We start from the raw sequence: 230686 nt of genomic DNA on the forward strand, positions 1-230686 counted from the left end.
TGAAGAATTTGATGATAATGAAATCATATATACTTGTCCTAAATGTGGATCTATTTTGGAAGCAGTTCCTGATTTTGATGTAGATAAAAGTATATTTGATGGTCGTCGTCAAAATGTATGGAAATATAAAGAATGTATACCTGTTGATGAGACTAAAATTGTATCTTTAGATGAAGGTGGAACTCCATTTGTACACTGCGACAAAATTGGAGATGAGCTTGGCGTAGATCTATACGTTAAAGTGGAGGGCTCAAATCCTACCGGTAGTTTTAAAGATAGGGGTATGACAGTAGGTATGACTAAGGCTATGGAACTTGGTGTTCACACCGTAGGATGCGCTTCAACTGGAAACACTTCCGCTTCACTTGCCGCTTATGCCGCACGTGGAGGACTTAGATGTGTTGTATTCTTACCGTCAGGTAAAGTAGCTTTAGGTAAACTTGCACAGGCAATGTTCCATGGTGCTGAAGTATTTTCTATTAATGGTAATTTCGATCAAGCTCTTGAGGCTATGACAGAACTTGCTCTTGAGAAACACTTATACTTATTAAATTCAATTAATCCTTTCAGATTGGAAGGTCAAAAAACAATTGGATATGAAATTGTACATGATTTAGGTTGGCAATCTCCAGATAGAATAATTTTACCTGTAGGTAATGCTGGAAACATTTCCGCTATTTGGAAAGGTGTAAATGAATTCCATAATGCAGGGTTTATTGATGATTTACCAATGATGACTGGTATCCAAGCGGAAGGTGCAGCTCCTGTTGCAAACTCATTTAGAAAACATACTATGGATTTAAAACCTGTTGAAAATCCTGAAACTGTTGCAACAGCTATTCGTATAGGAAATCCCGTATCTTCACAGAAAGCGTTACATGCTATTTATGATTCCGACGGTTACTGTGAAACCGTATCTGATGATGAGATATTGGATGCTCAAAAATACCTAGCAAGAACTGAGGGTATTGGAGTAGAACCTGCATCTGCTGCATCTATTGCTGGTTTAAGAAAATTAGTAGATAATGGTGTTGTAGATAAAGGTGAACGTGTTGTATGTGTTGTAACTGGTCATGTATTAAAAGATCCGGATACTGCTATTAAAGCATGTGTAGAACCTACTCAGATTGATGCAGATGTTGATAAGTTAAGGGATATTATTGTAAATGGTAAGAAAGAATAGCTTCCCTATTCTTTTTATTTTTCTTATATTTTTTAAAGAATTTTTAAATAGTTTCTATTAGAGTTTATTAACTGTTTTTTTTATTTTTCGTTTAGAAGATAATTTTTAGATATTTTTTTATTTTTCTTATATTTTTTTAAAGAATTTTTAAATAGTTTCTATTAGAGTTTATTAACTGTTTTTTTTTATTCTTCTTAAAACAGTTTTTAGAGAATTATTTTTCTATATCTTTTTACTGTATATTTATTTAAGTTTTAAAATTTTTAATTTAAAATTTATGTTCTTGTTTTCCATATAAAAGTTGTATAAATTTGGTATATGTCTAATATTTTCTATTTATCTCTATTTTTCTTAAAATAATTTTAGTTAGGTATTTATATTTAATTAAATAGAATTATATGTAATATTTAAAAATAAGAATTATTTATTCAGTATTTTGATTTAAATAAAATTAATTGAACTTTTATTGAAAAATATAAAAGAATATTAGGAATTTAATTTTTTATAAATTTATTATTGCACTGAATTTTTAAAATTATCTTGGTATTGTAAACCATTTTCTAATTCATAACCCCTATATTATTTTAATTAAGAATAATAAATTTTAATGATATCTATTAAATTTTAAGATAATAATTACCAATATATTTATATATTAAAAAGAATAAACTATGTATTAACAAAAATTGAGGTGAAAATATGGAATTACCAATCGCTCCTATTGGAAGAATCTTAAAAAATGCTGGTGCTGACAGAGTCAGTGATGATGCTAAAATCGCTTTAGCTGAAGCTATTGAAGATTACGGTAATGAAATCGCAGCAAAAGCAGTTCAATTAGCTAAACATGCTGGTAGAAAAACTGTTAAAGTTGAAGATGTCAGATTAGCTGTAAAATCTTTCTAGATTCTCTTAGATGAATTAAGTAAAGAGTACCTTTACTTAATATTCTTTTTTAATTATATATTATTTTTTCAAAACTATTTTTTAAGTTAATTTATCCTATTTTCCAGAATTGATTTATTATAATAATTTTGAATGTATTCGGTTTTATAATAATTTTTATTATAGTTTTATAAACACCAATTGATTTTTACTTTTTTTAATAGAAAATACCAAACATTTATATGTTAGTATAACATATTTTATAATGTCTAGTTTTCTAGAATTTCATTAATTACTAAATTTTATAATAATAGTGCAAATGACTATACATTTATATAATAATATAAGTATTGAAAATATAATCCCACTGTTTTTTTATTTTAAAAGGGATTTTATTTAGTGATATATGATATATTTAGAATAATTATAGACTTTAATTAAATCCTGTAATCTTTATAAAAGATTTGGGATAATGCAAGTCATTATATTCAGATTCTGTTTATAATATTTGCTGATCGATGGCGAAAGCCAGATGAAATAGGAGGTAAATAATATGGCAAAACCAATTTATGTAAAATTTGATACACCTGAAGAAATAGCTGATAAAGCTGAAGAAGCTTTAGAAACCGCAAAAAATACTGGAAAAGTAGCAAAAGGAACTAATGAAGTAACTAAATTTATTGAAAGAGGTAACGCAGAATTAGTCGTTATTGCAGAAGATGTAGATCCTGCTGAAATTGTAGCACATATTCCTGTTCTTGCAGAAGAAAAAGAAATTCCTTATGTTTACTTAGCAACTAAAGATAAAGTCGGTGGAGCTGCAGGTTTATCTGTCGGTACTGCTTCAGCTTGTATTGTAGAAGCTGGAGAAGCTGAAGAATTAGTAAAAGAAGTTGTTGAAAAAGTAGCAGAACTTAAAAACTAATTGTAAGCTCTGTAGAAAGCATAGTCTTTCATCTTAGTTGACGGTGATTATATGGAAGAAGGAACTCCTGCTGAAGTTATAGAAGTTCTTAAAAGAACTGGTATGACTGGAGAAGTAATGCAAGTAAAATGCAGAATCCTCGATGGTAGGGATAAAGGAAGAATTTTAACAAGAAACATCATGGGCCCTGTAAGAGAAGGTGATGTTTTAATGTTACTAGATACTATTAGAGAAGCTAAAGAAATTAGAACTCCATAGTATTATAAGAAGGTGTTTACATGAGAACTTGTTCATTCTGTGGTAAAGAAATAGTAGATGGTACAGGAAAAATGTATGTTAAAAAAGATGGATCTGTCTATTTCTTTTGTAGTAGTAAATGTGAAAAAAATATGATTAAACTTGGTAGAGTACCAAGAAAAGTTAAATGGGTTAAACAATGATTCAAAAAACTTATGTTATGTTAAAACCTGACGCAGTTGGCCGTCGTTTAATGGGTAAAATTTTATCTCGTTTTGAAGAAAAAGGTTTAAAAATCGTTGCTTTAAAATTAAGAATGATTTCCGAAGATTTAGCAAAAGAACATTATGGTGAACACAAGGATAAACCTTTCTTTGAAGGATTAATTGAATATATCACTTCAGGACCTGTACTTACTATGGTTATTGAAGGAGATGAAGCTATTAGTGTAATCAGAAAAATGGTTGGAGCAACCAATCCTCAAGAAGCTGATGTAGGAACTATTAGAGGAGATTTTGGTATGGATACTGGAAGAAACATAATCCATGCATCTGATGCACCTGAATCCGCTGAAAGAGAAATTAACCTTTTCTTCAATGAAGATGAAATTATTGATTATTCAATGTCTGACAACAGTTGGATTTATGAATAAATTTTCAATTCTTTTTAATTAAAGAATTTATAAGCAAATCTAAAAGAAATTTAAAATTAAATTTTTTTAAATATTTAAAAATTAAATATGTGGAGATAATATGAATATACGATCACCTATTGTTTCTGTATTAGGTCATGTAGATCATGGTAAAACAACATTACTTGATTATATTAGAGGTAGTACTATAGCTAGTAGAGAAGCCGGTGGTATTACTCAACATATAGGAGCTACTGAAATACCTATTGAAACTATTTCAGATATTTGTGGTCCACTTATTGATAAATTATCTATAGCAGATACTATTCCTGGACTTTTCTTTATTGATACTCCTGGACATGCAGCTTTCACATCTTTAAGAAAAAGAGGTGGAGCTTTAGCAGATTTAGCTATTTTAATTGTTGATATAAATGAGGGTTTTAAACCTCAAACATTAGAGGCTTTAAATATTTTAAAAATGTATAAAACTCCATTTATAGTTGCTGCAAATAAAGTCGATAAATTATTTGGCTGGGACTCAATTGAAAATGCTTCATTTACTGAGAGTTTTAAAAGTCAAGCTCCTAGTGTTCAACAAGACCTTGAAATGAAAGTTTATGAAGTTGTTGGTAGATTACATGAAGCTGGATTTCAATCAGAAAGGTTTGATCGTGTAAGTGATTTTGCATCTCAAATTGCAATTGTACCGATTAGTGCAAAAACTGGTGAAGGAGTAATTGAATTAATTACAATGTTACTTGGTCTTGCACAAAAATATTTAACATCTCAACTTGCTATCCATAAAGACGCTCCTGCAAAGGGTACTGTTCTTGAAGTTAAGGAGGAAGTTGGTCTAGGTACAACTATTGATGCTATTATTTATGATGGTGTTTTGAAAACAAATGACGAAATAGCATTAATGGTTCCAGGTGATGTAATAACAACAAAGATCAGGTCAATTTTAAAACCACGTCCTTTAAATGAAATAAGGGATTCAAAGAATAAATTCGAAAAAATTGATCAAGTAACTGCAGCAGCAGGTGTTAAGATTGCTGCTCCTCATTTGGATAATGTTATTTCTGGTTCACCTCTTCAAGTATTAAACGATAAAGAAGATGTTAAGGAGCAAATCCTTAAAGAAATTGATGATGTTACAATAGATACTGAAGACCGTGGAGTATTAGTTAAAGCAGATACTTTAGGTTCTCTTGAAGCTATTGTAAGTCTTTTGACTGATTTAAAAGTTCCAATCAGATCAGCTGATATTGGAGATGTATCTAAAAGAGATGTAATAAATGGTCAAATAGCATCTGAAGAAAATGACGAGGATGGAGTTATTTTTGCATTCAATGTAAGTGTACATCCTCAAGTCCGTGAAGATCTGGAAGAATCTGATGTTAAGTTATTTGAAGGTGAAGTAATCTATCAATTAACTGAGGATTATAGTATTTGGATTAAAGAGAAAAAAGAGGCTGAACGTAAGGCTTATCTTGATGCTATTATTAAACCAGGTAAAATATTCTCAATACCTAAATTGATTTTTAGACAAAGTAAACCTGCAATTTGCGGTATTGAGGTTTTAAGTGGTACAATAAAACCAGGTTATCCATTGATTAATGCTAATGGACATCCTGTAGGTAAAATTGCAAGTATGGAAGATAATGGTGAATCTTTACAATTTATTTCACGTGGCCAAAAGGTTGCAATGGCAATAGACAATGCAATTGCAGGTAAGGATTTTGAGGAAGGAGATGAACTGTATATTGATATTCCTGAAAATCATTATAAAGTCTTAAACCGTGAATTTAAAGATAAATTGTCAGAGGATGAATTGCAAACTTTGGATGAGTTTGTAGAAATCAAAAGGCGTAATGACCCTGATTGGGGTAAATTAGGTTTGTTTGAATAATCCTTATTATTTAATTGATTTTAGATTTGATTAAAACATAACTAATAATCGTATTATATAGGAATTTTATAAAAAAACTAAAAGGAGGAATAGCTGTGGTATTTAAAGTAGTTGTTTCTGATAAAGATCAAACTTACCAAATTGAAACTGAAGAAACTATTTTCAATGGTAAAAAAATCGGTGACGATGTTGACGGTAGTGCTATTGGTTTAGATGGTTATAATTTAAAAATCACTGGTGGATCTGATAAGAACGGATTTGCTATGAGAAAAGATATTTCAGGACCTAGAAGAATCAAAACTTTAGTATCTGGTGGAGTAGGTTACAAACCTGAAAGAGCTGGAGAAAAAAGAAGAAAAACAATGAGAGGAAACACTATATCTGATGATATTGTTCAAATCAACACCATTGTTTTAAGTCGTGGTTCAAAATCTTTAAGTGATATCTTAGGATCTGATGAAGAAGATGAAGAATAGTTATACTATTCTTAATTTAAATTTTTTATGAATTTTATAATTTTTAAGTAAGGTGTAATCTGTGAAAGTACAGGCTGATGTAAATATAGGTTTAGTTGGACATGTAGATCATGGTAAAACTACACTCACAAAAGCTTTATCTGGAGTATGGACTGATACACACAGTGAAGAAACTAAAAGAGGTATCTCTATCCGTTTAGGTTATGCAGATATTGAATTTAGAAAATGTCCTGTTTGTGATGAACCTCAGTGTTATACTACAAAAGAAGTATGTGAACATTGTGGTAATAAAACTGATGTAATTAAGAAGATTTCATTTGTAGATGCTCCGGGACACGAGACTTTAATGGCTACAATGTTATCTGGTGCTGCAATAATGGATGGTGCAGTTTTAGTAATTGCTGCAAATGAACATTGTCCACAGCCACAAACTAAAGAGCATTTAATGGCTCTTGATGTAATTGGTGTAAAGGATGTTATTGTAGTTCAAAACAAAATAGATATTGTTTCTAAAGAAAGAGCTATTGAAAGTTATAAGGAAATTAAGGAGTTTGTAAAAGGTACCTGTGCCGAAGATGCCCCTATAATACCTGTATCTGCTCAACAAGGTGCAAATATTGATATTTTAATTGAAGCTATTGATAAAAATATTAAAACACCTAGAAGAAGTGTTAGAAAATCTCCATTAATGTATGTAGCTCGTTCATTTGATATTAATAAACCTGGTTCTTCACCTGATAAAATTAAAGGTGGAGTTATTGGTGGTACATTAGTACAAGGAACTCTCCATTTGGGAGATACAATTGAGGTAAGACCTGGTGTTGACGCTAGTTCTGATAAAGATAAAAATTCAAATTGGATTCCACTTAAATCAGAGATTATTGGTTTAGAGGCAGGAGGTCAACAAGTTGAAAAAGTTACCCCTGGTGGATTAGTAGGTGTCGCTACTAAACTTGATCCATCTCTTACTAAAGCCGATTCTTTAAGTGGTTCTGTTGCAGGTAAAGAAGATAAATTGCCTCCAGTTTTATTCAATTTTGAAATGGATGTAAACCTTTTAGAACGTGTTGTTGGTACTAAAGAAGAGAGAGAAGTTTCACCAATTAAACTTAAAGAACTTTTAATGATTAACTGTGGTACAACTACTACCATTGGTGTAGTAACTTCACTTAAAGGCGGATTAGTTGGTGTTAAATTGAAATTACCTATTTGTGCTGATAAAGATACAAGAGTAGCTTTAAGCCGTAGAGTCGGTGCTCGTTGGAGATTAATAGGTTTTGGTATTATAAAATAGATTATTTTATTAAATTTTTTAACAATATTTATTAAGAACTAATCGGTTTAATAAGTAATTTTTTCTTTTAATAGATTTTCTAGAAGGCATTAAATGGTAAATGAGGTTGTAATTGATACAAATTTTTTCATGGCTCCATTTCAATTTAATATTGATGTAATTGAAGAGCTTAAAAAAGTTTTACCGTCTTATACATTAACCACTCCTAAATTTGTAGTAAGTGAGTTGGAAGGATTGAAGAACAATAAAAATAAAACTATTAGAACCGAAGCGTCTTTAGCTTTAAAAATAGCTCAATCTGATGATGTTGAAATAATGGATGTTTCAACAAAAAAAGGAGAAACAGTTGATGATGCACTTCTTAGAATCTCTGATTCCAGAATTCTTGCAACAAATGATGTTGAATTGAAGAATCGTGCAAAAGATAGATCTATTAAGGTTGCATATATCCGTCAAAAGAGATATATTCAAGTGGAATAGGTGACTATTAATTGTTTTAATAAGTATTTTTAATAAATTCAATTAAATTTATATTATTAATTGTTTCTAAAATTAATAAATTGAATTCTTAATATTTTAAATATCGTTAAAAATAAATATGATATTAAATTATATATTTTATTAGAATTTTTTATTAACTTATAAATTATTTAATTTTTGATAAAAATATGAGGGATTATTTTGTATTATACGACTAAAATTGAGGATACAGTAAGGATAGCTCCTTATAAATTTAAATATCCTTTAAAAGATGTAGCAATTGATACTCTTAATGAAGCTTATATTGGTCAACTTGATAAAAAATTAGGTTTACTTGTATGTGTTTATGAAATTGATGAAATTAGTGAAGGTCAATTAGTTATAGGTGACGGAGCTACTTATCATCATGTGACATTCTCCGCTATATTTTATAAACCTGAACAACAGGAAATTGTACTTGGTCAAGTTATAGAAATAGCTGAATTTGGAGCATTTGTTAGGATTGGACCTATGGATGGTTTAGTCCATGTTTCACAAGTAACCGATGATTATATTAACTATGATCCTAAGAATGTTGCACTTGTTGCAAGCGAATCCAGTAAAGTCCTTGGAGAGGATGATTTAGTTAGGGCTAGAATTGTTGCTTTAAGTCTCAAGTCTAAATCTGCAAGGGATAATAGAATTGGTCTTACAATGAGACAACCCGGTTTAGGTAAATTAGAATGGATAGAAGAGGATAAAAGGAAGAATAAAAAATGACTGAAAAAGCATGTCCAAAATGTAAAAGGATAACTCATAATGATATTTGTCCGGTATGTCCCGGTAAGGTAGCTACTTCAGACAATTGGAGTGGTCTTTTAATAGTTCTTAATCCAGATAATTCTAAAGTTGCTGAAGAATTAAATATTACATTACCTGGCGAGTATGCATTAAGGGTTAAATAGACTTTAAAATTTATTTTTTGTTTTTTTATTATTCTAAAACTAACTTTATGATTAAGAAATTACTCATATAAAATTTAAAATATAAATAATTTATAAATAATATTTATTAGGTAAGGGTTAAATTGTTACAAATTACTACTAAATTAATTCAGGAATTAAAAGATCCTTTAGGGGAATTATATCCTAATTTTGAGGATGCATTGGAGGATATCAAAGCTTCTAAATTCTTAATTTCTGCTGGAGATTGTACTTTAAATAACCTTATTTCTCATAATATTTATCCCGATGTAGGGATAATTGATAATCGTATTCAAAGAAAGGATCACGATTCTATAATAAATTATACTGATAATATTTTAACAGCAGTAAATCCTGCTGGAACTATAACCGATGATCTATGGGAAACCATAGAGTTTGCTATAAAACAATCAATTGAAAATAATACCAGATATATTATTGATGTTGATGGGGAAGAAGATCTTGCAGTTCTTCCTATAATTGCATTAGCTCCAGAATATACTACTGTATTATATGGACAGCCTAATGAAGGTTTAGTTTTATTAAATGCTGGTGATTTAAAAGAGAAAGGTGAGAAATTTATCAGTGATTTTAATGAGATATAATCTCTTAAATCCATTTGCTCTAATGATAAATTAGCTAACCTTAAAATTAACTGTGAGGGTTAACTATGGAAATAGAAATTATTGAAGAAAAAGAAAATAAAATTTTTAACAGAAAAGAAATTAAATTTTATATTAATTATGAGGGAGAACCTACTCCTAAAATAATTGATGTTAAAAATAGATTAGTTGCTCAACTTGATTCACAAAAAGATTTAGTTGTTGTAGACACTATTGATCCATATTATGGTGAACCTAGAGCTTTAGGTTATGCAAAAGTATATGCTACAAAAGAAGATGTAGACTATATTGAAACCGAAAGTGTTTTACTTAAAAATACTGAACCTGCTGAAGAACCTGAAGAAGAGGAAGAAGAATAAGTGGAGGCTTTTTGATGAAAGTATCTAGTTTATATGAAGTAAAAGATGATAAATTAGAAAGAAAAAATCCAGTATGTCCTCGTTGTGGTGGAGGAGTCTTTATGGCTGACCACGGTGACAGATACGCATGTGGTAAATGCGGATATACTGAAATGAAAAACAAAGATTAAGTATTTTACTTAACCTTTTTTCTATTTTATTTACTTTTAGAGTTTTATTGTTTAATGCCTTTTAACTTCTTTTTTAGTTTTATTTTAAATTTATTTAGTTTTTAGTATTATTTTAATGTTTTATAAAATCCGTTCTCTTTTTTTATATTTATTCTTTAGTTATGTCTTTTTTTACTGATTAGTTTTTTTTTAAGGTTTATTGTTTATAATCTATTTTGATTTTCGATGGTACTTTCCTAATCTTATAATAATTTAGTTTTGTTTTAGAATTTGTTTAGATAGTTTAATAAATAGCTTAAATTCTTCTAGTAATTTTAAGTTTCAAATTCCTTCTATTTCTTTTAATGTTAATTAAAACTTTCTAGAATTATTGGTATAATCGAATTAATTAATTAATTATTTATATTTATTTTACAAATATTATATTATTATAATTAAGATTATTTTTTATCATTAAAATTATTAGGTGAGGCTTTTGATTTTACGTAGTGGAAGATTAGATAAAGAGATGACTGATGAGGCAGCTGAATTTACTTCATCACTTGAAGCTGATAAGGAAATTTTTTATGCAGATATTAAATGTAATTATGCACATACTTTAATGTTAAAAGAAGAGAAGATTATTGATGAGGATATTGCAGATAATATTCTTCATGCTCTTTTAAAACTTAAAGAGGAAGGTTATTCTGTATTAAACTTCGATCCGTCTGTTGAAGATATACATATGGCAATTGAAAATTATGTAACAGATATTGTTGGTCCAAATGCAGGATTTATGCATACGGCAAAATCAAGAAATGATCAGGTTGCAACTGATATAAGACTTGTAACCCGTGAAAAAATAAAGGATATTCAAAATGATATTCTTGATTTCATGGATGAGTTAGTTGATATGGCTTCAAACTATAAGGAATCTGTATTTATCGGTTTCACTCATCTTCAGCATGCACAGCCTATAACTATTGCTCATCATTTAATGGCTCATGTACAGGCTTTGAAGAGGGATTATGAAAGGTTATCAGATACTTATAAACGTGTAAATCTTAATCCTTTAGGTTCCGCGGCAATGACTACCACTAGTTTTCCGATAAATAGGGAACTTACAACAAAGTTGTTAGGTTTTGATGGATATCTTGAAAATTCCATGGACGGTGTTGCATCAAGGGACTTTGCAATAGAGGCAATATTTGACTTATCATCATTATGCACTAATCTTTCAAAGATATGTGAGGAATTAATACTTTGGAGTACCTATGAATTTGGAGTAATTCAAATGGATGATGCATACTGTTCCACATCATCAATCATGCCTCAGAAGAAGAATCCCGATGTTGCAGAGGTTGCAAGAAGTAAGGCCACACGTGTTAACGGAGAACTTGTAACGGTTTTAACAATGCTTAAGGCATTACCATATACCTATAATAGGGATCTCCAGGAAATCACACCTCATTTATGGTATAGTTTTGAACAATCTAAAGCTGTTTTAAGTATTGTATCTAAAATGCTTTTATCCGTTAAATTCAATGAGGATAGATGTTTGGAACTTGCAGGTAAGAACTTTGCAACTGCTACTGATTTGGCTGATATCATGGTAAGGGAGCGAAAAATACCATTTAGAACAGCTCATAAAATAGTTGGAAGGGTGGTAAACGAGGCAACTGCTCAAAAAATGGAGGCAACAGATGTTACAAGTGGATTTGTTGATGATATTGCAGAGGAGCTTGGTTTTGATAAATTAAATCTTCCTGAGAATCTTGTAAAGAATGCATTAAATCCCCTTGAAAATGTTAAAATGAGACAAGTTCCAGGTGGTCCTGCTCCTGAAATGGTTACCCTTGCAATGGACAACATTAAAAAGTTTATAAAAGAAGAAAGATCTAATTAATCTAATAGATTTTTTTATTTTTTTAATTTAATTGTTTTATTGAAATTTACATTCCTGTAATGTCAGGGTAACTTTGATTTTTAAAATAGCATCTAAAATATCGTTCTATGGTTTATATTCCAAGATCTTCTAATTTTTTATCGATTTCTTCATCAGTTAAATCATCCTCTTCATTGTCTTCCTCATCTTTCTCGTGATTTAACATTTTAAGACGATTGAGTTCCGCCTCTTTCATGATTTCCTCTTTATTTTCTCTCCAATTATTTACTATTTCCCTTTCTAAATCGTCATCCGCCTCAATGACCGGTCCCGTATAGTCACAGTTATAGCAAATCCATCTTGACCAGACCTGCGGAATAATCCATTTTACTTTACGTGAACCACATCTGGGGCATATTTTCTTTTTCATAAAAATCGAAACTGTTTTTTATTAAGCCTTATAGGGGAATCGAACCCCTATTATTCGTTTACGAGACGAAGGTTTTACCATTAAAACTAATAAGGCACACTTAGTATAACTTTTATTGGATTTAATATTTAATAATATGTGATTAAAATTAAAAAAATGGATTGGGTATTTATTTTATTTGATCTTATAAAAACTCCATATAAGGTTTAATGCCTCTCCGACTTCAAGGGCACCTGAGCGTGTTTCCCTAAGTATTCTTTGAATGGAATACTTTCTCATGTGGGGGTATTTTCTGTGAACCTCATATAGAAGTGGACAGCCAAATCCTTTAATTTCTTTAAAGTTATAGTCCTTCATTAATTTCTTGCCCTCTATTTTACCACAGGATAATGATGCAGGTAAGTTTAATCGTTTAATATTATGATTATTATATAGGTTATCTGTGATACATTGGCTACCGGTAGATAACATGTCACCAAATATTACTATTGGAATATTGTTTTCTATGGCATAATCGAATATTGTAGACTCGATTTGTTTGGAACATCTTCCACAGGGGTGGATTCTTCCGGAGAGACATTCCTTAATCAATTCGGAGTAATCAATATCAATATATCTATGTTGGATACCTGTTTGATTGCAGATATTGTCAATGTTGTTTCTAAATTGTTTTGGAAGTACAATAGTGCCTGGATTAACACTAATTGCAATAGGGTTGAATCCTAAATATTGTGCTAAAACTAGTGAGAAACTACTATCCACACCACCTGATAATGCAACAACGGCTTTATGGGTAGTATTGTCAACATTATCTAGATTATCCCTAAAATTTTCATTGAGATATTTTTCAAGGTTAAAATAACTTAAGTTTTCTAGTTTATACTGAATCGTTTTTTTAAGATTTTCAATTGGAATATATAAATCATCTTCCTTGTTTAGGGTATTTTGAAATCTCCTAACTTTATCGAGTGATAGTTTTAATCTATATTCTTTTTGCATAAAATCTGTATAACTTTCTACATGGATACTGTTAATATCTAAATCTTCTTTTAGTCTTCCTACAATCCATCCCCCCTTGCCGATTATTGCAGATTTATCAGGCCTATCCATTCCAATAATCCATAATTCATTAAGGCCCTCATCATAATGGATCTCCTTAATATTTATATCTGCCTCTTTATGGTCGATTTCTTTAAATATTCTGTTAATATTTTCAAGAATAATGTCCTCTGTTATTTTCATTTTACACCATTTTATCTAATTTTTTATAAGTGTTTTTATTAAATTTACTATATTTAGTTTTGATTCAATTAATTAATAAATCTTGTTTTATAACTTTTCCTATTGTTCTGTTTAAATATAAATTATTTTTAAAAACTTAATTTAATTCTTTTATAAGATAAACAAGTAATTGATTTTTATATTTATTGGTAAATAATCTTATTCTGTCTTTTTATTCTATTTTAAAAACTATTTAATTAGTTATTATAAAAATTATAAGTTATAAGTTTTTTAAAAAAACTAAACTTTATATATAGGTGAATTATATAATATTATTTAATAGAAATATATTATTTTTTTAAAATATATAGGATACTGATGAATGTAATAATTTTAATAAATATTGGTCGATAAAAATGGCAAAATTCTTAGGGATATTAGGAGATAATGAGGAAGAACCTACAGATCGTTATAATCCTAGATTCATTGAGGATAACATTAAGATAGGAGTCAACTATAAAAGATTTTCAAAATCACCTGTAATAGGTAGAAATCCTTTTATAAGATCAAATTCTGTTATCTATAATGATGTAGTTATTGGTGATGATTTTAGAACAGGTCACAATGTTTTAATCAGAGAAAATACTACAATTGGTGATGATGTTCTTGTTGGAACAAATACAGTTATTGAAGGAAACTGTGTTTTGGGAAATAATATAAGTATACAGTCTAATGTATATATTCCATCAAATAGTATAATAGAAGATAATGTGTTTATTGGTCCATGTACTTGTTTTACTAATGATAGATATCCAGTTAGAGTGGATTATGAATTGAAAGGACCTCAAATAAGAAGAGGGGCTTCTATAGGAGGAAACTCAACATTCTTATCTAATCTAGAGATAGGGGAAGGAGCTATAGTTGCTGCAGGAGCGGTTGTAACCAGAAGTGTTCCTCCATATTATTTAGCTATAGGTACACCTGCTAAAATCAAACCATTACCAGCCTCACTTAGGGTTCCAAATATGATTTAGTTTAAAAACTTTTTTTTAATTAGTTTTTCACCTTTTTTTATTTTATTTATTTGGATTTATAGTTTAAGATTTTTTTAATTAGTTTTTCACTTTTTTTTATTTTATTTAATTAGTTTTAATTTAGCCATGTTTTTTAGATTTGAATCCAATTTTTTTGTCTATTTTACTTTCTTATATTATTTCAATTTGATTGAATTTATTTTATAACCTTTATATTTTGGATATTTTTTTAATTTTGTTTATATTGGTTTATTTTTATTTTTTTCAAATTATCATTCTTTAAATCCATATTTACTAAACATTTAAATAATATAAAAATGATAATTTAATTTTAATATTATACTTATTCTTAATTAATTTTTAATTACTATAATTTTATTAAGGAGAATCATTATGATTGTTAAAGATTGGTGTGTTTACTGTGGTGAATGTGCAGGTGTATGTCCTAGAAATTTAATCACAGTCAGAGAGACAAATTTGGAATTTAAAACTGATGAATGTAAGGAATGTAGTACATGTGTTGATGCATGTCCAATTAATGCTTTAGAACAAGAATAGGTGATAAAATGATTGAAACTGATGTATTAGTAGTTGGAGCAGGTCCTGCTGGTTCTACAGCAGCTAAACATGCAGCATTAGGTGGGGCTAAAGTAATTTTAATGGATAAAAAATCTGAAATTGGAGCACCAAAAAGATGTGCTGAAGGGGTTTCAAAAAAAGGTCTTAAAAAGTTAGGTGTTGAACCTAATCCTAGATTTGTTGCTAAAGAATTAGATGGTGTAAGACTCGTATCACCGGATGATACTAGTGTATGGATGACTTCTGAAGAGATTGAACTTCCTGAAGCAGGTTATATATTAGAAAGAAAGGTCTTTGATAAATTTATAGCTATGGATGCTGCAAGGGCTGGAGCAGAAATTAAAATCAAAACATTAGCAAAAGGAGTTACTAAAACCGATGATGGTTATATTGTAAGTTGTGAACAATATGGTAAGGATATTGATATTAAAGCTAAAATTATCATTGCAGCAGATGGACCAGAATCTCATATAGGAAGATGGGCAGGATTAAAAACTGCTCAAAAAGCAGTAAACATGGAATCTGGAGTTCAATATGAAATGTGTAATCTTCACTTTGAAAGACCTGGAGTAATTGAATTTTATTTCGGATCCTGTGCCCCTGGAGGATATGTCTGGGTTTTCCCTAAAGGTGATGATATAGCAAATGTAGGTCTTGCAATACTTGCACCTCATGCAGATAAAGTTAATCCAGGTAAAACTGCAAAGGAATATTTGGATGATTGGATAGCAACCAGCCCAATTACAAAAGACGCTCAAGCTGTTGAATTAAATGTAGGTGGAGATCCTGTTGGTGGAATGCCTAAAAAAATCTATGCTGATAATATAATGGTTTGTGGAGATGCAGCTGGTCAAGTAAATCCTTTAACTGGTGGAGGAATTATTAGTGGTATGACCGGTGGTATGTATGCTGGTCAAGTAGCTGCTGAAGCTATTAAAGAAGGGGATTGTTCTGCTAAATTCCTTAAAAAATATGATAAATTAGTTAGGGATGATATTGGAGATGAAATCAAGAAATATGCTGTTGTTCAAGATTATATGCTTGGTTTAAAAGATGAGGATCTTGATAAGATAGCACATGAATTTGTGGATGTTGATTTCTCAAAAGTTTCTACAACCCAACTTGTAAAAGCTTTAATCAAGGTATCACCTTCAGCTGCTTTAAAATTAGGTAAATACTTCTTATAGGTTTTTTACCTTTTTTATTTTTTTATTATTGTTTAATTATTTTTTTATTTTATTCTGTTATTGTACATTTTTTAATGTTTATATTCTATTTTTAGCTATTTTTTCTTTTTTTAGCTATTTTAATTAATATCAATTCTTTTTACTTAAATTATCAAATAAGAAAATATTTCCTTTTTTTTAAAGTTCATAAATTTTGATTTATATTAAAATCTAGTTTTCTTTTTAAATTAATTTATTTTAAGTTTTCAAACTTTAAACAATTAATTTAATAAATATTAAATTATAAACTAGTTTAATAATAGAAATTCAACTTTTATAGTTTAATAATTTAATGTGATATAATGATTTTAATAACTGGTGGAGCTGGATATATTGGCTCTCATGTAAATAAAGCTTTAAATAAAGCAGGATATGAAACTGTAGTTTTAGATAATTTAATAAAAGGATTTGAAGATTTTGTTAAATGGGGAGTTTTTGTTGAGGGAGATTATGGTGACGAGGAACTCTTAAATAAAATCTTCAAGGAATATGACATAGAGGCTGTTATGCATTTTGGTGCATATATCTCAGTTGCAGAATCTGTGGAATGTCCTAAGGCATATCTTGAAAATAATTATGAGAAAACCTTAACTTTAATTAAGGCTATGAAGAATAATGGTGTTAAGAATCTTATATTCTCATCTACCGCTGCTGTCTATGGTTCACCTGTAGAAATACCAATCAAGGAAACTCATCAATTAAAACCTATTAACCCATATGGAAAATCTAAATTGCTTGTTGAGGAATATTTAAAATCCCAGGATGATATTAATTATGTAATATTCAGATATTTTAATGCCTCAGGAGATGATCCCGACTGTGAAATTGGAGAGTTACATGAACCAGAAACTCATTTAATACCTCTTATTCTTGATGCGGCATTAGGTAGACGTGATAGCATCTCCGTCTTTGGTGATGATTATGACACTGAGGATGGTAGCTGTGTACGTGATTATATACATGTAAACGATATTGCAAATGCACATATTGAAGGCCTCAGATACCTTGAAAATGGTGGAGAGAATAATGTATTTAATATAGGCAATGGCAGAGGTTTTTCTGTTAAAGAGGTAATTTCCGTTGTTAAGAAAGTCACAGGTAAAGATTTCCCAGTTAATATTGAAGGTCGTCGTCCAGGAGATCCGGGAACACTTGTTGCCGATTCAAATAAGATTCATGAGGTTCTAGGTTGGACTCCAGAATATGATACCCTTGAATCCATTATTGAAACAGCTTGGATGTGGCATCAAAAACTTAATGAGAACTAATATTTTTCAATGATTTATAGATTATATGGAAGGTATTTGTATGGAAGAATATGATAAAAATAATGATTATGAAGATGAACATCTACATGATTCTAGTTATTATAATATTGATAAACATAATAATCTAAAAAACAAAAAGAATAAACAAAATACTGAAAATGAAATTTATAAATCTAATTTAAATAATCATGAAATTGAAAATAATGACAAGTTCAATATTAATGATTTTACAGATGACTTGATAAGTGACGGGGATTCCAATACTGATAAACCTCCTATTGGAAGTGATGATTTTAAAAACAGTAGGATAAATGATGAGAATCGGGATTTTATTGATGATTTTTTTAATGAGTCTGATGATTTAAACTCATCAAATCAGTTTATTGATGATTTATCTAATGGTTCAAATGAGAATCGGGATTTTATTGATGATTTATCAAGTGAGTCTAATGATCAATCCTCAACGGATCAGATTATTGGCGATTTATTGGAAAACAATAATGTAGATACAAAATCAACAGCTAAGGATATTGATTTAAGAATCATTGTAGACAATACTTATAATGCCGATTTGCTGAATAAGGCTTGTGAAAATATTGATTTAAATCAATACAATATCTCAATATCTGCAATTATACAAACCTTTAATTTAGATATTGCAAAAAGCACTACCCTAGGTTCAGATATAATATTTATTGCAAATGAAGGTGGAGAGGAAGGTAAATTATTGTATAATAATTTATATGACCACATAAAAACAGAAAACAACTATATAGAATTTTTGCAGATTCCTGTAAATGATGATAAAGAGCTGATTATTGAAGAGTTGGAGGTAAGTATCCGTAATTTAATTATTAATGTGGGTTTAAGTTCCATATTTAACATTACTAATTTTAACCATCTAAAATCTGAGATTAATACCCTTGAAAATAGATATTCTGTTTTAGAAAATGAGAAGGAAAAGACAGATCAACTAAACCATGAGCTTAAGGATAGAATATCCATATTAGATTCCAAAAACCATGATTTAAATTTAGAAATTACAGATCTTCAGAAAACAAATGACACTTTAAAATCTGAATTTGCAGATTTTAAAACAAGATATTCAAATATTCATACTAAAAAGATTCTGGAAATATTTTCAATATATCAGCTATGGCATGACACATTCAATGAAGATTTGGAGGATGAGGATAAGATTATAATAGCCACAAATAAATTCAAACCGGAGGATATTATAATCGGTCAGGGTTTAATAGGAGCTAATTCAATTGATGAGGCAATTGACTGGTTAAAAGTAGTTAGAACAGCACTTATCTTTGTGGAATACAATAGGGATGAACTTGAATCTGAAATTTATAACTCTAAAAGAAAGGATTCAGATGATGATAATCCTGATGTTGGAGAAACATTTTCCAATTTCATGTTTTAGTTTATAAATTTCTTTTTAAACATTATATTTTTTTTACATTAACTGTTTAAATTAAAATCATTCTACTTGTTTTTTAAATAATCCTTTTCGATTATTATTAGGTAAATCAATTTTATTTTATTTTATTTAATCTTTTTAAAACGATTTTTTTTATAAAAATCATAACTTATATATTGTTAAAATAATAAAAATATTTTTAATATTTATAATGATATACTAATGTTATATAATGAGGAATACAATGAGAGATAAGTGTGGTGTTGTAGGGATTTACTCTAAAGATCAAAGTAAAGATGTATCTGCTCCAATTTATTATGCTTTATATTCTTTACAGCATAGGGGTCAAGAATCTGCAGGTATTGCAACTCATAATAATATTAAGGGCTTAAATTATTATTGTGGTATGGGTCTTGTTGCAGATGTTTTTAAAACATATGAACTTCAAAAATTAAGTGGATATGTTGGTATTGGTCATGTAAGATATTCAACTACTGGTCAATCTAAACTTGAAAATTCACAACCTTTTGTAACTGATTTTGAAGATGGTTACATTGCTATGGCTCATAATGGTGATATTGTTAATTCTAAAATCTTAAGAGACCATCTTGTTGATTTAGGTTATGAATTTAACTCTGATACTGACAGTGAAGTATTGTGTTATCTAATTAAAGAACAATATCGTAAATTAGGTAATATTATTGATGCCTTAGAAGAGATTTCTAAAATGGTTATAGGTTCATATTCACTTGTCATAATGATTAACGATGAACTTTACATCGTTCGTGACCCTAAGGGTATGAAACCTTTGGCTATTGCTAAAAAAGATGATATGTTTATTGCAGCGTCTGAAACCGTTGCATTTGATGTATTAAGTGCTGATTTTATAAGGGATTTAGAACCTGGAGAGGTTATTTCCGTTGTTGACGGTGAGGTTTCCAGTCATATCTTGGAGATTACCTCTGAAACTCAAAATGCAAGATGCATGTTCGAATATGTATACTTTGCAAGACCTGATAGTGTTATAGACGGCAGATCTGTTTTTGATGTTAGGTTGGATATTGGTAAAAAATTATATGAGGAATTTCCATTTGATGCAGATTTAATTGTTCCCGTTCCAGATTCTGCAATACCATTTGCTTTAGGTTATTCCCGTGCCTCAGGTATTCCTTATGGTGAGGGATTAATAAAGAACAGGTATGTTGGAAGAACATTTATTATGCCTTCCCAGGAGGAAAGGGAACTTGCGGTTAAATTAAAATTAAATCCATTAAAATTAGGTCTTGAAGGTAAGGACATTGTTTTAATTGATGACAGTATTGTAAGAGGTACTACCTCAGCCTCATTAATTCATATTTTAAAAGAGGCTGGAGCCAATAAGATTTATCTTCTTGTAGGTTGTCCTCCAGTGGTCGCTCCTTGTTTCTATGGTGTGGCTATGGCATCTAAAGAAGAGTTAATAGCAGCTAATTACAGTATTGAAGAGATTAGATTACAATTAGATGCTGATGCATTAGGTTATATCAGTATTCCATCCTTGATTGATGCCATTGGTTTTGGTAAAGATGAATTATGTTTAGGTTGTATTACCGAGGATTATCCAACCTACTTACCTGATGATTTAGAAGTAGAATCATATTATACATTCTATTAAATTAACTATTTTTTTTATTATTTTTCATAAAACTTTAATGATGATATTATGGTAGAGTTATTATCCCCTGCAGGGGATTTTACATCACTTAGTGCGGTATTAAAAAATGGTGCGGATGCTGTTTACATTGGTCTTGATGGAGTTAATATGAGGATCAATGCATCTAATTTTAAACTGGACCAGATTAAAAAAGCGTCACAAATGGCAAAGGAATACAATGCTAAACTATATGTTTGCACCAACACTATAATGAGAGATAAAGATGTTGAACGTTTAAATAAACAATTGCCGGTCCTTGCAGATAGTGGTGTTGATGGTCTTATAATATCTGACATTGGTCTAATAGAATCTACATGTGACTATGGTATGGAGGCCCATATCAGTGTTCAGGAGAACATTACGAATCTTAATACCTTAAAGACTTTAAAAAAGTTAGGTGCTAAAAGAGCTATTTTATCAAGGGAATTATCTCTAAGGGATATTAGAAATATCACCAAAAAATCACCTATTGAAACCGAGGTTTTCATTCATGGCGCTATGTGCATGGCGGTTTCCGGAAGATGTTTTTTAAGTTATGGTCTTTATGGAAGAAGTGCAAACTGTGGTGACTGTCTTCAGCCCTGCAGAAAAAATTGGAAACTAAGTTTTGACTTTGATAATAATGATAAGGTTATAAATAGCAGTGATTTAAAAATGGATGAGGAATCATTTCTAATAGGTGAGGCATATGACAATACCTATAGAACAACCTTCTTCTCACCTAAGGATATGGCAATGATTGAACATATTCCGGAATTAATGGAATCCGGAGTAGATGCATTTAAAATCGAGGGTAGAGCACGTTCTGCAGATTATGCCGCAACAGCTACTAATGTTTATAGACAAGCTATTGACCTATATAATAAGGATAAAGAGAATTACAAATACAATCCTAAATGGATGGAACAGCTTCAGGAGGTCTTCAACAGAGGCTTTGACACTGGTTTCTATTTTAACACCCCATATGAAATAAGCGAAAATAATAAATCCGAGTATGTTAAGAAAGACATTGGTAAGGTTTTAAATTATTATAATAAGCCTAAAGTGGCGGAAATTAAAATCTGGGATGATTTATCTTTAGGGGATGAATTAATGGTTCAGGGACCTACAACGGGATCAGTTCGTTATACTGTAAATTCAATGGAGATTGAAAATAGAAGGATTGAAAAGGCTTGTAAAGGTCAGGATGTTGGGGTTTATTTCCCTGAGAAGTTACGTAAAAATGACTTTGTATATAAATTAGTTAAAAGGGAAGATTTTGAAAATTAAATTATTTCCACATTTGATAAAAAATATGGTTTATTAGGTTAATTAATCTATTATCCTAATATTTATTTTAAAAAAATATGGTTTTATCTGGATTAATTAATTTATTCTTATCTTATGTTTATTTTAAAAAAAATATATTTATAAAAAGAATTGAGGATTTTCTATGTGTGAAAAAAGAATAGCTATTTATGGTAAAGGAGGTATTGGTAAATCTACTACAGTAGCTAATTTATCAGCAGCCTTAAGTAATGAGGGTTTAAAAGTTATGGTAATAGGCTGTGATCCTAAGGCCGATACTACTAGAACATTATATGGTATGAGGATTCCTACTATTATACATACTATTAAAGAAAATAGAAATCCTGAATTGGGAGACATAGTCTTTAAAGGTTATAATGGCATTTTATGCACTGAAAGTGGAGGTCCTGAACCTGGTGTAGGCTGTGCAGGACGTGGTGTTATTGTAGCTATGAAACAACTTCAGAAACTTAATGCTTTTAATGAGGATATCGATGTAAGATTCTATGATGTTCTGGGTGATGTTGTCTGTGGAGGTTTCTCAGTACCCCTTAGAAAGGACTATGCAGATGAGGTTTACATAGTGTCCTCTGGAGAATATATGTCCCTTTATGCTGCAAATAATATTAGTAGGGGAATTAAAAAACTTAAAGGACAATTAGGTGGAATAATTTTAAATAAGCGTAATGTTAACAATGAAGAGGAGATTGTTAATGCATTTGCAGAAAAAATAGGTACCAAGGTAGTAGGTGTTGTTGAAAGAAGCGGTCTTATTCAGGATGCTGAACTTGATGCAAAAACGGTAGTTGAAAAATATCCTGATTCTGATGAAACATCAATTTATAAAAAGTTGGGTAAATCATTAATTGAAAATAGTGATTATACAATACCGGAACCAATAGATGATGAGGAGTTTGAAGAGTTTTTTAAATTTTACAGTAAAAATTAGTTGATTAACCATTTATTACTTAATTAGAATTAGAATCTATTTAATTAACTTTTTAAAATCATTTAAATTGTAGTGTTTCATATTTAAATCCTCATAAGAGTCAATAACTACTTTAAGTGCTTTATCGTAGTTTTGGAAGTAATGTAAATGTGAGTCACATGAACAATCACTGGAGCCGAAACTATCAACAGAATCATCACTTATATTCTTGATATAATCTGATAGTTCACATTCTATTTTCCTAGAACTTAACGTGTATATGACCTCAACAATATCTGCATCTTTATTTTTAAGTAAGTAATCTATATGCCAATGTAGTTTCTTGTCATCTGCAAGGTGTCTTTTAACTCTTGATTCAATTGAATTCATTGCAGAACCTACATAAACATAATATCCTGGCATAAACTCTATTTTGCCCAGAGCACCAATCTTTGTTTTTATACTTTTTTTAAGTTCTATAATTAAACAATATGTACCTTTCATTTTAACTAGATATAATTTTAAATAGGAATATTTATAAAAGTATTCATAATCAATTTTTTTCAGGTGTTTTTTATAAGATGAATTTTGAAATAATGGCTAGGGGTCATCCAAATGTTAGCTCAATTCATAAATCTACCTTTGAGATAACTAAGGACAAAAGTTTAACCAAGGCAGGGGATTGTATAATTGGTCTTGACATGAATAAGTCCATGTTGGATTTTCCAGAGGATTTTAAAAATAAACTTCAATCCTCCAGTACAAAGGTTACGGTTCAGCTTAAAACAGATAATGGCTATGATGAGATTCATGGGAGGGGGGATTCTAATTTGGAATTATCCCATGAAACAGATATGGTTATAAGGAAAAGCACATTTACATGTAATAGGACATTAATGGTTGAGGCGGATAAAGCTGCCTGTGATTTAAATAGGGATCTTATTGAAGATCTAATTAATGGTAAACGATTATATGTAAATATTATTTTGGATTGAATCTTTTAGTTTATCATTCATTTCTTAAATTTATATAAAAATCTTCTAATTTTCGAAACCTTTATATATTAGTTTTGACTAATAGTTTATTACTGTTTATTAGACTATCTTTTTTTATGCGGGGATGGTCGAGTGGTCAAAGGCGATAGGTTGAGGGCCTATTGGGTTAGTCCCTTCGCGGGTTCAAGTCCCGTTCCCCGCACTATATGACTTTTTTTGATTATTACTATTTTATAGATTGTAGAATTTTTACTTGATTTTTTTATATTAAATACTAAATTATTTAAATTATTAAAATATAGATTAAACTAATATAGATTAAAAATTTAAAATTTATTATAAAAAAAATCAAAGGTGGTATATGATGAAAGCAGTTATTCCGGCAGCAGGATTTGGAACTAGATTTTTACCTGCTACTAAAGCACAACCAAAAGAGATGTTACCTGTTTTTGATAAGCCTACTATTCAATATGTAATTGAAGAGGCAGTAGCATCCGGTATAGATGATATTTTAATTGTTACAGGTAAGAATAAAAGGTCTATCGAGGATCATTTTGATAAATCATTTGAACTTGAACACACTTTAAAGGAAAGTGGTAAACTTAAAGCTTTAAAACAAATCCAAGATATCACTGACTTGGCTGATATCTGTTATGTTCGTCAAAAAGAACAGAAAGGTCTTGGAGATGCAATATATTGTGCTAAGAAACATATTGACGGAGAACCTTTTGCTGTAATGCTTGGTGATACTATTACAAAGGGTGCTGTTCCATGTACTAAACAGCTAATTGAAGTTAGTCAGAAATATAACTCATCTGCAATAGCTGTCGAAGAGGTTCCTGATGAGAAAGTGGAAAGATATGGTATTATTGATGGAAGACCTGTTGAAGATTCTGTATATAAAATTGATAAACTTATAGAAAAACCACCTTTAGCAGAAGCTCCAACAAACTTGGCTATTATGGGAAGATATGTTTTAACTCCTGATATCTTTGATCATATTGAGAATACTAAACCGGGTAAAGGTGGAGAAATCCAATTGACCGACGCATTAGCTAAATTGAATGTTATATATGGTTCAATATTTGACGGTAAAACTTATGATATTGGAAACCGTCTTGAATGGTTAATGACCTCAATCGAATTTGCATTAGATGATGAGGATGCTCACGATCAAATATACAATTATATGAAATCAATTGTAGACTCCCAATAGATATTTTTAAGGATGTGCTTTTTTATGGAAACTCAAAGAATATTAGTAACTGGTGGAGCAGGTTTTATTGGAACAAACCTTGTAGAAGAGTTAAGATCACGTGGTCATGAGGTTTTATCAGTAGATTTATTACATCATGAGGATGAGGCAGACTTATACTCTGATGAATATTCTGATTATGTTAGAGGTGATGTTAGAAACTATCGCCAAATTGAGAGAATTTTTGAGGAAAATGATAAATTTGATTATGTTTACCATTTAGCTGCTGAGTATGGACGTTGGAATGGTGAGGCTTACTATGAAAACCTCTGGGAAACTAATGTGATTGGTCTTAAAAACATGATTAGACTTCAAGAAAAACTTAAGTTTAGAATGATTTCATTTTCAAGCTGTGAGGTTTATGGTGATTATAAGGGTGTAATCACCGAGGATTTAATGGAAACACATCCAATCAATGAAACATATCAGATGAATGATTATGCTATAAGTAAATGGGCTGGAGAACTTATGGTCATGAATTCAGCATCAATGTTTGGTACAGAAACTGTAAGGGTAAGACCTTTAAACTGTTATGGTCCTCATGAGGCATACTCTCCATATAAAGGTTTCATTCCAATATTTATCTATAAAGCATTGCATGACCAACCGTATTCTGTACATATGGGCCATAAAAGGATTATTGATTATGTTGGGGATACTGTAAACACCTTTGCAAACATTGTGGATAACTTTATACCTGGTGAGGCTTATAATGTAGGTAGTAAACCAGAATGGGAAAAGGATATTAAAGAATATTCTGACATTGTTCTTGATGCATGTGGTAAGGATGATTCCCTTGTAACTTACACACCTCCTGAGCCATTTACAACCAAGGTTAAAACAGTCGATTGTTCCAAGGCTATTCGCGATTTAAAACATGACCCTAAAGTGTCACCGGAAGAGGGAATTAAAAAGACTGTTGAATGGATGAAAGATTATTATAGAATAGAATAGTCTTTCTTTTTCTTTTTTTAATTATATTTTTCATAATCTGGTCTTTCAACAATAAAAATTATATTTTTATTATATGATGTTTTGTTCAGGTTTTGTGGTGGCATAATAGTTGAAATTATGTCTTTTATTTTTTAGAGATATTATATTAGTTCTGTGATGGTGTTTTAATGGTTAGGATAATAGCTTTAATACCTGCATTTAATGAGGAGGTGGCGTTAGGTTCTGTAATTCTAAGAACCTTGCAATATGTTGATGACGTATTGATTGTTGATGACGGAAGTACAGATGCTACAAATCAAATAGCCCGTCTTGCAGGTGCAAAGGTAATTACGCATCCAAATAATCTTGGAAAAGGGGAAGGATTAAAATCTGGTTTTCAGGCTATTGGCGATGATTATGACATTATACTTACAATAGACGGTGACGGTCAACATAATCCAGATGAAATTCCTTTATTGTTAAAACCAATACTTGATGGTGAAGCCGATCTTGTAAATGGAAGTCGTTATATCAATGGTCCTGAGGAAAATACCCCGGCTTATCGTAGGGTTGGTCAGCAGGTTCTTGATAAGGCTACTAATATTTCTGCAGGTATTGATGTTACTGATTCACAAAGTGGTTTTAGAGCTTTTTCCTCCAAATGTTGTTCTTGTTTCAGATTTAAAGATACTGGGTTCGGGATTGAAAGTGAGATGTTGGTTGATGCTGCAGAAAATGGTTATAGAATAATGGAGGTTCCAATTACCGTTCGTTATGATGTGGACGGTTCAACAAAGGACCCTGTAACACATGGTGTAGGTGTATTGTTAAACATTATTAAGGATAAAATCCAAAGAACATTTAATGGTAATAAATAGTTTATCTATTAAATTAATCTAAGAATTTATTTACAATATTCTAATTAATTTAATTAAATATAAGATAGTTTATTTTAATTTAAATTTATTTTAATTCAAATTTTTGAAGGTTTTTTAATTTCTATAATATTTTTTAACAAACTTAAGTTAAATAAGTGATAGTATGTATAGTGATGAAGAGAAAATACAGTTGATGAAAGATTTTGATAAGATGAATTATTATGAGAGTCAAAATTTTGATTATGATGATGAATTTGCTAGTGAATTAGTGGATATTGTTAAAAAATTAAATACTGGTGCTTTGTCTGTAGATTCTGATGAGATTAAACAGGCTATACTTGATTTGGAATTTAATTTATATGGTCAAGGTATCTTCCTAAGAAAGGAATCCAAATTCTTTGAAGAGGGTTTTGAAATATATTTGAATATTGGTATCAATTCAGACCAATTAACTAATCTCATTAAATGGTTAGATCAATTTAGTTTTGAGATTTATTCAGTCTATGAGGACGGATTCTCATCTTTAAACATCACATTCCTTTTAAAACCTACCTATGAATATGAGGATGTTAACACTGATTAGTTAATTTACTTTACCAATTCCTATTTTTCTTGGTTTTGTATTCTTTAATTCTATTTTACAATTTCTTTATTTTTTTTAGTTTTTGCTTTTTTAAGGCTTATTGTCATCTTTAAATAGTGATATTCTAGGAAAGTCATTTAAATTATAAATTGTTCTTTTCTATAATTAAATAATAATCCTTTTCTTAGAATTAATAATAAATTGGTTAATTTTTATTTTTATATAATTATATAATTTAAATCATTTTCAATAACAAAGTTTATATTATATTATCTAGTAATTTTATTATAATAAACAGATAGAAATTAATTGTTTTATCTAAGATAATTTTATGGTGAGATAATGAAAGTAGAAGACTTAGTAGCTAAATGTCCTAAATGTGGTTCAACTGATAAAACTGTATATCGTAGAAGAATAGATAATCATTTAGCATATGCTGAAACCGCATATTTCAAATGTTCTAATTGTGGACATTTATTTGAAACAGGTCATGATGATACAAATGATGAAAGAAATAAGATGATTAAAAAATTAAATAAAATCATGTAATTTCAGTCTTTTCTTGCAATTTTTTTTAAATTAACTTTTTATTTTTTTGTGATATAATGCCATTTCATATAATGATAATACCAACACTTAATTGTCCAGGTAACTGTAAGTATTGTTGGGGTTCTGATAAACATGCCGAGGTAATGGACATTAGCATGATTGAAAGTATTAAAGAATGGTTAGAAACATTTAGAAATAATGAACCGGTTCATTTTACTTTCCATGGTGGGGAACCTTTACTTGCAGGATATGATTTTTATAGGGAAGCTTTCCCGATACTTAATCAGTTAAAGAACATAAATGGATACTCAATGCAATCTAATCTTTGGCTTCTTGATGAGAATATCGTTGAAGTATTAAAGGAAAATAACGTTGCATTAAGTACCAGTATTGATGGTCCTAAGGAGATTACAGATTACCAGAGAGGTGAGAATTACTTTGATAAAACAATGGAATCTGTAAAACTTGCAGAGGATAATGGGTTATTTGTTAATTATGTATGCACATTCACCTCATATTCTAAGGATTATGCAAATGAGATATATGATTTCTTTAAAGGGATGGGTGCAACTGTTAAAATTCATTCTGCCCTTCCATCTTTAAGGGGGGATAATGCGAATCCATGGGCATTAAACCAGGAGGATTATGGTAGGTTAATGGTTTCATTACTTGATAAATACCTATATGATCTTGACAAGTTTCAGATTAAAGACTTTGACCATATGGCGAAAAGCAGTTTCATTCGTCATGGAACACTATGTACCTTTGCGGACTGTATGGGGGATACCCTTGCAGTAGGTTATGATGGCAGTATTTACCCTTGTTATAGGTTTGTAGGAATGGATGAATATATAATGGGTAATGTTAAGGATAAACCTAGTGTTGAGGATTTACATAATTCCAATGCCTGGGGAAAATTAGAGGAATTTAATTCATTTGTTGATGATAATTGTAAAACCTGTAGGTTTATTAAATTCTGTAGAGGCGGATGTCCATATAATGGTATTGTTGCAAGCCATACACCGGAAGCGGTAGATCCTCAATGTGAGGCTTATAAGTTGATATTCTCCGACATTTCAAAAAGGCAGAATAGGGATTTCTTAAAAAGGGGAATTCCAGGAATGCCGGGTATGGATAGACCACATGAGAAAAAAGAGGGGGAACCCTATTCCATAATTGATTTAATGATGAAACCATTGTAATATTTAAAAGTAAGTTCGTTTTTAAACTTTAATTAAACTATAATCGTTTCTTTCTTTTAGATTATTCTTATTTCCTCCCATTTTTTTAATCTACGGATCTTAAAAAAGGTATTCTTTATATTTTTAACTTTTTTTATAATTTTTTTATTTTTATTTTCATTACTTATTTTAAAATTTTTATTTAATCTTTTCTAGTTTTATATTAATCATCTATTTTTTTTTACTTGAATTATATTTAATTGGCTGTTTTCAATCTTTAAGTTAAATATTATTTCTCATTATTGTTATTATCGTATTCTGTGTTTTGATTTAAGTTTATTTTTTTTAAAACCTAATGTGGACTAATAAATGTTGTTTATCATATATTCCGTATTTTGTAAATTTGTTTATAACCTAAATTTCTAATCATTTTTGAAAATGATTGGGAACATCTTTTATTTTTTATATTATTTTTCATATATTTCCTAAATTTTGATTTAGATAAGTTTAATGTAATATTTCTTTTACATTAATTAATTTTGTATAGTGCTTTTTATTAAACTAATCAGTTTGTATATAAATTTTTTGTTTAATTTTACAGTTTGATTAATTTAATAGAAAAACTTATATATTATAAAATCATAAAAGAGATACTAGAAAAATATTTTTTTCACTTATGTTCTACTTTTTTTGAACATACTATTAATTTATATTCTACTTAAGGAGTGATATGATGTTAAATAAAAAAGTGTTATTAATATTGACTTTGTTTTTAACTATCATGTTATGTACTAGTTCGGTAGGTGCAGAAAGTGTAAATAATGCAATTACCACAGAGTCTAATAATGATAGTTCTCAGGTCTCAGATATTAATGAAGAAAATGGTACAGATGTGTATGTCCGTAATGATCACAATGATGATTTAACTGATCCTAAATATGAGAATCTAAATGATTATTACTATGATGAGAATGGTAACCGTGTGAATTACACTTCAGATACCCGTAGTTTTAATAATGTTACTATGTCTAATGGGTATAACGCTTATGCAATACATCATAGTGGTTATATAGAAACTAATGATAGTAAGACACATCCAATATTTTGGAATGATACATTTAAGGTGGTTAGTCCAGATCATACAGGGGTTGTTGTTGGTCATTGGCATTTAGCTAATGCAACTCCGATAGGGGAATTTTTAAAAATACTAATCTATGAATATTTGGATGCCTTTAATGATATTAATACTCCTAATGTTCCTAATAGTATCTATTTACAGTCTAATATATGGGACTTCTATGATAATGTAAACAATTATGACGGTTTATCAGATTTCAATAAAAGGGTTGTTGATAAATATAATAACGGAACCCGTGTAAATAATACCGGCAATATTAAATGGACCAATAGCACCCATTATAAAATTTACGATTTTATGGGTTTTCAAAATATGAATAGTACTCACATGGATATGTGGGGATTTAAGATTACAGAAGTAGATGTTCCACAGCCAGGTAATAATACTACAAATGGTACTAACAATACTAATAGTACTCCGGTAGATCCTGGAAATAATAATACTACCTCAGGGAATAATACTAATGGTACTAATAGTACTAATATTACTCCATTAAACCCTAATAATGATAATGGTGTTATATCTCATAATGATAATAATAATTCAAGTACTTTAGTTAATAATGTCCCATTATTGAATACTGGAAATCCACTTTATATAGTGTTTTTAGTATTAATTGTTTTAGGACTAATTCCATTTAATAAGAGGATTAAAAAGTAATTCAAATAATATTTTAAGTTTTAAAATTTTATATGGTTTTAATTCTTTCAATATTAATTTCTTATTCCTTTTTAAATTGAAACTCTTTTGTGACTAATTTAATTCTCTTTAGAATTATTGATTTTTTGTTCTTTTTTAAAATGGAATCTTTTTTTGTTTAATTTATTTTTTTATAGAATTATCAATTTTTTTTATTTAATTAAATTTTAAATAATTTTTATATTTTAAAATAGATTAATTATCATGTAAAATTATATTTTTAATTATTATTCATAATGATTTTTTCATATTCAAATCTTTTTTTGATTGTAAAAGGGTTTATTTAGGCTATTGCTTATTTTAAGATTTGTTTTATAAATTTAAGTTATTATTAAAAGTTTTTTACTTTTATTATTATTTTATATGGATTTTTTATATTATTTTTTTAAAAAAATCTATCATTATAAATTAAAAATCCCATCTTTTTTTAACAAAGTTTTAATATGATAAAAAATAAATTATCATTAATTATAATTATAAATTCTTAACAATTTTTAAGAAGGTATTAATAATGATAACCTCAGTTCAAAAGGAAATTTTACAAAATTTAATTAATTTATATCAAACCTCTGAAGGTAAATCTATTAAAGGTGAACAAATAGCTGAAGTTATGAACCGTAATCCTGGTACCATTCGAAACCAGATGCAATCATTGAGAAGTTTAGGTTTAGTGAAGGGAGTGCCTGGTCCTAGGGGTGGTTATAAACCAACTATTGAAGCTTATCATAATTTAAACATACCAGTATCTGATAAAGATTCAAAAGTGCCAATTTCAGTTAATAACAATAGGATAGAAGGACTTTCTGTTGCTAAAATTGAATTTACCAGTGTGCCTCATCCAAAGGAATGTGAAGCTGCTATTAAGGTATTAGGCAATATAAAATCTTTGAATATTGGTGATGAGATTCAGGTTGGACCTACGCCAGTCAATAATCTAGGTGTAATCGGTAAGGTTGTAGGACGTGACGATACAGATAATATTATTTTACTTGAGACAAATACAATACGCAGCATACCTAAAAAATCAGTTATTGAAATAGGATCTGTTGATTTATTAACATTGTCTCCTGACAATACTATCCGTGAGGCATCAAAAATATTTTCCTGCAATTCTATTAATGGTGCACCAATTGTTGTTGATAATGTGGCAGTCGGTGTTTTAACTGTTACAGATGTTGTAAAAGCTATTGCAGAAAATAAGGAGGATATAAAAGTCAGTGAATATATGTCTCCTAAAGTGGTTAGTGTTAATAAGGACATGTCTATTGCAAATGCGGTAGAAATAATGTATAAACATAAAATAGGAAGATTGATTATAACCGATGATAATAACAATCCAATTGGTATTGTAACAAGAACTGATCTTATTGAATCCATGATTAATCTTAAAAAATTCCCTATAACTACCGAGTAGTTATATCTCCTTTTTTTTAATTATTTTTATGAACTTGTTATTTAAATTAAAATTCTTATTCTATTAGATATTTCTATAATCAATAAAAATTGGTTTTCATTTAAATCCATTCAATCTATCATTATAAATCAAATGATTAAATATATAGTAATATCTTAAAAAGAGTATATTTGGATAAAAAATCTTATTTTAAAAAATAGAAATAAAGAGTTTGGATAATATTATATCATCTATCAGAAAACTTAAAAGGTTCTGTGAAACTGTTTAGATAATAATTATATCGTCTATCTCTTCTAGTTTTGCCTGGGCTAATTTTTTAATACGTGGAAATTCGTTTTCATCACGGGCTATCTTATTTAGAATTTCTCTATCATTAGTTAATTCCACTACAACTTTGTGATTCTCATAATTTTCCTGGCTAAGGGCAAGATATAATATTTTATCTTTACCTTCTGAGCTTACTTTATTAATATTGGTTTTAAACTCCTTAATTTTCTTTTTACAAAGCTCTTCTCTTTCTTTAATCAATTCTATTTTATTTTCGCTTGTATCCTCAAGCTCCTTTAGAGGATATCTATCATCAAGTTTCTGATAATAGGATAGGGTTTTTTCATAGGGTATAAGTAAAGTATCCATGAAAAATTTTTTATTTTCGATAAAATCGGATATTTCAACTTCCAAATCCTTATATTCATTATATGAATCATAGAATAATTCAGAATCATTGGTATTATTTAAAATCTCTTCAAGGGCAGGCTCTATTTTACCAAGCTTCTCATATGCTATTGCACGTATCTGCCATACCTCATCGTTTTCGGCTATTTCATTTAAAGTGTAAATATCCGTAATTTTATTTACGATTGCCTTCCTAATACTTGCATTGTCTGAATCTTTAAGTATCTCTTTAAGGTAATCCTCATTGTAGATTTTCTCAACTAAAATTTTTTTAACGGAGTCATCTTCATTTTTATCATATAATGAGTATAAAATGTTTTCATCATCAATCTTTTCTGCAATTTTGGATTTTAAGGTAGCATCTGTGTTATCTATAAAGAGTTCTTTAAGTTTATCCTCATCATATATTTTATCTACTATTTCCTCTTTAATTTGGTTGTTATCACTGTTTAAACCTATTTCGAGAAGTTTTTCCTCATCATAAATCTTTTTAATAATTGATGATTTGTATTCAACCTTATCTGCTTTAAGTGCAATATCACGTAATAAATCTTCATCTTCAATTTTATCCAGTGCAATGTATGCCATATCATTGTTTCTGTTGGCTATTGCAATTTCTTTTAAATATTTGAGATTGTAGACTTTGTCTGTTGCCAGACCTCTGGAGTTAAGGCAGTTACTGTTAAGGGCAATATTTGTAAGTTTTTTCTCATCTTCAATTCCATCGATTGCGATGATTCCAACATCAACATCCTCATCTTTAATGGCTATTCTTTCAAGTATGTCTTCATTTTCAATTAACTCAGTTGCAATAAAACGTGTTTCTTTACATTTACTATTTAAAGCTATACAATATATGTCCTCAAGTGATGTGATGTGGCTTAAAGCAAATTTACCTACATTAAAATCCCTATCTTTTATGGCGGATTCTTTATATAGTTTTTCATCATTGACCCTTGATAATGCTATATTACGTATCGTTGGATCTGTATCATTTAATGCTACTTCTTTAAGTACTCTAAGATTTCGAATTCTTGCAACTGCTACCTTACGAGCTTTTGCATTTTTTGCTTTAAGTGAAAATTCATCTAATAATTCAACATTTTTTATATTTCTAACAGCGGATATTGCATTATCGCTATTTCCATCATTATAAGCTATTTCAAGGTATCCATAGTCCTCGGAACCTATTCTCATATATGCTGCAGATCTGACCTGCCATGCATCATCATTGCGGGCAATATCAATAAGTTCTTCTAAATTTAAATCTTCACTCTGTATTGATCGGATTCTTTCGGTTATAGAATCACTATATATTCCTTTTTTATTTATTCTATCCATAAAACCCATTATTACCACTTAATTAATTGAATTATTATATTTAAATAAATTTAATATTTTTAATTAACTTTGAATATTTTAAAGAAAAATTTTTTATTTAATTACTAATAAATATATAAATATAAGTGTATTACTATATAATATTATATATAATTCTTATTTTTATAAATTTAATGTTTTTTATAAAAACTTATTTATTTTTAGTGATATTTATGGAAAATAAAGGTATTGAAAATATTTCATCTAATTTTAATCCAAAATTAAAGGCTCATAAAGTAAAACAAATAGAATTAAAAAATGAAATGACTGTTAGCCAACTTATTGATGAATTTGATTCATCAGGTGTTTTAGGTTCTGGAAGAGTCTCAAGAGCTAGAAATCTTTTAATTGATATGGTTAATGATGATGATATGCAAATCTTCTTATCTGTTGCAGGTCCTATGGTTCCTGGAGGATTAAGGAATGTTATTGCAGATATGATTAGGAATAGACAGATAAGTACACTTATTACAAGTGGCGCAAATTTAACCCATGATATGGTTGAGGCTTTTGGTGGAAGACATTATAAGGATTTAGGATTTGATGATGAGGAACTTAATGATGCGGGAATTGGTAGGATTGCCGATGTATACACTCAATCAGGTGATTTTGAAGTATTTGAAGAAAAAATCACTGAGATGTTAGAGATAATCGAGAAGAAGTATGACAATCCTAAAGATAAAAATATCATCTCAATTGAGAAGTTGTTATATGAATTCGGAATGCTTATAGATGATGAGAACTCTATTTTATATTTAGCTGCTCATAATAGTGTTAATATATTTGCACCAGGTCTTATTGATAGTATGATTGGTCTTCAATTATGGATTTTTAGTCAGGATCATAATCTTCATGTAGATGCGGTTGGGGATATGCATCATTTATCTGATGTTGTATTTGAAACGGAAAAGGTAGGTGCCATTATGTTAGGTGGTGGTATTCCTAAGCATTATACTTTAGCATCCAATCTTCTTAAAGGTGGAATTGATGCAGGTTTCCAGATTACTATGGATAGGCCTGAAACCGGAAGTTTAAGTGGTGCAAGACTTGAGGAAGCTAAAAGTTGGTCTAAAGCAAAACATGGTTCAAAACTAGTAACTGTAATAGGTGATACTACTATATTATTCCCACTTATATATGCGGGAGCAATGGATCATTTTAAAGAATAATGGGGTATTATTGTGGAATTTCTACTTTATCCTATTTTGTATGGTCTTTCAGGATTCTTCATGAAGATATCCGATGATGTTTATGATGAGAAACATAATAAAATTCTTGCTTCTTTAATAGGCATTTTATGTGGTGTTGTATCTGGAATAATTACAAGTTCCAGTGTCGACGGTGCATATATATTTCTTGGAATATTGATAGGTAATTTTATAGCTTTAAAAGTCGACGGAATACATCATGTAGTTACATTGATTGTATTTCTTGCTGTTTCACTGTATTTATCTATTCCAACTTTAAATCTTCTATTACTGGCAGTTATTATTATTTCTGCTTTAATAGATGAGATTGGAAATGATAATGAGAAAATCTATGCAAAAAGTAAATTCTTAATGTATTTCTTTGATTATAGATTTGCCATGAAGGTTGTAATCCTTATACTCGCATTATTCGGATACTTAAATCTATGGACATTTTTATTCTTCTTATGTTTTGAAATAGCATATGAGATTGGAAGGGTTTTATTTGAAAGATATCTAATTAATTGGGATTTATGATTCTTAGATTTCCTTTTTTATTTTTTTTTTCAAATTTTTTTCATTGGATTTGAATCTTATATTATCCATTTTTTAAGTATTTTATTTGAATACAATTTTTTTTTAATTTTTAATTTTATTATGATATGTAAATTTCTTTTTACAATTTAAATTGTATATTATTTAGTTTTTATTAAAATGTAAAATACTTTTTACAATCATTTTTTTATTTTTTTGAACATTTTTTATTTTTATCATAATTTTTTATATTTTTTTATAATTTTTAACTAATTAAATTATAAATATTTTACATTTATGAATGATAAAGTATTTAAGTTCGTTAATTATACCTATATATAGAAAAATAAATTCAACTTTATTTTTCTAATCTTTAAATTGAACTTTAAATTTTTAATAAAATCAATTGGAGGATATGATGAAAAAGTATAGTAAATATTTAGTTTTAGCTTTGCTTTTAATTACAATAGTTACTATTACTGGAGTATCAGCAGAGGACACTTCAAATTACTCCTCTTCAGATGGCACAACATTAAACTCTGTAAACAACAATGTAAACATTTTAACAGATGATAATGTTAGTGATGAAAATGTCACACCTGTGGAGAATACAAGTATTGGTGAAAACACAACTCCTGCTGTTGAAAATAAGACAGTTAATACTAATATAGATATTTCTGTAGATAACTCCTCAGTGTATGAGCCATCTATTGTAAACATCTCTGTTATAGGGGATGATAATGCTACAGTTAATGGTGGAAATATTAGTGTTATTATTAAATATGACGATAACGGAACTGTTTATAATAAAACTCTCCCGGTAACTGATGGTAAGGCTATAATTCAATGGACTCCTACAATCACTGGAAAATATACTATTAATGTAGATTTCAATGGTTATACTGCAGATAACATTACTTACAGCACTTCCAAAGGAAGTAAAACCTATAATGCAATTGCAAATAATAACTTAATTATTATTTCAAATAATGTTGTAATGTATTATAGGGATGGAACTAAATACTATGTATCTGTTACAGATATTGATGGTAATCCTATAAGTAATGTTTCTGTTGAGATAAATATTGCAGGTAAATCCTACAAAAGGATCACTAATGAAAACGGAACAGCTTCCCTTTCATTAAACTTATCTCCAAAAACTTATAATGTTACTACCTCAGTAGTAAACTCCACTGTTACTAATTCATCTTCAGTAACAATTAATAATTGGAACAATAGTTTAATCAAGGTTAATCCAGTTAAATTAACTAAAGAGTATAAACTTAGCAATAAGTTTAAGGTCTATATAAGCCACAATGGTACAGCCCTTCAAAATGTACCTGTATATGTTGTCATTAAAGGTAAAACTTACAAAGCAACCACTGACAACTCAGGACTTGCTCAACTTAACATTAATCTTAAACCTGGAAAATACAACGTATATGCATATGTTGTTAATGGTAATAAAAAAATAGGCAGTTATTCCACTATTACTGTTAATAAATGGAATAAAAAATATGCTAAATTAACTGTTAATAAAGTAGTTAAAAATTATGCTGATTCCAATAAAATCCGTGTGAAATTGACCTATAAAAATCATGGAATTTCTGGTGAAAAGGTCTTAATCAAAGTTGCAGGTAAAACATATGCTAGAACAACTAACTCTAACGGTGATGTTAGTATGAGCTTTAACAATAAAATAGGTACCTATAAGGTTAGTGCTTCTACTAATGTTGTTGGCGTTAAAGTCTCAGGTTCAAACACTGTTAAAGTAAATCCTGCATATGTTATTCTACTTGTTAAGAATAATGTAACTTCTTATACTGGACAATCAGACAATAAAGGTAAATTAGTTTTATTTTATAATATTAACAAGAAATACCTTGATTCAAAGAATAAAACTGTAAACAATAAATTAAAATTACAATTTACATATAACAATAAACCTCGTGTTCAACAATATGTAAGTGTTACTATAAATGGTAAAAACACTATTTATAAAACTGATAAAAATGGTAGAATCTATGCTGATATTAGTAAAGCAAAAACAGGTTGCCAATATGTTACAGTAATTTATTATTCTTTTGATAAAAATTATTATAGCTTAAAATTTTCTGTTCCAGTTAATTTCAGATAGTTAAAATTTATTATATGGATTTTTTCTATCATTTCTCTTTTTTTTATTTTTAATGTATTTATTTTCTATTTTTCAGACTAACCTATTTTTAGCTTATGAATTTAAAGATCAATTGTTCTTATAGTTTCTTAAATTAAATTTAAGAATTATTTCTATAGAAAACTAGAATACATTTAATGTTAGGTTTAGGTATTTAATTTTATTTTTTAAATATAAAAATTAGTTTAAAATTCTATTTTTGTTAATTGATATAACTAGATTATCTATTTTTTATTAAATTTTTTATATGATAAAAGTATGTTTAATAATTAAATTCATGAAATTAGAATCAAAATTAGGTTTTTAGTTAATTTAAAAGTTTTTGGTTATTTAAAATAAAATGAGTTTTAATAATTTAATTTATGTGATTAAAATGGAAAATTAGGTTTTTATTTATTTAGAATAAAATTAGATTTAATAATTTTTTTATTAAATCTTTATAAAAGGAAGTAATGTTTAAATTATTTATTCAATATATCGTGTACAGCTTTTTCAGGATCATCTGACTGATAAATACTACGTCCCACAATAGCAGCATTGGATATCTTAAGTGTTTCTTTTGCGCTTCCTCCCTGAGCTCCAACACCTGGTGATATTATAAAAGCATCCTCTCCAACAATGTTTCTAATTTCCTGAAGTCTATCTAATCTTGTTGCAGGTGCCACATAATTTTTAATACCTAAATCTACACCCATTCTTGCAATATCGTCTGCTACAGGTTGAATAAATCTTTTAGCTCCTGGATGTGACATTTCGGTTAGAAGGAATAAATCTTTACTATATTCCTCTGCTTTATTTAAACAAGCTCTAACACTATCCTCTCCTGTAAATCCATGACAGATAAGACCGTCTGCACCATTTGAATAGGTTATGTCAGCTATTTTATCATTAGTTGCATCAATATCTGCAACTTTATAATCACATATGACCTTAAAATCAAATTGATTCTTTAAGGTGTTAATACAATTAATTCCAACTGCAAGTGTTAATGGATAACCAATTTTTATAGTGTCTATCTGATTTGATACTTTATCACATATATTGATAGCTTCATCCATATCCATAACATCTAATGCTAATATAATATTATTTTTAACTTTCATATTATCCCGATAAATTTTAATTATTATTATTATTTAGTTTATACATCTTTTTATTTTTTATCATTGGATTATTCTTAGATTTTTTTTAGTTTTATATGAATTATTATATTTTTTTAATAGATTTTTATTTTTTTTATTATATAATCCAATTTTAGATATTTTTTAGTTTTATTATGAATTATCAGTTATTTTATAAAATATTTTTATTTTTTTAATAGATTTTATATTGTTTTTATAAATGTTATATATTCTATCTAGAATTTTTTTAATTGTCTATTCGAATATAATTGAATCAAGTTTATTTGATTTATTTTTAATATAGTTAAAATTGATTTTATTAATATACAGTTTTTTTAAATTTCTTATCATTTTTGTTCAATTTTTTAATTAATCTTTATATGGTTTCTTTTCAATTAATTAAAATTATGTGCAAAAATATATTTTTAAGAAAAATTTATATTAATTAATATAATTTTGATAAAATTCAGTGTATATTTTATCAAGTTTCATTAAGTTTATATAATATTTGATTAAAAAATAATAGTATTACTAATTTAATTTTTTACGAAATCTTTATAAGAACTAAAATATAGATTAAGTATTAATCAAGTAAACTTAATCTTTATTTAAGTTTATTTGATTTTTAAATTAAAAATTTTTTATAAAATATTAAGGAGAGTTTAAGTTGCATATTATGGAGGGATTTTTACCGCCTATGTGGTGTCTTATATGGTATATTATAATGATTCCAATAGTAGGTTATGGTATATATCAAATTAAAAAGATTACAGAGGAATATCCAGATACAAAAGCTTTATTGGCAGTATCAGGAGCTTTTATGTTTGTTTTATCTTCACTTAAAATGCCGTCAGTAACAGGAAGTTGTTCTCATCCTTGTGGTAATGGTTTAGGTGTTGCATTATTTGGCCCGGCAATTACCGGTGTTTTAGGAACTATAGTACTTATTTTCCAGGCTTTACTTTTAGCTCATGGTGGTATTACTACTTTAGGGGCAAATTGTTTATCTATGGGTATTATTGGACCATTCTGTGGTTGGGTGGTATACAAAGCTTGTCAAAAGGTTGGAGTTAATACAAAGGTTAATATATTCTTAACTGCATTTGTTGCAGATATTATGACTTATTTTGTAACATCAGTTGAACTTGCATTAGCATTCCCTGTTCCTAGCTTCGCATCCGCATTTGCAAAATTCTTTATAATCTTCATGCCTACTCAAATTCCATTAGGAATTGCTGAAGGTTTGCTTACCGTGATTATTTGGAATGGATTACTGTCCTACAAACCAGAACTTCTTGAGAAATTAAATGTAATCAATCCTCAGGATGTTCCAAGTGGAGATGATTAGATGAAGTATGAAAATTGGATTCTATTGATCTTAGTAATAATTCTTTTAGTTGCACCATTTGTAATGTATAGTGGATTAGGTGAAGATCAAGGATATTTTGGAGGAGCAGACGATCAAGGATCAGATGCTGTATCTGAGACAGGTTATCATCCTTGGTTTAGTTCTTTATGGGAACCACCTTCCGGAGAAATTGAAAGTTTACTCTTTGCAGTACAAGCTGCAATCGGTGCAATAATCATTGGTTACGCTTTTGGTTATTGGAGAGGTCAAGCTTCAAATAAAAAAGATAATTAATAAATTATCTTTTATTTTTTTTCAGGTGAAATTATGGAGATTAATTTAGATTATGTGGCTCATACAAATAGGATTGCTGATAATGATCCTTATGTAAAAGTGGGAGTTTCTTTATTTTTCATGTTGTCAGCATTAATATTAAGTAATAATTATTACTCTATTTTGGTTATCTTTATTTCTAGTGCTATAATATTAGGCATTGCCCATGTTTCACTTAAGGAATACTGTAAATTTTTAGTTATTCCATTTTCATTTACATTCCTAACATGTTTGTTTATTTTATTCTTCTTTCCACAAGGAGAATATATTTGGGATAGCGGATTTTGGGGTATTGGAATTACAACATATTCCTATACTACTTCAGTTTTAACATTTTTCAGAGTATTTGCATGTTTTTCAGCTTTAGGTATTCAATCTTTAACTACACCTATTAGTGATGTTATGCATGTTTTAAGAAGTATTAAAGTTCCTAGGGTTTTTTGTGAGATCGCTGTTTTAATGTATAATTCTATATTTATATTTCTTGAATGTGTTGAAACTATGAGAAATGCTCAAAAAACAAGATTGGGTTATTTAACAACTTCCCTTACAGCTTTTAAATCAATGGGATCTATGTTCTCTAATTTGTTTTTACAGTCTCTTAAAAAAAGTGAAACCATGCAGGTTGCATTGGATTCTAGATGTTATACTGGAGAATTGCCTGTATATAAACCTAATAGAAAATTAGATTCTTATCCAAAACTTGTTAGTTAAATTTTAATTTTTATATTTCGGATAACTTTTTTTGTAATCAAAATAGTTATTTTAGTATTTTTATTCTATTTAGTTTTAGATTATACTTTTCTATTTTAAAAAGTATTACTATTTAGCCGACATATTGTCATTTTTATTAATTTAAAGACTTTTTTTAAAATTATTTTTATTATAAATCAACTATATTTTAAAAATTATTAAATGAATTTTAAACTTTATATATTAGTAGAAATATAATTTATTTTAGCTAAGGAGGAATTCGTATTTTAGAAGTTAAAGATGTTAGTTATAAGTATCCTGATGGCACTCTTGCTCTGGACCATATTAATTTTAAAGTAGAGAAGGGGGAAATGGTTTCTTTATTGGGTAAAAATGGAGCAGGTAAATCTACTTTATTCTTGCATTTCAATGGTATTTATGAACCGACAAGTGGTGAAGTTTTAATAGATGGGGAACCCATTGACTATAAAAAAGAGGGTCTAATGAAAGTAAGACAAAAAGTAGGTATTGTTTTCCAGAATCCAGATGATCAACTGTTTGCACCTACTGTGGAGGAGGATGTTGCATTTGGTCCTTTAAATTTGGGATATTCTCAAGAGGAAACACAAGAAATTGTAACAGAATCCCTTAAAAGAGTTGGAATGGCAGGTTATGAAAGAAAAGCACCTCACCATTTAAGCGGTGGTCAAAAGAAAAGAGTGGCTATTGCAGGAATTCTTGCAATGAAACCTGAAATCATGGTTTTGGATGAACCTACATCAGGTCTTGATCCTAAAGGTGCATCAAATATTTTACAATTACTTTATGAATTAAATGATGAAGGTATGACTATTATTATTTCTACTCATGATGTGGATTTGGTGCCAGTCTATTCAAGTAAAGTATTTGTAATTAGTAAAGGTATTATTTTGTCACAAGGTAGTCCTAAAGAGGTTTTCTCTGATATTGATCTTATAAGAAAAGCTAATCTAAGACTTCCAAGAATTGCTCATTTATCTGAAATTCTTGAAAAAGAAGATGGTGTTGATTTTAATGGTGATTATCCATTAACTATAGGTCAGGCCCGTAAAGTATATAGATCTATGATAAAGAAATAGATAATTTATATTATCCTTAATCTTTAATATTTTTTTTAAATAGGATAATTCTAATTTTTTTAGATTATGATATTATGTTAAATGAAGATTTTAAATTAATTTATGAAACTGATTCTCACGATAAGATTTATACTAGTAAAGATTTTTTAGTTGTTAAATTTCCATATGGGAAGAATGGTATTTCCATATCTTATTTAAATGGAGGATATAGGGAAAATTTAGAATCTGTTTTTAATCAACATTTGTCTGATGAGGAAATAAATAAGATTAACATGGATAGAATAGTTGAATATTTGAAATCAAAAGCCAGATCTTTGGATTTAAATGTAGATAAAACATCCTCACTTTTAACTCATGCAGATATTAAAAACACTTCAATAATTAAAAAATCATTTAAAAAACTATCTGTTACAGCTATTACAACTGCAGGAACAAAAATTAATGCAGTAAGGGCAGGTGATCCTGCATCTTATTATGAGGAAAATCATAGGTATTATGATTTAAAAGATAATAAACTTAAAGAAGATATGGATGTAGGGACAATAAACATTATACTAATTTTTAATTGTCACTTAAATGAAAATTCTCTTTTAGATGCATTAATGACTGCTACAGAAGCAAAATCAGCAATACTTCAACAACTTCAAATTCCCTCCCAATATTCTAGTGGTATTGCAACAGGAACAGGTACCGATGGAATTATTTTAATCTCAGATAAAAAGTCCAATAATGTCATTGAAAATACAGGTAAACATTCAAAACTTGGAGAGTTAATTGGTTCAGCTGTTGAGGAGTCAATAGCAGAAGCAAATTTAAAACAAACATGGATTAGTCCTAGTTCTCAATCTAATGTATTGACATTACTTTATAGATATAAATTAGATATAAATGATTTTTATAAAGATTTTACATCTCAAGAGAAAGAGACATTTATCAAAAACCTAAAATCTGCAAATCATAATCCTAAAATGGTAGCTATTACATTGACTGTTACACATATAATTGATGATGTAAACTATAATTTGATGGCATCTGAAACTGGATATAGTTTGGCAATATCCATAATTAATGATATTTTTACTTCTAACGATTCTATAGAAGTTAAAAGATTACTTCTATATTGGATTGATTATTACCTTAAATAACTACTAATTAAATACATATTATCTAGATTTAACTACTATATTAAATTATAAAATTTTAAATAAAAAGATAAATAAAATAACAATATTATAAAATAAATCAAAAGGGTTACTATGAGAATCGGAATATGTGATACTACTTTTGCAAGATTTGATATGGGTCATGCTGCAGAAGATGAACTTAAAAAATATATCTATGATACTAAAATTATCAGAGTAACAGTTCCAGGTATTAAAGATCTTCCTGTAGCTAGTAAGAAACTCATTGAAGAAGAAAATTGTGATATAGTAATGGCACTTGGAATGCCAGGACCTAAAAGAAAAGATAAAGTATGTGCTCATGAAGCTTCAACAGGTTTGATCAATGCACAGCTTATGACAAATACTCATATCATTGAGGTTTTTGTACATGAAGATGAAACAGACTCCGAGGAAGAGCTTAAATTCTTAGCAGAAAGTAGGGCTAGAGAACATGCTCAAAATGTTTATAAAATGATGTTTCATCCTAAACAAATGCGTAAAGAAGCAGGTAAAGGTAAACGTGAAGGATTTGAAGATGCAGGTCCTTTATAATCTAGAAATTTAAAACGAGAATTTAAAATGAAAGAAGATATTAATGGTGTATATTTAGTTATTCCAGCTTATAATGAAGAGAAACATGTTAAAAAAGTTTTATCTGATGTGGCTAATTTAGGTTATAAAATCATTCTTGTTAATGATGGATCGAAAGATAATACATTAGAACTTGCAAGGGAGGTTCAAAAATTATATCCTAATCAAGTTTTCATTGTTTCTCATGTTATAAACCGTGGTTTAGGGGCGGCTTTAAAGACAGGTATGACTGTTGCCTTGAAACATGGTGCACAATATATAATAACTTTTGATGCTGATGGCCAACATGCTTTTGAAGATATTTCAAAGGTTGCAAAACCATTAATGGAAAATAAAGCTGATGCGGTTATAGGTTCACGTGTATTTGATGATATGCCTAGAACCAAACATTTTGCAAATGATGTAATGAATATTTTAACCCATATATTTTATGGTATTAAAGTTAAGGATTCACAATCAGGTCTTAGAGCTTTCTCAGCAAAAGCTGCTAAGGAGATTAATGTAGTTTCTCCAGGTTATGGGGTATCTTCTGAATTTATTAAAGAAATAAAAGATAATAATATTAAATTTGATGAAATTCCAATTACTACTATTTATACTGATGAAACTCAGCATAAAGGAACTAATGCAATTGTTGGTATTAAAATCATGTTTAAAATGATTATTGATTTATTTAGATAGTTAAATTGGAATTTAATTTAATCAAAATTAAACAATTATTAGATTTGAATTTTATTCATTTAATTAGAATTTTATTTGTTGGAATTTTTATAGGTTAAATAATTGTTGAATTGGAAGCTTATCTAATTAATTAGAATTTGATTTGATAAATAAACTTAAATTTTTAATTATGGATGTTTGTATGCTTTTAAATATTTAAAAAATATTTTAAAATTATCCGGTGTTTATATGGAATCTTTATTATTATATCAGGTAATAGTTTTGATAATGGCAGTAATTGCTGTTGTTTTATTTGCTGTTAGATATAAAAATGGAAAAACAAATCTTTCAACATTTGTTGTATCAATTGTTTTCTGGTTGATTATTGTTGCTATTGGCATATTTCCTGAATCCACAACCTATGTTGCTCAAATTGTAGGTTTTAGAAGGGGTTTAGATTTAGTTTTTGTTTTAGCTATTGTATTTTTAGGATATCTGTTAATAAAAATAAATATGAGATTAGATTCAGAAAACGAGGAATTAACTAAATTAATTCGGAAAATAGCTATTGATAATGAAGAAAGTCTTGATGATGATAAAAAAGACAATTAACTTTTTTTATTTTTTTTTATATGGACAAATAATTAATTCTATACTTGATCTTTATATTTTTATGTAATGGAATAATTAGTTTTATATACAATTAATATTAAATATTCTATTGATTTAAAACAAATAACTTTTTTTTAAAGTATCTGTCTAAAAAAACATTTAAAAGAATAATTTTTTTTATTAAAGTAGTGATTATATGTTATATTTTAGGGGATGTACTGCAAGAGAGAAAGATTCTAATATTGAAAATGCAACGAAATATATATTAGATAAAGCAGGGATTGATTATCATACCATTGATAATGAAGAATGTTGTGGTTCCATACTTTTAAGAAGCGGATTTTATGATGGAGCTATAGAACAGATGAAAAGAACTTATAATGATATTAAAGATGAGGATTTAATATTGACCTCATGTGCAGGTTGTTATAAAACACTTAATGATGACTATAAAGAAATATTGGGTTATGATTTAAATGTAATCCATATATCCCAATTACTTTATAGGTTAATTGATGAAGGTAGGATCGAAGTAAATGATAACTTTAAGAATTTGAAGGTAACTTATCATGATCCTTGTCATTTAGGTAGGGCTTCAAAGGTATATGATGAACCTCGAGAGGTTATTGAAAAATATTCTAGCCTTGTTGAAATGGAGAATAATCGTGAGAATGCATTATGCTGTGGCTCTGGAGGTGGAGTAAAATCTGCATTTCCTGAAATCTCAGCGAATATTTCAAAAAATAGGATTAAACAAGCAGAAGATACAGAATGCGACTTAATTGTTACAGCCTGTCCTTTCTGTAAATTGAATCTAGGTTCTAATTCCGAAAATCTAAAAGTTATAGATTTATCTGAGTTTGTAGCGAAAGCATTAAAGAAAGAAGATATGTGAGTGAGTAATATGGAAGAAAGAGAATTAAAACAAATGAATAAATCATTTAAATTATTACATAAACGTTTTGAAAAAATTATTGACAAGCCAGAAACTCGCCGTCTTCAGGAAAGGGTAATTAATATTCGTACTAATGCTATAGAAAACAATGAGGAATTACAAGAACAGGTAAGAAAAACATTTAAAAGAAATGATATTGAGTTGTTTGAAGCTAAAGATGGTGATGAAGCTATTAAAATTATGGTTGATTTAATTAATGAGTATGACAAGGAAAATAAACTTGTAATTAAATCAAAGTCAAATACTATGGGGGAAATTAGTGCTCGAAAGAGGCTTGAGGAAAATGGCGTAAAGGTTATCGAAACTGATTTGGGAGACAGAATCCTACAACTTAAACATACTGATAATAGACCAGTACACAATACAGGACCTGCATCACATTTAAGTATTGATGAAATTACTGAAATTGTTAATGACGGATTAAATACGGATTTAGACCCTGTACATCAGGATATATTAAAGACTGTAAGGGCTGATGTTCTATCCTATGTTGGTGATGCTAAGGTGGGTATTACAGGAGCCAATGCAATTGCTGCTTATGACGGGTCAATTGCAATTGTCCATAATGAAAATAATGTGGCTTATGCATCAAGTCGTAAACTTCATATTGTGCTTGCAGGAATTGATAAGCTTGTTCCAGAGGTTGAAGATGCTGTATCAGTTTGTAAATTAGAATCAGTATTCGGAACAGGCTCACCAATATCCTCATATATTAATATTATTTCAGGACCATCTAAAACAGCAGATATTGAGAAAAAACTATTGAAACCAATGTATGGAGCAGAAAAGGTGGTAGTAATATTACTTGATAACGGACGTTCAAAAGCTAAAGACGAGTGTTTATGGTGTATAAACTGTGGTAATTGTGTAGTTGCATGTCCTGTATATAATGTAGTAGGTAATGAATTTGGTTTTAATTATTATCTTGGAGGACATGGGATTGCATTGAGCAGATATCTTAATGAGAGCGAGGAAAAGGATGATAAAAAATTGTATATGTGTACTTTATGTGGAATGTGTACCTATAATTGTCCTGTAGCTACCCCTACCAATGAACTTATAGAGAGTTTACGTTCAAAAACAGAGTATAAGGTGGATAGTCATAGGAGGATTAAAAATAATATTAAATCTAATGGAAGTCCATATAAACATAAAAATCATTAAATATTTAATTAAGTTTAAATACAGTCTATATAAATATATTAATATTTAAGGATATATTTAAGTTAAAGTTTAGGTTAAACATTTTTATTTATTTGTCTATTCTTTGATTCAATTATTATTAATTTTAATCTTATTAAAATATTATTCTTTAAATATTCTTATAAGAAACAGTATTATTTTATTATAAACAATAATTATAGAAAACATTTATAAATATAAACTAATAAATTGTTAATTGTTATTTTATTATGATAATATTTTTTTTATTTTAGTTATACCATATTGATGGTATAATTATTATGAATCTATTATTAAGGATTAAATTTGCTTAATTATATTTTTATAAATACATAGGTTATTTGTTTAAATTTGAGTAAATAATTGGAGGAAATTTTTTTGCTTTTATTAATAAGTCCAATCAATCATGAAGAAGCTGTAGAAGCTATTGAAGGTGGAGCAGATATTGTAGATGTTAAAAATCCTAAAGAAGGATCTCTTGGAGCTAATTTCCCTTGGGTTATTAAAGATATTAGAGAACTTACTCCTTCTGATAAGTTAGTTTCTTCTACAATAGGTGATGTTCCATATAAACCAGGAACCGTTTCCCTTGCTAGTTTAGGTGCATTAAAATGCGGTGCTGACTACATTAAGGTAGGATTATATGGTACTAAAAATTATGATGAGGCAGTAGAGGTTATGTCTAATGTTGTTAAAGCTGTTAAAGACGAATCTCCAGAAACTATTGTAGTGGCTGCAGGTTATGCAGATGCTGAAAGAGTTGGAGCTGTTTCACCATGGGATATTCCTAAAGTTGCACGTGATTCTGGTTCAGATTTGGCTATGTTGGATACTGCAGTTAAGGATGGTAAAACATTATTTGACTTTATGAGTATGGAAGACCTTGAGAAATGGGTTGCGGAAGCTAAAGAATATGATTTAAATACTGCACTTGCAGGTTCAGTTAAAAAGGATCAAATCAAGCCATTATATGATTTACACTGTGATGTTGTAGGTATTCGTGGTGCTGCATGTGTTGATGGTGACAGAAACACTGGACACATTGACCGTACTGCTGTTAAAGAGTTAAAAGATTTAATCAAATCTTTTGATTAAATAAAGTTTATTTTTTTAATTTTTAATTAAACCTTTTTTTAGCTATATTATATTAAAACTTTAGCTATTTTTTTATTTTAAACTTATTTTTTTAATATTTTTTGAAGTTGGTTCTTTTGTCTAGAAATGAAGATAAAACAAATGTAATGAGGCTTTTAGAGAGAAACAAAATACCCTATAAAAGTTATAATTACCTTGATTCCGGCGCTATAAGTGGAAAGGATGTAATTGAGGTTTTAGGTGAAAATCCTGATAATGTATTTAAGACACTTGTAACCGTAAGTAAATCTGATAATCATTATGTTTTTTTAGTACCTGTTAGTAAAGAATTAGATTTAAAACTTGCATCTGAAGTTGTATCTGAGAAGAAGATTAAAATGTTAAAATCTAAGGATTTACTATCTTTAACTGGATATACTCATGGAGGATGTTCTCCGATAGGTATGAAACATAAATTTCCAACTATTATCGATGATAGTGCTAAGAATTTTAATACCATTTATTTCAGTGGTGGAAAAATAGGTTATCAGGTTGAGTTAAAACTAGATGATCTTTCAAAAATAATTGATTTTAGATTGGCTCATATTACAAAATAGTTCTAATTGTTTGGAAAAACTGTTAGTTTAAGGTTAAATCATATTATAATGTAATTTTAGTTTTATAATTGTTGTAAAACTACTATTAAATATATTATAAATAGTTTTTATAACTGAAAAGTTTTATTATATAATAATAGGTTATTTTAGATTTTTCCTATCTATCTGTTTTCTTTTAAAAAACAGAATATGTTTTATGGTAGGATTAATTTCACATTATGTCATCAATCTATTTTTTTAATTAATTTCATTTTTTAATTGTAATTTTTATTGAAAAACATAAAGTTTATATTTATTAAAAAAGATAAGAATAATAATTATATTTATTTTAAAAAATTAATACCATATTTTTTAATTATATAATTTTAAATATAAATTTTATATTTTATGATTATTTATTTTTAATTTTTCAAATTTATTTATTCGGTGAGAAATGTGTTTTCAGAAAAAATTCAAGAAGCTAGAATGGGATATACATTTGACGATTTTCTTTTAACACCAAATGCATCATATGTAGAACCTAAAAATGTAGATACAACCGTTAAACTTGATAAGGATATTTCTCTTAATATTCCTATTTTAAGTGCTGCTATGGATACTGTCACAGAATCTGAACTTGCTATAGCACTTGCTCAAGAAGGAGGTCTAGGTGTTATTCACAGGAATAAAACCTTGGAACAAGAAGTTGAAGAAGTTAAAAAAGTAAAATCAGCTGAGGATATTACTATTCGTGATGTAATTACAATCACTCCTGATTCCTCTGTTAATGAAGTTCAAAAACTTATGGATGATCTATCTATTAGTGGATTACCTGTAATGAACGATGAGGAAATTGTTGGTATCATTAGTCGTAGGGATGTAAATCCGATTATTAAATCAGGAAAAGATAGGTTAGTTAAGGACATAATGACCTCTGATGTTGTAACTATTGATGAGAATACTTCTCCTGAAGAGGCTTTAGATATTGCTTATGAAAATAAAGTTGAAAGGCTTCCAGTTTTATCTCCTGATAAAAAACTTGCAGGTATTGTAACTATTAGGGATATCTTAAATCATAAAAAACATGCAAATGCAGCAAGGGATAAAAAAGGAAGATTATTAGTGGCAGCTGCTACTGGACCATTCGATTTAGATAGGGCAATGGCATTGGATGAGGCTGGTGCAGATATCATTTCCATTGACTGTGCTCATGCTCATAACATGCATGTTGTTAATTTCATAGAAACTATGAAGGAAAATATCGATGCGAAATTATGTGTTGGTAATATTGCAACTGCAGAAGCTGCTGAGGATATTGTTGCTAAAGGTGCAGATGGACTTAAAGTAGGTATTGGTCCAGGTTCAATGTGTACTACCCGTATTGTAGCAGGTGTAGGTGTACCACAACTTACAGCTGTATCCGATGTTGCAGATGTTGCAAAAGATTATAATATTCCAGTTATTGCAGATGGTGGTATCAGATACTCCGGAGATATTGCAAAAGCTATTGGTGCAGGTGCAGATCTTGTAATGTTAGGTAATGCCCTTGCAGGTACTTATGAGTCTCCTGGTGAAATTGTTGTAATGAATGGTAAAAAATATAAAACTTATCGTGGTATGGGCTCCATGGGAGCTATGACTGGTGGATTTGGTGGAGGTGCTGACAGATACTTCCAAGAAATCAAAGGACCAATGAAACATACAAAATTAATACCTGAAGGAGTAGAAGGAGCTGTACCATATAAAGGTACTGTATCTGAGGTTTTATTCCAATTAGTCGGTGGACTTAAAGCTTCAATGGGTTATTGTGGTGCTAAAGATATTGAAACCATGAAAAGGGTTGCTAAATTTACAAGAATTACTCAAAGTGGAATTAAAGAATCTCACCCACATGATCTTTTAATTACAAATGAAAGTCCAAACTATCCAACATTAGAATAGTTGCTAATTTAGATAATTTTTATTGGATTTTTATTTAATTCTTTTTATTTTTATTTTAATCTTATTTCAAGCTATTTTTTATCAAATATCTTTTATTATTTTATTGTGTAAAGGATTTAAAATTAAACCGTTTTCTAGATAAATACTAATTTGTTTTAATTTTTAAGGAGATACCTTATTTCAGTTTAAATAAGTTAGAATTCATATAACATTTATTTCCATATTTTAAAAATTGTTTAAAAAGATTCAATGGTAAATTTTAAAAAATAGTGGTTTTATTCAATATCTGTAGGTCTGTTGAAGTTCTTAAAGTTTTTCTCATGAATCAAATGATTATCGATTGGAATATAGAAACAGTTATGATTTTTCATAATCGTTCTTACTCTAAGAATTCCTTGACTTATGTATTCTTCCATTATTGGAATGTACTTTCTATTATAAATGGAATGTAATGGCTCCGCTCTTTTTATGATATTGACATCTTTGGGACTTCTGTGATAGGGTACCAAGGCATTAATTTCCTCATCTTCAATCAGTGATTCTAATGTATCGAACATGTAGAATACAAAATTGCTCTCAACATATGGGGAGTCACAGGGTAATACGAGTGCATAATCAGAGTGTATATGTTTAAGGCCTGTCATTATTCCACACATTGGCCCTAGATCTTTTATTTCATCAGTTGTAAAATAGATTTTATAATTATAATCTTTCTGTCTTATAATCTTTTTATATTTTTTAATTCTTTTTTCATCATTTAAAACAATTACAGCTTCATCTATTTGATTGTTTAATGAATCAAGAACATGAATAATCATAGGCTTATCATTAATTTTCATTGATCCTTTATCTTTACCCATTCTTTTACTCATTCCTCCACATAAAAGTATACAAGATTTCATTTTTTTCACGGTTTTTAAAAATTGTTTATAGTTAAAAATAGTTTGTTACTTATTATTATATTATAATTGCTATTTGATTTTTAAATTTAAAAAAAGTAGATTGGTTTTAAAAAATTCATATAAAAATTTAAAAAAAATATAAATGCTCTAAAGGTATTATTTAGAATCATTTAACATTTTGTTGCCCTAAGAGTATTTATTTATTTGGAATTGTTTAACACTTCATAATTTAGGAGTGTTTATTCAGTTAAAATTACATTTGCATCTTCATCAAATGGATTTGTACGAATTGCTAAATTTAACATATATGGATAATGTTTCTTAATAGATGCCAAATATCTAATCCATTCATAGAGAAGCTTACTATAAATTCTGTTCACATCACCAAATAAATGTTTTAAATCTGTTTCCGGTGATTTACTTATATCATCTCTAAAGTCTAATTCTTCCATTAAGTGCATAATTGAAAGCATTAACTGTGAGAAATTATCCCTATTGTGTAATGTCGGATTTGATATAATCTCAAGGACAAATTCCCTGTTTGCATTTAAAAACTCTTTTAAATCTTCAAAAAATAAAACCATTTCATCATTTGTAATTGTTGGATGCAATGCTTTAGGTTTATTTTCCATTTCTTCTAAATGTTTCTTGAAGTCATCATCACTCCAGGTAGAAATAGATTTCAATGCTCTAACAATATCATCACTCTCATCAATTTTATAGATACGACTTAATAGACCATAACCAATTTCATTAAAGAATATACCCATCATCATATCTATTTTATCCTGAATTTGTTTCTTTTCATTTCTTTCAATCATGTTTTCTGCTACCAATGCTACAATTAGAATGTCTATTGGAATAAATCCTAGATGTAACATTACATAGTGGAATATTTCTGCAGGCTCTCCAAATATTATTGTATCTATTCCATATATAATAAATACCAATATTATGAGGATGATTGCAAAATGTAGCTCCCACTTAGACCATTTTACTTTTACCATTCTCTCACCACTAAAATTTACATCAATAATGTATATAATTTTTTATAGATTTATTAAAATCTATTATTATTTTAATACTTTATTATTGATATATTTTTAATTGATTTAAGTTTAAATTAAAAAAAATAGTTAATAATCTCACACATTATATTAATGAAATATGGAAAGTTGTTAATATATTCTAGGATTAACATGTCATTTCTTCATTAAATTTAAAACCATGATCTAAAAAATAATATTTCCTTGTTTTAAATAGTTGAAAAATGGTTAAAATAGGAAATGGTTTAATTTAAAATAATATTTTCAGTTTGTATATAAAATAGTTAGAATAAGAACTCCAATATTTTATTATTCTAAAATAATTGAAAAATGGTAAAAATAAGAGATAATTTTTTCTATCTTAAATCGTTGAAAAGTGGTTATATTAAAGATGGTTAATGTTTAGATGCGGTTATAATACCTATTGGATTTTCCGCTTTCATAAGTATTCCACGATCTAGTATTCTACCTTTTGACACGTTAATCTCCATAAATTGAGGATTATAGTTCAAATCTTTTAGTTTGTTAACCGCTTCAACCTTTGTATCTACAAGTATTGATGTAATTAGGATTCTACCTTTAGGATTTAACTTTTCATTTACAATATCTAAAATGGTCTCAAGTTCCCTTCCACTTCCACCGATAACCGCAATATCCATATTGTCTATTTTTTTAAGGGCATTAACAGCGTCATCTTCCATAAGTTCAACATTATAGTCATCCTTTAAAAGTTTTTTAAGATTCCTTTCTGTAACCTTTACGGCTTCCGGATTTTTGTCGATTGAATATACTTTTTTGGCTCTTTGAGCAAACTCAACTGTTAAACCACCAGTACCACAGCCAACATCTACCACTATATCATCATCTGATATATCTGATTTATATAGAAGTAAAGCTCTTATGGCCTCTTTTGTAGGACCTGGAACTTCACAGATTTTAATAAAGTCATTATCATTAAACATCTAATCACCAAGTTTTAATTTAAATAAGAATTCTTGCTATTTCCATCTTTTATAAAGATCATTATCAATATCAAGTGAGTCTAGAACTTTACCAACAATAAACTCTTCCATATCTTTGCATGTTTTTGGTTTTGAGTAATATCCTACTATTGGAGGTAATATAATTCCTCCTTCTTTAGAAATCTTTAACATATTTTCAATATGTGTGGTTCTAAGGGGGGTTTCTCTAGGTACAATTATTAATCTTCGCCTTTCTTTAAGGGCAACATCTGCAACACGTGTAATGGAATTTGATGCATATGCATTTGCAATTGCTGATAGGGTTTTCATGGAACATGGTATAATTACGGCTCCATCAAACTTAAATGAACCACTATTTACAGATGCGGTTAAATCATCGTTTTCATAGTAATTATCTGCAAGGCTTACAATATCTTCCAGATTTACATCATCTAATTCATATTCTATTATTGTTTTTGCAGCATCACTTATTAATAGTCCGGTTTGTATATCTAAATCTTTAAGAGCTTGAAGTAATCTTACACCTAATATAACACCACTAGCTCCTGTAATAGCAACTATTATCATAAGTTTTCCTCATTTTTAAGTTAATATATCTACTTTTTCAATAGTTTTTATAATAAATAAATTATTTATTTTATATTTGTTTTAATGTTATCTTACTATTTTTGATTAGTAAAGATCACATATAGTTAAGTAAATCCTGTTGATCATAGTGGGTTATATTATAATTTTTGTCAGTTTTTTCAGGTAAATCTAGATAATCCTCAATATTAACTTTCCTTAAATCCTCTTTGTATTCTTTAGGAGCATATAACGCAATATCGGGATAATTAAATCTTGCTTTATTTAAAGCTTGAACAATTGAAGATACTTCATTTAAATGATATAAGTTATCATTCAAAGCTATTTGAGTTTTCATCTCATCGAATTTAGGATATTCCGGAAGATTTATGAAGATATAATTGGAATCTATGTTATAATCCTCTCCGATTTCCCTTTCAGCTTTTTTCAAATCTCTTTCTTTAATATCGAATACATCATTTGGATGTAGGAAATTATTTAAACGGATAGTTTTAATCCTTTTAAACAGTTGTCTATTTTCTAATCTTTCTATAATATCTTTAGTATATTCTAATGTAGAATTTTTACATTTTGTGATTAACTCGTTATCGTCATAGATTGACAATTTTTTGGTGTCTAGTTCACCAGATTCCACCATCTTGTCAATAGACCTTCTGAACATGGCATTTACAATACGTGTTGTGTGGTGTTGGTAAACACTGGGATACATGAAATAACGGGCTACAAGCATCGCTTCTGCAGCTTGAACCCCTTTTATATCTAAGACTAAGAATTTTTCCAATTTTAGATTTGAAATAATTCTATCTAAATCTATTACACCATATGCCACACCGGTATAATGTGAATCCCTTATAAGATAATCCATTCTATCAACATCTAATTCCCCGGATATGATAGGTCCAAGTTTACCTTTACCATTAATAATGTCTACAACCTCATCAAGATTAAAATTCTCAGAAATTTTGGTAGATATGGCGGTATTCTTTATAATAAAAGCCGTTTGCTCCTCATGTTTAACATTCATTACAGACTCTGAAACATGTGAGAATGGTCCATGACCTATATCATGTAACATTCCTGCAAGACGTACCAATTGAACCTCATCGTCATCTAGGCCTAACTCTACTGCTAATTTTGATGCAAGGTGCATAGTTCCAATGGAATGTTCAAAACGAGAATGATTAGCTCCAGGATATATTAATGAAGTAAATCCTAACTGTTTAATGCGTCTTAATCTTTGAAATTGGGGATAGTCCAGGATTTCCTTTTCAAGTTCTGTAATGGGAATATTTCCATTAATACTATCCCTTATTGATTTTTTATATTCTAACATCAAACCACATCATATTAATTTTATTTAATCTATAAAATCCACTCTAAATCAATACTTAATCTCTAATATATACCAATATATAAATAAACTTTTCTAAATTTATAAGCTTTTTTTATTAAAATATCTGATATTTATTATTTTAATTATAGAAAAATAGATTGTATTTTTTTAATTTTTAAAAAAGGTTAATTTTAATATTAAGTTTTAGATTTATGGATTTATTTAATATTTTTAGAAAACTGTGGTTTTAAAATAATATTCTTAAAGGACTTGATTTTCTATTAAAAAGAAAAAATTAAAATAAGTAGTTTATTTTGTTTAATATTGATAAAAGTTGTTTTATTCAACAAATCTTGAATCGGCTTTTTGTTTTTTAGCTTTTTTATGATTATTTTCAAACCATCCAATCCTGATATCATCAACTAGCGTATCTTCAAATAATTGGGGTACATATGGCTTAATATCCAAAAGAGGGGTTCCGTCAACAACATCAATATTGGATATATGAACAACGTTGTCCTCAATTGAATCTAATTTGACTGTTGATAATCCAATATTATTTGGTCTTTTAGGTGATCTTGTTGCAAAAACTCCATGTAAAGCATTGTCCATAAATGGTTTAACTTGTAGGGCATTACCATTTGTTAAATGTAAATGGTATATTAATATTAAATGTGAGAATTCCTCAAGATCTTTAAGTCCGTCAACATATTTTTCGTCTAAAACTATCTCTCCTTTAACACCCTTTGCTCCCGTTGGTTGAATTGGCATTCCCTGAGGTTTGTCAAATGGTGTTTTAATTATTCCTATTGGTTCAAATTCAATTTTATTCATAGAATAATATTTTATTTTAAAAACATTTAAAATTTTTTATACTTATCCTTGGTAACATATTGTTTTTTAAAAATCATAAAATCGATAATTTTTATATCGAATTGACTATTTTCGGTAAACGATAAAAAATTCTTTTTTTAACTAAAAAACAATATATTTATATAGTATAATGATAAACATTATTTTGTAGAAGTAAAATCTACAAAAAATTAATTAAAAATAAATAGTTAACTTATTCAATAAAATTATAAAATCATTTTTATCATGTTAATTACGATTTGTAGTTATTATTATAATTTTATTCTATGAGAAATTTTATGATGTGTAGATAAGTGGTAAGTAATAAAATTTAAGCTATTTATTAAAAAATATATGGAGTTATTAAAATGGAAATTAGTGCAAGAAATGGATTAAAAGGAAAAGTTGAAAGTGTTACTTTAGGAACTGTAATGGCAAATGTTCATATTAAAGTAGAAGAACCAGGAGTTATTACTGCTGCTATTACTCGTGAATCTGCTGAAAAATTAGGTCTTAAAGAAGGAGACGATGTTTCAGCTATTATCAAAGCAACTGAAGTAATCGTAGGTAAAGAATTATAAATATTTTAGATTAAATATTTAATCTAAATTTTTATTATTCTTAAGCTGCTTTTTTGTCTCATTATTTTTTCTATTATTTAATGTTTTTATCTTATTTTTACTATTATGAGCTTATTAAGTTCTTTTTTTGTTTATATCTAGTTTTTTTTAACTTATTTCTTTTTCTGGTCCTATTTTTTAGTTATATTATATCTATTTTCGGTTTTGAACATAGTTTGTTAAAAGAGATTTTTTTCTGACGGATATAGAATAGATTTTTAAAAATAGCATTTTGATTTAATAATAAAAAAAACCAGTTTAAATGTTTTTGAAATTAAATGTATTAAAACTATTTAAAAAAAGTGTTAAGAATTTAAATTAAAAATTGATAAAATAATGTTTTAGATTAATTGGGGTATTAATAAGAATAAATTATAGTACTCTCCCATATGTATCAATAAATAGATGATAATCAATAGGAATATTATCGAAAAGAATAACTTTATGTTTTTTATAATGAATTTAAGTACTAGAATTATTATTAATAAAACTATTAATTGACCGAGTAGAGTCAATATATTTAACCTCCTGCAAGAATGGTTTTAGTTCCTTCATTTGAGTATTCTTCTTTTTTAAAATCAATATCAAATTTAACTCTTTCAATTACTTCCTTCAACGCATCATAAGATTCGTCTCTGTGGGATCCTAACACTGCTACTAAAAATAAACTATCTCCAGTATAGAATTCACCGATGTAATGGATTAAACTGATCTCATTTACACCATATTTAAGTTTAACATCCTCAGCTATTTCTTCCATTTCCTTTTGAGTCTTTTCATTATCCGGTGTAGTTAATATAAGTTTGTCAATCTCTTTACCAGGTTCCTCACCTCTTACTATACCTTCAAATGTAAATATTGCTCCTGATTGATCTACTTTCTCGTGTTTTTTAAGGTCATTAATTAAGTCCGCTGTACTTACATAATCGTCGTCTTTTTTGATTAATCTTACTACCACTAAAATCACATCCATTTCAATTCTTTTATTATGTTTATTTGATATAAAGTTTTTCTAAACCTATTATAATACTCAATATATAACTATTGTTATTTATATTTTCTTTTTTTTAAATTTGATTAGGCCATTAATCTTCAGTTTTTTTTATTTCTTAGGAATATTAAATTTCGTTCTTTTCCTTTTTTGCAAGGTGCCTGATTCTAGAGATACCATCAATTTCCTCTATTATTTCAACTGTAGATTTCGGAACCAATGATTGCCAGTCTTCATCATTTATCATTCTTCTTCTAATTTCCCTTCCAGATAAAGTTTCTCTACTATACAGTGGAGGAGCTTTAACGGTATAGTTATTCTCGATAAATAATCTTTGTACTAAAGGATTTCCACTATAAACAACATTAAATGGAGGTGTCATCATATTTACATGAGCTACCCAAATGGCGTTAATGTCTTTATCTTCCATAGGAATAATATAATACCTTAATGGATCTACATTATTCTCAACTAAGAATTTTTTAATCATCAGAATCCTTTCACCTGCAGTAAATGGATCTTTTAGGGTATGGGAGATTTGAGCACTACCTACTCCAATAATTAACTCGTCCACTTCCTCTAGTGTTTTTAAAATTACCTGGCAGTGACCTTTATGTATTGGTTGCATTCTACCTATAATCAATCCACGTGTTATATTGTTCATTTAAAACCACCATCATAATTATGATATTAATTATTATGTATTATAATTATAGTATTAAAATTTAATTTATAAGGTTTATATGGATTGATTATTAAATCTAAAATTTACATCTTATGAGAAAATATGGGCTTTTTAAAAATAGTATATAATCAGTATTTTAATTTTTTTTTTTATATGGATTTATTATATTGAATTTTTTTATAATCTATTTGAACTTATTTACTATTTTTTAAAAATAATTTAAAATACCAACTGTTCAATAAATTTTTAGTATTTGTAATCATAAAATTTTATTTATATATTTAAAGTAATCGTATATAAATTTATATAAAATTATTAATTTTGTTTAATCAGGGAAAGATTTTTTTTGAACATAATATGGAAAAGTTTATAAACTTCTAATAATTTAATTAAATATATGATATCCGCATATGAAGTAAGTAATGAAACTAAAAAAATATTAGATAATGCTTTGGATGAAGCAATATCTGTTGAAGATGCAAATTATTTGATGAATCTAAAGGGATCTGATGTATTCGCATTACTTGAAACAGCAGATTACTTGAGAAAAGAAATTGTAGGAGATAATGTTTCATTTATTAATAATTGTAATATTAATTTTACCAATATCTGTAAAATTAGATGTGGATTCTGTGCATTTGGAAAGGATAAGGATGATCCTGATGCATATATTCAAAATGATGAAGAAATCCTTTCAAAAGCTCAAAATGCTGTTGAAAATGGTGCACGTGAATTCACATTAATGGGCGGAGTTTTAGAAGAGGCTGACATTGATTATTATGAACATCTCCTTAAGCTTTTAAAAGACCATTTTCCTAATGTGATGATTCATGGTTTCTCACCTACAATGATATTTGATGCATGTAAAAAATCTGAGATGTCTTTAGAGGAAGGAGTTAAGATTCTTAAAAAAGCAGGATTGGATTCACTTCCAGGTACTGCAGCGGAAATATTAACCGACAGATCAAGAAGCATTATTTGTCCAAAAAAAGTTTCCACTCAAGAATGGGTTGATGTAGTAACTACCGTTCATAAAGCAGGTATTCCAGGTTCTGCAACCATGATGTATGGACATGTTGAAACAGTTGCTGAGCGTGTTGAAACCATGAAGATTTTAAGGGATGTTCAAGAGGAAACACATGGTTTTACAGAATTTATCCCTATGACCTTTATGCCAAATTATTCACCGATTTTCTTAAATGGTCAGAAAAATCTTGGTGCTACCGGAATTGAAGATTTGAAACTTTATGCTACTGGTAGATTAATGTTTAGAGATTTGATTCCTAATATTCAAGTATCATGGGTAAAGATGGGATATAGATTTGCACAAATTTCGCTTCTTGCAGGTGCAAATGATTTAGGGGGAACCCTTGGTGGAGATGAATTATCTGAAGCTAGTGGTGCTCCTGATGGTGTAGATGCTTCAATAAAGGATTTAATCAAATTAGTAAACGAATTAGGAAGAAGACCTATTGAAAGAAACACCAAATATACTGAATTCTTCCCAATTGCAGGTAAATAAATAATTTTTAACTTTATCTTTCTATTAATAGTAAAGTTTTTAAATTAGTTTACAAAAATATTATTAAATATTTTATCAAAACAGATTTTTAATAGAGGAAACATTATGGCTAAAGATGAAGAAGATATAACTCCGGAAGTTGTGATTGTTGAAAATGATGATCCGTTAAAAATGATACATGACGAACTTAAATCGTTAGCTGAATATTATAATTTAGGGGATGTTAAGTTTAAAGTAGATTTTGAGGATTTATATTATCCAAATGTTTTTGTAATTAAAGGTCCTGAAGGAATGGATGATGTACGCCAGCGTCAATTACAAGCATTATTCCATAGTAAATTAAATCATTTCTGTGATGAACATAATATTTTAAAATCCTATGAATCTGTTAAAATTCAGTTTATCTAATTATTATTTTTTTTTAAATCAATATGAATATTTTTTCTTTTTATATCTTTTTTTAGTAGTTTTTAATTCAGTTTTTAAAATTCTCGTTTCTTCATTTAACCTTTTTTTAAGTATTTTTTAACTTTTAAGGTTATTTCTTCATGATTTGTATTTAACATTAATTTAGGCTTGTTTTATTCATTATGGAACCCTATAAAACAATTGTTTTAATCAAATTTTTTTATGATAGTTTACAAATAATTTAACATTTTTAATAAGAGACTATTCCTATTAATTAAAATAATTTTTACCAAAAAATAATAAACAAATTTAAAAGTATTGAATAATATAAATTAAATAGATTATTATTTTAGAATATTTTTAAAAAATTATTCTAGGATATCTGTGTATTAATCTTATTTTAAACTTATGAGTTTATATTTTATTTTAGAGAAGTTAAATTGGGAATAAAATGTTTAAAGTAGAAAATCTTTCAAAAAATTATAAATTGGACAACAAAGATGAGGTTGTTGGTCTTAAAAATATTAATTTAGAAATTAAAGAAGGGGAAATCCTTGGAATTATCGGAACTAGTGGTTCTGGTAAAACAACACTTTTAAGATGTCTTAGAGGTGTTGAGAAATTTGATGAAGGTGTCATAACTGTAGACGATGTTGTACTTCATGCAGATGACAGTCAATATTATTATAACCAACTTAAAAAAGCAACAGCTATTCATCTTCAAAGAGATTTTGGCCTATGGCCTGCAAGTTGCCGTGAAAATGTTTTAAGGAAAATGTATGGTGCTAAATATGGTGATGAGGCATCTACTCTTTTAAAGGAAGCTGAAAAGGAATTCGGAAAAAAGGCAGATGAGATCTTAAAATTGGTTGGCCTTGAAGGTAAAGACGATTTTCCAGCACCTTTATTAAGTGGTGGAGAAAAACAAAGACTTATCATGGCTAGACAATTAGCAAAAGAGCCTAAACTTTTACTTTTGGATGAACCTGCAACAATGGCATGTCCAAAAACAAAACAAGAAATTTTGGATGCTGTTAAAAAGATTAATAAAGAACTTGGAATTACGGTAATCGTTGTATCTCACTTGCCGGAGGTTCAAAAATATTTAGCGGATCGTATTGTTTTAATGAATGATGGCGAAATAGTTGAAATCAGTGATGATGTTAATGGTATAACCGATGAGTTTTTATCTAAAAGAGCACCTGAATCTGATATTACTATTAAAGCAAGTGATGAAACCATTATAAAGGCAGAAGATATTGATAAAAGATACTTTGTTCTTAATGATGGTGTAAGTTTGGATATTGAAAATGCTAATTTTGAAGTTAAAAAGGGAGATATTTTAACACTGTTAGGACCAAGCGGTGCAGGTAAAAGTGTACTTTTACATATCTTGGACGGTATTGAAGATGCTGATGGGGGAAAAGTTACTTATAAACTTAAAACAGATAATGAAGGAGTTTTATGGGTAGATATTCATAAACCTTCCTTACATAGGATGGATGTAAGGCGTAAAGTGGGATTTATGTATCAGGAATTTGCACTTCAATATTATGCAACAATAAGGGATCAATTAGCAGCAAGACTTGGATATAAGAATAATGAAATAGTGGAAAATGCTAAGAAGATTGCTAAGGAAGAGGGTTTATCTGATGAAATATTAGATTCCTTATATTTGCTTACAGATTTAAACGAGGATGAGGCAAAACATAGATTGGAACAAATTGGGGTAATGCCTGAAATTTTAAATGATCTATTCCCAAGTTTTCCTGCAACAAAAGTTAAAGAAGAGGTTAAAGATATTTTTGATCTTTTAGATTTATCTATTGATGTACTTGATAGACGTTCCTATGAATTATCCGGAGGTCAGAAAGTACGTGCAATGTTATCCCTTGTACTTTGTTCAAAACCAGATATATTGATCTTAGATGAGCCATTTGGTGATTTGGATCCTATTACTTTAAGGGATGTTTCTAATTCTTTAAAGCTCTTATGTAAGGAATATGGAATAACCATTGTAATGGTTTCACATAATACCGAGTTTATGAAGGAGTTATCCAATAGAGGTATCTTTATGGATGAGGGTAATCTTGTGGAAGATAGTAGGGACATGGATCAACTTGTTGATAAATTTATTGATTTCTGTCATGCAGACTATCTACGTCAAGATAACTAACACTCCTCTTTTTGATTTTTTATTTTTAAATAAAGGGCTTTAAAATGTTTGATAAAATTTTAATTGCTAGTGATGGTTCAAAAACTGCAGATAAGGCAATAGATATGGGAATTGACCTTGCTCGAAAGTATGATTGTGACGTTGCGGCATTATATATTATTGATCCTGCAAAGACTACCTTTGTTTTAGGTGATGATGAAGGCGGTGAGGTACTTGATAAAATCACAGCAAAAGGTAAGGAAAACGGTGTTACGGTAATTGAGCATATTATAACTGCTGATCCTATTAAAGATTTCAAGGTAATGATATGTAAAATCAATCCTGATTTAGTTGTTATTGGTGCTCATGGTAATTCCTTTGATAAACAAAAATATAATAGTGAAAAATTAGGCAGTGTTGCATCCAAGGTTTTAGAGGTATCCAAGGTACCTGTTCTTCTTGTAAAATAGTATTTTTTTGTTTTTAATTCTTTTAAATCTTTTTTTTATTTTCAATTTCTTTTATTCCAATTAATTTCTTTAATTAATAGAAATATCTTTTATTTTCAATTTCTTTTATTAATCTATTTTTTTTAATTTAATAAAACTATTTTTTTTATTTTTTTTAAGAATTTTTGAACCTCATTTTAATTAAATAAGGCTATTTTCTTATTTTTAACTTTTATAACTTAAGGGATAATAGTTCAAAAATTATTTTTAATATATTATTTTTTTACTAATCTTAACAAAGCAATTTAGTTATACGATATTTTTATTTTAAAATAGACTCAGAACCATTAATAAAATACCATCTTTTATTTTTTAAAATAATGTAATAAATCAAAAAAAGTTTTATACTATTAAAACATAATTATATCTAGAGGTGTAATCATGGCAAAATACAAATGTAAAGTTTGCGGATATGTATATGATACAGAAGTTGGTGACGAAAAAAAGAATATAGCTCCTGGAACTCCATGGGAAGAGATTTCAGATGCATTTAAATGTCCAATGTGCGGAGCACCTAAAAAGATGTTTAAATTAATAGAATAATGAGGTGAAAATATGGCTGTATATGTTTGTAAAGTATGTGGTTACAGATATGATGAAGATGCAGAAGGTACTCCATTTGCTGATTTACCAGATGACTATGTTTGTCCAGTATGTGGTGTAGGTAAAGACCAATTTGCTGAAGAATAAACTTATTGTTAATTATTATTAATTATTAAATTTATTCCTTATTTTTTATTTAATTTAGACTTTATAATTTTTATTTTTAAATTTTTTTAAACTAGGTGGTATATATGGTTAATGAAGTTATGGAAAAAAGTTTAAATGAACAAGTCAATGCAGAATTTTACTCAGCTTATTTATATTTATCAATGGCTGCTTATTTTAAGGAAGAAAATCTAGACGGATTTGCTAATTGGATGACTGTTCAAGCTCAAGAGGAAAGAGATCATGCAATGAAATTATTCGATTATATTATTAGAAGGGGAGCAAAAGTTACTTTAACTAGTATTGATGAACCTCAAACCGAATGGGACAGTCCATTAGCAGCATTTGAGCATGTGTTAAAACATGAAAGATATGTAACTAGTCTAATTAATAATTTAGTTGACTTATCTATTGAACAAAAAGATCATGCAACCAATAATTTCTTACAATGGTATGTTAATGAACAAGTTGAAGAAGAAGAAAATGCTATGGATAATTTAGGAAAACTTAAATTAGCTGATGGTAACCCACAAGTTTTATATTCTCTCAATGAGGAACTTGCAACTAGAGTATACACTCCAATTCCTCAGGAATAAATATTTTTATTTTCTTTTTCTTTAATTTTTATTTAACCTAAAAATATTTTCAGACTGTTAAGTTTTATTTTATCTATCTTATTTTTTCAACTAATTTGGCTGTTTCTTGTACTGATTTTTGTTTCCAATCTCCAAATTAATTTTAGATTTAATCATATCTTCAATATCAGGATTTTTATGGATTCATTTTTTTTATATGGCAGCATATTTTAAATATCTAAAAATCATATATTAAATTGTATTTGATTTTTTATCAAATATATTTTATAATTGTTAGTATTTTAAAATTGTATGGTATTAAAAAAATATTGCTTAAAATCCTTCATTTATTTGTTAAACAATTTTTGATATTAGCAATTATAATCTTATTTTTAAGGACTGTTTTTTATGGATTTTAACTAGAATATATTATTTTTCTATTGAAATTTAAATCAATTTTTAAAATTACCTTTTATATAAAATTACAAAGATAGTATTATAATTGATAAAGTCTAAAATTATTATATACTGATTGTAGATTTATTTTTTCTTAAACTATTTAAGTGATTTAAATATAATTTAAAAAAAGATAGATTTATTTGATTTGGATTATTAAAATTAATAATATTTATTTGATTAGAAATTAACTTAATATTTTTATGGTGAAAATGATGATGGGACCTTGGGTAGAAAAATATAGACCTCAGACTTTAGATGATGTTGTTGGTCAAGATCAGATAGTGAAACGTTTAAAAAAATATACAAGTGAGAAAAGTATGCCTAACTTAATGTTTTCAGGTCCTGCTGGTGTAGGTAAAACTACTACTGCACTTGCCTTAGCTAAAGCTGTTTTAGGAGAATATTGGAAACAAAACTTTTTAGAATTAAATGCCTCAGATGCAAGGGGTATTGACACAGTAAGGAACAATATTAAAAATTTCTGTAGACTTAAACCTGTAGGTGCTCCATTTAGGATAATTTTCCTTGATGAAGTAGACAATATGACTAAAGATGCACAGCATGCATTAAGACGTGAAATGGAAATGTATACTAAAACTGCCTCATTTATTTTATCATGTAATTATCCGTCAAGAATTATAGACCCTATTCAATCAAGATGTGCTATTTTTAGATTTGCACCTATTAAAGGAGAAGCCATTACTAAAAGATTAAAATATATCTGTGATGAGGAGGGTTTTAATTATACCGATAAGGGTATTGAAACAATTGTTTACTTTGCAGAAGGGGATATGCGTAAATCAGTTAATATATTACAATCCGCCGCTACCGAAGGTGAGGAAATTACCGAAGATTCCGTATATGATGTAATTTCCAAATCAAAACCTGAAGACATATCAAACATGATTACTGCTGCTTTAGCTGGAGATTTTATGAATGCCAGAGATATTTTAAGGGATTCCATGATTTTACATGGTACAAGTGGGGAGGATATGATTACTCAAATATATCAAGAGGTTACAAGAAGAGCAACTGAAGGTATTATGGACAGTGAAGTTTATATTGGACTTGTAGAATACATAGCAGATACTGATTTTAGAATACGTGAAGGTGCTAATCCAAGAATTCAACTAGAATCACTACTTGCTAAATTTTTATAATATTTTTTATATAAAGGGAAAAATATGCAATGGACAGATAAATACAGACCTCAAACCTTTAAGGAGATTATAGGTAATGGTAAACAAAAAAAGGAAATCCAAGAATGGGTTGAGGCATGGAAAGAAGGAAATCCACAACCAAGCTTGCTTCTTGTAGGTCCTCCAGGTGTTGGAAAAACAACATTTGCACAGGTTATAGCTCATGAATTCGGTGAATATATTGAGTTGAATGCAAGTGATAAACGTTCATATGATATTTTAATGAACACCATTGGAGAGTCCACTACTACAAAATCATTATTTTCCGATAATCCTAAATTAATTATTCTTGATGAGGTAGACGGTATTACAGGTAATCAGGACCGTGGTGGTTCAAGGGCTATTAATAAAATCATTGAAAATACTAAACATCCAATGATTATGATGGCTAACGATTTCTACTCCAAAAGACTTACTACAATCAAAAAGAAAACCCATGTTATAAAAATGGGTAAAGTAAGAAGCACATCTATAAACGTAGGCCTTAGAAAGATCTGTAAGAATGAGGGAATTGATGCTGATCCTAATGCTTTAAAAGAGTTGTCTAAAAGAGCAAATGGAGATATGCGTTCAGCAATAAACACATTACAGGCATTATGTGAGGAAAGTAAATCCCTAACAATGGAGGATTTGGATAATGTTTCACAGAAAAACGACAAGTCCAACTTGATTAATGCAGTAACTAGGGTTCTTAAAAGTAAAAACATTAATCATATCCAACAGGATATGTATGTGGATGAGGATCCAACATTGGTAATGGAATTTATAGCTGAAAATATTCCAAGGGAATATAAAAAACCCAAGGAAATTAAAAAGGCTTATGACTTTATTTCCGAGGCAGATTTATACTTCGGACGTGCAAGGCAATCAAGAAACTATGGCTACTGGAAATATGCCACTCAGTTTATGGGCCTTGGAGTAGCATTATCTAAGGATGAAAGATATAAGAAATTCACGAAGATTCAAAGTCCCCAATCATTTGCAAAAATGGGTAGGTATAGAGGAAAGAGAAACCTGAGAGACAATATTGCCCTTAAGATGTCTGAGAAGATGCATGTTTCCATGGAAGTGGCATATTCCATGTTTCCATATTTTGAAATCATGTTTCAGGATGATAGAACGGCATATGAAATATCCTCCTATCTAGAACTTGAAGATAATGAGATTAAAAGGTTTAGGAAGAAAAAAATTCCTAAAAAGTTCATTAAACAAATGGAAAAGGAAAGGGCCGAAAGACGTAAAAAAGAAAGAGAGGAATTTGCCTTAAATTATCAAAACTCACAACCTTTTAATCGGGATAAAAAAACGGAAGATATTGAAGATAAGGAATCTGAATCATTAAAGACCAGTAAAAAATCAAGTAATGACGATAAGTCTAAAACAATAGAATCTAATAAAAACAGCAACCCAAGTAGGAACAATGATTTAAAAGAGGATAAAAAGCCTAAAAAAGAGGATAAAGAGGAATCATTGAAAACTGGTAAAAGATCAAATGAAGAAGTTAGGCCTAAAACAAAAGAGTCCAGTAAAAGCAGTGATTCAGGTAAGAACAATGATTTAAAAGAGGATAAAAAAGAGGATAAAGAATCTGAAACTAAGAAGAAAAAGGACAATACTGTTCAAACTTCTTTATTCAACTTTTAAATTTTATTTAGAAATTTAAATCTTTTTAATGACATTTTCATCTTTTAAAATTGTTTTTTTTTTGATTATTTTTTTAATTTAAATACATTAATCTAACTACTTTTTTCTATTTTTTTTAAATCGTGTTAATTGGATTTAGGTTTAGTTTATTTAGGTTGTGCTTATCGCCGAATCTATGGTTTAGCTATTGTCTTAGGTTATATATAATTGAATCAACGATTTAATCTGCATTCTTGTTTTTTTCTAAATATTCAACAGACTTAAGTATGTTAAACTTATATTGTATAACAGTCTCGTCCAAGAAATCTAAAAATTCACCGGATGCATCATCAAAGGTATCCTCAACTATCCTATCCTTGAAGAAATCATTTATTTGTTTATTTGAGATTTTAATTAATGGATAGATATATTCCTCATCTTTTCTAGGAAATCGAATACCATCTCCACTAAATATCTCAGATATGATTGAGTGGACTTCCATATCCAAGGTCTTGTTGGATGTTTTAACATCATAATCGCTGTTGCCGTCGTTAATCAATGTTAATCCGTATTTTCTTGTATATGGTTCAAGTATTATTTCAATTAACGGATTTGCATTTGGTGGTATATAGACTTTCATCTGGGGTTTAAGTGTGTCTGATAATTCTCTAGATGCATTGGTAGCCATTTCTTGAAAAAGTGATGATCTGATAACCTCTATATCGGGATATTTTTCCTCAAAGGTATTTTGTCTTCTTCTTGAAAACTTTGAAAAACGTAGATTATTGATATAGATTTTACTTGGAGTATATGATATAAATCTGGTGTCTACTCCAATATCAGATAAAAATCTTAAAACGTCTTTTTTTGAATTTGTAAAAGTTTCTTCCTCTTCAGGTATATGAAAATCAAATAAAAAATTATCTTCCATTTAATCACAACTTAAAAATCTTTTAGACTATGGATTCCTGATTCTTTCATTACAGATTTTTCCATAGCTTTAATGTCTGCATCCTTACCTGTCCATATCTTAAAGCTTTCAGCACCTTGATACACAAACATTTTAAGACCAGAAACCCTTGTTGCCCCTATTTTTTTAGCCTCCTTAAGTAGGCCTGTTTCAAGTGGAGTGTAGACTATGTCAAAAACAACCATATTCGGATTCATTTGTTGGGCATAGATTAAGGGTTTGTCATAGATATTTGGATACATTCCAACGGGGGTGGTGTTTATAATAATGTCAGTATCCCTTAAATGTGTATCAATATTTTCAAAATCGTCAAAGTTAACAGTATATTCGGTGCTGCTTGTAATATCTCCAGCTAAATCTAAGGCCCTTTCAAGATTCCTGTTCAATATTGTTATTGAATTGACATTCTCCTCAGTAAGTCCATAACAAATTGCCCTTGATGCTCCACCTGCACCTAAAACCAGAACATCTTTATCTTCTATGTCTGTTTTTTCCTTAAGGGCTCTCATAGCACCTAAAACATCTGTATTATAACCTTTAGCTATTGTTTTATCAGATTTATATTCAAAATTAATTGTATTTACGGCGCCTATCTTCTCAGCAAGGGGATCTATCTCATCTAAATATTTTATTACATTGATTTTATGTGGGATAGTAACATTTAATCCCTGGATATTTAAAGCTTTAGCACCATCAATAAGATATTCTATATTATCCTCATAAACATGAAAAGGTAAATAGACATAATTTAAATCTAAAGATTCAAGATTTGCATTATGCATATTAGGTGAAAGGCTATGTTCAATAGGATTACCTATAACACCGAAAATCTTAGTATTTCCATCAATCGCCATATTAACCACTAAAAATTTTTTCAATCATTAATCTTTTATATATTAATATATCTTAATTAACTTATATTATTTTATAACCATAAAACTATATTTTAAATTAATTAAACTTTTCTAAATTCTTTATCATTTTATCTTATATTAATTCAGATATTATAATTAATTTTATAAGATAAAAAAATCAAATTTTAACTATATAAATTGAATTTTCAATTATCTATTATCATTTTTATTTAAAAATTATTTATTATATTAAGGAGGAAAATAAGTGGAATTTACAAGACCTAGAGGTACAAGAGACTTTCTCTTTGATGAAATGAAAGAAAGAAATATTGTAGAAAATACTTTAAGAGAAGTCTTTGAAAATTATGGTTATGGGGAAGTTAAAACTCCTTTATTTGAAGAATTAAAATTATTCACCACTAAATCTGGAGAAGAGATTATAGATCAGCTTTATAATTTTAAGGATAAGTCCAACAGGGAACTTGCATTAAGACCTGAGATTACTGCAGCTATTGCAAGATTATATATTAATGAACTTTCAAAAACTGCAAAACCTATTAAACTATATTATTATGGAAGCTGTTTTAGATATGAGAGACCTCAAAAAGGTAGATTTAGACAATTTTGGCAATTCGGATGTGAACTTATAGGTGCCAAATCCCCGGAAGGTGAGGCTGAAGTTATTGCCATGGCAAACGAATCTATTGAAAAGTTAGGAATTGATTCAGCTGAAATTCATATAAATCATTTGGGTATCATTAGAGGTTTATTTGCTCATTATGGAATACCTGATGAGAAGGCGCGTGAAGTAATGATTGTTGTAGATAAGGGTGATAAAGATTTATTAAAAGAATCATTAACTGGTCAGGATGCTATTATTGACAATAAAGAATTAGGCCAAATTCTTTTAAAGCTCATTGATATGGTAGGTTCAAGTGATATATATGAGGATATAAAAAGATTAGTGGAACCATTCGATGAATGTTTAAAACCTCTAACTGAACTTAAAGAATTGATTACCACATTAAAAAGCTTTGGTGTTGAAAATTATAAATTGAATTTAGGTGTAGCACGTGGACTAGACTATTATATAGGCATTGTATTTGAAATCTATGTACCTGAATTAGGTAGTCAAAAACAAGTCTGTGGTGGAGGAACTTACAATTTAATTAAGCTATTTGGTGGAGAGGATGTAGTATCTACAGGATTCGCTTTTGGATTTGATAGATTGATGGATGGTATAGAGGCAAGTGGTAATTTACCTGAAATTGGTCCAAAGGTTGATGTTTATGTGGCTCCAATATCAGCAGAAACAAGACAATTGTCTTTTAATATTGCACAGAGATTACGTCAGGAAGGCATTGCTACTGAAATAGATTTATCCCGTAAGAAGTTTAAGAAATTACTATCTTATGCAAACAATCTAGGAGTTAAACAAACCATTCTTGTTGGAACGAATGATGTTCAAAACAAGCAGGTTACTGTTAAGAATATGGAAACCGGTAATCAGGAATTAGTAAATATTAAGGATATTGTTGATTATATTAAAGAAAATATTTAGAATTATTCTTATAATTCTTATTTTTAATTAGTTTAAAATTATTGGTACATTAATAAGCTTTGTTATGTTACCTTAAATTAAGGTTAATATAATCTTTAAATTTCAGAATTATTCGCAATGTTTTAAATTAAATATTTAATATAATTCGCTATATTGAATTATTTTAGTTGCTTAAGAATATGTAATTAAGTAATTCATTAAATTTCATAATTATTTAAAACTAAAGTATATGATATAATTTTAACAATGCTTATTTTTCAATTAAAATAAAATGTGATAAAATGGAATTAAACTTCAGACATGAGAAAAATGGTGAAAAATTACTTATTGCTGTAGCTCAGGATTGGAAAACTAATGAGGTTTTGATGGTTGCATTTATGAATAGGCAGGCTGTTGAAGATACATTAAAAACTAAAAAAGCACATTATTATAGCACTTCCAGATCCCAGCAGTGGATGAAAGGTGAAAGTTCTGGAAATATCCAGAAAGTCAAAGAGATATATGTGGATTGTGATGGCGATTCACTTCTTTTAAAAGTTGAGCAGATTGGTGCAGCATGTCATGAAGGTTATAAATCTTGTTTTTTTAGACAAATTAACAATTCAAAAGATGTTTATAAATTAGATGAAATCACCGATGATGATATTGAAATTATTCAGGACAGATTATTTAATCCAGAAGATATGTATGGAGATAATTAATTTAAATTGTAGAAATGAAAGTTGTAAAGAATTATTTATTTTAAAATATTATTCTAATTTTAGCTATTTGAAAGGTAATTGAAATGAATACAGATTATGATTATGAGGATTCTGTTAGATTAGTACCAGATACAAGTGCAGTTATTGAAGGTATAATTACTAGAATTATTAAGGAAAAGAATTTAAATTATCCTGAAATTATTATTCCACAGGCAGTTGTAGCGGAACTTGAATATCAAGCCAATAAAAAACGACCTACTGGTTTTACAGGTTTAAATGAACTTAAAAAACTACAAGAAAAATGTGATAATGGTGATTTGTCTATTGATTTTGTAGGTCAACGTCCGTCCAACTATGAAATATCTCTTGCTAAAACTGGAGAAATTGATGCCATGATTAGGGATGCTGCAAAGGAGAATTTTGCAACCTTAATTACCAGCGATATAATTCAATCAGAAAGTGCAAAAGCATTAGGTATACCAGTTGAATATTATAAACAGAAATCTAAAGCAGATATGAAGTTAACTATTGCTGATTATTTTGATGAGTTAACCATGTCAGTACATCTTAAGGAGAATGTTCCTCCAATGGCAAAAGTTGGAAAACCAGGACATATTAAACTGGTTGAGTTGGATAGCACTCCAATGAAATACAGTCAACTTGAGGATATGGCTGAGGAGATTCTGGAAAAGGAAAGATACGATCCAAAGACCTATTTGGAAGCTGATATGGAGGGGGCAATGGTTGTACAATCTGGTGAATTGAGAATTTCTATAGCTATTCCTCCTTTTTCAGAGGCTATGGAAATTACTGCCGTAAGGCCAGTTGCAAATGTTTCACTTGAGGATTATAATTTGTCTGATAAACTAATGGAAAAACTTAAAAATAGTTCTGAGGGTATCCTTATTTCCGGTTCTCCAGGAGCAGGTAAATCTACTTTTGCACAGGCAATCGCAGAATTTTATAAGGATACTGGTAAAATCGTAAAAACAATGGAATCTCCAAGAGATTTACAAGTTTCCGATGAAATTACCCAATATGCTCCACTCGAAGGAGATATGGAAAAAACAGCTGATATATTACTTCTTGTAAGACCAGACTTTACAATATATGATGAGCTTAGAAAGAGTTATGATTTTAAGATATTTGCAGATATGCGTCTTGCAGGTGTAGGTATGATTGGTGTAGTTCATGCAACCCGTCCAATTGATGGAATTCAAAGGATTGCCAATAGAATAGAGTTAGGTGTAATCCCATCCGTTGTGGATACGACTATCTATATCGAGGATGGTCAGGTTAAAACGGTTTATGAAAATAAACTTAAGATCAAAGTTCCAACAGGTATGGTGGAATCAGATCTTGCAAGACCTGTTATAGAGGTCCGTGATTTTGAAACTGGTGAGCTTAAAAATGAGATATACACGTATGGTGAACAGACTATAGTAATGGATATGGATCTTATTGATGATTTCGGTGATGAAGATAGGGAGAAAACACCGGTTGAAAAGATTGCCGAGGCGGAAATTACACGTAGGATGAGGAAATATGCACCTCGTGCTAATATACTTGTAGAACTTGAGAGCATGGAAAGGGCCAATGTATATTTGAATGAGGAATATATTCCTAAGATTATTGGTAAGAATGGTAAACGTATTGCCGAGATTGAAAAGGATATTGGTATTAGTTTAGGTGTAGATCCGATTGAAAGCTTGATGAGTAATGAACCGTTTTTAGTAGAATATCATACCAATAAAAAACATATTATATTTGATTTTCCTCGTGAGGACATTGGTAAAAGTTTTGATTTAATGATAAATGGTCAATATTTATTTACCGCAACTGTTGGTAAACATGGTGAGGTAAAGATTAGAAAATCAATTAATGTTGGAAAACAGGTTTTGGATGCAATAGAATTTGGTTTTCCAATAACTGCTGTTTATAGAGATATATAATAAGATAGGTGTTAAAAATGAAGATTGGTGCATCAACTTTAGTAACTTTTAAAGATGGTTTAGAAAACGGTTTAGGATTTTATGAAGATAATGGTATTGAATATGTAGAGCTATTACATGATTATCCATCAAGGGAAATGGATATTGAAACTATTTTATCCTTTGATTTAAAATATACAATTCACTCTCCACTTATAGATATGAATATTTCATCATTGAACCCTTCAATTAGGGAGGCCTCTATAAATGAGGTAAAATATTCCTTTGAAAAGGCTAATGAATTAGATGTAGATACAGTTGTAGTTCATCCAGGTAAAATACCATTTTTAGGTCAAGGTTTGGAAGAGAAAATCAATCAGATTAATAAGGCATCCATGATTGAATTGGCTGAAACTGCTGATGAGCTAGGTGTAACTGCAGTATTTGAGAATATGCCTAATATTCCAGGTTTTACCTTTACAAGACTTGAGGAACTCACCGAATTTTTAGAAGAATATAATATGGCAATGTGTTTAGATATTGGTCATGCAAACACTAATGGTTATAAAGCGGAGGAAATGTATTCTCCATTAATTAAACATATTCACGTACATGATAATCTAGGTGATGATGACTCACATCTAGCTATTGGTGAGGGAACTGTTGATTTTGATACTTTAATTTCCTCATTTGAGGCAAATCATTATGATGGAATATATATGATTGAAGTAAATCAAAAGGAATCTATCATTAAAAGTCTAGAATATTTAAGAAACTTTAAATCTTAAATTTTTTACTTTTTTTTATCATATTAAGTATTTTTAATTTTTTTTATTAGATTAATATACTATTTATATAGAAGTTAAATCAATTAGATAAGTATTTTATAGAAAAGAAAACATAAATATAATAGTTTATTATGTTTAAATATAATTGTTTTTTTTTTAAACAGAAAACTTTTAAATTAAAATTTTAAGAAATTATGAAGGTTTTTAATAATGTTTTGGGATGAAAAAGCCGAATGTATGGAAAGAGACGAAATTAATGAAGTGCAACTTAAAAAATTACAGAATATCGTAAAATATGCATTTGATAATGTTCCATACTATCATAAAAAATATACTGAATGTGAAGTTTTTCCAGAGGATATAGAAACTTTAGAAGATATCAAAAAGCTTCCTTTCACTACAAAAACTGATTTAAGGGAGTCCTATCCCTTTGGAATGTTTGCTGTCGATAAGAAAGAAGTTATAGAAATTCACTCATCAAGTGGTACAACAGGTAAACCTGTAGTTGGGGGATATACCAGAAAAGACATTGATTATTGGTCTGAACTTATGGCTAGAGGTTTAACTGAATGGGGCATAACCGATGAGGATATAGTTCAAAACACCCATGGATATGGTTTATTTACTGGTGGTTTCGGTGTTCATTATGGGGCACAGAAGATTGGAGCTACAGTTGTACCAATTTCTACAGGTCAAACTCGTCGTCAGGTAGAACTTATGAACGATTTCGATACTACCTTGCTTGTTGTAACTCCTTCCTATGGTTTATATATTGGTGAAGTTGCAAAAGAAGAGGGTTTTGACCCTAAAGATTTTGGTCTTAAGGCTATTGCATTCGGTTCTGAGATGTGGACTGAGGAAATGAGAAAGAGATTGGAAGACACATTTGGTGTTCCTGCATATAATATTTACGGACTTACTGAAATGATGGGTCCAGGTATTGGTCTTGAATGTAAGGAGCAGAATGGTCTTCATATTGCAGAGGATTTCTATTATCCTGAAATTATCGATTCAAGTACTGGTAAAAACTTAGCTGAAGGTGAAAGGGGAGAATTAGTTCTAACTAATCTTCAAAGGGAGGCTATGCCGATTATTAGATTTAGAACTAAAGATGTTACAGCACTTCATTATGATAAATGTGACTGTGGAAGGACTTTCTGTAGAATGGAAAGAATCACTGGTAGAACAGATGATATGATTAAAGTCAAAGGTGTAGCAGTATTCCCATCACAAATTGAAAAGGCTTTACTTAAAGTTTCTGAAGTTGAACCTCATTATCAAGTTATTGTTACACGTCCAGGTTCTTTAGATGAAATCGAGGTAAAGGTTGAAACATCACCTGATCTTTTCTCCGATGATGTTACAGAAATGTTAGGTATTCAAAGAAAAATTGGGGAATATATCAAGAATGAGATTGGAATTAAGGTTAAAGTTACTTTAGTTGAACCAAAAAGTATTCCAAGAAGTGAAGCTAAAGCTGTAAGGGTTATTGATAAACGTAACTTTAATTAATTTAATTTTATTTGTTTAAGTTAATTAAAAATGTAATTTTAATTTATTTAATTTTATTTATTTAAATTTATGAAGGAATTTCTATGGAAAAGGTAAAACAACTTTCAATATTTTTAACAAATCAAAAGGGTAGATTATATAAAGTATTAGATATTTTAGGTAAAAATGGTGTTAACATACGTGCATTATCACTAGCTGACACCTCTGAATTTGGTATTTTAAGACTCATTGTAGATGATCCTAATAAAGGTCAAAAAATTTTAGAGGATAATAATTATACTATTAAAATTTCAACAGCTATTGCAGTTGAATTAAATGATGTTCCTGGAGGATTATCTTCAATCTTAAAAATATTAAATGATAATGATATCAATTTAGATTATCTTTATGCATTTACTCATGAAAAAACTGATAATGCAATCTTGCTTTTATGTACCCATGATTTAGATTTACTTATTAAAGTGTTACATAAGGAAAATGTAAGGATTGTACCTTCAGATGAGGTTTATAATTTATAAGATTTTTAATTTTTTAATTTAATCTTTTTTTTAGATTTTATTTTTAATTCTGGTTCTATTTTTTTTAAAATAAAGTATAATGTTTTATATATTTAGAAAGAATTAAATATTAGTATATTAAATTATTAATGGAATCGAAATGAATTTAATATTAAATTTATAAATTTAATTAAAATAGTCTTGGAATTGGATTTATAAATTTAATAATGTAATGTTGAATTTAAAAACTTTTAAAAATGTTAATTATTGAGATGATATAAAATGAAAGGTACATGGAAACTACACCTTAGAATGTGGCTTGCTTCTATTCTCATGTTTGTACTGTTATATGTAATTTTAAGCATTGTTGGTTTTGCATGTGGATTAGGTGGTAGTGTATTATTCTATCTTATTTTAACCTTGGCTATAACCTTTATACAATATTTAATTGGACCTAAAATGGTTGAAATGTCCATGAATGTACAAAGAGTTTCACCAGAAGAAGCTCCTGATTTACATCGTATGGTTGAAGAATTAGCTAATAATGCAGGACTTCCAAAACCTACTATTGGTATTGCTGAAACATCAATCCCAAATGCATTTGCATATGGTAGATCCCATAGGGATGGTCATATAGCAGTTACCAGAGGAATTTTAGGTCTTTTAACTTATGATGAACTTAAAGCTGTTTTAGGTCATGAAATGTCACATATTAAACATCATGATATGGCTATAACCACCATAATAAGTGTAGTTCCAACTATTTGTTATTATTTGGCTTGGAGTACTATATTTTCTAGTAACGATGATAACGCTGGTGCAATTATTGGAGTTATAGGTTTAATATTCTATTTCATTGGTCAATTACTTGTATTGCTTGTTTCAAGAATAAGAGAATATTATGCGGATCAGGGTAGTGTTGAACTTGGTTGTAAACCGGAACATTTGGCTACAGCATTATATAAGTTAGTTTATGGTTCAGCAGCATCACCTGAAGATGAGATTAAAAATGTTGAGGGTTCCAAAGCATTTTTCTTAAATGATGTATCACATGCAGAAAGAGACATTAATGAACTATCTCAAGTGGATTTAGATGGCGATGGTGTGTTAGGCTCTCAAGAGCTTAAAAATCTTAAAAATTCTAACATTAAAATATCTGCTGGTAGTAAATTTATGGAAATATTCTCAACCCACCCGGATATGTTAAAAAGGGTTAAAAGATTAGCTGAATTACAAGAAGATTATTAGATAGCATTTAAATGCTATTATTTATTTTTTTTATTCTATCTATTTAGTTTTTTTCATGTTTTAATATATCTTATTTTTTTATGTACAAAATTATTATTTTTGTTTATAATGCTCTTATTTTGTTTATTATTTTTTTATAAAAATTTTATAATTTAATCCAAATATTTATAATGTAATAAAAATATAAATAATATTAATTATATTTGAATAATTAAAATTAATTTAGTAATAAAATCATGTATTTCTTTTAGTTTGGAGGATTTTAATGGTTAGTAAAGTTTTAGCAGCAGTTATATCATTCTTTTTACCAGGTGTTGGTCAAATTATACAAAATGAAAGTTTAAATGGATTATTAATTTTCATTTTGACAATTATAATATTCGGAATATTATATTATCTTTCTGCTTCATGGATTGCCGAGCTGGTTTGGTTTATTATTGGTCTTGTTTCTGCATATGATGCATATCAGTTACCTGCTAGATAAATTTACCTTTCCTTTTTTTTAATTAGTTTATATGTCCTTATTTTTTGGTTACTGAAATATTTTTATAGTAAAATCTCTAATTTTCTCATGATTTATAATTCTTAAGTTTTTAAAATTTATCAGATAATCCTCATTTTATACAATTCTATCTGAATGAATAATTTAATATATTAAAATCAATAATCTATAAAATAATTGAATTTAATTTTATTAGTAAATTAGATTATAGAGTTATAATTTGAGATTATTTAAATGCATGGAAGTTATATGATGGAAGAGTATGATTTGATTATTATTGGCGGAGGTCCTGCAGGTCTTTCAGCAGGAATATACTCTGGAAGGCAAAATTTAAAAACATTAATTATTGATAAAGATTTAATCGGTGGTCAGGCAAGGGAAATACCTTTAATTGAAAATTTTCCAGGTTGTCCGGATGAATCTGGATTGGAAATAATTGAAAGAGCTGAAAAACAGGCAAAACAATATGTGGAAATACATGATATGGAAGGGGTTAACTCAGTTGGTAAGGATGACAATAATAACTTTATTGTAAAAACATCAAAAGGGGAGTATCTTTCAAAGGCTTTAATATTAACAACAGGTTCCAAACATAAACAACTTAATGTTAAAGGTGAAAATGAACATATTGGACGTGGTGTTTCATATTGCGCCACTTGTGATGGGATGTTCTTTAAAGGTAAGGATATAGCCATTGTTGGAGGAGGAAATACTGCGGTAACTAATGCCCTGTATTTAAATGATCTTGGATGTAATGTTACATTGATTCATAGGCGTGATGCTTTAAGGTGTGAGAAGATTCTTGAGGATAAGCTGAAAGAAGAGGATATTAATATTATATGGAATACTACCGTTGAAGAAATACTAGGGGATCCATTAGTAAGCCATATAAAACTTTTAAATAAGGATGGCACCGAATCTGAGATTGATGTTAATGGGATATTTATATCAATTGGTGACATTGCTTTAAATGAACTGGCTTTGTCTTTAGATGTAGATGTAGATAGTGAGGGAAACATCATAACAGATAAAGAGCAGAGAACTAATATTGATAGAGTTTATGCTGCAGGTGATGTAACCGGTGGTGTTAGGCAGTGGATTGTTGCCTCAGGTGAAGGCGCAGTTGCAGCTTTAAGTGCATATAAGGACTTGTTAAATGCCGATTTAATTTAATTTAATTTAAATCATAAGTCTTTATTTAGTTTTCAACTATCTTATTGTTTTGAATCTATTTAATTTTATTAATGGTTATTGTGTCTTCAATTTCCAGTTTCTTATAGATTAGTCTAACCTTATCTTAAATCGTTTTATATTTTAATCTATTTATTTTTATTTTATGTATAAAATTATTCTTGTTTTTAACTTTTTAATATGCAATACTTCTATTTTTATTTTTGATTTTTATCAATATACTAAATTTTATAAACAAAAAGAGTATAAAAATTAAATTAATGATAATTTTAAGAAAAAGTAAAAAATTGTGGGAAATGTATCCTATTGGACCTATTAAAGGAGCTTTAAACTCAAAAAGGACTCCTCACTTTATAGGAACTTTTAAATTAAAAAAAGATGAAAATGGAAAACTCAGTATTAGTAGGTTCATAATTAACATGAATATTAATGATAATTCAACATTATTTGAAAAATTCTATCCTCCACAGGAAGCAATTAGAATCCTGAGAAAACAAATTGTATTATTGGCAAATCATGATGGGGAAATGGAGGATTTTTTAGATTCAATTAATATAAATTATAGATTTACAAGAATATGTGATTATTGTACATTGGAAAATTATATTACTATTATTAACTCAGATTGTTCATATAAATATCATAACCAGTATATATGTAAGGACTGCGCTGAGGATACAATTAAAAGGGAACTTAAACTTAGAGGATATGATAAAAGGGTATTTAGAAACTTCAAAAAAATCCTTGAAAAAACCAATGATTTGGAAACTGTTATTTCAATGTTATCTCCTAAATTTGATCCTTTGAGTCATCCCGATTTAACATTATATGATAAGGTTAAAGTAGATAATTCAAGAAAAATTCCGGAAATTGCAATGAGTAGGCTTAAGATACCTAAGGAATTTAAGGATATCTTAATAGATAATGGAGATACTAAGCTTCTTCCTGTTCAAATTTTATCAATAAAAGAAGGTCTTTTAAAGGGTGAAAATATTTTAGCAGTTTCCGCTACTGGTAGTGGAAAAACCTTGATTGGGGAAATTGCTGGTATACCACAAGCTCTTAATGGTAAAAAATTTATATTTTTAACTCCTTTAGTTGCTCTTGCAAATCAGAAATACAGGGATTTTAAGAAAAAATACGAACCTTTAGGTTTAAAAGTTTCTATTAAAGTAGGTAGAAATAGGGTAAAAGCCAAAGGAGAATTAAGACTTCCAGATAAAAGTATTGCAGATTCTGATATAATTGTGGGAACCTATGAAGCACTGGATTATATGATTAGAAGTGGAAAAACTGATGAACTAAATAATCTTGGAGTAATTTTAATTGATGAGATCCATATGATTGATGATGAGGATAGGGGTACTCGTTTAAATGGATTAATAAAAAGGATTACCTATTTATATCCTAATGCACAGCTTATAGGATTATCTGCAACAGTTAAAAATCCAGAATACTTGGCAAGTAAATTTCACATGAATCTTGTACAATATAGCAATAGGCCGGTTCCACTTTTAAGACATTTAAGTTTTGTTAGAAATGAATCTGAAAAAAGGGATATCATGAGGAGACTTATTATATCCGAACATCATAAAGTTTCTAAAAAAGGATATAAAGGCCAAACTATCATATTCACTAATTCTAGACGTAAAACCACTCAAATTGCCAAGTATTTAACAGATAAAAGAATTAAAGCCGCTGCTTATCATGCTGGATTATCCTATTATAAGAAGGAAAGGATAGAAAAGGATTTCGATAAGGGTAAATTGGAGGCAGTGGTTACAACTGCTGCTCTTGCTGCAGGTGTGGATTTTCCTGCAAGCCAGGTAATTTTCGATACGTTGATGATGGGTAATAAGTGGATATCTCCAAACGAGTTTTCTCAAATGCTTGGAAGGGCTGGACGTCCATCATATCATGACCGTGGTGTAGTGTATTTACTTCCTGAAATTGGTAAAAACTTTGACAATAATACCGAAGAGGCAGTGGCATTAAACCTATTGGAAAGTGATAATGAGGATGTTGAAATCGTTTATGAGGAGGATGAACTTAAGGAACAAATTCTGGCTGATATTTCATCCACTGCTATTGAAACTAAAAAAGATCTAGATGATTTTTATAAGGATATAGATGTTCCCTCAGATCCTACATTTATTACTAGGGAATTGATTGATAAAGGATTAGTAAGTTATGAAAAAGGTCTTTTAAAGGTTACCAAATATGGAAAAGCTGTCACAATGAGCTTTTTATCTATAAACAATGCAGAAAAGATTAGGGAATCCATATTCAATATTAATTACTTTAAAGAATCAACTTATATTAAGAATAATATTGAGAAAATTCTTAATCCGAATAGCAGGTTCTTTAAGGATATTATTAATAAATCAATTAATAATGATAAGGAAAAGACAAATAAAATTTTTAAACTCATTGATAAAAAGGAGTTAAATCAGCTTAAGGTTAAAACTATTGCGATGGATTTGGAATTATTCGATAGTGCCTATCTGTCTCCAGTATTACAGAATCAAATTGCTAATAAGTTAAAGATTAATGTTTCCTCAAGGTTATTTGCAGAGTCTACATTGGATATAATATCCTCCGGTGATACATTAAATAAGTTAGATACCAAATTTCAGGATGCCTTAATTAGACTTCAATCCGATTTTTTAAGATGTGATTGTCTAGATAAACCTTTCTGTGATTGTCTTCAAAGAGGAATTTCATATTTAATAATTAATGAAAGATTAAAAGGCGAGGATCCTATTAATATCTCAAAAACATTATATAAAAATTACCAAATACATACTTATCCTGGAGATATCTTCTCATGGTTAGACAATTATATTAAGAATCTGGATGCAGTTAAAAGAATTTCCCAGTCATTTGATGATAAAAAGTTAGTGAAACAGACTGAATATCTAATTAAACAGATTGAAAATCCTCACATTGAAGAGGCTAAATCTAAAAAACATCATAATAAAAATAAGTCCAAAAAGAAACACCACAAAAAATCTAAAAATAATAAAACACATTCTAAGAAATCTAAGGATAATAGTAAAACTAAGAGTGGGAATAAATCCCATTCTAAGGATCCTAAAGACAATAAAAATATAAACAATAAAGCACATTCTAAGAAATCCAAAAGTAATCATAAGAAGAGTAAGAATAATGATAAACACTCAACTAATAAAAAACATAAATCAAAGATTTCCAATAATTTAAAGGATTCTTCAAATGCAAATAAAAACCATAAACCAAATAATAGTCAGAATTCCAATAATTATAAATCTAAAAATATTAAAAAAGACTATAGTAATGTTAATAAATCCAAACAAGATAATAATAATACCAGTAAGGACAAAAACAAGAAAAATAAGAAAAATCAATCAAAAAGAAAAGTAATTAAGATTACCGGTACTTTAACTTTTTAATTATTAATTTTTTAAACTGATTATTTTATCTAAAAATTAGGATAAATTTATAATTATTAAACATTATATATAATAATTGCAATTGCCCAAACAAATTAAATTTACTTAGAAAAATACTTTCAGTAAAGATCCGTATTTTTAGTTGTATTGGTAGATATTATCTATAAAGGACATATCTAATGAAAATAGATTCTGGGATTATATTTAATGAAATATTAATTATCTAATTGGACTTTTATTTAATAATATCTCTTGAATGTAATTCAATAAATCATAAATAATCTATTGTTTGTGATTTGTTTTTATCTAAATTTTAGCTTGATGATATAACTAAATAAATAGAGTCATCGTAAAAGCAAGTTTTAGGTATTTAACATATTATAAGCTTTAATTAGTTAAATTTATTGCTTTATCATTTAAGGATTACTATTTAATAATACCTAATAATTATTATTTATTATATATTTCCTAAAGGATTTTTTAAATAGAATCTGTTCTTTATATTTAATATTAACTATTGTGTGCTTTTTTTAATATATGAGGTTCCTACCAAATAAATAGAGTAAAGTTTTAAATAGTTTTTTTATTAGTTTTAGTATTATTATTTAAAAATGATTTATACTTCCAAATAGTCTTTTTTTATTAAATCTATTTTTACATCGGATTGGAATTTCTCTTCAATATTACTTATAATATCTATTTGATTAGATGCAATTAAATAGGTGACTTTTACATTATAGTCTTTTTTAATTACCTTCAGATTATATTTTCTCAACTCGGAGTCAACTTCTTTAATATTTTTATAATCGAATATAGCTTCATAGATATTAAAAAGTTCCATATTAACAATTTCAGCTTCCTCAATCGCTTTTAAAATTGAATGTGAGTATGCTCTAACTAAACCTCCGGCACCTAATTTGATACCTCCAAAATATCTTGTAACTATCGCAACAATATTGCTTAGATCATTTTTTATAAGGACATTCATCATTGGTTTACCTGCAGTACCGCTAGGTTCTCCATTATCATCATAACCCTGTGAATCACTTACTATATATGCTGTGCAGTTATGGGTTGCATCTGAATATCTGGTGGAAACCTCTTCAATAATTTTTTTAACTTCTTTTTTATCTTTCGCAGGATACAGCCTTGCTATAAAATTTGACTTTTTAATATTTATTTGGGCTTCTACAGGTTTTTTAATTGTTTTCATAAATATCATTTAAAATTTTTATAGTTAAAGTTAAATAATTGGTTTTATCTATATTATTTACAGATATGTTTATATATTTTATAATAAAAATATTTAATTAACTTTGATTTAATTAAATATTAAAAAATATTAGGAAATAAATTTAATTAGACTATTTTTTAGGCAAAATTAAGTTTATTCTAATATAAAATTATATTAGAGGTATATCATGGCTGATAAAAAAGCAGTTATATTGGTATTTTTAATAGTGGCAATTATCGGTTGTTTAATAGGTAGTGTTGCAGGTATGGCATCAGGTCCTATAAATTTAAATTTAACCAATGACAATAATACTACTTTATTGAATAATACTTCAGATGAGAATAATACGTCTTTAACTGATACTATTTCCAATCAACCTAGTCAGGATACCCAGCAAGTTTCCGAATATTCAACTAGCTCTAGTCAACAGGATTCATCTTCATCTAGTAGCAGTGACAGTGATAACAATAACAATAACAACAATAATGGTCATAGTTCTGATGGTGGACAGGATAATGGAGGTAGTGATTCTGGAGGAAGTAATTCAGGCGGTTCTGACTCAGGATCATCTACTAGTGGTGCAAATAATTAATAATTAATTTAGGAGGTGTAATTATTCCAGAAAAGAAAGATATAGAGAATATGATAAAGTCTTTAGAAGAAGATCATGATGCGGGTTATATATCCGACGAGAAATATAAAGAGCTTTTTAATAGATATCAAAAGGTTTTAAGACAGTTGAATAAAGAAGAAGCTGATAAGGAAATAAAAACTGAAAATAAAAAAGTTAATAAACCTATATCTAATCACGAACCTTCTATTGAAAAAAGTAGTAGTAATATTAATGTTAATAATATTAATAATCAGAAGAAAGATAGGGATAAAAAAGTTAATAATGATTTATTAAATAATAAATTTGATATTGATAATTCTAATTATTACTCTAATGATTTAGAACCTAAACAAGATTTTATTACTAGATATGAAAGAGAAATTATGAGTGTTTTAGTTGCAGTTCTAATAATATTTATTATTCTAACAATTTATATTTTAATTGCAATGTAAATGTCTTATAACTTTTTCCAATTCTTTTTTTTACAATACTCTTTTTTAGTTTTTTTAATTTTTAATTGATTTTATGTTTTTCCATATATACATTATAAAACTATTTTAACAGATTAGATATTTTATTTAAAATTATTATAATAACAAGTCATTTTATTTATTGTAAAATTTTTAAATGATTTTAATTAATCATTCTTTGTTTTAAATAGTTATTTCTATTTCTGGTTTATTTCTATAATAATAATTTTATAATATAAAAATAGTTTTTTAATTTATTTTTCCTTTTTAATCTAAATCTAAATTATTAAAATAGCATTTTTATTATATTTTTTTTAATCTAAGGAGTAATAGGGATTTTAATTAGTTATATAAAAATAGCATATTTAATTTATATCTTTTTTGATATATTGGTAAATGGAATTTTAAGAAAATAGTATTTAATTTATTAAAAAAATGAAAAATCTTAGTAATCTAAGAGTTTTTCAGTGTCCAATAAAACAGAATTGATTGCAAGGGATAAAAGTTCCTTTCCATAATCCTCATCAAGATAAACTCCATTTTCCTCCACATCTTTTGCTCCTGCATCAATGCCAGGATCATTTTGACGAGCCTCTTTAAATGCATATAATCCAATTTCACTGTAAAGCTCTAAATTTCCCTGATTTTTAACTTGATTTTCATCAGTGATATTTAATATTTTACCCATTGAAAGTTCACCGCTTCCACCATGAGGTCCTTCAGTTTCAATAAGTTTATTGTTAAATATAATATCCAATCCTGTTTGATTTTCAATATATTCTAAATTTTCTATAACTGGAGTGTTTCCTCCATGGCCATTTACAATAATAACCTTTTCAATGTGAAGATATTTTTTAGCCTCATTTAATATATCCCTTATATTAACTGTAAGTTCTTCAAGAGTATTATGTTCACCATGATCTATCTCATCTAATTCATAAGAAGGATATATAACGCCTAAAAATTTAGCTCCACTTAGAAGTGACGAATTGAATGCGACATATGATGCTATCTTTGCATCTGTATCTATTGGTAGTGCAGGTCCATGATTTTCAAGATGTGAGCCTAAGGCAATAATACCAATTTTATGTATGTTCTTATCATGTACATTACCTGCATTATATCTTAATTCCACCATAATTTAACCTTTTATTACATACTTTTACTTGTTTTATATCTTAATTTAAATTTAGATAATTTGAAATTTAGATCTCTAAATTCCAAATATCATCACCAACAAAATGCAATGATTTAATTGCCTTTCCTTTTGAAGATTCAACCATTTCCGGTCCACTTATTAAACTTTCACCGATTGCAAGTGGTTTATGGTTATTGACGTCAACAATTACAACAACATCTCCAGGAACTATATCATCATCAGCCTCAACAATACCTGGACTCATAATATCTGCACCATTAGTTACAAATCTTACAGCACCCATATCCACTACAACTGTTTTATTTTCAAGATCTTCATTAGCTAAAATTGCTTTTAATGTTGGATAAGGTTTATCATCAATCATAATTATGTATGGTTCACTATTAACTAAGATATAATTATATTCATCGGTTTCTAAAACTTCAACACTAGATTTATTATTTATTAAAGAACCATATTCTCCTAATTCTTGTTTAATTTCTTTGATTCTTTTTTTCTTCAAATAATATCTTTTTTTAACATTCAAATTTAGCACCTACTAAATATCTTATAAATTTATATATAAATTTTAAAAGTTATATAATTATTTTTCTTTATTAAATATGTATTTAAATGATTAATTTTTTAAATAAAAATTTTTTCTAATATATTTCTTAATATAGAAAAAGTTTTTTATGTATAATTGTAATAATATAATATAATTTTTACTTATTTTTACTAAAAAACATAAAACATTTATATACTACTTTATACATAAATTAAATTGTTATTTTTACTAAAAATTTTTTCCATAGTTTTCTAATAAATCATTTTTAAACTATACTTTTAGTAATTGAAAAACATTGATTTTTAAATTTAGGGAAATTATAAGTTGATTTTGAAATTATAATTTTCTTTAAGTATGAATCATAAATTAATTATAGTAATATAGGTGATTATCGTGAGCGGACAACAAAATGTTCAAAGACCACTTGACGCATTAGGAAAAGCAACAAACTCTCCTGTTTTGATCAAACTTAAAGGAGACAGAGAATTCAGAGGAATCTTAACTAGTTTTGATTTACACATGAATTTAGTTCTTAATGATGCAGAAGAATTAAAAGATGGGCAAGTCGAAAGAAGATTAGGTACTGTCCTCATTAGAGGAGACAATATAGTATATATCTCCCCATAAGCGAAATATATTACTATCGATGTGTAAAATAATATTATATTAGCGATAGCTATATAATATTACATTTTTTCATTATATTCAATTTATTTTAACAATTTAGGAGGAATTAACAGTGAAAGGAACACCTACAATGGGTAAAAAGAATAAAAAAACCCATATAAGATGCAGAAGATGTGGAAGAAATACCTACCACTTACGTAAAAAAGTCTGTTCTTCTTGTGGATTTGGTAAATCTAAAAAGATGAGAAGTTACAACTGGCAAAACAAAAAATCAGTAACTGGTCAAAGATTAATTTAAATACTTATTTTATTTTAAATAAGTATAATCTTTAATTATTTAATTAAAGTCTTTTTTTATTCTAATTATCTTTACAACTAATTTTAATAGTTATCATTAATTAATATCTATTATATTTACTATTTTTTCATTATTTTTTATTTCATTGTTTTTAATAAGATTTCTATTTCTAAGATCTATTTTTTTTATTTTGGAATTTCTTAAAAGAAGTGTTATAGTTTTAATAAAATCCTTAATTTGGATCTATTTTAAAATATAATCTGTTTTTATATTAAATTAAAACAAGCCTTTAGTTATTTTAAAAATAATATTATTCTTATTTTATCTATAAATTTTATATTGATATATATTTTTAATTTAATAAATTAATTTTATTTAAAAATAGTTTTATTTGTTAAAATATGTTTTATTTAATATTAAACATGTATTTCAAGTGTAAAATTAGTTATAAAGTATGGTGTATGTTCTATTTTGTTTTATACATATGTTTCAAGTGTAAAATTAGTTATAACATATGAAGTATATTTTGTTTAATGTTAAACATATGTTTCAAGTGTAAAATAGGTTATAATGTTTAGTTTATAGTTTATTTAATGTTAAACATGTATTTCAAGTGTAAAAACTTAAATAAGGAATACATTAAACTTTATTTTATATTAAACTTAATTTTAGATTATTCTGATAAATTATTCTGATAATCATAAATTACAATCTCGTCAAGAGAATATTTATTGAAATTCTTTGATTTTTGATTCTAATTTTCTGTTAACCTCTTCAAGTAATTGTAAATTTTTACCAGTTTTATTTAAAATCATGGAGATAATATAATCAGACTCATCTTCAACATAATTCTCATTTAATTCTTCAGCAATGCTATCCCATAAATCAACTGCCCAATTTTTACGGCCGTCGTATACTACATCTATTAAGGATAAGGTTCCATCCTGAACTCTAATTAATCTATAATCTGATTTAGGCTTAGATTTTTTACCTTCTTTATTACAGTCTAAATATAAGCCATTCTCTATTTCTTCAGAGTAGTCACCTGCTTTTACAAAATTACCTTCAATTGAATAACCATTAGTAACAGTCTTATCTAATCCGGTAACGTTTTTAAGCCATCCGCCTGTTGCTCTGAAATCTATAGAAGGATCTATATTTCTAAGTTCCCTAGACCAATTTAATAACATAATTTATCCTTTACCTTGATTTTTAAAAATATATTAAATAATTAAAGATTTAATTATTTAATAAAAAAATAATTAATGTAAATGAATTTTTACAAAAATTATTAATTCTCATCTTGAAAAAACATGAGAATTACCAATCGCAATAATAGGTTGGTTAATATATAATATCCCAATTTTCCAAGAGCATGTGAAAAGTAATTTATAAGTGTTTCATGAATAAATATATTAAAAATTTTATATTTTTTTAGAATTTCCTTAATAGGATTTTAAAGGATAATAGTTAATATTAAATATAATTATTAACTAATTTATAAATGAATTATATTAATTAACTTTCTTAATTAAGGAAACTTAATTAATCTAATTCTAACAAATATATAAGTGATTAAATGGAAGAATTGTTAGAAAAATTTGATATTGTTCCAAATAATATAGAAATATTTAAAGTAGCTTTTATACATGGGTCCTATTCTACTACTCATGGTTTAGACCATGATTATGAACGTTTGGAGTTTTTAGGTGATTCTGTATTAAATATGCTTGTTTCTGACTATATTTTTAATAAATATCCTTTACTTGAGGAAGGTAATTTAACCAAAATTAGGGCAAATTATGTTTGTCAATCTGCATTAATTTATTATTCTAAACAATTAGGATTAGATAAACACATAAAAATCAATGTAGAAGAACACAACATAACTCAGAATGAAGTTTTATCTATTTCTGCAGATATCTTTGAATCCTTTTTAGGTGCTATCTATATAGATCAAGGAATTGATAAAGCAAGGGAATATCTGGAAAATAATATTTATCATTATATTGATGAGAATAAAATATTCTTTTATGATTATAAATCTATTATTAAGGAGTATGGTGACTCTGAAGAGGTTGAAGTCAACTATGAAACAGTTAAAGAATATGGAGTTCCTCATGATAAAACATTTATTATAAGAATTCTTGTTGATGGTAAACCTTGTGGACAAGGTAAAGGTAAAAATAAAAAGGAAGCAGAGCAACTTGCTGCTCAACAGGCTATTGAAAGATTAAATTTAAATTAAATTTTCATTAATATTTTTAATTAAATATTAATATCCTTTTTTTTAAAAAATTTATATAACTATTGTTAAAATTTATAGATGAAATTTGATTTTTCATATTTTAAGAAGATTGAATCATTCTTTATTATAGAAATAATTAACAGGTTTTTATACAATTTTTTTAAATATATATCTAGAAATAGTATTTTTATTTTTAAATAATAATAAATATCATTAATTTTTAATATTAAAAGAACTAGATATCTTATATTTTTAAATCCAAGGATAATTAATAAGAAAATGAAATAAAAAAAAGAAATATTTAGGAAAATAAGGTTTAAAGATTACTTACTAAATGACTTATGTGATCTGTACTAATTAAACCTTCAACTTTATAATCATCATTAATTACTGGTAAACAGGAGATATTATGTTCTTTCATTTTAAATGCTACATCTGCAATAGAATCTGATGATTTACAATATAAAACATCCTTTGTCATTACCTGCTTAAGACTATCGCAGTTTATCGCAATAGATTTTGATAAATCCCAAGATGTAATTATACCAACTAATTTATCTCCTTCTAAAACAGGTATATGTGTTGAATCATCTTTTAACATGATTGTAGCAGCATCTTTAAGACTTGCGTCACTTTGAATAGTTGCAATATCTTTTTCCATAAGATCCTCTACAACATTCTCTGATAAGAATTGGCTTACAATATAATTCAATTGACCTGATTCAATAAAGAATGCATCATGACCTTTCGTGGATTTTATCTCACTAAAGTTAACCTCAACATTGTTTGCTTGAAGTGCAGTTAAAATATCATTGATTTGTTCTGTAGGATATAACCAATCGGAATCTATTGAAATTAATTGGGTTTTAGCTTTAATGTTTTTAAGTCCATCTATTAGTGATCCTTTGTAAGATAAGTCAAAGTAATCAATAGCTTTGGTTACATATAAATAACTATTTGCGTCGAATCTTTTAACAAAGGTAGCACCCTGATGATGGAGATAGCTTTCAACCTGGAAATCAGGATCTGAATCAAAGTTATAACTTAATTCATTTTTATCCTGTAAGTCCCTTCCAAATTTCTCGTACATTGACTCCTCAGATAAATATGTGATATGTGCAATCATACGTGCTACTGATAAGCCTGCCTCCGGAGCTTTACTATCATAATAGTTTCCGTTATTCCAATTAGGATCCTTTACTATTGATTGTCTTGCAACCTCATTAAATGCAATTTGCTGAGGTGAGGTTCTTGCTGTAGTTGCAATAGCAATTATTTTTTTAACAAAATCAGGATAATCTACAGCCCATTGGAGAACCTGCATTCCTCCCATAGATCCCCCGATTACACAGAGTAATTGTTTAATTCCTAATGAATCAATTAATTTCTTCTCGGCATGAACCATATCTGAGATTGTAATAAATGGAAAATTAAGACCATACTCTTTACCGGTTTCAGGGTTGATTGATGCGGGACCTGTTGTTCCAGAACATCCTCCTAAAACATTAGATGCTATTACGAAATATTTATTGGTATCTAAAGCTTTACCTGGTCCTATTAATATTTCCCACCATCCCGGTTTTTTATCACCTTCATGCCATCCTGCTGCATGTGCATCTCCACTTAAAGCATGGCAAACTAAAATAGCATTATTTTTTTCTTTATTTAGTTCTCCATATGTTTCATATGCTATTGTAACATCTTTTAGGCTTTGGCCTGACTTGAGTTTCAATTCATCATGAATTGTATAATATTGTGTTTCTACAAGACCAATAGATTTTTTTTCCATTTTCATCCCTAATGTAATTCTTTTTTTTAATTTGATTAATTATTAATATTATATATCTTCTATCTTATTTAATTAATATATATTAATATAAATCATATAATATAAATAACTATTGTTATAATATAATTTAAATATTATTTCATATAATAAAAAAGTGTTATAGATGTATATAATATAAAAGAGATAATTTTATATAAGAATATTAAATATTTATCTAAATTAAAGGAGGCTTGAATGGTGAAGATCTGTCCCCAGTGTCATAGTGAAAATAAAGATGAAGCTAAATCTTGCATTAAATGCGGGTATACTTTTAGGGAGGATGTACCATATTATCACAGGGTACAATTAAAATCTATTCGATGTCCTCAATGTCATAATGTTATAACAAATTTAAGTTATGGATTCTGTCCTAAATGTGGATTTGAATTTCAAAAAAAGGAGAAAAATGTAACTTATAACTATTTGGAAGTTATACCTAAATCCGAACATGAAAACTCAATAACTTTTGGATATATATTCTCAGTTTTCATACCAATAATAGGTCTTGTTTATGGAATATATAATTTTACAAGAAAAGGGGATGTGGAGGCTAAAAAAGCTGGTATTAATCAGATAATAATGTCTGTACTATTTCTAGTTATGGATATAACATATTTCTATTTCTTGTTTAATATGGGTTTATTTAAATTTTAATTATTTTAAATTAATTATTAAACCCTTTATGTAAAAATGCTATTTTTTTTAAACTATCCCTCTTATTGAATAAATTTAGTTTTTAATGAGATTTAATAAATAAAATTCAAAATCATCAGCTTATTTTAAATATATTGTAGACAATCAGAATATACATTCTAGATTATTTTAATGGATTAAAGAAATAGTTGGTTTATTTTAGTTATCTTATGAATTAAGTATAGAATAGTAAACTTATTTTAAATTAGTTTTATTGGAAAAAGTTATTAAAAACAGTAGATTTATTCTACTGCCTTATTTAATGCTTGATCAAGGTCGGCTATAATATCTTCCACATTTTCAATGCCTACGGATAACCTTATAAAATCAGGTGTTACACCACTTGCAAGCTGTTCCTCAGGTGATAGGTTTGAATGTGTGGTAGTTGCCGGATGTACAACCAATGTTTTAGTATCTGCAATGTTTGCAAGATGACTTGCTAAATCCACATTTTCAATGAATTTTCTACCTTCTTCAAGACCACCCTTGATACCAAATCCTATAATGCCCCCATACTTACCATTTAAGTATTTTTTTGCATTTTTATGTGTTGGGCAGGATTCAAGTCCAGGATAGTTTACCCAAGCAACTGCAGGATGTTTTTCTAAGAATTTAGCAACCTCTAATGCATTTGCACAATGTTGGTTGACCCTTAGGGATAAGGTTTCCAGACTTTGCATAAATAAAAATGAGTTAAATGGACTAATACATGTTCCAAGATCCCTCATCATTTGAACACGTGCCTTTGTAATGTATGCTTTGTTTCCAAATTCCTCACTATAAATAATTCCATTATAACTTTCATCAGGCTCTGTAAATTCCGGGAATTTACCGTTTGTCCAGTCAAAGTTACCACTATCTACAATCACACCACCCATACTTGAACCATGACCGCCTATAAATTTAGTGGCGGATTCTACTACGATGTCTGCACCATGTTCAATTGGTTTAACCATTGTAATTGCTGAAGTGTTATCAACAATTAGTGGTATGCCATGGGAATGTGCAATTTCTGCTAATTTATCAAAATCAGGAACATCTAATTTAGGATTTCCAATTGATTCACAGTAAATAGCTTTAGTTTTATCGTTTATCGCAGCCTCATATTCTTCAAGATTCTGGGAATCTACAAAATTAACTTTAATACCCATTTTTGCTAGTGTTTTTTTAAAGAGTATAAATGTTCCACCATACAGATTATCTGCAGATACAATCTCATCCCCACATTTTGCAATATTAAAAATTGATAAAAATATTGCTGATAAACCTGAAGATTGAGATAATGCACCTACTCCTCCTTCAATTGCATTAACACGTTCCTCAAATGCGGAATTTGTAGGATTTGATAACCTTGTATAAATATGTCCCTCTTCTTTAAGAGCGAATAATTTAGCAGCATATTCTGTACTTTCAAACATATATGAAGTAGTCTGATAAATAGGTAATGCCCTTGAACCAGTTGCAGGATCTGCCTCTTCCTGACCTGCATGAACTTCTAATGTACGTTCACCATATTTTTTATTTTTATCCAATTTATCACCTTAATATAATTAATACATTAATGATTTATTATAATAATATTATATAAATTTAAATCATTTCTAATTTTCAAATATTAATTAGATAATTTTACTTGTATTTTTGTTAAGAGTAACTTTAACTAATTTTATTCATGGATTTAGATATAACAATAAAATCTATAAAAAAATCAGTATTTCTTTTATAACTCTTTAAACTTGATTTATTAAAGTTTATTTTACTTTTATAATGAGACAATTATGTAGATATGTAGCCTTTTTTTGAAAATTATTGTTATTTCTTAAAAATATTTTATAAAATCATTTAAATTTAAATATGATAATTAACATAATATTTTTAATATGTTAATTAATATAAGTGGGAGAGTAATTAAATACATATTTTAAACATGATTTTTCATAGTTTAATTAAATGAATAAAACTTATTTTTTCTTTAATGGGATATTTGAATAAATATAATTTTTAAATCCTAATTATTAAAAGAAATAGCTTATATATCAATTTTTTAATTAATTATTTTATAAAAAAACTCTTGAATTTGATAGCATGTGTGGAATTGTAGGATTAATTGGAAATTTTAGGGGAAACGATTTAATTTCAATGATGAAAACTATTGAAAGAAGAGGTTTAGATGCACATGGAGTGTATTTAGAAAATGATGAACATACTGTTTTTAATGATAACATTGATTTAGATTCTTTTAGCGATAATAGTTCATATGATGTAGGTTTTGGACATAATTTATTATCAATCACTAATTTTTATAAGGAGGATAATACTCTTAATTTACAACCTAAAAGAAGGGATAATCTTGTCTTGTCTTTTAATGGTGAAATCTATAATTATAAAGAAGTCTTAGATTTTTTAAAGTCTAATTTATACAACGATGAACCACCTAAAAGTGATAGTGAACTGTTAATTATTCTACTTGATTATTATTATAAAAAGGATCATAATCTGTTAAATGCCGTAACCCGTACAAATATGATTATAGATGGGGATTATGTTTACTCTGTTTATGACGGTGAAAATCTTGCGGTTGCAAGGGATAAAGTAGGGGTTAAACCAATTTATTATGGACAACACAATGAGCTTAAAGGATATGCGTCTGAAAGAAAAGCATTGTGGAAAATAGGAATTGGAGATATAAACTGTTTAAAACCGGGATATATTTTATATAATTTTGAGGAAATTCCACCAAAGTACTTCCTATATAATTATGAATCTCATAAGAATCATAAATATGAAACTTATAAAAAAGAATTGGATAATCTAATTACAAAATCTATTAAGGATAGAATCGCAAATATTGATGATATTGCTGTAATCTTTTCAGGCGGTGTAGATAGCACATTACTTGTATATTATATTTATGAAAATCTGGAGGAAGGTCAAAGTTTGAGCTTATATTCCGTTGGTAATGAGGATTCACAGGATTTAAAATATTCCAGAATGTTGGCTGAAAGATTAGATTTGCCTCTTAGAGAAGCAATTGTCAATGAAGAACTTGTTAGAGATTGTCTAGATGATGCTTTACTTGCAATTGAAGAGCCGAGTATGATGAAGCTTGGCGTTGGAATGACCATGTATATTGCATGTAGAATGATACATGAGGATGGAATTAAAGTTGCAATATCAGGTCAAGGTGCCGATGAGTTATTTGCAGGTTATAAGCGATATTTAAATACTTATAATGAGGGTTATGTCGATGATGACGGTTTGATTTATAAACGTTTTAGAGCTGTAGAACATGAACTAAGACATGATGTTTCTAAAATCCATAGTGTTAACTTAGAACGTGATGATGCTGCAGCAATGGCTAATACTGTAGAGCTTAGGGTACCTTATCTGTCAGAAAACCTTGTTAAATGGACATTGGATATACCTGCTAAATATAAGATATCCGGTGGAGATGACAATGTTCGAAAGAACATATTAAGGGATTTAGCTATTGATAAAGGCATCCCCGAATTTATTGCTTATAGAAATAAAAAAGCAGCACAGTACGGTTCCGGAATTGATAAGATCTTAAGAAAAAAAATATTTAAAAACCAGAATATTAATAAATACTTTAATAATCTAAAGGAAAATATCTAATCAAACTATTTTTTTTACTTTTTTATTACATTCTAAAATATTTTATTTTATTATCTTTTTTTTATTTAATTTTGTATTAAAATCTATAAGTTTATTAATATAAAAATATAAACACTAAAACATAATATATAATTTATTTATAATTATAATTTTTTTATTTAATTATTAAAGGAGACTAATAATGGAAATTAAAGAAGATGCAGAAAAAATTCTTAATGAATTTTCAAAAACCTTAGATAGTATTCCTGATTTAGAAGAAACATATTATATTACAGACAACTTAAATCTTACTCGTAAAGATGAGGCTGTTAAAAAAGATCCAAGCAAAATCTTAAGGAATGCTAAAATTGATAAAAAAGGCGGTTTAGTAGTTAAAAAAGCAAAATGGACACAATAAAGGCGATAGTATGAAAATGGATTTAGTACTTGAACTATCAGATACTCCTGGACAATTAGTCACCTCACTTAAACCGTTTAAAGATTTAGGTGCTAATCTTGTTACTGTTATTCATGATAGAACTTTTAAACAAGAAAATGGTAAAATACCAGTTCAGATAACAGTGGAAGGAGAAAGAGAAAATCTTGAAAAGCTTATTGAAAAATTAGAATCTGAAGGAATAACCATTCTTAAAGTAGATAGTACAATTTTAAAAGTAAAATATAGTACTATACTTATAGGACACATTATTGATACAGATGCTAGAGATACGGTAGACAAATTAAATGAATTGGAAAATGTTACTGTAACAGCTTTAGACATTGAATTTAATAATGAAGAGAAATCATCTGCATTAATAACTGTTGAAATGGCTTTAGGATTAAAACAAAAAGTACTAAATAGAATTAACGAAATTGCTGCATCCAAAGACCTTTTAGTTATTAATGAAGTATAATAATGAGGGTATTTTATGAAAGATTTGAAATTATGTATAATGGGATTTGGTGCTGTTGGTCAGGGAGTAGCAAAAGTCGTCTCATTAAAGAAAGAAACAATAAAGGATATTTATAACATCAATTTAAAAATTGTATCAGTTGCTGATTCATCAAGCTCAGCTATCTGTGAAGACGGATTAAATGAGGATGAATTAATCAAGGTTAAAAATGAAACAGGAAAATTAAGTGATTATCCTGAATATGGTAGTAATATTTCTGGTCTAGATGTATTGGATGCATGTGACTATGATGTACTTATGGAAGCAACCCCTACAAACATTAAAGATGGTGAACCTGCAAGATCATTAACTTTAAAAGCATTTGGTGATGGTAAGGATGTGGTAACATCCAATAAGGGACATCTTGCTTTAAACTATCAGGAACTATTAGATGCAGCTAATGAAAATGATTGCATATTTAAGTTTGAGGCTAGTGTAGGTGGAACAATGCCTATTATTAACCTAGCTCAGGAAACCTTACCTGCAAATAAAATTGAATCAATTATAGGTATTTTAAATGGTACCACCAATTATATTCTTTCAAGAATGACCTCAGAGGGTACTTCATATGAAGATACCTTAAAAGAATCACAGGAGTTAGGAATTGCTGAAACTAATCCTACACAGGATGTAGAGGGTATTGATGCTGCTTGTAAAACTGTTATTCTTGCAAACTCTGTACTTGGAATTCCTGCAAAATATGAGGATGTTAAGGTTAAAGGTATTTCAGATATAACATCTGAAGCTATTTCACTTGCAGATAAACAGGGATATTTGATTAAACTTATTGCCGAGGTATCCCCTGATAATCTTGAAGTTTCTCCAAGACTTGTTAAGAAAGGTAGTCCCTATGATATCAATGGAACATTGAATATGGCTACACTTAAAACAGATTTATCTGGAGAGGTTACTGTAATGGGTATTGGTGCAGGTTCTGTAGAGACCGCATCAGCAATGATGACTGATTTAATTCATGTTATAAGAATAAGAAACAATTAAATATTCTTATAATCTATTTTAATCTACTTTTTTTATATTAAGGAGACAACTTTTATGAAATATGTTGTAATTATTGGAGACGGTATGTGTGATTACCCTATTGATGAATTAGGTGGTAAAACTCCATTGGAATATGCCAATATTCCAAACATGGATAGAATAGCTAAAGAGGGAAAATGTGGTCTTACTAATAATGTACTTGACCAGTATCAGCCTGGTTCTGATGTAGCTAATATGAGCATATTCGGTTTTAATCCCGCTAAGTATTATACTGGTAGAGGTCCACTAGAGGCAGGAAATATAGACGTCGGTCCAACAAGTCAAAAGGATTTAATATTTAGATGCAACACTGTCACTGAAAAGGATGGTACATTAGATGACTTTAATGCTAATCACATTACCACTGAGGAAGCTACAGTATTACTTAATGATTTAAACAAATATTTTAAGGACAAACATCCTGATTTTCCAGGAACTTTCTATCCCGGTGTAAGTTATAGGCATGTATTTGTATATACTTGTCCTGATATACAGACAGCTCATGAAAATTCTGATTTTCCAACAGCTGCACCTCATGATATTGTAGGTGAAAAAATCGATGATTATACCAATTGGGATACAGATTTCCAGAAGGGCATTAAGAATATTATGTTAGAGTCTAAAGACTTCCTTGAGAATCATGAAGTTAATAAAAAGAGGGTTGAAAAGGGATTAAAACCTGCAAACATGGTTTGGTTATGGAGTCAGGGAACTGTTCCTACTCTTGACAATTTCACAGATCTCTATCATAAGAAAGCAGCTGTAATAACCGGTGTGGATTTACTTAAAGGTATTGCAAACTATGGTGGATTAGATGTAATCAATGTACCTGGAGCAACTGCATACTTTGATACTGATTATAAGGCAAAAGGCCAATATGCAATAGATAATATTCCAGATTATGATATTATCTTTGTTCATATTGAGGCTCCGGATGAGGCAGGCCATGCTAAAAATGTTGAGGAAAAGGTTAAGGCTATTGAATCAATTGATAAATATATCCTTGGGCCTATCTGGAAATATCTTGATGAGAACTATGATGAGTATAAAATAGCTGTTCTACCGGATCATCCAACTCCAATACCTGTTGGAACCCATACACGTGATGACATCCCACAGGCAATATATACCAAAAACGGTAAGGCAGATGATGTTGAATCATATACCGAAAAGAATATCGCAAAAGGTTCCCTTAAAAAAGAGCCTGGATATAAACTTGTAAGCAGATTGTTTAATAATGAAATTTAAAATCCTTTCTACTTTTTTTAATTTTTTTTATAGATTCTTTGCTATTTCTAATATTTTTTTTAACTTTGACCTAATTTTAAAACATAGTTTTCAATAAAATTTATATATATAATAATTATAAATATTATAAATATATATTTATATTATATTTAAAGGGTTAAATTATGCAAAACTTTAACGATACTACAAGTGTTAAGATTAATCGTGAAAAGAAAAATCTTGCAAAATCAAAGGGATTAAAGTTACAAGATCTTTTAGATAGTGCTTTAAATGATGAACTTGGTTTATGTAATGAAGAAGATAAAGTAAATGAAAGAATAGAAAGATTAAAACAGGAAATTAAGGATCTTGAAATTGAAAAGGAGAAAAATCTCACAGACTGTGATAAGAAAATTAACATTCTGATGAAGAATCTCCGGGATATGAGAGATAGGGAAGAAGAAAATTACAATGATAAGATTAACATTCTTAAAGCTAAAATCGAATATCTGGAACAATTTTAAATAGGTTTTATATTCTTTAATATTTTTTAATATGGAAATTGATTAAAATTTCATAATTTAGCTGATGGTATTTTAATGAGTGAGCATATTAAAGATTTCATATATCTAAAATGGATAGTTTTTTTAATTTTTCAATCATGATTTAATAAAGATTTGTTTCTGTGGTAATATGGTGAATTTAATTAAAGGTACTTGGATGGAACAAGATGATGAAGAATTGAAATCTAGATGGATTAAGGGTAAGGATTTATTATATGAATATAATAACCATAGTTTAGCAGATGCTGATGAAATAAATAGACTTAAAAAGGAACTTTTTAAATCTGTTGGTGATAATGTAACTGTCACCCCTCCTTTTTTCTGTGATTTTGGTTCTAATACTAGTATTGGGGAAGGTACTTTTATAAATGTGGGCTGTGTCTTTTTGGATACTTGCGAACTTACTATAGGAAAGTATTGTTTGATAGGTCCAGGTGTACATATTTACTGTGCAAACCATCCAAGTAATATTGAAGAACGTATAATTCCAAGAGACGATTCATTAAATACAAAAGATTATCCCTATATCAATAATAATGGTAGGTTCAATGAGGATATTGAATACACTTTTACAGAGTTTTCAGAACCTGTAAAGATCGGTGACAGATCATGGATCGGTGGACAATCCATTATATTGCCAGGTGTTACAATTGGGGAAAATGTGGTAATAGGTGCAGGTAGTGTTGTTACACATGATATACCATCAGATACAATTGCATTTGGAAGTCCTGCTAGGGTTGTAAGGGAAAATAAAATTTCTGATTATTAGTGATTAAATTGAGGAAAGATATTAAACTTGATAAAGGCAATTGGACCGAGCAAGGGGATAAGGACTTAGTTTCTAAATGGAAAAAATCAAAGCGATTGAATTTTCAATTGAATCATCTTAAACCCGATGAGAATATTGAAAGAATCAATATTCAAAACGAATTATTTAAATTTATTGGACCGAATGCTGTTGTGGCTACTCCTTTCTATTGTGATTTGGGATTTAATACAAGTATTGGTGAAGGTAGTTTGATTAATTCCAATTGTGTATTCTTAGATACTTGTGATTTAACTATTGGAAAATATACTTTAATAGGTCCGGGTGTACATATTTATTGTGCAGATCATTTAACTGACACCAAATTGAGAGTAATTCCTAAGGATGATAAATTGAATGATGGAAATTATTCTTATATTGACGATGAAGGTCGATTTGATGAGGATATGGATTATACAATCACCGTTTTTTCAAGACCTGTAAGTATAGGTGATAATTGTTGGATAGGCGGTGGCTCTATAATAATGTCTGGTGTGAAAATTGGAGATAACGTTATGGTAGGTGCAGGTAGTATTGTAACACATGATATACCATCAAATACTACTGTTATAGGTAGACCTGCAAGGATTATTAATGAAGACTAAAATTTTAAAATTTATTTAAACAATGGAAGATTATATATATTCATAAAATTAATATATATTATATATATTTATTTTTAATTATGGGTGAAAATATGGTGGAATATGGCTTAGGACTTATGAGATTACCTCTTCTAGATGAAAATGATCAAACAAGCATAGATATTGGTGAAGTTCAAAAAATGGTAGATGAATGTATGGAGAATGGGGTTAATTTCTTTGATACTGCAGTTCCATATCATTTAGGAAAAAGTGAAGAAGCCCTTAAGAAAACTTTGGTGGACAAATACCCAAGAGATAGTTTTCTAATCTCAGACAAATTACCTTTATTTAATATTCAAAAAGAAGAGGATATGGAATATTACTTTAATACAAGTTTAGAAAAACTTGGAATCGATTATTTTGATTACTACATGTTACATAATGTAAGTAACTGGACAAAAACCATATACAGAAATATAGATTGCTTTTCTTTTATAAAACAGAAAAAACAAGAGGGGTTAGCTAAAAAAATAGGTATATCTTTCCATGATAAACCTAAATTACTCAGAAAAACATTAGAAGAAAATCCAGAACTTGACTTTGTACTTTTGCAGATAAATTATCTTGACTGGGATAGCCAATCATTTAAAGTAAACGAGCTTTATGATATAGCTGTTGAATATGGTTTGGAAATATTGGTAATGGAACCTCTTAAAGGGGGAACCATTATAAACATTCCTGATGAAGCGGAACAACTACTTAAGAATTACAATCCTGAAGATTCTACTGCGAAATGGGGATTAAGATTTTCAGGAAGTTTAGACAATGTTACATATGTTTTATCTGGTGCTAAAAATCATGATCAAACCAGGGAAAATATTGAAACATTTAGAGATTTCAAACCTCTTAATTTAAATGAGGTTGAGTTACTTAGAAAAACAGCAAAAATCATTAATGACTCTATTGCGATACAATGTACTGAGTGTAGATATTGTATGGAGGATGGAATATGTCCTCATAATATACCAATTTCCGAGTACTTCACATTGTATAATGATGCTAAACGAGTAGGTTTTAAGGATTTTTCAACACAGCAGGTAATGTATAGGACAATAGGATTAAATCCTGATTATGGTTTGGCTTCTGATTGTGAGGAATGTGGGGAATGTAGTAAAATCTGTCCACAGAAACTTAAAATCCCTAAACTTTTAAAACAAGTTTATGAAGAATTTGAAACTACAATGTAATTCTTTATAAATTTTATTTTATAATTATTAATTAAATCTTTTTTTCTTAATTTTTTTTAAAGTTTTAAATACAATTTTTAGTTAAATATTTTTTTAAACTTAATTTTTATATTTAATAAATTACAAAGTTTCATATCATGGCAACCAAAGTAACTTCACCAGATAATCTTCCCCTTAAACCTGGCGTTTATATTATGAAAGATATTAATGAGGAGGTTATCTATGTTGGAAAATCAAAATCCCTTAAGAAAAGAGTAAGCTCTTATTTTAAAGATAAGGTAGATAGACCAAAAACAAGAGTTTTAATGAACCATTTTCATTCATTAGAGTATATTGTAACTGCTTCTGAGAAGGAAGCATTGATCTTAGAGGCTAATTTAATCAAAAAATATATGCCGAAATATAATATTCGCCTTAAGGATGATAAACAGTATCCTTATGTTAAAATCACTGATGAAGATTTTCCAAGGCTTATCATTACAAGAACCATTGGCAAAACCGGAAGTTATTATGGTCCATTTACAGATGTCGGATCAGTACGTTCTACAGTTAAATTCTTAAAACAATTGTTTAAAATTAGAACATGTAAAAATATGGATGGTCCTTGTTTAAATTATCAAATTAATTTATGTTATGCCCCTTGTGATGGAAACATCACAAAAGAGGAATATGCGGAAATCATAGAAAAGATAGATTTGTTTTTCCAAGGAAAATACAATGAAATAATTAATAATCTTAAAAAAGAGATGAAGGACGCTTCAAAGAATCTTGAATTTGAAAAGGCTGCAGTTTTACGTGATCAGATAAACTCCATTGAAGAGGTTATGGTTAAACAATTTGTTGATTTAAATGATGAGTTGGATCAGGATGTAATAGCCAGTGCTGAAAATAAGAACAACACTATTATTGTAGTTTTATCCATACGTAAAGGTAAAATTATATCAAAGGAAGACTATCAAATGGATAATACTCAAAATCAGGATTTAAATGAAATTTTTTATAGTTTTATTCAACAATATTATGGAATTAATCGCCATATTCCAAAAGAGATTATTGTTGAAGATAAGGTTAGAGATTCTGAATTGATTGAAGATTGGTTATCTGATTTAAGAGGCAATAAAGTTAATGTTGTTATACCCCAGAAAGGTAAAAAATTACGTCTTATACGTCTTGCGAGAGGTAATGCAGATATAGTTAAGAAACAAAAAGAAAAAGTATCTAATGCTTTAACAGAACTTCAAAATTATCTTAAGCTTAAGAATGTGCCTCATGTTATAGAGGGTTATGATGTAAGTAATATATCTGGAACATTACAAGTTGGTTCCAAAGTAAGTTTTTTTGATGGAAAACCTAATAAGAAACTATACAAAAGATTTAAACTTGAAACACCAGGGCCTAATGATTATGGTATGATGAGAGAATTATTAACAAGAAGATTTAAATCACTTGTAGGTGAGGAGGATTATAAAAAACCTGACCTAGTACTTATAGATGGTGGTAAAGGTCAGTTACATGTTGCATGTGAGGTTCTTGAAGAGTTAGGTCTTGATGATATACCTGTAATAGGTCTTGCAAAGGAATATGAAGAAGTATTTGTACCTCAATCAACTAAACCTATTATAATCCCCCATGATAAACAGTCGTTACATATTCTACAACAAGTGAGAGATGAAGCACATAGATTTGGTGTTACTTACCATAGGAAATTACGTTCTAAAAAGATCACAGAATCAGAACTTGATGGTATTCAGGGTATTGGTAAAAAACGTAAACTAAATCTTTTAAGGGCATTCGGAAATATTGATTCCATTTCAAAGGCTAGTATTAATGAGTTAAATGAGGTTGACGGAATGAATCAGAAAGTATCAGAAAATGTTTATAATCATTTCCATCATTCCAAAATTTAATTGGTTTATTTTTTCATTGTTTTTAAAATATTTTTTCTTTTTCTGTCTTATAATTTTTCATTATAATGTATTTTTTTATATTTTTTTAAATTATTTTAATTAATTTTTATGAATTCATAAATTATTAAATCTAATTTTATTTTATATTTTTAAAATATAATTGAATGTTTGTATTAAAACTAATAAGTTTATAGTAAAATATTTATTAAACTCATTATAAAAATGAATTTAGATTTGATATTGCATATATTTTTTTAAGCATAGATTAAATTTGTATAATTTTAATTTATCTTAATATTTTCGATATTGAATCTTAAATGTCTTATTTTATTTAATAAATAAGGTGTTATGAAAAAACCAAGGGAGGTGAAAATATAAGAATAAGGAGAAGTTTATTAATCATTATAATATTCTTTGTAAGTATTGGCGCCATATCTGCTAGTGATAATATAAGTGATTTAAGTGAATCAGGGATTTTAGCAGACTCTCAAACTGGTGGATTAAATTCAAATTCATATGATAATCAGAGTTTAAATACGAATAATCCCAAAACATATCAAGATCTGCAGGATATTATTGATGCCAATACCAATGGTACAATAGATATTAATGATGATTATAAATTTGATTCAAATATTGATTCTAAAAATGGAATAAAAATTACCAAAAATCTAACTATTAACGGTAACAATCACATCATAGATGGTGATGGGAAATCATTTATATTCAATATTACAAATGCAGAAGTTACAATTAATAATTTAACTTTAATGAATGGTAATTCATCAGGAATTGGAGGATCTAATATTGGGGGAGCTATACATTCTACTGGAGATAAATTAGTTGTATCTAATTGTAATTTTTTAAATAATACTGCAAAAATGTATGGTGGAGCCATATATTCAAGATCTGCATTGATTATTATTAATAATTCAAATTTTAATGAAAATAAATTGGAGAAAAACAATTTTATACACCAAGGTGCTGCAGTGTATTCTATAAATGATATTAAGGTATATAATTCTAATTTCACTTATAATGATTTAAATGATTATAGTCCTAATGGTGAAGGTGGAGCAATAGTCAGTAAAAAAAGTGTGGAATTATATAAAAGCAATTTCATTTCCAATATTGCAGGTGATTACACAGTATATGGAAAACAAGTTAATGCTACCAGATGTCTTTTTAGGAACAATACTAATCAATATGGTTCAGGAGCACTTGTGGGAGAAAATGTAACTGTAGATGACTCTGATTTTATTAGTAATATGGCAGGAAAATGTGGTGCATCTATACGTGGATCATATGTTTCTGTAAACAATTCCAGATTTATTAATAATACTGGAAATGCCAATACAAATTATTTAGGTTCTGGAATCTTTTCAACTAATGAATTAAATGTTTCTAATTCCTATTTTGAAAATAATGTTGCCGGTTATCGTGGTGGTGCCATATTAGTAAATGGTGTTGGAAATATTAATAATTGTACTTTTGTTAATAACACTGCTCATAAAAGTGGTGGTGCAATTAGTGGAAGTGTAATAAATGTAAATAATAGTAATTTTATCGGAAACGGTGCAGATAAGTATGGTGGTGCAATATTCGCTACAAATGCTACTGTAATCAATTCTAATTTCACTGATAATTATGGGGAAAATAATACTTCAATAGTTACAATAACAAATAATGCGATTAAAAATTCTAAAATTGATGGAAATGTATTAAATCTTAATTTAACTGAAGTAACTTTTGCTAATTATTCTGGTTTGATTAGATTTAGTAACGGTTATTATGGATATTGTATTGAACCTGCATCTTTTACTGGTGGTAGTGGTTTTGCTATAGATGATTTAAGCCATCTTACAAATTCATTAACTGGAGAAGATGTTTCAGAATATCTTAAAATATTCGTTTGGTATTATTACAATAATGAAAATGCCACCCCTTCTTTAGGTGGTTATATTCCTCAGCAATATCTTTATGTATTTACCACTACTAATTTCACCATTTATGCACAATACTACCCTCCTATTAAAAAAGTGATTGATTTATATGATAGTGGATTTAGAGTACCAAGTAAAAATGCGGTTAAGCTATTAGATAACGGTTCTTATATGGTATTTAACTTTAAAACATTTCTAACTCCAACTAGTTACCAAAATGACATTATGTTTAAAGTTGATTATTTAGATGATATCGATACTCATATGAAAGTTGAGAAGATTACTGTTACTCCTGTTGTTGGTCTGGGTAATAGGACTTCTTTTATTATCCGCGTTACTAATGATTGTAATTATACCTTGCATGATGTTTTTGTTGTTGAGGATAGTTGGGATGATGGTTTGGTCTACGACTCCTGGAGTGGTAATGATGATTGGACCTATTCTGGCAGTTATAGATGGTCTTATAATCATGGTTTAGCACCAAATGAGTCTGCAGAATTTATCGTTTACTTCAACACCACAAAGCCTGGTAACTTTACAAATTATATAATTGCAGGATCAAATGAAACTGGAAATATAACTACCAATAATTCTACTGAGGTTATAAATAGTACTATACCTGAGAACAATACAAATAAAACAGATAATGAAACTAACAATACGCCTGCAAAACCAGAAAATAATAATCATAATAAAACTAATAATGTAAATATTGAAACTACTCCTAAAACAGGTAATCCGTTAGTAATTTTATTACTAAGCATTTTATGTCTTGGAATTATTCCATTTAAGAAACATTAAACTTTTATAAAAAAATTATGTTTTAATACATAATTTTACTTTTTTTTAAAAGAACTTATTTTAATTTATATTTAAAAATTAATTATGTTTTAATACATAATTTTACTTTTTTTTAAAAGAACTTATTTTAATTTATATTTAAAAATTATATTCTAAAAAAACTATTTACATATTGAAACTAATTTATAAATTAATTTTAAATTTTACATAATCTATTACTTTTAAAGTAATTATTTAATATATGAAGATTGATTTAAAATATAATTTATAATGATAAATAATAACAAATTATATAAGTTTTATAATTAGATATATTATTATGATACCTAAAAATCATCCGAGATACGAATCATTATTATTAAGAGATAAAGTGAAAAATGCATTTTTAGATGGATATTTAGCTGATTCTGGAATGATTGCACATGGTAGAGGTGAAACCTTTGATTATTTATTGGGTGAAAAAACTGTACCTGCTGCAGAGGAAGCTATGAAAGCTGCAGTTGCATCATTATTACTTGCTGAACATCCTGTTTTATCTGTTAATGGCAATACTACTGCTTTAGTTATTGATGAAGTAATAGAACTTGCTAGAGCAACAGATAGTAAAATTGAAATCAACCTATTTTATAGAACTGAAGAGCGTGTGGACAAGATTACAAAACTATTTAAAGATCATGGATATGAGGATATTTTAGGTACAAATTATGATGATTTATATTATTTTGATAAAATAACCAACCCAAGGGCAACTGCAAGTCGTCAAGGAATATATGTTGCAGATGTTATTTTAGTTCCACTTGAAGATGGTGATAGAGCAGAATTGTTAAAAGAGGCTGGAAAGAAAATAATTTGTATTGATTTAAATCCTTTATCAAGAACTTCTAAAATGTCTGATATTTCAATTGTAGATAATGTAGTCCGTGCAATACCTGAAATGACACGTCTTGCTAATGAATATAAAAACAAAGATGAAGACTTTTTATTAAAAATAGTAAATGATTTCAATAATGAGGAGAATCTTAAGGATTCTTTGGATTCATTTAAGATTAAGGAATAAAAACTTTTTTTAATAAATTTTTATAATTTTTTAGAGGAATTTTTTTATAAAATAAATTAAAATATAAGTGTTATTATGAATGTTATTGGAATTTCAGGACTTCCAGGATCTGGAAAAAGTTATATCTCCAAGTTTGCAATAGACAAAGGTGCTATTGTGGTTAATATGGGGGACTGTGTAAGGGAAGAGGCTAAAAAAAGAAATGAGGATTCAAGGGTTACAGCTATTAAATTGAGAGAGGAGTTTGGCAAATATGTTGTAGCCAACTTGACAATTAATAAGATTAAAGGATTATTAAATGAGAACGTTAATTCAAATCTTATAGTTGTTGAGGGTATTAGAAGTCCTTATGAAGTGGAGTTATTTAAAAATAACTTTGAAGATTTTAAGATATTGTCTGTCTTTTCTTCACCTAAAACTAGGTTTAATAGATTAAAACTTAGAAATCGTGTAGATGACTCTCAAAACTTTGAAGATTTTAAAAAAAGAGATTTGGATGAGTTAAGTTTTGGCATAGGTGATGTGATATCCACATCAGATTATTTAATTATTAATGAGGATGATCTAGACTCCTACAAAAAAGAGGTAAATAGATATCTAAACCTATTTTTATCTTAATCTTTTTAATTTTATTTTTTTTTGGATATTTTTAAAATTAGAATAATTATTCGGTTAGTTTTCTATAAATTTTTTAAACTTTTTTTTAAATTATTATATGATTTTTAATCCTTAATAATTTATTTTTTATACAAAATTATTATATTCTTTTAAAAACTATAATTATATTTATTTTTTTAAACAATTATTAAAATTTATTCATATTTTAAACTTGATAGTTTGTATATATACTAATAATATCGAAAGATTTAAATAATGTGTTTTTAAGATAAATATTAGTCTAATGCTAAAATGTAAATAATTAGTTTAACCACCCAACCACCACCAAACTCATTATTTATTTAGTATTAGACAATACTTTATTAAAATTAGTAAATTGACACTTTTTCTTATTTTAGATTTAATAAACGATTTTTATAAATAGACTTTAAATTAAAAAATTAGGTTATAAGTTTTTTAATTTTTAAAGCCATATAATATATTTTAAAAGCTATAATAAATATTTTTAATTCTAATTTTAAATTTAAGTTAAAAATTGGGTTTTTTTAAACACACATATACCTATTTTATTATTTTCTAAAAACAGTCAATTTATTTATAAAAAACATATCTGATCTGAAATTTTTATATATAAATCAAGTAGATAAAATATCTTTAAAATCTTATTCATTTACAAGGAAAATTGATATTCTTATAAAATAATTTTATAAAACCATCAATATTAAATTTAAAAATGGTAATGATAAAAAAAATGAGATTACAATTTAAAAAATAATGTTTATTAAATTATACTAAATTAAAAAAATAATAATAAAATTTCATTAAATAGATTAAATACATGTTTAAATAAATTAATTATATCCTCAAACTATCGATATAATTAATCTTTGTCTTCAAGTATTGCATCTTTAATAATATAAGTTCCATTATCAACATGCCAATCTACATCAGCATCTAAAATTTTAATTCTTTTTTTAAATATAGGTCCATCAAGTACAAATGTCTCGGCCTCTCCACCTTCAAATGCGAGATTAATCGGAACTTTATCATTGACCTTTTTTAAATCTTCAATACATTGGTTATCAATATGCCTTCCCAAATATTCCTTACCTAATCCGTAAGCAAATACGCCACAGATTATAACATCAAAACCTGCGTCTACAACTTCATGCATATACTCTTCCTGATTTACATGCCAGTAAGGGGATATTATCTTAAGACCTACATCCTCACCTAATTTTTCAATACGTGATTTTTGATAAGTTGAATATAACGCACCTGTGTAAATGGCCTCAACGCCTTGATCTTTTAATATTTCAAATTGAGCCTTAAGATCTTTAAGTTCATCTTCTTTAACACCGTCTGTTTCTGCTTTTATTAAAGGTATATTAACAGCTTTTGAGATTAAATCAGTTAAATTAATGTTGGGTACATGGAACATATAAGAGGATGAATTCTTACTTACCATAGAAAGTAAATATTTAACATCATCACCATTATTTATTGAATTGTATAATGCCATTGTACTATCTTTACCACCTGAAAAAAGTACTGCTGATTTCATATTATCACGTTTAATTTAAAAAAAAATAGTTTAAAAATAAATAGAAAATTTCTATTTATTTTATTTATTCCTCATTAAAGTCATCTAATGTTCTTTCTTCACTTTCCTTCTTTTTAGATTTTTTATTTAATTCATCAAAATCTTTGTCTTTATTTTTAAAGATTAACGATTTTTTTTCTTTTTTATCGATTACTATATCCTTTTGAGGGTTTGGTTCTACACTGTGTGTACCTTCCTCAAATACAGTTTCCTTCTCTTCTTCTTTTTTGGTTTTAGTTTTATTTGTCTTTGAGAAGTTTCTGTTAATTCTTCTTTTATTTCTTTTAGTTCCCATTCTTTTCCAGTTATTGTAGATGGTATCTGCAAATATACCTAGTAAAGCAGTAGCAATACCTATTAAACCACATATTACGCTTACCATCCAAATCGGTAATTGTTGGCTTTCGGCTTTCTTAGTGTTATTTGTAATAGAACCTTCAACAGTACTTACAGGAACACTTTGGTTTCTTAAATCCTCAGATACAGTATCAATATCAAGAGGACTTACACCAGCTTGAAGTCTTATAACACTGGAACTTGGAGTTATATCATATGATTCAATTAAAAGCTCTCTAATATCATCAACAACTAATTGGGGATCTGATGTATTTCTAACGGTAGCATTAATAATACCGTTCTCACTGTCAATAGTCACATTCTCAATGTTTGATGATTGATTTATATTGTCTTCAATACTGGTTTTCATGTATTGAACATAGTTCGAAGAGAAATTTCCCGTAACCAAACTTATTTTAGTTGGAACAACCTTATCCACCCCTTGAGTAGACCTGGTTTTATTAATAACTTCACTAGTATTTAATCCATACTGAGAGCTAATATCAATATTAATGTATTGGTCCTGACCAGTAACGATAGCATCTACTTCACTAATAAACTCTGGAAAATCTTCATATATAGGACTTATAAAGAATAAACCACCAACAGCTCCAATTATAAATGCAATTAATAAGATTCCACCAATATCTTTCTTTTCAAGATATGGACTTAATATTGCCATTGAAAATATGAATACTAATAAAAATATAAATAATATAACATATATTGAAGTTGAAATTAATTCCATATAATTCACGCTCAAAATTAATATAATTATAGTTTTAATTTTAATAATCTATATACTTTTATGTGAATTAGAGGATTTAACTATATGGCTTTTAAGATTATAGTAAATTTTCTTATATTTTACCAATTTCTATTTGTGAACTATTACCTTTCCATTCTATAATTACCCTATTAAGTCCCCTATTTAGGGTAATCCTATTATTTAAACTTAAGTCATTGGATCTCACTTCAACCTTTTTATAGCTGTTATCGGATAGTAGGACATCGCTAGTCAATATACCATTATTAATATCAATCTGGGAATCCTTTTTCATGTTGAGATATACCGTACGTTTTGAACCTGAACCCGATGCATAAACCTGATTAATACCCGTTACCAGTTCTTCCATTTGTGATTTTGTGTTATATGCCGTATTTAAATCATCGATACTATCTATTGATGTTGATATCATCGGTAGGATGAAAACGTTAATTAAGATCAGGGATATTATAAAAAGCAATAAATATTCAAAGGACATCTGACCATTTTCTTCCTTTAGAACACCCATTTAATCACCTGTTAATATTTAAATAAAAATCAATATGATGTTGCCGTAAACTAAACTTAAGATATATCCGATACATATAAAAGGTCCAAATGGAACTGAGATTTTAATGAAAACTCTTTTATCCATTATTTTTTTATTACATAATTCCCTAAGACTTTGAATATCATAATCTGTTATGCCCGCTGAACTTTCGCATTTTATATAAAGTTTATCATCCTTTATTTTACATGATAAGTTACTGTCCTTCTTGTTTTCAATAATATTTTTAATTTCAATAAACTGATCCTTGTTGGTAAATATTATTGTGTCAAGTATCATCCCTTCCCTTAACTGGTTAATCTCCTTTATATATGTGGAAAAACTGTTAGTTGATCTTATAAGATTAAAAAATAGAATCTCATATTTAATTCTATTTTTAAGATTTGCCTTTTTAATGTTCCTAAACTTTATAGATAATACATAGAAAATTATTGGTAAAAAAGAGATTAAAATACTGTTTATTATCACATCAAAAGTAAACGGAACGAAAAGATAGTTTTGAGAAAATACTGGACTTTTCAAATAATTTATAGGTATTGCAGAACTGATTCCACATAAAAGCTTAACATCACCACCTGCCCATAGGCCCATTGTCCAAAGAAGATAGCTTACAGAAAATATTATAGTTAGGGAGACTATTGATGCGTAGATAAAGAATATGGATTTAAAATATAAGGTATAGATAAGGTTAATTAAAAGGCCAAAGCCAGTTAGGGATAAACTTATCTTATTGCTGATTCGACCATACTTTAAATCAGAAATAGCCGAAATTATGGTATAAACTAAAGTAATAATTATTGGTATTATAAAGATATTCATATTCAAATCTTATTTATCTAATGCATATGAAATTTTTTTAATTTAACTTAAAAAAATGACTGGAATCTAAACTTTATTTTAATTTTTAAAAACCTGTATTTAAATAAAAAAATTAGTTATATTTAATCAGACATTGATTGAAAGAAGTGTCTATTTACAATATTTCACTATATTTAAATTATTTTTCATGATTTAATAAAAAAAGAGGTATTTAAAATATTTACATAATTATGTAAATATTAAAAATTATTTTTTAGAATATTTATAAGCTGCATCTACAAATGATGTAAATAGTGGATGTGGCCTATTTGGTCTTGATTTAAATTCAGGATGGAATTGGCAACCTATAAACCAAGGATGATCAGGAAGTTCAACAATTTCAACTAAGAAATCATCAGGAGATACTCCGGATAATACAAGACCTTTTTCCTGTAAAATCTCACGATAATCATTGTTAAACTCATATCTGTGTCTATGACGTTCTTCAATTAGATTAGTGTCCTTAAATATTCCACCTAATTCTTTATATGCATCATATGTTTTGGTTCCAGGAACTAATTTACAATCATATGATCCTAAACGCATAGTTCCCCCCATGTTCTTGATTTTCTTTTGCTCTTCCATTAAGTCAATGACAGGATGCTTGAAGTCATTACCAAATTCTGTACTGTTAGCATCTTCAAGTCCATTACGTCTTGCAAATTGGGTAACCATAGATTGCATACCTAAACAAATACCAAAAATAGGTACATCATTTTCTATCGCATATTCAACTGCCTCAAGCTTTCCCTCGAATCCACGTTCACCAAAACCACCTGGTATTAAAATACCATCAAGTTCATCTAAAACTTTAGTATCTAGATGTTCTACATCGGCACTAATATAGGTAATATTCATTTTTACTCCAACTTTAGCGGCACCATGTTGTAATGATTCTCTGATACTGATATATGCATCTTCAAGTTCAACATATTTGCCTACAATACCAATGTTTACAACAGGCTCCTGAATTTCAAGGGATTTTACAACACCTCTCCATTCATCAAGTTTTGCACTATCTGGTTTTACATCTAAGTGGATTCTATTTACAATAAATTCTCCAACATTATTTTTATCCAATACGAGAGGAACTTCATATATTGATTTGGCATCAGGTGTATTTACCACGGCATTTTCATCTACATCACAGAAGTTGGCTATTTTAGCTTGTAGGCCTTCATCAATTGGTGAAGGGGACCTACATACAATCATATCTGGTGTAATTCCTGTACTTCTAAGTTCTTTAGTAGAGTGTTGTGTAGGTTTTGTTTTAAATTCTTTAGCAGCTTCAAGATAAGGCACATATGTTACATGTACAAACATTACATTTTGACTGCCCTCTTCATTTCTAAGTTGTCTTAAAGCTTCTAAAAATGGTTGAGATTCAATATCTCCAACGGTACCACCAAGTTCCACAAGGACAACATCAAAATTTTTTAATGTGGCAGCATTTCTAATCATTCTTTTGATTTCATCTGTAATGTGAGGGATGATTTGTACACATGCTCCCAAATAATCTCCCCTTCTTTCTTTATTGATTACAGAACTATATACCTTTCCTGTTGTAATGTTTGATATACCTGGAAGTTCCACATCTAAAAACCTTTCGTAATGTCCAAGATCCAAATCAGTTTCCATTCCATCATAGGTCACAAATACCTCACCATGTTGATATGGGTTTAATGTACCTGAGTCCCAATTGAGGTAGGGATCAATTTTAATAGCTGATACTCTAAGTCCATAAGATCTTAGTAGTCGACCAATAGAAGCAGAAGTAATTCCTTTTCCAATAGAACTTACTACACCACCAGTAATTATAATATATTTTGTCAGAATAATCCTCTCCATATTTTAAAAATAATTGAAAATAAAAATTTATACATTATTATTTTAGTATTTGCTAATATATAAAAATTTATTAGTAGTTTTTTAAATTGTTTTTTAGAATATTTTATATATTTTTTAAGCTTTTAACATAAATATTAAAAATTGGGTATTTTTATAAAGATTAAACATAACATCTTTTAATCTTTTATAAAGATATACCTAAGAATTAAGGTATGCTTGATTATCGAATTTAAAAAAATATTGATAATAAAATATTTATTTTTAATTTAAATCTTTGGGGATAATCTAAATGCATTTAAAAAATTATTTAATCTATAATAGACAATAATAAAATAGATTTTAAATCTTACTAGTAATAGAAAGGGAGATTATGGAAAGGGACATTACTAAAGTTTTAGAGGTTTTAACTAAAGATTCTAAATATCATCTGAACATAATTATTGAAGGTTTACTTATTGGTATTGTGTCAGGTCTTATTGTTTCTTTTTACCGATTTTTGATTAATTCCGGAGAATCCATTGTTTTTAATGTAATTTCTATTGTTAAAACCAATGTTTTTTATACTGTATTGTGGTTTGTAATTCTTATTTTAATGGGTCTTTTTATCTGTTATCTGATAAAATTTGAAGGGGATACTGCAGGTAGTGGTGTTCCTCAGGTAACCGGTGAAGTAAAAGGATATATTGATGCTAATTGGTTAAAACTACTTTTTACCAAAACCATTGGTGGATTTGTATCCTCTTTAGGTGGCCTGTCACTTGGAAGGGAAGGACCTTCAGTACAACTAGGTGCAATGGCTTCCAAAGGTTTGTCAAAAGTTTTAAAAGCACCAAACACAGATGAAACATTATTTATACTTGCAGGTTCCGGTGCAGGTTTGGCTGCGACTTTTAATGCTCCAATTGCAGGTTTACTTTTTACATTGGAAGAAATTGATCATACGTTTAATAAAAAGGTTGTCTTTGTCGGTTTAATTGCTGCAGTTACAGCTGATTTTATTGCAAAGATATTTTTCGGACAATCAACTGTTTTTAAAATAGCCTCTCCAAACATCCCCCTTGACTATTATTGGTTACTTATAATCCTGGGAATCTTGTTAGGTTTTGCAGGTTACCTTTTTAATAGGGGTTTAATTGGTGCCAGTAATTTATGGGAGAAGTATAATGTTCCAATAGAACTCAGGATAGTTCCAACCTTTATTATCTGTGGAATATGTGGTTTTTTCATTCCCCAGATATTGGAGGGGGGATATTCAATGGTAAATTCACTTAATTATTTAATTCCTGGAATTACCATAATATTGCTATTATTAATAGGTAAATTTTTACTTACAATCTTATCCTCATCATCAGGTTCACCGGGAGGTATATTTTTCCCAATACTTGCTATCGGCGCATATGTTGGTGCATTATTCAGTGCTATAGCTATTCCATTATTTGGACTTAACCCTACAATTGCATACAAATTTATTATAATTTCTATGGCTGGAATGTTTGCATCTACAATACGCTCACCAATTACTGGTATAATACTTGTTACAGAGATTACAGGCTCAGCCCATACATTGGTGGCGTTAGCTATTGTAAGCATTATTGCCTATATGATACCTACAATATTAAACAATGATCCAATTTACACATCCTTATTAAATAATATTCTTGAAAAACGTAATCAGCACAAATATGAGGATTCAACAAAGCCGATACTTGCAAATTATACTGTTCCATTAAGTAGTTCATGTGAAAATAGGAAATTAAATGATATTCCACTTCCTGATACGATTCTTGTTATTTCAATTATAAGGGATGATAATTATATTATTCCTGATGAGGATACCGTTTTAAAATATGGTGATGAACTGTATATCCTAATGGAATCTGGAAGATTTTCTAAAGATAACAGGAAAATAGAAAAAATCATCTATGACGGTAAGGTTTAATCTCTATTTTCTTGTCTGGTTTTATCTTTTTGTTTGAAATTTTTTAATTTAACTTTTTTTTAATTAATCCATTTTCTTTAATCTATGTTTTTATAGTCATATACCCCTTTTTATATCCTTTAAAAATAGTATTATACAAAGTATATATAAAATGTAAAAAATATTAGATAAAAATAATTATTTTATAAATATTTATAAAAAATTTTTATTTTAATTTGATATTTTGAAACTTTTTTGCAAAACATTTAAATACTAGGTTTTAGTTATATTATATTGATTTAAGTTTAAGACTTAAATCATGCTAGGAAAATTATAGGAATTCATACATATTCACCCCCTTAAACGTATGTTTTTTTTCAAAAGTATATTAAACCTTTTATTTTTCCTATAATTTTTCTATACATTTATAACTATTTTTCAATTAAATTTTAAACAATTTTTAGGCGTTATTTTATATTAATTTTTTCTACTTTTATCTTATTATTGTAACTCCTTTTAATATTCTATTTCTACATGAAACATGTCTAAAATAGATTAGTTTTTTTAGATATCTATTGAATTTAATCCTATGGGATTATAATAAAAATATCATGTTTTTCAATCCATAATACTCCAATTAAATAATATAAAAGAATGGAATATATCTTAAGCTCCATATATATCATGCCTATCAAGTAATAAAAAAATAGATGCCTCTTAAACATTTATCATGTTTACTAAATTATATTGGAAGAATAAATCATTTACTTGAAAATCTTAATCTTAAATTATTTTAAAAAATAGATTGTTTGTTAAACTATATGGCTATTAGAGATACTAAAATATTATTAAAAAAAGGAATATTATATATTATTTTTATTAAAAAAGTAAAAAAACCATTAAAAAATGATCTAGTATACTAGGATTATAAAAAAGTAGTTTAAGGAGAATGGCTATTTTAATTGTATTTCTCCTTCCACATTTTCAATTATTCCTTTTGCAAGCATTAAATCAATAACACTATCAATTCTTTTTGCTGTTTTTTTAGATGTTGATTTAAATCCAAAATTACGGGCAACGGCTTTTGTCAATTTCTCGGTTTTCAAATGTTCTTTAAATATTAGAACCAACTTAATATTGGATCCGATCTCGTCATTTGATATATAGTCAATGTTTGGTTTTTCTCTTTTTCTTACTGTGATTTCAGTGTTATTACTGGAGTAGATAAAATCATCAATAACAGTAAATAGGCTTTTTTCCTCACCATATTTTATACTGTCATTAACCACGGATTTAAGTTTGGAACCTGCTCTCTTTATACCAGATTGATCTTTAATTCTTTTAATAACTATATCCTTATGAACAGGACCTTCAATATCTGCAATATTGGATATGGTTTCTGCAAGGTAGGATATGGATTTATCATAAACATCATCTGGAGATTTTAATCCTAAATCTGAGACAGTATTGTAAGGTTTAATGTAACTTTTCATTGTTTTTCCTTTTGACGGTAATGTTCTGTTATCAAAAGATTTAAGACTGTTTTCGGATTTTTTCCTTTCCTTTTCTTCTTTCTGATAATCCTTATCTACTGTTTCTATAAACTCTTCAAGGGTATCATCATCTAAATTGATTGACTCCTTATTGTCATGTGTATTTTTAGTGTTGGAATTTGTGTAATTGGTATTTTCAGTTAAATCATTGGAGCTTCTATAGTTTGAGTTTTTGTTAAATTCCCTAACATAATTATCCAAGTCATCTGAATCAATAACTGTGGTGTCTGTAATATATTCCTCATTTAATCTATTATTTGAATCACCGATATAATCATCATATATGTTTTCTTGATTGTCTTCAGATTCCACATCGTCATATTGTGTATCAGATAATCTATCAATTACATGTACCTTTTCTGGGGGTGTCGGATTTTCTATTTCATTTAAAGAATTATTGATGTATTCTATTTCTTTAATGAATTTGGAAGCCTTATCAAGTATTGACTCACTTTTAGTGTTTTTAGGTTGATAGTAAATATTGTTTTTCTTTAAGGGATTGTTGATATCGGATATGGAATAGAAGTCGTCATAGGTATTTGAACTTTCGTCTACTTCAACGGGATATTCTTTTTGATTCTTAGGGTTTTTATCGGTATTCTTTGAATTGACAGTTGACTCTTCTTTATTGGAGTTAAGTTTATCATCATTTAAGATATTTAAATCTGAATTATCACTTACTGCAGGTTTTGTTTCTGAGATTTCACCATAGGTATTTAAAGGACTTGCCTCATTGGAGTCATAGTTTTCACTTTTAATGATATCTGAGATAACCTGATCAAGCTCATCGTCATCATCTGAGTTACTGGACTCTTCATGGAATTTTTTCCTAAAGTGAGCTTTAGGAATTTTTCCCTTATCGTCTACATCCTTTCCATTTTTGGTTTCATTATTATCTAAGCCTTTTTGATTAGAATCTTTATTATCCCTGGTTTTTTCCAAACCATTATCGAAGTCAAATCCTATATATTCATCAAACTTATCTTTAACATCTTTGTTTTCAATGTCTTTATCGTTTGGAATAAATTCAATGAATTCCTCATCGTCCTTAAGTTCCCTATCAGCCGGAACTTCCAAATATTCATATTCATCATCAGAGGTTATTACAACCTCATCATTATCATTATAGTCAACTTCATCATTTTCATCTGAAGAGCTGTCCTCAATACTTATATAATCATTATCGCCACTATCATCTTTTAGATTTAAATAATCATTATTATATTCATTTGAAGTCTTATCTTCAATAGTTATATGACTATTATCTTCATTACCATTAGATGGATTATCTTCTACAATATAATCATTATCCACATCGTCATTATCTGAGGATAATCTAGAACCGATAAATGAAGTGATTATATTATCTTTATTGTTGTTTTTTCTTTTATCTATAAATTGATTAACTTTATCTTCAGATGATTTTGAAACTTTTTCCACAATATTATTGACTTTATTTAATGAGGAGCTTGTAAAACTATCAGCTCCAGATCTTTTAAGTAATTCCTCATCGGCCTCGCTTTTAATTTGATTAATAATTTCATCATCAATAGAGATTACATCCTCAAGACCACTATCAGCATCAAACTCACTTTCAGATATATAATCATCATTGTCTCTAGGACTATAATCCCCCACAGATATATAATCACTATTAGAGGAGCCATTATTTGTATCTACGGAGATATAATCATCGTTAGAAGATTTTTTATCATTACCTCTAGATTCCACAGAAAAGTGATCATCATTAGATGTATCGTTACTTGTATTTACAGATATATAATCGTCACTGGAAGATTTTTTATCATTGCCTCCAGATTTCACTGGGATATGGTCATCATCTAATCTATTTTTATCCTTTGAGAATTGATCGATTAATTCCCGAGATCTTGATTCTTCCTTATCAATGTTTTCTTTAGAATTATCATTAGCCTTAATGGAATCTTCCTTATTATCGTATTCACTGGAAACTTCCTTAAAGTCATCGGTTGTTTTACGATTTTTCTCTTCTTCAAGACGTTTTTCCTCTTCTTCGGCTTTTTGTAGCTCCTCTAATCTTCTTTGTTTTTCAGCTTCCATTCTTTCCTGGAATCTTTTTTCCTCTTCCTTACGTTTTTCATCCTCTTTTATTGTTTCTATTTTAGCTTGTTCAATTCTTTCGATAAGTCTTTCTTTAGATACTTCACGATTTCTATACCAATCGGTAGACCATAAATGGTATATTTTCCAACCTAAACCATCAAGAACTTGCTCTCTAAGTCTATCCCTATCTCTTGCAACTTTACTTGACGCATACATCTTACCGTCGGTGGTAATACCTAAAATATATCTTCCAGGATTGTTGTCATCAATAATAGCTAAATCTACTCTAAAACCTGCGCATCCTACATGTTTATCAACATTATAACCTTTTTCTGTAAGGAATGTATAAACTGCCTCTTCAAATGGTTCGATTGTATCATCATTACTTGGAATATTTCCCATTGTTAAATTTTCAGCATATTCTAGGAATTCCCTTAAAGCTCTTACACCGAATGGTGGATTGGCAGTTAAGTGCATATCACTTGAACGGAAATTAGAGAATACAACACATTTCTCCTTTGCACGTGTTACAAGTACATTTAAACGTCTTTCTCCCCCATCCTGGTTTAATGGTCCGAAGTTTAAAGACATTTTTCTATCCTGATCAAAACCATAGCCTACACTAATAAAGATAACATCCCTCTCATCACCTTGTATGGTTTCAAGGTTCTTAACAAAGAACCTGTCCTCACGGTTTTCAGAGAATAATGGCTCCAGTTCAGGATGTTTATTTCTTTCTACTTCCAGTTCCTCTAGGATGGCATTTCTTTGTGCAACTGAAAATGTCCCGACACCTAAGCTTTTACTGTCACCATATTTTTCGAAATGTTCAAAGATTGCTTTTACAACTTCTTTAGCCTCACCATGATTATATGATCCCTCACCACGTTCATAAACAGTATTTGGGCAGTATTTAAATTTGAGTCCTAATTCTGGATCATCATGTGAAGGTGATGGATAAACAAGTAGATTGTTATCATAGAATTCCTTATTGGATACATTAATCAATGATTCATGACGACTTCTATAATGCCATTTTAACATTTTTACAGGAAATGAAAGTTTACATAAATGAAGAATACTTTCCATATCCAAAGCACCTGCAACTTCATCATGGGATTCCCCACCTATAATCTGGTCAAAGAAGGAAGTAGGAGGTAATTGTTGTGTATCACCCATAACAACTGCTGTTTTAGCACGCATAAATGCACCTAAAGCATCTTCGGGTTTGACTTGACTTGCCTCATCGAATATTACAACATCAAACTGTAGTTTAGGATTTGTAGGATCCAAATACTGGGCAATGGATAAAGGACTCATCATAAATACAGGTTTTATCTGTTTTATTATTCCTCCTGCCTTTTCAAGTAATGATCTTACAGTTAAATGTCCGCTTTTTCTTGTAAATTCTCCTGCAAGTATTCTTGCTTCTTCATTACTTGCTCCTCCATAAATTTTAGGAACGTTCTTGTTAAGTTTATTGAAAACACGTTTTCTATTTAACTCTAAGATTTTTTTATCCAAATCCCTGAAGTCTTTTATCCTGTTTTCATGTAATTCACCTACAAATGAGTTTAATTCCTCATTTTCCTCAAATACAATATTAAGTAAACTGTCAGCAAAATTACCAGAAACCAAAGCTTTAACATCATCCCTATGAATGTTTCTTTTTTCTATGGTGTCTATGAATAGTTTTGCTTCACTATCCATACAATCCTGTTTGGATTTTAGATATTGGCTCCATAAATGAAGTGAGGACAAATGTCCCTTCCATTTATTAAACTGTTTCACCCAATCATCAAATGATACCTTATCCGCATCTTTATGGAATATTAATCTGGTGTTTGGTTTAAGTTTTGATTGGAGTTTGTTGAGTTGCTTTTTAAAGTTTTCACCCTTATCTATAAAGTCACTTAAAGACTCTTTAATAGCTGCTGTTTTAAAGTCATTTGTAATATAATCATAAATCTTTTCGGTGAATATGCCTTCATTACATAACTGCTTAAATTCAAACATCCAACTATAAATCTTTTTAAGTTCATCAGGATTTTGATTTAAGTTCCATTCACCTGAGAAGTATTCACGACCTAAATCCTCTTCTGAAAGGATTCTTGCTTTCTGAGATTTGAATTCATTAATTTCTTTTAAATCACTTATAACAGTTGAGTCCCTTGGAACTTTACCGATATAGTACTCTTCAACATCCTTTTTAGGTGATTTTGAAAAGAATGAGAATTTTTTATGTGAAGCTTCCTCGAATTCCCTTATTAAACCATCGATATCCTCATTTAATATTTCTTTGTGGAATTTATCTAAAACTTTTGCTGATTTTTGATATCTTTCCAAATCCTCGATTAATTTCAATCCTTCTTTTGGGCTGTTCCATACTGATGATTGAAGTAAGTTTTTGTCTACAATAGGATATTCTCCATCCAAGAAGTTTAGAGATTCTATTGTTTTATTATAGCTTTCAAGATTAACAGGTTCCTTAATTCCATATGTTTCCTCAGCTATTTCTGCCTCTATTTTAAAATCATCTAAAGCCGCTGAGGAATCGGTGATTAATAGTTCAATTTCTCTTAAATCACTTGGAAGCAAACTATCTGGTGAACAATAACTCCATGGATTCTCCTGATTAATGGTTCCATGTAACTCTGCAAGATTTTCAAGTGAAATAACAATGTCATCAAGATCCTTCATTGTTAGATCTTCAGGATGGTCAAATCTTACAAGAGGTAATATTTTTCCCTGTTTTGAGAAATACTCCTCGGCATATTCCTTCTTACCATATAAATCATATGGAGATAATTGAACAGCATATAAAGGTTTATGAATTATCTCTGCATAATCGTCTAATTGAACCTTTAATGTTTCAAGTTTTCTAATGGTTCTATCAATATTCAAATCCCTGGTGGAACGTACATTAGCTGATTTTTGAAGTTCTTTTAGGAATTTTTTACGTCTTGTTTTATGGGAATGTAATTCCAGGACATATTTTCCCAAACCTACTGAACTTAATCTATTCTTTACTACTTCCAATGCAGCCATTTTTTCTGCTACAAAAAGAACTGTTTTACCGTCAGCTATTAATTCGGCGATTAGATTGACAATTGTCTGAGATTTACCAGTACCCGGTGGACCTTCAACAACCAAATTACGTCCGGCTTTAACATCCTCAATTACAGCAATCTGTGAGGAATCTGCATCTAGAACCTGATACATATCCCTATAGTTTACTTTCTTGTCAATGTCTGCCTCATTAAATCCTTCTTGGTCGTTTACAGATGGATCAAATATTGCCTGTATAAGGGGATGATTAGTTAAATCCACCCCATCTTTCCAGCTTTCAGGATTTAAATCATTATACATTATAAACTTGGTAAATGAAAAGAATCCTAATGCCACCTTGTCTGTAACTTCCCATTTTTTCATATGGCTTACAGCTTCAGATACCTTTTTCATATACCTTTCTGGAGCCTCAACATAGTTTCCACCTTCAAAGTCAGGTATCTCAATTCCATCCTCACTTAATTTAGTTTTGAGTGAAATGTTTGTTTGAATATCCTCACCACTCCAATGTAGATAAAAGTTATTGCCTATTTGTTTTCTTTCCATTGTAACAGGTATGAGAATAAGTGGTGCAAGATTAATCTTTTTAGGCTTGGACCTGTCAATCCATTTTAGAAAACCGATTGCCATATAAAGAATATTATAACCCTGCTCCTCCAACATTGTTTTAGATTGGTTGTTAATGTAGAAAAGTCTCTTTTGAAGCTGATTAGGTGTTAAATCCACATCTAATTTATTGTCATCATGGGTAAACTTTGGTTTACGTATATTAAAAATGCTATGGGATTCCTTTTCATCTTCAGCCTTTCCTGTTGATACAAACCTCATGGATTTGTTCTGTAAAACAAGGAAATTATAAACATTAGAAGGAGATTGATCAGATATGTTTAGAGTTTGATTACGATCCTTAAAGTTTAAAAGTTGATTTCTAAGTGTTAAATCCAGAAGGTTTTTACGTAAATCCTTAAACTCCTTTTCAATTTTTTTTGAAGATGATGATTTGCTCATTTTTACCCCATTTTCTATTAATGAATTATAATAAATATTGATAATTTTTAGACATTATTCATAATTTTAGATTAGGTTATTAGTTTTCTTTAAATTATGAAAAATAGAATATAATAATGTAATTTATTATATTTAATATATTTAATAAACTTTACTAAATGAATTAAAATCATTTAATATTTAAATTAAATTTGATTAAGACATTTGTTGTTTATCAATTATTCTTAAACTAGTTTTTTTGATTGTTTTTAAATTATATGATGAATTTTTAAACAATTTTTAATTGATTTAAGTATCCACTATTTTAGTCTAAAATATTGGTTGTATTTATTTTAAAATTATAATTATCATATTCTGATTTTTTACAGGTTTATTAAAAATCAAAGGTATATAAAATTAGATATAAAATCATCTTAAGAGATTGGTTCAAAAAATAGTTTAGGTATATATTAATAAAAACAGATTATTGTTTTTTTTAAAAAATATGTCATAAATTCTTTAAGAATTGAATAAAAAAAAGAAAAAAGAGAAATTAATTTTAAGCTAATGACTCAATAGCTTTAACAATTAATTCAATAGTGTTTTCAATATCCTCTGCACTAGCAACACTGCATGGAGTGTGGATATATCTTGTTGGTACAGAGAATACTCCTGTTGGAATACCTTCCCTTGTAAGACTGATTACACTACCATCGGTAGTTCCACCGTCACCAACTTCTAATTGGTAAGGTATATCGTTTTCATCACCAGTTTTAATAAGTAAATCCCTTACTTTTTTAGGGGTGATGATTCCTCTACCTGCCGCATCGATAAGTACTATAACAGGTCCGTCACCCATTTTTCCAGGAGCCTCATCAGGTTTAATTCCTGGGTGGTCTCCAGATAATGTGGTATCTAAAGCAAATGCCCAATCAGGGTTTAATTTAAATGCAGAAGTTCTAGCACCTTTAAGACCCACTTCTTCTTGAACAGTTCCAACACCATAAACTGTAGCATCGGTGTTTACTCTTTTAAGTACTTCCATTACTACATAGCATCCTGCACGGTTATCAATAGCTTTTCCCATAAAGCAGTTGTGAGGATATTCTGCAAATATTGTATTAATGTAAATAGGATCTCCTACGGAAACCATTGATTCTGCCTCTTCCTTATCTTTAGCTCCAATATCAATAAACATTTTATCAAATGGAACTACTTTTTTCCTTTCTTCAGCAGTTGTAATGTGAGGTGGTTTAGAACCAATTACACCAGTTACATCACCATGGTCTGTATGAATTGTAACTGTTTGGTTTTGTAACATTTGATCATTAATTCCACCAATTTTTGTGAATCTTAAAAATCCATCATCATCAATGAAACGAACCATTAATCCAATTTCATCCATATGTGAAGCTAACATAACAGTTGGTTTACCTTTTTTACCTTTTTTGGTACAGATAATATTTCCCATATTATCCCTTTCAATTGTGTCTGCTACACCAGTTAATTCTCTTTCAAAAATATCTGCAATATCATCTTCAAAACCAGAAATACCGTTGGTTTCACATAGCTCTTTCATTAAATCCATATTAAAGTATTTATCTGCTTTGGATTCTTTTTTATCACTCATATTTACACCTCGTTATAATGATAAAATTATTTTAGACAATATTATTTCTAAATAAAATCTTTAAAACAATATTTAATTTAAAAAATTCACATATTAAAATTATTTTCAAGAACTTTACTTAGTATAATTTATTTATGTATATAAATAGTATTTTATATTATAATAACTTTTGGTTACTAATTAAAAAAATATGATTTTTCTTTAAATTTTTCATGATATTCATTAAAAAATAGTATCAGAATAAACTTTTTTAAAGGATTCTCCATTATAAAATATGATTTTTAAGAATGTTTTATGCAATTAGCCGGGTTTAAATCAATCTATAATGTAGATAATGTTTAAAAATATAAAATTAGTATTTTACATTTGTTTTTAAATGGATAATCTTTATAATTTAGTTAGATTGAAAGAAAAATAGAATTTTTAAATCAGGAATTAAATGTAACTTTAAAAAATAGTTGGTCTTTTTTTATCTGATTTTAAAAAGAGTAAAAAGAAGATGTTTAATCTTCCCTATCTGTTAATGCTTTAAAACCGATTGGTACAGTACTGTATTTGGTTCCAGCTGCTGCAATAACATCTGAGACTTTACCAGATACAAATGACTTAGGTTTCCATGGAATATCCTCATCCTGACCTACAAGGAATACCTCATCAACCTTATTTTCATTCAATAGATAGGTTAATATTCCACTTACTACACCACCGTCTTGACCATTAATGCTATTTGATTTAAGAGATAAAATCTTTTTATACTCTCCTAAAGGTTTATCATCAATATCCTCAGGTAAAATATCAGTACTTATATATGTTCTAGGACATGCAAAGTAACATGCATGACAATCTTCATTACATTTTCCAAATAACTGTGGTTTCCTATCATTAATCTGAATAATATCTATTGGACATACATATTCACATGCACCACATAATACACATCCACCTACATTAATAACATCTGCTTCCAAATTATTAAATTGACAATCTTTGGATTGAGTGACAGCTGATTTTTCAGATAAATGTCTTTGTGATAAAACTTGTCTTGCAACAGATTCCCTTTCTTTAATGTTTTCCTGATTTTCATGGATTTTTCTGTTAGCAATTCTTTCAAGAAGTTTTAAACCACTGTCTGTTAATTCTCCAACTTCCAATAATTCCTTATTAATCATGTCATTAATTATCTCTTCACCTTTCTCAGTCCTGACAATTACGGTTGAATATCCTTTAGAACTACCTACAGATCCTACGGAAATATCAGATAAATCAGCGGTATAATCAGTACATACCTCACAGTTTTTACGTGTAAATATTTTTGTTTCACGAACAGGTATTGAAAACTTGTTTCCATCATTTAAATATACTATAAATTGTCCTTTTTCAATACGGAATTCTTTAATTTCATGCATTTCAATGTTGTTACTGTTTAAAAATTTTTCTAAGTATGTATAAGAATAATTTTCCATACAAAATAGACCTATTTTAAAATCAATAGGAGATCCACCAGTTATATCACTATATTTGTTAATTTTAGTTGCAGCTGTAATTTGACATGGAGTTCCCACCATTGCAGTTCTTAATTCATCCATTAAATCACCTCAAGAATTAGAATAAATTTCTTAAATTATGAATTTATTAACAATATTACTATAATGTATATATTTTTATAGATTTAAACTTTATTAAAAATTATACAATTTTCCAAAAAATTAGTTTGAATTAAATAAAATATTGAAAACTATATGAAATCATATGTAAAATTGAATAACCTATAAAATTCTATTGATTATGGCATATATCCCATTAGGTTTAAACTTTTAATTTAATTATAATCTAGATAAATGCCTTTCAGTCTCGGATTCTTATATAAATTCTAAGTTTATGTTTCAATTGAATTATATTAGAATAGGAAAATAATATTTATCATTAACATTTATAGTTTAGAATTTAATTTAAAAGTTAATGTCATCATAGATCCTCATAAATATGTCCACAAGGGATATAATATCAAGACGATTATGTCTTATGATAGGTACAAGTGGTCCAATGTTTTGACTGTCTACATATGTTTTATAGTATTTGGGAATGAATTGTCCTGGAACATCATTAAATCTTTCAAAACCACATATATAAGACTCCACAGTCTGTAATCTGCAATTTTCTAATCTTTCCCTATAAAGTTTTCTTGCAAAATACAATAAATCGTAATGCAAATGTTTGTCATATTTTATTCCGAAGTAGTCCGCCCTATTTTTAATAAAGGGTATATCAAATCTAGCTCCATTATAGGTAACATGTACTGAATCATCATCAAGGTTTGATATGTAAGCCTCGATAATACTGGATTCCTCCTGACCGTTTCTCTGTAAATATTGTTTGGATATAAGTTTATTGTTTTCAATATATGCGATTCCAATAAGGATTATCGGCACATTTTTAAGTCCCAATGTTTCAATATCCATAAATCTGAGGTTTTCAACATCCACCTTACCTGCACACATCATTGTATTATGTTCTTTTGATTTTTTCATCAATCTGAAATAATCCTGGAAGTCTTGATTGTTAATTGTATCAATTAAAGATCCTGCTTTTTTAGAGTATTTTGGATGATTTTGTAATTTATAAAGATTATCATAACCCTTATCTTTTAAGGCCATTTCCTTTTTATTACCAATACCCGATACAAGCTTTAAATCGTTGATCAAATCCCTTTCGACTCCATTATCTTTAAGGTTAAAGTTGATTTTTTTGCTATTTACTATTTCTAATGCTTGTCCATAGTCATTGTCAATAATATGAACTCCCTTAAAATCCGTGAAACTTTTATCTTTATACCTTTCCAATAATTCTATTTTATATTGATTAAAATAAGAGTTTGAATTTTTGTAATGTTTTAGATATGTTTCCTTTGAGGGATTTTCGCTTGATAATGAGCCCATTAATACTTTCCTTAAATATTCTTCATGTTGATTATATCTTGACATACTATATACCAGAAAATTATATATTTAGTTTAAATAAGATTCTACCAAAAACAATATTATTATAATAATATATATTATTATATATAATAATATTAATTTTTCAGGATTGATAATATGGAAATGGAACTTAAGGAGTTTACAATTGAAAAAACAATAATCGGCCCTATTACTATTGTTTTTCAAGATTCTGATAATGTTTTAATTAAAAACATTATATTGTCTACTCCCGATTTAAAATCTAAAGAAATTGCATATAAAAGTTATGATAACTTAGATTCCGTAAGTTTCAGTCATTTGAATAAAAGAATTAAGAAGCTTGTTTTAGATATTCAAGATTATTTAAATGGGAAAGACTTTAAGTTCTCATTGGATAATTTTGATTTTTCCGGATGTAGTCCATTTGAAAGGGAAGTTTTAAATGCAGAATATAATACCAAAAGAGGATCTGTAAATACCTATGGTGAATTAGCTAAAGAAATCGGTCATCCCAAGGCATATAGGGCTGTAGGTAATGCATTAAGGAAGAATCCTTTTCCAATTGTAATACCATGTCATAGGACTATTAAAAAAGATAGAACCATTGGTGGGTTCAATGGATATCAGGGAGGAATTGAATCTAAAGAAATACTCTTATCCTTGGAAAATGTTGAGGTACAACAGAAAAAAGTAATTAGTGAAAGTCCTGTCATATCCTTAAATAAAAAAGCACAAAAGAAATTAGATATTGATAACTAATTTCATTTACCAGCTTAATTAGCCATTTAGCCAATAATAATTACTATTAAAAAATGATTAATTTTATTTTTATTGAAGTCTACTAATATTAAAGTTAATTAAATATTAACGATTAAATTTATCATTATAAAAATTAAATTATTAATTGAATAAATATTTCAGGTTATATAATGAAGTGGAGAATAGCTACAATCTATGGAATACTATCTTATTTATTGGTATTTATTTGTTCTTCATTAACCAATAGGGTTATTAGTGCAGATTTACCATTATTCAATACATATATGCCATTATGGATCATATTCTGGGCTTTAATATTTGGTATTATATATATTAGACCATTGCCTGATAATGAAATAGCCGAAGGTTTGGTTTTAGGTGTATACTTTATTGTAATTTCAATAATATTGGATGGCATACTTGCTTTATTTAATATTTCACCAGGTAATTCAAGTAATATTGATTATATTTATAGAATAGCTTACATGTATCTTTTCTATCCAATAATCACCACAACTTTAGGTTATATGGCTAATTTTGATGTTCAATTAAAATAATTTTCATTTTAATCTTTATTAAAAATAGAATTTTATTTTAATTAATAAATATTTCAATAAGATATATGATATTTTATTCATTTTTTAAGTTATTCTATTTATTGTAAAAATTATGGAATATTTTTGGACTTTTTTTGAAAAACATTTAATAAATTTCTAAAAAACTTTAATTTATATATTTTTTTAAATTACTTTTAATATTTTTTCTAATTAAAAAGAAATAAATTTATACAAGTTTTAACATAATATTACTGTTTTAGTTTTTATATTTTTAAATTCTTATTTTTAAAAATATGATAATTTTTTTATAAATTTTTTTTAAAATGGGTTTTATAATGACTGAAAAAAATCAATGGAAAAACAATATGACTTTTTTACTAGCTATGATAGGTTCTGCTGTAGGTCTAGGTAATATTTGGCGTTTTCCATACATATCCTATACAAATGGTGGTGGAGCATTTTTGGTTCCTTACATTATAGCTATAGCATGTGTGGGCTTGCCATTTATTTACATAGAATATGGTGCAGGATACAGATTTAAAGCTAGTTTAAGTAAAATATTACGTAAGATAAATAGAAAATTCGAATATATTGGATGGTTCATTTTAATGGTACCATATCTAATTCTAACATATTATACATGTATTCTTGGATGGAATATCATATATTTATTTTTAAGTTTTAATAAAGGATGGGGACAGGATACAAATGGATTCTTTATGAATTCCGTTCTTCAAGCATCTAATAATCCAATGAGTGCACTCCATATAGTATTGCCTGTATTATTCGCCATATTTATAGTATGGTTCATTGTATGGTTTATCTCCCATAAAGACTTAAATGATGGGCTTGGTAATGTCTGTGCAGTTTTAATTCCGGTTCTGTTTGTACTTATGGCAGGAATTGTAATATATTCATTAACATTACCTGGAGCATATATTGGTGTAAAAGCTTTATTTACTCCTGATTGGAGTCAAATCACAAATATAAGCATATGGCTTGCAGCATTCGGACAGATTGTATTCTCACTAAGTTTAGGTCTATGCATTATGCTTACCTATGCAAGCTATTTGCCAGAAGGAGTGGATCTTGTTAAAAACGGTTTAACTGTTGGTTTAACAAATAGTGGTTTTGAGGTATTTACCGCTGTAGGTATGTTCAGTATTTTAGGTTTCATGAGTTTATCCAGTGGATTGCCATTAGACAAAGTAGTTTCTGCAGGTACTGGTCTTGCATTTATTGCTCTTCCTAGTGTATTTGATAAAATGGGCTTTGTTGGATATATAATTGGACCTTTATTTTTCATATGTTTATTCTTTGCAGGACTAACCTCTGCATTATCTCTTGTTGAACCTATATCCTCAGCACTCATCGATAAATTTGGAATTAGTCGTAAAAGAGCATCTACATACATATGTATTGTTGGGTTTTTAATAGCGATAATATATTCAACCTCCTATGGTAACAATATATTAACCTACTTTGATCAATTCCTAAATCAGTTTGGTTTACTTCTAACCATGATTATCGAATGTGTTATATTCGGTTGGATTTATAAAATAGATGATATAGTTGATAGTATTAATAAATACTCCAAACATAAGATTGGTAAAACATGGAAATTTATTATCAGATACTTTATACCAATTGTAATAGGTATTATGTGGATTACAGGTAATATTCAGAACTTCACAAGTGGAGATTCCAATCAAATAATCATACAAGGCTTGTTACTCCTTGTAATGATAGTAGTTCCAATATTGTTTACTAAAGCAAAACCGAAAGTTGATGATTACTGAGTAAATCTCAGTAAACATTCCCTTTTTTTAGATACTAATTATTAAATTTAATTAATTAAAATGATTTTGTTAATTTAAAATTGCATATTATTAAAACTAATTAATTACACTAAACATTATTATTTTTAACGATTATTTAATTAAAATCAGTTAGTTATATTAAATCTTATTATTTTTTAAATTGCATACACATTAGTAAACTAATTCTTTATTTTCTTAAAAACAATATAATGAATATCAGTTAATTATAGTAAAACTATTAATTGTCAAATTTGATATTATAACTATTAAGGAAATTTTTAATTTTTTATAGATGATTCATATGAAGAAAACAGGAGTAATATATGGGTTTTTGACGTGGATTGTTACGATTACCCTGATTTTAATGTCCCATAATTCAAATCCCTATATTTTTAACATAATTTTAGATATTATAATCACGGTCTTATCATTAATATTAGGTATTAACTATTTAAAATCATTTAAAGAGGATTTTTTAAAAGAAGCTTTGGTATTTGGTATTCTAATATTTATAATAAATGTGGTTCTTGATCAATTCTACTATAATGCAGTAGGTTTGCCAATGAATTTTATCGAATACATGTTAAATGTTGGATTAATCTATTTAGTATACCCGATCATTATTGGATTTATGGGTTTTGTATTTGATAATATTGATACCATAATTAAATAGATTAAAAGTATCCATATGGAAATCTAATATTAAAATATTTATATAAGATAATCCATAATAATAAAATAACAAAAAGTTAATAAAATTAAACTAATTATTTTTAATATATAAAAGAAATATTTTTATTAAAATTTAGATTTAATTATGAAATACTTTTTTATTATAAAATCATATACAGTTATTAATTAATAAGAATAAAAGGAGGATACTATGCCTGAAGGAAACCATCATGGTAACCCTAATATGAGCAAAGAAGAGCAGAAAGCAAGAATTCAACAAGAAATTAACATTGCTAACAATATGTCTCATATTAAACATAAGATTGTAGTTATGAGTGGTAAGGGTGGAGTAGGTAAATCTACTGTAGCTGCTAACATAGCAGAAACCTTTGCTAAAAAAGGATACAAAACAGGTATTCTTGATGTAGATATTCATGGACCTAATATACCAAAATTGTTTGGTAAGGAAGGTCAGGTATTAGGAATTGAAGATAATAAAATACTCCCTGTAATGTCAGATGACAATGTTGCCATTATGTCTATGGGATTTTTACTCGATTCACAGGACACACCAATTATATGGAGAGGACCTCAGAAAACAGGAGTAATCAGACAATTCATCTCTGATGTAAAATGGGGAAATCTTGATGTATTGATTATTGATAACCCGCCAGGTACTGGAGATGAACCATTAACTGTACTTCAAACTATTCCTGAGGCAGACGCAGTTGTAATGGTAACAACACCTAACTCCTTATCACAAGAGGATGTATTAAAATGTGTTACAATGGCTAAAAAAATGAACATTAAACAGATTGGTCTTGTAGAGAACATGGCTTACTTTGAATGTCCACATTGTGGTGAGAAAATCAATATCTTTGGTAAAAACCAGGGTGAAAACTTTGCAAAACTTATGGATATCGACTATTTAGGAGACATTCCTCTAACTGAAGAGGTTTCAAATGCTGTAGATGAGGATACCATAACCACAGTTGAAGATCCTAAAAATCCAGTATCCAAAGAGTTTAGGGATATTGTTGAAAAAATCGAAGACAAATTCTTTAAAAAAGATGAGTAATTCTCTTTTTTAAATACTTTTTTTATTATTTAATGATTTATTGACTTTTTCTTATTGAAATTAATTTTCTTCTCGTTTAGACTTTTTTTATACTTATTACCTTTTTTTCAATAAATAAGATTTTATTTTGGCGTTTATTATATTTACTAAACTTTTTTTTAAAATAGAGTCTGTTTTTATCATGTTTTTTATATAATTTTTAAAGTTTATACCGCTAATACCTCAAACTATCAATTATAAACATTAGTCTTTTATCATTAGATAAAAATAATTTCACAAAGGCAATTTTTAATAAGAATTACATCAACACCCAAACATATGTTGTTGTTTTAAATAATCAGACCAAAATTGGTTTTATTAATGAAAATAATACATTAGATGGAATTATTTTAGATGACAATAATAACACAATAATATTGGATGAAAATGCCTTTAGATTTAATGTAAAATTAATATTGTTATCAGGTGTTAATTTCCCAATAAATAGGATTTCCAATGGTTCTACAAGTCAAAACCTAATAAACGGAACACTTAATAACACCACTTATTATGGCAACTTTATTCCAACTGTAGGTGGCAATTATCTTGTTAATGCTAACTTACTTATAGCGGTTTACTTAAATTATCCATTAAAACTGGAATATTAAAAATAATCAATAAAGACCTTAATAATATTACTAAATTCTATAAAGGTCCGGAAGGGTTAAGTGCTAAATTAATATATTCAGACGGTAACCCTGTTATAAATGCTGGATTAAGAATTATCATCAATGGAACAGAATATAATCTTACAACCGATAATAATGGTATTGTTTATTTACCTATTGAATTAAATAGTGGAGCATATAATGTAATTACAACATATAACGGTTCTGATTTATATAATCCAATTATTGTTCATTCAATTATTGTAGTTAAATCTACTTTAGAGGTAAAAGATGTTGTTAAAGTATATAAAAATGATACCCAATATTATGCATTATACTTGGACAGTGAAGGTAATCCATTGGCAAATACTAGTGTAAACATTACAGTCTGTGGAAAAACTTACTTAAAACAAACTAACGATCAAGGAATCGCAAAGTTAAACATTAACCTTTTACCAAGAGAATATACGATTACAACTGTAAACCCTATAACTGGAGAGGAAAAAACCACTATGATTAGTGTTATTTCACCAATTATTGAGAATAAAAACATTGTAATGTACTATAAAAATGGTACTAAATTCTCAGTTAGAGTTTTAGGTAATGATGGAAATGTTGTAGCAGGTGCTGCAGTTAACTTCACTGTCAGTGGAAAAACCTATACCAAAATCTCTGATAGTGAGGGTATTGCAAGTTTAAATATTAATCTAGCTCCAAAAACATACACCATCACTACAACTTACGGTGACTATAAAGTCTCTAATAAGATTACAGTACTTCCAAGAATTACTGCTCAAAATCTTAATATGAAATACAAAGATGGTTCTAAGTATGCTGTTAAAGTTGTTGATAATCATGGAAATCCATTAGCAGGTCAAAGAGTGAAAATTACTGTCAGTAAGAAATCCTATTATAAAACAACTGATAATAATGGTATGGCTTATTTAAACATTAATTTAAAACCAGGTAAATATTCCATTGTCTCAGAATTTGGAGAACATAAGGTTACAAGTAAAATAACAATTTCTAAATAGGAATTAAACATTAATCCCTATTCTTTTTTTTATTTTTTAAAAAAAAAGTTTTCATCACATCTATTCAATTTAAATTAGGTGCCGATTAATTCTATTTTTAAATTTTGTAAATTGAAATATGCATTATTTTAAAATAAATCATAATTTTAAAGTATTATTATTTATAATAAAATCCTTTTTTTAAACTGGAATTAAATATTTTTATAATTTTTATTCTAAATATTTAGTTTTAATATATAATTTCGCTATTTTTGTAAAAAAATTGAACAATGTTTAATTTTTTATTAATCAGGATTATATTACACGAAAATAAACCAATATTTAATAGGATAATATCCAAATTTACTAGATTAAATATGAAAATTTAAATATGATGCTTAACAAAGTTTTACTAGGTATAAAGGAAAAGATTTATACAAAAAATTTTAGAATGAGAGATTTATTATGTCTTATGTAGATGAAGTAATTAATCAAATAAAAAAAGAAAATCCAAGTGAACCTGAGTTTCATCAGACAGTCACTGAGGTTTTAAAATCAATAGAACCGGCAATTCTTGAAAAGGAAGAGGAATATAGAAGAGATGCACTTCTAGAAAGATTAACTAATCCTGAAAGACAAATTAAATTTAGAGTTCCATGGGTAAATGATGAAGGAGAAGTGGAAGTAAATACAGGATATAGGGTACAGTTTAATAGTGCAATTGGTCCTGTTAAAGGAGGGCTTAGATTCCACCCATCAGTAAACTTAGGAATTATTAAGTTTTTAGGATTTGAACAGATTTTCAAGAATTCATTAACAGGACTTCCAATTGGTGGAGCTAAAGGAGGTTCTAACTTTGATCCTAAAGGTAAATCCGACCGCGAAGTAATGACTTTCTGTCAAAACTTTATGACTGAATTATATAAATATATTAATGCAGATAGAGATGTACCTGCTGGAGATATAGGTGTGGGTGCTAGAGAAATTGGTTATTTATTTGGTCAATATAAAAAGATTACTGGACAATTTGAAGGTGTTTTAACTGGTAAAGGATTAACATATGGTGGATCACTTGCTAGAACCGAAGCAACAGGTTATGGACTTCTTTATTTTACAGACACACTTCTTAAAAATGAGGACATTTCTATTAAGGATAAGGATATAATTGTTTCTGGTGCTGGAAATGTGGCTATATATGCAATTGAGAAAGCTAAACAATTAGGTGGAAATCCAATTACTGCATCTGATTCAACAGGATGGGTATATGATCCTGAGGGTATTGACTTAAAATTACTTAAGGAAATTAAAGAAGTCAGAAGAGGAAGAATGTATGATTATGCTGCAGAAAGACCTTCTGCCGAATATCATGAAGGTAAAGGTGTATGGACAGTAGATGGGGATATAGCTCTTCCATGTGCAACACAGAATGAAATCGACCTTAATGATGCTAAGGCTTTAGTGGATAATAATGTAATTGCTGTATGTGAAGGTGCAAATATGCCTTCAACTATTGATGCAACCAATTATTTCTTGGACAATGACGTATTATTTGGACCTGCAAAAGCTGCAAACGCAGGCGGTGTTGCTGTTTCCGCACTTGAAATGACCCAAAACTCAGAAAGAATCCACTGGACATTTGAACAAGTTGATGACATGTTAAAAAATATCATGGTCAATATATTCAACAACATTAGTAATGCTGCCGATAAATATAACCAACCTAAAAACTTTGTTGTAGGTGCAAATATTCATGGATTTGAACAAGTATCAGACGCTATGCAATCACAAGGAATTGTATAAATTATGAAATTTAATTTTCATAATTTTCTTTTTTTTAATTTAAATTTACTTTAATTGATAAATCCATTTTTTTATAAAATAAGACCCAATTAGGTTTATTCTTTAATTTGAAAAATTAAATAATTATTAAACAAGTTTAAAAACCTTTCTGTAACTTTAAAAGTTTATCTATTTAAAATAAAAACAATAAGAATATTAAACAAAAAGAACTATTTTATTTATAATAATATTAATAATATTAATAATTATAATATAATAAAATATTTTTTAAAAATTAGAACTATTTTATTTCTAAAAATTTAAACGAAAAATAAGCTTTTCTTATAATATTTAATTTATTAAAATTTAAAATTCGAATAAAACATCAAATGATTAAATGTAAAGAATTATTAAAAATTATTATTAATTCTCATTTTCAATTTCCAAGGTATCCTTAAACTCATCTTTAATCATATCTCTATCTGAATCTTTTAAATCAAGATAATAAGAGTCAGTATCAATGGTAAATTCAGCTAATTCAAATAAAACTTTGTTTAATCTTTTACCTTTCTCAGTTAGTTTATATTCAGTTTCAAGCTTATTATCAGGATTTCCTATTTTTATTACTAATTCATTTTCTTCCATATACTTTAAACATTCTGATAATACTTTATTGGATAGTTTTGGCTTATTTTCTTTAAACTGATTAAAATGAGTTTTTCCAAAAAACATATCTCTAATAATTAAAACTAACCATTTTTTCTGAATCAAATTTACAGCTTGTTCTATAGGACAAGATTTACATAATGACATAGCATCAGACATTTTTTTAAACCTCAGATATATTATATTTAACTATATTTATATAAATAAGGTAACTTAAAAGTTACATAAAATATAATTACAACTATTTAATTATTATATTACCTTCTAAAAAAAAACAATAACAAAATTATTTATTTAATTATAATATATTATAGTTTGAGTTGAAAATATGAGATATGACTTTGACACTATTATAAATCGTAAAGATACAAACTCAGTGAAATGGGATTTCTATGATTGTGAAGTCCCTATGTGGGTAGCAGATATGGATTTTAAAGTAGCAACTGAAATAAAAGATGCTTTAAGTTCAAAAGTAAACGAAGGCATATATGGATATACCCTAATTCCAGATGAGTGGTATGACGCTTATATCAATTGGTGGAAAAAATATGGTATTGTTCATAAAAAAGAATGGTTAAAATTTACAAATTCTGTAATGCCTGCAATATCCTCTTTAATTAGAGAATTTACAGAGGAAAATGATAAAGTCCTTATTCAAACTCCTGTTTATCATGTATTCTTTTATGTTATTGAAGATAATAATAGGATAGTTGAAGAGAATAAACTAATTTATGATGGTGAAAACTATTCAATTGATTTTAATGATTTAGAAGAAAAATTTAAAGATCCCAAAGTTAAACTAATGCTTTTATGTAATCCCCATAACCCTATTGGTAAAATTTGGACCAAAGATGAACTAAAGAAAATCGGAGAACTTGCAGATAAATATGATGTTATTGTAATCTCAGATGAAATTCATTGTGATTTAACAAATCCAGGTCTTATTTATACTCCCTATATCTCAGCATCTAATAAAAACAGGAATAATAGTATTACAACATTATCACCAAGTAAATCATTTAATATTGCAGGAATTAAAACCGCGGCAATTAGTATTCCAAATGAAAACATTAGAGAAAAGGCTTTTAATCATATTCAAATTGAGGGACTATCAGATCCGAATTTATTTGCATGTTCAGCTGCAATTGCAGCTTATAATCATGGTGAAGATTGGCTGAATCAATTAAGGGATTATATATACAACAATAAACTATTTTTAGATGAATATCTAAAAGAAGAAATACCTGACTTAAAATTAGTTCCATCAGAGGCAACATATCTTTTATGGATTGATTGTAGTAAATTAAATATTAAATCCAAAGAGTTTAATGATTTTTTACTTGAGAAAGCAAAGGTCGTATTTTCCCCAGGTTATGAGTTTGGTGAAAATGGAGATCAATTTATAAGAATAAATGTAGCTTGTCCTAGAAAATTATTAGAAGATGGACTTAAAAGATTGAAGAAAGGCGTTGAACTTTATAAAGAAGAGTTTAATATTTAAAATTTAAATATTAAAAATCCTTTTTATAAATTTTTAATAAAAAAACAGTCAATTTACACTAACTATATATAACAGTTAAAATAATGATATTTTTTTTTACTCTTTTTGATTATATAAAATTATCAAGTTAATTTATTTAAAAAAAATATTGAATTCTTTAATTTCTACAGCGGAAGAAAATAGATTTTGATATTCTATTATATAAAAGATAATCTTTAAAAATTTAATTAAAAAATCGGCATTTTCCTTATTTTTATAAAAATACAGAAAACTTTGATATTTTTTATAAAACAATAACAATTTTCAATATAAAAATAGGTAAATATTTTCTTTAAAGAAAAAAAGAATCTGAAAATTAATGTTTTTTGATAAACCATAAAGTAAGTAAATATTTTCTTTAAATGATATTAAAGTAAGCTTATAAAATTTTAAATTTATTAAGAAATCATATAAATTGAAGTTCTTAAAATGTAAAATATTAAAGGAAAAAATATTAGGAATTATTTTTAAGACCTTTAATATATAATCTACACCATATATAGGCAATCACACTACCTATAGCTGCAGCTAAAACCATACCACCATAAATACCTCTTTGACCTATGTGTAATATTACTCCAAAGAAGTATGCAAGTGCTATCTCAAGTAATAATGCCCTAAACAATGTAATAACAAAAGATATTACACCTTTTCCTATTCCTTGGAATACCATAGCAGAAATCATACCTGCAGGTACAGCAAGTAAGAACAAACATAATATTTTAAGTACCTCTGATATTAATGGAGCTAACATTGCACTTTGATCCGTATATGCAAATAATAATGCTATATAATCAGATCCAAAGAACATTACTATACATAGAATAATTGATACTATATATGATAATTTTATAGCATATTTATGTGCGAATTCTAGTTTATCATAATCTTTTGCACCATAAGCTGCCCCTGCAACTGTAAGCATTGCAGTACCTACACCAATAAGTGGAATCATTGCAAGTTGGTTAATTCTTCCGGCAGATGTATATACAGCTACTGCAGTTGTACCTGCAACTAATGTAAGCATCCAATTCATAACCATCATCATAACAGAGAAAACAATTCCCTCTGCCATGTTTGGAATAGCAACTAATCCTATTTGTTTTAAAATATATGAGTCATATTTAAATGCTGATCTTGTAATGTTTAAGTATGTATCTTTATTAACCCATATCCAATAAGCCATTACAAAACATGCGATTAATGAAGATATAACAGATGCCCATGCAGCACCTCCAACACCCATTCCAAATACATAAATGAATATTGGATCTAATACTATGTTTAAAACAGCTGTAACTGCAACCGCATACATTGATCTTGTTGCATCACCTTCAGATCTTAATATTGCAGCAAGTACACCATTGAATATAAATGAAAATGTACATATAAACACAACATTACCATAATCTAAACCCATTTGTAATGAGCTACCAGCACCCATTAATAATAGAATTTCTTTTAGAAATGGAACCAATAAAACTGGAACCAATACGGATAATATTACTGCAATTAGTATTGAGTGAACTGCGGAGTTGTCTGCAAGTGGTTTGTTTTTTGCCCCAATAGCACGTGCAATTATTGAATTTGCACCTGCTCCTATACCATTTCCCACATTAACTATAATAAAGAATAATGGTGAAATAAAACCTAATGCTGCTAATGCATTTGATCCAAGACCTGCCACCCATAAACTGTCTGCTATATTATATAACATGACAAGAAACATGGATAACATTGTTGGATATGACAACTTACGAATAGCAATTTTAGGATCTCCACGTATTAATTCAATGTTTCGTTTAGTTCTATCATCGTTTTTACTCATTACACTCCTCCTTATAAATTAATTCAAGTGATTTTCCCGTAATATATTGTACATGTTCAAGAAATTCTTTCTTATACTCATTATCATTATCACAGATAGCATTTTCCCATTCCTCTTCATATTTTTTAATTCTATCTGCAAACTCAATTCCTTCCTCGGTTAAAAAAAGTAGGTTTTGGCGTTTGTCATTGGGATCCTGTTCTTTTTTAAGTAGACCTTTCTCTTCAAGACTTTGTACACTTCTACTAATAGATGCTTTATCTATTTGTAAATCATATGATAATAATTCCTGGTTAATTTTCTTATTTGACCTATTATACAATCCCATTTTATTTAATATCTCAACCTGACTTTTTCCAATATCTGGAGAATTAAGTTTTTCCATTATATATATGGTTTTTGAACGAATTATTATGGTTAATAAAAGGGTTATACTATCAATTGATAGCCATCCTTTATTCTTAATAAAATCCGACAGAATATCACCCCAATTTTAAAAAAATTAGTAAAAAAAATAACTATTGATAAATCACACTGTAATTAAAAATAATAGTAAAAATAAGATTATTGATATATCAACAATTAAATTAATATTTGAACATTTTAATATATAAATGTTGTCATATCAACAATTAAAAATTTAAAAAAAAATAAGATTTTTAAAAATTAAAAATGAATCAAATATTAAAAAAGCTTTTAGTATTTTTATAAACTTGTTTTGAAAGCTTATCTGAATCTAAACCCATTTCAGATGCGATACGCTCCAATATATGAGGTAAATATTTTGGTTCATTTCTATGTTTTTTTGGTTTAGGTTTCAAATCCCTAGGAATTAAAAATGGCCCATCTGTTTCAATCATAAGTTTCTGAGGCGGAATATATTTAACAGCTTCCCGAAGGTCATCACCTCGTCTTTCATCACATATCCAACCTGTAACGCCTATATAACAACCTAAAGACAGATACTCTTCAACCTCATTCTTGTTTCCTGTAAAACAATGTACTACAGATTTCTCTGCTACACTTGGAAATTGTTTTAGAATATTTGAAAAATCAGGATATGATTCTCTATCATGAAGAAACACTGGCATGTCTAATTTTTCTGCAAGTTCTAATTGTTTTTTAAACCATTTCCTCTGAATATCTTGAGGGGAATAATTTCTATTATAATCAAGACCACATTCACCTAAAGAAACTACAGAACCATTACCAGCCAATTCTTCTAAAATTTTTATTGTATTTTCATCACATGTTTTTGCATCATGAGGATGAACACCGGCAGTTGAATATAAGATACCCGGATATTTTTCTGAATATTCTGCCGCCTCAACACTGGATTGAATATCTGCCCCTGTAATAATGGCATTAGTAACTCCTACATTTTGAGCATTTTTAATTACTTCTTCACGGTCCTTATTATAAGATTTATGCATTAAATTTAAACCAATATCTATATACTTCATAAAAATTCCCTCTTAATAAGTTATTTATAAACTATTTAATATAATCTAACTTTATTAAAAAAAATTAATATGCACTAATTTAAATATATTAATATTTATAAATAAAAACTAAGTGATATTATGAATAATCTAATTATATATTTTTCAAGAAGGGGAGAAAATTATCTTAACGGTTCTTTGGTCAATTTTGAAGTTGGAAATGCAGAGGTTTTAGTAGAACATATTAAAGAATTTATTGATGCTGATACTTTTCAAGTAGAAACCAAGGAAAGTTATCCAGATTCTTATATGGAAACAATTGAAATTGCAAAAAAAGAACAAGAAAACAATGTTTATCCCGAACTTAAGGAATACCTTGATGATATAAGCCAATACGATACAATTTATATTGTTTCTCCAAACTGGTGGGGAACTTTACCAATGCCTTTACAAGGACAATTGAAACAACTCGATTTTACAGGAAAAACCGTGAAAACCCTCATTACTCATGAGGGATCTGGATTAGGAAATTCCATGAAAGATATTAAAAAGCTTTGTAATGGTGCAGATATTAAAGATGGACTTGATATTAAAGGTTCCGATGTACAAAAAGCTAAAGATGAAATTAAAGAATGGATTGAATATTAGTCTTATTAAAAATTAATTAATGGTGTTCTTATTGGATTCAGGTCGTTTTGAAACTTTTATTGATGCTATACTTGCTATAATGATGACAGTTATGGTACTTAAAATACCACAGCCCGAAACATTAAGTTTATCTGGAATTATGGATTTAAGCGTAGTATATCTCAGTTATTTAATTAGCTTTATTATTATTGCAAGTATTTGGAATAATCATAGAAAACTATTTGATAAAATTAAAAAAATAGATAATTATGTTATTGCAATATATATGGTATTAACATTTATTATAACTCTAGTCCCATACTTTACATATTGGGTTTCTGGAAACCCATATTCATTAGCTCCAGAAATATGTTATGGAAGTCTATTTATTTTAACAAATGTTTTATATTTACTGGCTAGCCATATTGCGGTAAAACATGATAAATTTAATAAAAATAGTCATCTTGACAGTTCAAGATACGTTAATTTGAATTTAATAATTTATACCATATTTATTATAGGATTCTTAATAGGCATATATATTAATCCTATTGCAATCTTAATATCTTGTTTGTTAAGTGCAATTGTTTGGAATTTACCACTTAAAATTATAAACATATTGGATAATAGTGATACTCATGGATACTGAAAGATTTGAGGCATTAATCGATGCTATTTTAGCAATTATCGTTACTTTAATTATTTTGGAAATTCCAATACCAGCACATCCGGATTTTGCCAGTTTATGGGAAGTAAGAATAGAGTTTCTTGCATATTTAGTAAGTTTCTTTATTGTTTTTAATATTTGGAATTCACACCATAATCTATTTATTAGAATAAATAAATTAAACAGTACAATTGTTTGGACAAGTTTGGCAGGAATATTCATTTTAAGCTTTATTCCATACTTTACAACTATGGTTTCAGAACAATTTAATTCATTTTTTGCTCAAGCTTGTTTTGGATCTATATTTATACTTCTCCACATACATTATGTTATACAAGCAGAAATAATTAAAAGGACTGACCCAGCCAATGTTGCGCTTATTATTTATTTAGATAAAGGAGAGCATAACTCATTATTTGAATTTATACTATTTACAATATCATACATTCTTGGATATTTCGTTTATCCACCTTTAATAATGGTAGGCTGTCTCATTGCAATGAGTTATTGGATAATTTCCGATCAGTATTTAACTGATTAACTTTTTTTTATTTTTATATTTAAATCCAAATATAATACATTTATTATTATAAAATAAACCATTGAATTTATTATTGAAAAAAAAATTCATTTCTATTTCTTTAAAAATAAAAATTTAATATAAGATTAGAAAAATGTATAAAAAACATATAAAATATTTTATACCTTTTAAAAGATTTAATAAAAGTTAATAACGTATTTTTTGTTCAATAAAAGACAAATCTTTTATATTATTATTGATTAAAATATTAACAAGTAATTTAATATTTATAAATTCCTTGTTTATTGTATTGAAGTATTATCGATTTTAATTAATAATTTTAAAAATTTTACAATACTTTAAAGTCTATTGAATAGAATGGAAAAATACTGTAAATATTAAAAAATTTATTTAATTAAATTCAACGAATTTAATGTATAATCTCTTTAAATTTTACATGATTTTTCCCTATATCAATGGATTTACTCCATTTAAATTTTATATAATCAATTTAAAAGGAGGTGAAAATATGCAAACTAAAAATAAGGTGTTCAGTATTATTATTTTACTTATTATATTAGGTTTATGTATTAATACCATATCAGCAACAGATGATACCTCAGGTACTGTTTCAGATAACACTACCATGTCAATTGACAGTAATTCATCAATCCAGAATTCTAATGTGACTAATCAGGTTACTTATAATAGTAGTTCTAACAGTAAACAATTACTTGCAGCTACTGCTAATGAGAGTAATGTTAATAAAGAGGACAGTTCTGATGCTGGAAGTTTCACTGATTTAAACACATTAATAAGTAATGGTGGAAATTATATTACTCTAAATAAAGATTATATATATAATCCAACTACAGATACTCATTATAAAAATGGTATAACCATATCAAAGTCAATTACGATAAACGGTAATGGATATACCATCAATGGATTAAATCAAGCGGAAGCATTTAATATAAAATCTAATAACGTTACATTTATTAATTGTACTTTTATCAATACAAATTCAACCAACTATGGTGGTGCAATATATTCAAATAAATCAAATAACACCAAAATTATAAACTGTAACTTTATCAATTCTACCGGAAAAAGTGGTGGTGGAGTATTTTTATTTGGTGGTAATGACTGTTATATAGATAATTGTACATTTATCAATACAAGTTCAGACTCTGGTGGTGCTATATACTGGTATAGTGCCAATGGAAATATCTCAAATTGTAGATTTATAAATGTAACTGGATTTGATGGTGGTGCAATATTCTGGAATAATGGAAAGGATACTAAAATTTTAAATTGTACTTTTGAAAATACTCATGCAAATGATTATGGTGGTGCAATATTCCTATTTGGTGTATCTTCCATGAGTTATTTTGAAATGAATAACTCTAATTTTATTAATACAAGTTCCGATGTTCAAGGTGGTGCAATATTCTGGTATGGTCCTAATGGAACCATTAGAAATTGTAACTTTATTAATGATAGCTCAGTAGAAAATGGTGGTGCAATTACTTGTGTAATTTGTGAAAATGGTACTATAGATAACTGTTCTATAGTAAATTGTTCATCTGCTGCAGGATCTGCAATCTATCAAGGAAACAATTATCTTATTATTAAAAATTCAATAATCTTAGATAACAGAGCAAATTCAACAGATTTAACCATTAATAGTTCCAACTCAAATATAATTATAACATTATATGGATTAGATAATCTTTACAATGGGATTTATATTAATGGAACCGTAAATGCAACCAACCTCACTTATTGGGGATTAAATGGTGTTACTAATACAGGTGATGAAAGTAAATTATTTAACTCTAATAATTTCACTGAAGCAGGTATCGGTTTAAAGATAAAAGTTATCGATTATGAAAATAATACATTAATAGATGATGTATATTATACTAATGAAAATGGTCAAGTTATACTTGATTTAAATAACTTATCTAGTTCAAAATTTTATTTAGTAAATGCAAGTCTAGATAATGAAACATATTATACCTCAATATCAAATAATGGAACTTTTGATTTAAGAAAAAATGTATCAAAAACTGAAATTAACGATATTATCTATGGTGATCAAGTTATAACTGTTGTATTTGATGATGATGTAACTGGTAATGCAACTGTATATATTAATAATACAAGATATACTGGAACCGTCATAAATGGTGTTTCTAAAATAAATATAGGCACTAAGAATGCTGGAAAATATGTAACAAATGTTAAATATTCCGGTGATAATAATTATTTAGGTTTTAATAATAAAGAAGTAAACTTCACAATTAATAAAACAAATCCCGTGCTTAATTTAAATGTAAATAATACTACATATGGCAATAATATTACAATTAACATCAACCTTACAGGTATTAATGGTGAGGGTTTAAATGATACTGTCAATTTAACAATTAATGGAACAAAATATATTGTCAACGTTGTTGATGGTGTAGGAAGCCAAATCTTAATACTCCCTAATATAGGTGTTTATGATATTGTTGCAAGCTTTGATAGTACAGATAATTATAATGCTGTTAGCAATACTAGTTCCTTTACAGTAAGTAAAGCAAATCTTACTTCATTTGATATCACTGTAATGAACACTACATATAACTCTGATAACACAATCAGCTTCAATGTAATAGGTGTAAATGATGAAGCAGTAGACGGTAAAATAATAGTAACCATAAACGGAAAAGACTACACAGTAGATGTAACCGCAGGCAAAGGAATCCTAATCCTAAAAGATCTAATACCAAATACCTATGACGTAGCAGCAGTATTCCAAGAAACAACAAACTACAACAACTCAACCAAAAACACACAATTCACAGTAAACAAAGCAACACCAACAATAACAATTACCACAGAAAACATTACCTACGGCAACGACGAAACACTAACAATCAAATTAACCGGAATAGGCAATACCGGATTAAACGGCACAGTAATATTAAACATCAATGGAACAGATTACACTGTAAATATTGTTAATGGTATAGGCAGTCAAGATATTGCCGAACCAAATGCAGGAATCTACGATATTACTGCAAACTACGAAGGTAATGAAAACTACACAAGCACAACTACTACAACAGATTATACTGTTGCAAAAGCAAATCTTACTTCATTTGATATCACTGTAATGAACACTACATACAACTCTGATAACACAATCAGCTTCAATGTAGCAGGCATAAACAATGAAGCAATAGACGGTAAAATAATCGTAACCATAAACGGAAAAGATTACACCGTAGACATAACTGCAGGCAAAGGAATATTAGTCCTAAAAGATCTAATACCAAATACCTATGATGTATTAGCAGTATTCCAAGAAACAACAAACTACAACAACTCAACCAAAAACACACAATTCACAGTAAACAAAGCAACACCAACAATAACAATTACCACAGAAAATATAACCTACGGCAACGACGAAACACTAACAATCAAATTAACCGGAATAGACAACACAGGATTAAACGGCACAGTAACATTAAACATTAACGGAACCAACTACACAATAACAATAACAGACGGAACAGGAACCCAAACCATAACCAAACCAAATGCAGGAAACTACAACATCACAGCAAACTACCAAGGAAACGAAAACTACACAACCACTACAAATACTGGAACATACACTGTTGGAAAAGCAAACATCACTTCATTCGATATCACTGTAATGAACACTACATACAACTCTGATAACACAATCAGCTTCAATGTAGCAGGCATAAACAATGAAGCAATAAATGGTGTAGTAATAGTAACTGTAAATGGTAATAACTATATAGTTAATATAGCATCAGGTAAAGGAACATTAGTCTTAAAAGATCTAATACCAAATACCTATGACGTAGCAGCAGTATTCCAAGAAACAAGGAACTATAACAGTTCAACAACAAATACAGAATTCATTGTAAGTAAATCTGCACCAGTAATCATTATAATTGGAGAAAACATTACCTATGGTAATGATGAAACTGTAACAATTATTCTTACTGGAGTAAACAATACTGGATTAAATGGTACTGTTGCTATTAGTCTTGATAGTTTTGAAGCTTTAAATGGTAGATTACTTGGTTCAGATATTATTAATGTTGAAATTATTAATGGTAAAGGTGTTTATGTATTTAAACAACTAAATGCAGGTATTTATAATATTTCTGCAGCATACGATGCTAATGAAAATTATAGTTCTGTTAATAATATGACTTCATTTACTGTTAATAAGGCAGATGTAAGTGTATTAAATGTTACTGTTAACGATTCAGTTTATGGTGGTATCAATACAGTTGATATTACTGCAATTGGTATAAATAATGAATTATTAAACGGTACTGTTAAAGTTAATGTTAATGGTAATGAATATAATCTTACCCTTAATAATGGTAAAGCTACATTGGATCTTGAAAATTTAACTACAGGTGATTATACTGTTAAAGTCACATTTGGAAATGATAACTATAATAATATCACAAATGAAACAAGCTTTACAATAAACAAATCATCTACTAATCTTAACATAAGTTTAGTTAACACCACATTTAATGGTAAAAACCATACAGCTAGATTTAATATTACATTAGATAGTTCTAATGGCATGTTATTAAACGAAACTGTTAATGTTACTATTAACAATAAGACCTATGCAGTCAATGTTGTTAATGGAACTGGTGTTTTAGATGTAGACGGTTTAAGTGCAGGTAATTATACTGTTGAATCCATATTTAATGGAAATGATAATTTTGACTCATCAAATAATACTGTTAACTTCACAATTGATTATTTAACTCCTGAATTAAATGTTAAAATTGTAACCGATGGTAATAAAGCTATCATTTATGTTACACTTACATATAATGGTACAGGATTAAATGGTACAGTTACAGTAAACTTTAATAACAAAAATTATACTGTAAATGTTATAGACGGAAAAGGTAATTTAACATTATCCAATCTTAAAAATGGAAAATATGGTATAAATGTTATATTTGATGGAGATAATATTTACTCAGGTATTAGCACTAATGCTTCATTTAGTATAGATGTTCCTGACAAGAATGGAACCGATAATGGAAATTCCAATACTGAAACATCTGAAGATAATAATCTTAAAAGTTTAAGATTTAATGGTAATACCTTACCTAAAACAGGTAATCCGATAATGGTTTTACTTTTAGCATTGATGGCATTAACTGTTGTTATTAAAAGAAAGGAATAATTTCTTAAAAGAAAGTTAAAAATAGGGTTATATTATTAAATAAATGTTTTAAATAGCATTAATTTATTAAATTATAATTCAATTATTAACTTTTCTTATTTTATATTTTTTTAATTGATCAGTCTATTTTTATATGATTCCATTAATTGGTATTAATAATCATATATGATTTTAAATAAGAAAAAAAATATTTTTATATATTAAAAATTTTATAAATTTTCATGTAATTCCGTCAGATTATAGATTTTCATAAGAATGAAAAATTTTTTATAAAAAATTAGAAATCAAAATTTTAAAAAAAATTAAAAAAAATTCATGAAATATGGATTTGTACTTCGATAAACTATACTATAACGAAGTAAAAAATTATCTGAAAATAAATTTGTCAAAACTTATGTAAATAAACTATTTGATGTATATGTAAACATATCATTTATAGCATTTTTTACAATTTTTAATTTTTTGAATTTTTCCAGATATTTTACACTTGAAATAGTACTTTATTACTTTTTTTAAAATTATTTATAAATAAGTATTACTTTTAGAGTGAATCAAATTTTTAATACAAATTTACTAGATTAGTAATACTTTTTAAAATTAATTAAACCCAAAAAATATTAATAAATATTAGGAATACTAAAAGTTAATACAAAATAATATAATTTGTAATAATTTATGAAAATCTTGATTGTATTACATTTATCAGGATTAAGTAATAATTTCAAGTATTACATTACCCTTAAAAAAGTAATAATCTATTGTATTACTAACTTCATTAAATTGTAATAATATTGAAATAGGAGAATCATAGAAAATCAATTTTTCCAATGGAATTTAAAAAACATTTTTTTATTACTTTTATTGATATTTAGTAATAAATTTTAGATCAAATTTAAGATTTAAAAATTTATTTTTAAAAATGGATTAAATCTTTTTATTTCATTAAATAAAATCAAAACACTTAATAAATATTTAAATATTAATTAATTACCCATATTTCTCATTAATTTCCAACATCAAATAGTAAATTTTAATATAGTTCATCAGATCAATTTAATTTTTAAAAATACTAGATTATATTAATTTTCTAAAATTTAATAAATTTTATTAAAAATTATTACTAATTTTTAAAAAATTAATAATAAATTAATACTAATTCAAAAATAAATAATACTTTTAAAATTAATACTAAATTTAAAAAAAGTAATATATATTTTTAAGTATTACTATTTTTTAAAAAAATATTACTTAATTATTATTACTAATTATATAATTTTTATTAATTTTACACACAAAATCTGATAAAAATATGAAAATTAATATTTTAAATCTAAAAATTTCATATGATATAATAAAATTTAGATAAAAATCATCAAAATTGGTATAATTAAATCTTTACATATATACTGAACATATTCAAAACAGGTGTTTCTATCAATTATTATAAATGTTAAAACAACTTTCAATTATTCAAAACAAAAAAAATTTTTATTAAATTTCTCTAAACCCTTATTTTTTAATATATCTGAAGATAATTCTTTAATTTTACAATAATTAAACTAAATTTATCACAAACATGAAATTAATAATTTTAATGCTAAACTATATTTATTATCATTTATTTAAAATTAAATAATCATGATTAAACAGTAATTACGTATAAAATTAATAACATGCATGAAATTTTTAGAAATACAATATGAAATCTAATTTTAAAATACATTAGGTGAAAAAATGGATGTTAATCAATCTAATGAGAATGTAAATTTAATTAAAGGTAATCCTAAAGAGGCTATTAGAAGGACTGCTCCTCCTATAATTATCTCACTTTTTGTAATGAGTTTATATAACATTGTAGATAGAATTTGGGTTGCAGGTTTAGGAACAGATCCTCTTGCAGCATTAGGATTTGTTGAACCACTCTTCATGATTATTATAGGATTAGGTGATGGTTTAGGTGCTGGTGCAAATTCTGTAATCTCCCGATTTATCGGTTCAAATGACTATGATGAAGCAAGTAATAGTAGTCTTCATGCTACATTAATTGTACTGATAATTTCAATCATATTTCCATTGATTTTCATTCCATTTCTAAGACAAATATTATCTTTAATGGGTGCATCAGATGTAATGAATTATGCAATGGATTATATTTTGGTTATATTTATATTTACTATTGCATTTTTATTTAATTGTTTATTTTCATTTCAATTAAGGGCTGAAGGAGATGCTAAACGTTCAACTGTCATTATGGTCAGTGGCGGATTAATAAATATTATACTTGATCCAATATTCATTTATATTTTAAACTTAGGTATTGCAGGATCTGCATATGCTACAGTAATATCTAATATTATTCCTGATTTATTGGCAATATACTGGATTTATCTTAGTAAATCTACATATATTGATTACAGTATTAAGAAATTTAAATTTAAATGGAGTTTAATTAAGAATTTACTTTTTGTAGGTCTTCCTGCAAGTATTGAGGAGTTAATAATGGCCGTTGTAAATATTGTATTAAATGGCATGTTATCAATTATTGCAGGAACTGCTGTAATAGCATCATTTACATCAGCATTTAGTATTATTGAAATAGGAATGATGCCAGGTATAGGTGTTGGTAATGCCGCAATTACAATCGCAGGAGTTGCATATAGTGCAGGAAGTTATAAGAAACTAAAAACAACCTGTCATTATTCAATAAAATTAAGTTTATTAATATCATCCATTACATTTGCAATAATTTACATATTTGCCCCACAGATAGCACATCTTTTCTCATATAGTGCATCTAATGGATCCTTAAATGTATTGGTTACAGAATGTCTAAGGGATTTAAGTTTCTTCGTTATTGTTGCTGCAATTGGTGGTGTCTGTGGAAATGTTCTTCAGGGAATGGGAAAAGGAATCACGTCACTAGGTTTAACTATTATACGTGAGTTAATCTTAGTTTTATTATTCAGTTTCTTATTCTGTTTCATATTATCCTGGGGAATTAAAGGGGTTTACTATGGAATGAGTATTGGTGCATTAATAGGTTCATTAATAGAATTTCTAGTGTTTGAATTATATTTAAAAAGGTTTAAGGAAGAAAAACTAAACTAAAACTTCCTTTCATTTAAATTTTTAAAAATAATCTTTTAAAATTCTGATTCTATTGCCTTTATCATATTGTAGATTACCTTATTAACAGTGACATCCACTCCATATTCTTCACCAAGATGTATAACATTACCATTTAATGAATCAATTTCCGTTTTTAATTTCCTTTCAATATCTTGTGAGGTAGATGAAACATGTTCATATGTATCAGGAACTAATTTTGAATAGAATAAATCTTTATACTCTGAAGAGTCATTCCAATCGACTGAATATGGTGAAACCTCAATAACATTGAAAATCTCATCTATTAACCTATTCATAATGTTAATGGTATATTCATTTTCGGTCAATTTTCCATAATTGACACCAAGAATAGCACCTAAAGGATTTAAAGCGCAATTATACAACATTTTAGCCCATAAAAACTTGGCAACATTATTAGTTACATTACATGGTATGCCTGATTTTGTGATAAGTTCTGCAATTGGTTTTAAAAGATTTATATCCCCATCCTGTAGGGTACCTAATTCAATAGGTTCCGAATATACTGTAATTTCACTTATGTTTCTTTCAGGTCTTCTAAAGCCAGTAATCACACGAGCACAGAATACCTTATCACTTGGAAAATATCTTAAGTATGGTTCATCATTTCCAAATCCATTTTGAAAAATGAGTATAATTCCATTATCTTTAAATATTTCTCTATTATCGTTAAGTTTAGAACTAATATCATCATTAGAGGTCGTTTTAGCCGTTATAAAAACATAATCTATAGAGTTTCTTGGAATATCATTATAATCGGTATATACATTAAATTCATCTGGCGAAATGCTTAAATGATTAAAAAGCCCAATTCTTTCAATTCCATTTTCCATAGCGTTTTTGGTTTTTTCACTTGCATAGAATGATACATCTGCACCCTGTGATATCATTGATGCACCCAATGCAATACCAATTGATCCGGAACCATCTATCAATATGTTCATTTTTTTTTACCTCCATTAATTCCAATTTGATTTTTAATTGACAGTATACTATTTGTTTTATGATTAATAATACTTTTTAATTTTATTATATTTTATTTATCTTATTACATTACTATCTGAACTTCTATTATAAATTCTGTTTTTAATTGAATATTTTTATTTAAATAGATAGTTACTATGTTTTATTAATTCAGTTAAATGGAATATTCATTCCCTTCTATTTAAATAAAAAATTATATTTTCCACAAAATTTATATTCCTTTTAAAATCAGGTAAAGCACTTTATATATTTAAGATTTATACTTTTTTAAAATTGAATAAGGTACTTTATTCTATTAAAGTATTCCACATATCTAAAAATAATATTTTTTTAAAATCAAGTAAAGTACTTTATTTTAATAGAAAATTTAAATATTATAATTAAGATAAATTAATTTAAATATAAAGGTTTTGATATTATGTTACCCATTTCAGTACCAAATGATGTTGATAAATACTTCTATAATAGAAAAAAGGATATTAAACGGATTTCATTACAATTAAAGAGTATTGAAGAAGATTTACCTAACCAATTATTAATTACAGGAAACAGGGGAGTAGGTAAAACATTCCTACTTAAAAAAATACTTCATAATCAGCCAGATTACATTTTAAGTGCATATGTAGATATTTCAAAGATCTATGGCATGAATAAGAAAATATCCGAAGAGGAGATTTTAAAGGAAATCCTTATTGAAATAAATAAAACCTTAAATAAGGATGCGAATCTATTTAATAAATTTCAAAACTATCTAAAAACTATGTTTAATACTAAAGATTATGACTTTAGCAATCCAGAAACTATATTAAATATCCCAATACCTAAAATAAAGGATAATTATGAAAAAATTAGCAAATTTGTAATGGAACTTCCTCAAAGAATTGTCGATTCCTCTGATGTTAAAGGTTTTATTGTTGTAATTGATGAATTTCAATTAATAAAATATGTTGAAAATCCTGAGGCATTCTTCTGGTTATTTAGAAGTTATCTTCAAAATTTAAACAATGTTTGTTATATTTTTACAGGTTCCGTATCAAAAACAGCAGATATCATTGAAATGATTAATGGTCAAACCGGTGCATTTGGTGGCCGTATGATACAAATTAATATTGATCCATTTACAGAAGAAGAAACAGCTAACTATATTCGGGACAGGACAGACATTAAATTTACGGAGGATGGTTTTGAAAGATTCTATAAGTGTACCCGTGGAATCCCTGCATATATCAATACTTTTTCCAATATTCTAGATTCCAATGTTGAATATACAAGTGATATGATTAAAGAGGTATTTTTCCTTCAAATGGATCAGATTGTTATAATGTGGCTATATGTATGGGGCAATTTAAACGATTATGAAAAAACCATAATTAAATTAATTGTCGATAACGATTCTCTAAGTTTTAAAGAGCTTTTAACTATGACCAAATATTCTTCCACTACTTTATCCAAATATTTAGAACAATTAAATAATAAGAGCCTTCTTAAATACAATAGGGATAATGATTATGTAATAAACGATTCTATGTTAAAGTCATGGCTAAAAAATAAAAAGAGACCGAAGGTCATTATCCAGTTTAAATGATTTATTTATATGAAAATTTATATTTAAGTAGTATTTTAAAGAATACTTATCTATAAAAAAAATAAAAAGTGTAAAATAGAATTTTACACTATAAACTCCCTATTTTTTACGTTTTAAAGGTATTAATACAATTAATCCTAAAACCAGATATAAAATGTATAATGGATTACCTGTTTTATAGTTAAAACTTAGATAATCAAAATCATTATTATTTTCTTTTTTTATAATCTTTAAAAAATTTAAATAATGTTTTAATATAAAAAAAATAGAAGAATATTCCCTTATTAAAAATAAAAAAAGTATTAGGATTAGAAAATCCTAATTGAAAAAGTGTTTAATTTTTTTCTAAATATAATACCCAATATCTGTTTAATTAATAATAAACCTATTTTATTAATAAATTATCTAATTTTTTTCTTCTAGGCACGAATACACAGGATAGGAAGGCAATAATCAAAACAATTATTGGAATACCGGTAACAGGACTATTTTCAACAAAAATAGCTGTATTATTAGCTAAACTGTCCTCATTATAATCATTATTACCAATATTATTGTCTGTTTTATTATTATCTGTTTTATTAGTGTTATTGGTGTTATTGGTATTATTAGTGTTATTGGTATTGTTTGATATAACCTGAACTTGTGTACTATTAATTGTAATATTGTTAATTTCATTAGTATTGACAATTATTGTATTAGTAAAATTACCATCCTTTACTGCTTTGAAATATAAACTGATATTAGCACTTTGATTTGGCTCTAGATTATTAGAATAATAAAATATATTTTTATCATTCATAGTCCAATTATCACCAATAAATTTAATGAATTTTAAATTTTCTGGAATATCCTCTATAAAGGAGATTTTAGTCAGATTATAATCACCAATATTTTTAACTACAATAATATATGAAAGTTCATCACCTAATTTAACAACAGTAATGTTTGGGGTTTTATTTATAAAAATTTTTGCCTCAAATACAGGTAATTCTAAAGTTTGATAATCAATAGTAGCATATAATGTGTTATTTGTAGTACTTTTAGAATATAATGTATTTAATTTATTATTTACTAAAGCACCAGTTATAGGATCATATACACCAGTTTTTGCAGTGAAACTCACATTTCGAATAGGTAAATATTGATTAAAACCACTAATATTTTCGCCATCAGTATATTGAGTTAAGCCAGCAGTTAAATTATAGGTTTTACCAACAAACATAAAGGTTTCATTACTTACAAAGGTCATTAAAACCCAGTTATGATTGACAATACCACCTTCACTATTATTGACATATCTGTCAACTGGATTTTTATTAGAGCCCCACCAGTTATAGGTTAAATTAACACCATCTTCCACATAACTATCACTAATAACATCATAATTATTATCATCAGGATTATCTATAATAACACAATTACTAATATTACCACCACATATCCATATAGCACCTGCTCTAGGAGCAGTGTTATTAATAAATAAACAACCTTCTATAATATCAATACCATACTCATATTCTCCTTGTTTATTGCAAGAAATTGCACCTGCCTTTTCACTTGCAGAGTTATTAATAAATGTGGAATTATATATTCTACCAAGATCTTCATCAGAGACATATATTGCTCCAGCTATTTCTGCAGTATTATTATAAAATGTAGAATTAATTACAGTGAAGTTATGATAACCATATGGTGAATGATAAATAGCACCACCTATTCTAGATGCACTACAATCAATAAATTTTGAAGAGTTAACGGTAACATCAATAAAAACAACATCGGTAGATATTGCACCTCCACTGCTTAATGCAGTACAATTAATAAAAGTACAATTATTAATATTAGAGACATAATTATCTTCATATAATATTGCACCACCGTCATCAGCAGCCATAGTATTAATAAAACTACAATTATTCAATTCTAGAATATTACTTTTAGAGTTTACATATAATGCTCCACCATCATAATTAGCAGTCGTATTTATAAAACTACAGTTATTAAATATTATACTTCCATCATCAAAAGAACCTCTGTTTAAATATATTGAACCGCCACAGTATTCGGAAAAGGAATTAATAAATTTAGAGTTGGATATTGTACTATTATAAACATCACTTTCTAAATAGATATCAGCTCCATCCCCATCAACATAATTACTATCAAATAAACAATTATCAATAATTAAATTCTCGCTTGAATCATAAATTGCCCCATAAGTACAATTATTATTAGTGAAATTTGAATTAATTATTTTTGTGTTAATATTATCAACGGTACAAATAGCAGATCCTGAATGTAATACCCTGGTATAATTAGTAATTAAATTATTATCATTAAAGAGACAGTTTGATATAGTAAGATTGGAATCTTTAGAAAAAATTCCACCACCTTTAATTCTAGTATAATTCTTATATTTATCATCAACACTAAACCTAACATTAGAATTGGTGAAACTAGAATTATTAATATTTGCTGTAGAATTTAAAAGATAAACAGCTCCTCCATTAACAGATACAAATTTAGTATTATTGACTAGATCTATATTAATTGTATTATTATCAAAATTACAATTATTGATATCTAATTTGGAATTATTAGCAAATAGTGCTGTTACAGATTCATTATTCATACCATTTATTAATTTTAAGTCATTTAATTCTAAACTTGAATCATTTATATTAAAAATTCTAGCAAGATTTGATCCATCTAATGTATGCCCATTACCATTAATAACTAAAGTTTTACCATTAATTGTAATACCGTCAGGTAGATTATCATTTTCAGCATATTTATAATCCTTATCTAAATTTATTGTTCCATTTGTATTAGAATCAATTAATTTTTGTAAGTCACTGAAACTACCACCATCACCGCCATCATTTAATATAATCTGAGACTCATCTTTAGAATTGAGTTTAGCACTATAATCAATTGTAATATCTGAACCATTATTCAAACACAGGTTAGAACTTTGAGGATTACTATATGGATCAGTACTATTAGTTAAACTACTGTTTGTAGCAGATACACCAACTAAACAAAGAGAGAATAATAAGATAATACTTACTATGAGGATTAATTTCTTTTTTAACACATTTTCACCTCCTATCGATTATATAGATAATTAAGACAATATTATTTTATCATATTCGAAACAAATTTAAAATTGTTGAATAAAATTCTAATTTTATTAAATAATATTGAATAAAAATCCATTATTAAGCAAAAAAACTTAATGTGTATATTTTGTATTATTTAATATTTAAAACTTTTTACTAATAGAAATCAAATAAACCGTAAATATAATAAAATAAAAATTAAAAAGACAATCATATTATAATTAGAAACATGAAACAGATATTTCATGAGCTTTAAAAAATCTTTAAACCATTCAAATAAAAATAAAAATATGAATTGGACAAACATATAAAATGAACAAAACATTAAAATGATAAAAATATATGCTAAAAGATTAAGTCATTAAAGAAAAACAATGATTGAATCCTGCGAAAGTTGCATATTTAATTGATAAAAACCAGGTAACCCTTAAACAATAATATTAAAAAAGCAGAACTAATAATAATCATTAATCCCATAGCATAGAGAAGTTCAAAAACAGTCTTAAAATATAATTGTTTAATTAATCTAAAAAAAAGTTTAATTTTAAAAAAATTAATAATTTAAATATAAAAACACTCAAAAAAATAAAGATAAATAATTTATTTATCTATTGATCTTTAATAGCTAATTCAATATCGTCAGCTTTTACAGTTTGTCTTTTTGCTATTTTAGCATATTCAATAGCTTTAGTAGCGATAGCTTCTGCTTCTTCTTCTAAGTATTTAACTAAAGCATCAGTAGCATCTCCACTTACTCTTTCTGCACCAGCTTCTTTGATGATCCTATTGATTGGAGCTTTTGCAATTCCCATATTTTCACCTCTATAATTAAATTTTTTAACTGAATTCTATACAATTTAATGTATAACTTTACTTTTAGTGCTTATTGTTTATAAATATGTTGTTTTTACTTTGAAATATATGAATATTTTACCTCCATATAATCTAAATAAAGTTAAGATGTTTATAAATTTTTAAAATTTTTAACAAAATTAAAAAAGATATTAGTTTAAATTTTATTATTATATTAAAGTAAAGCACTTTACCTAAATAAATTAAATAAAAAAATAAATTAAAATAAAGTACTTTACTTAAATAAAGTATAATACTTAACAATTAATAAAGTAGATACATGGAAATTTACAAGTTATGTTCCAAATAATATTGACAAACATTTTTTAACATTAAAAAAGCATATTGAAGAAATATCTGACAGTTAAAATACTTATTAAATAAATTGAATTGAAAAGATAAAAAAAATAGATTATAAAAACAAAAAAACGATATAATTAATAAGAATATAAACAATTTAATGTTTATATTTTACTAATTTTTTATAAATTCTTACTCCTTTTGAGAATAATATCAATGAATACAGTAGTTATAAACTAGAAGCCTCATTCCATTCTAGGAATAATACTATAAATCATAGTTCTTATTCCTTTTTAAGAATAATGTTAAAACAAATACAATTAATAGGAAAATAGTACCTATTTCAAATGAGAAGTTAACCCCTTTAGCCAATGCTAAAGCATGTTGTACTGCTGTTGGATTTGCAATAGCACTTAAATAATTATTCTGACCAATAGTCATAAAACTTGTAAATAATGAAGATCCTATTGCCCCACCAATTTGCTGACTTGAAGTCATGATTGCAGAACCAGATGGATAATCCTCTGATTTCAAGTTACCTAATGTATTGGTTTGGTTAGGTGACAATGAAAGACCTGAACCTATATAGAATCCACAGATAATTAATACGATAACTATGAAACTAGTACTTAAATCGACCATGGTTAATAAGAATGCAGATAATGCCATAATAGCTGTACCGGTACAGATAACTATTCTAGGTCCATGATCATCATAAATATGACCGGATAATATTGGCAATACACTTCCAAGTATTGTTCCAGGCAACATGATTAAACTTGCTGTAAGTGAACTTGTATGAAGTGAGGTTTCAAGGTACATTGGTATAAGTACAACAATAGCAAATATAAGCATTACATTTGCAAGGTTTGTAATAATTCCAATTGTGAATATTTTGTCTTTAAATACACCAATTCTAAGTAGTGGGTGATCTGAGTGTAATTGACGGTATCCGAATAAGATTAGGAAAACTAAACCTACCACAAGAGTGATAATTACATTAACCAGACCTTCATCACTAAGATGACTAAATCCATATATGATTAATGTTAATCCAATGGCTGCTAGAATTAAAGATACAACATCTAGTTTTGCATCTCCTGTATCGGTAATGTTTTCTAATTTTCTAGATGCGATAACAGCACATATTATAAACAATATCAACATTATTACAAAGTATAAATGCCAATCAGTAAATTCCATAATTAAACCCATGATTACAGGAGCAAATATCGGTGCTGATAAGACGACCAGGGAAACAATACCCATCATAAATCCCCTTCTTTGAGGTATTGTAATATACATTACACTATTAAATACAAGTGGTACTATAATACCTGTACCTAATGCCTGAATAATCCTTCCAGCAAGTATCATAGGAAAATCAAAGGATGCTGCTGATATGATAGATCCTACAATCAAAAGTAGCATTGCCGTTAGAAACAGTTTTCTTGTTGTATATTTTTTCATCAAAAATGCAGTCATTAAAAATACAATTCCGGATACAAGAACATATCCTGTTGTTAACCATTGGACAATTCCAGCACTAATTGCATATTCCGCCATAATATGTGGAAAAGCTACATTCAATGCGGTTTCATTAAGCATTGAAATGAACCCGCCAATGATTAGTATTGCAATTATAGTTTTTCCTTTCTCTATTTTAAAAATATTATCCATTTAAGTCCATCCATAAAATTATAAAAAAGTTGTTAGTCAAGGTTTTAATTCATCATATGTAGAATTAAGTTAAACTAGAATGAAATAAGCAATTATCAATAGATAAAGCTTAAATTTAAAATTATTTACCGAACAGCTAAATTAAAAAGATATTCTGATAATTAAAGCTTAAAAACTTTAAAGTTAAAACAGTTATAGTTAATTAATCAAAGCAATATTAATTGAATAATCAAAGTTTAAAATAGCTTGAATAAATAACCAATAAATTAAATGAAATAACTATTCTATAGAGTAGATAGCTATAGATTAAAAATAAATTAAGATGATTTTTTAATCAAATCATATATTATATCTGCCACATTTAAGATATATGTGTCATCTTTTTTAACAGTGGACATAAGAATAGCTCCCTCAATCAATGATTCAATTGTCTTTGATACTTCCTTTGCCTTATCATCATCAAAACCATTTTCCACTAACTTATCAAAATAGGCCTTCTCAAATGTACTATACGCCTCTTCACATGCTTTTCGTATATTGTCATTGGTTTTTGACGTTTCTAAAGCAATTAAATTAATTGAAATCTTTCTATTACTTTGAAAAGAGCTTAAATCATCATTGTCAATATAAACGTTCTCTGCCATTTCACGGACAAATTTTTTCATTGACTCTGCAGGATCATCTATTTTTTCAAGATTCCTCCTTATCATACCGTCAACGAAATTCTTTGTCATTTCAATACTTTCAAGTGCTAATTGCTCTTTACCATTAGGAAAATAGTAATATAATGAGCCTTTAGGACAATCACTTTTTCTTAAAATTTCGTTAAGACCAGTACCATAGTACCCCTTATCTTGAAATAGTATTATGGCAGCGTTTAATATTTTCTGTTTATTATTATTCTCCATACTAAAACCTTAAAATTATAATGACTGGTCTACATAATAATCTATTATTTTCATTTTATATAAAGCTTTTCCATAATCTAAAAAATAGTCTTAACTTAATTAAGTATAATCAATATAACCTTAATAATTGTTTTAAAAAATAAAAGAAAAAAATAGGATAAAAATCTTTAAACAAAGAATTAGCTAATAGAAATAATTAGATAATTACAGCTACTCCTTTCTATAACCGATATTATAATGGATATTATGCAATTTATATAATGCCACAGAACTACTGGACGGGAAGGCATAAATCATATAATCAAGTTCCTCCAATGTGATCTTCTTAAATATTATGAATGTAAATAGATTTGCAAGATTTTCAGCCTCAGAACTATATATCTCAGCACCTAAAATGTTCTTATCCTTATCAGTTACAACAGTACATTCTGCGGTATCCTCATTCTTAAGCTCAATTGAATAGGATTTGCCATATTCTATTCTATGAACCTCATATTTCTCAGGATGTTTTAATGCATAGGAGGCAGTGACACCAACGGTGGCTATTCTCGGCAATGTAAATACAACAGCAGGAACAACAGGATATGTAATATCCTCGGTTGTTTTTCCTAAAAGATATTTTGCCAGATATTTTGACTGATGGATTGCGACGGTTACAAGCTTTGGCTGTTTCGTATCTGCAACATCGCCTACAGCATAGATATTATCAACGGATGTTCTAAGATGGCCGTCTACCGGAATACCACTATCCGCATATTCCAAACCTACCTTGTCAAGACCAATATCCTCCACATTTGCTATTCTTCCCTGGGCTCCAAGTACATAGTCCCCCATTAAAGTTAGACCCTTTTTAGTTTTAACTACATATTGATCTTTATCCCTGGATACCTCAGCAGGTTCCTCAAAATAATGGAAATTCACACTACTGTTTTCAAGTTTACGGACAATGTTTTCAACATATGGCTGATAGAAATGTCTTAAAACCCTATCGGATCTTACTAAAATGTCAACCTCCTTACCTGCCTCCTCAAGTATTGACGCAAACTCTATGGATACGAATCCTGCACCGAAGATTATTGTTTTATCTGGAAGTTCATCAATGTTCAGAAAGTCAGTACTATCATGGATATATTCTTTACCTGGAATATCAGGTATATAAGGTTTTAAACCGGTGGCTATTACAATCCTATCACCGTAATAAATATCGTCACCTACCTGAACATGATGTTTGTCTACAATTACCCCCTTACCATCTGCAACATCAAGATTGTATTCCTTGAATTTACCCTCTAAAAATTTTGGAAGGTTGGCTATTCTTTTTCTTTTATATTCCATTAGGCTAGGCCAATCTACTGAGAAATCACCTTTCTTGCCTATTCCCTCAAATCTCTTAATGGCTGAAGACAATTCATAAGGACCGTCAAGTAATATTTTGGAGTTACAGCCATAATTAGCACAGGCACCTCCATATAACCCTTCTTCAATAATTAAAACTTTCCATCCTGCATCAGATAAAAATCTGGCACCCTGCCAAGCAGCGTTTCCACTGCCAATATAAATTATATCATATTTATCCATCATTTAACCTTCCTTACTTTATTATTAAATTATGTTCATGTGAAAAATTTAATTCATTTAAATATTTATTTAAAGTAAATATTAAACTAATGTATCTAAATAGAAACTAATAGATAATAATTAATGTATTAAAGAGAAACAAAAATCTGATTTAAATTGATTTATCTATAAAACTAAATAATAAATTTAATCAATCTATAAAAATTAATTAATATACTAATTAACTTAAATATATATTATAAAATTTAAATAATAAATAATCTAGTACTTATTATTTAATTTAAAACAAATAAAAAATAGAATTAAATTATAAAAATAGAAAATATAATTAAAAATAATAATATAAATTTAAATTCATACGACTAATTAATGTCTCTATAAAATGAAATTATATTTTCTGTATAAGAATTTAATGAAAAATAATGAGAAACATCACAAAAATCTACTTGAAACATGTCAAATTCCAATCTAAAATCTTCATACTCTTTAATAAATTCCTTTAAATCCTCAGCTGAAAACTCCGTGAAAGTAGATAAATTATTTAATTCCATCAATTTAAATTTATATTCGGCAATGTATAACAGTTTCTTTAAAACCTCATCAACCAACATTATAAAGAATTTATAAATCTCATCATCTGCAAATATTTTCATAATATAATAATCTAATTCTTTAAAATCATCATATTCTGCTTGAAATACGAATTCTGTCATTAAAAAACTAGATATATAACTAGTATTAGAATTAATTAAAGAACGTATTTCATCATTACATTTAACAAATGATTCATCGCTAGACTCCAAAAGATCATTGTTTATTGTAATTAAATTAATAATCGAATCCCTATATGTTTCACCATATTCCATAAAATCACTATTCTAGAATTATGAAGGTTATGAAAACCTATTTATTTTAAATTTTAACAAAAAGTTCTTTTTAATGAATAATAATAAATAATAAATGAATTAATTAAAAATAAGAAAAATAATTAGGTATATTAAATTTTGTCGTTTCTAATTCTAAATATAAAGTTCATTTGAGTAGATACACCTAATTATTTTCAATTTTTACATGAATTCAAGTAAACATAAATATGATTAATGAAAATAAATCAATGCATTTAGATTTAAACTATAAAATTTTAATATTAGCAGATATTTAAATATGGCTTTTTAATAATAAAGGTTATATAATTTCTTATAGTAGATAACTATATAATAAGGACATTTTTTTAACCAATTTATTTTAATCCCAATTTTTTTGCAAAAAATATATTTTTTTAATTTAGCAGATTTTATAAAAATTTTTTGTTTTTAGATAGTTTATCAAATAGGAAACTAATTTAATTATTTTAAAGATTCAAATCAATCTCTCATTAACTTATTTTCAAAATCTATTTTTATATTAAATAATAATATAAACATTAAACTTTTTTTAAATGGTATGATAAACAACTAATATTTTTTAATAAGTTAAATATAAAAAAAGCCTTAATTGTACTCTTTAAATATCTAATTATCAAAAAACATTAATTAATATGATCATCTTATCTTTTCTATTTCAGATGTGAAATTGATCATAGCTTTCTGGAATTTTTCTCCTTCTGAAGCTGAAATCCAATCATAGTCAAATCTTTCAGGATTAATTCCTAACTCTTCAAGTATAACTTTTATTAACAATGCTCGTCTTCTCCATTTGTAATTACCTGAATCATAGTGGCAATCACCAATATGGCATCCTCCTACAAATACCCCGTCAGCACCTTCATGAAAAGCTTTGAAAACCATTTCAGGGTTAATTCTTCCAGAACACATAACCCTTATAATTCTTACATTTGGGGGATATTGCATTCTAGCGGTACCTGCAGTATCTGCTCCCCCATAACAACACCAATTACAACAAAATCCTACAATTTTTACATCATCACTCATAATATCACCAATTTTAACCATAACACCTAATCTAATATTTCCTCTTTTTCACCACTATACATTGGAGGTTTACCGTCTGTAATACCAGATTTATATCCTGTGCTTTCACGGTATTTTAATTGTATTTTTTGGTATAATTTAGCAATTGGTAATTCCATAGGACAGACATCTTCACATTGACCACAATTTACACAACTAAATGCCATATGACTCATTCTAACACCATGTAAAATTAATGCATCAGGTTTCTCTGTTGGATCTTCTCTAAAGAAATCTTCATCTAATCTACATGTATTACAATTACATATTGGACAGACATCCCTACATCTTTTACATTTAAGACAGCGGCCAAGAACTTGAATTAACTCATCGCCTTCAGGCAATTCTTCAAATAGTTGAGTTTCTTGTGTTTTTTTAGACATATTAACCATAATACCTTCAATTTTACTTCTGATATTTATTTGTTTTTCTGAAGGTTTTTTAGTTTTGATATATCCTGCCTTCTCAGCATCCTCCACTAATTTTTCCCCTTTATCGGAATTTATTTGGATAAAAGTATAACCGTCACTTGCACCCCAATTACCACAAGCTATATCCGCTTTTATTGGTATTTTAAATTCACATCTTTGACAGTTTTCTCTTCTTCCAAATCCCTCTTCTTCCAATTGATCTATTTTAACTGATTTTTCTTCCCCGTTTTCAAGTTCTACAGTGAAATTACCCTTTGTAATTTCCTCTGAATTAACTTCATTAGGGTCAAGATCATAGAATAATTCTATCATTTCCTCTGCAACAGTAGGACGAACTGTTCCACCACAGTTTAATCCAATCATATAAACATTATCTTTATTAATACCATGCCTTTTTATAACTTCATCAATAGCCATTGCATCACAAGGTTTTGTTGTAACAGCTATTTTTTCATCATTTAAATATCTAGCAATTAAATCAGAAACCATTGTAGGTGCACAATGTAATGATCCGGCAGTATTAATTAAATCTTCACCATCTGTAGTATATGTTGGTATACCATCATAGACACTGTTACCTTCTTTAACATTTAAAACCCCATCAACTATGTTGGAATCAAGTAAATATTTAAGTAATGCTGTTACTGCACCACCATTTTCTCCTCTTTCAAAAATATCATTATCAACTGCTTTTGCTTCAATATATTTATCCATTTTTACACCCTCATTCCATTAATAATTCAAGTACTTCACTAATAGACTTTGCATCTGATGGAATAGCCATTTTAAATTCTTGAGTTAATCCTGTTGAATTAGTGAATGATCCGTCTTTTTCAAACCAAGCTTGTACTGGAATATTTACGTCAGCTGCACCATAATCAGTAGCAGTATTTAAAGAAAGAATTTTATTGCTTTTGATAGCATCTTTATCAAGATAAAAATTAGGATTCTCATTAATTAAAATTAAAACAGAGGAATCATTGAATTTGTTATTTAATTCTTCAATTGTGGAAGGTGCTACTTTGTTAAGTACTGAATAACTATTAGGATGTTTTAATACAGGTAAAACCTTTATACCTTTACTTTTAGCAGCATTTATAATTTCCATATAGTTGGATTCATCATTAATTTCATTGATAACTAAAATAGTATTCCCATCAACATCAAGCTTTTTAAGCTCTTCATGTAAATTTGAATAATCATCAATTTTTATAAATTCATCACAATTATATCCAGTTAAATTTTCAATAGTATGAATGTTAATAAATCTACAACCATTATCTTTAGCATGAATAATTCTACGTGAAATTAATGGATTTCCCCTAAATATATCCCCTACAGCAATAATTGTTGAAGCTTTCTCAACCTCATCATAGTCTGGAATCATTTCAGAACCTATTTTTTCAAAATTGTATTCATAACTTACTAAATTAAAGTTATTTTCATTGGAAAAATCAATTACACTATCCAACTCATCATTATCTATTGTACCTGATACTAGAATAGTTACTTCTTCAGGTTTTACAGATTTAATTATTTCTTTTCCAGAATCTATTAAATCATCATAATCAATAGACTCATGTGAAACTAATATTTGAGTATCAACATTATTTCTACAATTATCACAATTTCTTCCTTCATTTATTATATGATCTTTAAATGGATGAATTCCTACCAATTTGTTATTTTTACTAATAACATTTAAACCACATCCAACTCCACATTTAGAACATATTGTGTGTTTTATCTCTAACATAACTACTTTCACACTCTTAAATTATATTGAAAATTAACATTTTCTGTTAATTTCATCATATTATTAACATTAAAGTTAATTAAATATTTTAGTAATACTTTTTTTAAAAATATTATTACTACTATATCATATACATAAAGTTATATTTAAATGTATTTATCGTATTACTTTCTCAAAAATAGAATTTGTTTAATAGTAATACAGAATATAAGAAATTTAAAGCATTTTTATTAATTTTAAAAAGTATTACTATTAATAATAGTGATTTAAAGAATACTGTAATTAAATCTTAAAATTAAAAAGTTATCAAAAATAAATTTAGATTTTAAAAAATCCGATAAAACCCTTCTATAAATTTAAATTATATCATTAGAATTAATAAAAATTATAAAAGTACATAAAAGAGTTAAATTTAGAATAACAATACAACATAAAACAAATTTAATTAAAAATAAGAAAATAGAACCAGCAAAAAAAATAAGGAATAATAATAATACAATATTAAAAAATAGTTTAATAAATTAAAAATAGCTTATGAATTATAAACTTTATTAAAACTCTAATATTAAAGTGCAGATAAATTATATTTATTCCAACTAAATACCTAATTGAAATAGAATAATAAGATTTAATTTAATTTATACTTCTTTATGAACTGTCATGAAATTAAAATGGAATTTTTATCCAATATTAATTTTATTTGAACCAAATATAATGACTTATAAAACTATAATCTTCTTTTTGCTTTATTTCTTATATATTCATTAGAATCATTATTAGCAATTTCTTTTAATAGTTTTGTGTTATATGTTAAATCAATGGCAGCTCCGCGAACATTAATATTTTTATCATTTTTAGCTATTTTTTCAATTAATTTCTTATTTTTAATCTTATCTAATGCTTTAATACGTACTTCTTCATATTGTGATTTATTTAAGATTATTTCAAGAATATTCTCTGTGTCTACTTTATCTACACAATAAACCCCAATACTCTGATTTTTAGTCTTTGCAATAATTTCAGTTAACAATTTCTCATCTTCAATTTTATCTACTGCAAATCTTGAAATATTCTCACTATTTACATTGATTGCAATGTCTTTTAGATGATTCTCATTATTAATCTTATTAATACATGTTTCAGCTATTTCTTCAAATTCACTTTCAATTGCAATTTCACTTAATACCTTTTCATCTTTAAGATTAGGATTATCAAGCACTGCTTTTATAACACTAATATCCTTATCATTCAATATGATTTTTTTAAGAATATTCTCATTATTTATCTTTAAAGAAGCATTTTTTCTAATAAAGGGATTTTCATCATTTAATGCTATTTCTTCAAGTGTATCAACATCATCAAGAAGTTTTAATGCTTTATCTTTTACAAAATTATCTTTATCATTTAAAGCTAAATTTTTAATAAAACCTTTATCTTTAGTTATTTCCATAACTTTGATTTTAACATCAGGATGATCTGAATTTAATCCTAGTTTAATTAACTTATCATTATCATTAATATCAGATATTACTGTTTCTCTAATCTTTTCAGATTTATCTTCTGATGCAACTTTTAGTAGGAAATCTTCATTATTAATCTTATCAAGCAAATATAGCTTAGTATCAGCAGAATCTTCTTTAAGAAATAGTTTTTCCAAATCTTTTTCTTCAACAATATCTGCTTTTTTAATAGCTAATCGGCGTATATGTCCATCCTTTGAATTAAATGCGACTTTTTTAATATTATCCTTATTTTCAATCATGTTAAATGCAGAATTTCTTGCCTTTTTATCTATTGATTTAATTGCTATATTTGTTAAAATATCCTCATTATCAATGTTTTTTAGGTAATTATTAATGGATTCTTTTTTGTTATTATTGTTTATTAAAATTTCTTCTGATGCCTTATCAGTTCTTCCAAGATGTTCATATGCTACAGCACGTGTTTCACTATATTTTGAGTTTTCTGCAATATTGTATAAAATATCTTCATCCTGAATTTTCGCAACTGCAAGAAGTCTTGAATATCTATCTTTAAAGTTAATAGCTATATCTTCAAGCATATTGACATCCATAATCTCATTTACTGCTGTAAGTCTTTCATTTCTATTTTCTGAGTTTTCAGCAAATTCCTTATACATGATCTGCTGCTTTTGTTTAGTTGATAATTGATCAGATTCTAAAAGATCATCTATGTCATATTTTCCCTCATTATAAGAATCACTATTATTTGATTGGATATCTTCTTTATTTTCTTTTTTATCTTTTTTTAGAAAATCAAACAATCCCATAATATTACCTTTATTTAATTATTTTTAAATATAATGAATTTTAGTCCAAAAATAATATATCATTAAAAATTTAAATACTTTCTAAAAAATATCTTATATTTTTGTATATATAATTCATATTACTATATATTTATTTATATTTTATATATTAATAGAATTTTAATAATATTTACTAATTTTACTAAAATATTATACCATCTATAAATCCATCTTAACCAACGATTAACTAAAAACTATACAAATTTTTTAGCAAGGAAATGATTTTTTATAATTTTTGAATTTTAAATATCCTTACCCATAAGTTAAATAAAAAAGTCTTTTATAATTTTATATTTTTAAAAATCATTGTTTTATATAAGTTCAAGAGAAATTATATTAAAATTACTAATTATTACAAATAATAAATTAAGGACATATTGAAAAAAAATTAAAAGAAAATTTATTATTTCTATTTTTATTTTATTTATTTTTAAAAAAAAATTGAATAATGTTATTAAATATCTTAAAATCGTATTATATTCTTTTAAAAAAATAAGCAGAAAAACTACAAAATATAGAAAAAATCTTATAAAAATACCCTTATTTTCAAAAGATATATATTATTTAAAATAATATTTATACATATTGAATGATTCTATATGTTCTTCAATAAAAATTTAAAGGGGGGGGTGAAAATATTAATAGAAGGTTATTAATACTAGTTTTTTTATTAATATTCCTTATTTCAATTTCTTCTGTTTCTGCTGAAGATTTTGATAATTTATCAGATACAAATAATAGTTTTGATGTTAATTTAAATTCTAGTAATATATTTACACAAAACAGCAACTATAAGAATTCTAATAACCTAAGTCCTCAAAATGATAATAATGTTTCAATATTAACTGAAGAGGAAGACCATTCATTTACAGATTTACAATCATTATTAAATTCAAGTAACTCAAATACAATAAATTTAACAAATGATTACACATGTAATAGTACAACCGATTCAGAAATAATTAATGCTGGAGGAATCAATTTTCCCCATCAGGAACTAAATCCTATACCATAAATGGTAATGGCCATATTCTTAATGGAAATGATTTAACAAGAATTTTCAATTGCAATAATTTCAATGGAAACTTAACATTAAATAATATTATCTTTAAAGGAGGAAATTCTGCACAATATGGTGGATTAATATATTGGTACACAAATTATACACTTAATTTAATAAATTGTACCTTCATCAACAGTAAATCAAATAGTGGAGGAGCAACATATATAAAAGGTATAAATGGAACCATAATAAACTCAACATTTATCAACAACACTGCAAGTAATGGTGGTGCAATCCAATGGATAAGTGAAAATGCTACTTTAATTAATACAAGATTTGTCAACAACACAGCAACAAATCTTGGTGGAGCAATCTATTTAACAGATTCAGATGCTACTTTAATTAATTCTCAATTCACTAACAATACAGCAAGTTATTATGGTGGAGCAATATATTGGGGTGGTGCAAATGGCACCGCAATCAACACAAGATTTGCCAATAACACAGCAACAAATTTTGGTGGAGCAATATATTGGTTTGGAGAAAATGGTACCGCAATAAACACAACATTTGCCAATAACACAGCAAGTTATTATGGTGGAGCAATAAGTTGGTCTGGTGCAAATGGAAAAACAATTAATTCTCAATTCATTAATAATAAAGCAGATTATTATGGTGGAGCAATAAGTTGGTCTGGTGCAAATGGCAGTGTAATAAACTCAACATTTGCTAACAATACTGGTGCATATGGTGGTTCAATCTTTTATATAGATACAGATAGTACTGCAATTAACTCAGTATTCACCAACAACTCAGCAGAATTTGGTGGTGCTATATTTATATATAATGCTGGTTTTAAAGCAAATTATAGTAATTTCACAAAAAATAAAGCAACCGTCGGATCTGCATTTTACGATTTCTATACTGAAAATAAAAATTATACAAATTATATAAATAATACCATAATTTTAGATAATCAAGCTGATTCAAATGATTTGAATTTTGAAAATTTCACAGGTTCAAATGTAACCTTAATATTCACTGGTTTAAACACTAACTTCAACGGTATTTATTTACAAGATAATTTTGGTAATAATAAATTATCAGTAGTTAACCTTACATATTGGGGTGAAAATGGTATAATAAATACAGGCAATACAGTAGAAGAATATTTGCCTAATTACAATAGTACCCCAGAAGGTATAGATATACATGTAACTGTCCGTGATTTTAAAAATAATACAATCATAGATCATGTATACCGTACCGATGAAAATGGTAAAATTTTAATTGATTTAAGTAATTATGATAGTAGATATTATAATATTAATGCATCACTTAAAAATGATACATATTACGACAATAACTAACAATACCGTTTATGACAATAAGATCAATACTACCAATAATGGATCAATAGAAAATATTAGTTATGGAACAGAAAATATCACACTTATATTCAATGATAATCTAAGTGGAAATGTATCTGTATTTCTTAATGGAACTGTATACAATGGAACTGTAGAAAATGGTATATCCAAGATTAATATTGGAATAAATAATGTTGATAATTACACTCCAATTATATCATATTCAGGAGATAATAACTATAATGGGTTTAAAGATATGCCTCTAAATTTCTCAATTTATAAGGCAAATCCTAAAATCGTTGCCAATATCAATAATTCTACATATGGTAACATTAACACTGTTGATATAACTCTCATAGGGGTAAATGGAGAATTATTAAATGGTACAGTTAAAGTAGATATTAATGGTACATATTATAATCTTACCCTTGATAACGGTAAAGCTAGCTTTGAACTTAATAATCTATCAGCAGGAGAGTATTCTGTTAAAGTCCATTATGGTGGTAATAATAACTACAACAATTATACTAATGAAACAAGTTTTACTGTAAATAAAATAAATACACATTTAGATGTAAGTTTAATCGACACATATTTCAATGGTAAAAATCATACAGTTAGATTTAATATAACTCTAAAAGACTCTAATCAGAATTTATTAAACAAAACTGTTGATGTTACTGTTAACAATAAAACATATACTGTTGATTTAGTAAATGGTACCAATATATTAAAAGTTGATGATCTAATCTCTGGTAATTATACCATTGAATCAAGATTTAATGGAACTGATAACCATGCTCGGTCAAATGATACTAAAAACTTTAAAATTGACTTATTAAAACCGTAATTAACAGTTAATACCATAGCAAATAGAAATAACCTAACTGCATATATTAATCTTACATATGCTGGTACAGGTATAAATGGAACAGTTACTGTAACTATTAACAATAAAAATTATACTGTAAATATTATTGATGGAAAAGGTAGTTTAAAATTATCTAATCTTAAAAATAGCAAATACCACATAAATACAGTATTTAATGGAGATAAAATATTTTCAAATGTAACTAATAACATTTCATTCAACATAAATGTTCCAAATAATAACAATACTAACAATAAGAATACAAATAACAGGACGAACAAGAAAAACAATATTAACAATACAAATAATAATAAAATTAGTCCATCAAACAGTCAAAACTCAACCATTAATATTAAAACTAGTGCATTGCCAAAAACAGGTAATCCCATAATTGCTTTACTTTCAGCTTTAATTATATTAATTATATCTAAGAAACGTAAAAATTAAATATTTTTTATTTTATTTTTCTTTTTTTTCAAAAATTATTAAAATAATAATTAAAAAATAATAAAAATATAAATTAAAAAAAGATATTTATAAAATCTTATCAACTGCAGCAACAATATTTGCAATTTCAGATTTATTAATACCAACAGCTAATTCTTCATCTTTAACCTTAGCAGCTTTTCTAGATCCATCGCAACCTAAAGTTGCATTTGGTTTTCCTGTTTCTATTGGTGTAGCAACTGCATCACCACATAATGATTGAATACCTGAGAAATTTGGTTCAAATTTATCTGCATATTCATATACATAAGCTTGTGCAGTTCTCATACCTGAAATTGGTTTACCAAAGTATACAATTACATCAGGTTCAAATTCTGCATCTTCTAAAGGTTGATAAATAATTCCTGCATGTCTTACTGAGACTTTTGTTAAATTATCAGCTACTTTTTTACCGTCTTCTAATGATTTGAATCTTCCAAGTTCAAAGTATTTTTCACCAGTTGCAACTTTTTTAGGAGCATCTTCAAGACCTAAAGCAGCTGAACCACCTTTACATGCCTCTTCATCTTTAGTAGCATAGAATGATTCTCCACAACTTGCTTTTTTAACCATTTCACAATGTCTTACAGGAGTTTCTATTTTTCCAATACCTTCAGGAATTTCATTTTCATTATCATAAAATTTAATAGCTACAATCTTACTATCTAAACCTAATTTTTCTTCTAAAATATTAGCATATTCATTGTTTTTAGAAATGTCATAATCTACCATTTTAATACCTCTTAATTCAATTAATAAGATATATTTAATTAATATTATATAAAAACTTTTATAACAAAGTTATAATTAGGTATTTTACAAAAATATTGATGGATTTATCTGCAATAAATTATATCAAATATTTTATATTAAGTTTTAAGAAAAAAGCAGATATAAAATTATTAAATCATGAAACAAAACAATTTAAAAAAAATATAATAACAAAAATTGAAAATTTTGAAAAAAAACAATATTAAAAATAGTAAAGAAATATATTAGTTTTTTAGGAAGATTTTAATGAAAAAATAGAAAATGGCAAATGTTTCTAAATTTTATTATTGATTTAATTTTAAAAATTGAATTTATCAGTTTTTAAAACAAATAGAAAAATAGTTAAAAATTCAACTACTTTCCACTATTTTCCTCAATGAGCTCTTTTGCAAGTGGTGTGATATTATCAGATAACATTTCCTTTAAGAAATTACCAGTATAAGTACCGGATTCTGCAACCTCTTCAGGTGTTCCCTCTGCAATAACACGTCCACCACCTTCTCCACCTTCAGGTCCTAGATCAATAATATGATCCGCCGTTTTAATGACATCCAAATTATGTTCAATTACAACAACGCTATTTCCGGCGTCTGTTAATCTTTCGAGAACTGAAAGCAATCTCTTAATATCTGCAAAGTGAAGACCTGTAGTAGGTTCATCAAGAATATATAATGTTTTACCTGTGGAGGTTTTAGATAACTCTTTTGCAAGTTTTACCCTTTGTGCCTCACCACCAGATAATGTTGTTGCAGGTTGACCTAATTTAACATAACCCAAACCTACATCCTCCAATGTTTGAAGCTTTTTATGGATTATTGGAATATTCTCAAAAAATTCAAGAGCCTCCTCTACAGTCATCTCAAGTACATCATAAATATTTTTACCCTTATATCTAATGTCCAAGGTCTCCTCATTGTATCTTCTACCATGACATACCTCACATGGCACATATACATCAGACAAAAATTGCATTTCTATCTGTATAATTCCGTCACCATGACATGCCTCACATCTTCCACCCTTTACATTAAAGCTAAATCTTCCAGGTTTATATCCCCTTGCTTTAGCCTCAGGTGTTTTTGCAAATAATTCACGTATAGGAGTAAATAAACCTATATATGTTGCAGGATTACTTCTTGGAGTTCTACCGATAGGATTTTGATCTATGATAATCAGTTTATCAATATTGTCATAACCCTCAATGTTGTCATGGTCACCTGCAAATGCATATTTATGTTCCAATTTACCTTTAAGGCCTTTATAGAGGATTTCATTTACAAGACTACTCTTACCAGATCCGCTTACACCGGTTACACATGTAAATAAACCTAGGGGAATCTTGACATCTATGTTTTTCAGATTGTTTTCTCTTGCACCTTTAATTGTAATAAAGTCCCCATTACCCTCTCTTCTTTTACTTGGTATAGGTATGGTTTCTTTTCTTGATAGGTATCTACCGGTTATTGACTCGTCAGATGCAATTATATCTGCAGGAGTACCCTCTGCTATTACACGTCCACCATGTTCACCGGCACCAGGTCCTATATCCACCACATAATCTGCAGATAATATGGTTTCCTCATCATGTTCAACTACAACTAGCGTATTACCAATATTACAAAGGTGTTCAAGGGTATTTATGAGTTTACGGTTATCCCTTTGATGAAGACCGATACTTGGCTCATCCAATATATATAGAACACCTACAAGACCTGAACCTATTTGGGTAGCCAGACGGATTCTCTGAGCTTCACCACCAGACAGTGTACCTGATGAACGAGCCATACTAATATAATCAAGTCCAACGTCCACAAGGAATTTGAGTCTCTGTTTTATCTCTTTTAAAACCTCATTTGCAATATATTTTTCCCTTTTATTAAGTTTTAAATCTTTAAAGAACTCATATGAATTTCTGATAGACATTTCACAGACTTCGGCAATATTTTTACCGCCAACGGTAACTGCTAGAATCTCGGGACGTAATCTTCTACCATTACAGACATAACATTTACGATCACTCATGAATCTGGAGATATGTTTTCTATTCCAATTGGATTTTGTCTCGAAATATAATCTTTGAAGTCGAATGACCACTCCCTCATATGGCCTGTTAACCATATATGAACGATTTCTTCTTCTAAATGAAAATGGAATCTTTTCTTTAGAACCAAATAATATGATATTTTGGTATTTCTTTTCTAAATCTTCAAATGGAGTATCCAGGGAAAAACCATAGAAATCTGCCACTGCTTGTAACATCTGATTATAGTAATTATCTTTCTTATTGGAATTTTTCCAAGGAGCAATAGCTCCCTCATTTATTGAAAGGCTTTTGTCAGGTACAACCAAATCAGGATCGATTTCAAGTTTAGAACCTATTCCCTTACATTCAGGACATGCACCTTGTGGAGAGTTAAATGAAAACATACGGGGTGTTAATTCCTCGAAACTTAATCCACAGTCAACACATGCGAAATCCTCGGAATAGAGTTTCTCGTAATCCTCTCCATCCTTTGTTTCAAATAATATTCTTACGGTACCCTCACCAAACTTTGTTGCCGTTTCAAGTGAATCTGTTAATCTTCTTTTGAAATCCACCGTGTTTCTTATTTTTAATCTGTCCACTACAATATCAATGGTATGTTTATAGTTTTTTCTAAGGCTTATATCCTCTTCAAGGTCTCTAATCTCGCCATCCACCCTGGCCCTTACAAATCCTTTCTCGCGGTATTCCTCAAAGACCTGCCTATGTTCACCTTTACGGTCTTTTATAATTGGAGCCAATACATGTATCTTAAGACCTTCGCCTTCCTCCATGATGTTTTCTGCAATCTGACCAACCGTCTGCTGTGATATTTCCCTACCACAATTAGGACAATGTGGAATTCCAATACGTGCATATAATAATCTTAAATAATCGTAGATTTCCGTAATGGTACCTACCGTACTTCTAGGATTTACCCTAGTGGTTTTCTGATCTATTGATATGGCTGGTGATAATCCCTCAATATAATCCAATTCTGGTTTATCCATTTGACCCAAGAACTGTCTTGCATATGAGGATAAAGATTCCACATATCTACGTTGTCCTTCAGCATAGATAGTATCAAATGCAAGTGAGGATTTGCCTGAACCACTTAAACCTGTAATTACAATAAACTCATCCCTAGGTAAGTTCAAGTCTATATTTTGAAGATTGTGTTCTCTTGCACCCTTAATAACAATTTCTCTTTTATTTGACCTTCTAGCCATAATTTCACCTAATTCCTATTTTATTTGACCTTCTAGCCATAATTTTCAATGAAAATAAATTAATACTTATAAAAATAATAATATTCTATATGGTTCGTATAATATAAAACTATCCTTTTTAATAAAAAATAACCATTAATTTAACAAACCTTTAAGTTCAACTATTTCATCCCTAAGTAATGCCGCCTTTTCAAAGTCAAGATTGCTTGCAGCCTCTTCCATATCTTTTTGTAAATCTCTGATAAGTAATCTTAAATCATCTTTAGGCATCTTTTTAATCTCAGAAAGTTTTTTATTCTTAGTATCCTCTTTCTTCTCTTTTAAGGTTCTTTCGGTTGAGCGTGGAGTAATGTTATACCTTTTGTTGTAGGCCATTTGTATATAACGTCTTTTATCCGTAATTTCCTTTGCATTTTTAACGGAATCAGTCATCTCATCGGCATACATAATTACCTGACCATTAACATTACGTGCAGCCCTTCCAATCGTCTGTATAAGAGAGGTTTCACTACGTAGGAAACCCTCTTTATCTGCATCCAGAATAGCCACAAGGGATACCTCAGGTAAATCCAGACCTTCCCTTAAAAGGTTTACACCGACAAGAACATCAAAGGCACCACGCCTTAAGTCATCAATAATGTCAATACGTTCCAGGGTATCAATTTCGGAATGTAGATAATGAACCTTAACACCTATTTTTGCAAAGTAATCCGTTAAATCCTCTGCCATACGCTTAGTTAAAGTGGTGACCAATACACGCTCATCCCGTTTAGCACGTTTTTGAACCTCACCAAGCAAATCCTCTACTTGGCCTTTAACGGGACGGATAATTACCTCAGGATCCACTAGACCTGTAGGCCTGATGATTTGTTCCACAACATTATTGCTTCTTGATAGCTCATATTGGCCAGGTGTTGCGGAAATATATATTACCTGGTTTACAGATTTTTCAAATTCATCAAACTTTAAAGGTCTATTCTCCTTTGCAGATGGAAGTCTGAAACCATAATCGACCAATGTTTGTTTACGTGCCCTATCTCCATTGTACATCCCTCTAATCTGTGGAATGGTAACATGTGACTCATCAATAATTGTTAGATAGTCACTCGGGAAATATTTAAGAAGTGAATATGGCATGTCACCCCAGTTACGGCCAGACAAATGCATGGAATAATTTTCAATACCTGGACAATAACCCATCTCCTGAAGCATTTCCATGTCAAATTTGGTTCTTTGCTCTAATCTTTGAGCTTCCACATATTTACCAAGGGCATTCAACTCTTTAAGACGCTCATCCAATTCATCACTTATATCTTTAAGTGCCTGTTCCATTCTATCCTGACCAACAATAAAATGCTTTGCAGGAAAGATCATGTAACGTTCTAAAGATTCCTTCTTCTTTCTAGTCACAGGATCGATTAAGGAAATCTCATCGATTTCATCACCAAACAATTCAATTCTCAATGGAGAAGTACCGTCTACAGGGTTTAACTCAATAACATCACCACGGACTCTGAATTGACCCCTTTCAAATGCAATATCATTACGTTCATATTGGAGGTAGATCAGACGTGAAAGTATAAATGACCTATCATATTGGTCCCCAACCTCTATTGGAAAGGCAAATTCCCCATAGTCTTCAGGTGAACCAATACCATATATACAACTAACACTACTTACAACGATTACATCATCACGGGATAACAGTGATTGGGTTGCGGAATGTCTTAGGATATCGATATCCTCATTAATTGATGCTTCCTTATCAATAAAGGTATCGCTTCTTGGAACATAGGCCTCCGGCTGATAATAATCATAATAACTTACAAAATATTCCACAGCATTCTCTGGAAAGAATCCCTTAAATTCCTCATATAATTGTGCCGCAAGTGTTTTGTTGTGTGAGATAACAAGTGTCGGTTTCTGAACCTTTTCAATAACATTTGCCATCGTAAAAGTTTTACCAGAACCAGTTACTCCAAGTAATGTTTGTTCATGATATCCCTTATTTACCCCATCAACTAGTGAACTAATAGCCTTAGGCTGGTCCCCCAATGGTTTAAAGGGTGAATGTAATTTAAATTCTTTCATAATATCATTTGTAAAAATAATTCGTTTTTAAATTTAATTATTGAAATTTTAGATTAAATTAATATAATATATATAATTATTATATATAAACTAATTAACCTAGCATATGAAAATAAATATCTCACTGAAATTTATTCTAAGATTTGCTGTAACTTAGTCTTTAAGTTAGAATAATAGTAGAAAATCTTTTAAATTAAAATTCATATAATTCTACTAGACAGTTTTTTTATTAAAAATATTATATTATAGAACCGATTTAGAAATAATTAATAAGAATAAATTTATATTATAAAACCTATCAAAACTATTATTAGTTTTCAAAAACACACTAAACTTTTATAAATAGTAATAACAAATATTTTTCTATAAAAATCTTTTTTTAATGGTTAATATGATTAGTTACGAGGAATTCGAACAGATTGTAGTTAAGATACTTGAAAGGGATATAGCATCAAATCAAGATCAAAAGTCTGCTATTCAAGCTGGTTTAAATCAATCTCTTTTTATTGTAGCAGGTCCTGGTTCTGGTAAAACAACTGTGATTGTACTTAAAATATTGAAATATTTATTTGTAGATGATGTTGAACCTGAGGAGATTGTTGCCACCACATTCACACGAAAAGCTGCAGATGAGCTAACCAGTAGAATATTGGATTGGGGATATAAAATCAAGGATTACCTTTTAAATGAAAGTATGAATAAAGGTTATGAGTTTGAAAAAATTCGAAAAATAGCCCATATTGATTTTAACCAAATATTAACCGGTACCGTAGATAGTGTTGCACAGGATTTACTTAGAGTCAACCGTCAGCCAGGTACCAATTTACCTAATGTCATTGAATCCTTTGTTACAGAATCAGCTATGACCAATGTAGGCCTTTATAGAAATGACCGTTACCTTAACGAGGACCTTCAAAAATACCTTGGAGAGCTAAAGGGTAGGGATAAAATCAAAAATCCGTCCATGATGAGTCAAATGATTCTATCCATTAAAAATAAGATGTACTATGATGTTGTTGATATGGAGGAAGTAAGACAAACATCAACAGATCCTGGACAAATTCAGGTTTTGGATGCTATTGACGAGTATGAAAAGGAACTTAGAGGACGGAACAGTATTGATTTTCCGATGCTAGAGGATTTATTCCTTGAAAAACTTGAAAATGAAGAATTTGAAGACTTCTTATCCAATGTTAAAATAGTTCTTGTAGATGAATACCAGGACACAAACCTCCTACAGGAGAAGATTTACTTTAAGATAGCCGAATTTGCAATTAGAAATGGCGGAAATATAACGGTTGTAGGTGATGATGACCAATCATTGTACCGTTTTAGAGGGGCAACCGTAGATTTGTTTACCAATTTCCCAAGACGTGCATCAGAATCACTAGGCATTTACGTGAATGTAATTAATCTTAAGGAGAACTATAGATCCACTGAGAATATTATCAATCTATGTAACCATTTTGCGGAGCTAGATGAAAAATATCAGAATGCACGTGTAAGTCACAAGCCACCAATTGTATGTCCTGAAAACAACAAGGGAAAAAACATACCGATTATTGGTCTTTTCAGAAACACTCAGGAAATCCTTGCAAGGGACCTGTCAAATCTTATAAGCGAACTTATCAATAAGGGAACTGTAAGAAGGAAGGTCCAGAATATTGTGGATACCAAATCCTTTGAAAAATTGAATAACAGTAACAATTTAGCTTTGAAATCCAAAGATAAGGAAGACAGATATATCGAGATTAGCTTAGACAGTGAGGACGGTTCTGCATCAGATATTGCGTTTTTGACATACTCAACAAAGGAAACATCAAGAGGCCACAACTATAAATTCCCATATTATCTTAGAAAAACACTTGAAAAACGTAATGTGGAAGTTTTTAATCCACGTGGTCAGGATATTCAGGATATTGAGGCAGTACAAATATTCTGCGGACTTATGCTAGAATGTATTGACCCTGACATGAAGATTCAAAAAATGGATAAAAACATTCCGAAATCATCATTTAGAATTATGAGACGTTGGAGAGAAAACGCACGTAAATTCATGGATAAGGATCCGGAACCTGTAAGTCCCATTACCCTCAAGGAATTTGTAGAATTATGGCAACTTAGAAAACCATATAAGATGGATAAATGGCCTTCCAGTGTCAGATTAATGGATCTCGCATACAAGCTATTAACATGGATCGATTACCTTCAGGAAGATGTTGAAGGGATTGTTTATCTTGAGGCTATTACCCAGACCATTAACCAGACAGGATTCTTCAATGAATATGGTTCTGAGATATACTTTGATACAGAGTCAAAAGAAATAAAATCAATCAATGAATTATATTGGAATGTATTCATACCAATTGCATCCGGCGGGGTAAGTATTGAAGAGGAATTACTTGAAACCCTACCAGACAATAGACTTAATATAATGTCCATACATCAATCCAAGGGTCTGGAATTTCCTCTCGTAATAGTTGATGTAGGTTCTGAATTTGACAAGGACCTTGCAAACACAAGCTTTTTAAGATTTCCTAAAAAAGGCGGACAAGACCAGGAGCTTGAGGATAGAATTCGTAAATATAGTAAAGATATGAAAATAGTTAAAAGGGACCAGGTTGACCGTTCCTTTGATGATCTGACAAGACGTTATTTTGTTGCATTCTCAAGGGCCCAGGATGTTTTAATACTTGTTGGTCTAACTTCCAATATATATGGATATGACACCAAAGATAAACATAGAAATATTCCAAACATCGCATTAGGTTGGAATAGAGATGAAGAATTCATAGGTTTTAATGAAATGTATATGATTTAATTAATGTTAGTTGCAATATATTAATTAATTCCACTATACTTTCCACCTATTTTTAATAATCTATTTAATAATATTTTTTTAAACTTAAATAATATAACTATTAAGTCTATTTTTAATGTAAAATATTTTAATTTACAATTGTTAATTGTTTAATTATACATCTATGTTTACTTGTTTTTTCAAGCATGATTTTCAATTTTTTTATCGATTTTTATATGATTTTATCTGAATTTTATATATTCAATTAAATTAGAGTTATGATAAAACCAATAATTAATAGTGTTTAAATATCTTTATCATACAATAAGACATTTCTATTTTTATAAATCAGAGCTCAATTTTATCTTAATTTGATATGATACATATTTTATATATCTATTTAAGTTTTAAAACTATGTATCACTTGAATTTTAATTGAGATAAATCTTAGATTTTTATATTAATTTTATTCTATTTTAATCTTATTTTAATTATTTTAAATAGTATTGCACTGTTTTTGGTTAATACAAATAGATTTGTGCTCTATTTCTTAATCATAACCTTTAAATACAATTTTTTACTTAGATTTATATATGAAATTATTTCCATTAATCCATGAGTTTTAAAAATTATAAGTTAAGGAATAATTTTCTACTCTTTATGATTACTGATGTTTTTTTAAATTTTATTTCAATAGTTTTAAAATGATTTTAATTATAAGGATTCATAGATTATTAAATCTTTAATTATATGATTTTTAAAAGTCAAAGTTATTTGGATATAATTTTAAAATTTGAATAGGAGGCGAAAAATGTCGAAGAAATTTAGATATTTTAGCTTAATTCTAGTTCTCATTATCTTTTTATGTGTTGGTGCAGTTTCTGCTACTGATCCGGATAATGGAACTACGGTTAGCATGTCAAATTCTTCGGTTCAAGATTCAGTTCAAAATGTTTATGATAATGAAAGTACAAATTCAATAGGTTTAAGTACGTCTGCTATTGGAAGTGCAAACAACTTATCTGCAACTGTTTCAGATGATAATAATAATAATAATACTGGGGATGCTCCTAACGGGAATGTTTCCAGTACAGTAAGTACATCCGTTACCAATAGTACATTAGAAAATAATTCTACACCCAATAATATTAGTGTAAATAATTCCACATCAAATAATATTGGTAGGAATAATTCTTCTAATGAAGTTAAGAATACTACAATTTCAACAAAAAATAATACTATTGTAGGTAATTCTTCTCTTGTAAAACCTAAAGCTGCAGGTTCTGCAAACTCTAATACTTTTAGTATTAGTCAAATTATTAGTGCTGCTAAATATGTTAAAAATTATTATGCTTCACATGGTAAATTACCAAGTACCGTCACTATTGGTTCAGTGAAAGTTAGTTTAGCTCAGTTCTTATATTATGAATCTAAAGCTATATCTCAACTTAACTCCGGTAATAAGGCAAATATTAAAATTATAGGATCTATGGATGAGCCTTCCAGTCCAAATAGTGGTGATTCCGTAAGCGGTAAATTAACTAAATCCGCCTATGTTGATTCAGCTACCAGGACTTATAAATTCATATTAAATTATTTACAAGGCCCTAACTATTCAACAACCACTCTTAAAAGAGTATCTTATAATAGATTAATTGAAGCATTTAGTGTTGCTCTTGATTATTATGGATCTAACAATAAGTTACCTGATTATTTAACCCTTAAATATGGTTCTAAAACCACTGCAGGTGCAAATTCTGTTAGTTATGTAAGTATTAATCAAATCATTGCTGCATCTAAAGTTGTTAAAGAATATTATGCAGCTAATGGTAAACTTCCAAGTACCGTGATGATAGGTTCTGTAAAATGTACTTTATCTCAGTTCTTATACTATGAGTCTAAAGCTATTTCACAGTTAAATTCAGGTAATAAAGCAAATATTGCTATTGTTAAATCTTTAAGAGAACCTTCCAGCCCTAATATGGGAGATGTTAATGGTGGTAATTTAGCTAAATCAGGATATGTTGATTCAGCTACCAGGACTTATAAATTCATATTAAATTATAATCAGGGTCCTAACTATTCAACTACAACTCTTGGAAGAGTTTCATATAATAATTTAATTAGAGCTTTCGCTGATGTACTTGTATCTTATGGTAGTAATAACCGTTTACCTTCTAGTGTAGCAATTAATAACAATATAAATGTTAAAAAAACAACCACTATCACCATAAACTCTGGTAGTGTTTATAAAAACGGCAATAAATATAGTGTTGTCCTTAAAGATGCATCTGGTAAAGTCCTTGCTAATCAAAAAATTCAGTTTAAAATAAGTGGTATTAATACTGTTTATTATGCAACGACTGATGCAAAAGGAGTTGCTAGTTTTGTTATTAATTTAAATTCAGGTAATTATACTATAACCTCCTCCTTTGGTGGTAATAGTAATTATCAAGGATCTTCTAAATCTTCAAAAATTAGTGTTCTTGGAAATTCAAGTTCAAAGAATAGTAATACATTTTCAATTTTTGTATTTGGAAGTGATATGAACAATGTAAATTTAGCTACACTTGCTTCAAATCATATAGGTAATATTTTCTTAAACTATTATGCTATTGAAAAATACGGAACTTCTGCAGTAACAAATTTCATTGCAAATGCAAGGAAATATAATATTAATGTATATATCTGGATGCAATGTTTCTATGATGGTAATTGGGTAAATCCTTCAACCTGTGGCCAAGCTTATTGGACTAAAAAAATAAATGAAGCTATCTCTTATGCTAAAATAACTGGTGTAACTGGCATTGCTTTAGATTATTTAAGATTTGGAGGAAATGCTTATAAATATTCTAATGGAACATCTTCCATTACATTGTTTACTAGAACCTTAACTAACTCAGTTAAATTAGTTAACCCTAATATTAAAGTTGCTGCAATTATAATGCCGGAGACTACACAGAATGTTTATTACTATGGTCAAGATTCTGATCAATTGGGAAAAATTGTGGATATTCTCATGCCTATGATTTATAAGGGCAACTACAAAGCAAGTAGTTCATGGATTAAATCAACTACTGCTTACTTCAAAGCACATTCAGGCACTGCACAAGTATGGACCGTATTACAATCATACAAATCTGATGATGATGTCACTAAATTAAGTGCATCTGAATTAAAAACTGATGCTCAAAATGCACTAGATGGTGGTGCTGTTGGTGTTTCATACTTTAGATATGGTTATACAAACTATGTTAACTCTACTACCTTAAATGGTGGTATAAGTAGTATGGAAGATAGTAATAATATTACTAAAACAAATCCTAAAGTATCAGCTTCCAATGTAACTATGTATTATAAGGACGGTTCTAAATTTGTTATTGTGCTAAAAGATTTCAAAGGTAACGCTTTAGCTAATAAAGAAATTTATCTTAAAATAGGTAATTCTGTTTATAAATTAGTTACAGACAGTAACGGTAAAGCACAATATGTGATTAATTTAAATCCGGGAACTTATACTGTAACCTATGGTTTCAACGGAGATTCCTACCGTTATAGTACTAATTCAACTGGAAAAATTGTAGTTAAAAAGTTATCTTATGTTATAAAGGCAAATGACCTTACAACTACCAGTAAAACTGGATATTATACTTTTAGTGTATATGATAATCTTGGTAAAAAAATTGTAAATCAATATGTTAATGTTACCATTGCAGGAAAACTTTATACAGTTAAGACCGATTCCAATGGAAATGTTAAAATTGCATACAATTTAAGTAAAGGAACATATACCGCTAAAATAAGTATAGTTGGAAATAATATTTATAATAGTAATTCAGCCAGTAAAAAAATTACTATTAATAGTCAGCCAGCTACATACTTAACTATTAATCAGATCATCAATGCTGCTAAAGTAGTTAAAAAATACTATGCAGATCATGGCTCACTTCCATCAACCGTTACTATTGGTTCAACTAAAGTCACTATAGCTCAATACTTATATTATGCATCTAGAGCTATCTCACAAATTAACTCCAATAATATGGCCAATATACCTATTATTGCTTCAGTTGATTCAGCAAGTAACCCAAATATGGGGGATGCAGTTAATGGTAATTTAAACAAAGCAGGCTATGTTGACTCTGCAACTAGGACCTATAAATTCATATTAAATTATATGCAGGCTCCTAACTATTCAACAACCACACTTAATAGAGCATCATTTAATACAATTACCGAGGCATTCAGTGTTGCTCTAGATTACTATCTTTCAAATAAAAAATTACCGGATTATCTTACTATAACATCAGGTAAAGAAACTACTGCTCATAGCAATACTGTAACAACTAAATATGTAACAATTAATCAGATTATTAGTGCTGCTAAAGTAGTTAAGGAATATTATGCGAAAAATAAAAAGTTACCAAATACTGTAACTGTTGGTTCATATAAATGTACCTTAGCTCAATTCTTATACTATGAGTCTAGAGCTATTGCACAAATCAACGCCAATAATTGGAATAATATTCCTGTTATCGGTTCATTAGATGAACCATCAAGCCCAAATATGGGGGATGCAGTTAATGGTAATTTAAACAAAGCAGGCTATGTTGACTCTGCAACTAGGACCTATAAATTCATATTAGAAAACAAACAAGGCCCTAACTATTCAACAACAACTGTTGGAAAAGTTTCATATAATGCTTTAATTGAAGCATTCAGTAGAGTCCTCGCATATTATGGTAATAATAAACAACTTCCAAGCTATACTGCCATTGATACAACAAATGGTGAAGACACATCATCCATTACTGCTCTTGCAAAAAGTTTAACTTCTGGTCTTAGTTCAGACTATAACAAAGCTGTTACTATGTTTAATTGGATAAGAGATAATGTCTTATACGATTATTATTATAATTCCCAACAAGGTGCAGCATTAACTTTAGCTAAAAAAAGTGGTAATTGTTGTGATCAATCTAACCTTTATGTTGCTATGTGTCGTGCTGTAGGAATAACTGTACGTTATGTTCACGGTTACTGTCACTTTACAGATGGCTGGTATGGTCATGTTTGGACTGAAGTATATGTAAACGGTAAATGGTATTCTGCAGATTGTATTTCAAAAAGAAATACATTTGGTTCCATTAACAATTGGAACACTGCTACTGCAACAATATACAATAGATATACCAATTTACCATTCTGATTTAAATATATGATGATAGAGGATAGTCTTTCTCTATCAATATTAAAATAGTTTAGAAGTTTTTTTACTTCTAAATTATTTCTTAATTTAATTTTTTCTTATTTTTCATCGTTTTTAGTTTATTTCTATTTTTCTAGTTTTGTTTATTGTATTCTGCTGACTTTTTGTTTCTTATTAGATTCTACTAATTTAACTATAATAAACCTTATTTATCTAAATAACATAAGGTTTCATCCTGTTCCAAATCATAATAGAACTTAAGGTTTTTATTTTCAAATTCATATACATGAATCATTTCATAAATATCCTCATCTAATTCATCATCAATTTTATTTAACTGATTTGGATAATCCTTGAATAAATCCCTATTGAATTCCAGTCTATTTTCATCCTCAAACAATGCACCATAATAGATATCAGTTTCCACAAGATCCTGAAACATATGACTTCCAAGGGACAATTCTGGTTCATATCCTGCCTGACTGTAGGATTCTTCCAGAATTACGGAGAAATTACTAATATCTGCAAACACTGCAGGAATTCCAAGTTCAGGTGATGATGTACCTAATCTTCCAGGAACTATCAACATTGAATTTCTATTGTTTTCCCTACAATACTTATTGATTTTACCGATGACATTTCTTATTTTTGGCTTTTCACTATATGGATAATGATAATAGTAGTAGGGATGAACATATACCAATGTGTCAATATCCTCTTTTCTAGATCTTCCCATTGAAGAATCCTTAAAATGGAAATATACATTATCAGTAACTTTAGGAATCTCAATCTTTTCATCACTTTTGGATACTTGTAATGGTCTACATTGAAGTAGATTTACTACAAAGGAATGATTTTCACCTACATTTACGGTGTACTCAATATCCACCGGATAATCATATGCCTTCTGTAAAGTAGATAATACCTCTTTCATAAGATTTATAAATCTGCTATTATTCACAAGTCCGTTACAGTTTACAAATATAATTTCCCTATGTTGTCCTCTATCAGAATATAATCTTTCCGCTTCCGTATCATGTTCTACCAATGCTTGTTTAGCATATCTCGGAACAATTTTTAAACCATCCTCAACATCTAACTCATCAATTTGAATCTTTTTAAGATTTAACAAATCAAGATAATGCTGTGAAAATTCATGTCTTTTAGCTACATTTGGCTGCGTTTGTGCCCTTGGACGGTTTACATTGACAATTCTCGGATAATCTTTCTGAGTTCTATCTACTGCTTTTGTACCCAAACCCATTACAAGCCTTAACATTCCATTATTAGTACTTCTTTCTTCAAGAGGCAAATATGGACTATAAGAGAAACCTACACCTGCAGCTGTTGGGAAGAAATAGTCTCCATAATATGAACCTGAAACCCTTTGAACTAAAAGAGCCATCTGCTCATCTTTATCATCAAGATGTTTTAATTTCCTATATTCTAATGCAGATATATTCATAGTACTTGAATATACTCTTTTTACAGCATTTTCAAACTCTTCCAATCTTTGTTCAATTGGACCACGATTTACGCAGAATATTGACTCATATTTTCCTGCAAATGCATTGCCATATCCATCTTCAAGAAAGCTACTGGATCTAACTATGATAGGACTTTGACCAAAATAGTCTAAAATTCTTTTGAATTTCTCTTTAATATCATCTGTAAATTCACCATTCTTTAAACCTTCTTCAAGTTCCCTACCTGCAGAATAATATCCCTCCTTAGTTCTTTGTTGAACTCTAATATCCCATAAATCATTAGAGACAATATATGTGTAGAATAAATCAGAACCAATATAAAAAGAGTCGTCTGGTTCAAATCCCCGATAGATTTCAGGTTTATCATGTTCAATGATTTTACGTGCAAGAAGCATACCACATGCCTTACCACCAATCATTCCACTACCAACAACCCTATCATATACAGAAAAATAGTCTTCAGCTGAAAAATATTCCTTAACCTTCTCGGCCATATCCTCCTGTTTAGTCATTAACATATAACACATCTGGTCACATTTATCTTGAATATCCTTTCCATTTTGATATTCCAACATGGTTTTTTCAAAGAACCGTTCCCAACTATCAGTATTCTGTTCATTGTGGTAAGCAGATGCATCATTTATAACTCTATAAAACTCACTAACCTCAAGTCCATCTGTTAATGCTTTAAGTTTTCCAGTTTTTGGTTCATATTTATGACCTAAAAACATATTTTGGGAATATCTATTCCAAACCTTTAACGGATGAATAAAAAGATAATCATCCTTAGAATAAATATCCAGGAACAATTGAGTTGTTTCACTAATCTTGGCTATTGCATCAAATGAATGTTTACCCCGTATAAGAGGAAAATATGCTACCGTATCAAGTGTAAATAAATAGGGGCAGGTTACTTTAAAGAAATTCCCCATCATCAAATCTGTAGACCATGCAGATTGTAGTTCTGATAAGGAATCAAATACAAAGTATGCTCCTTTGCCCTCTTTTTCAATGATTTTATGTACTTCAAGGGTAAATGATTCGAAAAGATTATCGGGATTTACTTCATATATCTTAATACCATCTTTATAAATCATTGAAAATTCATTATCTGGATTTTCCTTTTCCTTATTTAAATTTTTATAGTCCTCCTCAGTTAAATCAATTAAAGGTTTATTCTGACCAAAATGAACATAGATTATATTTTTATTTTCTCTAACAGCTTCTCTAACAAAAGGATCTACAAAATATGAAAATTCCTTTAAATTAGAAACCTGCCAAACTACATTATCCCCTAAACGAATATTATCCAAGGTTTTATCAAGGGAAGGTATTCCTGACTTTACTCTTTCAAATGATGACATTTTTAACAAATCCTTAATTTTTTTTAAATAATCAATTTATATTAAGTATATTTTATTAAAAAAAATTTTCTAATATACTTTTGAAATCTATAAAAAATCAATGAATTATAAAAAAAATAAAAATAAAATTTTTAAAAATTTCTATAAAATAATAAATAAAATACTAAAAAAAGTTTCTAATATATTAAATATTAAAATTTAAAAAGTATTAAAATTGAATTTGAGAATTAATTCATTGAAAATCAATATATTTAAATATCCTCCATCTATAATTAATATTAATAATTAAAAATAGGTAAATGAGTGAAAAAATGCATTTAAAATCAAGGTCAAAACCATATATTATTCCAGAATACAGTTTAACTGGAGATCTTTTATCATTTTTAACATGCAACCTTCAATACAGATATCAAAACAAGGGAACATTGCCACCTTCAATGCCTATCCAATTATGGTTTGGAGAGTTTATTCATGGTGTTATGGAAGAGGCATATCTTAAATGGGAAGAGGAGAAATTGGAATTCCCATGGCAATGGGATAAGGATATCAGACCTATTGAGGAAATGATAGATCAAAGATTACGTTCAAGAGGATTATTCCCACCATCAAAACAATATTGTCCTGAACACTTTCCCGAAGAAAAAATAGGAGTTTATGAATTTGGAGATAACCCCTATGCAAGAATAGCAAGTGCAAGGGCGGAAAGATCCATAAACGTTTGGGGACCATATCTTTTTCCTTTAATAGATTCCTCAGAAATACGTCTTAAGGGTATTCGTGATATGCCCAATTATGATAAGAAACATAGCCGTTCAAACCATTACAGTGTCAATGGTGTAATCGATGTTTTAAGTTCATTTAAAATCAATAACTCCACCCAAAGAACAATTGATTCCTATCAGAATACCATTGTCCAATATCTACAAAAGGATAAAAGTTTTAGAGAGGTTTTAAAAAACAAGATAGATAATGAATATGAGGTAATCATTGACTATAAGGGTATGAGAAGACCATCAACAGATAGTGAAACATATAAACAACATGAATGGCAGATTTTAACATACTCCTGGTTAAGGGAACAGCAAAAGGATGCAAAACCTATAGCCGCAGGAATTGTATTCTATTTAAATGAACTGGTTCCCTCTATAATAGATTTAAAATTGATTAAGGAAGATATTGTAAATGGAAAAACAGATGTTGAGATTTCTAAAAAGGATAAAGAATCCCTATTGGAATGGGACGGTAATGAAAACTATTACCCTACATTATCTGATAAGTTTAGATTGGATAGATCCATTAGAATTATACCTATTCAAAAAGATAAAATTGAAGGTTCCCTTAAGGAATTTGATTCTGTAGTAAATCAGATTGAATCCTCACTAATTAAAGAACAGGAAGGTATAAAAATAGGGGATGCTTGGAAGGCAGAAGCAGAACAAAGAACATGTGACGCATGTGATTTTAAAACTATTTGTCAAAAAAATAAAGGAAATATTGAGAACTTTACAGTACCATAATAATATTACTTTATTTTATCATTTTCCAAGTGAAAATGAAATAGATTTCCTATTTGATTAATATTTCTAAAATATAAAAAATTAAACTCCATATATCTCTTTTTAAAAAATAAGAATAAAAATAGAATCAAAATAAATTAACTATATAAAAAAAGAATAAAAAAGGTTTTAAATAAATTTAAAATAATTAAAAGATGAGATTATTCATCTTTAACTTCAGCATCTACATCAACGACTTCTGATTCTTTATTTGCTTTTTGAGCTGCTTTTTTATCTCTTCGATCTTGTCTTACAGCCCTTGCATCCTCTTTTAAATCATCTTTTGCAGATTTAACATCGTTTTTTAAATCTTTAGCTTCAGCTTTTGCTTTAGCTGTTTTATCCTTAATAGAATCTTTAGTCTCATCTTTTTTAACTTTAAGATCCTCAGTTTTATCCTTTAAAGCAACTTTTTGTTCTGCTTTATGTTTTTTCTCAAGTTCTTTAAGCTCTTCTTTCTGTCTTGCTCTTAGTTCTTCTCTTTCTTTTAATTGTTGTCTCATCAATGAAATCTCTTTATCAATATCCTCTGATTCATCATTTTCATTATCGATTTTTGCATCTGATTTGTCAATTGCATCTTTCAAATGATCCTTAACTTCCGCCTGTTTTTTAGAAAGTTCATCCTCACCATTTTTAACTTCATCTAATTTTTCATTAGCATAATCTAAAGATTTATCTAAGATTTTATTAGTTTTTTCATCGGCAATATTGACCCATTTTTTACCTAATTCAATACCTAGTTCTTTAAATTCAGGATCATTATATTGTTTTACCCTTTCAATTCCATATTCTGCAGCAACTTTTGAAAGTTCAACACCCTTTTTTGCAGCTTTGTAAAATACCATCTTATCACCTTTATAATATGATTAATTAATTATTAGTTTTATTTCTTAAATCTGATAATTCTTGAGCTTGTTTTTTCTTAAGTTCTTCCATCTCTTTAAGTTGTTTTTGCATTAATTTATGCTCATCATCTAGGACTACTTCATGATCTTGATTAGATTCTAGAATCATATCTGCCCTATCCAAGGCATTTTGCATTTCTTCCTTGGTTTCTAACTTTCTTTGAGAAAACTTGTCCATACCATTTTGAGATTCCTCAAGTTTAATATTAGCAACTTCTATAGCCCTATCCATTGCCTGGTCTGCTTTTTGTTCCCCGACACGAGCCCATTTTATTCCAAGTTCCCTTGTCATTCTTCTCATTTCGGGATCATGCAATGATTTAGCTTTAGTGTAACTATATTTAGTTAAAGTCTTACCAAGTTCGACTCCCTTCTCAGCCTTATCAAGAATTCTCATCATATCACCTATAAGCGTATAAAGTAATGATTAATTATTTAATTTTTTTATCATAAATACTTAGCTAATTTAATATATAAACTTATTGTTTTATATAAAGAAATATCTACAGAATAAATAAAATGTTTAAATACTTGATTAAAAAATTGAAAAAATAGTTTTAAGAGCAGATTATTAATTTAAAAAAGGAAAATTCATCTATTAAAATTATTAAATGATTAATTCCTTAAACTAAATTTAAAAAAGAAGTATTAAATTAGAAATATTCACCAATTATAAAAAAAAAGATAAATAGAAGATAAAAAAATGTAATTTTTTATTTAATATATAAATTAAATAAATTATTGATAAATTTCAATAATATTAAACTACAATGTCTAAATTAGACTATTTTTTATCTTTAAATCCAAATCCTAAAATTGCAAATATTGCAAGTATTAATGCAATAAATGGATAACCAGTATTATAACTAGTTTTAACATGATTTTTTACTGTAGAAGTATTATCATCAGAATCTATAATTTTAGAGCCATTATCATTGTTTACAGTATCATTTGTAATATTATTTGTAGTGTTTTTTCCTGAATTATTAGTATTATTTGTAATGTTGCTAAATACAGTGAAGTTACTTGAGTTAACTGACGGATAATAGTTGTTATCACCATTGTATCTAACATCAACAGTATAATTGCCAGCATCTAATCCAGAAACAGATAAAACACCAGAACCATTACCAACTCCAACACTATAACCAACACCATTAACAACAACAGTAACATTACCAGTAGCATCAGAAGGAACAGTAACATCAATAATTAAATCCTGTCCACGAGTAATGTTTTTAACTGTAATATTGACTGTAGAATCAACCTTAGACACACTAAAACCGGTAGAATTTACTGACGGATAATAGTTGTTATCACCATTGTATCTAACATCAACGGTATAATTGCCAGCATCTAATCCAGAAACAGATAAAACACCAGAACCATTACCAACTCCAACACTATAACCAACACCATTAACAACAACAGTAACATTACCAGTAGCATCAGAAGGAACTTTAATATTTATAATTCCATCCTTACCATAAGAGGTATTATCTGCAGAAACATCAACGGTGGAATTAATCATGGATACGGTGAAGTTTAAATAAACATTTTTCGGATCATATCCAGGGGTGTTATAGATTAAGTGAGCTGTATAATTACTTGCATTTAATCCTTTAATTACAATATTGGATATGTCATTTTCAACATTTCCAGTATAAGCTTCGCCATTTATCTCTGCTGAGACTGTACCGGTAGCATTTTCTGGAACTTGAACAATAACCTTTACGTCCTCACCATAGCTAACATTGTCAACACTATATGAAACAACATCTATAACACCATAGTTATAGTTTATGTCTGTACCATTTCCATATACAACATCAATTGGATAGGAACCAAGTTCCATAGGTGCAATATAAGACTTATTAAAGTAGATGTCATCAGGTGCAGAAGTAGCGCCATTTACTGTATAATTATAATCCCCTGCAATAATCTGATTACCATTATCATCATTAATGATTGTAATTAATTTAAGGTTTGTACCTGGGAAACAGGTATAGTTTGCTACATTAACAGTAATGGGACTTTTAATAGTTCCATTATTATAAATAAATTTACCGATATCAATAGTATTTTTATTTAATGTTAAATTAGCGTTATTGAAAATTGTTGAACAGATGGATCCTGATTATTGATGAATATTGAATTGCTGACTGTGTTATTTGAATAGACAAAGTATAAACCACTTCCATATTCATTTGCATGATTATTTGTAAAGTTACAGTTATCCACATTAATATTCAATCCATAAACAGTACCATTATCTGCCATATTATCAGCAAAATTGGAGTTTGTAATATTCGCACGGTTTGTATAGATTGCACCACCTAAACTACCAGAATTATTTGTAAAGTTACAGTTTGAAATAGAACTGATATTTGATGACCATATAGCACCACCTAAATTATAACTACCGTTAAGACAAGAGCCATTATTAAAGCTAGTATTATTGATTAGATCAATATAGGCTGAATATATAGCACCACCCATATGTGTGGCGGATGTATTATTAAATATACAATTTAAGATAGAACTTATATTATCTGCAAATATTGCTCCACCAGGGGCATTTAAGGCAGTAGCATTATTAAATACTGAATCACTTATATTAGCAATAATACGGGAGTATATTGCAGCCCCCATATAAGAAACTAAGTTGTTAAAGGTGGTATTTGAAACAGAACCTATACTTTGTGAAAATATTGCTCCACCAGGATATTGTGATGACAAATTAGTAAAACTACAATCAACTACAGAATCAATTGAATTTACAGATACTGCCCCACCAGTACTATTTGATAATGTATTTAAAAATGTACAGTTATACAGTGATCCAATTTGACCTGAGTAAATCGCTCCACCAGGACCACCAGAGGATGTATTAATGAATTTTGTATCGTTTATAGAACTTATATTTCCATTTACACTAATTGCTCCACCTGTAGATGAGGGATCAATATTAACAAAACTGCAATCGTTTATAAAACCAATATTTCCAGCATTAATAGCTCCACCAGGACCGTAATTAAAAGTAATATTACTAAAAGTAACATTATCTAATAAACTGATATTGCCATAAACATTTATAGCACCACCGGAGGATGACCCATTAATATTGGTAAATGTAGTGTTAATTATTGAACCTATTTCATCACTTGCATATATAGCTCCACCTGGAGCAGTAGATCTAGTGTCATTAAATGTAGAATTAATAATTGCACTGATATTACCAGTATAAATAGCACCACCAACAGAATTAGTTTTACAATTATTAAATACAGAATTGGTTATACTACCAATTTTAGAGTTATAATTGTAGATAGCACTACCTGGAGCAGTACAATTGATATCAACAAAAGTACAGTTATCTATAGAACTAATATTTGTATATAGACCATAAACAGCTCCTCCCATAAGTGAACTAATATTTTTAAAGTTAGAATCCTTTATAGAACCAATTATACCAGGTCTGGAATTATAAAGTACACCACCAGTACTTCCGGATCTAATATTCGTAAAATTACATCCTGCAATATCACCAAAGTTTCCAGAATAAGATATCATACCATAACTATTAGATGAGGAATTACTTATGGAACTGTTAATTAATGAACTAATATTACCATTACAATAAATTGCAGCAGCAGGACCATATGATTTAAGTGAATCAAAAGTACAGTTAGTAACCGGACCAATATTTCCATTGTTATTATAAATAGCTCCGCCTAAAGATGCAGAACAATTAACAAATGAATCATTGGTCAAATAACTTATATTACCATTATCTACATATATAGAACCGCCATAATTATTTGCAGTATTATTTACAAACTTTGAATTGGTAATAGATCCAATGGAATTTGAATAAACAGCACCACCACAAACAGAGGCATTGTTGTTTGCAAAAACACAATTATCAACTGAGGCAATTGAATCATCGGAGTAAATGGCTCCACCATAAATTCCCTTACAATTAGTGAAAACACAATTAATGAAAGCCACATTACCGGAACTGATATTGAATGCCCTTGCAATATTAGAACCATCAATAATATGATTGTTACCATTAATTGTAATTGAGGTATAAATATGTGTTCCATTTATATAATCCCCATCGGTAGACGGTGAATACTTGTAGTTCTTATCAAGATTAATAGTAGAACCTTCACTACTTGAATTAATAAGTGTATTTAAATCAGTGAAAGTACCATACTCAGTATCCTCTGATAAAATGTCAACATTGTCTGTTGAATTAGAAGCCAATAGATTTGATGAGTTGGTTGATGAGAAATCACTAGCCGAAACAGAACCAATACCTACAAAAATCAACAATATTACAAGCAATATGATATACAATCTTCTTTTCACATTTTCACCTCCCCTTATATTTTAAAAATGATTAATTGAAAAATAATCATCAATTAAAGTTAATAAAAAATAAATATTTAAACATTTTCAATTTTTATACAATTTGCTAGAATAAATAAGCAGAATGAAAAAAATAAGAAAAAATAAAACAGAAATCTACTGGTTTTTAACAGATAAAAATAAATATAGATGTTTAAAGTTTTAAAAAAATTAATAAGAATAAAATTAAATAAAAACAAACATATTTAAATAAGTCATTTCAAAAAATAAAAGATATTATCTTTGAAAAGATTAAGGCAATTAGGTAAAAAATATATTACAATAAAACTTAAATAAACAAATTAATACTAATGTTAGAATCGAATATCTCAATTATACAAAAAAGATTAAGGTTTACATCATGATCAAATAAAATAGAAGGAAAAATTGAAACTAAATATTATACAAAAAAGGATCAATGTTTTATAGAATTTTGAAAATTAATAAAATTAGAAAGATAAAATTAATAATAATAATTTTTTATATCCAAATTCTCTTTTACAAATTGATAGTCAGTATAATGATTAATGTTTACAAGTTCCAAGTCAAATTGCTCTTTAACCCCATAAAACTTAATTTGCCTATCAAATATTTCCCTTAAAATAGGATTTAAATTTGAGTCAGTATTTTCAAGATAAGGTATTAAAAGATTTTTTGAAGCTACAAATGGCATTCCTAATCCAATAGCATTGTCTAACGGACCACATTCTCTACGGCGTAAAAAGGAAATAGATTTTTCGCAATCCCCCCAATTAAAGAAAACATTAATCATGTTTTTATATGTTGTTGATGATATTGTAGGCTGGTCACCTGATACACATAATGCAAATTTCCCCTTAAGATGTGACAAACCATTGTATAATGATGTTGAGAGACCTACATCATGAGGTTTATTTTCAACAATTTTTATCTTTGATAGATACTCCTCACTTAAAGAGTTAATTATCTCATCTTTATAATGACCAAGTACTAAAATACATTCACCTACTCCTGAGTTTAATACATTGTCTAATGTTAACTCAAGAATAGTTTTTTGAGTATTATTGACTTTAGTTAGTGGGAGTGTTAATTTATTTTTAATTGGTAAATCTAAACTCCTTAAATCACTACGCATTCTTGAATTTAAACCTGCACCGGTAACAACTGCACTAACCATATAATCAACCCATATTAATAAAAAAATTATAAAAATAAACAAGATCTAATTATTTCCCTTAACATTCTCAAATAAAATCCCGTTTAAAGCGTCCATCTAATTATTTCCCTTAACATTCTCAAATAAAATCTTGTTTAAAGCAGGTTTTGCATATTTAACACCTGCCTCACCAATTAACAAGATAATGTCATCTGATTCAGCAATTTTTAAACCTAGTCTTAAACCCTCTTCAACCTGTTCTGGAGAGGAACCAATGGTACCGGTTTTATTAAATTTAGTCCGTGTTTTTATTTGTAATACATTGGTATCAATGTATCTAGCCATCTTACTAGATGGAGTAGAAACCGGTATTACAGTATCCACATCAGATAAAAGTTTTGCGATTGCCTCATCACCCTGACGGCCACTTTCAGATGAGATTGTATTAATCACAATTATATTATTAGATTCGGTTTTAAGTTTCAAGACCGTCTTTATAATAGTTTCAACACCTGCAGGATTATGGGCAAAGTCAATTATTATGGTAGGATCATCATTAATATATTCCAATCTACCAGGTACCCCTTTAAATGATTCAATAGCTTTAACTATGCCATTTATATCCAGACCTTGAACCCAAGCTGCACACGCTGCTGCAAGTGAATTATAAACATTATGAATACCGCTATGAGGCAATGTTATATCCCTTGCCTCATCGGCAAAATGTATTGTATATTTGGTTTTGGTAGTATTGCCTTCCTTAATAATTCTGATATTGGTAGCATATACATCCAATTCAGGATTTTTAAATCCGCATGAGCAATCGAATTCCCCTAAACTTCTAAGATAATTTACATCATACTTTAATTTTTTACCACATTTAGGACAATCCCTATAATATTTGCCGTCAAATAATGGGTTTTCATCATCTTTAATTCCAAAGAAATAGAATTTTTTGTCTGTAAACCGTGACTTTAAATCAACCAATATGGGATCATCGCCATCCAATATCAAATTATCTGCGACTTCTATCATTTCCTTTTTACAGTTTATATAATCTTCAAAAGTACCATTGTTTAAATGGTCATGGGTGATGTTAGTTATAACTGCAGTATTTACATGGGAATTAGTTGCAGAACGTTTAATTTCACCTTTTCTTCCAAATGTTCCGATTTCCAAAACACTTATATCCCCATCCAAACGGGATTGTAACGCCGGAATAAATTCACTATTACCCTGTATACGAAGACCATGTGAAGGTACCTTATACCCGTTTACCTGGAAAATATGTTTTAAGGCATGGGTTGTAGTACTTTTACCGTTGGTACCGGTAACAGCTATTACAGGTTTATCTGGTGAGAAGAATTCGAGAATCTCATTAATGGAATAAACTGGCAATTCGGATTTATTAAAGTTGTTTAATTTTGTGGTGAAATAATCATTCTTTAAAAGACTTGGTGCTACAAATATAGCGGATTTGCCTTTAAATGAATCATCATCTAATTCCTCACCTAACTTAAGATGAATTCCCTCCTTTTTAAATATTGGAGTAAGATAAGAATCAGGGGCACTGTCAATAATTGTTACATCATAATCATGACATGCCAAAATTCTTGCAATTAAACTTCCAACTGTACCGCAGCCCCCTAGAACCACTACACCATTTTCTAAACTTCTAAAAAACTCTTCACTTTCCATTAAACTACAACCTTAATATTTTTTAACATATATGATAATCAATCTTTGATATATATTTAAAAAAATATGGATTATCAATTGATCCTCATACATTTTAATACCTATTTAAAAAAATATGTGATATTATTATAAATTTGATTTTCCTTAATTAATACCTATTGAAATATGTCATAATTAGAAATCATGATCGATTTTAAGGTGATTATAGTAACAATTCGATAAATATGAATAATATTAAATTATAAATTTAATTTTTTTTATTTCCATCCATTTAAGGGCAATAATAGTTTAAAAATTAAATTAAACTTTTATTATTTAATATTTTATTAATTTAAATATAATTAATCTTTAAAAAATCACCAATTACATACTAAATAATTCATTTAATTAAATCAATTAATCTTTAAAATGTCGCTAATTACAGACCTTACATAGCTCTTCAAGTCTTTCCTGAATTGTTATAATTATCTCCTGGCCATTACCACCGATAAATAGATAGTCCTCATGGGCAAACTCAGCAACATATTCAATTAGCTCATCAAGATTATGTGCAGTGTAAACCTCACCATCATATTCCAATTGGTTAATTCTATCTAATGCCATATTTATGGTATTTGCAAGACCAGGGAACAATACGATTACCTTGGGATCATGCTTTACAACCTCGTTTAAGATATCCAAACGATGCTGTTCATTAGGTCTAGGTGTTCCGATAAATGCGGCATAGAAATACTTCTCATCAAATATGGATTTTACAGCATCGGAATTATCTGTCTTTCCAACATAAATCTCTGAATCAAATAATTTATAAACTTTAAGTCTTCCCTCTACAGCTTCAAAATTCTCTAAAACCTTATTGGATATGCTATCGGGAATTCCCATCTGATGTGCAACCTCAGTTGCTAGACCAGCATTCAATTTATTAAACTTACCAATAACCTTAAGGTTTAAATCAGACTCTTTAAATCTAGAAACATGACTTGCAGACTTTTCAAACTTATCGGCATATTCCTGATTTTCATTAATAACTATATGTTTATGCTTGAATATGGTGCATAATTCCTCAGCATAGTTATCCATACTTTTATGTACATCCATATGATCATTACCCATATTAGTAAGTGCGATTAAATCAAAGTTAAAACAATATTGGCAGAAGCTTAAGGTCATATCACATACTTCAACAAGAATCACATCATAATCCCCCTCTTCCGCCTCTAAAATGATATCATAATATCCATTAAATCCACCACCTGCATTTCCCCCAACTAAAACCTTTTTACCACTTGCCTCTAAAATCTCCTTAATCATATAGACGGAGGTAGTTTTTCCATTGGTTCCGGTTACACCAATGGTGAATATTTTTCTGTGTTTATCCAGAACATCCTGCAATAATTTACCGGACAATTTAAATTGATTTGCAAACTTACTATTCCACATACTGGGACTTAAAACAATAGCATCAGAATCATTGATCTCATTGATATTATTAGTACCTAAATCAACTATAAGATTATCTGCAATTATTGATATCTGTTCAGTGTTATCTGTTTTAACATTAATATCAGTTATAGGCATGTTAAACTCTTTAAGATCTATATCAGTTTCTAAATCTGATGCATATACAGACCATCCATGATCTAATAGTGATTTTGAAGCTTTTTTACCTTCAACTCCAAGTCCAATTACTGCTGCTCTCATTTTAAAATTTCCCTTTTCCTAAATACTTTATTTTATAAATCAAAAAACTAATTTAAATAAATCATATAATATGTTTAATAAATAAACATTCCTACACAATTATTATAAATTAATTTTTTAACAATTTTTTGAATATATTTTTATATTCATAACTTTATATAATTTTATATATGATTTTTTATTTATTGGTTATATTGTTTAAAAATAAAAATCAATATTTATTCTAATAAATATATAGACCATTAAAGTGTTTAAGATAACAATTCTTTTAATTTAAAAAATTTTAGCAGGTCAATGACATGTTTGAAGAAGATAATGATGATAAAATATATAATCTCTTGATTACTAGAGGATCCGGCTATGAAAACGACTATGCCCAGTTTACGGAAAAACTATATTCAAAATCTGACTTTCTATGGAAGGAGTCTGTTGCAGCATCCTACCACCATATGCCTGAAAGTTTTTTCAGCAAGATAGATGTTATTATTATTCTCTCAGGTATCTATGAAAAGGATAAGGAGAATATAGACGATATCGTTAAAGCGTCCCAATTATTTAACATTCCAATAGTACTTGTAAGACCTTATGGACTTGAGGAAGTTCCTGAGAATCTAGAAAAAGTAGCTACAGCCCTTGTGGGATGGAACGCAAATTGTATTGTAGATACAATCCGCGGTGCTGTCAATGGAGACTATGATATTTAAGTTAAATCTAGTTTAAAATCATAACCTCATCAAAAAATTTATAATGTTTTATTAAGGATTCTCCAAAATATTATTTTATTAGTTTATAAAAAAATTATTTGCTTATACCTTTAAAAGATTCTATTGACATAATTTTTTTAAAACTTAAATCCACTAATTTTTGCTAGATTAAATACAAAATTACATTTATTTTTAATAATACCCCTTTAAAATGAGACTTACTAAAAAAACATAAGTCCACTAATTTTTACTAGATTAAATACAAAATAATAATAAATCATTAAAACAAGTTATTTGATAAAAAAAAGCTATTTTAATTAGTAAAAGAATCATTTAAATACTTAAATCCATATTTAAAACTGAAAAAATCGAGTTTAATCAATTAATAAAAAAAGAATAAAATAGGGAATTATCCCTATATGGACAAATTTTAATTTTTAAAAGCCTATTTACGAACTGTGATTTTAGCGCTTGTAGATTTCACATTATAGTTACGTGTATCCTTAATGCTTACTTTAACAGTGTATTTTTTAGGATTAAGGTTAATCTTTAGGTATGCATAACCGTTAGCATCTGTAGTTTTAATATATGTCTTGCCACATACTGTAATCTTGACTTGAGTTGCCTTAATAGGTTTATTGTTTTTATCTAAAAGTCTAACTTTAAGATAGGTACCTTTCTTAATGTTTGTGTTAACTATTTTTAAGGTTGCTGGAATCTTAAGCACAGTGACATTTGCTGATAGTTTATTTGCTTTATAACCTAAATCATCAATAGCAACTGAAACATTGTATTTTCCGGAATATAGATTAATAGCCAAGGTAGCATAACCCATGGAATCGGTAGTCTTGTAATAGGTTTTACCACATACCGTGAAACTAACTTTCACATTTGAAATACCAACACCATTTAAGTCAACCAAACGTATTCTTAAATTGGATCCATTACCATAATACTTAACAAGATTTGAACCTTCAATAGTTACGTTTTGAGTCAAAACAGTAATATTAATAGGCACAGTCATATTGGAATATGCATATCCTTGGTTTTTAAGGAATACTGTTGCATTGTATTTACCAGGTAATGAATCGATAGCCAATTCTGCAATACCTGATTCATTAGTGGTGAGTTGGTAAATCTTGGTAGTATTGTTACCTAAATCGTATTTTACATAAACGTTTTGATCTGCAATTGGTTTACCATTCTTATTAGTTAAAACAACAACTAGATTAGTGCCGTTTCTATAATACTTTGTAATATTTGTATTAACTACTGTGACATTTACATAATATGATGGAATATTATCATATACATTATTGGTAGTATTTTCATTATTAACACTTGAATCTCCTAACAAATCATTAGCTACCAAGTAATTGTCAGTGACATTTGAGTTTGAGGATTTTCCTAAGTTAACAGCATAATCTCCATCGGTATAAATGTGGTTATTTTGAATGTTTGCGGTTTTACCGGCGGTATCCACTCCTGTAATAGTGAAGTTGCCATTTGCATAGATAGTGTTGTTTTGAATATCTGCAACCGCACTAGCACCATGTAAGTTTAAACCGATACCGGAAATTCCACTAACATTAATGTTATTGTTGTAAATATTTTCCTCAATTCCACCAGCACTAATACCATATCCACTAGAACCTACACCATAGATTGTATTGTTTGCAATAGTGGTGTAAGAAGGACCAAGATAACCCTCGGTATAAACAGGCTCTGTAAAGTTTAAAGCCTTAGCAGAAATGTAGTTATTTGAAATAGTACCGTTAGCCAATAAGGTTTGAACACCCCATGCACCATAACCAACAGACTCAGTATTAATATTGTTGTTAGTTACATTAAATGATGCATAAATATAATCATATGTATTATAATCATAGCCACCTAACAAGGACAAACCATATCCATAATTACTAGCTATTGTATTTATGATATTGTTATCTACTTTTGCATTAGGTGTGTTTTCAATGTATACGCCATAAATTGTATCATAGCTACCTTTAGTTTCATTATTGTAAATAGTAGACACATTGTTATTTGTAAAGATTAAATCTTTTGAGTTAGACACTTTAATATTTACGGATCTTGGATTTGCATTCCAATTTGCGTCATATCCCACTGCACAGGAAGGCAAGTAGGATTCAACCAAATTGTTATCAAAGTCAATATTATCAGAATCTAAAACATTAATTGCAATGTCCCTAAATTGATCATTGTCAGTACCATTTCCATAGAAATAGACCTTATTGTTAACAAAACTAAGATTATTTACAGATTCAACATCAACAGCAAATGAATCAACACCTTCACCGGAAGCGGTTACATTAATAATATTATCTGAAATATTAATATTGTTTCCACTAGCTATAATACCATTATCAAGTTCACCTTCCTTAGTATTGATAATTGTAAAATTATTAAAACCAATATTATCTCCTACTAACTGGACAATGATATCGTTTAAGGTAGCATTAACACCTATAGCGTTAATACCATCAGTAAGTGTAATAGATGTGATTCCAGGTAAACCAGCGAAAGGACCATTGAAAGTTAAGTTTGAACCTTTGTAAACTTTACCTAATAAATTACCATTAGAATCAAAGAACTCAAAGAATGTGTCATTGGTTAATGTGTAATTTGCAGGAGGTAAAGGATTATTGTTTGCAATAATATTTTTAAGGGTTTCATTAGTGTAAACACTATTATCTCCCATTAGACTATTTGCAACTAAAAAGTTATCTGTAACATTGGTATTATCAGATCCGGATATATTTACAGTATAGTTTCCGTCGGTATAGATGTGGTTATTTTGAATGTTTGCGGTTTTACCAGCGGTTTCCACTCCAGTAATAGTGGAATTACCATTTGCATAGATAGTGTTGTTTTGAATATCAGCAACCGCATCAGCACCATGTAAATTCAAACCGATACCGGAGATTCCAGTAACATTAATATGGTTGTTGTAGATGTTTTCCTCAATTCCACCAACACTAATACCATATCCACTAGAACCTACACCATAGATGGTATTGTTTGCAATAGTGGTATAAGAAGGACCAAGATAACCCTCAGTATATACAGGCTCTGTAAAGTTTAAAGCCTTAGCGGAAATATTGTTACCTGCAATTGTACCGTTAGCCAATAAGGTTTGAACACCCCATGCACCATAACCAAAAGACTCAGTATCAATATTATTGCTAGTTACATTAAATGATGCATAATTATAATTCTGTGTATTATAATCATAGCTACCTAACAAGGACAAGCCATATCCATAATTATTAGATAATGTATTAATCTCATTAATATTTATGGTAGCATTTGGTGTGTTTTCAATGTATACCCCATAAATTGTATCATAACTACCATTAGTTTCATTATTGTAAATAGTGGATACATTGTTATTTGTAAAGATTAAATCTTTTGAATTAGATATTTTAACATTTACGGATCTTGGATTTGCATTCCAATTTGCATCATATCCAACTGCACAGGAAGGTAAATAAGATTCAACTAAATTGTTATTGAATCTAATATTATCAGTATCTTGAATATTTATTGCAATATCTCTAAATTGACCATTATCAGTACCATTTCCATAGAAATAAACTTTATTATTTTCAAATGTGAGATTTTTAATGGTCTCAGCATCTATGGCAAATGAATCAACATCTTCACCGGAAGCAGTCACATTAATAATATTATCTGAAATATCAATATTGTTTCCACTAGCTATAATACCATTATCAAGAAGACCGTCTTTTGTATTGATAATTGTAAAGTTATTAAAACCAATATTACTTCCTACCAATTGAACGATGATATCGTTTAAGGTAGCATTAACACCTAAAGCATTGATACCATCAGTAAGTGTAATGGATGTGATTCCAGGTAAACCAGAAAAGACCCCATAGAAACTTAAATTAGAACCTGCTGGAACAGTACTTAATAAATTACCATGTGAATCAAAGTAATTAAAGAAGGTTGAATTGGTAATTATACCAAAAACATCGGTATTTAAATCACTATTGTTTTCATAAACAACATTTCCAGTACCATTATTTAAAATCTCTGAATCCTTGTATGTATTATTACATATTATATTATTTTTAAGAATTAAATCATCAGCTTCAGAGTCTTCATCAGAGGTATAAGCTAATTTGACTTGCTCAAATGTAGAGTTAACAGCTTCATTATTATATATTTTTGAATTGGAAATTGTTAAGTTTCCACGATTTACAAATATAGCCTCTCCATGGTATCCTGCATTACTAGCCTCTACTTTATTATTAATTATAGTAGAACCAATAATGTTCATATTTCCCCTATTCCATATCACAGAATCGGCAACACCATTAGAATTAGATATTGTTGTATTTACAATAGTACAGTTGGAAGTTTTATCATTATTATATATTGTACCATACATGAAAGAGGAATCATCATCAACAATAAATGATGTATTATCTATTACAGAATTAGAGATAATGTAACTGGTATTCTCCCCTTCAAGACGTATTGCACCAGTACCCTGGGAACGACCACATTTAGAGTTTTTAAAGGTACAATTATCTATAGTTCCAACACCACTTGTACATAAATATACAACCCCTCTGGAGGTCGTAATATTATCAAATACACAATTTTTAACGTTTACAGTTTCATTTCCTTCTAAATCTAAAAGAACAACACGTCTTCCAGATAGTTCTATATCCTTAAAAGTCAAATTGACTAAAGATAAGCTAGAACCGTCCTCACTTAAATCAATTATAGATGAGGTTAATGATGAGGTAATAATTACCTTACCTTTCTCCTGACCTATAATGGATAGAGAGTGATTCTCGGGAATAACGATCTGATCTTCCAAATTATAGTTTCCATTAGCAATATATATTGTATCCCCATTTGAGGACTTATCTACAGCATTACTAATAGATTTATAGGGAGCATTTTGACTTCCGTCTTCACTATCACCAGCATATGTATTATTTACATATATGGTTTTTTCCTGATCTGCCAAAACATTTCCATTGTTGTCATTAGTTAAAATGTTTGCATTGGTATGATTTACCTGACTGATAGACGTATCAGACTGGCTTAAATCATTAGTGTCATTTGTATCTGCTGCACTTATCATGTTAAAACTAACAAATATTAGTAAAACTAATAAGAGGCAGTAAACAAACCTTTTATTATTTTTCATAATTTTTTACCACCAAATTCATTATAAAGCTAATTTTAAAAATTATAAAACAAACTTTATATTAATAAATCTAGGATAATTTATATAAAAGTATTTCTATTAATTCAACAATTGTTTAAAAAAGAACTTAAAAAAATAAAATTAGTCAAAAAATAGATTTCAAGTTAAAATAAGACCCATAAAGAAAAAAACATATGAAATTCAAACAAATAATAAAAATTAAAAAAAGTAATTATTTAAGCATGAGTTAAATTTAATACTCTTCAGGTATAATCAACCAGGCAATTAAATAAACAAATACACCTGCACCTTTAAACAATATCAGGATAATCCAAAGAATCCTAATTAAATTGGAATCCATATTAAAATAATCTGCAAGTCCGCCACATACACCTGCAAGAAATTTATCATCTCTAGAACGGTATAGTTTTTTACCACTCATAATATCACTTTAAATCTAGAAAATTAAATTTAATAATTAGTATAATATTTAAAATTCTATACATATTAAATTATTGAAAAATTCAAATAAATTCCAGAATAATAATTTATAAAATATAAAATTAGAAAATAATTAAGACATTATTTATTATTTAACATAATAAATTTATTAAAAAAAGAAATATTAAAATAGTATTTTAAGAAATAATAATTAATATATTAATTTTTAATAAATAAAATCTTTTTTTTAAATATTAAGTTAACTTTTATTATAAAAGATTTGATTTTTAGAGGATAGTATGTCTAATTTAAATATTGATAAATTCAAGGAAGATATTCGTTTTAAAAATAAAATTGAATATATTGAAACCATTCCTGCACATAAAGCTAGTTTTAAAAAGGTTGATGGTCTCCATGAATCAATTCTTGACTATCTATCACGCAAAAAAATTAGCCTATATACCCATCAGGCTAAGGCATATAATCTTGTAAAGAAAGGTAGAAACATAATTGTTACAACCCCTACTGCCAGTGGTAAAACTTTATGTTTTAATTTGCCAATCCTTGATGATTTAATAAGAGATGAGAATGCTACAGCATTATATATTTATCCTGCAAAAGCATTGGCCCACGATCAATTAGACGTACTTAAAAACTTTGAGAAGGAATTGTTAATAGATTTAAAGCCTGCTTGTTATGACGGTGATACCCATAAACAAGACAAATACCGCATTAGACAGAAATCAAGAATAGTTTTAACCAACCCATATCAACTACATCATATCCTATCCTGGCATCACCAGTGGAAAAGATTCTATTCCCATTTGAAATATATTGTAATAGATGAATCCCATTATTACAAAGGAATTTTCGGATCCAATGTTGCGCTTTTAATAAGACGGCTTAAACGTATTGCCAATTACTATGGTTCCAATCCCCAGTTTATTTTATCCTCTGCAACACTTGCAAATCCTTTGGAACATGCAAATAAGTTAACAGGAAAAGAGTTTGAATTAATATCTGAGGACGGTTCAGGTAGTGGTGAGAAAGATTTTATTTTATATAATCCCTATAAGAACTTTAAGAAAACCAAGAGAAACAAGGACAAGGAACCGAGTATTCACCAGGCTACGGAATTCATATTTATGTATCTTATTTTAAAGAATATACAGACATTATGTTTTACTGTTTCACGTAAAACTGCAGAGCTTATTGCTTTATGGACCAAAAGGGATTTGACAGAACATAAAAGTAAATTAATCAATAGGGTCACTGCATACAGGGCAGGTTATCTTGCAAGTGACAGACGTGAAATTGAGGAAGGCTTAAAATCAAGAAAATATCTGGGCGTTACAACAACAAACGCATTGGAACTCGGTATTAATATCGGTACCCTGGATGCAGTAATCATTTCAGGCTATCCTGGAACAATGGTTTCCACTTGGCAACAGGGAGGAAGATGTGGACGAGGTGAAAACAAGTCATTGGTAATACTTATTGCATTTGAAAATCAATTAGACCAATATTTCATGAAAAACCCTGAGTTTTTCTTTGGAAGATCACATGAAAATGCAATCATTGATTTAAAAAATGAAATTTTACTTAAATCCCATCTTATATGCGCCTCAAATGAACTGCCACTTAGAAAAGAGGAAATTAAAGAATTTTCCCCAGAACTTTCAAAGGAAGACACCGAATATCTAATGGATGAGTTATGTGATAGTAATTCCATAATTAGAAATAAGAAAGGGGAATACTATTATCCATATGATGACAGTCCCTCTTTCAAACACTCACTTGACCAGTTATCCAACAATACATTTAAAGTAATGTGTGGAAAAAAACTCATTGAGGTTATGGAATTATCCCAGGTATACTCAGAGGCGTATGAGGGTGCTGTTTTAATACATCAAAGCGAAACCTATATTGTCACCAACATTAACTTCAAACAGCATTATGTGAATGTCATAAAAAAGGATGTGCCATACCACACTACCGTACTCAAGGATACGAATATTAAAATACTGGAAAAGCTTAAAAAGGTCAAAATTGGAAACTTCACAGTTCATTTCGGTATTTTAGAAGTCAGGGAAAACTTTGACAGATATAAGAAATACCATTTCTCAGACATAATCGGAACATACAATTTGGACTTGCCACCTTTGAGATTTAAAACCAAGGGATTATGGTTTACAGTTGATGAAAAAATAAAGGATGATTTGGAAGAGAAATACCCCGATAAAAAAGAGGTATTTCCAGGAGGCCTTCATGGTGCTGAACACGCATTAATCGGCTTGTTCCCATTACACACCATGTGCGATAGGTTTGATATTGGAGGAATGTCTACAAACTACCATGAGGATACACAGGAGGCAACAATCTTCATATATGATGCATATGAAGGTGGAATCGGTATTACAGAAAAGGCGATAGATGTATTCTATGAACTTGTAAAATCAACCAAGCAACTACTCGACACCTGTGAATGTGAGGACGGCTGTCCAAAATGTATTTATTCACCTAAATGTGGTAACGATAATAAACCATTAGACAAGAATGCCACGAAATATATTCTGGATTATATCTATGATGAGCTATCAGATGACCCTGAGAACATTCAGGTAATTGATGATATAGACCAATTAAATAGAAATCTAAAGAGAAACAAGATTCGAATAGAATCAAATAATAGGGACAAGGCCTATAAAAAAATACAGAAATCCGTGGAAACTGAATTTAATGAGGTTGAAAACAAATATGTTGAGGCCCTAGATTACTATGACCAAGGAAATTACAGTTATGCCAAGGACATACTTACCGAAATAATAAATATGGATAGAAATTATTCAAATGCATGGTATTTGATTGGAGACATTTTAAATCAACAGGGAGATATTAAAGGAGCTTTAAATTTCTTGAAAAAAGCAATTTCCATTAATCCGTCACATGTGAATGCGAACGATTTATATTTAGAACTAAAAGAGGAGATTAATAATTCCTAAAAAACAATAAAAATTTATATTGATATAATATAAAGATAAGAAATAGCTATTTCAATATTTTATGGTGGTAATAATGATATCAAAGGAAGAAAAGAATGCGATAAATAACGAGGTTGTAGGTCAAATCAATGATGTTTTAAAGAAATATGACTGCGAGTTTGAAATGGATAAACTATCTGTATTAAACTTGTCAGATTGTGTAACTTTCCTTGGAAACTTTAGAGTGCAGGATGAGTCCAAATTGGATTCAATCAATAAGGAAGTTAAAGAGATCTTATCCAAGTATGATAAATTAACATATAACTCCCAGCATATTACACCATGTTGTTCCTTACCTTACACCGCAGTAAGTTTCAACTTTAAGGTAAAAAACAATTAAAGGTTTATAAAAAACTTATAAACCAGTATAAAAAATTAAGAGTTTAATGGCATTACTAAAAAAAATATTATTCTGAGATAAAGATCATATTACAAAAGAGGAAAAAAATAGTTTAGATTCTGAGAATAGAAAACTCAAGGAAAAAAAATAAGAACTAGAAAGATTTAAAATGATTTTTCTAAATCAGATAGTTAGAAAATTACAAAACCACTTATAGGTCTTAAAAGGAATTAATACTAAACTTATTCCTTTTTAGATTATTTTTAAATAAAAAGAACTGTTTTTTATATAATAATTATAATATATACAAAATTGCCAAAAAAAGAAGTAAAAAAAATCTAATTCTATTCAACACATACTACCGAAATTAAAAGAAATAATTAAGTAATAAAAGTAGAATAGAATCTAATTCTATTCAACACCTATTACCTGGGAAATACCATCTTTTTTACCTATTTTTATAAGGGAATCAGCGGCATTCTCTAATTCTTCATCATGAGTTACAATAATCATCTGTGGAAGTGAGGACATTTTTCTTAAAAGATCTATTAATTCATGTCTACGGAAACTATCAAGATGTATTGTAGGTTCATCTAAGAGTATTGTCTCCATAGCTCCACTACTCATGGCTTTTGTAATACCTAATCTTAATGCAAGTGCAATAGCTATTTTTTCACCACCACTCACCATATCCAAGGTAGATTCTCCCTCAGGTCCATATAAACTAACATTAAATTCATCATCCAATATTAAATCAGAATAATCAAAATTGAACTCTTCAAAGAATTCCTTTGTGTATTTTTGAATGGTAGGTCTTGAAAGTTTTCTTAAATCCTCTTGCATTCCGTCCTTTGAGAATAAGAATCTGATCTCATCCAAGAAACTTACGAAAGTTCGAATATCTTCATATTCTTTCTGTAACCTTGTATATTCTTTTTGTTCCTTGATTAATGAATCAATTTGTCCCCCAAGAGCAATAGCTTGTCCTTCTATTTTAGAAACCTCTGATTGTAACCTTTTCAATTTTGTCTCAACAGTTGCCAAATTAGAAACAAGTGTATTATATGCTTCCTCATCATATTTTATTAGTTGAATATTCTTACGATAATTATCTACAAGGTTCTGTGTTGAACTTAAAGACTCTTTTTTAGTCAATAGCTGTGATTCAATGGAACCCTTAATTTTAACATAACCCTTAAGTTGATTGTATCTTGTTTCCTTCTCTTTCAAATTGTCAATTCTGTAGGACAATTCCTCTTCGGTAATCTCAGTTGTTAGATGACTATCCTTATTAATGGCCAATTTAATCTTCCTAACCTGGAAGTCCCAATCATCATTTATATTGGCAATCTTATGGTCAATTTCATTGATTGAAGGTCTTTCATCTAAAAGTCCTTTAGCTTTCATATATTTAAAGTAACCTTCTTTAGAAAAGTCTCTTTTTTCAGACTCGGATTCTATGGCCTTAGCTAATTTATTAACCATATCACGACTTGACTCTTTAGCCATGATTTCCTTATCAAGATTATCTAGTTTATTTTTATTGTTTTCAATCTTATTTACCAGGTAAATATTCTCAGAAATGTCATCCTTTATTGAATTTAGTCTATTTATTCTAGCTTTAATCCCGGATTTTTCCTTATCCAAAATAACCAAATCCTTATTATTCTGGGTAATTCGTTTTCTACTATTGATTATAGATTTTTTATATGATTTCTTTAAGTCCAATTTTTTCTGATTGCTAATATCAGACTGACATATCGGACATTTATTACCTACGGAATCTAATTCTTCCAATGGTTTTTCTGATGTTTTGATATTATCTTCACAGATTGCTATTTCTGATTTTTTATTAGATTTCTCATCATCTATCTTAGTGATTCTATATTCTGAACTTTGAATCTCATCGGATATTACCTTATGAATTTCACCTAGTTCTTTATCCTTTACATCATCAATACCGTCCTTAGCTAATTTTTCAGAAATAGCTATTTTAAAGTCTTCCAAATCATTATTATCTTTGTTGAATTCCTTTTCTAAAATTGATTTGTCTTCCAAGTATTTATCTAGAACCTTAACGTCCCCATCAACTTTAGATTTATCATCCCTTAGATCTTCAATGATTTTTTCAAGACGTGAATAATCTTCATATGATGTTTTATTCTCCTCCAAGATTTCCTTTTGCTTAGATACAATATTTTTATCCTCCTCAAGACCGTCCCTTGTATGTTTTAAATCAATGAGTCTTTTAGAAGCTTCCTGAAATTCAAGATATACTGGTAATTTATTTACATACTTTTCCAATTTTTGAATCTCGGATTCCGCTTTGGTAATTTCATCTAGTTTATTTTGAAGATCGTTTTTCTCGGATTTAAGCCTATCAATCTCATTTAAACCATTATCCAATTTTATTTTAATATTGTTGAACTCCTCTTTATTAGCTTCTAAGAAAACCTTTTTACTATTTAACTCATCGAAGTTTTTCTCAGTTTGAATGCACTCCTGTTCAACATTGATTCCATCTTTTTTAAGGTCCTCATATTCGGCTTTTTTATTTTTAAGTTCTTCTTCCACATCCGTTTTTTTAGATAATTTACCTTTTAGCTCGGATTCCTTATGTTCAAAATCATTTATAAATGGCCTTAAGTTATTATATGATTTTTCAAGTGAATCAATACCCAACAATTTAGCAATAAGTTTCTTTTTCTCCGCAGATGTCTTACTTACAAGCTCCGCAATCTCACCCTGTCTTACATATATCGCATTCAAGAACAGATCTGAATCCATTTGAAGTATTTTCTGGATTTCCGCTGTAACGTTCTTATCATTTTCACAGATTACACCATAGCTAAAATCAGAATCATCATTCATATTCGGTTTTTTAATATATAACATTGCTTTGGAACTGGTTTTATCACGGGTTCTTACAACCTTATAATGGTTTCCATTAGAGGTGAATTCCAAACTTACACTCATAGCATTATATGCTGAATTATCCTTTGATGATCTCATAAGATCATTAATTGTTCTGGCAGAGTGTTGTTTAAATAATGCGAAACTAATAGCCTCAAATATTGAAGATTTACCAGCACCATTTTCCCCTACAATCAAGGTTATACCAGAGTTAAACTTAATATCTGTGTTTAAATGGGACTTGAAATTCTTAAGTTGTAATCTATCAAATATCATTATTCGTCACCTCCATAATGTTTAGTGTAAAATGTTTCAATGGTATCCTCGGCTTCCTCCAGATTGTCCTTTGATAATTCATCAAATAGGCTAATTGCAAAATTAACTATATCCTCGCCCTCATCCTCTAATTTTTTTGAGATAATCTTGTTAATATCAATCGGGCCATCATCAACAGGACCAATATCCACCACATCCTTTTCCATAAGATTGAATGTAGGTCTAAAAAGTAGGGTCAAATCTGAAAGCTCCCTATTTAGATAATCATATACTTCAGCACCTGAGAAATCTGAACCTGTAATAGTTAAATTTACAACCGGAGGTAATTTAAGAGATTTGATATAATTTTTAATCTTAAGAATATTGTTATTTAATGTTTCATACTGAATATTTTCATTTATAAACTCCCTTGGAAGATCTATAGAAATTCTTTCTGTATTAACCTCACCATCCTCCATATCAACAAGTACAAATCCCTTTCCATTTTTTTTGTAGTCTGCCAATTCATTAGATTTCCATATTTCCGTTGAACCGGGATATACCAATCGACCTTCACCATATGAATCATTAATATAATTGTGAAGGTGACCTAATGCATAGTATGAGAAATTGGTAGGCAAATCCCCAATAGCCAATTCAGACTGTGGTATATATTTATCAATGCCCTGATGTAAAATGAGAATTTTATTCTTATAGCTGCTTGCCTTATGTGAAAGCTTAGTCATCTTTTCCTTTAGGATGTCGTTTCTTGACTGTGGCATATATGGTACACCACCAATAAATAAATCCTCAATTTTATAGTAAGGTTTTATAGGACTTATCAAGTTCAAACCACTGTTTTTAAATAATACCTGAGGTGGAATAGGATTTGATCTTCTTGACAAATCATGATTACCTGCAATAGCATAAATAGGTATTTCTGCTTTATTTAATTCCTTAATAGCTCTTTGAACTACTAAAAGTGCATCGGTTGTTGGACGTGGTGTTTCAAATAAATCCCCACTATGAATTACAAAATCAACATCCAAATCTATAATTTTATCTATAATATTTTGAAAAGCAGCGGCAAAGTCTCTTTCACGTTCCACTTTACCATACTGCCTATAACCTAAATGAGTATCTGATAGATGTGCAAATTTCATTTTATCACATTTTCTTAAGAATTAATCTATAAATAAGTAATAGTTTTATAAAATTAAATAAATTATATAAATATCTATTTAAATTAACATATATATTTTATTTTTTAATAGGCGATTTTAAAAATCGATTTAAACAATTTAAAAAATAGTTTTAAAATTCCAGTTTTAACTAAAAACCATAAAAGGATACATAAATACAAATTGAAATAAATTGAAATAAATAGAAAAATGAAATAATTATTTTTGATTTAATAATTTAATAAAGACTATTTAACCAAATTGAAAAATAAAAAAAAGATGATTTTTAGATAGTCTAGTAGAAACCATCCAATTGCTCGGATTCATATCTTTGTCTTTCTAGATCCTCCTCTTTATCCTTAATGCTTTGACTCCAAGCTCCAACAATATCGATATCTCCACCAACGGAGCGGCCTTTAAATTCATCAATCTTTACAAGTGTTGGAACCTTGGTCATCAGTCCTAAAACTAAAGCCTCACCAATATTTAAAGAAGGTAACTGACCTACCAAATCATCTGATAAAGATTCGCTTGCAGCCTGAACATGTTTCTGGTCTTTAGGTTCCACAAGCCTTAAGATGATCATATTGTTTGCCTGGGACAATGCGTCCTGGTCTACTGTTTTAGGTGATTGGCTTACAAGACATAGGCCCAAACCAAACTTACGGCCTTCACGGGCAATTCTTTGAATCCAATATTTACACTTAGTATTCCTATTATTAGGAGCTAAAATATGAGCCTCCTCTAAGACACAGAATAAAGGAAATCCCAGTTTGGTCTTATCTCCATGAACATAATCTTTTCTACTTTTTAAGGCTGTTCTTAATACATGTTGAACTAAAACCTCTGCAACCCTCTCATCCACCTGACCTAAATCAATGATATTGGCCTGCCCTAATTTGATATTGGATAAAATATCGGAGGCATTGGAATTAAATAGATTGCCATATCTTGAAATCATATCATCGATTTTGTTTAAAACATCGGTCATTCTATTTCTATCCTTTGAATCATAATTATCCTCATCCAAGGACCATCTTTCAAGTATCGCACGTATATTTTCTAAAAAATCATTTGACGCGTGTATTCCTTCCCTTATCTCGCTTTTTGCTTGTTTAAATGCCTTTCTCAAATATCTTTCCTGTATGAATGCACTGCTACTTTTAATGTTTGCAAGGTCCAATAATTCTGAAAATTCCATATAAAGCGGATTTAATATAGGCTGTATAACATTCACATCACCATTTGTAAATTCCGCACCCACATACTCTGAGTGCATATCAAATATCAAGGGACAGCCATTCTTCTGAAGTAATCCGTCAATAAGCACACTTACGGTATTAGATTTACCTGCACCTGTCATAGCAAGTATTGCAAGATGTCTTGAAACCATCTTATTAATATCAACATTCACCTCAACATTTTCATTAGAGATAAGATGTCCCAATTTAAGACCATTCGAATCCCTGAATACCTTATCAAGGACTTCATCACTTGCAAGTTTAATCTCGGTTCCTGGCTGTGCAGGTGTTCTAGGTATCTTTAAATGGTCCACATCTCCAAGTATTCTTACAGAACCCTTAATGTAATAGTCATCACCTTCAATATTCCTAATTCTCTCAATCGTATCCGGATCATATATGTCCACATTTAAAGATACGCTTCCACGTACCAAGGATTCAATCATACCCAATATGATCTTATTATCATACTCCAATGTAACATATTCACCCATTTTAGGCATTTTCTTAGATATAAAACTTACATTTGTAAGTGAGGTTTCACCTACACATCTTCCTATAACATTGTCTTCCATTCTAACACCCTTAAATGATTTAAACAAAATAAACAAATTAAATTTCCATTAATACCTTAAATAGCAATCCTAAATAAATCAAATAAAAAATAAACCAATTAAATTTCCATTAAAACATCAAATAGATTAACCGTAATCAGATTTCCATACCAATTTAATCAATTATCATCATTTGGCCTAATAGTTTCTGATAAATCCAATGAAAAAGCTAATTTAACATTTCCCTACCTGACTTTTCATATAATCCCACAATCTCCGCAAGCTCCAAAATGTTTTTATTATGAATTACAACCTCATTATGAGCTTTCTTAAGAAGATAGGGATAACCTTCAATAGATTCCCTTTTGATTATGGAAACCACCTTTTCAATTTCCTTCTTATTTGCGCGATATGGTAGCTCCACCTTCAATACATTTTTATAATCCTCAAGTCTTAGATAAAAGACCGTAAACTCCAATGATTTAAAGTAATTGTCCATTATTGGAAAATCATAGGTAAACTCATCTTTGACCTTCTTATAAATCGGATTCGAATATCCCTTTAACTTATTAAAACGTTGAAATATTGACATATCCGGAATATTGCTGTGGAAATATTCATTGGTTGTTGAAGTTTTTGAAATAGCCATTAAACCTTTATCAAACTTCAAGAGATTATACATACACTCCAGTTTAGATGTATAGATATCCTTAAGTTTTTCCTCATATGGAAATATCCTGAATAGATCCCCATAAACAGACCCGTCAATCATATAATAGTCGATACCGTAATCGTTGAAACATTTTACAGCATTGTCAATCTCGAAAAGGTTCATCTTATTTCTAAGTTTATCTGTAAAATTCTTTTGATGCTCGGCAATATTGAAATCAACCTTTTCAATTGAATCCAAACCGTTATTCCTATTATAAATGTAACTAACAGCCCCAACGGCATAAAGGTTAAATGCCAAGAATTTACGTGAAGAATAGCTGCCATCACCTGCGGCTGTCTTAAAGTTATCATTTGACTCTTGAATATCTGTGAAGTTCCAAAATTTATCTATGTCAAAATCTGATTGTTCAAAATCTTCAATCTCCTTTTGAATTGAATCCTTCTTTTTAATTGCTTCCAAATATAATGATTCTAACACATTAAGTCCTCAATTTATATAATAATTTCCAAATATGAAAATAGTGTAAAAAAAAACAGTAAAAAAAGTAAAATAATAAATAAAGTTTAATATTTATTCTTGTGAAGCCTTCCTAATTCCAGAAACTATTTCCCTGACTTTATTTGTAACGTCATCTGTTTCTTCAACAACAGTTCCTGTAACTATTATATCTGCTCCAGCCTTAGCAGCAATGTATGATGATTCGGCATCTCTAATACCACCACCAACAACCAACATAACATCGGTTGCAGCCTTAGTATAAGCTATCATTTCAGGAGGTATTTGTTTATCTGCACCGGAACCAGCTTCAAGATAGACATATCTCATACCGAATGATTCTGCAGCCATTGCGTATGCCGCTGCGATTTTAGGTTTATTGCGTGGTATAAGTTTAGCTTCACCTACCCATCCAACAGTTCCACCAGGTTCCACAACTATATAACCCATTGGAATCCTTTCAATACCTGATTTTTTAACACCATATGCCCCGATACTTTGAGCTCCAACAATGTAATATGGATTGCTTGAGTTAAGATAGCTCATAAAGAATATGGCATCTGCATATCTGCTAACATTTGATGAATTACCTGGGAAGATAATGATAGGTAAATCAATATTTTCTGATAAAGCCTTACAGGTGGAATCCACTTGATACTGATCAACAGTAGAGCCCCCAATCATAATACCATCAGTTCCACCTTCAATAGCTGCTTTTGCAATTTTAACAGCATCCTCAGCTGATTGTTCATCTGGATCAATCAATGTTAAATGTAGAACATGATCTTTTCTAATTTCATTAAATTGTTCTTCAACAATATTCATAGATTATCCCTTTAATAAATAATTGGTTAATTAAAAATTATTCCATAGAATAAAATAAATCATAATTATATTTTTTATCATCTTATTATAAAAATTTTATTTATTTAAACATTATTTTAGGAATACCCATATAAATAAAAATTAATGATTATTAAATTGACCAATATTATGATTGATAAATCCTAATTCAAATAAGAATAGCCAAATCCCAACAGTTAAAAACTGATAAATTTCAATTCCAATAAAAATAGATGAAAACCAATAAACAGTTAAAATTAATAAAAAATAGTATATTATTTATTTTTGCAAAATAAATAAAAAATGATTAAAGAGAATAAATTTATCCTCTAGGTTCTTTTGCTTTGAATCTTAATCCTTTGTAACCACATTTTCTACAATTTGTAGCAGCAGCAGGATTACGAGCTCCACATTTTAAGCAAATTTTTACATTAAAGAGTCTTTCTTCAGCTTCTTCAAATTTTGCCATGATTAATCCTCCCTATAAAAATAATTAGTAAAAAAACACTAATCCAATGATTAGCTATGATAAAATTATAATGAAAATAAGTCTATTCATTACTATTATTAAAATATATTGTATTAATAGTATTTAAAGGTTAGGTATTTTAAAGATAATTTCAATAAAAAACCAAGATTTTAATAAAATTAAATATTATTTTATTTAAAATACCAATCCAATAAAACACGTAATTTTAAAAACCAATATAAAATATCAATTCAATAAAAACCCAGTTTTTAAAAAACTAATATGGACTATTCCTTATACTGATTTAAAAACTGATTTTGAACATCCACAACTTCCGCACTGGTTTCCTGTTCACTATATAACTCCAAAAGATCATGATTCAATTCTATAAATGTATGACCCCATTTAAATCCGTCCATTAAATCTTTGGCCTTATCTTTAAAACCTGTAATATAGAATGTTGCGGCAATAGCTTCAACGGTAGATAATGTACATGGCTTTCCATAATTTACGGGATTTGTAGCTATTAGAAACGGAAGTGATCTGTGATATTTTGAAAGTGAGAAGAATGTTGCAGATTTGTTAACTTTATTCCAGGAACAATCAAGACCTACCACTCCCCTTTTCTCCACATATTTCCTATCTTCCATTGACACTGATTTATCACTAAATGGATTAAGAACAATGGCTCCCCTTGGAATTTTACGAATCTTATAAACCAATCTGGCTTTACCTTCCTTTTCAAGTTTTATAGCAGTACACTTTTTCTTATCACATTCATTAGCATGAAAAATTGTAACATCCATAATAAAACCTTTCTTAAATATTAAATAACCTATTCTATTTATATTTAATCTCATTAATATAATATTCCTTAAATCTAATAAAAATTTAAGATTCCCCTAATGAAAATAGAACCAGCACACTAATCATGTCCCAAACAGACACCCCTCGGGAAAATATAGAAAGACAAATATCTTAAAAACAAGGCCTCAAAGAAAAAAGATAATCAATTGAAAATTTTAAAAAAAAAATAAAAAAAGGAAATAAAAATTAAGCAGATGCATTAGTTCCATTTGTTAGATTTCCTGCTTTATATGCATCAACATATTTAACCAAAGTATTGTAATCTGATTTGGATACACCTAACATATCATATACTTTAGGAGCATTGTTTGAATGTTTAACTTCAATTGATCTTAATAATGGCTCTATGTAATTTGCATATAAATCGCAGTAAGTTGAACCATCACATTTAACAGTACCGTTAGATATTACATATATAAGATAACTTTGTCCGTCCTTCTGTGCGGAACAGATATATACATTGTAAATCGCCTGGGAACTGTTGCCCGCTGTAGAATTATTTACAGCCTGTGATGTTGGAACAGCAGTTGAATAATAAATTGTCCAATTTAAACCATTATACTCACGGTATTCCGGTTCAGGTAATCCGCTTTGAATTTGAAGAATATCTAAAATCAAAGTATCATTATCACATGAAGACATGTTATATTCGATACCATTTGATTTATCTTTATAACTTGCTCCCCAATCCTTAAACTTGCTGGAGGTATTAGCCGGAGACTGTTCTGTTACATTTCCCTGAAATGAACCACTCATAAACTTATTGTCAAATGGAGTAGTATCCTCGCCTATTCCAAAAGGATGTAAAGCAAAAACACCTATAACTACAGCAATAATTATAATGAGAGCAGCTATACCAATTAAATATTTTCTTTCCATTTAGATTCCTCTCTATTTTAACCTCTATCTAAATAAAATTATTTTATCTCAGAGTTAAAATATAAAATAAAATTATTTTATTCTCGATATAAAGTTTTATTCATATTATATATACTTTTTAGTATAAATATTTCTTTATTTTATTTAAATAAATCATCAACAAAGGACTGATTTATAATTAGATTTAAATAATTAATATTATAAATAAAATATTGTATTTTAATAAAATATATGTGATAGAATGAGACAGAATAATAAAGTTCTATTAGTTATATTAATCTTAATTGTAATACTTGCATGTATTGTGACTTTAACACACATCACAAATACCCAGGAGAATACAATTAACACCACTGTTGCAGGAAATAACACAAATGGTACTGTATATAAAACCATTTGTGGTAATGCGTCAAGTAATGATACTGTTGTTTTAATTTTAGGTGTACATAGTTTTGAAAGTGGTATCCATAATGCTACAAATGAAACTGTAATTAACATGACAAAAAACAACACATTAAACAAGAAATATGTCATATACTTTATCAAATTGAATATGGATGCACCTGGACTTGATACAAGTGCTTATCAGACCAACAGACATATGGGAGAGATGCTTGCAAATGAATATATTGTTCATGACTTAGCACAGTATCATCCGTTTGTGGTTGTTGACGTTCATGAAATGGAATATTATTGGGATCCTGTTAAATACATTCAAGTAATAAGTACTAACTCACCTACCGCAGTCCAATATGGACATAAAATGAGTCAGGATACAGGTATTGAGGAGTATAACTTTACTGAAGGTACTTCACCACAATGGGTAACAGAACCTATTGCAGACCAGGGATTTAATACCATTCTATTTGAGACTGCACAGTCAGATAGTCAGGAAAATAAAACTAAAATTGCAGAATCTTTAATAAAAAGTATTGACAGCTTCACACCAGCTTAATACTTTTATTTATTTTTTATATAACTAATTAAAAATTAGAATATTTTTATTAAAAAAACCGATAATAAAATATATTTTAAAAATCTACTTTTCTTAACTTTTTATTTTTTTTTAAAATTCCAACATTTATACAAAACATATCTATTTTTTATTTAGATTAGCATATCCAACCAAATAAACTTAAAAATTAATATAAAATAATAAATACTATTTACTACATAATAACCATTGACATAATAAAAAAATGGAAGGTGTAATTATGTGTTCTACCGGAGGCCCAATGGGCGATGTTGACCTAAAAAGTCTTAAAACAAAAAAATACAAATGTAAGAAATGTGGCAATACATTTAGGGGTATTGGAAAAAAAGTAGTTTGTCCAAACTGTAAAAGCAAGGATACAGAATGTTTAGAATAAATCCACATTTTTTACTTTTTTATTTTTAGTTAAGGTGCCGACATGAATATAGATTTTAATGATAATGACATAGTCTTTCTTAATGGAGAAACCGGCATAGTTGGTATATGTAAAATGGCCAACTGTGATATGCTCTTTATAGAAACATCAGATAACGAGGAGGTAGTATTATATCCTGAAGATGATGATATCATAGCAGTTTCTGCATTTGGAAAGGGTGAAAAATTCAAAAAAGGTATAAAATCACTTATTTACCTAACCCGTGATATGCAATCACCAATTATAATATTGCCTAAGGAGAATAAAGCATCAAATAGACTTCCAATGGTATTATCCGTTGGAGATACTGTAAGATTTGATTGTAATATAATTCCTGGAACACATCCCGAACAAGACATATTATGTTCATGTGATAGTTTAAGTGGTATAAAAATTGAAAAGACCACCAAGGGTATCAAACTAAACCGTGAAGATATTGATTATGAAATTGAGGAATTTTAAAATCAATATACTCTAATTTTTCTTATAAATAAAAACACTTTATATATAAACAATAAATATTATATCTGACAATATTAATATTATAATTTTATAAAAGTTTTAAGGTACTATTTAAATGATAACAGATTCATTATTTAAATTATTGGGACAGAGTGTTTTTATTATAGTAGTCGCCATAATTGCGCTACTCATTATTGTATTGATAATTGGAAGGATACAATTGAAAAACAATAGGCTTATTTTTCCAAGATTCATACTGGTCATTACAGATATATTCTATTCACCTCTTAAAAGCCTATCCAATTGGTTAGGTTTTGAGGATACAATGGTGGATCAGATGAGCGTATCATTAAGGAACCATGTGAATAAAACTAACTTTAACAATACTGATAATTCCAGAAAAATACTTGTACTTCCGCATTGTCTTAGAAGTAGTGACTGTCAAGCAAGACTTGATGAAACAGGACTTGTATGTGACAAATGCGGCAAATGTTCCATTGGGGTTATTAAAGAAAAGGCTGAGAGTATCGGATATAAAGTCTTTATAGTTCCCGGAAGTAGCTTTGTTAAAAAGATTATTGAAAACAATGATTTTGATTCTGTTGTTGGTGTTGCATGTTATGAAGATTTAAATCTGACAATGATGAAATTAAACCAATTTTCACCACAGGGAGTACTTCTTTCAAAAACAGGCTGTTTCGAGACAAAGGTAGATGTAAGATCTGTTCTTGAAAAGATTGGATATTTCGATATTAAAAAGGAAAATATGGAATCAAAAAATCCTGATTTGGAGATACATCATGATCTATGTATTAAGAAGGAAGACATTAAAAATTCCAAATAATTCTTAAAATCTTAAACATTTTTATTTTACTATTTAAAAAACAATAACTAATTTTTCAAACTTTTTAAACTGCTTTTTTAAATGTTTTAAAAGGAATTAAAACATAAATATAATAATAAATCAATAACTGTAACTAATTTTTCAGACATTAAAAAAATCAAAACACGAGTAAACTAATAAACCATAAACCATAACTAATTTTTCAAACATTTTATAAATAGAATTATAACTTAAATAAATTAATAAATTAAAACAAAAAATTTGTAAAAATTTAATTATTCCTAAAACTTTATTAAAATTGAATAAGACTGAAACAAACCATTTTTAACTTATTTTTTTAGATTTATAAAATCAAAAATACTAACTTAAATTTTTAAACAATAAAACAATATTTATATATTAAAAGAAAGGATATATAACAATTGATATTATAGTATGATTTTTCCTGGAATATTATAATTTATAGCTATTTTTTAAAAATTTAGAAACCTTTAAATATGTTCATATGAATATACTTTCATATGTCTAGTGATGTTTGTGAAATAAAAAGTATAAGAGTGGACATTGTAGAGGAAGTTTCTAACAAAATGTCATCATGTGATACATATAAGGAAACCGCTGACTTATTCAAATTATTGGGAGACTATAATAGAATAAGAATAATATCCGCCCTTAAACAAAAAGAAATGTGTGTATGCGAATTATCATTACTATTAGATATGAGCCAATCCAGTATATCACATCAATTAAGAATTCTACGTAACAAAGGAATTGTAAATAATAGAAAAGAAAATAAAAGAGTATTTTATTCATTAAACAATCCACAGATATATGAATTAATAAAAATAGGTGAAAATACATGTTAAATAATCATGAAGATGAAGACCACATTCATGAAAACCATGTCCACCATGAAGAGGATCATGATCATCATGAACATGACGATTGCTGTTCTGTTGATGAACATAATCATAGCCACTCCCATGGTCACAGTCATTCCCATGGACATAGCCACTCACACGGCCATAGTCATTCCCATGATCATGGCGGAGGCTGTGCATGTTGTAGTGATGAGGGAATTCTTTCAGATATTGGTGAAGAAGAGGAAAAATCCAAAGAACCGTATTACAAAATTGGATTCGGTATAGTGGCATTTATTGTTGCATACATCTTAAATCAATTAAGTTTTGCAAGTGGAGCAATATATAGCTCAACTAATATTGCATATGTATTATACATAATTATGGTGTTATATGTTGGTTATGATACAATATGTGAGGGTATTGAAGGAGCTTTACATGGACAGGTAAGAATTGAATTACTTATGGTGATTGCTGTGGTAGGTGCTTTCCTATTAAACAGTGCTCCTGAAGGTGCTCTATTAATATTGTTATATTACATATCTGAATTTCTTGAAGATATATCAATTGACAGATCCAAAAAATCAATTAGTAATCTTGTAAAGTTATCTCCAGATACAGCTATTGTAAAGGTTGGAGATAAAGAAGAGGAAAGAAATGTAGATGACATTAATGTTGGAGAGGTTGTAGTTGTAAAACCTGGAGATAAGATACCAGTAGATGGTGAAATCGTAAAAGGTTCAACATCTGTAAATCAAGCCTCAATTACAGGTGAAAGTTTAGCTGTTTCAAAGGATGTTGGAGATGAGGTTTACTCATCAACAATAAATGAAGAGGGTTATATTGAAATAGAAGTTACAAAATCATCTGATAATACTGTATTTGCTAAAATTGTAGATTTAATAAAGGAATCCGAAGAGAAAAAAGCACATATTAATATATTTGTAGATAAATTTGCAACCTACTATACACCTTGTATTGTAGTTCTTGCAATTCTCGTTGCTGCTGTTCCAACATTATTCTTTGGTCAGCCTTTCCAGACATGGGCCTATAGGGCATTATGTTTACTTGTAATTTCCTGTCCTTGTGCCGTTGCAATATCCACTCCAGTTTCAATGATATCCTCCATTACAGCAGGTACTAATAATGGTATTATTATAAAAGGTGGAGAATATATTGAGGAACTAGCCAATACAAAAGCAATCATGTTTGATAAAACAGGTACCCTAACTGAGGGAAACTTAAAAATAGATAACATTAATCCTTTAGACGGTATTGAAAAGGATGAAATCATTAGAATCGCATGTTCCATTGAAAATCAATCAAAACATCCTATTGCAAAAACCTTCAATGACTATAGAAAAGAAAACAAGCTCAAATTATATGATGTGGAAGACTTCAAATCCATATCAGGAAAAGGGCTTACCGGTTCAATAAATGGTGAAAATTATTATATAGGAAACAAGGAATTATTCAACTTTAACAATGATTTAGAATCTGAGTTAAATAATATTCTTACTGATGAAGCTAAAACAACCATATTCATTGGTACTGAAAATGAGATATTAGGAAGCATTACCCTAAATGATAAAATCAGAGATGATACCCCAAGTACAATAAATTACTTAAAATCCAAAAATATCAAAACCATGATGATTACAGGGGATAACCAAAAAACCGCCGAACTTGTATCCGATGAAATCGGATTAGATAAATATTATTCAGATTTATTACCTGAGGATAAAGTAAATATTGTGGAAAAGGTTGTTGCAGAGGATAAACACGTTGCAATGGTTGGTGATGGAGTAAATGATGCACCTTCACTTGCCATGAGTAATGTCGGTATTGCAATGGGTATGGGATCCGATGTGGCTATTGATACCGGGGATATCATTCTAATGAATGATGAAATCTCAAAATTGTCATATCTAATAGCATTAGCACGTAAAACCATGCAAGTTGTAAAAACAAATATTGGCGTTGCAGTTGCCGTAAAGGCAATTCTTGCAGTTGTTGCAATTCTTGGATTCGTCTCCCTTTGGGAAGCAATTACTATTGGTGATGTTGGTCTTACACTTTTAGTTGTTGCATATGGATTAAGACTCTCCAGATTCTAGACAATTATATTCATTTATAATTGTCACTTTTTTTAAGACCATTTTTTCATATATTTATCAAAAATACTATTTTTAGAAAAATTGATATTTTTAGAATCCAACTAGAACCACTTATTATAATTGGATATCGTTAATTATAGACAATAGGTATTGCTTTAATATTCTATAAAAATTCAAAAAAACAATAGTGAAAATATATTCTTAGAATATACAGCAATCTAAAAAAATAGTAGAAAGATTACTACTGTAGATTCAATAAAGGTAAAACAATGAAAAAAATAGCAAGAATATTATATTTTAAGAATTTTAATAATAGTAAAAAAAAGTTTCTATAAATAGATAAATAAAAAATAATAAAGAATTAAGGAAATTAAAAATAGAAAAATTAAATTGTTTTAAAAAAGGTTACTTTTAATATTAATCATCTTTTAATGATTTTTCAAAGTTTTCAAAGTCATAATATGCAAGTAAGTCAGTTGATTCAGGTGTTTCCCTAAATTCCTCAATAAAATTTTCAAGATCCTTGAAAAATTCCCTTTTTCTCTGTTTTAAATCATCAATTTTGGAATAATCCTTTTTCAATGTAATGACCAATTTCAAATCATCTGT

General features: G+C 28.3%; 185 protein-coding genes, 1 tRNA gene and 2 pseudogenes (2 of these 188 cut by a window edge). 120 read left to right on the forward strand and 68 right to left on the reverse strand.

Translation table 11 applies throughout. The features are described from left to right. The 16 genes from thrC to argH form a co-directional block, all read left to right on the forward strand. Positions 1 to 1183 carry the 3' portion of a threonine synthase gene (thrC, locus tag ABM4_RS03525; protein ID WP_016358303.1) on the forward strand. 23 nt of this gene lie to the left of the window's left edge, so the window shows 1183 of its 1206 coding nt (coding positions 24–1206); its start codon lies beyond the left edge, outside the window; it ends in the stop codon at positions 1181 to 1183. 699 nt (positions 1184 to 1882) lie between these two features. Continuing rightward, entirely contained in the window at positions 1883 to 2086 is a 204-nt protein-coding gene (locus tag ABM4_RS03530; RefSeq protein WP_016358304.1) for a histone family protein, read from the forward strand. Between the two features lie 532 nt (positions 2087 to 2618). After that, positions 2619 to 2990, forward strand: a complete 372-nt coding sequence (gene rpl7ae / locus ABM4_RS03535; protein WP_016358305.1) for a 50S ribosomal protein L7Ae — start codon at positions 2619 to 2621, stop codon at positions 2988 to 2990. 51 nt (positions 2991 to 3041) lie between these two features. Then, positions 3042 to 3248, forward strand: a complete 207-nt coding sequence (locus ABM4_RS03540; RefSeq protein WP_016358306.1) for a 30S ribosomal protein S28e — start codon at positions 3042 to 3044, stop codon at positions 3246 to 3248. A 20-nt stretch (positions 3249 to 3268) separates the two neighbouring features. Then, on the forward strand, positions 3269 to 3430 hold the full coding sequence (locus ABM4_RS03545; RefSeq protein WP_016358307.1) for a 50S ribosomal protein L24e: 162 nt from the start codon (positions 3269 to 3271) through the stop codon (positions 3428 to 3430). Further along, positions 3427 to 3879: a nucleoside-diphosphate kinase gene (gene ndk / locus ABM4_RS03550; RefSeq protein WP_016358308.1), complete on the forward strand. Its 453-nt coding sequence runs from the start codon at positions 3427 to 3429 to the stop codon at positions 3877 to 3879. The genes ABM4_RS03545 and ndk overlap by 4 nt, the downstream gene beginning before the upstream one ends. A gap of 100 nt (positions 3880 to 3979) precedes the next feature. Further along, positions 3980 to 5767 carry a translation initiation factor IF-2 gene (infB, locus tag ABM4_RS03555; RefSeq protein ID WP_016358309.1) on the forward strand — a complete coding sequence of 596 codons (1788 nt, stop codon included), beginning with the start codon at positions 3980 to 3982 and terminating at the stop codon, positions 5765 to 5767. Between the two features lie 95 nt (positions 5768 to 5862). Beyond that, the gene (locus ABM4_RS03560; RefSeq protein ID WP_016358310.1) at positions 5863 to 6243 is read left to right on the forward strand and encodes a 30S ribosomal protein S6e; all 381 of its coding nucleotides are present in this window, start codon (positions 5863 to 5865) and stop codon (positions 6241 to 6243) included. A 61-nt stretch (positions 6244 to 6304) separates the two neighbouring features. Then, entirely contained in the window at positions 6305 to 7537 is a 1233-nt protein-coding gene (locus tag ABM4_RS03565) for a translation initiation factor IF-2 subunit gamma (RefSeq protein ID WP_016358311.1), read from the forward strand. A 93-nt stretch (positions 7538 to 7630) separates the two neighbouring features. Further along, positions 7631 to 8017 carry a PIN domain-containing protein gene (locus tag ABM4_RS03570; RefSeq protein WP_016358312.1) on the forward strand — a complete coding sequence of 129 codons (387 nt, stop codon included), beginning with the start codon at positions 7631 to 7633 and terminating at the stop codon, positions 8015 to 8017. A gap of 201 nt (positions 8018 to 8218) precedes the next feature. Next, entirely contained in the window at positions 8219 to 8776 is a 558-nt protein-coding gene (locus ABM4_RS03575; RefSeq protein ID WP_016358313.1) for a DNA-directed RNA polymerase, read from the forward strand. Continuing rightward, positions 8773 to 8961: a transcription elongation factor subunit Spt4 gene (gene spt4, locus ABM4_RS03580; protein ID WP_016358314.1), complete on the forward strand. Its 189-nt coding sequence runs from the start codon at positions 8773 to 8775 to the stop codon at positions 8959 to 8961. The genes ABM4_RS03575 and spt4 overlap by 4 nt, the downstream gene beginning before the upstream one ends. 122 nt (positions 8962 to 9083) lie before the next feature. Beyond that, positions 9084 to 9584 carry a GTP-dependent dephospho-CoA kinase family protein gene (locus ABM4_RS03585; protein ID WP_016358315.1) on the forward strand — a complete coding sequence of 167 codons (501 nt, stop codon included), beginning with the start codon at positions 9084 to 9086 and terminating at the stop codon, positions 9582 to 9584. 65 nt (positions 9585 to 9649) lie between these two features. Further along, positions 9650 to 9961, forward strand: a complete 312-nt coding sequence (locus tag ABM4_RS03590) for a 30S ribosomal protein S24e (RefSeq protein WP_016358316.1) — start codon at positions 9650 to 9652, stop codon at positions 9959 to 9961. Between the two features lie 14 nt (positions 9962 to 9975). Next, positions 9976 to 10131 carry a 30S ribosomal protein S27ae gene (locus ABM4_RS03595; RefSeq protein WP_016358317.1) on the forward strand — a complete coding sequence of 52 codons (156 nt, stop codon included), beginning with the start codon at positions 9976 to 9978 and terminating at the stop codon, positions 10129 to 10131. 475 nt (positions 10132 to 10606) lie between these two features. After that, positions 10607 to 12016, forward strand: coding sequence for an argininosuccinate lyase (argH, locus tag ABM4_RS03600; RefSeq protein WP_016358318.1), 1410 nt, complete (start codon positions 10607 to 10609; stop codon positions 12014 to 12016). A 112-nt stretch (positions 12017 to 12128) separates the two neighbouring features. On the opposite strand, the gene ABM4_RS03605 is transcribed toward argH, so the two are convergent. Continuing rightward, positions 12129 to 12425 carry a hypothetical protein gene (locus ABM4_RS03605; RefSeq protein ID WP_016358319.1) on the reverse strand — a complete coding sequence of 99 codons (297 nt, stop codon included), beginning with the start codon at positions 12423 to 12425 and terminating at the stop codon, positions 12129 to 12131. Between the two features lie 174 nt (positions 12426 to 12599). Continuing rightward, positions 12600 to 13667, reverse strand: a complete 1068-nt coding sequence (locus ABM4_RS03610) for an ATPase (RefSeq protein WP_016358320.1) — start codon at positions 13665 to 13667, stop codon at positions 12600 to 12602. A gap of 395 nt (positions 13668 to 14062) precedes the next feature. On the opposite strand from ABM4_RS03610, the gene ABM4_RS03615 reads away from it, so the two are divergent. The 8 genes from ABM4_RS03615 (at position 14063) to cfbC (ending at position 23111) form a co-directional block, all read left to right on the forward strand. Further along, positions 14063 to 14680, forward strand: coding sequence for an acyltransferase (locus tag ABM4_RS03615; protein ID WP_016358321.1), 618 nt, complete (start codon positions 14063 to 14065; stop codon positions 14678 to 14680). A 393-nt stretch (positions 14681 to 15073) separates the two neighbouring features. Beyond that, positions 15074 to 15238, forward strand: a complete 165-nt coding sequence (locus ABM4_RS03620; RefSeq protein ID WP_016358322.1) for a DUF362 domain-containing protein — start codon at positions 15074 to 15076, stop codon at positions 15236 to 15238. A gap of 8 nt (positions 15239 to 15246) precedes the next feature. Continuing rightward, complete coding sequence (locus ABM4_RS03625) at positions 15247 to 16446, forward strand: NAD(P)/FAD-dependent oxidoreductase (RefSeq protein WP_016358323.1); 1200 nt, start codon at positions 15247 to 15249, stop codon at positions 16444 to 16446. A gap of 341 nt (positions 16447 to 16787) precedes the next feature. Then, positions 16788 to 17753, forward strand: a complete 966-nt coding sequence (gene galE, locus ABM4_RS03630; RefSeq protein ID WP_016358324.1) for a UDP-glucose 4-epimerase GalE — start codon at positions 16788 to 16790, stop codon at positions 17751 to 17753. A gap of 40 nt (positions 17754 to 17793) precedes the next feature. Further along, positions 17794 to 19185 (forward strand): hypothetical protein, encoded by a 1392-nt coding sequence (locus ABM4_RS03635; protein ID WP_016358325.1) that lies wholly within the window; start codon positions 17794 to 17796, stop codon positions 19183 to 19185. A 229-nt stretch (positions 19186 to 19414) separates the two neighbouring features. Continuing rightward, complete coding sequence (gene purF, locus ABM4_RS03640; protein WP_232216530.1) at positions 19415 to 20836, forward strand: amidophosphoribosyltransferase; 1422 nt, start codon at positions 19415 to 19417, stop codon at positions 20834 to 20836. 48 nt (positions 20837 to 20884) lie between these two features. Then, positions 20885 to 22144 carry a peptidase U32 family protein gene (locus ABM4_RS03645; protein WP_016358327.1) on the forward strand — a complete coding sequence of 420 codons (1260 nt, stop codon included), beginning with the start codon at positions 20885 to 20887 and terminating at the stop codon, positions 22142 to 22144. Positions 22145 to 22307: 163 nt separating this feature from the next. Next, positions 22308 to 23111, forward strand: a complete 804-nt coding sequence (cfbC, locus tag ABM4_RS03650; RefSeq protein WP_016358328.1) for a Ni-sirohydrochlorin a,c-diamide reductive cyclase ATP-dependent reductase subunit — start codon at positions 22308 to 22310, stop codon at positions 23109 to 23111. Positions 23112 to 23147: 36 nt separating this feature from the next. On the opposite strand, the gene ABM4_RS03655 is transcribed toward cfbC, so the two are convergent. Beyond that, positions 23148 to 23594, reverse strand: coding sequence for a DUF123 domain-containing protein (locus ABM4_RS03655; RefSeq protein WP_016358329.1), 447 nt, complete (start codon positions 23592 to 23594; stop codon positions 23148 to 23150). A 77-nt stretch (positions 23595 to 23671) separates the two neighbouring features. Here ABM4_RS03655 and ABM4_RS03660 point away from each other — a divergent pair, with 77 nt between their 5' ends. The 10 genes from ABM4_RS03660 (at position 23672) to ABM4_RS03705 (ending at position 32715) form a co-directional block, all read left to right on the forward strand. Continuing rightward, complete coding sequence (locus ABM4_RS03660) at positions 23672 to 24085, forward strand: DUF371 domain-containing protein (RefSeq protein WP_016358330.1); 414 nt, start codon at positions 23672 to 23674, stop codon at positions 24083 to 24085. A 118-nt stretch (positions 24086 to 24203) separates the two neighbouring features. Further along, positions 24204 to 24287: transfer RNA gene (locus ABM4_RS03665), tRNA-Leu, on the forward strand. Between the two features lie 162 nt (positions 24288 to 24449). Further along, the gene (gene galU / locus ABM4_RS03670) at positions 24450 to 25301 is read left to right on the forward strand and encodes a UTP--glucose-1-phosphate uridylyltransferase GalU (protein ID WP_016358331.1); all 852 of its coding nucleotides are present in this window, start codon (positions 24450 to 24452) and stop codon (positions 25299 to 25301) included. 24 nt (positions 25302 to 25325) lie between these two features. Beyond that, positions 25326 to 26294, forward strand: coding sequence for an NAD(P)-dependent oxidoreductase (locus ABM4_RS03675; RefSeq protein WP_016358332.1), 969 nt, complete (start codon positions 25326 to 25328; stop codon positions 26292 to 26294). A gap of 167 nt (positions 26295 to 26461) precedes the next feature. Continuing rightward, positions 26462 to 27151, forward strand: a complete 690-nt coding sequence (locus ABM4_RS03680; protein ID WP_016358333.1) for a glycosyltransferase family 2 protein — start codon at positions 26462 to 26464, stop codon at positions 27149 to 27151. A 163-nt stretch (positions 27152 to 27314) separates the two neighbouring features. Beyond that, positions 27315 to 27734: a hypothetical protein gene (locus ABM4_RS03685; protein WP_016358334.1), complete on the forward strand. Its 420-nt coding sequence runs from the start codon at positions 27315 to 27317 to the stop codon at positions 27732 to 27734. 342 nt (positions 27735 to 28076) lie between these two features. Further along, entirely contained in the window at positions 28077 to 28283 is a 207-nt protein-coding gene (locus ABM4_RS03690; RefSeq protein ID WP_016358335.1) for a TIGR04165 family Cys-rich peptide, read from the forward strand. A gap of 56 nt (positions 28284 to 28339) precedes the next feature. Then, positions 28340 to 29485, forward strand: coding sequence for a TIGR04083 family peptide-modifying radical SAM enzyme (locus ABM4_RS03695; protein WP_048200822.1), 1146 nt, complete (start codon positions 28340 to 28342; stop codon positions 29483 to 29485). Positions 29486 to 30197: 712 nt separating this feature from the next. Further along, complete coding sequence (locus ABM4_RS03700) at positions 30198 to 31262, forward strand: hypothetical protein (RefSeq protein WP_016358337.1); 1065 nt, start codon at positions 30198 to 30200, stop codon at positions 31260 to 31262. A gap of 550 nt (positions 31263 to 31812) precedes the next feature. Continuing rightward, the gene (locus ABM4_RS03705; RefSeq protein ID WP_016358338.1) at positions 31813 to 32715 is read left to right on the forward strand and encodes a CBS domain-containing protein; all 903 of its coding nucleotides are present in this window, start codon (positions 31813 to 31815) and stop codon (positions 32713 to 32715) included. 264 nt (positions 32716 to 32979) lie between these two features. On the opposite strand, the gene ABM4_RS03710 is transcribed toward ABM4_RS03705, so the two are convergent. Beyond that, positions 32980 to 34731: a hypothetical protein gene (locus ABM4_RS03710; protein WP_156815324.1), complete on the reverse strand. Its 1752-nt coding sequence runs from the start codon at positions 34729 to 34731 to the stop codon at positions 32980 to 32982. Positions 34732 to 34943: 212 nt separating this feature from the next. On the opposite strand from ABM4_RS03710, the gene ABM4_RS03715 reads away from it, so the two are divergent. From ABM4_RS03715 to ABM4_RS03725, 3 genes are all read left to right on the forward strand, one after another. Continuing rightward, positions 34944 to 35939 (forward strand): deoxyhypusine synthase, encoded by a 996-nt coding sequence (locus tag ABM4_RS03715; protein ID WP_048200823.1) that lies wholly within the window; start codon positions 34944 to 34946, stop codon positions 35937 to 35939. A gap of 12 nt (positions 35940 to 35951) precedes the next feature. Beyond that, positions 35952 to 36494 carry a hypothetical protein gene (locus ABM4_RS03720; RefSeq protein WP_052312813.1) on the forward strand — a complete coding sequence of 181 codons (543 nt, stop codon included), beginning with the start codon at positions 35952 to 35954 and terminating at the stop codon, positions 36492 to 36494. Between the two features lie 415 nt (positions 36495 to 36909). Further along, on the forward strand, positions 36910 to 38628 hold the full coding sequence (locus tag ABM4_RS03725) for a carboxypeptidase regulatory-like domain-containing protein (protein ID WP_016358342.1): 1719 nt from the start codon (positions 36910 to 36912) through the stop codon (positions 38626 to 38628). Positions 38629 to 39128: 500 nt separating this feature from the next. Here ABM4_RS03725 and pyrF read toward each other — a convergent pair whose 3' ends face one another. Beyond that, positions 39129 to 39770: an orotidine-5'-phosphate decarboxylase gene (gene pyrF / locus ABM4_RS03730; protein WP_016358343.1), complete on the reverse strand. Its 642-nt coding sequence runs from the start codon at positions 39768 to 39770 to the stop codon at positions 39129 to 39131. A 685-nt stretch (positions 39771 to 40455) separates the two neighbouring features. Here pyrF and ABM4_RS03735 point away from each other — a divergent pair. The 13 genes from ABM4_RS03735 to guaB all read left to right on the forward strand — a co-directional run bounded on the left by ABM4_RS03735 (position 40456) and on the right by guaB (position 52054). After that, a complete protein-coding gene (locus tag ABM4_RS03735; RefSeq protein ID WP_016358344.1) occupies positions 40456 to 41136 on the forward strand; it encodes an energy-coupling factor ABC transporter permease in 681 nt (226 codons plus the stop codon). Then, positions 41137 to 41430 (forward strand): energy-coupling factor ABC transporter substrate-binding protein, encoded by a 294-nt coding sequence (locus ABM4_RS03740; RefSeq protein ID WP_016358345.1) that lies wholly within the window; start codon positions 41137 to 41139, stop codon positions 41428 to 41430. It abuts the gene before it with no gap. Positions 41431 to 41463: 33 nt separating this feature from the next. Then, the gene (cbiQ, locus tag ABM4_RS03745) at positions 41464 to 42183 is read left to right on the forward strand and encodes a cobalt ECF transporter T component CbiQ (protein WP_016358346.1); all 720 of its coding nucleotides are present in this window, start codon (positions 41464 to 41466) and stop codon (positions 42181 to 42183) included. A gap of 263 nt (positions 42184 to 42446) precedes the next feature. Continuing rightward, on the forward strand, positions 42447 to 43280 hold the full coding sequence (locus tag ABM4_RS03750) for an ATP-binding cassette domain-containing protein (RefSeq protein ID WP_198008282.1): 834 nt from the start codon (positions 42447 to 42449) through the stop codon (positions 43278 to 43280). Between the two features lie 74 nt (positions 43281 to 43354). Next, on the forward strand, positions 43355 to 44425 hold the full coding sequence (locus tag ABM4_RS03755) for an adenosylcobinamide amidohydrolase (protein WP_016358348.1): 1071 nt from the start codon (positions 43355 to 43357) through the stop codon (positions 44423 to 44425). 111 nt (positions 44426 to 44536) lie between these two features. Then, positions 44537 to 44995, forward strand: a complete 459-nt coding sequence (gene ribC, locus ABM4_RS03760; RefSeq protein WP_016358349.1) for a riboflavin synthase — start codon at positions 44537 to 44539, stop codon at positions 44993 to 44995. A gap of 27 nt (positions 44996 to 45022) precedes the next feature. Next, positions 45023 to 45715 carry a glycosyltransferase family 2 protein gene (locus ABM4_RS03765; RefSeq protein WP_016358350.1) on the forward strand — a complete coding sequence of 231 codons (693 nt, stop codon included), beginning with the start codon at positions 45023 to 45025 and terminating at the stop codon, positions 45713 to 45715. 228 nt (positions 45716 to 45943) lie between these two features. Beyond that, positions 45944 to 46306, forward strand: a complete 363-nt coding sequence (locus tag ABM4_RS03770) for a DUF2304 domain-containing protein (protein ID WP_016358351.1) — start codon at positions 45944 to 45946, stop codon at positions 46304 to 46306. Positions 46307 to 46502: 196 nt separating this feature from the next. After that, positions 46503 to 47201, forward strand: a complete 699-nt coding sequence (locus tag ABM4_RS03775) for a (Fe-S)-binding protein (RefSeq protein ID WP_016358352.1) — start codon at positions 46503 to 46505, stop codon at positions 47199 to 47201. Positions 47202 to 47210: 9 nt separating this feature from the next. Then, positions 47211 to 48425: an LUD domain-containing protein gene (locus tag ABM4_RS03780; protein WP_016358353.1), complete on the forward strand. Its 1215-nt coding sequence runs from the start codon at positions 47211 to 47213 to the stop codon at positions 48423 to 48425. Between the two features lie 396 nt (positions 48426 to 48821). Next, on the forward strand, positions 48822 to 49538 hold the full coding sequence (locus ABM4_RS03785) for a (5-formylfuran-3-yl)methyl phosphate synthase (RefSeq protein ID WP_016358354.1): 717 nt from the start codon (positions 48822 to 48824) through the stop codon (positions 49536 to 49538). 116 nt (positions 49539 to 49654) lie between these two features. Further along, a complete protein-coding gene (gene ybaK, locus ABM4_RS03790; RefSeq protein ID WP_016358355.1) occupies positions 49655 to 50134 on the forward strand; it encodes a Cys-tRNA(Pro) deacylase in 480 nt (159 codons plus the stop codon). A 435-nt stretch (positions 50135 to 50569) separates the two neighbouring features. Further along, positions 50570 to 52054: an IMP dehydrogenase gene (gene guaB, locus ABM4_RS03795; protein ID WP_016358356.1), complete on the forward strand. Its 1485-nt coding sequence runs from the start codon at positions 50570 to 50572 to the stop codon at positions 52052 to 52054. A gap of 275 nt (positions 52055 to 52329) precedes the next feature. On the opposite strand, the gene ABM4_RS03800 is transcribed toward guaB, so the two are convergent. From ABM4_RS03800 to tsaA, 6 genes are all read right to left on the reverse strand, one after another. Next, positions 52330 to 52956 carry a molybdenum cofactor guanylyltransferase gene (locus ABM4_RS03800; RefSeq protein WP_016358357.1) on the reverse strand — a complete coding sequence of 209 codons (627 nt, stop codon included), beginning with the start codon at positions 52954 to 52956 and terminating at the stop codon, positions 52330 to 52332. A 239-nt stretch (positions 52957 to 53195) separates the two neighbouring features. Further along, positions 53196 to 53963 carry a hypothetical protein gene (locus ABM4_RS03805; protein WP_016358358.1) on the reverse strand — a complete coding sequence of 256 codons (768 nt, stop codon included), beginning with the start codon at positions 53961 to 53963 and terminating at the stop codon, positions 53196 to 53198. A gap of 434 nt (positions 53964 to 54397) precedes the next feature. Further along, on the reverse strand, positions 54398 to 54964 hold the full coding sequence (gene cbiT, locus ABM4_RS03810; RefSeq protein ID WP_016358359.1) for a precorrin-6Y C5,15-methyltransferase (decarboxylating) subunit CbiT: 567 nt from the start codon (positions 54962 to 54964) through the stop codon (positions 54398 to 54400). Positions 54965 to 55000: 36 nt separating this feature from the next. Further along, on the reverse strand, positions 55001 to 55552 hold the full coding sequence (locus tag ABM4_RS03815; RefSeq protein ID WP_016358360.1) for a UbiX family flavin prenyltransferase: 552 nt from the start codon (positions 55550 to 55552) through the stop codon (positions 55001 to 55003). A 115-nt stretch (positions 55553 to 55667) separates the two neighbouring features. Continuing rightward, positions 55668 to 56903, reverse strand: coding sequence for an HD domain-containing protein (locus ABM4_RS03820; RefSeq protein WP_016358361.1), 1236 nt, complete (start codon positions 56901 to 56903; stop codon positions 55668 to 55670). Between the two features lie 339 nt (positions 56904 to 57242). Beyond that, on the reverse strand, positions 57243 to 57737 hold the full coding sequence (gene tsaA / locus ABM4_RS03825; protein WP_016358362.1) for a tRNA (N6-threonylcarbamoyladenosine(37)-N6)-methyltransferase TrmO: 495 nt from the start codon (positions 57735 to 57737) through the stop codon (positions 57243 to 57245). Positions 57738 to 58123: 386 nt separating this feature from the next. On the opposite strand from tsaA, the gene ABM4_RS03830 reads away from it, so the two are divergent. After that, positions 58124 to 58336, forward strand: coding sequence for a molybdopterin-binding protein (locus ABM4_RS03830; RefSeq protein WP_016358363.1), 213 nt, complete (start codon positions 58124 to 58126; stop codon positions 58334 to 58336). 559 nt (positions 58337 to 58895) lie between these two features. Here the strand turns inward: ABM4_RS03830 and ABM4_RS03835 are convergent. Then, complete coding sequence (locus ABM4_RS03835; RefSeq protein WP_050553541.1) at positions 58896 to 59333, reverse strand: molybdenum cofactor biosynthesis protein MoaE; 438 nt, start codon at positions 59331 to 59333, stop codon at positions 58896 to 58898. Positions 59334 to 59493: 160 nt separating this feature from the next. Further along, on the reverse strand, positions 59494 to 60030 hold the full coding sequence (locus ABM4_RS03840) for a nicotinamide-nucleotide adenylyltransferase (RefSeq protein WP_016358365.1): 537 nt from the start codon (positions 60028 to 60030) through the stop codon (positions 59494 to 59496). Between the two features lie 418 nt (positions 60031 to 60448). On the opposite strand from ABM4_RS03840, the gene cofH reads away from it, so the two are divergent. The 9 genes and pseudogenes from cofH to ABM4_RS03885 form a co-directional block, all read left to right on the forward strand. Next, positions 60449 to 61573, forward strand: coding sequence for a 5-amino-6-(D-ribitylamino)uracil--L-tyrosine 4-hydroxyphenyl transferase CofH (cofH, locus tag ABM4_RS03845; protein WP_016358366.1), 1125 nt, complete (start codon positions 60449 to 60451; stop codon positions 61571 to 61573). 105 nt (positions 61574 to 61678) lie between these two features. Further along, the gene (locus ABM4_RS03850) at positions 61679 to 61981 is read left to right on the forward strand and encodes a hypothetical protein (RefSeq protein WP_016358367.1); all 303 of its coding nucleotides are present in this window, start codon (positions 61679 to 61681) and stop codon (positions 61979 to 61981) included. A gap of 451 nt (positions 61982 to 62432) precedes the next feature. Further along, a complete protein-coding gene (locus ABM4_RS03855; RefSeq protein WP_016358368.1) occupies positions 62433 to 64157 on the forward strand; it encodes an ATP-binding cassette domain-containing protein in 1725 nt (574 codons plus the stop codon). 44 nt (positions 64158 to 64201) lie between these two features. Then, on the forward strand, positions 64202 to 64606 hold the full coding sequence (locus tag ABM4_RS03860) for a universal stress protein (RefSeq protein ID WP_016358369.1): 405 nt from the start codon (positions 64202 to 64204) through the stop codon (positions 64604 to 64606). A gap of 420 nt (positions 64607 to 65026) precedes the next feature. After that, complete coding sequence (locus tag ABM4_RS03865; RefSeq protein WP_016358370.1) at positions 65027 to 65188, forward strand: rubredoxin; 162 nt, start codon at positions 65027 to 65029, stop codon at positions 65186 to 65188. Between the two features lie 12 nt (positions 65189 to 65200). Further along, entirely contained in the window at positions 65201 to 65335 is a 135-nt protein-coding gene (locus tag ABM4_RS03870; RefSeq protein ID WP_016358371.1) for a rubredoxin, read from the forward strand. A gap of 104 nt (positions 65336 to 65439) precedes the next feature. After that, complete coding sequence (locus ABM4_RS03875; protein WP_016358372.1) at positions 65440 to 65949, forward strand: ferritin; 510 nt, start codon at positions 65440 to 65442, stop codon at positions 65947 to 65949. Between the two features lie 650 nt (positions 65950 to 66599). Then, positions 66600 to 67547, forward strand: a complete 948-nt coding sequence (locus ABM4_RS03880) for a replication factor C small subunit (protein ID WP_016358373.1) — start codon at positions 66600 to 66602, stop codon at positions 67545 to 67547. Between the two features lie 21 nt (positions 67548 to 67568). Continuing rightward, positions 67569 to 69230, forward strand: a pseudogene (locus tag ABM4_RS03885) (replication factor C large subunit); the annotation flags it as partial. 220 nt (positions 69231 to 69450) lie between these two features. Here ABM4_RS03885 and ABM4_RS03890 read toward each other — a convergent pair. Then, positions 69451 to 70140: a hypothetical protein gene (locus tag ABM4_RS03890; RefSeq protein ID WP_016358375.1), complete on the reverse strand. Its 690-nt coding sequence runs from the start codon at positions 70138 to 70140 to the stop codon at positions 69451 to 69453. Positions 70141 to 70151: 11 nt separating this feature from the next. Beyond that, complete coding sequence (locus ABM4_RS03895) at positions 70152 to 71033, reverse strand: shikimate dehydrogenase (RefSeq protein ID WP_016358376.1); 882 nt, start codon at positions 71031 to 71033, stop codon at positions 70152 to 70154. A 265-nt stretch (positions 71034 to 71298) separates the two neighbouring features. Between ABM4_RS03895 and hisS the strand changes: the two genes are divergently transcribed. From hisS to ABM4_RS03945, 10 genes are all read left to right on the forward strand, one after another. Continuing rightward, positions 71299 to 72594 carry a histidine--tRNA ligase gene (gene hisS / locus ABM4_RS03900; RefSeq protein ID WP_016358377.1) on the forward strand — a complete coding sequence of 432 codons (1296 nt, stop codon included), beginning with the start codon at positions 71299 to 71301 and terminating at the stop codon, positions 72592 to 72594. A 281-nt stretch (positions 72595 to 72875) separates the two neighbouring features. Then, positions 72876 to 73295: a phosphoribosyl-AMP cyclohydrolase gene (gene hisI, locus ABM4_RS03905; RefSeq protein WP_016358378.1), complete on the forward strand. Its 420-nt coding sequence runs from the start codon at positions 72876 to 72878 to the stop codon at positions 73293 to 73295. An 83-nt stretch (positions 73296 to 73378) separates the two neighbouring features. Further along, entirely contained in the window at positions 73379 to 75247 is a 1869-nt protein-coding gene (locus tag ABM4_RS03910; protein WP_016358379.1) for a PINc/VapC family ATPase, read from the forward strand. A 17-nt stretch (positions 75248 to 75264) separates the two neighbouring features. Then, the gene (locus tag ABM4_RS03915; RefSeq protein WP_016358380.1) at positions 75265 to 76014 is read left to right on the forward strand and encodes a sugar phosphate isomerase/epimerase; all 750 of its coding nucleotides are present in this window, start codon (positions 75265 to 75267) and stop codon (positions 76012 to 76014) included. 210 nt (positions 76015 to 76224) lie between these two features. After that, complete coding sequence (locus tag ABM4_RS03920; RefSeq protein WP_016358381.1) at positions 76225 to 77526, forward strand: phenylacetate--CoA ligase family protein; 1302 nt, start codon at positions 76225 to 76227, stop codon at positions 77524 to 77526. A gap of 77 nt (positions 77527 to 77603) precedes the next feature. Beyond that, positions 77604 to 78044, forward strand: coding sequence for an ACT domain-containing protein (locus tag ABM4_RS03925; protein WP_198008284.1), 441 nt, complete (start codon positions 77604 to 77606; stop codon positions 78042 to 78044). 261 nt (positions 78045 to 78305) lie between these two features. Continuing rightward, positions 78306 to 79271, forward strand: coding sequence for a zinc metalloprotease HtpX (locus ABM4_RS03930; protein ID WP_016358383.1), 966 nt, complete (start codon positions 78306 to 78308; stop codon positions 79269 to 79271). A 265-nt stretch (positions 79272 to 79536) separates the two neighbouring features. Next, a complete protein-coding gene (locus tag ABM4_RS03935) occupies positions 79537 to 79755 on the forward strand; it encodes a hypothetical protein (RefSeq protein WP_016358384.1) in 219 nt (72 codons plus the stop codon). Positions 79756 to 80025: 270 nt separating this feature from the next. After that, complete coding sequence (locus ABM4_RS03940) at positions 80026 to 80946, forward strand: NAD(P)/FAD-dependent oxidoreductase (protein ID WP_048201016.1); 921 nt, start codon at positions 80026 to 80028, stop codon at positions 80944 to 80946. Between the two features lie 314 nt (positions 80947 to 81260). After that, positions 81261 to 84395, forward strand: coding sequence for a DUF5814 domain-containing protein (locus ABM4_RS03945; RefSeq protein WP_232216543.1), 3135 nt, complete (start codon positions 81261 to 81263; stop codon positions 84393 to 84395). Between the two features lie 616 nt (positions 84396 to 85011). Here ABM4_RS03945 and ABM4_RS03950 read toward each other — a convergent pair. Beyond that, the gene (locus tag ABM4_RS03950; protein ID WP_016358387.1) at positions 85012 to 85608 is read right to left on the reverse strand and encodes a YigZ family protein; all 597 of its coding nucleotides are present in this window, start codon (positions 85606 to 85608) and stop codon (positions 85012 to 85014) included. 208 nt (positions 85609 to 85816) lie between these two features. Here ABM4_RS03950 and ABM4_RS03955 point away from each other — a divergent pair, with 208 nt between their 5' ends. Together ABM4_RS03955 and ABM4_RS03960 are read left to right on the forward strand one after the other, a co-directional pair. Next, positions 85817 to 86221 (forward strand): hypothetical protein, encoded by a 405-nt coding sequence (locus ABM4_RS03955; RefSeq protein ID WP_016358388.1) that lies wholly within the window; start codon positions 85817 to 85819, stop codon positions 86219 to 86221. A gap of 50 nt (positions 86222 to 86271) precedes the next feature. After that, complete coding sequence (locus ABM4_RS03960; protein ID WP_016358389.1) at positions 86272 to 86694, forward strand: hypothetical protein; 423 nt, start codon at positions 86272 to 86274, stop codon at positions 86692 to 86694. Between the two features lie 463 nt (positions 86695 to 87157). Here ABM4_RS03960 and arfB read toward each other — a convergent pair whose 3' ends face one another. Together arfB and ABM4_RS03970 are read right to left on the reverse strand one after the other, a co-directional pair. Continuing rightward, a complete protein-coding gene (gene arfB / locus ABM4_RS03965; RefSeq protein ID WP_016358390.1) occupies positions 87158 to 87850 on the reverse strand; it encodes a 2-amino-5-formylamino-6-ribosylaminopyrimidin-4(3H)-one 5'-monophosphate deformylase in 693 nt (230 codons plus the stop codon). A gap of 67 nt (positions 87851 to 87917) precedes the next feature. Beyond that, positions 87918 to 88397, reverse strand: coding sequence for a DUF1947 domain-containing protein (locus ABM4_RS03970; protein ID WP_016358391.1), 480 nt, complete (start codon positions 88395 to 88397; stop codon positions 87918 to 87920). A gap of 414 nt (positions 88398 to 88811) precedes the next feature. Here ABM4_RS03970 and ABM4_RS03975 point away from each other — a divergent pair, with 414 nt between their 5' ends. Together ABM4_RS03975 and ABM4_RS03980 are read left to right on the forward strand one after the other, a co-directional pair. After that, positions 88812 to 89045, forward strand: a complete 234-nt coding sequence (locus tag ABM4_RS03975) for an LSm family protein (RefSeq protein WP_016358392.1) — start codon at positions 88812 to 88814, stop codon at positions 89043 to 89045. 112 nt (positions 89046 to 89157) lie between these two features. Further along, positions 89158 to 89343 carry a 50S ribosomal protein L37e gene (locus ABM4_RS03980; RefSeq protein ID WP_016358393.1) on the forward strand — a complete coding sequence of 62 codons (186 nt, stop codon included), beginning with the start codon at positions 89158 to 89160 and terminating at the stop codon, positions 89341 to 89343. Positions 89344 to 90071: 728 nt separating this feature from the next. On the opposite strand, the gene ABM4_RS03985 is transcribed toward ABM4_RS03980, so the two are convergent. Further along, complete coding sequence (locus ABM4_RS03985; protein ID WP_016358394.1) at positions 90072 to 90533, reverse strand: hypothetical protein; 462 nt, start codon at positions 90531 to 90533, stop codon at positions 90072 to 90074. A gap of 389 nt (positions 90534 to 90922) precedes the next feature. Here ABM4_RS03985 and rnc point away from each other — a divergent pair, with 389 nt between their 5' ends. Further along, positions 90923 to 91591 carry a ribonuclease III gene (gene rnc / locus ABM4_RS03990; protein ID WP_016358395.1) on the forward strand — a complete coding sequence of 223 codons (669 nt, stop codon included), beginning with the start codon at positions 90923 to 90925 and terminating at the stop codon, positions 91589 to 91591. 316 nt (positions 91592 to 91907) lie between these two features. On the opposite strand, the gene ABM4_RS03995 is transcribed toward rnc, so the two are convergent. Then, positions 91908 to 93380, reverse strand: a complete 1473-nt coding sequence (locus ABM4_RS03995) for a homoserine O-acetyltransferase (RefSeq protein WP_016358396.1) — start codon at positions 93378 to 93380, stop codon at positions 91908 to 91910. A 234-nt stretch (positions 93381 to 93614) separates the two neighbouring features. On the opposite strand from ABM4_RS03995, the gene ABM4_RS04000 reads away from it, so the two are divergent. Continuing rightward, positions 93615 to 94073, forward strand: coding sequence for a zinc ribbon domain-containing protein (locus tag ABM4_RS04000; protein ID WP_016358397.1), 459 nt, complete (start codon positions 93615 to 93617; stop codon positions 94071 to 94073). A 281-nt stretch (positions 94074 to 94354) separates the two neighbouring features. On the opposite strand, the gene ABM4_RS04005 is transcribed toward ABM4_RS04000, so the two are convergent. Then, positions 94355 to 95644 carry an O-acetylhomoserine aminocarboxypropyltransferase/cysteine synthase family protein gene (locus tag ABM4_RS04005; RefSeq protein ID WP_016358398.1) on the reverse strand — a complete coding sequence of 430 codons (1290 nt, stop codon included), beginning with the start codon at positions 95642 to 95644 and terminating at the stop codon, positions 94355 to 94357. 553 nt (positions 95645 to 96197) lie between these two features. Between ABM4_RS04005 and ABM4_RS04010 the strand changes: the two genes are divergently transcribed. From ABM4_RS04010 to ABM4_RS04075, 13 genes are all read left to right on the forward strand, one after another. Continuing rightward, positions 96198 to 97748 carry an asparagine synthetase B gene (locus ABM4_RS04010; RefSeq protein ID WP_016358399.1) on the forward strand — a complete coding sequence of 517 codons (1551 nt, stop codon included), beginning with the start codon at positions 96198 to 96200 and terminating at the stop codon, positions 97746 to 97748. Between the two features lie 181 nt (positions 97749 to 97929). Beyond that, a complete protein-coding gene (gatC, locus tag ABM4_RS04015; RefSeq protein ID WP_016358400.1) occupies positions 97930 to 98145 on the forward strand; it encodes an Asp-tRNA(Asn) amidotransferase subunit GatC in 216 nt (71 codons plus the stop codon). A gap of 10 nt (positions 98146 to 98155) precedes the next feature. Next, positions 98156 to 98641 carry an allosteric regulator of homoserine dehydrogenase gene (locus ABM4_RS04020; RefSeq protein ID WP_016358401.1) on the forward strand — a complete coding sequence of 162 codons (486 nt, stop codon included), beginning with the start codon at positions 98156 to 98158 and terminating at the stop codon, positions 98639 to 98641. A 15-nt stretch (positions 98642 to 98656) separates the two neighbouring features. Further along, positions 98657 to 99679, forward strand: coding sequence for a homoserine dehydrogenase (locus ABM4_RS04025; protein WP_016358402.1), 1023 nt, complete (start codon positions 98657 to 98659; stop codon positions 99677 to 99679). 54 nt (positions 99680 to 99733) lie between these two features. Further along, positions 99734 to 100966, forward strand: coding sequence for a cofactor-independent phosphoglycerate mutase (locus ABM4_RS04030; RefSeq protein WP_016358403.1), 1233 nt, complete (start codon positions 99734 to 99736; stop codon positions 100964 to 100966). Between the two features lie 164 nt (positions 100967 to 101130). Next, the gene (locus tag ABM4_RS04035) at positions 101131 to 101469 is read left to right on the forward strand and encodes a hypothetical protein (RefSeq protein WP_016358404.1); all 339 of its coding nucleotides are present in this window, start codon (positions 101131 to 101133) and stop codon (positions 101467 to 101469) included. Positions 101470 to 101638: 169 nt separating this feature from the next. Beyond that, a complete protein-coding gene (locus ABM4_RS04040) occupies positions 101639 to 102277 on the forward strand; it encodes a sugar O-acetyltransferase (RefSeq protein WP_016358405.1) in 639 nt (212 codons plus the stop codon). Then, positions 102277 to 102918 (forward strand): sugar O-acetyltransferase, encoded by a 642-nt coding sequence (locus ABM4_RS04045; RefSeq protein ID WP_016358406.1) that lies wholly within the window; start codon positions 102277 to 102279, stop codon positions 102916 to 102918. The genes ABM4_RS04040 and ABM4_RS04045 overlap by 1 nt, the downstream gene beginning before the upstream one ends. 92 nt (positions 102919 to 103010) lie before the next feature. Continuing rightward, the gene (locus ABM4_RS04050) at positions 103011 to 104144 is read left to right on the forward strand and encodes an aldo/keto reductase (RefSeq protein ID WP_048200830.1); all 1134 of its coding nucleotides are present in this window, start codon (positions 103011 to 103013) and stop codon (positions 104142 to 104144) included. Between the two features lie 137 nt (positions 104145 to 104281). Next, on the forward strand, positions 104282 to 106051 hold the full coding sequence (uvrC, locus tag ABM4_RS04055) for an excinuclease ABC subunit UvrC (RefSeq protein WP_016358408.1): 1770 nt from the start codon (positions 104282 to 104284) through the stop codon (positions 106049 to 106051). Positions 106052 to 106821: 770 nt separating this feature from the next. After that, positions 106822 to 108795 carry an adhesin-like protein gene (locus tag ABM4_RS04065; protein WP_016358409.1) on the forward strand — a complete coding sequence of 658 codons (1974 nt, stop codon included), beginning with the start codon at positions 106822 to 106824 and terminating at the stop codon, positions 108793 to 108795. A gap of 319 nt (positions 108796 to 109114) precedes the next feature. Beyond that, positions 109115 to 109852 (forward strand): 4-phosphopantoate--beta-alanine ligase, encoded by a 738-nt coding sequence (locus tag ABM4_RS04070; RefSeq protein ID WP_016358410.1) that lies wholly within the window; start codon positions 109115 to 109117, stop codon positions 109850 to 109852. Between the two features lie 75 nt (positions 109853 to 109927). After that, complete coding sequence (locus ABM4_RS04075) at positions 109928 to 110470, forward strand: AAA family ATPase (RefSeq protein WP_016358411.1); 543 nt, start codon at positions 109928 to 109930, stop codon at positions 110468 to 110470. A gap of 880 nt (positions 110471 to 111350) precedes the next feature. On the opposite strand, the gene ABM4_RS04080 is transcribed toward ABM4_RS04075, so the two are convergent. The 5 genes from ABM4_RS04080 to pyrG form a co-directional block, all read right to left on the reverse strand. Next, a complete protein-coding gene (locus ABM4_RS04080; RefSeq protein ID WP_016358412.1) occupies positions 111351 to 112034 on the reverse strand; it encodes a TIGR00289 family protein in 684 nt (227 codons plus the stop codon). Between the two features lie 64 nt (positions 112035 to 112098). After that, positions 112099 to 113157, reverse strand: coding sequence for a hypothetical protein (locus ABM4_RS08750; RefSeq protein WP_016358413.1), 1059 nt, complete (start codon positions 113155 to 113157; stop codon positions 112099 to 112101). Between the two features lie 112 nt (positions 113158 to 113269). Further along, entirely contained in the window at positions 113270 to 113704 is a 435-nt protein-coding gene (locus ABM4_RS08755) for a hypothetical protein (RefSeq protein WP_016358414.1), read from the reverse strand. An 18-nt stretch (positions 113705 to 113722) separates the two neighbouring features. After that, complete coding sequence (locus ABM4_RS04095) at positions 113723 to 114562, reverse strand: A24 family peptidase (protein WP_016358415.1); 840 nt, start codon at positions 114560 to 114562, stop codon at positions 113723 to 113725. Positions 114563 to 114808: 246 nt separating this feature from the next. Continuing rightward, positions 114809 to 116449: a glutamine hydrolyzing CTP synthase gene (gene pyrG, locus ABM4_RS04100; RefSeq protein ID WP_016358416.1), complete on the reverse strand. Its 1641-nt coding sequence runs from the start codon at positions 116447 to 116449 to the stop codon at positions 114809 to 114811. 370 nt (positions 116450 to 116819) lie between these two features. Here pyrG and ABM4_RS04105 point away from each other — a divergent pair, with 370 nt between their 5' ends. Further along, positions 116820 to 118388: a ClC family H(+)/Cl(-) exchange transporter gene (locus tag ABM4_RS04105; protein WP_016358417.1), complete on the forward strand. Its 1569-nt coding sequence runs from the start codon at positions 116820 to 116822 to the stop codon at positions 118386 to 118388. 932 nt (positions 118389 to 119320) lie between these two features. On the opposite strand, the gene ABM4_RS04110 is transcribed toward ABM4_RS04105, so the two are convergent. The 4 genes from ABM4_RS04110 to ABM4_RS04125 form a co-directional block, all read right to left on the reverse strand. Next, complete coding sequence (locus ABM4_RS04110; protein ID WP_016358418.1) at positions 119321 to 126079, reverse strand: DUF3320 domain-containing protein; 6759 nt, start codon at positions 126077 to 126079, stop codon at positions 119321 to 119323. Between the two features lie 538 nt (positions 126080 to 126617). Continuing rightward, entirely contained in the window at positions 126618 to 127688 is a 1071-nt protein-coding gene (locus ABM4_RS04115; protein ID WP_016358419.1) for a M42 family metallopeptidase, read from the reverse strand. A gap of 503 nt (positions 127689 to 128191) precedes the next feature. Beyond that, positions 128192 to 129274 (reverse strand): Coenzyme F420 hydrogenase/dehydrogenase, beta subunit C-terminal domain, encoded by a 1083-nt coding sequence (locus ABM4_RS04120; protein WP_016358420.1) that lies wholly within the window; start codon positions 129272 to 129274, stop codon positions 128192 to 128194. A 363-nt stretch (positions 129275 to 129637) separates the two neighbouring features. Then, on the reverse strand, positions 129638 to 130669 hold the full coding sequence (locus ABM4_RS04125; protein WP_016358421.1) for a ribonuclease H-like domain-containing protein: 1032 nt from the start codon (positions 130667 to 130669) through the stop codon (positions 129638 to 129640). Between the two features lie 114 nt (positions 130670 to 130783). On the opposite strand from ABM4_RS04125, the gene ABM4_RS04130 reads away from it, so the two are divergent. From ABM4_RS04130 to gdhA, 8 genes are all read left to right on the forward strand, one after another. Beyond that, the gene (locus ABM4_RS04130) at positions 130784 to 131404 is read left to right on the forward strand and encodes a methylated-DNA--[protein]-cysteine S-methyltransferase (RefSeq protein WP_016358422.1); all 621 of its coding nucleotides are present in this window, start codon (positions 130784 to 130786) and stop codon (positions 131402 to 131404) included. Positions 131405 to 131574: 170 nt separating this feature from the next. Further along, positions 131575 to 131961 carry a hypothetical protein gene (locus tag ABM4_RS04135; protein WP_016358423.1) on the forward strand — a complete coding sequence of 129 codons (387 nt, stop codon included), beginning with the start codon at positions 131575 to 131577 and terminating at the stop codon, positions 131959 to 131961. Between the two features lie 335 nt (positions 131962 to 132296). Beyond that, a complete protein-coding gene (locus ABM4_RS04140) occupies positions 132297 to 133760 on the forward strand; it encodes a sodium-dependent transporter (protein ID WP_048200835.1) in 1464 nt (487 codons plus the stop codon). Positions 133761 to 134082: 322 nt separating this feature from the next. After that, complete coding sequence (locus ABM4_RS04145) at positions 134083 to 134454, forward strand: hypothetical protein (RefSeq protein ID WP_016358425.1); 372 nt, start codon at positions 134083 to 134085, stop codon at positions 134452 to 134454. Positions 134455 to 134664: 210 nt separating this feature from the next. Continuing rightward, positions 134665 to 135531 (forward strand): Mrp/NBP35 family ATP-binding protein, encoded by an 867-nt coding sequence (locus ABM4_RS04150; RefSeq protein ID WP_016358426.1) that lies wholly within the window; start codon positions 134665 to 134667, stop codon positions 135529 to 135531. Between the two features lie 416 nt (positions 135532 to 135947). Continuing rightward, the gene (locus ABM4_RS04155; protein ID WP_048200836.1) at positions 135948 to 136178 is read left to right on the forward strand and encodes a hypothetical protein; all 231 of its coding nucleotides are present in this window, start codon (positions 135948 to 135950) and stop codon (positions 136176 to 136178) included. Between the two features lie 359 nt (positions 136179 to 136537). Further along, positions 136538 to 137212 (forward strand): hypothetical protein, encoded by a 675-nt coding sequence (locus ABM4_RS04160; RefSeq protein ID WP_048200837.1) that lies wholly within the window; start codon positions 136538 to 136540, stop codon positions 137210 to 137212. A 444-nt stretch (positions 137213 to 137656) separates the two neighbouring features. Beyond that, positions 137657 to 138991 carry an NADP-specific glutamate dehydrogenase gene (gene gdhA, locus ABM4_RS04165; RefSeq protein WP_016358428.1) on the forward strand — a complete coding sequence of 445 codons (1335 nt, stop codon included), beginning with the start codon at positions 137657 to 137659 and terminating at the stop codon, positions 138989 to 138991. A gap of 402 nt (positions 138992 to 139393) precedes the next feature. Here the strand turns inward: gdhA and ABM4_RS04170 are convergent, their stop codons facing one another. Next, positions 139394 to 139795, reverse strand: coding sequence for a helix-turn-helix domain-containing protein (locus ABM4_RS04170; protein ID WP_016358429.1), 402 nt, complete (start codon positions 139793 to 139795; stop codon positions 139394 to 139396). Positions 139796 to 139964: 169 nt separating this feature from the next. On the opposite strand from ABM4_RS04170, the gene ABM4_RS04175 reads away from it, so the two are divergent. After that, on the forward strand, positions 139965 to 141137 hold the full coding sequence (locus tag ABM4_RS04175) for a MalY/PatB family protein (RefSeq protein ID WP_016358430.1): 1173 nt from the start codon (positions 139965 to 139967) through the stop codon (positions 141135 to 141137). A 493-nt stretch (positions 141138 to 141630) separates the two neighbouring features. Here ABM4_RS04175 and ABM4_RS04180 read toward each other — a convergent pair whose 3' ends face one another. The 3 genes from ABM4_RS04180 to ABM4_RS04190 form a co-directional block, all read right to left on the reverse strand. Beyond that, positions 141631 to 143004 carry an MATE family efflux transporter gene (locus tag ABM4_RS04180; RefSeq protein ID WP_016358431.1) on the reverse strand — a complete coding sequence of 458 codons (1374 nt, stop codon included), beginning with the start codon at positions 143002 to 143004 and terminating at the stop codon, positions 141631 to 141633. Next, positions 142997 to 143389 carry a MarR family winged helix-turn-helix transcriptional regulator gene (locus tag ABM4_RS04185; protein WP_016358432.1) on the reverse strand — a complete coding sequence of 131 codons (393 nt, stop codon included), beginning with the start codon at positions 143387 to 143389 and terminating at the stop codon, positions 142997 to 142999. The genes ABM4_RS04180 and ABM4_RS04185 overlap by 8 nt, the downstream gene beginning before the upstream one ends. 292 nt (positions 143390 to 143681) lie before the next feature. After that, positions 143682 to 144467 carry a TatD family hydrolase gene (locus tag ABM4_RS04190; RefSeq protein WP_016358433.1) on the reverse strand — a complete coding sequence of 262 codons (786 nt, stop codon included), beginning with the start codon at positions 144465 to 144467 and terminating at the stop codon, positions 143682 to 143684. Between the two features lie 120 nt (positions 144468 to 144587). Here ABM4_RS04190 and ABM4_RS04195 point away from each other — a divergent pair, with 120 nt between their 5' ends. The 5 genes from ABM4_RS04195 to ABM4_RS04215 all read left to right on the forward strand — a co-directional run bounded on the left by ABM4_RS04195 (position 144588) and on the right by ABM4_RS04215 (position 154625). Continuing rightward, positions 144588 to 145094: a flavodoxin gene (locus tag ABM4_RS04195; protein ID WP_016358434.1), complete on the forward strand. Its 507-nt coding sequence runs from the start codon at positions 144588 to 144590 to the stop codon at positions 145092 to 145094. Between the two features lie 31 nt (positions 145095 to 145125). Next, a complete protein-coding gene (locus tag ABM4_RS04200; RefSeq protein ID WP_048200839.1) occupies positions 145126 to 145722 on the forward strand; it encodes a TMEM175 family protein in 597 nt (198 codons plus the stop codon). Next, positions 145712 to 146281 (forward strand): TMEM175 family protein, encoded by a 570-nt coding sequence (locus tag ABM4_RS04205; protein ID WP_016358436.1) that lies wholly within the window; start codon positions 145712 to 145714, stop codon positions 146279 to 146281. The genes ABM4_RS04200 and ABM4_RS04205 overlap by 11 nt, the downstream gene beginning before the upstream one ends. Positions 146282 to 146789: 508 nt before the next feature. Then, positions 146790 to 151517 carry an Ig-like domain-containing protein gene (locus ABM4_RS04210; RefSeq protein ID WP_016358437.1) on the forward strand — a complete coding sequence of 1576 codons (4728 nt, stop codon included), beginning with the start codon at positions 146790 to 146792 and terminating at the stop codon, positions 151515 to 151517. Between the two features lie 1734 nt (positions 151518 to 153251). After that, positions 153252 to 154625: an MATE family efflux transporter gene (locus ABM4_RS04215; RefSeq protein ID WP_016358438.1), complete on the forward strand. Its 1374-nt coding sequence runs from the start codon at positions 153252 to 153254 to the stop codon at positions 154623 to 154625. Between the two features lie 35 nt (positions 154626 to 154660). On the opposite strand, the gene ABM4_RS04220 is transcribed toward ABM4_RS04215, so the two are convergent. Then, positions 154661 to 155608, reverse strand: coding sequence for a ketopantoate reductase family protein (locus tag ABM4_RS04220; RefSeq protein WP_016358439.1), 948 nt, complete (start codon positions 155606 to 155608; stop codon positions 154661 to 154663). 458 nt (positions 155609 to 156066) lie between these two features. Between ABM4_RS04220 and ABM4_RS04225 the strand changes: the two genes are divergently transcribed. Next, the gene (locus tag ABM4_RS04225; RefSeq protein ID WP_016358440.1) at positions 156067 to 157233 is read left to right on the forward strand and encodes an ATP-binding protein; all 1167 of its coding nucleotides are present in this window, start codon (positions 156067 to 156069) and stop codon (positions 157231 to 157233) included. A 385-nt stretch (positions 157234 to 157618) separates the two neighbouring features. Here the strand turns inward: ABM4_RS04225 and ABM4_RS04230 are convergent, their stop codons facing one another. The 11 genes from ABM4_RS04230 to ABM4_RS09110 all read right to left on the reverse strand — a co-directional run bounded on the left by ABM4_RS04230 (position 157619) and on the right by ABM4_RS09110 (position 173508). Continuing rightward, positions 157619 to 160333: an adhesin-like protein gene (locus ABM4_RS04230; RefSeq protein ID WP_016358441.1), complete on the reverse strand. Its 2715-nt coding sequence runs from the start codon at positions 160331 to 160333 to the stop codon at positions 157619 to 157621. Between the two features lie 633 nt (positions 160334 to 160966). Further along, a complete protein-coding gene (locus ABM4_RS04235; RefSeq protein ID WP_016358442.1) occupies positions 160967 to 161170 on the reverse strand; it encodes a histone family protein in 204 nt (67 codons plus the stop codon). A 607-nt stretch (positions 161171 to 161777) separates the two neighbouring features. Next, complete coding sequence (locus ABM4_RS04240; RefSeq protein WP_016358443.1) at positions 161778 to 163190, reverse strand: DHA2 family efflux MFS transporter permease subunit; 1413 nt, start codon at positions 163188 to 163190, stop codon at positions 161778 to 161780. Positions 163191 to 163507: 317 nt separating this feature from the next. Next, positions 163508 to 164098 carry a TetR/AcrR family transcriptional regulator gene (locus tag ABM4_RS04245; protein WP_016358444.1) on the reverse strand — a complete coding sequence of 197 codons (591 nt, stop codon included), beginning with the start codon at positions 164096 to 164098 and terminating at the stop codon, positions 163508 to 163510. Positions 164099 to 164308: 210 nt separating this feature from the next. Beyond that, complete coding sequence (locus ABM4_RS04250; protein WP_048201022.1) at positions 164309 to 165676, reverse strand: NAD(P)/FAD-dependent oxidoreductase; 1368 nt, start codon at positions 165674 to 165676, stop codon at positions 164309 to 164311. A gap of 362 nt (positions 165677 to 166038) precedes the next feature. Continuing rightward, positions 166039 to 166542: a hypothetical protein gene (locus tag ABM4_RS04255; RefSeq protein ID WP_016358446.1), complete on the reverse strand. Its 504-nt coding sequence runs from the start codon at positions 166540 to 166542 to the stop codon at positions 166039 to 166041. Positions 166543 to 167217: 675 nt separating this feature from the next. Then, positions 167218 to 167607, reverse strand: a complete 390-nt coding sequence (locus ABM4_RS04260; protein WP_016358447.1) for a hydrogenase iron-sulfur subunit — start codon at positions 167605 to 167607, stop codon at positions 167218 to 167220. Positions 167608 to 167633: 26 nt separating this feature from the next. Then, positions 167634 to 168791 (reverse strand): Coenzyme F420 hydrogenase/dehydrogenase, beta subunit C-terminal domain, encoded by a 1158-nt coding sequence (locus ABM4_RS04265; protein ID WP_016358448.1) that lies wholly within the window; start codon positions 168789 to 168791, stop codon positions 167634 to 167636. Between the two features lie 10 nt (positions 168792 to 168801). Further along, a complete protein-coding gene (locus tag ABM4_RS04270; RefSeq protein ID WP_016358449.1) occupies positions 168802 to 169833 on the reverse strand; it encodes a molybdopterin-dependent oxidoreductase in 1032 nt (343 codons plus the stop codon). A 727-nt stretch (positions 169834 to 170560) separates the two neighbouring features. After that, positions 170561 to 172123, reverse strand: a complete 1563-nt coding sequence (locus ABM4_RS04275) for a hypothetical protein (RefSeq protein ID WP_016358450.1) — start codon at positions 172121 to 172123, stop codon at positions 170561 to 170563. 1199 nt (positions 172124 to 173322) lie between these two features. After that, positions 173323 to 173508, reverse strand: coding sequence for a hypothetical protein (locus tag ABM4_RS09110; RefSeq protein WP_048200843.1), 186 nt, complete (start codon positions 173506 to 173508; stop codon positions 173323 to 173325). Between ABM4_RS09110 and ABM4_RS09175 the strand changes: the two are divergent. The 3 genes and pseudogenes from ABM4_RS09175 to ABM4_RS04290 all read left to right on the forward strand — a co-directional run. Beyond that, positions 173489 to 174007: pseudogene (locus tag ABM4_RS09175) on the forward strand (adhesin); the annotation flags it as partial. The gene ABM4_RS09110 and the pseudogene ABM4_RS09175 overlap by 20 nt on opposite strands. Before the next feature lie 153 nt (positions 174008 to 174160). Next, positions 174161 to 174535, forward strand: a complete 375-nt coding sequence (locus tag ABM4_RS09120; RefSeq protein WP_048200845.1) for a hypothetical protein — start codon at positions 174161 to 174163, stop codon at positions 174533 to 174535. After that, positions 174495 to 175385 carry an Ig-like domain-containing protein gene (locus tag ABM4_RS04290; RefSeq protein WP_232216504.1) on the forward strand — a complete coding sequence of 297 codons (891 nt, stop codon included), beginning with the start codon at positions 174495 to 174497 and terminating at the stop codon, positions 175383 to 175385. Before ABM4_RS09120 ends, ABM4_RS04290 begins: the two co-directional genes overlap by 41 nt. A 555-nt stretch (positions 175386 to 175940) precedes the next feature. Here the strand turns inward: ABM4_RS04290 and ABM4_RS04295 are convergent. The 3 genes from ABM4_RS04295 to uvrB form a co-directional block, all read right to left on the reverse strand. Beyond that, positions 175941 to 176624: a DUF169 domain-containing protein gene (locus ABM4_RS04295; protein WP_016358451.1), complete on the reverse strand. Its 684-nt coding sequence runs from the start codon at positions 176622 to 176624 to the stop codon at positions 175941 to 175943. Positions 176625 to 177017: 393 nt separating this feature from the next. Continuing rightward, a complete protein-coding gene (gene uvrA / locus ABM4_RS04300; protein ID WP_016358453.1) occupies positions 177018 to 179915 on the reverse strand; it encodes an excinuclease ABC subunit UvrA in 2898 nt (965 codons plus the stop codon). 135 nt (positions 179916 to 180050) lie between these two features. Next, positions 180051 to 182006, reverse strand: a complete 1956-nt coding sequence (gene uvrB, locus ABM4_RS04305) for an excinuclease ABC subunit UvrB (RefSeq protein WP_016358454.1) — start codon at positions 182004 to 182006, stop codon at positions 180051 to 180053. A 391-nt stretch (positions 182007 to 182397) separates the two neighbouring features. On the opposite strand from uvrB, the gene ABM4_RS04310 reads away from it, so the two are divergent. Together ABM4_RS04310 and ABM4_RS08760 are read left to right on the forward strand one after the other, a co-directional pair. Continuing rightward, entirely contained in the window at positions 182398 to 184827 is a 2430-nt protein-coding gene (locus ABM4_RS04310) for a DEAD/DEAH box helicase (RefSeq protein WP_048200848.1), read from the forward strand. A gap of 790 nt (positions 184828 to 185617) precedes the next feature. Next, positions 185618 to 190012: a transglutaminase domain-containing protein gene (locus ABM4_RS08760; RefSeq protein WP_016358456.1), complete on the forward strand. Its 4395-nt coding sequence runs from the start codon at positions 185618 to 185620 to the stop codon at positions 190010 to 190012. 205 nt (positions 190013 to 190217) lie between these two features. Here the strand turns inward: ABM4_RS08760 and ABM4_RS04320 are convergent, their stop codons facing one another. After that, positions 190218 to 192863 carry a PEP/pyruvate-binding domain-containing protein gene (locus ABM4_RS04320; RefSeq protein WP_016358457.1) on the reverse strand — a complete coding sequence of 882 codons (2646 nt, stop codon included), beginning with the start codon at positions 192861 to 192863 and terminating at the stop codon, positions 190218 to 190220. Between the two features lie 311 nt (positions 192864 to 193174). Here ABM4_RS04320 and ABM4_RS04325 point away from each other — a divergent pair, with 311 nt between their 5' ends. Beyond that, positions 193175 to 194380 (forward strand): PD-(D/E)XK nuclease family protein, encoded by a 1206-nt coding sequence (locus ABM4_RS04325; protein WP_016358458.1) that lies wholly within the window; start codon positions 193175 to 193177, stop codon positions 194378 to 194380. Positions 194381 to 194580: 200 nt separating this feature from the next. Here the strand turns inward: ABM4_RS04325 and ABM4_RS04330 are convergent, their stop codons facing one another. The 7 genes from ABM4_RS04330 to ABM4_RS04360 all read right to left on the reverse strand — a co-directional run bounded on the left by ABM4_RS04330 (position 194581) and on the right by ABM4_RS04360 (position 204277). Further along, a complete protein-coding gene (locus ABM4_RS04330; RefSeq protein ID WP_016358459.1) occupies positions 194581 to 195267 on the reverse strand; it encodes a hypothetical protein in 687 nt (228 codons plus the stop codon). Positions 195268 to 195292: 25 nt separating this feature from the next. Further along, complete coding sequence (locus ABM4_RS04335) at positions 195293 to 195724, reverse strand: hypothetical protein (protein WP_016358460.1); 432 nt, start codon at positions 195722 to 195724, stop codon at positions 195293 to 195295. Positions 195725 to 196111: 387 nt separating this feature from the next. Continuing rightward, positions 196112 to 197182 (reverse strand): Ig-like domain-containing protein, encoded by a 1071-nt coding sequence (locus tag ABM4_RS04340; RefSeq protein ID WP_048200850.1) that lies wholly within the window; start codon positions 197180 to 197182, stop codon positions 196112 to 196114. Between the two features lie 239 nt (positions 197183 to 197421). Next, on the reverse strand, positions 197422 to 199704 hold the full coding sequence (locus ABM4_RS04345; protein ID WP_048200852.1) for a hypothetical protein: 2283 nt from the start codon (positions 199702 to 199704) through the stop codon (positions 197422 to 197424). Between the two features lie 502 nt (positions 199705 to 200206). After that, positions 200207 to 200899, reverse strand: a complete 693-nt coding sequence (locus ABM4_RS04350) for an NTP transferase domain-containing protein (protein ID WP_016358461.1) — start codon at positions 200897 to 200899, stop codon at positions 200207 to 200209. Between the two features lie 96 nt (positions 200900 to 200995). Next, positions 200996 to 202576, reverse strand: coding sequence for a Mur ligase family protein (locus ABM4_RS04355; RefSeq protein WP_016358462.1), 1581 nt, complete (start codon positions 202574 to 202576; stop codon positions 200996 to 200998). Positions 202577 to 202990: 414 nt separating this feature from the next. Next, on the reverse strand, positions 202991 to 204277 hold the full coding sequence (locus ABM4_RS04360; protein WP_016358463.1) for a Mur ligase family protein: 1287 nt from the start codon (positions 204275 to 204277) through the stop codon (positions 202991 to 202993). 299 nt (positions 204278 to 204576) lie between these two features. On the opposite strand from ABM4_RS04360, the gene ABM4_RS04365 reads away from it, so the two are divergent. After that, positions 204577 to 204981 carry a hypothetical protein gene (locus ABM4_RS04365; protein WP_016358464.1) on the forward strand — a complete coding sequence of 135 codons (405 nt, stop codon included), beginning with the start codon at positions 204577 to 204579 and terminating at the stop codon, positions 204979 to 204981. 445 nt (positions 204982 to 205426) lie between these two features. On the opposite strand, the gene ABM4_RS04370 is transcribed toward ABM4_RS04365, so the two are convergent. Next, positions 205427 to 210193: a hypothetical protein gene (locus tag ABM4_RS04370; RefSeq protein ID WP_016358465.1), complete on the reverse strand. Its 4767-nt coding sequence runs from the start codon at positions 210191 to 210193 to the stop codon at positions 205427 to 205429. A 253-nt stretch (positions 210194 to 210446) separates the two neighbouring features. Beyond that, complete coding sequence (locus ABM4_RS04375; RefSeq protein WP_016358466.1) at positions 210447 to 210635, reverse strand: PspC domain-containing protein; 189 nt, start codon at positions 210633 to 210635, stop codon at positions 210447 to 210449. A gap of 298 nt (positions 210636 to 210933) precedes the next feature. Here ABM4_RS04375 and ABM4_RS04380 point away from each other — a divergent pair, with 298 nt between their 5' ends. Then, positions 210934 to 213636, forward strand: a complete 2703-nt coding sequence (locus tag ABM4_RS04380; RefSeq protein ID WP_016358467.1) for a DEAD/DEAH box helicase — start codon at positions 210934 to 210936, stop codon at positions 213634 to 213636. Positions 213637 to 213709: 73 nt separating this feature from the next. Further along, on the forward strand, positions 213710 to 214015 hold the full coding sequence (locus ABM4_RS04385; protein ID WP_016358468.1) for a hypothetical protein: 306 nt from the start codon (positions 213710 to 213712) through the stop codon (positions 214013 to 214015). Positions 214016 to 214426: 411 nt separating this feature from the next. On the opposite strand, the gene ABM4_RS04390 is transcribed toward ABM4_RS04385, so the two are convergent. From ABM4_RS04390 to ABM4_RS04425, 8 genes are all read right to left on the reverse strand, one after another. Next, positions 214427 to 217204, reverse strand: coding sequence for an AAA family ATPase (locus ABM4_RS04390; RefSeq protein WP_016358469.1), 2778 nt, complete (start codon positions 217202 to 217204; stop codon positions 214427 to 214429). Further along, complete coding sequence (locus ABM4_RS04395; protein ID WP_016358470.1) at positions 217204 to 218346, reverse strand: DNA repair exonuclease; 1143 nt, start codon at positions 218344 to 218346, stop codon at positions 217204 to 217206. The genes ABM4_RS04390 and ABM4_RS04395 overlap by 1 nt, the downstream gene beginning before the upstream one ends. Before the next feature lie 313 nt (positions 218347 to 218659). Then, positions 218660 to 220180, reverse strand: a complete 1521-nt coding sequence (locus ABM4_RS04400; RefSeq protein ID WP_016358471.1) for an ATP-binding protein — start codon at positions 220178 to 220180, stop codon at positions 218660 to 218662. Between the two features lie 208 nt (positions 220181 to 220388). After that, positions 220389 to 221309 (reverse strand): DNA double-strand break repair nuclease NurA, encoded by a 921-nt coding sequence (locus tag ABM4_RS04405; RefSeq protein ID WP_016358472.1) that lies wholly within the window; start codon positions 221307 to 221309, stop codon positions 220389 to 220391. A 93-nt stretch (positions 221310 to 221402) separates the two neighbouring features. Next, on the reverse strand, positions 221403 to 222152 hold the full coding sequence (locus ABM4_RS04410; protein ID WP_016358473.1) for a geranylgeranylglyceryl/heptaprenylglyceryl phosphate synthase: 750 nt from the start codon (positions 222150 to 222152) through the stop codon (positions 221403 to 221405). A 340-nt stretch (positions 222153 to 222492) separates the two neighbouring features. Further along, on the reverse strand, positions 222493 to 222639 hold the full coding sequence (locus ABM4_RS04415; protein ID WP_016358474.1) for a 50S ribosomal protein L40e: 147 nt from the start codon (positions 222637 to 222639) through the stop codon (positions 222493 to 222495). 287 nt (positions 222640 to 222926) lie between these two features. Then, the gene (locus ABM4_RS04420) at positions 222927 to 223445 is read right to left on the reverse strand and encodes a DUF367 family protein (RefSeq protein WP_016358475.1); all 519 of its coding nucleotides are present in this window, start codon (positions 223443 to 223445) and stop codon (positions 222927 to 222929) included. Between the two features lie 247 nt (positions 223446 to 223692). After that, positions 223693 to 224385 carry a hypothetical protein gene (locus ABM4_RS04425; protein ID WP_016358476.1) on the reverse strand — a complete coding sequence of 231 codons (693 nt, stop codon included), beginning with the start codon at positions 224383 to 224385 and terminating at the stop codon, positions 223693 to 223695. Positions 224386 to 224626: 241 nt separating this feature from the next. Between ABM4_RS04425 and ABM4_RS04430 the strand changes: the two genes are divergently transcribed. The 6 genes from ABM4_RS04430 to ABM4_RS04450 all read left to right on the forward strand — a co-directional run bounded on the left by ABM4_RS04430 (position 224627) and on the right by ABM4_RS04450 (position 230077). Next, the gene (locus ABM4_RS04430) at positions 224627 to 225340 is read left to right on the forward strand and encodes a hypothetical protein (protein ID WP_016358477.1); all 714 of its coding nucleotides are present in this window, start codon (positions 224627 to 224629) and stop codon (positions 225338 to 225340) included. Positions 225341 to 225599: 259 nt separating this feature from the next. Beyond that, complete coding sequence (locus ABM4_RS09070) at positions 225600 to 225755, forward strand: hypothetical protein (RefSeq protein ID WP_016358478.1); 156 nt, start codon at positions 225600 to 225602, stop codon at positions 225753 to 225755. A gap of 42 nt (positions 225756 to 225797) precedes the next feature. After that, on the forward strand, positions 225798 to 226256 hold the full coding sequence (locus ABM4_RS04435) for a hypothetical protein (protein WP_016358479.1): 459 nt from the start codon (positions 225798 to 225800) through the stop codon (positions 226254 to 226256). A gap of 115 nt (positions 226257 to 226371) precedes the next feature. Then, positions 226372 to 227100, forward strand: a complete 729-nt coding sequence (locus ABM4_RS04440; protein WP_016358480.1) for a DUF116 domain-containing protein — start codon at positions 226372 to 226374, stop codon at positions 227098 to 227100. Positions 227101 to 227621: 521 nt separating this feature from the next. Then, the gene (locus ABM4_RS04445) at positions 227622 to 227966 is read left to right on the forward strand and encodes a metalloregulator ArsR/SmtB family transcription factor (protein WP_016358481.1); all 345 of its coding nucleotides are present in this window, start codon (positions 227622 to 227624) and stop codon (positions 227964 to 227966) included. Beyond that, positions 227960 to 230077 (forward strand): cation-translocating P-type ATPase, encoded by a 2118-nt coding sequence (locus ABM4_RS04450; RefSeq protein WP_016358482.1) that lies wholly within the window; start codon positions 227960 to 227962, stop codon positions 230075 to 230077. Before ABM4_RS04445 ends, ABM4_RS04450 begins: the two co-directional genes overlap by 7 nt. Positions 230078 to 230494: 417 nt before the next feature. Here the strand turns inward: ABM4_RS04450 and ABM4_RS04455 are convergent, their stop codons facing one another. Beyond that, a protein-coding gene (locus ABM4_RS04455) for a hypothetical protein (RefSeq protein WP_016358483.1) crosses the window boundary here: on the reverse strand, positions 230495 to 230686 show its 3' portion. 75 nt of this gene lie beyond the right edge of the window; only the last 192 of its 267 coding nucleotides appear in the window; its start codon lies off the right edge, out of view; its stop codon occupies positions 230495 to 230497.

The sequence above is a fragment of the Methanobrevibacter sp. AbM4 genome (assembly GCF_000404165.1).
Taxonomy (GTDB): Archaea; Methanobacteriota; Methanobacteria; order Methanobacteriales; family Methanobacteriaceae; genus Methanarmilla; species Methanarmilla boviskoreani.

Coding starts and splice junctions, on each gene's coding strand:
- ABM4_RS04205 (WP_016358436.1), top strand. CDS start 145,712: ATGGATACTGAAAGATTTGAGGCATTAATCGATGCTATTTTAGCAATT.
- ABM4_RS04370 (WP_016358465.1), bottom strand. CDS start 210,193: ATGAAAAATAATAAAAGGTTTGTTTACTGCCTCTTATTAGTTTTACTA.
- ABM4_RS04360 (WP_016358463.1), bottom strand. CDS start 204,277: ATGAGAGCAGCAGTAATTGGACTTGGAGTTGAAGGTAAAAAAGCTTCA.
- ABM4_RS04260 (WP_016358447.1), bottom strand. CDS start 167,607: ATGAGTGATGATGTAAAAATTGTAGGATTTTGTTGTAATTGGTGTTGT.
- ABM4_RS03945 (WP_232216543.1), top strand. CDS start 81,261: ATGTATCCTATTGGACCTATTAAAGGAGCTTTAAACTCAAAAAGGACT.
- ABM4_RS03960 (WP_016358389.1), top strand. CDS start 86,272: ATGATAAAGTCTTTAGAAGAAGATCATGATGCGGGTTATATATCCGAC.
- ABM4_RS04295 (WP_016358451.1), bottom strand. CDS start 176,624: ATGGTAGATTATGACATTTCTAAAAACAATGAATATGCTAATATTTTA.
- ABM4_RS04040 (WP_016358405.1), top strand. CDS start 101,639: ATGGTGAATTTAATTAAAGGTACTTGGATGGAACAAGATGATGAAGAA.
- tsaA (WP_016358362.1), bottom strand. CDS start 57,737: ATGAATAAAATTGAATTTGAACCAATAGGAATAATTAAAACACCATTT.
- ABM4_RS03950 (WP_016358387.1), bottom strand. CDS start 85,608: ATGAAAACAATTAAAAAACCTGTAGAAGCCCAAATAAATATTAAAAAG.
- ABM4_RS04080 (WP_016358412.1), bottom strand. CDS start 112,034: ATGAAATCAGCAGTACTTTTTTCAGGTGGTAAAGATAGTACAATGGCA.
- ABM4_RS03605 (WP_016358319.1), bottom strand. CDS start 12,425: ATGAAAAAGAAAATATGCCCCAGATGTGGTTCACGTAAAGTAAAATGG.
- ABM4_RS03635 (WP_016358325.1), top strand. CDS start 17,794: ATGGAAGAATATGATAAAAATAATGATTATGAAGATGAACATCTACAT.
- ABM4_RS04275 (WP_016358450.1), bottom strand. CDS start 172,123: ATGGGATTGTTTGATTTTCTAAAAAAAGATAAAAAAGAAAATAAAGAA.
- ABM4_RS03955 (WP_016358388.1), top strand. CDS start 85,817: ATGGCTGATAAAAAAGCAGTTATATTGGTATTTTTAATAGTGGCAATT.
- cbiQ (WP_016358346.1), top strand. CDS start 41,464: ATGGAGATTAATTTAGATTATGTGGCTCATACAAATAGGATTGCTGAT.
- infB (WP_016358309.1), top strand. CDS start 3,980: ATGAATATACGATCACCTATTGTTTCTGTATTAGGTCATGTAGATCAT.
- ABM4_RS04410 (WP_016358473.1), bottom strand. CDS start 222,152: ATGAATATTGTTGAAGAACAATTTAATGAAATTAGAAAAGATCATGTT.
- ABM4_RS04220 (WP_016358439.1), bottom strand. CDS start 155,608: ATGAACATATTGATAGATGGTTCCGGATCAATTGGTATTGCATTGGGT.
- ABM4_RS03755 (WP_016358348.1), top strand. CDS start 43,355: ATGTTAAATGAAGATTTTAAATTAATTTATGAAACTGATTCTCACGAT.
- ABM4_RS03800 (WP_016358357.1), bottom strand. CDS start 52,956: ATGAAATCTTGTATACTTTTATGTGGAGGAATGAGTAAAAGAATGGGT.
- pyrF (WP_016358343.1), bottom strand. CDS start 39,770: ATGAAAGTTAAAAATAATATTATATTAGCATTAGATGTTATGGATATG.
- ABM4_RS03920 (WP_016358381.1), top strand. CDS start 76,225: ATGTTTTGGGATGAAAAAGCCGAATGTATGGAAAGAGACGAAATTAAT.
- ABM4_RS04330 (WP_016358459.1), bottom strand. CDS start 195,267: ATGGTATTTTACAAAGCTGCAAAAAAGGGTGTTGAACTTTCAAAAGTT.
- ABM4_RS04150 (WP_016358426.1), top strand. CDS start 134,665: ATGCCTGAAGGAAACCATCATGGTAACCCTAATATGAGCAAAGAAGAG.
- ABM4_RS03915 (WP_016358380.1), top strand. CDS start 75,265: ATGAAGATTGGTGCATCAACTTTAGTAACTTTTAAAGATGGTTTAGAA.
- ABM4_RS03985 (WP_016358394.1), bottom strand. CDS start 90,533: ATGTTATTAAATTGGTCTAGGGAACTTAGAAATATAGATCCTTCTATA.
- ABM4_RS03895 (WP_016358376.1), bottom strand. CDS start 71,033: ATGGCGATTGATGGAAATACTAAGATTTTCGGTGTTATAGGTAATCCT.
- ABM4_RS03710 (WP_156815324.1), bottom strand. CDS start 34,731: ATGGATAGAATAAATAAAAAAGGAATATATAGTGATTCTATAACCGAA.
- ABM4_RS08755 (WP_016358414.1), bottom strand. CDS start 113,704: ATGGGTGTTCTAAAGGAAGAAAATGGTCAGATGTCCTTTGAATATTTA.
- ABM4_RS03765 (WP_016358350.1), top strand. CDS start 45,023: ATGAAAGAAGATATTAATGGTGTATATTTAGTTATTCCAGCTTATAAT.
- ABM4_RS04095 (WP_016358415.1), bottom strand. CDS start 114,562: ATGAATATCTTTATAATACCAATAATTATTACTTTAGTTTATACCATA.
- ABM4_RS04250 (WP_048201022.1), bottom strand. CDS start 165,676: ATGGATAAATATGATATAATTTATATTGGCAGTGGAAACGCTGCTTGG.
- ABM4_RS04355 (WP_016358462.1), bottom strand. CDS start 202,576: ATGGAAAGTGAAGAGTTTTTTAGAAGTTTAGAAAATGGTGTAGTGGTT.
- ABM4_RS03690 (WP_016358335.1), top strand. CDS start 28,077: ATGAAAGTAGAAGACTTAGTAGCTAAATGTCCTAAATGTGGTTCAACT.
- ABM4_RS04450 (WP_016358482.1), top strand. CDS start 227,960: ATGTTAAATAATCATGAAGATGAAGACCACATTCATGAAAACCATGTC.
- ABM4_RS09070 (WP_016358478.1), top strand. CDS start 225,600: ATGTGTTCTACCGGAGGCCCAATGGGCGATGTTGACCTAAAAAGTCTT.
- purF (WP_232216530.1), top strand. CDS start 19,415: ATGAGGAATACAATGAGAGATAAGTGTGGTGTTGTAGGGATTTACTCT.
- ABM4_RS03880 (WP_016358373.1), top strand. CDS start 66,600: ATGATGGGACCTTGGGTAGAAAAATATAGACCTCAGACTTTAGATGAT.
- spt4 (WP_016358314.1), top strand. CDS start 8,773: ATGACTGAAAAAGCATGTCCAAAATGTAAAAGGATAACTCATAATGAT.
- ABM4_RS03815 (WP_016358360.1), bottom strand. CDS start 55,552: ATGATAATAGTTGCTATTACAGGAGCTAGTGGTGTTATATTAGGTGTA.
- ABM4_RS04375 (WP_016358466.1), bottom strand. CDS start 210,635: ATGAGTGGTAAAAAACTATACCGTTCTAGAGATGATAAATTTCTTGCA.
- ABM4_RS03775 (WP_016358352.1), top strand. CDS start 46,503: ATGTTATATTTTAGGGGATGTACTGCAAGAGAGAAAGATTCTAATATT.
- galU (WP_016358331.1), top strand. CDS start 24,450: ATGAAAGCAGTTATTCCGGCAGCAGGATTTGGAACTAGATTTTTACCT.
- ABM4_RS04290 (WP_232216504.1), top strand. CDS start 174,495: ATGCATCACTTAAAAATGATACATATTACGACAATAACTAACAATACC.
- ABM4_RS04225 (WP_016358440.1), top strand. CDS start 156,067: ATGTTACCCATTTCAGTACCAAATGATGTTGATAAATACTTCTATAAT.
- ABM4_RS04035 (WP_016358404.1), top strand. CDS start 101,131: ATGCAAAACTTTAACGATACTACAAGTGTTAAGATTAATCGTGAAAAG.
- ABM4_RS03700 (WP_016358337.1), top strand. CDS start 30,198: ATGTTAAATAAAAAAGTGTTATTAATATTGACTTTGTTTTTAACTATC.
- ABM4_RS04170 (WP_016358429.1), bottom strand. CDS start 139,795: ATGTCTGATGCTATGTCATTATGTAAATCTTGTCCTATAGAACAAGCT.
- ABM4_RS04115 (WP_016358419.1), bottom strand. CDS start 127,688: ATGAGTGATAAAAAAGAATCCAAAGCAGATAAATACTTTAATATGGAT.
- uvrC (WP_016358408.1), top strand. CDS start 104,282: ATGGCAACCAAAGTAACTTCACCAGATAATCTTCCCCTTAAACCTGGC.
- ABM4_RS04340 (WP_048200850.1), bottom strand. CDS start 197,182: ATGGAACTTGGTTCCTATCCAATTGATGTTGTATATGGAAATGGTACA.
- ABM4_RS04105 (WP_016358417.1), top strand. CDS start 116,820: ATGGAAAGGGACATTACTAAAGTTTTAGAGGTTTTAACTAAAGATTCT.
- ABM4_RS04000 (WP_016358397.1), top strand. CDS start 93,615: ATGGTGAAGATCTGTCCCCAGTGTCATAGTGAAAATAAAGATGAAGCT.
- ABM4_RS04050 (WP_048200830.1), top strand. CDS start 103,011: ATGGTGGAATATGGCTTAGGACTTATGAGATTACCTCTTCTAGATGAA.
- ABM4_RS03860 (WP_016358369.1), top strand. CDS start 64,202: ATGTTTGATAAAATTTTAATTGCTAGTGATGGTTCAAAAACTGCAGAT.
- ABM4_RS03995 (WP_016358396.1), bottom strand. CDS start 93,380: ATGGAAAAAAAATCTATTGGTCTTGTAGAAACACAATATTATACAATT.
- ABM4_RS03570 (WP_016358312.1), top strand. CDS start 7,631: ATGGTAAATGAGGTTGTAATTGATACAAATTTTTTCATGGCTCCATTT.
- uvrA (WP_016358453.1), bottom strand. CDS start 179,915: ATGGCTAGAAGGTCAAATAAAAGAGAAATTGTTATTAAGGGTGCAAGA.
- ABM4_RS03770 (WP_016358351.1), top strand. CDS start 45,944: ATGGAATCTTTATTATTATATCAGGTAATAGTTTTGATAATGGCAGTA.
- ABM4_RS04145 (WP_016358425.1), top strand. CDS start 134,083: ATGAAGAAAACAGGAGTAATATATGGGTTTTTGACGTGGATTGTTACG.
- hisI (WP_016358378.1), top strand. CDS start 72,876: ATGGAATTAAACTTCAGACATGAGAAAAATGGTGAAAAATTACTTATT.
- ABM4_RS03610 (WP_016358320.1), bottom strand. CDS start 13,667: ATGAAAATAACAGAGGACATTATTCTTGAAAATATTAACAGAATATTT.
- ABM4_RS03830 (WP_016358363.1), top strand. CDS start 58,124: ATGGAAATTAGTGCAAGAAATGGATTAAAAGGAAAAGTTGAAAGTGTT.
- ABM4_RS04395 (WP_016358470.1), bottom strand. CDS start 218,346: ATGAAATTTGCACATCTATCAGATACTCATTTAGGTTATAGGCAGTAT.
- ABM4_RS04140 (WP_048200835.1), top strand. CDS start 132,297: ATGACTGAAAAAAATCAATGGAAAAACAATATGACTTTTTTACTAGCT.
- ABM4_RS04025 (WP_016358402.1), top strand. CDS start 98,657: ATGAAAGATTTGAAATTATGTATAATGGGATTTGGTGCTGTTGGTCAG.
- ABM4_RS03540 (WP_016358306.1), top strand. CDS start 3,042: ATGGAAGAAGGAACTCCTGCTGAAGTTATAGAAGTTCTTAAAAGAACT.
- ABM4_RS04235 (WP_016358442.1), bottom strand. CDS start 161,170: ATGGGAATTGCAAAAGCTCCAATCAATAGGATCATCAAAGAAGCTGGT.
- ABM4_RS04415 (WP_016358474.1), bottom strand. CDS start 222,639: ATGGCAAAATTTGAAGAAGCTGAAGAAAGACTCTTTAATGTAAAAATT.
- ABM4_RS03685 (WP_016358334.1), top strand. CDS start 27,315: ATGTATAGTGATGAAGAGAAAATACAGTTGATGAAAGATTTTGATAAG.
- ABM4_RS03875 (WP_016358372.1), top strand. CDS start 65,440: ATGGTTAATGAAGTTATGGAAAAAAGTTTAAATGAACAAGTCAATGCA.
- arfB (WP_016358390.1), bottom strand. CDS start 87,850: ATGGTGGAATTAAGATATAATGCAGGTAATGTACATGATAAGAACATA.
- ABM4_RS03725 (WP_016358342.1), top strand. CDS start 36,910: ATGAAAAAGTATAGTAAATATTTAGTTTTAGCTTTGCTTTTAATTACA.
- ABM4_RS03715 (WP_048200823.1), top strand. CDS start 34,944: ATGGAAAATAAAGGTATTGAAAATATTTCATCTAATTTTAATCCAAAA.
- ABM4_RS04180 (WP_016358431.1), bottom strand. CDS start 143,004: ATGAGTAAAAACGATGATAGAACTAAACGAAACATTGAATTAATACGT.
- ABM4_RS04020 (WP_016358401.1), top strand. CDS start 98,156: ATGAAAATGGATTTAGTACTTGAACTATCAGATACTCCTGGACAATTA.
- rnc (WP_016358395.1), top strand. CDS start 90,923: ATGGAAGAATTGTTAGAAAAATTTGATATTGTTCCAAATAATATAGAA.
- ABM4_RS03595 (WP_016358317.1), top strand. CDS start 9,976: ATGAAAGTATCTAGTTTATATGAAGTAAAAGATGATAAATTAGAAAGA.
- ABM4_RS04030 (WP_016358403.1), top strand. CDS start 99,734: ATGAAATATGTTGTAATTATTGGAGACGGTATGTGTGATTACCCTATT.
- ABM4_RS04240 (WP_016358443.1), bottom strand. CDS start 163,190: ATGGATAATATTTTTAAAATAGAGAAAGGAAAAACTATAATTGCAATA.
- uvrB (WP_016358454.1), bottom strand. CDS start 182,006: ATGAAAGAATTTAAATTACATTCACCCTTTAAACCATTGGGGGACCAG.
- ABM4_RS04440 (WP_016358480.1), top strand. CDS start 226,372: ATGATAACAGATTCATTATTTAAATTATTGGGACAGAGTGTTTTTATT.
- ABM4_RS04010 (WP_016358399.1), top strand. CDS start 96,198: ATGTGTGGAATTGTAGGATTAATTGGAAATTTTAGGGGAAACGATTTA.
- ABM4_RS04430 (WP_016358477.1), top strand. CDS start 224,627: ATGAGACAGAATAATAAAGTTCTATTAGTTATATTAATCTTAATTGTA.
- ABM4_RS03680 (WP_016358333.1), top strand. CDS start 26,462: ATGGTTAGGATAATAGCTTTAATACCTGCATTTAATGAGGAGGTGGCG.
- ABM4_RS03660 (WP_016358330.1), top strand. CDS start 23,672: ATGAATTTTGAAATAATGGCTAGGGGTCATCCAAATGTTAGCTCAATT.
- ABM4_RS04075 (WP_016358411.1), top strand. CDS start 109,928: ATGAATGTTATTGGAATTTCAGGACTTCCAGGATCTGGAAAAAGTTAT.
- cbiT (WP_016358359.1), bottom strand. CDS start 54,964: ATGTTTAATGATAATGACTTTATTAAAATCTGTGAAGTTCCAGGTCCT.
- ABM4_RS04110 (WP_016358418.1), bottom strand. CDS start 126,079: ATGAGCAAATCATCATCTTCAAAAAAAATTGAAAAGGAGTTTAAGGAT.
- ABM4_RS04130 (WP_016358422.1), top strand. CDS start 130,784: ATGGAAATGGAACTTAAGGAGTTTACAATTGAAAAAACAATAATCGGC.
- ABM4_RS03850 (WP_016358367.1), top strand. CDS start 61,679: ATGGCTAAAGATGAAGAAGATATAACTCCGGAAGTTGTGATTGTTGAA.
- ABM4_RS08750 (WP_016358413.1), bottom strand. CDS start 113,157: ATGGAATTAATTTCAACTTCAATATATGTTATATTATTTATATTTTTA.
- ABM4_RS04310 (WP_048200848.1), top strand. CDS start 182,398: ATGATTAGTTACGAGGAATTCGAACAGATTGTAGTTAAGATACTTGAA.
- ABM4_RS04120 (WP_016358420.1), bottom strand. CDS start 129,274: ATGGATGAATTAAGAACTGCAATGGTGGGAACTCCATGTCAAATTACA.
- ABM4_RS04380 (WP_016358467.1), top strand. CDS start 210,934: ATGTCTAATTTAAATATTGATAAATTCAAGGAAGATATTCGTTTTAAA.
- ABM4_RS03620 (WP_016358322.1), top strand. CDS start 15,074: ATGATTGTTAAAGATTGGTGTGTTTACTGTGGTGAATGTGCAGGTGTA.
- ABM4_RS03655 (WP_016358329.1), bottom strand. CDS start 23,594: ATGAAAGGTACATATTGTTTAATTATAGAACTTAAAAAAAGTATAAAA.
- ABM4_RS03740 (WP_016358345.1), top strand. CDS start 41,137: ATGAAGTATGAAAATTGGATTCTATTGATCTTAGTAATAATTCTTTTA.
- ABM4_RS03840 (WP_016358365.1), bottom strand. CDS start 60,030: ATGAACAATATAACACGTGGATTGATTATAGGTAGAATGCAACCAATA.
- ABM4_RS03645 (WP_016358327.1), top strand. CDS start 20,885: ATGGTAGAGTTATTATCCCCTGCAGGGGATTTTACATCACTTAGTGCG.
- pyrG (WP_016358416.1), bottom strand. CDS start 116,449: ATGGAGAGGATTATTCTGACAAAATATATTATAATTACTGGTGGTGTA.
- ABM4_RS04245 (WP_016358444.1), bottom strand. CDS start 164,098: ATGGAGAATAATAATAAACAGAAAATATTAAACGCTGCCATAATACTA.
- ABM4_RS03940 (WP_048201016.1), top strand. CDS start 80,026: ATGGAAGAGTATGATTTGATTATTATTGGCGGAGGTCCTGCAGGTCTT.
- ABM4_RS03530 (WP_016358304.1), top strand. CDS start 1,883: ATGGAATTACCAATCGCTCCTATTGGAAGAATCTTAAAAAATGCTGGT.
- ABM4_RS03695 (WP_048200822.1), top strand. CDS start 28,340: ATGCCATTTCATATAATGATAATACCAACACTTAATTGTCCAGGTAAC.
- ABM4_RS03910 (WP_016358379.1), top strand. CDS start 73,379: ATGAATACAGATTATGATTATGAGGATTCTGTTAGATTAGTACCAGAT.
- ABM4_RS03930 (WP_016358383.1), top strand. CDS start 78,306: ATGAAAGGTACATGGAAACTACACCTTAGAATGTGGCTTGCTTCTATT.
- ABM4_RS04135 (WP_016358423.1), top strand. CDS start 131,575: ATGAAGTGGAGAATAGCTACAATCTATGGAATACTATCTTATTTATTG.
- ABM4_RS04335 (WP_016358460.1), bottom strand. CDS start 195,724: ATGAGAATTCTTGATAAGGCTGAGAAGGGAGTCGAACTTGGTAAGACT.
- ABM4_RS03935 (WP_016358384.1), top strand. CDS start 79,537: ATGGTTAGTAAAGTTTTAGCAGCAGTTATATCATTCTTTTTACCAGGT.
- ABM4_RS08760 (WP_016358456.1), top strand. CDS start 185,618: ATGTCGAAGAAATTTAGATATTTTAGCTTAATTCTAGTTCTCATTATC.
- ABM4_RS04445 (WP_016358481.1), top strand. CDS start 227,622: ATGTCTAGTGATGTTTGTGAAATAAAAAGTATAAGAGTGGACATTGTA.
- ABM4_RS03820 (WP_016358361.1), bottom strand. CDS start 56,903: ATGTTAGAATATAAAAAATCAATAAGGGATAGTATTAATGGAAATATT.
- ABM4_RS04390 (WP_016358469.1), bottom strand. CDS start 217,204: ATGATATTTGATAGATTACAACTTAAGAATTTCAAGTCCCATTTAAAC.
- ribC (WP_016358349.1), top strand. CDS start 44,537: ATGAGAATCGGAATATGTGATACTACTTTTGCAAGATTTGATATGGGT.
- ABM4_RS04325 (WP_016358458.1), top strand. CDS start 193,175: ATGCATTTAAAATCAAGGTCAAAACCATATATTATTCCAGAATACAGT.
- ABM4_RS03675 (WP_016358332.1), top strand. CDS start 25,326: ATGGAAACTCAAAGAATATTAGTAACTGGTGGAGCAGGTTTTATTGGA.
- gatC (WP_016358400.1), top strand. CDS start 97,930: ATGGAAATTAAAGAAGATGCAGAAAAAATTCTTAATGAATTTTCAAAA.
- ABM4_RS03780 (WP_016358353.1), top strand. CDS start 47,211: ATGGAAGAAAGAGAATTAAAACAAATGAATAAATCATTTAAATTATTA.
- cfbC (WP_016358328.1), top strand. CDS start 22,308: ATGTGTGAAAAAAGAATAGCTATTTATGGTAAAGGAGGTATTGGTAAA.
- ABM4_RS04185 (WP_016358432.1), bottom strand. CDS start 143,389: ATGGAAAAACTTAATTCTCCAGATATTGGAAAAAGTCAGGTTGAGATA.
- ABM4_RS03865 (WP_016358370.1), top strand. CDS start 65,027: ATGGCAAAATACAAATGTAAAGTTTGCGGATATGTATATGATACAGAA.
- galE (WP_016358324.1), top strand. CDS start 16,788: ATGATTTTAATAACTGGTGGAGCTGGATATATTGGCTCTCATGTAAAT.
- ABM4_RS04190 (WP_016358433.1), bottom strand. CDS start 144,467: ATGAAGTATATAGATATTGGTTTAAATTTAATGCATAAATCTTATAAT.
- rpl7ae (WP_016358305.1), top strand. CDS start 2,619: ATGGCAAAACCAATTTATGTAAAATTTGATACACCTGAAGAAATAGCT.
- ABM4_RS03625 (WP_016358323.1), top strand. CDS start 15,247: ATGATTGAAACTGATGTATTAGTAGTTGGAGCAGGTCCTGCTGGTTCT.
- ABM4_RS04065 (WP_016358409.1), top strand. CDS start 106,822: ATGAATGGTAATTCATCAGGAATTGGAGGATCTAATATTGGGGGAGCT.
- ABM4_RS04320 (WP_016358457.1), bottom strand. CDS start 192,863: ATGTCATCATTTGAAAGAGTAAAGTCAGGAATACCTTCCCTTGATAAA.
- ABM4_RS03805 (WP_016358358.1), bottom strand. CDS start 53,963: ATGGTAAAAGTAAAATGGTCTAAGTGGGAGCTACATTTTGCAATCATC.
- ABM4_RS04125 (WP_016358421.1), bottom strand. CDS start 130,669: ATGTCAAGATATAATCAACATGAAGAATATTTAAGGAAAGTATTAATG.
- ABM4_RS03855 (WP_016358368.1), top strand. CDS start 62,433: ATGTTTAAAGTAGAAAATCTTTCAAAAAATTATAAATTGGACAACAAA.
- ABM4_RS04420 (WP_016358475.1), bottom strand. CDS start 223,445: ATGGATGTTACAATTTTTCATGCTAATGAATGTGATAAGAAAAAGTGT.
- ABM4_RS04350 (WP_016358461.1), bottom strand. CDS start 200,899: ATGGTTAGTGCAGTTGTTACCGGTGCAGGTTTAAATTCAAGAATGCGT.
- ABM4_RS04385 (WP_016358468.1), top strand. CDS start 213,710: ATGATATCAAAGGAAGAAAAGAATGCGATAAATAACGAGGTTGTAGGT.
- ABM4_RS04210 (WP_016358437.1), top strand. CDS start 146,790: ATGCAAACTAAAAATAAGGTGTTCAGTATTATTATTTTACTTATTATA.
- ABM4_RS04215 (WP_016358438.1), top strand. CDS start 153,252: ATGGATGTTAATCAATCTAATGAGAATGTAAATTTAATTAAAGGTAAT.
- ABM4_RS04425 (WP_016358476.1), bottom strand. CDS start 224,385: ATGGAAAGAAAATATTTAATTGGTATAGCTGCTCTCATTATAATTATT.
- ABM4_RS04400 (WP_016358471.1), bottom strand. CDS start 220,180: ATGGAAGACAATGTTATAGGAAGATGTGTAGGTGAAACCTCACTTACA.
- ABM4_RS04195 (WP_016358434.1), top strand. CDS start 144,588: ATGAATAATCTAATTATATATTTTTCAAGAAGGGGAGAAAATTATCTT.
- ndk (WP_016358308.1), top strand. CDS start 3,427: ATGATTCAAAAAACTTATGTTATGTTAAAACCTGACGCAGTTGGCCGT.
- ABM4_RS03870 (WP_016358371.1), top strand. CDS start 65,201: ATGGCTGTATATGTTTGTAAAGTATGTGGTTACAGATATGATGAAGAT.
- ABM4_RS03545 (WP_016358307.1), top strand. CDS start 3,269: ATGAGAACTTGTTCATTCTGTGGTAAAGAAATAGTAGATGGTACAGGA.
- gdhA (WP_016358428.1), top strand. CDS start 137,657: ATGTCTTATGTAGATGAAGTAATTAATCAAATAAAAAAAGAAAATCCA.
- ABM4_RS04265 (WP_016358448.1), bottom strand. CDS start 168,791: ATGGATAAATATATTGAAGCAAAAGCAGTTGATAATGATATTTTTGAA.
- ABM4_RS03615 (WP_016358321.1), top strand. CDS start 14,063: ATGGCAAAATTCTTAGGGATATTAGGAGATAATGAGGAAGAACCTACA.
- ABM4_RS04435 (WP_016358479.1), top strand. CDS start 225,798: ATGAATATAGATTTTAATGATAATGACATAGTCTTTCTTAATGGAGAA.
- ABM4_RS04070 (WP_016358410.1), top strand. CDS start 109,115: ATGATACCTAAAAATCATCCGAGATACGAATCATTATTATTAAGAGAT.
- ABM4_RS04175 (WP_016358430.1), top strand. CDS start 139,965: ATGAGATATGACTTTGACACTATTATAAATCGTAAAGATACAAACTCA.
- ABM4_RS03890 (WP_016358375.1), bottom strand. CDS start 70,140: ATGGAAGATAATTTTTTATTTGATTTTCATATACCTGAAGAGGAAGAA.
- ABM4_RS03705 (WP_016358338.1), top strand. CDS start 31,813: ATGATAACCTCAGTTCAAAAGGAAATTTTACAAAATTTAATTAATTTA.
- ABM4_RS04365 (WP_016358464.1), top strand. CDS start 204,577: ATGTTTGAAGAAGATAATGATGATAAAATATATAATCTCTTGATTACT.
- ABM4_RS03590 (WP_016358316.1), top strand. CDS start 9,650: ATGGAAATAGAAATTATTGAAGAAAAAGAAAATAAAATTTTTAACAGA.
- cofH (WP_016358366.1), top strand. CDS start 60,449: ATGATATCCGCATATGAAGTAAGTAATGAAACTAAAAAAATATTAGAT.
- ABM4_RS04255 (WP_016358446.1), bottom strand. CDS start 166,542: ATGGAATATGGTGAAACATATAGGGATTCGATTATTAATTTAATTACA.
- ABM4_RS04270 (WP_016358449.1), bottom strand. CDS start 169,833: ATGTTAGAGATAAAACACACAATATGTTCTAAATGTGGAGTTGGATGT.